Annotated in this window: 164 protein-coding genes, 5 tRNA genes and 1 pseudogene; 80 read left to right on the top strand and 90 right to left on the bottom strand. The window is 70.5% G+C overall.

Going from position 1 to position 166,979, the window contains the following annotated elements; translation table 11 throughout:
- From BUE30_RS18265 to BUE30_RS15145, 3 genes are all read left to right on the top strand, one after another.
- The coding region (locus BUE30_RS18265; RefSeq protein WP_425303936.1) for a DUF2924 domain-containing protein at positions 1–282 on the top strand (282 nt) is incomplete at its 5' end.
- Positions 279–1,586, top strand: a complete 1,308-nt coding sequence (locus BUE30_RS15140; protein ID WP_073333077.1) for a recombinase family protein — start codon at positions 279–281, stop codon at positions 1,584–1,586. The genes BUE30_RS18265 and BUE30_RS15140, both read left to right, overlap by 4 nt.
- Positions 1,583–1,966 carry a hypothetical protein gene (locus BUE30_RS15145; RefSeq protein WP_073333081.1) on the top strand — a complete coding sequence of 128 codons (384 nt, stop codon included), beginning with the start codon at positions 1,583–1,585 and terminating at the stop codon, positions 1,964–1,966. Before BUE30_RS15140 ends, BUE30_RS15145 begins: the two co-directional genes overlap by 4 nt.
- 65 nt (positions 1,967–2,031) lie before the next feature.
- On the opposite strand, the gene BUE30_RS15150 is transcribed toward BUE30_RS15145, so the two are convergent.
- Both BUE30_RS15150 and BUE30_RS15155 read right to left on the bottom strand, forming a co-directional pair.
- Entirely contained in the window at positions 2,032–3,129 is a 1,098-nt protein-coding gene (locus BUE30_RS15150; RefSeq protein WP_073333085.1) for a DUF262 domain-containing protein, read from the bottom strand.
- Positions 3,126–3,953 (bottom strand): FRG domain-containing protein, encoded by an 828-nt coding sequence (locus BUE30_RS15155; RefSeq protein ID WP_083601418.1) that lies wholly within the window; start codon positions 3,951–3,953, stop codon positions 3,126–3,128. Before BUE30_RS15155 ends, BUE30_RS15150 begins: the two co-directional genes overlap by 4 nt.
- Before the next feature lie 220 nt (positions 3,954–4,173).
- Between BUE30_RS15155 and istA the strand changes: the two genes are divergently transcribed.
- Together istA and istB are read left to right on the top strand one after the other, a co-directional pair.
- Positions 4,174–5,742, top strand: a complete 1,569-nt coding sequence (gene istA / locus BUE30_RS15160) for an IS21 family transposase (RefSeq protein WP_073333093.1) — start codon at positions 4,174–4,176, stop codon at positions 5,740–5,742.
- A complete protein-coding gene (gene istB, locus BUE30_RS15165; RefSeq protein ID WP_083601419.1) occupies positions 5,672–6,400 on the top strand; it encodes an IS21-like element ISPkr1 family helper ATPase IstB in 729 nt (242 codons plus the stop codon). The genes istA and istB overlap by 71 nt, the downstream gene beginning before the upstream one ends.
- A 199-nt stretch (positions 6,401–6,599) precedes the next feature.
- On the opposite strand, the pseudogene BUE30_RS15170 reads toward istB, so the two are convergent.
- A pseudogene (locus BUE30_RS15170) lies at positions 6,600–6,824 on the bottom strand (hypothetical protein); the annotation flags it as partial.
- A gap of 465 nt (positions 6,825–7,289) precedes the next feature.
- Here BUE30_RS15170 and BUE30_RS18270 point away from each other — a divergent pair.
- Positions 7,290–7,955: an Eco29kI family restriction endonuclease gene (locus tag BUE30_RS18270; protein ID WP_073333106.1), complete on the top strand. Its 666-nt coding sequence runs from the start codon at positions 7,290–7,292 to the stop codon at positions 7,953–7,955.
- A 36-nt stretch (positions 7,956–7,991) separates the two neighbouring features.
- Here BUE30_RS18270 and BUE30_RS15180 read toward each other — a convergent pair whose 3' ends face one another.
- The 5 genes from BUE30_RS15180 to BUE30_RS15200 are packed head-to-tail and all read right to left on the bottom strand — an operon-like array spanning position 7,992 to position 14,204.
- Positions 7,992–9,155 carry a DNA cytosine methyltransferase gene (locus BUE30_RS15180; RefSeq protein ID WP_083601420.1) on the bottom strand — a complete coding sequence of 388 codons (1,164 nt, stop codon included), beginning with the start codon at positions 9,153–9,155 and terminating at the stop codon, positions 7,992–7,994.
- On the bottom strand, positions 9,152–9,562 hold the full coding sequence (locus BUE30_RS15185; protein ID WP_073333110.1) for a very short patch repair endonuclease: 411 nt from the start codon (positions 9,560–9,562) through the stop codon (positions 9,152–9,154). The genes BUE30_RS15180 and BUE30_RS15185 overlap by 4 nt, the downstream gene beginning before the upstream one ends.
- A gap of 60 nt (positions 9,563–9,622) precedes the next feature.
- A complete protein-coding gene (locus tag BUE30_RS15190; protein ID WP_073333113.1) occupies positions 9,623–10,144 on the bottom strand; it encodes a hypothetical protein in 522 nt (173 codons plus the stop codon).
- Positions 10,141–11,814 carry a DEAD/DEAH box helicase family protein gene (locus BUE30_RS15195; RefSeq protein ID WP_073333117.1) on the bottom strand — a complete coding sequence of 558 codons (1,674 nt, stop codon included), beginning with the start codon at positions 11,812–11,814 and terminating at the stop codon, positions 10,141–10,143. The genes BUE30_RS15190 and BUE30_RS15195 overlap by 4 nt, the downstream gene beginning before the upstream one ends.
- On the bottom strand, positions 11,811–14,204 hold the full coding sequence (locus BUE30_RS15200; protein WP_083601421.1) for an ATP-binding protein: 2,394 nt from the start codon (positions 14,202–14,204) through the stop codon (positions 11,811–11,813). The genes BUE30_RS15195 and BUE30_RS15200 overlap by 4 nt, the downstream gene beginning before the upstream one ends.
- Positions 14,205–14,295: 91 nt before the next feature.
- On the opposite strand from BUE30_RS15200, the gene BUE30_RS17625 reads away from it, so the two are divergent.
- The gene (locus BUE30_RS17625) at positions 14,296–14,997 is read left to right on the top strand and encodes a hypothetical protein (RefSeq protein ID WP_139300582.1); all 702 of its coding nucleotides are present in this window, start codon (positions 14,296–14,298) and stop codon (positions 14,995–14,997) included.
- A 295-nt stretch (positions 14,998–15,292) separates the two neighbouring features.
- Here BUE30_RS17625 and BUE30_RS15210 read toward each other — a convergent pair.
- A tRNA-Ser gene (locus BUE30_RS15210) sits at positions 15,293–15,382 on the bottom strand.
- A gap of 290 nt (positions 15,383–15,672) precedes the next feature.
- Here BUE30_RS15210 and BUE30_RS15215 point away from each other — a divergent pair.
- The 7 genes from BUE30_RS15215 to BUE30_RS15245 all read left to right on the top strand — a co-directional run bounded on the left by BUE30_RS15215 (position 15,673) and on the right by BUE30_RS15245 (position 22,471).
- Positions 15,673–16,596 carry an SPOR domain-containing protein gene (locus BUE30_RS15215; RefSeq protein WP_073333127.1) on the top strand — a complete coding sequence of 308 codons (924 nt, stop codon included), beginning with the start codon at positions 15,673–15,675 and terminating at the stop codon, positions 16,594–16,596.
- 20 nt (positions 16,597–16,616) lie between these two features.
- On the top strand, positions 16,617–17,876 hold the full coding sequence (locus BUE30_RS15220; protein ID WP_073333130.1) for a D-alanyl-D-alanine carboxypeptidase family protein: 1,260 nt from the start codon (positions 16,617–16,619) through the stop codon (positions 17,874–17,876).
- Positions 17,873–18,511: a dTMP kinase gene (gene tmk / locus BUE30_RS15225; protein WP_073333135.1), complete on the top strand. Its 639-nt coding sequence runs from the start codon at positions 17,873–17,875 to the stop codon at positions 18,509–18,511. Before BUE30_RS15220 ends, tmk begins: the two co-directional genes overlap by 4 nt.
- Before the next feature lie 4 nt (positions 18,512–18,515).
- Complete coding sequence (locus BUE30_RS15230; protein WP_073333139.1) at positions 18,516–19,637, top strand: DNA polymerase III subunit delta'; 1,122 nt, start codon at positions 18,516–18,518, stop codon at positions 19,635–19,637.
- Between the two features lie 20 nt (positions 19,638–19,657).
- On the top strand, positions 19,658–20,446 hold the full coding sequence (locus BUE30_RS15235) for a TatD family hydrolase (protein ID WP_073333143.1): 789 nt from the start codon (positions 19,658–19,660) through the stop codon (positions 20,444–20,446).
- Positions 20,447–20,742: 296 nt separating this feature from the next.
- Complete coding sequence (locus tag BUE30_RS15240; RefSeq protein WP_073333147.1) at positions 20,743–21,540, top strand: MBL fold metallo-hydrolase; 798 nt, start codon at positions 20,743–20,745, stop codon at positions 21,538–21,540.
- Position 21,541: 1 nt separating this feature from the next.
- Complete coding sequence (locus tag BUE30_RS15245; protein WP_073333150.1) at positions 21,542–22,471, top strand: AEC family transporter; 930 nt, start codon at positions 21,542–21,544, stop codon at positions 22,469–22,471.
- A gap of 4 nt (positions 22,472–22,475) precedes the next feature.
- Here the strand turns inward: BUE30_RS15245 and BUE30_RS15250 are convergent, their stop codons facing one another.
- From BUE30_RS15250 to BUE30_RS15290, 9 genes are all read right to left on the bottom strand, one after another.
- Entirely contained in the window at positions 22,476–22,745 is a 270-nt protein-coding gene (locus BUE30_RS15250) for a hypothetical protein (protein ID WP_073333155.1), read from the bottom strand.
- 51 nt (positions 22,746–22,796) lie between these two features.
- Entirely contained in the window at positions 22,797–23,987 is a 1,191-nt protein-coding gene (locus BUE30_RS15255; RefSeq protein WP_073333159.1) for an ABC transporter permease, read from the bottom strand.
- Between the two features lie 4 nt (positions 23,988–23,991).
- Entirely contained in the window at positions 23,992–25,734 is a 1,743-nt protein-coding gene (locus BUE30_RS15260; protein WP_083601422.1) for an ABC transporter permease, read from the bottom strand.
- A complete protein-coding gene (locus tag BUE30_RS15265) occupies positions 25,731–26,024 on the bottom strand; it encodes a DUF1330 domain-containing protein (protein ID WP_073333163.1) in 294 nt (97 codons plus the stop codon). Before BUE30_RS15265 ends, BUE30_RS15260 begins: the two co-directional genes overlap by 4 nt.
- 125 nt (positions 26,025–26,149) lie before the next feature.
- Entirely contained in the window at positions 26,150–27,298 is a 1,149-nt protein-coding gene (locus tag BUE30_RS15270) for an extracellular solute-binding protein (protein ID WP_083601423.1), read from the bottom strand.
- Between the two features lie 99 nt (positions 27,299–27,397).
- Complete coding sequence (locus BUE30_RS15275) at positions 27,398–28,507, bottom strand: ABC transporter ATP-binding protein (protein ID WP_073333168.1); 1,110 nt, start codon at positions 28,505–28,507, stop codon at positions 27,398–27,400.
- A 170-nt stretch (positions 28,508–28,677) separates the two neighbouring features.
- A complete protein-coding gene (locus tag BUE30_RS15280) occupies positions 28,678–30,567 on the bottom strand; it encodes an outer membrane protein assembly factor BamB family protein (protein ID WP_073333172.1) in 1,890 nt (629 codons plus the stop codon).
- Positions 30,564–30,902: a hypothetical protein gene (locus tag BUE30_RS15285; RefSeq protein WP_073333176.1), complete on the bottom strand. Its 339-nt coding sequence runs from the start codon at positions 30,900–30,902 to the stop codon at positions 30,564–30,566. Before BUE30_RS15285 ends, BUE30_RS15280 begins: the two co-directional genes overlap by 4 nt.
- 164 nt (positions 30,903–31,066) lie before the next feature.
- Positions 31,067–31,153: transfer RNA gene (locus BUE30_RS15290), tRNA-Leu, on the bottom strand.
- On the opposite strand from BUE30_RS15290, the gene lipB reads away from it, so the two are divergent.
- The 3 genes from lipB (at position 31,138) to BUE30_RS15305 (ending at position 34,382) form a co-directional block, all read left to right on the top strand.
- Positions 31,138–31,950: a lipoyl(octanoyl) transferase LipB gene (gene lipB, locus BUE30_RS15295; RefSeq protein ID WP_280157234.1), complete on the top strand. Its 813-nt coding sequence runs from the start codon at positions 31,138–31,140 to the stop codon at positions 31,948–31,950. The genes BUE30_RS15290 and lipB overlap by 16 nt on opposite strands.
- Positions 31,951–32,106: 156 nt before the next feature.
- Positions 32,107–33,810 carry a cytochrome c oxidase subunit I gene (gene ctaD, locus BUE30_RS15300; RefSeq protein WP_073333184.1) on the top strand — a complete coding sequence of 568 codons (1,704 nt, stop codon included), beginning with the start codon at positions 32,107–32,109 and terminating at the stop codon, positions 33,808–33,810.
- 89 nt (positions 33,811–33,899) lie between these two features.
- Positions 33,900–34,382 carry a DUF2244 domain-containing protein gene (locus tag BUE30_RS15305; RefSeq protein WP_073333188.1) on the top strand — a complete coding sequence of 161 codons (483 nt, stop codon included), beginning with the start codon at positions 33,900–33,902 and terminating at the stop codon, positions 34,380–34,382.
- Positions 34,383–34,683: 301 nt separating this feature from the next.
- On the opposite strand, the gene BUE30_RS15310 is transcribed toward BUE30_RS15305, so the two are convergent.
- Both BUE30_RS15310 and BUE30_RS15315 read right to left on the bottom strand, forming a co-directional pair.
- A complete protein-coding gene (locus tag BUE30_RS15310) occupies positions 34,684–34,848 on the bottom strand; it encodes a DUF3008 family protein (RefSeq protein WP_083601424.1) in 165 nt (54 codons plus the stop codon).
- A gap of 145 nt (positions 34,849–34,993) precedes the next feature.
- Positions 34,994–35,452: a GatB/YqeY domain-containing protein gene (locus BUE30_RS15315; protein ID WP_073333193.1), complete on the bottom strand. Its 459-nt coding sequence runs from the start codon at positions 35,450–35,452 to the stop codon at positions 34,994–34,996.
- A 240-nt stretch (positions 35,453–35,692) separates the two neighbouring features.
- On the opposite strand from BUE30_RS15315, the gene carA reads away from it, so the two are divergent.
- Both carA and BUE30_RS15325 read left to right on the top strand, forming a co-directional pair.
- Positions 35,693–36,847: a glutamine-hydrolyzing carbamoyl-phosphate synthase small subunit gene (gene carA / locus BUE30_RS15320; RefSeq protein ID WP_073333196.1), complete on the top strand. Its 1,155-nt coding sequence runs from the start codon at positions 35,693–35,695 to the stop codon at positions 36,845–36,847.
- 85 nt (positions 36,848–36,932) lie between these two features.
- Positions 36,933–38,741: a glycosyltransferase gene (locus tag BUE30_RS15325; RefSeq protein WP_073333201.1), complete on the top strand. Its 1,809-nt coding sequence runs from the start codon at positions 36,933–36,935 to the stop codon at positions 38,739–38,741.
- Here the strand turns inward: BUE30_RS15325 and BUE30_RS15330 are convergent.
- On the bottom strand, positions 38,680–39,339 hold the full coding sequence (locus tag BUE30_RS15330; protein ID WP_073333205.1) for a GntR family transcriptional regulator: 660 nt from the start codon (positions 39,337–39,339) through the stop codon (positions 38,680–38,682). The genes BUE30_RS15325 and BUE30_RS15330 overlap by 62 nt on opposite strands.
- A 109-nt stretch (positions 39,340–39,448) precedes the next feature.
- On the opposite strand from BUE30_RS15330, the gene BUE30_RS15335 reads away from it, so the two are divergent.
- Positions 39,449–40,102, top strand: coding sequence for a pyrimidine 5'-nucleotidase (locus tag BUE30_RS15335; protein WP_073333696.1), 654 nt, complete (start codon positions 39,449–39,451; stop codon positions 40,100–40,102).
- 41 nt (positions 40,103–40,143) lie between these two features.
- On the top strand, positions 40,144–41,346 hold the full coding sequence (locus BUE30_RS15340) for an FAD-dependent monooxygenase (RefSeq protein WP_073333210.1): 1,203 nt from the start codon (positions 40,144–40,146) through the stop codon (positions 41,344–41,346).
- Positions 41,347–41,375: 29 nt separating this feature from the next.
- Here the strand turns inward: BUE30_RS15340 and BUE30_RS15345 are convergent, their stop codons facing one another.
- From BUE30_RS15345 to BUE30_RS15355, 3 genes are all read right to left on the bottom strand, one after another.
- Positions 41,376–42,536, bottom strand: a complete 1,161-nt coding sequence (locus BUE30_RS15345) for an aminotransferase class V-fold PLP-dependent enzyme (protein ID WP_073333213.1) — start codon at positions 42,534–42,536, stop codon at positions 41,376–41,378.
- Between the two features lie 69 nt (positions 42,537–42,605).
- Positions 42,606–43,064 (bottom strand): Lrp/AsnC family transcriptional regulator, encoded by a 459-nt coding sequence (locus tag BUE30_RS15350; RefSeq protein WP_073333218.1) that lies wholly within the window; start codon positions 43,062–43,064, stop codon positions 42,606–42,608.
- Positions 43,061–43,516 (bottom strand): Lrp/AsnC family transcriptional regulator, encoded by a 456-nt coding sequence (locus BUE30_RS15355; RefSeq protein WP_073333700.1) that lies wholly within the window; start codon positions 43,514–43,516, stop codon positions 43,061–43,063. The genes BUE30_RS15350 and BUE30_RS15355 overlap by 4 nt, the downstream gene beginning before the upstream one ends.
- Positions 43,517–43,647: 131 nt before the next feature.
- On the opposite strand from BUE30_RS15355, the gene ilvC reads away from it, so the two are divergent.
- The 8 genes from ilvC to BUE30_RS15395 all read left to right on the top strand — a co-directional run bounded on the left by ilvC (position 43,648) and on the right by BUE30_RS15395 (position 53,069).
- Entirely contained in the window at positions 43,648–44,670 is a 1,023-nt protein-coding gene (gene ilvC / locus BUE30_RS15360; RefSeq protein ID WP_073333221.1) for a ketol-acid reductoisomerase, read from the top strand.
- 128 nt (positions 44,671–44,798) lie between these two features.
- Entirely contained in the window at positions 44,799–45,779 is a 981-nt protein-coding gene (locus tag BUE30_RS15365; RefSeq protein ID WP_073333224.1) for a cytochrome c oxidase subunit II, read from the top strand.
- A 104-nt stretch (positions 45,780–45,883) separates the two neighbouring features.
- A complete protein-coding gene (gene ctaD, locus BUE30_RS15370) occupies positions 45,884–48,385 on the top strand; it encodes a cytochrome c oxidase subunit I (protein ID WP_073333704.1) in 2,502 nt (833 codons plus the stop codon).
- Entirely contained in the window at positions 48,385–48,789 is a 405-nt protein-coding gene (locus tag BUE30_RS15375) for a hypothetical protein (protein WP_073333228.1), read from the top strand. The genes ctaD (BUE30_RS15370) and BUE30_RS15375 overlap by 1 nt, the downstream gene beginning before the upstream one ends.
- A complete protein-coding gene (locus BUE30_RS15380) occupies positions 48,786–49,346 on the top strand; it encodes a cytochrome c oxidase assembly protein (protein WP_073333231.1) in 561 nt (186 codons plus the stop codon). Before BUE30_RS15375 ends, BUE30_RS15380 begins: the two co-directional genes overlap by 4 nt.
- Positions 49,343–50,359, top strand: a complete 1,017-nt coding sequence (locus BUE30_RS15385; RefSeq protein WP_073333236.1) for a c-type cytochrome — start codon at positions 49,343–49,345, stop codon at positions 50,357–50,359. The genes BUE30_RS15380 and BUE30_RS15385 overlap by 4 nt, the downstream gene beginning before the upstream one ends.
- A gap of 69 nt (positions 50,360–50,428) precedes the next feature.
- On the top strand, positions 50,429–52,123 hold the full coding sequence (ade, locus tag BUE30_RS15390; RefSeq protein WP_073333240.1) for an adenine deaminase: 1,695 nt from the start codon (positions 50,429–50,431) through the stop codon (positions 52,121–52,123).
- A 40-nt stretch (positions 52,124–52,163) separates the two neighbouring features.
- Entirely contained in the window at positions 52,164–53,069 is a 906-nt protein-coding gene (locus BUE30_RS15395; RefSeq protein ID WP_073333709.1) for an endonuclease/exonuclease/phosphatase family protein, read from the top strand.
- Here the strand turns inward: BUE30_RS15395 and BUE30_RS15400 are convergent.
- From BUE30_RS15400 to BUE30_RS15425, 6 genes are all read right to left on the bottom strand, one after another.
- A complete protein-coding gene (locus BUE30_RS15400) occupies positions 53,039–53,779 on the bottom strand; it encodes an RlmE family RNA methyltransferase (protein ID WP_073333244.1) in 741 nt (246 codons plus the stop codon). The two genes, BUE30_RS15395 and BUE30_RS15400, sit on opposite strands and share 31 nt — an antisense overlap.
- A 243-nt stretch (positions 53,780–54,022) precedes the next feature.
- Positions 54,023–54,259 carry a hypothetical protein gene (locus BUE30_RS15405; RefSeq protein ID WP_139300583.1) on the bottom strand — a complete coding sequence of 79 codons (237 nt, stop codon included), beginning with the start codon at positions 54,257–54,259 and terminating at the stop codon, positions 54,023–54,025.
- Complete coding sequence (locus BUE30_RS15410; protein ID WP_073333253.1) at positions 54,252–55,301, bottom strand: dihydropteroate synthase; 1,050 nt, start codon at positions 55,299–55,301, stop codon at positions 54,252–54,254. The genes BUE30_RS15405 and BUE30_RS15410 overlap by 8 nt, the downstream gene beginning before the upstream one ends.
- Positions 55,298–55,954: an HAD family hydrolase gene (locus tag BUE30_RS15415; protein ID WP_073333257.1), complete on the bottom strand. Its 657-nt coding sequence runs from the start codon at positions 55,952–55,954 to the stop codon at positions 55,298–55,300. The genes BUE30_RS15410 and BUE30_RS15415 overlap by 4 nt, the downstream gene beginning before the upstream one ends.
- Positions 55,954–56,871 carry a methylenetetrahydrofolate reductase gene (locus BUE30_RS15420; protein ID WP_073333712.1) on the bottom strand — a complete coding sequence of 306 codons (918 nt, stop codon included), beginning with the start codon at positions 56,869–56,871 and terminating at the stop codon, positions 55,954–55,956. The genes BUE30_RS15415 and BUE30_RS15420 overlap by 1 nt, the downstream gene beginning before the upstream one ends.
- A 38-nt stretch (positions 56,872–56,909) precedes the next feature.
- On the bottom strand, positions 56,910–57,206 hold the full coding sequence (locus tag BUE30_RS15425) for a virulence factor (protein WP_073333260.1): 297 nt from the start codon (positions 57,204–57,206) through the stop codon (positions 56,910–56,912).
- A 248-nt stretch (positions 57,207–57,454) separates the two neighbouring features.
- Between BUE30_RS15425 and BUE30_RS15430 the strand changes: the two genes are divergently transcribed.
- The 3 genes from BUE30_RS15430 to BUE30_RS15440 all read left to right on the top strand — a co-directional run bounded on the left by BUE30_RS15430 (position 57,455) and on the right by BUE30_RS15440 (position 60,255).
- Complete coding sequence (locus tag BUE30_RS15430; protein WP_073333264.1) at positions 57,455–58,567, top strand: Ppx/GppA phosphatase family protein; 1,113 nt, start codon at positions 57,455–57,457, stop codon at positions 58,565–58,567.
- A 127-nt stretch (positions 58,568–58,694) separates the two neighbouring features.
- A complete protein-coding gene (locus BUE30_RS15435) occupies positions 58,695–59,195 on the top strand; it encodes a cell wall hydrolase (RefSeq protein ID WP_073333268.1) in 501 nt (166 codons plus the stop codon).
- Positions 59,196–59,283: 88 nt separating this feature from the next.
- Positions 59,284–60,255: a glucokinase gene (locus BUE30_RS15440; RefSeq protein ID WP_073333272.1), complete on the top strand. Its 972-nt coding sequence runs from the start codon at positions 59,284–59,286 to the stop codon at positions 60,253–60,255.
- A gap of 761 nt (positions 60,256–61,016) precedes the next feature.
- Here the strand turns inward: BUE30_RS15440 and BUE30_RS18275 are convergent.
- From BUE30_RS18275 to guaB, 3 genes are all read right to left on the bottom strand, one after another.
- Positions 61,017–64,481, bottom strand: a complete 3,465-nt coding sequence (locus BUE30_RS18275; protein ID WP_073333279.1) for an ATP-binding protein — start codon at positions 64,479–64,481, stop codon at positions 61,017–61,019.
- A 121-nt stretch (positions 64,482–64,602) separates the two neighbouring features.
- Positions 64,603–65,754: an RsmB/NOP family class I SAM-dependent RNA methyltransferase gene (locus tag BUE30_RS15450; protein ID WP_073333282.1), complete on the bottom strand. Its 1,152-nt coding sequence runs from the start codon at positions 65,752–65,754 to the stop codon at positions 64,603–64,605.
- 31 nt (positions 65,755–65,785) lie between these two features.
- Positions 65,786–67,234, bottom strand: coding sequence for an IMP dehydrogenase (gene guaB, locus BUE30_RS15455; protein ID WP_073333287.1), 1,449 nt, complete (start codon positions 67,232–67,234; stop codon positions 65,786–65,788).
- A gap of 116 nt (positions 67,235–67,350) precedes the next feature.
- Here guaB and BUE30_RS15460 point away from each other — a divergent pair, with 116 nt between their 5' ends.
- The 3 genes from BUE30_RS15460 (at position 67,351) to BUE30_RS15470 (ending at position 70,252) form a co-directional block, all read left to right on the top strand.
- Positions 67,351–68,010 carry a hypothetical protein gene (locus BUE30_RS15460; protein ID WP_073333292.1) on the top strand — a complete coding sequence of 220 codons (660 nt, stop codon included), beginning with the start codon at positions 67,351–67,353 and terminating at the stop codon, positions 68,008–68,010.
- Between the two features lie 88 nt (positions 68,011–68,098).
- Positions 68,099–70,135 (top strand): ASKHA domain-containing protein, encoded by a 2,037-nt coding sequence (locus tag BUE30_RS15465; protein WP_073333296.1) that lies wholly within the window; start codon positions 68,099–68,101, stop codon positions 70,133–70,135.
- A 43-nt stretch (positions 70,136–70,178) separates the two neighbouring features.
- Positions 70,179–70,252 (top strand) — tRNA-Gly (locus tag BUE30_RS15470).
- A gap of 60 nt (positions 70,253–70,312) precedes the next feature.
- Here the strand turns inward: BUE30_RS15470 and BUE30_RS15475 are convergent.
- Together BUE30_RS15475 and BUE30_RS15480 are read right to left on the bottom strand one after the other, a co-directional pair.
- Complete coding sequence (locus BUE30_RS15475) at positions 70,313–71,041, bottom strand: hypothetical protein (protein WP_073333299.1); 729 nt, start codon at positions 71,039–71,041, stop codon at positions 70,313–70,315.
- 58 nt (positions 71,042–71,099) lie between these two features.
- Positions 71,100–72,701 carry a helicase HerA-like domain-containing protein gene (locus BUE30_RS15480; protein WP_083601426.1) on the bottom strand — a complete coding sequence of 534 codons (1,602 nt, stop codon included), beginning with the start codon at positions 72,699–72,701 and terminating at the stop codon, positions 71,100–71,102.
- A 532-nt stretch (positions 72,702–73,233) separates the two neighbouring features.
- Here BUE30_RS15480 and BUE30_RS15485 point away from each other — a divergent pair.
- Positions 73,234–73,986: an invasion associated locus B family protein gene (locus BUE30_RS15485; RefSeq protein ID WP_073333302.1), complete on the top strand. Its 753-nt coding sequence runs from the start codon at positions 73,234–73,236 to the stop codon at positions 73,984–73,986.
- 73 nt (positions 73,987–74,059) lie between these two features.
- On the opposite strand, the gene BUE30_RS15490 is transcribed toward BUE30_RS15485, so the two are convergent.
- The 4 genes from BUE30_RS15490 to BUE30_RS15505 are packed head-to-tail and all read right to left on the bottom strand — an operon-like array spanning position 74,060 to position 78,312.
- Complete coding sequence (locus BUE30_RS15490) at positions 74,060–75,274, bottom strand: beta-ketoacyl-[acyl-carrier-protein] synthase family protein (RefSeq protein ID WP_073333307.1); 1,215 nt, start codon at positions 75,272–75,274, stop codon at positions 74,060–74,062.
- A gap of 4 nt (positions 75,275–75,278) precedes the next feature.
- Positions 75,279–75,554: an acyl carrier protein gene (locus BUE30_RS15495; protein ID WP_244526384.1), complete on the bottom strand. Its 276-nt coding sequence runs from the start codon at positions 75,552–75,554 to the stop codon at positions 75,279–75,281.
- Positions 75,555–75,591: 37 nt separating this feature from the next.
- The gene (locus BUE30_RS15500; RefSeq protein WP_073333314.1) at positions 75,592–76,686 is read right to left on the bottom strand and encodes a UDP-3-O-(3-hydroxymyristoyl)glucosamine N-acyltransferase; all 1,095 of its coding nucleotides are present in this window, start codon (positions 76,684–76,686) and stop codon (positions 75,592–75,594) included.
- 30 nt (positions 76,687–76,716) lie between these two features.
- Positions 76,717–78,312, bottom strand: a complete 1,596-nt coding sequence (locus BUE30_RS15505) for a L,D-transpeptidase family protein (protein ID WP_073333319.1) — start codon at positions 78,310–78,312, stop codon at positions 76,717–76,719.
- 330 nt (positions 78,313–78,642) lie between these two features.
- Here BUE30_RS15505 and mepK point away from each other — a divergent pair, with 330 nt between their 5' ends.
- Complete coding sequence (mepK, locus tag BUE30_RS15510) at positions 78,643–79,215, top strand: peptidoglycan L,D-endopeptidase MepK (RefSeq protein ID WP_073333324.1); 573 nt, start codon at positions 78,643–78,645, stop codon at positions 79,213–79,215.
- An 82-nt stretch (positions 79,216–79,297) separates the two neighbouring features.
- On the opposite strand, the gene BUE30_RS15515 is transcribed toward mepK, so the two are convergent.
- From BUE30_RS15515 to BUE30_RS15640, 27 genes are all read right to left on the bottom strand, one after another.
- A complete protein-coding gene (locus BUE30_RS15515) occupies positions 79,298–80,965 on the bottom strand; it encodes a ribonuclease J (RefSeq protein WP_073333329.1) in 1,668 nt (555 codons plus the stop codon).
- Positions 80,962–81,735: a type III pantothenate kinase gene (locus BUE30_RS15520; protein WP_073333334.1), complete on the bottom strand. Its 774-nt coding sequence runs from the start codon at positions 81,733–81,735 to the stop codon at positions 80,962–80,964. Before BUE30_RS15520 ends, BUE30_RS15515 begins: the two co-directional genes overlap by 4 nt.
- A gap of 1 nt (position 81,736) precedes the next feature.
- Positions 81,737–82,504 carry a biotin--[acetyl-CoA-carboxylase] ligase gene (locus tag BUE30_RS15525; protein ID WP_280157213.1) on the bottom strand — a complete coding sequence of 256 codons (768 nt, stop codon included), beginning with the start codon at positions 82,502–82,504 and terminating at the stop codon, positions 81,737–81,739.
- Positions 82,494–83,951 (bottom strand): NADH-quinone oxidoreductase subunit NuoN, encoded by a 1,458-nt coding sequence (gene nuoN, locus BUE30_RS15530; protein WP_073333337.1) that lies wholly within the window; start codon positions 83,949–83,951, stop codon positions 82,494–82,496. The genes BUE30_RS15525 and nuoN overlap by 11 nt, the downstream gene beginning before the upstream one ends.
- Positions 83,952–83,957: 6 nt before the next feature.
- A complete protein-coding gene (locus BUE30_RS15535) occupies positions 83,958–85,556 on the bottom strand; it encodes an NADH-quinone oxidoreductase subunit M (protein ID WP_073333340.1) in 1,599 nt (532 codons plus the stop codon).
- The gene (gene nuoL, locus BUE30_RS15540) at positions 85,556–87,709 is read right to left on the bottom strand and encodes an NADH-quinone oxidoreductase subunit L (RefSeq protein ID WP_073333343.1); all 2,154 of its coding nucleotides are present in this window, start codon (positions 87,707–87,709) and stop codon (positions 85,556–85,558) included. Before nuoL ends, BUE30_RS15535 begins: the two co-directional genes overlap by 1 nt.
- A 9-nt stretch (positions 87,710–87,718) precedes the next feature.
- Positions 87,719–87,886, bottom strand: a complete 168-nt coding sequence (locus tag BUE30_RS17865; protein WP_170865658.1) for a hypothetical protein — start codon at positions 87,884–87,886, stop codon at positions 87,719–87,721.
- A gap of 4 nt (positions 87,887–87,890) precedes the next feature.
- Positions 87,891–88,196: an NADH-quinone oxidoreductase subunit NuoK gene (nuoK, locus tag BUE30_RS15545; RefSeq protein ID WP_073333347.1), complete on the bottom strand. Its 306-nt coding sequence runs from the start codon at positions 88,194–88,196 to the stop codon at positions 87,891–87,893.
- A 112-nt stretch (positions 88,197–88,308) separates the two neighbouring features.
- The gene (locus BUE30_RS15550; RefSeq protein WP_073333351.1) at positions 88,309–88,917 is read right to left on the bottom strand and encodes an NADH-quinone oxidoreductase subunit J; all 609 of its coding nucleotides are present in this window, start codon (positions 88,915–88,917) and stop codon (positions 88,309–88,311) included.
- A gap of 34 nt (positions 88,918–88,951) precedes the next feature.
- On the bottom strand, positions 88,952–89,344 hold the full coding sequence (locus tag BUE30_RS15555) for a carboxymuconolactone decarboxylase family protein (protein ID WP_073333356.1): 393 nt from the start codon (positions 89,342–89,344) through the stop codon (positions 88,952–88,954).
- Positions 89,345–89,349: 5 nt separating this feature from the next.
- Positions 89,350–89,844 (bottom strand): NADH-quinone oxidoreductase subunit NuoI, encoded by a 495-nt coding sequence (gene nuoI, locus BUE30_RS15560; protein ID WP_073333361.1) that lies wholly within the window; start codon positions 89,842–89,844, stop codon positions 89,350–89,352.
- Positions 89,845–89,887: 43 nt separating this feature from the next.
- Positions 89,888–90,925, bottom strand: coding sequence for an NADH-quinone oxidoreductase subunit NuoH (gene nuoH, locus BUE30_RS15565; protein WP_073333364.1), 1,038 nt, complete (start codon positions 90,923–90,925; stop codon positions 89,888–89,890).
- A 36-nt stretch (positions 90,926–90,961) separates the two neighbouring features.
- On the bottom strand, positions 90,962–91,348 hold the full coding sequence (locus BUE30_RS15570; protein ID WP_073333369.1) for a hypothetical protein: 387 nt from the start codon (positions 91,346–91,348) through the stop codon (positions 90,962–90,964).
- A gap of 8 nt (positions 91,349–91,356) precedes the next feature.
- Positions 91,357–93,378 carry an NADH-quinone oxidoreductase subunit NuoG gene (nuoG, locus tag BUE30_RS15575; protein ID WP_073333372.1) on the bottom strand — a complete coding sequence of 674 codons (2,022 nt, stop codon included), beginning with the start codon at positions 93,376–93,378 and terminating at the stop codon, positions 91,357–91,359.
- A 120-nt stretch (positions 93,379–93,498) separates the two neighbouring features.
- Positions 93,499–93,756 carry a putative antibiotic biosynthesis monooxygenase gene (locus BUE30_RS15580; RefSeq protein WP_073333376.1) on the bottom strand — a complete coding sequence of 86 codons (258 nt, stop codon included), beginning with the start codon at positions 93,754–93,756 and terminating at the stop codon, positions 93,499–93,501.
- Positions 93,757–93,816: 60 nt separating this feature from the next.
- Positions 93,817–94,227 carry a DUF5333 domain-containing protein gene (locus BUE30_RS15585; protein ID WP_073333381.1) on the bottom strand — a complete coding sequence of 137 codons (411 nt, stop codon included), beginning with the start codon at positions 94,225–94,227 and terminating at the stop codon, positions 93,817–93,819.
- 147 nt (positions 94,228–94,374) lie between these two features.
- The gene (locus tag BUE30_RS15590; RefSeq protein ID WP_073333386.1) at positions 94,375–94,833 is read right to left on the bottom strand and encodes a DUF3291 domain-containing protein; all 459 of its coding nucleotides are present in this window, start codon (positions 94,831–94,833) and stop codon (positions 94,375–94,377) included.
- A 6-nt stretch (positions 94,834–94,839) separates the two neighbouring features.
- Positions 94,840–95,154: a hypothetical protein gene (locus tag BUE30_RS15595; RefSeq protein WP_073333389.1), complete on the bottom strand. Its 315-nt coding sequence runs from the start codon at positions 95,152–95,154 to the stop codon at positions 94,840–94,842.
- Positions 95,151–96,443, bottom strand: coding sequence for an NADH-quinone oxidoreductase subunit NuoF (gene nuoF, locus BUE30_RS15600; RefSeq protein ID WP_073333395.1), 1,293 nt, complete (start codon positions 96,441–96,443; stop codon positions 95,151–95,153). The genes BUE30_RS15595 and nuoF overlap by 4 nt, the downstream gene beginning before the upstream one ends.
- A gap of 5 nt (positions 96,444–96,448) precedes the next feature.
- A complete protein-coding gene (locus tag BUE30_RS15605; protein ID WP_073333399.1) occupies positions 96,449–96,706 on the bottom strand; it encodes a DUF5337 family protein in 258 nt (85 codons plus the stop codon).
- Between the two features lie 56 nt (positions 96,707–96,762).
- Positions 96,763–97,179 (bottom strand): hypothetical protein, encoded by a 417-nt coding sequence (locus tag BUE30_RS15610; protein WP_073333403.1) that lies wholly within the window; start codon positions 97,177–97,179, stop codon positions 96,763–96,765.
- Positions 97,180–97,265: 86 nt separating this feature from the next.
- A complete protein-coding gene (locus BUE30_RS15615; protein ID WP_073333409.1) occupies positions 97,266–98,459 on the bottom strand; it encodes an NADH-quinone oxidoreductase subunit E in 1,194 nt (397 codons plus the stop codon).
- A gap of 95 nt (positions 98,460–98,554) precedes the next feature.
- Positions 98,555–98,905: a hypothetical protein gene (locus BUE30_RS15620; RefSeq protein WP_139300584.1), complete on the bottom strand. Its 351-nt coding sequence runs from the start codon at positions 98,903–98,905 to the stop codon at positions 98,555–98,557.
- A gap of 99 nt (positions 98,906–99,004) precedes the next feature.
- Positions 99,005–99,286: a hypothetical protein gene (locus tag BUE30_RS15625; RefSeq protein WP_073333418.1), complete on the bottom strand. Its 282-nt coding sequence runs from the start codon at positions 99,284–99,286 to the stop codon at positions 99,005–99,007.
- A 101-nt stretch (positions 99,287–99,387) separates the two neighbouring features.
- Positions 99,388–100,212, bottom strand: coding sequence for a sulfite exporter TauE/SafE family protein (locus BUE30_RS15630; RefSeq protein ID WP_073333422.1), 825 nt, complete (start codon positions 100,210–100,212; stop codon positions 99,388–99,390).
- Between the two features lie 382 nt (positions 100,213–100,594).
- On the bottom strand, positions 100,595–101,578 hold the full coding sequence (gene dusA / locus BUE30_RS15635) for a tRNA dihydrouridine(20/20a) synthase DusA (RefSeq protein WP_073333426.1): 984 nt from the start codon (positions 101,576–101,578) through the stop codon (positions 100,595–100,597).
- 303 nt (positions 101,579–101,881) lie between these two features.
- Positions 101,882–102,814 (bottom strand): lysylphosphatidylglycerol synthase transmembrane domain-containing protein, encoded by a 933-nt coding sequence (locus BUE30_RS15640; RefSeq protein ID WP_073333430.1) that lies wholly within the window; start codon positions 102,812–102,814, stop codon positions 101,882–101,884.
- Positions 102,815–103,036: 222 nt separating this feature from the next.
- On the opposite strand from BUE30_RS15640, the gene BUE30_RS15645 reads away from it, so the two are divergent.
- Positions 103,037–103,855 (top strand): endonuclease/exonuclease/phosphatase family protein, encoded by an 819-nt coding sequence (locus tag BUE30_RS15645; protein WP_244526385.1) that lies wholly within the window; start codon positions 103,037–103,039, stop codon positions 103,853–103,855.
- Here the strand turns inward: BUE30_RS15645 and BUE30_RS15650 are convergent.
- Complete coding sequence (locus BUE30_RS15650; RefSeq protein ID WP_073333435.1) at positions 103,852–104,424, bottom strand: cytochrome b; 573 nt, start codon at positions 104,422–104,424, stop codon at positions 103,852–103,854. The genes BUE30_RS15645 and BUE30_RS15650 overlap by 4 nt on opposite strands.
- 179 nt (positions 104,425–104,603) lie before the next feature.
- Between BUE30_RS15650 and BUE30_RS15655 the strand changes: the two genes are divergently transcribed.
- The 10 genes from BUE30_RS15655 (at position 104,604) to BUE30_RS15695 (ending at position 116,286) form a co-directional block, all read left to right on the top strand.
- Positions 104,604–105,302, top strand: a complete 699-nt coding sequence (locus BUE30_RS15655) for a CDP-alcohol phosphatidyltransferase family protein (protein WP_244526386.1) — start codon at positions 104,604–104,606, stop codon at positions 105,300–105,302.
- A 2-nt stretch (positions 105,303–105,304) separates the two neighbouring features.
- On the top strand, positions 105,305–106,951 hold the full coding sequence (locus tag BUE30_RS15660; RefSeq protein WP_073333442.1) for an alkaline phosphatase family protein: 1,647 nt from the start codon (positions 105,305–105,307) through the stop codon (positions 106,949–106,951).
- Between the two features lie 30 nt (positions 106,952–106,981).
- The gene (locus BUE30_RS15665) at positions 106,982–108,085 is read left to right on the top strand and encodes an ABC transporter ATP-binding protein (protein ID WP_073333446.1); all 1,104 of its coding nucleotides are present in this window, start codon (positions 106,982–106,984) and stop codon (positions 108,083–108,085) included.
- A 35-nt stretch (positions 108,086–108,120) separates the two neighbouring features.
- Complete coding sequence (locus BUE30_RS15670; RefSeq protein ID WP_073333451.1) at positions 108,121–109,413, top strand: extracellular solute-binding protein; 1,293 nt, start codon at positions 108,121–108,123, stop codon at positions 109,411–109,413.
- A 49-nt stretch (positions 109,414–109,462) separates the two neighbouring features.
- The gene (locus tag BUE30_RS15675; RefSeq protein ID WP_083601428.1) at positions 109,463–110,392 is read left to right on the top strand and encodes a carbohydrate ABC transporter permease; all 930 of its coding nucleotides are present in this window, start codon (positions 109,463–109,465) and stop codon (positions 110,390–110,392) included.
- Positions 110,389–111,231 carry a carbohydrate ABC transporter permease gene (locus BUE30_RS15680; protein ID WP_073333454.1) on the top strand — a complete coding sequence of 281 codons (843 nt, stop codon included), beginning with the start codon at positions 110,389–110,391 and terminating at the stop codon, positions 111,229–111,231. Before BUE30_RS15675 ends, BUE30_RS15680 begins: the two co-directional genes overlap by 4 nt.
- 209 nt (positions 111,232–111,440) lie before the next feature.
- Positions 111,441–113,060 carry an OpgD/OpgG family glucan biosynthesis protein gene (locus tag BUE30_RS15685; protein ID WP_073333457.1) on the top strand — a complete coding sequence of 540 codons (1,620 nt, stop codon included), beginning with the start codon at positions 111,441–111,443 and terminating at the stop codon, positions 113,058–113,060.
- A complete protein-coding gene (locus BUE30_RS17870; RefSeq protein ID WP_170865659.1) occupies positions 113,057–113,230 on the top strand; it encodes a hypothetical protein in 174 nt (57 codons plus the stop codon). Before BUE30_RS15685 ends, BUE30_RS17870 begins: the two co-directional genes overlap by 4 nt.
- Complete coding sequence (gene mdoH / locus BUE30_RS15690) at positions 113,223–115,016, top strand: glucans biosynthesis glucosyltransferase MdoH (protein WP_073333462.1); 1,794 nt, start codon at positions 113,223–113,225, stop codon at positions 115,014–115,016. Before BUE30_RS17870 ends, mdoH begins: the two co-directional genes overlap by 8 nt.
- On the top strand, positions 115,003–116,286 hold the full coding sequence (locus BUE30_RS15695; RefSeq protein WP_083601429.1) for an OpgC family protein: 1,284 nt from the start codon (positions 115,003–115,005) through the stop codon (positions 116,284–116,286). Before mdoH ends, BUE30_RS15695 begins: the two co-directional genes overlap by 14 nt.
- A 168-nt stretch (positions 116,287–116,454) precedes the next feature.
- Here the strand turns inward: BUE30_RS15695 and BUE30_RS15700 are convergent.
- Positions 116,455–116,544: transfer RNA gene (locus BUE30_RS15700), tRNA-Ser, on the bottom strand.
- Between the two features lie 182 nt (positions 116,545–116,726).
- On the opposite strand from BUE30_RS15700, the gene BUE30_RS15705 reads away from it, so the two are divergent.
- Positions 116,727–117,917 (top strand): AI-2E family transporter, encoded by a 1,191-nt coding sequence (locus BUE30_RS15705; RefSeq protein ID WP_083601430.1) that lies wholly within the window; start codon positions 116,727–116,729, stop codon positions 117,915–117,917.
- Positions 117,918–117,920: 3 nt separating this feature from the next.
- On the opposite strand, the gene BUE30_RS15710 is transcribed toward BUE30_RS15705, so the two are convergent.
- Entirely contained in the window at positions 117,921–118,574 is a 654-nt protein-coding gene (locus tag BUE30_RS15710) for a M35 family metallo-endopeptidase (RefSeq protein ID WP_073333470.1), read from the bottom strand.
- Between the two features lie 235 nt (positions 118,575–118,809).
- On the opposite strand from BUE30_RS15710, the gene BUE30_RS15715 reads away from it, so the two are divergent.
- From BUE30_RS15715 to BUE30_RS17875, 3 genes are read left to right on the top strand one after another with little or no spacing between them, the layout of a single operon-like run.
- Positions 118,810–119,271: a GNAT family N-acetyltransferase gene (locus BUE30_RS15715; RefSeq protein WP_073333475.1), complete on the top strand. Its 462-nt coding sequence runs from the start codon at positions 118,810–118,812 to the stop codon at positions 119,269–119,271.
- Positions 119,268–120,632: a DUF2927 domain-containing protein gene (locus BUE30_RS15720; RefSeq protein WP_244526387.1), complete on the top strand. Its 1,365-nt coding sequence runs from the start codon at positions 119,268–119,270 to the stop codon at positions 120,630–120,632. Before BUE30_RS15715 ends, BUE30_RS15720 begins: the two co-directional genes overlap by 4 nt.
- Positions 120,633–120,684: 52 nt before the next feature.
- Complete coding sequence (locus tag BUE30_RS17875; RefSeq protein WP_170865656.1) at positions 120,685–120,855, top strand: hypothetical protein; 171 nt, start codon at positions 120,685–120,687, stop codon at positions 120,853–120,855.
- A gap of 108 nt (positions 120,856–120,963) precedes the next feature.
- Here the strand turns inward: BUE30_RS17875 and BUE30_RS17880 are convergent, their stop codons facing one another.
- Positions 120,964–121,119: a hypothetical protein gene (locus tag BUE30_RS17880; protein WP_170865660.1), complete on the bottom strand. Its 156-nt coding sequence runs from the start codon at positions 121,117–121,119 to the stop codon at positions 120,964–120,966.
- A gap of 164 nt (positions 121,120–121,283) precedes the next feature.
- Between BUE30_RS17880 and BUE30_RS15725 the strand changes: the two genes are divergently transcribed.
- Positions 121,284–121,967, top strand: a complete 684-nt coding sequence (locus BUE30_RS15725; protein WP_073333480.1) for a M48 family metallopeptidase — start codon at positions 121,284–121,286, stop codon at positions 121,965–121,967.
- Positions 121,968–121,974: 7 nt separating this feature from the next.
- On the opposite strand, the gene BUE30_RS15730 is transcribed toward BUE30_RS15725, so the two are convergent.
- Positions 121,975–122,532 (bottom strand): RSP_2648 family PIN domain-containing protein, encoded by a 558-nt coding sequence (locus tag BUE30_RS15730; RefSeq protein ID WP_073333485.1) that lies wholly within the window; start codon positions 122,530–122,532, stop codon positions 121,975–121,977.
- On the bottom strand, positions 122,529–123,731 hold the full coding sequence (locus BUE30_RS15735) for an RSP_2647 family RNA methyltransferase (RefSeq protein WP_073333490.1): 1,203 nt from the start codon (positions 123,729–123,731) through the stop codon (positions 122,529–122,531). Before BUE30_RS15735 ends, BUE30_RS15730 begins: the two co-directional genes overlap by 4 nt.
- 194 nt (positions 123,732–123,925) lie before the next feature.
- Between BUE30_RS15735 and edd the strand changes: the two genes are divergently transcribed.
- Positions 123,926–125,728, top strand: coding sequence for a phosphogluconate dehydratase (gene edd, locus BUE30_RS15740; protein ID WP_073333495.1), 1,803 nt, complete (start codon positions 123,926–123,928; stop codon positions 125,726–125,728).
- 229 nt (positions 125,729–125,957) lie between these two features.
- Positions 125,958–126,599 carry a bifunctional 4-hydroxy-2-oxoglutarate aldolase/2-dehydro-3-deoxy-phosphogluconate aldolase gene (gene eda, locus BUE30_RS15745; protein ID WP_073333500.1) on the top strand — a complete coding sequence of 214 codons (642 nt, stop codon included), beginning with the start codon at positions 125,958–125,960 and terminating at the stop codon, positions 126,597–126,599.
- A 21-nt stretch (positions 126,600–126,620) separates the two neighbouring features.
- Here the strand turns inward: eda and BUE30_RS17635 are convergent, their stop codons facing one another.
- Positions 126,621–127,031: a DUF6636 domain-containing protein gene (locus tag BUE30_RS17635; protein ID WP_073333504.1), complete on the bottom strand. Its 411-nt coding sequence runs from the start codon at positions 127,029–127,031 to the stop codon at positions 126,621–126,623.
- Between the two features lie 113 nt (positions 127,032–127,144).
- Here BUE30_RS17635 and BUE30_RS15755 point away from each other — a divergent pair, with 113 nt between their 5' ends.
- From BUE30_RS15755 to BUE30_RS15770, 4 genes are read left to right on the top strand one after another with little or no spacing between them, the layout of a single operon-like run.
- Complete coding sequence (locus tag BUE30_RS15755; protein ID WP_073333509.1) at positions 127,145–128,989, top strand: ABC-F family ATP-binding cassette domain-containing protein; 1,845 nt, start codon at positions 127,145–127,147, stop codon at positions 128,987–128,989.
- Complete coding sequence (locus tag BUE30_RS15760; protein WP_342068331.1) at positions 128,986–129,501, top strand: GNAT family N-acetyltransferase; 516 nt, start codon at positions 128,986–128,988, stop codon at positions 129,499–129,501. The genes BUE30_RS15755 and BUE30_RS15760 overlap by 4 nt, the downstream gene beginning before the upstream one ends.
- Positions 129,501–130,118 carry a MarC family protein gene (locus tag BUE30_RS15765; protein ID WP_073333519.1) on the top strand — a complete coding sequence of 206 codons (618 nt, stop codon included), beginning with the start codon at positions 129,501–129,503 and terminating at the stop codon, positions 130,116–130,118. The genes BUE30_RS15760 and BUE30_RS15765 overlap by 1 nt, the downstream gene beginning before the upstream one ends.
- A 24-nt stretch (positions 130,119–130,142) precedes the next feature.
- Positions 130,143–130,721 carry a retropepsin-like aspartic protease family protein gene (locus tag BUE30_RS15770; protein ID WP_073333522.1) on the top strand — a complete coding sequence of 193 codons (579 nt, stop codon included), beginning with the start codon at positions 130,143–130,145 and terminating at the stop codon, positions 130,719–130,721.
- Here BUE30_RS15770 and BUE30_RS15775 read toward each other — a convergent pair.
- Together BUE30_RS15775 and BUE30_RS15780 are read right to left on the bottom strand one after the other, a co-directional pair.
- Positions 130,718–131,182 carry a GFA family protein gene (locus BUE30_RS15775; RefSeq protein ID WP_073333527.1) on the bottom strand — a complete coding sequence of 155 codons (465 nt, stop codon included), beginning with the start codon at positions 131,180–131,182 and terminating at the stop codon, positions 130,718–130,720. The two genes, BUE30_RS15770 and BUE30_RS15775, sit on opposite strands and share 4 nt — an antisense overlap.
- The gene (locus BUE30_RS15780) at positions 131,158–131,613 is read right to left on the bottom strand and encodes a DNA polymerase III subunit chi (RefSeq protein WP_073333531.1); all 456 of its coding nucleotides are present in this window, start codon (positions 131,611–131,613) and stop codon (positions 131,158–131,160) included. Before BUE30_RS15780 ends, BUE30_RS15775 begins: the two co-directional genes overlap by 25 nt.
- 98 nt (positions 131,614–131,711) lie before the next feature.
- Here BUE30_RS15780 and lptF point away from each other — a divergent pair, with 98 nt between their 5' ends.
- The 17 genes from lptF to BUE30_RS15865 all read left to right on the top strand — a co-directional run bounded on the left by lptF (position 131,712) and on the right by BUE30_RS15865 (position 149,240).
- On the top strand, positions 131,712–132,857 hold the full coding sequence (gene lptF, locus BUE30_RS15785; protein WP_073333536.1) for an LPS export ABC transporter permease LptF: 1,146 nt from the start codon (positions 131,712–131,714) through the stop codon (positions 132,855–132,857).
- Positions 132,854–133,948 carry an LPS export ABC transporter permease LptG gene (lptG, locus tag BUE30_RS15790; protein WP_073333541.1) on the top strand — a complete coding sequence of 365 codons (1,095 nt, stop codon included), beginning with the start codon at positions 132,854–132,856 and terminating at the stop codon, positions 133,946–133,948. Before lptF ends, lptG begins: the two co-directional genes overlap by 4 nt.
- Positions 133,945–136,047 (top strand): LPS-assembly protein LptD, encoded by a 2,103-nt coding sequence (locus BUE30_RS15795; protein ID WP_073333544.1) that lies wholly within the window; start codon positions 133,945–133,947, stop codon positions 136,045–136,047. Before lptG ends, BUE30_RS15795 begins: the two co-directional genes overlap by 4 nt.
- 54 nt (positions 136,048–136,101) lie before the next feature.
- Positions 136,102–137,304, top strand: a complete 1,203-nt coding sequence (locus tag BUE30_RS15800; protein WP_073333547.1) for a peptidylprolyl isomerase — start codon at positions 136,102–136,104, stop codon at positions 137,302–137,304.
- Positions 137,301–138,290, top strand: a complete 990-nt coding sequence (gene pdxA / locus BUE30_RS15805; protein WP_073333551.1) for a 4-hydroxythreonine-4-phosphate dehydrogenase PdxA — start codon at positions 137,301–137,303, stop codon at positions 138,288–138,290. The genes BUE30_RS15800 and pdxA overlap by 4 nt, the downstream gene beginning before the upstream one ends.
- A gap of 163 nt (positions 138,291–138,453) precedes the next feature.
- Positions 138,454–139,293 (top strand): 16S rRNA (adenine(1518)-N(6)/adenine(1519)-N(6))-dimethyltransferase RsmA, encoded by an 840-nt coding sequence (rsmA, locus tag BUE30_RS15810; protein ID WP_073333555.1) that lies wholly within the window; start codon positions 138,454–138,456, stop codon positions 139,291–139,293.
- A gap of 37 nt (positions 139,294–139,330) precedes the next feature.
- Positions 139,331–140,899 (top strand): glutamine-hydrolyzing GMP synthase, encoded by a 1,569-nt coding sequence (gene guaA, locus BUE30_RS15815; RefSeq protein WP_073333560.1) that lies wholly within the window; start codon positions 139,331–139,333, stop codon positions 140,897–140,899.
- Between the two features lie 39 nt (positions 140,900–140,938).
- The gene (locus BUE30_RS15820; RefSeq protein ID WP_073333563.1) at positions 140,939–141,598 is read left to right on the top strand and encodes a YdcF family protein; all 660 of its coding nucleotides are present in this window, start codon (positions 140,939–140,941) and stop codon (positions 141,596–141,598) included.
- A gap of 98 nt (positions 141,599–141,696) precedes the next feature.
- Positions 141,697–142,002 (top strand): putative quinol monooxygenase, encoded by a 306-nt coding sequence (locus BUE30_RS15825; protein ID WP_139300585.1) that lies wholly within the window; start codon positions 141,697–141,699, stop codon positions 142,000–142,002.
- Entirely contained in the window at positions 141,999–142,892 is an 894-nt protein-coding gene (locus tag BUE30_RS15830) for a DMT family transporter (RefSeq protein ID WP_073333570.1), read from the top strand. The genes BUE30_RS15825 and BUE30_RS15830 overlap by 4 nt, the downstream gene beginning before the upstream one ends.
- A 192-nt stretch (positions 142,893–143,084) precedes the next feature.
- On the top strand, positions 143,085–144,254 hold the full coding sequence (locus BUE30_RS15835; RefSeq protein ID WP_073333574.1) for an OmpP1/FadL family transporter: 1,170 nt from the start codon (positions 143,085–143,087) through the stop codon (positions 144,252–144,254).
- Between the two features lie 132 nt (positions 144,255–144,386).
- Positions 144,387–145,247 (top strand): ATPase, encoded by an 861-nt coding sequence (locus tag BUE30_RS15840; RefSeq protein WP_073333579.1) that lies wholly within the window; start codon positions 144,387–144,389, stop codon positions 145,245–145,247.
- A gap of 90 nt (positions 145,248–145,337) precedes the next feature.
- The gene (locus BUE30_RS15845) at positions 145,338–146,261 is read left to right on the top strand and encodes a homoserine O-succinyltransferase (protein ID WP_073333584.1); all 924 of its coding nucleotides are present in this window, start codon (positions 145,338–145,340) and stop codon (positions 146,259–146,261) included.
- Positions 146,251–147,231, top strand: coding sequence for an alpha/beta fold hydrolase (locus BUE30_RS15850; RefSeq protein WP_073333588.1), 981 nt, complete (start codon positions 146,251–146,253; stop codon positions 147,229–147,231). Before BUE30_RS15845 ends, BUE30_RS15850 begins: the two co-directional genes overlap by 11 nt.
- Positions 147,232–147,282: 51 nt before the next feature.
- A complete protein-coding gene (gene ppk2, locus BUE30_RS15855; RefSeq protein WP_073333593.1) occupies positions 147,283–148,155 on the top strand; it encodes a polyphosphate kinase 2 in 873 nt (290 codons plus the stop codon).
- A 1-nt stretch (position 148,156) separates the two neighbouring features.
- On the top strand, positions 148,157–148,774 hold the full coding sequence (locus BUE30_RS15860) for a TetR/AcrR family transcriptional regulator (protein WP_073333598.1): 618 nt from the start codon (positions 148,157–148,159) through the stop codon (positions 148,772–148,774).
- A gap of 55 nt (positions 148,775–148,829) precedes the next feature.
- Positions 148,830–149,240, top strand: coding sequence for a protein tyrosine phosphatase family protein (locus BUE30_RS15865; protein WP_073333602.1), 411 nt, complete (start codon positions 148,830–148,832; stop codon positions 149,238–149,240).
- 89 nt (positions 149,241–149,329) lie between these two features.
- Here the strand turns inward: BUE30_RS15865 and BUE30_RS15870 are convergent, their stop codons facing one another.
- From BUE30_RS15870 to BUE30_RS15885, 4 genes are read right to left on the bottom strand one after another with little or no spacing between them, the layout of a single operon-like run.
- The gene (locus BUE30_RS15870) at positions 149,330–151,114 is read right to left on the bottom strand and encodes a hypothetical protein (RefSeq protein ID WP_073333606.1); all 1,785 of its coding nucleotides are present in this window, start codon (positions 151,112–151,114) and stop codon (positions 149,330–149,332) included.
- 45 nt (positions 151,115–151,159) lie between these two features.
- The gene (locus BUE30_RS15875; protein ID WP_073333611.1) at positions 151,160–153,877 is read right to left on the bottom strand and encodes a sensor histidine kinase; all 2,718 of its coding nucleotides are present in this window, start codon (positions 153,875–153,877) and stop codon (positions 151,160–151,162) included.
- A gap of 1 nt (position 153,878) precedes the next feature.
- Entirely contained in the window at positions 153,879–154,508 is a 630-nt protein-coding gene (locus BUE30_RS18105) for a hypothetical protein (RefSeq protein WP_244526389.1), read from the bottom strand.
- Complete coding sequence (locus tag BUE30_RS15885; RefSeq protein WP_073333615.1) at positions 154,505–154,873, bottom strand: response regulator transcription factor; 369 nt, start codon at positions 154,871–154,873, stop codon at positions 154,505–154,507. The genes BUE30_RS18105 and BUE30_RS15885 overlap by 4 nt, the downstream gene beginning before the upstream one ends.
- A gap of 187 nt (positions 154,874–155,060) precedes the next feature.
- Here BUE30_RS15885 and BUE30_RS15890 point away from each other — a divergent pair, with 187 nt between their 5' ends.
- Positions 155,061–155,684, top strand: a complete 624-nt coding sequence (locus BUE30_RS15890) for a thiamine phosphate synthase (protein ID WP_073333620.1) — start codon at positions 155,061–155,063, stop codon at positions 155,682–155,684.
- On the opposite strand, the gene olsA is transcribed toward BUE30_RS15890, so the two are convergent.
- The 3 genes from olsA to BUE30_RS15905 form a co-directional block, all read right to left on the bottom strand.
- Positions 155,681–156,517 carry a lyso-ornithine lipid O-acyltransferase gene (gene olsA / locus BUE30_RS15895; RefSeq protein WP_483263799.1) on the bottom strand — a complete coding sequence of 279 codons (837 nt, stop codon included), beginning with the start codon at positions 156,515–156,517 and terminating at the stop codon, positions 155,681–155,683. The two genes, BUE30_RS15890 and olsA, sit on opposite strands and share 4 nt — an antisense overlap.
- Positions 156,507–157,253, bottom strand: a complete 747-nt coding sequence (locus BUE30_RS15900; RefSeq protein ID WP_073333628.1) for a GNAT family N-acetyltransferase — start codon at positions 157,251–157,253, stop codon at positions 156,507–156,509. The genes olsA and BUE30_RS15900 overlap by 11 nt, the downstream gene beginning before the upstream one ends.
- A 106-nt stretch (positions 157,254–157,359) precedes the next feature.
- The gene (locus tag BUE30_RS15905) at positions 157,360–157,539 is read right to left on the bottom strand and encodes a DUF3553 domain-containing protein (protein ID WP_073333632.1); all 180 of its coding nucleotides are present in this window, start codon (positions 157,537–157,539) and stop codon (positions 157,360–157,362) included.
- Between the two features lie 12 nt (positions 157,540–157,551).
- Here BUE30_RS15905 and BUE30_RS15910 point away from each other — a divergent pair, with 12 nt between their 5' ends.
- Positions 157,552–158,187: a histidine phosphotransferase family protein gene (locus BUE30_RS15910; RefSeq protein WP_073333747.1), complete on the top strand. Its 636-nt coding sequence runs from the start codon at positions 157,552–157,554 to the stop codon at positions 158,185–158,187.
- Positions 158,188–158,512: 325 nt separating this feature from the next.
- On the opposite strand, the gene BUE30_RS15915 is transcribed toward BUE30_RS15910, so the two are convergent.
- From BUE30_RS15915 to BUE30_RS15945, 7 genes are all read right to left on the bottom strand, one after another.
- On the bottom strand, positions 158,513–159,778 hold the full coding sequence (locus tag BUE30_RS15915) for a glutamate-5-semialdehyde dehydrogenase (RefSeq protein WP_073333636.1): 1,266 nt from the start codon (positions 159,776–159,778) through the stop codon (positions 158,513–158,515).
- Positions 159,778–160,896: a glutamate 5-kinase gene (gene proB / locus BUE30_RS15920; RefSeq protein WP_073333641.1), complete on the bottom strand. Its 1,119-nt coding sequence runs from the start codon at positions 160,894–160,896 to the stop codon at positions 159,778–159,780. The genes BUE30_RS15915 and proB overlap by 1 nt, the downstream gene beginning before the upstream one ends.
- Positions 160,884–161,933 (bottom strand): GTPase ObgE, encoded by a 1,050-nt coding sequence (gene obgE / locus BUE30_RS15925; protein ID WP_073333646.1) that lies wholly within the window; start codon positions 161,931–161,933, stop codon positions 160,884–160,886. The genes proB and obgE overlap by 13 nt, the downstream gene beginning before the upstream one ends.
- Positions 161,934–161,987: 54 nt before the next feature.
- Positions 161,988–162,536, bottom strand: coding sequence for a GNAT family N-acetyltransferase (locus tag BUE30_RS15930; RefSeq protein ID WP_073333650.1), 549 nt, complete (start codon positions 162,534–162,536; stop codon positions 161,988–161,990).
- An 82-nt stretch (positions 162,537–162,618) separates the two neighbouring features.
- Positions 162,619–163,155 carry a GNAT family N-acetyltransferase gene (locus tag BUE30_RS15935; RefSeq protein WP_073333751.1) on the bottom strand — a complete coding sequence of 179 codons (537 nt, stop codon included), beginning with the start codon at positions 163,153–163,155 and terminating at the stop codon, positions 162,619–162,621.
- A gap of 218 nt (positions 163,156–163,373) precedes the next feature.
- Entirely contained in the window at positions 163,374–163,643 is a 270-nt protein-coding gene (rpmA, locus tag BUE30_RS15940; RefSeq protein WP_073333654.1) for a 50S ribosomal protein L27, read from the bottom strand.
- Positions 163,644–163,679: 36 nt separating this feature from the next.
- Entirely contained in the window at positions 163,680–164,396 is a 717-nt protein-coding gene (locus tag BUE30_RS15945) for a 50S ribosomal protein L21 (protein WP_073333659.1), read from the bottom strand.
- Positions 164,397–164,644: 248 nt separating this feature from the next.
- Between BUE30_RS15945 and BUE30_RS15950 the strand changes: the two genes are divergently transcribed.
- Complete coding sequence (locus BUE30_RS15950) at positions 164,645–164,977, top strand: hypothetical protein (protein ID WP_073333663.1); 333 nt, start codon at positions 164,645–164,647, stop codon at positions 164,975–164,977.
- 13 nt (positions 164,978–164,990) lie between these two features.
- Here the strand turns inward: BUE30_RS15950 and BUE30_RS15955 are convergent, their stop codons facing one another.
- Positions 164,991–165,866 (bottom strand): DUF2059 domain-containing protein, encoded by an 876-nt coding sequence (locus tag BUE30_RS15955; RefSeq protein ID WP_170865661.1) that lies wholly within the window; start codon positions 165,864–165,866, stop codon positions 164,991–164,993.
- A 386-nt stretch (positions 165,867–166,252) separates the two neighbouring features.
- On the opposite strand from BUE30_RS15955, the gene BUE30_RS15960 reads away from it, so the two are divergent.
- Positions 166,253–166,342: transfer RNA gene (locus tag BUE30_RS15960), tRNA-Ser, on the top strand.
- Positions 166,343–166,979 lie beyond the last annotated feature (637 nt).

Below are 166,979 nucleotides of genomic sequence, written 5' to 3' on the forward strand. Positions count from 1 at the left end.
GGTTGCCCCAGGAGCATCATGGCCACCGATGTAAGGGGGTCATTTTTGGACGCCGATCACCCCGCTACGGGGTCACTTTTCCATGCCGGTTCACACATTGCGGGCACGCGCCTGATCCGCGAGTGGCAGGGCGTGGAGCATGTGGTCACCGTCACCGCGGACGGGTTCGAGTGGCAGGGGCGGCCCTACAAGTCGCTGTCCGCCATCGCCCGCGCCATCACCGGCACGAGGTGGAACGGGCTCGTGTTCTTCGGTCTCAAGAACCGGCGGAGGCGGACATGACCAAGCCGGTCGTCCGCAAGCAGCGCTGCGCGATCTACACTCGGAAATCCTCGGAGGAAGGGCTCGAGCAGGAGTTCAACTCCCTTCACGCCCAACGCGAGGCCTGCGAGGCGTTCATCGCCAGCCAACGATCCGAGGGCTGGGTGCCGGTCCGCGACCAGTATGATGACGGCGGCATCTCCGGCGGTACGCTCAAGCGCCCCGGCCTGCAGCGGCTGCTGGAGGACATCGAAGACAGGCTTGTAGATGTGGTCGTGGTCTACAAGATCGACCGGCTCAGCCGCTCGCTCGCCGACTTCGCCAAGCTGGTCGAGGTGTTCGACCGGAACGGCGTGACCTTCGTGTCCGTCACGCAGAGCTTCAACACGACCACGTCCATGGGGCGACTGACGCTCAACATCCTCCTGTCCTTCGCCCAGTTCGAGCGCGAGGTGACGGCCGAACGCATCCGCGACAAGGTCGCTGCGAGCAGAAAGAAAGGCATGTGGATGGGCGGCGTCCCGCCCTACGGCTACCGGGTGGAGAACCGGAAGCTGGTGGTCGACGAAGAAACCGCCGCGCATGTCCGCTGGATCTTCGCCCGGTTCCTCGAGATCGGGTCGGGGACGGAGCTCGCGCGCGAGGTCGCGAAGCGCGGCATCCGCACGCCCCGCGGCAACCGGATCGACAAGAAGTACCTGTATCGGATGCTCAGCAACCGCGCGTATATCGGCGAGGCGGTCCACAAGGGCGAGAGCTACCCGGGCGAGCACGACGCGATCATCGACCGCGAGACGTGGGAACGGGTGCATGCCATCCTGCAGGAGAGCCCGCGAAAGCGCGCCGCGCGCACCCGCGCCGAGACGCCCGCCTTGCTGAAGGGCCTGCTGTTCGGCCCAGACGGCGCGGCCTTCTCCCCGACGCATACCCGCAAGGGCGGGAAGCTCTATCGCTATTACGTTAGCCAGACCGTGCTGAAGCACGGCGCCGGATCGTGCCCGGTCGGCCGCGTGCCTGCGGGCGAGATCGAAGCTGCCGTCATCGACCGGCTTCGCGCCGTATTCCGCCAGCCCGAGATCGTGGCGGGGACCTGGAAGGCGGCGCGCGCCCACGCCGACATCACCGAGGTCGATGCCCGCGCGGCCCTTCAGCAGCTTGACCCGCTGTGGGACGAACTCTTCCCGGCCGAGCAGGCGCGCATCGTCGCGCTGCTGGTCGAGCGGGTCGACGTCGGCACGCAAGGGCTGAACGTCCGGCTCCGGGTCGACGGCCTCGGGAGCCTGGCTCGCGAGATGCTGACCGGGGGCATCGGAGAAGCGGCGTGACCCGCGGCACGCCGATCCCCGAGACGGTGACGCTCCGCGTGCCGTTCCGCGTCGTGAAGCGCGGCGGGCGGAAGGAAATGCATTTGCCGGAAGGCGCCACGCACTCGCGGCGGACCGACAACACGCTGGTCAAGGCGCTTGCCCGCGCCTTCCGCTGGAAGCGGATGCTCGAGTCGGGAGAGTTCGCCACCATCGCCGAACTTGCCGAGCGCGAGAGGATCGCGTCCTCCTACATGACCCGCGTCCTGCGGCTGACCCTGCTCGCGCCCGATATCGTCGAGGCGATCCTGGACGGGAAGCAGGGGCCAGAGGTCACGCTGGCGCGCGCGATAGAAACGTTTCCTATCGAGTGGGAGAAACAGCGCGTTCAGTTGTGCTGAACAAAACTCGACCGGGCCACTGAGCCGGACTGCACGGTCTACGCCGCCCAAGCGGGTCACTGCCCCTACCTATCCTCGTCAGAGAGCATTCCGTCGTCCGCGAAGCCCATTGCGCCTTCATAAAGATGCTGATCGAGAACGGCGAGCCGGAAACGCATAGCGATCCCGTCGTTCGGGGATTGCGCGAAACGATCGAATTCCAGAAGGTTGTAGTTGGCTTCCGCGATGTTCTCTTCGGCAACCTGCCGGTTTTGCTGCCGCTCCGCCTCGAAGGCATCGAACTGTGCCCTAGAGATCAAATCGGTTTGGGCGTCCGCCACAGCGGATTGGAAGAGCAAGAAATACAAGCTTATCATGCCGACGGATCGCAGCAGCGCATCATCGTCCGTGAAGGTGTCGGCCATGTAGTCCAGCACCTCTTCGACGATCGTCTTCAAATGCTCGACTTCCGCCCTTTTCGACTGGGCGTGATGCTCGAAGAAATTGTCCAAGTAGACCTTCTTTGTATCGGCCACGCTCTCACGGCTAGCCATCAAGAGCATCTTCGCGATGATATCGAAGTGCCGATAGCGGGCATTGCCGAACGGGATCTTATCGACAAAAAATCGATGCTGCGAAATCTCCCGCACCATCTGCGGCAATGGGCCTGGACGCGCATTTCTCTTCTCGGCGGCATTTAGAGGCATAGCTTCGTTCAAGCGCGAGAATAGATCCTCGATCAATTCAATATCGTCGGTATCGATTGTGATGACGTCCAGCGTAAAAGAGTCAAAATCCTGCTTTATGTCAGGAAATCGGCTCGCAAGTTCTCGATAGGTTAGACCCTTGAGATCAATTTCTTCATCATGCAGATACTTGAAATCAGAATCTAGCGCGAACTTATTCTCAATGAAATCGAATATTGCTTCCGTTCTTTGCTTCCCATCGATCATCGCATATTCGAAAGACTGATCCTCTTCGACGAGGGGTGTCTGGAATTTGTGAAGATACAGCTTCGGGACGTCGAACCCATTGATCATGGTGTCGATGAGAAGTCGTCTTTTCTCAAGCGTCCAAATGTCACCCTGCCGCTGATAGACGGGGTCCATCTTGATTCGGTCTCTCATCCGAAAAAGCGACCACGCAGAAGATCGCTGCATGCTGTTGATCTCGAATCTACTCATTGGAACATCTCCCGCGTATGCATTGCCAAAGTTTCCAGCTCTGGAAACAGCAGGAATTCATTGAAGCCGAGAAGGCGAAGTTCTCCACGCACGTTTGCTTTCTGCGCGGCCGGTATCACGAGGCGCCAGACGTGGTCGTGATTTGGCACTTCCTCCACAGCCATTCGTTGGCGGTGCATGATAGTAAAGGTCCCCGATTGGGCGATCATGCGTGTAGAGTTCCTGGGCCCGATGGCGGCAACGGGATGAAGCTCCGCTCCTTTGTCGTCACCGACTTTGTCTGGTAAGTAGTCATCAAGAACAGTGTCGATTCCGAAGGCGAGGATATCGCGATCGAATTTCCGTCGGTGGCCCGACTTCTTGTTGAGTTCCATTGGATCGAGACACCAGACGACCGCGTCGGTTTCCGTATTGTGGTTGCCCAACGCGAAATATAGCGCCACGAGTGGGCTCTCCGTCCAATCCAGGAGCCTTGTCAAGCCACGATGGTGCTGCATGAGGAATATCCACTCCCAGTCATCGCGAGGAACGCGTGCAAGGAACGCATCGGCATTCTGTTTGAAGCGCTTGATGGCCGGAAGCTCCTGATTCATCAGTCCCTCAGGGTAACCCTCGATTGGGCGAGCAATGTTCGGCAGTAGGGGCCATGCAACGTCTGTTTGACCGCGGAACCAGACCAGACCATCCTGGCAGGTATTCCGAAGCTCAGTAATGAACTCTCCGACTGATTGAATATTCCGGTCGCCGTGTCTCATCGTACGCCTCAAGTGATGGTGCGCGGTCAAAATCTCTCCACCATTTGTTGTGCCCCGACTCTGCAGCATGCGCAACTTTTGAAATTCTGTGGCGCGGTGCCCGATCGGGCCCGCTGTGACCCTCGACCTTCATCCGTCTAAGGCCAGAGCCGGGCAAGCACCCGTGCGTCGATCTTTGTGAACAGGCGTGCAATTTTGACCCCGTAGAGGGGTGATCGGCATCCAAAAATGACCCCCCTTACACTGACGTGGATGATGCCCCCGAGGTCATCGGGGAGCACGGTGTGGGATGTTGGTCGTGGAGACGATTGCGAAGATCCGGCGGGCGCATTTTCAGGACAAGAAGTCGATCAAGCAGATCTGTCGCGAACTACGGGTCTCGCGGAACACGGTGCGCAAGGTGATCCGGTCCGGGGTGACCGAATTGACCTACGAGCGCACGATCCAGCCGCTGCCGAAGATTGGCCCATGGACGGGTGAGCTCGATGACATGCTGGCGGCAAATGCCCGGAAGACGAAGCGTGAGAGGCTGACCCTTATCCGGATCTTCGAGGAGCTGCGGGCTCGCGGATACGACGGCGGCTACGATGCAGTTCGGCGATATGCAGCGTCTTGGAACAGGGAGGAACGAGAGGCGTCTGCGGCCGCCTATGTCCCACTAACCTTCGATCCAGGCGAGGCCTACCAGTTCGACTGGAGCCACGAGATCGTGGTGATCGATGGCGCGACGACCACGGTGAAGGTGGCACATGTCCGCCTGTGTCACAGCCGGATGCTGTTCGTGCGTGCCTATCCCCGCGAGACGCAGGAGATGGTCTTCGACGCCCACGACAAGGCCTTCGCCTTCTTCGGGGGCACCTGCACGCGGGGCATCTACGACAACATGAAGACCGCGGTCGACACGATCTTCGTGGGCCGTGACCGTGCCTACAACCGGCGCTTCCAGCAAATGTGCGGGCATTACCTCGTCGATCCCGTCGCTTGCACCCCGGCCTCGGGTTGGGAGAAGGGCCAGGTCGAGAACCAGGTCGGTGTGGTGCGGCGACGGTTCTTCGTGCCGCGCCCCAAGTTCAAGAGCTACGCCGAGCTCAATGCCTGGCTCGAGGATCGTTGTGTTGCCTGGGCCAGGGCCAATTCGCACCAGGAGCTTCGGGATCGAACGATCTGGGAAGTGTTCCAGGACGAGCGCGCGCGTCTTGTGCCCTACGTTGGCCCGTTCGACGGCTTCCATTCCGTGCCGGCGTCGGTCTCGAAGACCTGCCTCGTCCGGTTCGACAAGAACCGCTACTCCGTGGATGGCCGCGCCGTTGGTCGACCTGTCGAGATCCGAGCCTATGCCGAGCGGATCGAGTTCTGGCAGGACGGCAAGATCGTGGGGCTGCACGCCCGAGCCTTCGGACGCGACAAGGCCATCTACGACCCGCTGCACTACATTCCGGTTCTGTCTCGCAAGCCAGGCGCCCTCCGGAATGGCGCCCCCTTCAAGGACTGGGACCTGCCGTCGGCAATCAGGCGTGTGCAGCGCAAGCTTGGCAAGGTTCCGAACGGCGACCGGCAGATGGTCCAGATCCTGAGCATGATCCCAATCGATGGGCTGGATGCGGTGGACGCTGCCTGTGCCGAGGCCCTGAACGAAGGGGTTCCCGCGGCCTCGGTCGTCATCAACATCCTGGCCCGACATCGGGAGCCGACCCCGCCACTGACCATCGATACGCCGGCCGCACTGCGACTGACCTGCGAGCCCGTGGCCGATTGCAAACGCTACGACAGCCTCAGGAGGCCCAACCATGGAAAGATCACAGGTGCTGGACGCGATGAGCCAGCTGAAGCTCTACGGCATGAAGGCCGCCTACGATGAGATCATCACCACGGCGGTAAAGCGTCAGCACGAACCGCAACAGATCGTCGGCGACCTGCTGAACGCCGAGATCAGCGAGAAGCAGGTGCGCTCGATCAAATACCAGATGACGATCGCGAAGCTGCCACTGGCAAAAGAGATCGATGAGTTCAGCTTCGAGGACACGCCGGTCAACGAGACGCTGGTGCGCGATCTGGCCGCCGGGGAATTCCTTGAGCATCAGCGTAACCTCGTCCTTATCGGCGGCACCGGGACCGGCAAATCCCATCTCGCCGTCAGCATCGCCCGGGCCTGTATCCGGCGCGGCAAGCGGGGGCGCTTCTTCAACGTCGTGGACCTGGTGAACAAGCTCGATGCCGAAGCCCGTGCCGATCGACAGGGGCGCACTGCAGACCTGTTGTGCCGTCTCGACTTCCTGATCCTCGACGAACTCGGCTATCTCCCCTTCGCTCAAACCGGAGGCCAGCTGCTGTTCCATCTCATCAGCCGCCTCTACGAGCGCAGCTCGATCATCGTGACGACCAATCTCGACTTCGGGGAATGGCCTTCGGTCTTCGGCGACGCCAAGATGACCACTGCGCTGCTCGACCGACTGACCCATCACTGCGACATCGTCGAAACCGGCAACGAGAGCTGGCGCTTCAAGACCCGCGAATGACCAAGAACCCGCTGGCCCGATACGGCTGCGCTGTATGGGGGCTCCACCGCATCGGGCCAGCTACCCATGCGCAAAAGGGGGTCATTTTTGGATGCCGATAGGGGGTCAGGATTGCGCGCCGATTGACATCGATCTTCCCCGTCATTGTCTTGGTTCGCGTAATCAGATGCACCTAGAACGGGTTCGCCACGGCGATTCACCCGACCTTCGCCGCAGGAATCTCCAGTGCCGCAGTCGCGTTGCCAGTCGCCTCGACCACCACGCGGTCGGTCGGATGCGGTGTCGCTGCGAACGTCTCGAGATGATCCAGTGTCACCTCGACCCGCCCTAGACACCGGTACGCTCCGTCCTCGAGAGCCACCGCTTCAGCGAACACGCGGTGGGTGTCCAAACCAATGATCCGCGTATCTGCCTCCACAGCCATGGAACGGAACCGCGGGGTACCGGTCATCTTCAGATCCGCGCTCTCGGCACATCTGGGCGCACTGCAGGAGCGACCACATAGCGTCACTGGCTCGCAGCCCAGGGACGTTGCTCGATCTGCACGCATTCACGTGCTCGCGCTGCCCCATTCCCCTGATGATTGCATCATAGCGCCGGCTCAGAGAGACAGGCGGGGACCGAGGCACCGACGCGATCATACCGGATAACGGCAAAGTTAATCTCTACTGCCAGGAGCTTCCAACCTAGAAGAGGTTCCCGCACCACGAAGCATGCTTGATTTCGGGCTTGCTTGTTTCACTCCGTTGACTCGAAGCAGCGGGTCATAAAGAAGCAGGATGCTCCACAAGGGCCCTCACTGCCAGCTTCTAGACCAGCACTAGATGATCAACTAGGGTCAAGGTTCTCTCTGCAATCGCGCGAGACAGAGGCGCATGGATAGTAAGAAATGTACGACCCTCTAGATACGGTCAACTTGGCAGCAAGTATTGCTTGCGAGCTCTTTCGACAGGAGGAGCGCCCTCTCACAAAGGTCGAGATTAATGCAATATCCGACAGCGGCGGCATTTACGCGATATTCTATCGAGGAGCCGTCAAGCCTTACCGGCTCTATAAACACCTGAATCGCAGCGCCGGAATATTGCCGATTTATGTTGGAAAGGCTGCAGAGAGCGCAACCGTGAATGGTCTTCAAGACTTTCGAAGCGGGCCTGGATCAAACAGTGTCAAGAAACGGCTTCAAATACACAGGAGGAAGATTGACAGCTTTTTAACTGGCGCCATTCCGATTCAGACTTCAGACTTTTCTTTTAGATTCCTTGGCTTGCCTGACGCTCATGTATCAATGGCTGAAGCCGGTTTGATTACATTCCTAAGCCCAATTTGGAATGGGGCAGGCTTTGGGAGTAATGCACCGGGTGGAGGTCGCCCCGGGAAGCTGCCCCCAAACTGGCTAGGATTGGCACATGGACCCGGTGCGCCCGGACTGTCACGATCTCAGAAAGATGACATTAGGTCTAAAATTTCGGAACAAGCAAGAAAGGTCCTACGAAAGCAGAATGACCCACGGCTCGAGGGGGCTAGGTCAGCCATCCTTATTGCAGCAAGGGCTTAAGAACCTACCACGCCATCGAAGCCGAACTCTGATGTTCTAGGCTGCGCTGAGCTTGTCGCGGACGCCAGATGCGACGATCCGGGCTAGCTGGCAGGGCACGGCGTTACCGAGCTGCCGCATTGTCTCAGTCCAAGAGCCGTGGAACACCATGTCGTCCGGGAAGGTTTGCAGGCGAGCGCTCTCTCGAATCGTAAAATAGCGCACCGAGCCATCCGTCCTGCGCAGCATGTTCTCGCCCCCAGGAACACCGTGCACGCCCGCCTTCAGCGTCTTGGCGGGCTCGTCCAGAGGGCTTCCCGTGTGGCCAGCATAGGATCGGGCGCCGGGCTGGAACCTGTGGTCATGAAAGCCGCGCGCCGTGCCCGGTGCATGTTCGGGATCCGGAAGATCGGAAATCGCGTCGCGCACGGTCAGCCACGGCTCGTCCAGAGGTCGTTCCGCGATCTTCAGGGCCCGCGCCTTGGCTGCGCCACCTTCCGGCCGGTTCTTGCGAGCGACGCGGTGCAAGTCCCAATAGACCTCGTCGCGCCACTGCGACCAGAGCAGCGCGTCTCGCGAGTGTGTCGGCTTCGGGAAGTGCCACTCGATCCCGGTGTCCGCGCGGAAACCGACAAGGAAGACGCGCTCGCGCCGCTGGGGAACGCCATAATTTGCCGAGTTCAGGACCCGCATCACAACCCGATAGCGCAGGCGCTTCTCTGTCCCCTTGGTGTGGTGGTCCTCGAGGCGCGCGAGGTGCGCCAGCCATTCCTCGTCCCTCTTGCCGACCAGATCGGGATAGGTCAGCTGCAAGCGGATGTACTCGAGGTAGTTCGCAAAGCTGCTGCGCGTGAGCCCCTTCACATTCTCGAAGATGAAGGCTCTCGGTCGAAGTTCGCGCACGGCGCGGATCGCCTGCGGGAACATGTCCCTGCCGTCGAGGAACGCCCGGTGGCGTCCGCCCATCGAGAACGGCTGACATGGCGGTCCGCCCGTCACCAAGTCAACGGAGCCGTCCACCGTGCCGAAATCGAACTGCCGAACGTCGCCCTCGTGGATCGGCCAGTGCGCGATCGGATCGAGGCAACGTTCCTTGTTCTCGCGAAGGGTATCGCAGGCCCAGCGGTCCCAGTCCATGACGGCGGCCGGTCGGAAGCCCGCTTGGCTGACGCCGATCCCGAGGCCCCCAGCGCCCACGAACAGTTCGACCGATCTCATCATCCCAGGAACTCCCCAATCCGTGCCTGTAATTTCTCTCGGTTTTTCGTCTGGCATTCCCAGATTATCAGGACGTCCCATCCGAGCTCCCCAAGCAGGACGATGTTACGCTCATCCCGTTCTCTATTTGTTTCCAACTTTGGGCCCCAAAAGTCCAGCTTCGATTTTGGAAGCCTAGCTAGCTTGCAGTCCGGGTCCAGGTGCCGGTGCCAGAAGCAGCCGTGCACAAGGATCACCTTCCGACGCGACGGGAAGACGAGGTCCGGCGAACCGGGAAGGTCGCGACGGTGCAGCCTGTAGCGATACCCCATGCTATGCGCCAAACGGCGCACCAGCATCTCGGGCTTGGTGTCTCGGCCGCGAACCCGACTCATTCGTTCGCTTCGTTGTTCTGGCGTCAGGATGTCCATGTGTAACCGTAGCCCAACACGCTACAATAATCGAGACAGTGTAAGTTCGGGCCCTGTGAGTTAGTCCAACCAAATCAGGCGCTTGATCAGAAGTCTTTCCGCTGCGCTCTCGACAACCGCTCGCTGTGAAGCCAACGCGAACTTCGCTGCGGCTTCAGTCAGCACGGCTGCGTATGGCTGACCTTCCATGAACGCACGCTCATGAAGAGCCATCAACGTCGCTTTCCAGTCGGAAGCTTTGCTCCAGGCAATCTGGCGGCCATCCACAAGGAGGCAGCCGTGCGGCTTGATGAATGTCGTCGACACGACAACGTCCTCATCAAGACCGAGGACCCTGAAAGCGCGGGCAGGGCTGGCTGATGCCTCCCTAGTGTAAGACTTGAGAAGCGTGTCCTTGATGTAAACTCGGACCTTTCGTGGGTCCATGTACTGACCCAACTTCCCACCAACTGTTTCGGTCTCGGTCCACATTGAGTAGTACCGCGATTTGTCGGCGGCCGAGAGCGCCGACCAATTAAGCCGATCGGCTTCAGCCCACAATCGCTCCTTGATCTCTCGCCGGATGCTGGCCGGCACGCTCATTGCACCCCTCCAGGCTGCGGTACTGTAGGGAATTCAAACTGTGGGATCTCAAGCTGCGCGTCTCCCTCGCGCAAAATCAGGTCAGCTTGATCCTTCATCCATTCAAGCATAAAGTTGCCTGCCGAGGTATCGCGGAAATTGATGAGATTGTGTCCGAGCGGCAGCCTTTCCAAGGGGCCGACGGAGGCTTTCTCGAGTTCAATTACTTCCGCTACTCGGCGGAGATCGGTCACGAAATCCATTACGATCACCTTGTCTTTCCCATGACTCAGGCGGAGCCCACGCCCGAGTTGCTGGACAAAGATCCGACGACTGTGCGTCGCGCGCATGAAAACGACGAGATCGACATCAGGCACATCGACGCCTTCATTGAACAAGTCGATACTGGCTAGGACATCAATATCCCCTCGCCGAAACATCGCCATTAGTCGATCCCGCTCACGGGCTTCCTGCCTTGAGGAGATCGCCTCAGCACGCAACCCGTAGCCACGAAGCGTTCCCGCGAAGCTCTCGGCGTGATCGACCGTTGGAGAGAATACAATCCCACCCCGCCGCTTCTCGCCGCCGAACACTTCGACGATGTGCCTGGCCGCCTCTTCGTCTCGAGTCGGCATCAGAAGCTTCTTGTTAAGCTGGTTCAGGGAATAGTTGTGCGACGAAATTTCCTGTACGAAACCCCAGTCGATATTATCCGCCAGCAATCGGTAGTCGACCTCACTAAGGTACTTCTGCCTTAAGCCGTCCGATATTCCGAGCCGGACGAGTGGCTTACCCAATAGTTCGTCAATGTCGAAGCCATCTCCGCGCCACGGCGTGGCCGTTGCGCCACCAACCATAGGTGGTTCCAGCGCATCGAGGGCACGCCGGAAACTAGTGGAACCGATATGATGTGCTTCGTCGATAAGCACCAAGCCAAAGCTTGGCAAATCATCGACACGTCCAATAACGCTCTGGACTGTTGCAAAGGTGATCCCGTCGTAGAACGATGGGGTCTCATCGCCCGAAAGCATATGCGTAGGAACCCACTTTGGCAGCTGATGCCAAAATCCAAACTGCAATTGCCGAATGAGCTCACGCTTATCGGCAAGAACAAGCACCCGATTGTCACGTATTAGGCCATCTCGATAAAGGTCGGCGACAACTTCCGCCATAACAACCGTTTTACCCAAACCCGTCGCCAGTACAACTTGAGCGCGTCCGGTGTCCGTGAGGCCCTCCCGAAATTTACTAACTGCCTCTTGCTGATAGGGCCGGAGTTCGCGCCTCGATTTCGCGTACTCTGGTACTTCTTGTGATAGGTGTGCAAGCCGAGCAGGATCCAGTAGTTCGACATTAATTCCGATCCGGCGATAACGCTCGATTTCGGCCTGGACACCACCACCGATTGCACGGGAAGTTGCAAGGAGCATTCGGTTAGCGCCATAGTAGGTTCCCGAGTCGACGACCTCCTGGACCGCCTGCTTCGTAGGCGGGGAAGTCGTGGTGTGCTTGCACTGCACCACCCAGATTTCGCCATTCTTGACGCCTACGACATCTGCTCCCTGATCGCCCGAACCGCCAACAACGCGCACGTCATCAAAGCCTGCATGCATCAAGAGCCGGGCAACATCGCGCTCGAACGCTTGCCACGGACCACGCAGGAGTCGTCGGTCGTCGAGGAAGTGCTTCATGCAGACGCCTCAACATCTGGCTTAAGTAACTCGAGGGACATGACAGCTCGAATGATCTCACTACGAGTGCTGCTGGAAAGATCCCCGCTGTCCTGCTTGGAGAGCCAAATCGTGTCGTCAATAAGTGCAGTATAACGCGCCAACACGCTCGCACGTGCTTCGGCGGTGATCTGCGGATCGCCATAATCTAAGTCGGCATAAGCAGCATCCCAGATCTTCCCGTCGAAGCAGAGGTCGGGTCGTTTTTCAACTACCATCCGGATGATTTCGAACGGCCCCGCAACGAGGAAGCTGCCGTTGACAGTTGCCTCAGACGGCTTGATCTTTTTTGCTGCCAGCGCGCGCATTACAGCAGTCTGCTCTTGCACGCCCAAGTCGTTGAAAAGGGCCGCCCGCTCCGCCTCGGGACAAGCCGACACAAGACAACGCGCCACATCAGTCAGGACCGTCGCTGCGCTATTAGGCAATGCCTTAAGGTCAAGAGCTGTCTCTTCGCCATAAGCGCTGCGGAAGTCTGCAAAAATTCGGGCAAAGTTGGGTTCTTGGCTCGAGTTGCGGGTCTGGTCCACAGTCATGTACGCAAGTTGCGCAAGAAGCGCGTCTTGCGGCGTCATCGTTATTGATTCAAAAGTTGAGTGCCCAGGATTGAAAAGATAATGATAAGTCTTTGTCGGGACGTCGCCCAAGACCATTGTCCACGGAGCATCTGCGGGCAACCCGGGATCCTTGGCTTCGACCTCATACGCGACAACATTCCATTTTATTCCCGTCCCGCCATGATGATAGCGGCGGCTGAGGAGTGGCGCTTCGCGCCGCGGCGGCGGCGCGGGCTTGGCTGGGGCAGTCGGAGTGACTGGGGCGGGCTCGGGAGCGGTGCCACCGGATGGTTCGCCGCCAAGGAGTCCTGGCGGGAGTCCTCCACCGCCGCCAGACGAGGGTTCGTTGCCGCTCGCGCCACCTCCGCTCGTTCCGTAGAGCAACTCACGGTCGGCGGCCTCAACCAACTCCCACCACTTGCTGTCGTCCTGATAGTCAGGATTGCCATCGTGGAAGGCGCTGACCATTTCGACTGCGCGAGCGTTGTCCTTCACGATCAGAATTCGACCGTAAGCGCCTGCCGTCTTGGACTGAGGACTTGTCCGCCGGAAGGCTTTGAAGAGCTGAAAGAGCGGTGACTCGTTCGGGCCATACCCAAGATCCTTGGCCTTCTCCGGACGGAGAGGCCCCTCTCCGCGGATGACTCGATGCATCTCGTCCCATGTTGGGTCAGCTCTGTCGAAGCGGTCCTTCGCATAGCTAACCCGGCAGTGATCGATGTGGATCTCGCCGACAATCCGCCCACGGTTCCGTTGATCATCGATCGGGTATTCCCGCTCTTCGCTTTCCCCATCATTCCAAGAGAACAAATCCTTGTTCGCGATCTCGATCTTTCGACCGTTTCGGATGAAATCGATCCCAAATTCAGACTGATCGAGATACCGCTGAATCCCCAGCCAGCCTGTTACCTTCCGCTCGCGTTTAACTACGGAGTTCACTGTCTCGCAGTGGGGGCAGGATCCGCCAACCTCCGCTTCGACAAGCCAACTCATGCAATTGATACAATAAAGTCGGTCAGCCAGCGCGTGGTTGATGCGGATGACCGCAGGAATAGTCGTACCGCCAGGACCTGGCACAACCCTGTCCTCATTCCACAGGCAATGGCGTCTTGCCTCGACCCGCTTGTGGTTCACGTAGAGCTCAAAGCTGATCGGAACGCCATTCGGTCGGAGCATTGAGGAATAGGCTTGCGCGAGCCGCTTGCGCATCGCCGTCTGGTTCGCGTTCTTCGCAAGCCATTTTCGCTGTTCGGGCTTCAGCTGTTTGATCGTGATCTCGGTTCCGTGCTGGTCAGGGTCTGCTTTCGCGCGCGACAAGCGCGGCGTTTTAAAGTGACGCTGCTGGCGCAACTTGTCGAAATCGATTTGGAGACCGTGCCACTCGCGCTCGCCTTTGCGCGTAGTCCAAACCTCGGTGACCGATCCAAGCCGGGCCGTGGCGATATTGAAGCCCATGCCAAACAACCCAAGGCTGTCGATCGGGTTGTTGCCCGACCACCCGGCTCGTACGGCACGCTCCAGCATGTCCGGTGTCATGCCCGGGCCATTATCGATGATCCGAAGGGTCGCGGCCGGAGCGTCTGCTTGCGGCAGGTGGACATCCACCTTCGCACCAGCGATCGAGCTTCCAGCGCGACTCTCCTTCAGGAAGCCGTCAACAGCGTTGTCGACGAGTTCCGCGACGCAGCGCCACTGGTCGATGTTGATCTCGCCGAGCATCGGCAAGACGCGGGGATCCGGCTCGAGATTGAAGTCGCTTGCTTCCTGCCGACCGTCCGCATCGATGCTCGCCATTACACATGTTCCCCACTAACCTAAGGAAATCCATCCAGTATCTCCGTACGATATGGAGGCCCAAGGGTGAACACAAGCGAGGGAAGAACACTTGTCGGCACGTCCCCCTGTTCCACCAAGCTCGGAACTCGAAAACTACTTCGAGCGCATGCGACCGACATTGGACGAAACGATCGACAGGCTTGGTGCAGCTCGCTTCAGGGAAGATCCAATCGCAGGGAGGAAGTACTCGCGAGCAACGTCGATCATCAGCTCGGCCTACAAGCGGCATGGCGCGATCCTCCAACGGGCTCTCCTCGAACGACTGAAAGACTGTGCTCGTCTGCGGGTATGGACAGAGGACGACTTCAAGCTGTCGCATGAGTCCCTACGTCAGGTCCGCGTTGCCGAACGGCTCGACTCCTTGTTGCAAGCGCAGCTTCCGTACGGAGATCGCGAGCGCTCTGTGCGCGTCGACATCCTGGTCTTCGACGAGGCACGCCACTCGATTAACGCGTACAATGTGAAGCGCGGCAACGGCTCATACGACGGCGGCAAGCGTCGGATCATCCACGAGGAACTCGTACGCACACAGATGCTTCTTTCCGACTATGGCCGCGGGAGCGGGTTCGTGTCGGAGACCAGCCATGCCCACATCATCTTCTACTACGGCCTTCTATCGTTGCCACCGCCACTTGCGATCTCTGGTGACGACCTCGACGAGCATTTTCAGTTTCCTGTTCGTGAGGCGATTGAGTTCGTGAACGCCTACTTCGTTGCTCGTCTAACAGAGTTAATCGAGCAGGAAGATTAGCCTGCACGCGCAGCCTTTTTTGCTCCGCCGTTGTTCGATCCCGGTTCCATTTGAGGCGGATGGGCCTGACATCGAAAGCAACCTTGATCACGGTAAACTATTGTTCACGAACAGGAGCTTACAAGAAATTCACCAAACCCGCGCAGTCATGAGGTCAGGAGAATACTGGCCCCGAGAGAACGCTTCCAGGCCTTCTGGCTAGGCGGCCAGTGCTCAGCCCCTCCCGCATAACCCTCGAATACAACGGAAAAATCCGGCCGCAGCCGGATGGGGAGAACGCTTTCGAGAGGGCAAGTGGCGGAGGAGGTGGGATTCGAACCCACGGTGCGCTTGAACGCACGCCGGTTTTCAAGACCGGTGCAATCGACCACTCTGCCACTCCTCCGGGCGCTCAGGGCCTTACGCAAGCGGGGGCGATTCGGGAAGGCGGGGCGGGGCGCGGCGGCGGCACGGTGTCGCGCTGCGGCCAGGGGCGGGCAAATCCGCCCAGACGGGCGGCGGCGTCTTTCATCGCGCGCGTCCGGGCTGTAACGTCCCGGCCAATCAGGCGCGGCTGCGGCCGCGATGCAGGCAGGTGCCGATCCGACAGGCGATGGAGAGGGCGGGGTCCGGCAGGGCCCGCGCGGATCCGCGGCGCAGGGGGCGGCCAAGACCCGAGGGGGCAGGATGGGAACGATGTCGACATTCCGGTCGGGACGGCCGGCCGGGCGCGCGCGGCGCGCCTCCGCGCTCGTGGCGCTGCTGGCGGCAGGCGCGCTGGCCGGCTGCGAGGACGGGCTCTCGATGCCCTTCGGCGAGGGCGAATCCGCGGCCGCGACCGGCGGCCAGAGCGTCGAGCTGGTCGAGCGCGACGTCGAGGCGCCTGAGATCTTCCAGGTGACCGAGCCCGGGGTCTGGGACGGTCGTCCCTCCTTCGGCGGGGTCTGGGTCGCGCATCCCGATGTCGGCGATCCCGGCCGCGTCATCATCCGCAACACCGAGACCGGCGATTTCGTGATCGGCGCCCTGTTCCGCCGCGAGCGGGAGAATCCGGGCCCCGCGCTGCAGGTCTCCTCCGAGGCGGCGGCGGCGCTCGGCATGCTCGCCGGGGCGCCGGCGACGCTCAACGTCACCGCCCTGCGCCGCGAGGAGGCGTCGAGCCCCGAGCCGACCGAGGCGACCGCCCCCGAGGCGGTGCTGGGAGAGGACGGGGCGGAGGGCGCCGCGATGGACGCGCCGGGCGAGGTGACGACCAGCGCGCTGGCCCCCGCGGGCGCGACGGAGCCCGGAACGACCCCCGCCCCCGCCCCCGCCCCCGCCCCCGCGGCGGATCCGGCGCCGCCCCCGGCGCCGGCCGCCCCCGCCCCCGCAACGGCCGCCTCCGACCTGTCGCGCCCCTATGTCCAGCTCGGCATCTTTTCGGTCGAGGAGAACGCCTCGGGCGCGGAGGCCCGGATGGCCGATCTCGGCCTGCCCACCCGCGTGGTGCGCGAGGAAAGCGGCGGGCGCAGCTACTGGCGCGTGCTCGTCGGGCCCGCCGGAAGCGAGAGCGAGCGCGCCGGCTTCCTGTCGCAGGTGACCGGTGCCGGTTTCGCCGACGCCTACCCGGTCCGCAACTGATCCGATCCAAGGGGATGTCCATGACCCGCACGATCCGCTCCGCCGCCGCCCTCTGCCTCGCGCTGGCGGTCCAGCTCTGGGCCGGCCTCGCCGCCGCCCAGGGCCTCGAGACGTCGGCCCGCGCGGCCTATGTCTTCGACCAGACGACTCGCACCGTCCTTCTGGAGAAGAACGCGGACGAGCCCCTTCCCCCCGCCTCGATGTCGAAGCTGATGACGCTCTACATGGCGTTCGAGGCGATCGCCGAGGGGCGGCTCTCGGTCGAGGACGAGTTCCTCGTCTCGGCCCATGCGGCCAGCTTCGGCGGCTCGTCCATGTTCCTGCGCGAGGGCGAGCGGGTCCGGGTCGAGGACCTGCTGCGCGGCGTGATCGTCCTCTCCGGCAACGATGCCAGCGTCGTGCTGGCCGAGGGGCTCTCGCCCGACGGGACCGAGAGCGGCTTCGCGCGACGGATGACCGAGGTGGCGCGCGAGCTGGGCATGACCAGCTCCACCTTCGCCAACGCCTCGGGCTGGCCCGCCGCCGGCCACGCGATGAGCGTGCGCGATCTCGGCATCCTCGCCGATCACCTGATCAGCGACTTTCCCACCTTCTACCCGCTCTTCGCCGAGCAGGAATTCGCCTTCGACAACCGCGTCCCGGCGAACAGCCAGAACCGCAACCCGATCCTCGGCCTCGGGATCGGTGCAGACGGGCTCAAGACCGGCCACACCCAGGAGGCGGGCTACGGCCTCGTCGGGTCGGCCAAGCAGGGCGACCGGCGGATCATCTTCGTCATCACCGGCCTCGATACGGCCGAGCAGCGCCGCGCCGAGGGCGAGCGGATCGTCAACTGGGCGTTCCGGCAGTTCGCCGAGGAGGATCTGGGGCGGGCCGGCACCCGCATCGCCGAGGCCGATGTCTGGATGGGGGCCGATACCGAGGTCGGGCTCGCCCTGGCCGAGGATCTGCGCGTCCTGATGCCGGTCGTTCCCGGCGCGGCCTATGCCGCCGAGGCGACCTGGACCGGTCCCGTGACCGCCCCCGTGGCGGAGGGGCAGGAGCTGGGGCAGCTGACCATCACCCGCGAGGGGCTGCCGCAGATCGTGGTGCCGCTGGTGGCGGACCGGGCCGTCGCGCAGGGCGGGCTCGGCGTCCGGCTGCGGACGGCGGCGCAGATCCTGGTCGCGCGCGTGGCCCCGGGCGCCGATCTCTCGGCCATTCCCGGCCTCGATGGCGAGGTGGCGGAGCCCGCACCGGACGAGGCCGCGGAGACGGCCCCGGCCGAAGAGGACGCATGAGGGGCGACGCCCATTTCATCACCTTCGAGGGGATCGACGGGTCCGGCAAGTCGACCCAGGCGCGGCGCCTGGCCGAGAGCCTTGCGGATCGCGGCACCGAGGTGGTCCTCACCCGCGAGCCCGGCGGCTCGCCCGGGGCCGAGGAGATCCGGCAGCTCATCCTGACCGGCGATCCCGGCCGCTGGTCGGCCGAGACCGAGATCCTGCTCTTCACCGCCGCGCGCCGCGACCATCTGGAGAGGACGATCCGCCCCGCGCTCGCCCGCGGGGCGACCGTGATCTGCGACCGCTTCGCCGACAGCACGCGGATCTACCAGGGCGCCACGCGCGGCGACCTGCGGGCCCTCGTGGATTCGCTGCACGCGCAGATGATCGGGATCGAACCCGACCTGACCTTCGTCATCGACATGGACCCGAGGGTCGCGCTGGGGCGCGGCCTGTCCCGCGAAGGGGCGGAGCAGCGCTTCGAGGATATGGGCCTGCCCTTCCAGGAGACGATACGCCACGGCTTCCTGCGCCTCGCGCGCGAGGACTCCCATCGCTGCGTGCTGATCGACGGCGGCCGGGAGGCCGGCGAGGTGGCGGCAGAGATCCGCGTGGTGACCGAGGGTCGCCGCGCGGCCAATGACGGCTGAGCCGATGGCCGAGGACGCCCTGCCCGATCCGACGATGATCGAGGGGATGCCCCATCCCCGCGACGCCCCGGCCCTCTACGGCCAGGACGCGGCGGAGGCCGCCTTCCTCGACGCGTTCAATGCGGGGCGTCTCCATTCGGGCTGGCTGATCACGGGCCCGCGCGGCGCCGGCAAGGCCACGCTGGCCTACCGGATCGCCGCCTTCCTGCTCGCGGATCGCCCGGCCGGCGGCCTGCTGGAGACGCCGCCGGCGGCCACGACGCTCGCCCTGCCTCAGGACCACGCGGACCTGCGCCTGATGCGGGCCGGGGCGCATCCCCGGCTCTTCGTCGTCAGGCGCGGCCCGAACGACAAGGGCGACCGGATCAGCCAGGACATCCGCGCGGTCGAGGTGCGCCGGCTCAAGGACTTCTTCCACCTCTCCAGCGCCGATGGCGGGCGCCGGGTGGTGATCGTCGATGCCGCGGACGAGCTGAACCCCACCGCCGCGAACGCCCTGCTCAAGGAGCTGGAGGAGCCCCCCGCGGGCGCAACGCTGCTGCTGATCTCGCACCAGCCCTCGCGCCTGCTGCCGACGATCCGCTCGCGCTGCCGGACCCTGCGGCTGGGGCCCCTGCCCGCCCCCGACCTCGCGCGCGCCCTCGAGGCGAGCGGGATCGCGACCGACGCACCCGAGGCGCTGGCGGTGCTGGCAGCGGGCTCGGTCGGCGAGGCGGCGCGGATGGCGAATGGCGGGGGTCTCGCCCTCTATGCCGACCTCGTGAAGCTGCTGGACGGGCTGCCCAGGCTCGACCGGCCCGCCGCGATCCGGCTGGGCGAGGCCTGCGCCGGGCGGACGGGAGAGACGCGCTTCGCCCTCTTCATCGACCTCGTCGACCTGTTCCTGTCGCGCGCCGCCCGCGCCGGCCTGACGGGCGAGCCGCAGAGCCAGGGCGCACCGGGCGAGGCGCGCCTGCTGGCCCGCCTGTCGCCCGATGCGCGCGCCGCGCGCGCCTGGGCCGCCGCGCAGGCCGAGCTTTCGGCGCGGCTGCGGCACGGGCGGGCGGTCAACCTTGACCCGGCCGCCCTCGTCCTCGATACGCTGCTCGCCATCGAACGGACGGCGCTGGACGCCGTCCCCGCCTGACCCCGCCCCGAAGGCCCCCCATGACAGATGCCCCCGCGCTGGTGGACAGCCACTGCCATCTCGACTTCCCCGATTTCGACGAGACCCGGGACGAGGTGATCGCCCGCGCCCGCGCTGCCGGGGTGGGCCGGATGGTGACGATCTGCACCCGCCTGCGGCAGGAGCCGCGCGTGCGCGCCATCGCCGAGGCGCATGAGGGCGTCTACTACGCTGCCGGCACCCACCCGATGAGCGCGACGGAAGAGCCGATGGCGACGGTGGAGCAGCTCGTCGCCCTCGCCGATCACCCGAAATTCGTCGGAATCGGCGAGACCGGTCTCGACTACCACTACACCGCCGAGAGCGCCGCCCGGCAGCAGGAGAGCCTGCGTATCCATATCGAGGCCGCGCGCCGCACGCAGCTGCCGCTGATCATCCATGCCCGCGACGCGGACGACGACATGGCCCGGATCCTGTCCGAGGAGCATCGCGCCGGCGCCTATTCATGCGTGATGCACTGCTTCTCCTCCGGCCCGGCTCTGGCCGAGGCGGCGCTGGATCTCGGCTTCTACCTCTCGATGTCCGGCATCGCCGCCTTTCCCCGCTCGACCGAGCTGCGCGAGATCTTCGCCGCCGCCCCGCTCGACCGGATCCTGGTCGAGACCGACAGCCCCTACCTCGCCCCGCCCCCGCATCGCGGCAAGCGCAACGAGCCCGCCTTCGTCGCCCATACCGCGCGGGTCGGGGCCGAGACCTTCGGCCTCTCCCCGGCCGAGTTCGCCGCCGCGACCAGCGCCAATTTCGACCGGCTCTTCACTCGGGCGGCCTGACCGCAGCCCCCCGTCCCGCCGCGACTCCCGCCCCCCGGCGCGCCTGCCCGACCGGCCTGGCCCCGCCCGCTACCCGGCGCCGCCGCCCCGGCCTTCCCAACCTCTACCAGCGCTCCCGACCAGCATTCACGGCAGCCGCGGCCCCGGTCCGCGCCGCCCCGCCTCCCCCTCCGGCGGCCCGGATAGGCTTCGCGCCGGCCGCATCCGCGTGCGTGGGGCGGGGGCGCCTACAAAAGGCCGCCGCGCCGCGATCCGCCGCCTTGCAACCCCCGGGCAATCGGCCCAGACACGGGCCCATGGCGCGACGCATCTTCACCATCCTCGGCTGCGGTTCCTCCGGCGGAGTGCCACGCCTCGGGGGGCATTGGGGCGCCTGCGATCCGGCAAACCCGCGCAACCGCCGCCGCCGCTGCTCGCTGCTGGTGGAACAGGTCGGGCCGGGCGGCACGACCAGCGTCCTGATCGACACCTCCCCCGACCTGCGGGACCAGCTCCTCGATACGGGAACCGGGCGGCTCGACGGGGTGCTCTGGACCCATGCCCATGCCGACCATGTCCACGGGATCGATGACCTGCGGATGATCGTCTTCAACATGAAGGCGCGGCTGCCGACCTGGGCTGACGCCGCCACCTCTGCCGCCCTGCGCGAGCGCTTCTCCTACGCCTTCCTCCAGCCCGAAGGATCGATGTATCCGCCGATCCTCGACCTTGCGACGATAGATGGGCCGGTGACGGTGGACGGCGCGGGCGGCGAGATCACCTTCGCGCCGTTCACGGTGAACCACGGGGCGATCGACGCACTCGGCTTCCGCATCGGCGACCTCGCCTACCTGCCGGATGTCGCGACGATCCCCGAGGCGGCCTGGCCCGCGCTCGGGGGACTGGATGTCTGGATCGTCGATGCGCTGCGACGCGAGCCCCATCCCACCCATTCGCACCTCGCGCGGACGCTGGACTGGATCGACCGAGTGCGGCCCGCCCGGGCGGTGCTGACCAACATGCATATCGACCTCGACTATGCCCGCCTGGCGGACGAGACGCCGGCCCATGTGGAGCCCGCCTTCGACGGGATGCGGATCGAGCTGGACGCCTGAGATGGGCGTCCTCTTCGCCGTCGTCCTGCCGGTCTTCCTCGTCCTCGGCTTCGGCTACCTCGCGGCCAGGCTGGGATGGATGTCCCCCGCCGCGATCGACGGGGTGACCCAGTTCAGCCAGAGCTTCGCCCTGCCGGTCCTGCTGTTCCGCGCGATGTCGGGGCTCGATCTCGAGGCGAGCTTCCAGCCCGGGCTGCTCGCCGCCTTCTATGCCGGGGTCCTGGCCGCCTTCGTGGTCGGGATCGTCGGTGCGCTCGTCCTGTTCCGCCGGCCGGTGGAGGACGCGATCGCCATCGGCTTCGCCGCATTCTTCTCGAACACGCTGCTGCTCGGCCTGCCGATCACCGAGCGGGCCTACGGCCCGGACGCGCTGGCGGGGAACTACGCGATCATCTCGATGCACGCGCCCCTGCTCTACATCGTCGGGATCACGGTGATGGAGGCGGTGCGCGCCCGGGGCACCTCGCTCTCCGCCCTACCGGGCCGCATCCTGCGGCAATTCGTGCGGAACGGGATCGTTCTCGGCGTGGCGGCCGGCCTCGCCTTCAACCTGACCGGGCTGACGATCCCCGAACCCGCGGCCGAAGCGATCGACCTGATCGCGGCCTCGGCGATCCCGGCGGCGCTGTTCGGCCTCGGCGGGACGCTGACCCGCTACCGCCCCGAGGGCGACATGCGGGCGATCCTCTTCGTCGTCGCAATCTGCCTGCTGCTGCACCCGGCGATCACCTACGGCCTCGCCCGGGCCTTCGGGCTGGGCACCGATGCGATCCGGTCGGCGGTGCTGACGGCGGCGATGGCACCGGGGGTCAACGCCTTCCTCTTCGCCAATGTCTACGGCACCGCGCGCCGGGTCGCGGCGTCCTCGGTCCTGATCGGAACCGGCCTGTGCGTGCTGACGGCGACATTCTGGCTGATGCTGCTGCCCTGACGGGTCAGAACAGTCCCACGGCGCCGTCGATCCAGACGACGAGGGCCGCCACGGCGACCAGAGCCGCGGCCCCCAGCCGCCTCGCCCACGAGCCAAGCCGAAGCGCCAGTTCGAGCCCCAGTCCGAGCGCGGCGACCAGCATCGCCATGTAGGCGAAATCGTAGGCCGTCCACCGAACGCCGGACGCGCCGAGCGCCATAGCAAGGGCCGGAGCCGCCAGAAGAGCAGCGAGACCTGCCCAGAGACGGAAATGTATGACGGGACGACGTAGCATGACGGGACCCCCCTCGGCAGAATCCCATCCTGACACCCCCGGGCACGAAAGTCAGCCCGGCGACATGCCCCGCAACCGCTCCGACCGGCGGCGCAGAAGTTCCAGCGTGGTCAGCAGCAGGATCGAGATCGTCACCAGGATCGTCGCCACGGCGAGGATCGTCGGCGAGATCTGCTCGCGCAGGCCGATGAACATCTGCCAGGGCAGCGTCTTCTGGCCGGCGCTGCCCACGAAGAGCACGACCACCACCTCGTCGAACGAGGTGATGAAGGCGAAGAGCCCGCCCGAGATCACGCCGGGCAGGATCAGCGGCATCTGCACTTTGAAGAAGGTCGTCACCGGGTCCGCGCCCAGGTTCGCGCTGGCCCGCGTGAGCGAGCGGTCGAACCCGACCAGCGTGGCCGTCACCGTGATGATGACGAAGGGGATGCCGAGCGCGGCATGCGCGAGGACGATGCCCCAGTACGTCCCCTGCAGGCCGATCCGGGAGTAGAAGAAGTACATCCCCGCCGCCGAGATGATCAGCGGGACGATCATCGGCGAGATGAGGATCGCCATGATGACCTGCCGGAAGGGAATGTGGCTCTGGCTGAGGCCGATGGCGGCGAGCGTGCCGAAGCCCACGGCGAGCAGCGTCGCGACGGGCGCGATCTTCAGCGAGTTCCACATCGCCTGCTGCCAGTCGGCATTGGTGAAGAAGTCGCGGTAATGCCGCAGCGAATAGCCTTCGGGGTCGAGGGCGAGCATCTCGGGCGTGAAGGTGAAGAAGCTCTCGGCATTGAAGCTGAGCGGAATCACGACCGCGATCGGCGCGATCAGGAAGAAGAAGATGAACCCGCAGATGAAGAGGAAGGCGTTGTGCCACAGCACCTGCCCCGCCGTCGCGTAGGGTGGCAGCCCCTTGCGGTAGTCCGTCCGCACCATCCAGTAGGCGATCCAGCCGAGCACGGCCCCGATCACGGCGCCGCCGACCGCGCCGCCGATCCCCCCGAAGACCAGGCCGAGCAGCGCGCAGAGGGCGATGGCCGCCCAGCGGCCCCCGGCCCGGCTCCCCGAGAGGGGGCCGGCCGCGACCCAGGCGAACCCGGCGCCGAGCACGGCCCCGACGAGCGTGCCGATCAGCCCCGCGCCGAGGGTGTTGCCGGCGATGTAGCCGAAGAGCGCCCCCGCAAGGGCGGTGATGCCGATGGCGAAGCCGGGCCCGGAGCGGTCGGCGATCTCGGCGGCGGTCAGGTCAGCCATGTCGTCAGCCCCCCAGCTTCACGTTGTCGATGCCGATGATGCGGTCATAGGCCCAGTAGAGGATCAGCACCGCCACCAGCAGGATCGACCCCAGCGCGGCCGCGAGGCCCCAGTTCAGCGAGGTCGAGATGTGGTAGGCGATCCGGTTCGAGATGAAGACGCCCTTCGTGCCGCCGACGATCTCGGGCGTGATGTAGTAGCCGATGGCAAGGATGAAGACGAGGATCGAGCCCGCGCCGATGCCCGGCACCGATTGCGGGAAATAGACCCGCCGGAATGCCGTGAAATCGGTCGCGCCGAGCGATTTCGCGGCCCGGACGTAGGAGGGCGGGATCGTCTTCATCACCGAGTAGAGCGGCAGGATCATGAAGGGCAGCAGGATATGCGTCATCGCGATGATCGTGCCGGTGACGTTGTTGATCATCACGAGCCGGTTCGCATCCCCGACCAGCCCCAGCCAGACGAGGATGTCGTTGATGACCCCCTGCTGCTGCAGCAGCACCTTCCAGGCCGAGGTCCGCACGAGGAGCGAGGTCCAGAACGGCAGGAGGACGAGGATCATCAAGACGTTGGCCTGCCGGGCCGGCAGGTTCGCCAGCAGCCAGGCGACCGGATAGCCCAGAAGGATGCAGGAGAAGGTGATCGCCAGCGACATGAAGATCGTGCGCAGGAAGAGCGTGCGGTAGATCCGCTCGTCCTCGGGCATCGCCTCCACGCCGTCGGGCGTGAGCGTCAGGTCGGCGGCGGACAGGAAGTAGCCAGGCGTGTAGGGAGGCGAGAAGGCCTTGATCGTGCCCCAGACCTGCGGATCGGCCCATTCCTCGTCGATCTCGAGGAAGGCGGCGCGGGTATCGACCTCCGGAATGGTCGGCAGCGCCTCGACCAGCGCGGCGAGCCGCGCCCCGTCATCGCCCTCGAACGCATCCGCTGCGGCGGGGAACTGGCGCAGGTCCTGCACGAGGCTCATGTAGACGAGGGGCCACGGCTCCTCCTCCAGGGCGCTGTCCTGGCTCTCGGTGCCGATGGTGCGCGCGAAATCGGTATAGGCGTCGGCGGTGAGCGGCAGGGCCTGCGCGGCCTCGGCCAGCTCCATCCGCGGCGGCGGCTCGTCGAAGAGGCGCCCGCCCTCGTCGGCGCGGATCGCCCATTCGGCGGCGGCCTCGCGGTAATCGGGCGTGGTCAGCATCCCGGCCCAGGTGGCCGGCTCCTCCCAGGCGGGATCGAGCCCGACCATCGCGTCGAGCTGCACCTCGCCGATATCCTCGACGTCGCGGCCGGTCTGGCGCAGCAGCGAGGAGATGCCGGTCAATTCGTAGTTCAGCCGCGAGCCGAGGCGCGTGTGTTCCTTGCGCTCGACCGCAACCATCATGTCGCGGGTCATCGCATCGAACACGGCCGGACCCGGCACCTCGCCGCTCTCGTAGTCCCAGTCCTGCAAGGCGGCGACGGTGCGCGGCAGAGTGTCGACGACGATCTCGTTCTGCACCGACCGGAACAGCATGTCCGCAATCGGCGCGATGAAGGTAACGAGGACGAAGATCAGCAGCGGTGCGACCAGCATCAGCGCCCGCAGTTTCTGGCGGCGGAGCGAGCGGGCGAGCGAGGCCTTGAGCGGCGTGCCGTCGGCGGCGACCATGGACGCTTTCGCGTCGCGATCGGCATCGCGCAGGGCATTGTCGGGGGTCGGGCCGGTGAACTGGTCGGGGCCCAGCGGAACGGTGCCTTCGGTCTGCCGCGTGTCGGTCATTCGTCGTGCCCCTTCACGAGGATGATGGTGCTGTCGGCGCAGCGGCGGCGGATCTCGGCCACCTCCTGGTAGTCAGGATCCTCGTAGGCGGCCTTGGCCGCCTCGAAGCTGTCGAACTCGATCACGACGTGGCGGTCCTGGGCGGCGCCCTCGCGAGTCTCTGACCGGCCGCCGCGCACGATGAAGCGGGCGCCGTGGGATTTCAGGATCGGCGTGTCGCGCCGGACGTATTCGGGATACCCGTCCGGATCGGTCACGGTGATATGGCCGATGATGTAGCCCTTGGGCATGCGCCCCTCCCCTCGTCTCCGGGCGGGTCGTCCCGCCTCTCTCGGGGGACCGCCCGCCCCCGGGGGGCGGAAGGTCCGATGCGTGTCGGTCGGGCGCCCGGCGGACCGGGCGCCCGGGCCGGGGCTTATTGCGCGAGCCAGGCCTGGAACTTGGCGTCCAGCTCGTCGCGGTAGTCCGCCCACCACTCGTAGTTCTGGACGAAGGCACCCTGCGCGTTCTCCGGGTTGGTCGGCATGTGCGGCGCCATCTCGACGCCGAGCTCGGCATGGGTGCCGACGAGCGGCGCCGAGGATTGCCGCGCCGGACCGTAGGAGATGTAGGCCGCCTGGTCGGCGAGGCGCTGGGTGTCCGTGGCGAACCACAGGAAGTCGAGGACGCGGTTCAGCGTCGGCTCGTCGAGGCCCGCCGGGATGATCCAGCCGTCGAGATCGAAGGACTGGGTGTCCCACATCATCTCGATGGGCTGGTCCTGCTCGACGATGGCCGAGAAGAGGCGGCCGTTATAGGTCGAGCCGAAGACCACCTCGCCATCGGCGAGCAGCTGCGGCGTGTCGGCGCCGGCGGTCCACCAGACGGTCTGGTCCTTGATCCGGTCGAGCACGGCGAGGGCGCGGTCCTGGCCCTCCTCGGTCTCGAGCGTGTCGTAGACGTCCTCCATCGCCACGCCGTCGCAGAGCAGCGCCCATTCCATGTTGTTGTGGGGGCGGCGCTCCAGCGCGCGCTGGCCCGGGAAGGCCTCGAGGTCGAAGACGTCGCAGATGCTGGACGGGGTGTTGCCGTTCCATTCGGCCACGTCGTTGCGGTAGCCGAAGGTGTAGGAATAGGCGATCTGCGGGATGAAGCAGTCGCTGACCAGCATGTCCTCGGTGAAGTCGTCGGTGGCCGAGGTGCCGTCCGGCGCGGGGGCCGCGACCTCGTCGATGTCGACTTCCATGGCGAGGCCCTCGTCGCAGAGGCGCATCGCGTCGGCGGCGGTCACGTCCACCAGGTCCCAGGTGAGGTTGTTCGCCTCGGTCTGGGCGCGCAGGCCGGCGACGGCCTCGGCCGAGCTTTCGTCCCAGGTCACGGAGACGTCGGGATTCATCTCGAGATAGGGCTCGACATAGGCCTTGAGCTGGCTCTCCTGATAGGCGCCGCCCCAGCTGACGATCGTCATCTCGTCGGCCATCTCCATGCCCGCGACGGGGCTCTCGGTGGCTTCCATCTGGGCCGTCGCCATACCGGCGAAGCCGACGAGCGCGGTCGAGAGGGTAAGGATCTTCTTGGTCGTCATGGTAACGATATCTCCCAAGTTGTGGTCCCGGTTGTCAGGTTATGATGCGGGGGCACGCACCGGGAGCGGCCCCCTATCCGGTCGTCCGTGCGGTGCGCCTCAGGCGTCGAGCGCACGGCAATCCTGCGGCAGCCAGCCGATCGTGACGGTCTGGCCGGGGTTCAGGCGGACCTGGTCCGCCCGGTTCCGGGTCTTGACGATGAAATCGTCCTGGCCGGCGACACGCAGCCGTGTCCGGAACGTGTCCCCCATGTAGATGAATTCAAGCACTTCGGCCTTCAGCGTGTGGGCGTCCGGGCCGAGCTCGGGGTCGATCTCGACCCGTTCCGGGCGGATCGACACGCGGGTCCGCTGGCCCGCCTCGGTCACGTTGACCGGCTTGGCGTCGATCATCTCGCCGCTGTCCAGACGCACCGCGCAGCGGTCGCCCTCGATCCGCTCGACCTTGCCGTCGAGCGTGTTGTTCTCGCCGATGAACTGCGCGACGAAGCTGTTCTTGGGCGCCTCGTAGAGCTCGTCCGGCGGGGCGAGCTGCTGGATCCGCCCGTCGTCGAACACCGCGACCCGGTCGCTCATCGTCAGCGCCTCGGTCTGGTCGTGGGTGACGTAGACGACGGTGATCCCCAGATCGTGGGCGAGTCGCGTGATCTCGAACTGCAGGGTCTCGCGCAGCTGCTTGTCGAGCGCGCCGAGCGGCTCGTCCATCAGCACCAGCTCGGGCTCGAAGACCAGGGCGCGGGCCAGCGCGATCCGCTGCTGCTGACCGCCCGAGAGCTGCGCCGGGCGGCGGCCGCCGAAATTGCCCATCTGCACCATGTCGAGCGCGCGCTTGATCTTGGCCTCGCGGTCGGACTTCCCGATCTTGCGGACCTCGAGCGGGAAGGCGAGGTTCTCGGCCACGGTCATGTGCGGAAAGAGCGCGTAGTTCTGGAACACCATCCCGATGCCGCGCTTGTGGGGCGGGATGTTGTTGATCGGCTGCCCGTCCAGCTTGATCTCGCCATGCGTCGCCGTCTCGAAACCGGCGAGCATCATCAGGCAGGTCGTCTTGCCGGACCCGGACGGGCCGAGCATGGTGAGGAACTCGCCCTTCGGCATGGCGAGGTTCAGGTCCTTCACGACCAGCGTTTCGCCGTCGTAGCTCTTCTGAACGCGTTCGAAGGCGACGAAGGCGTCCTTCGTCGCGGCATCTGCCGTGCTTGTGGCCAAGCCGTTTCTCCCGTTGTCGTTCGCATCAGTGCAGGTTGGTCCTGCATCTCATCTCGGCGGAATAAAGCCTACTGATCCCGAGTTTGCAACCAATCGGCAAGCTTCCGGGGCGGGAAGCGACCGCTCCCGCCCCGAAAACGGCATCCCTGACGCGGGATGCACCGCCCTGCCTAGTCGGGCAGCGCGTAGGCGACGATCTGGTCCGCGACCTGCGGTTTCAGGATCGAATTGCCGCCCACGGTGAAGACCACGTAGTCCCGTCCCTCATGGGTGAAGACCGCCGGCGTGGCGACGGCCGGCGCGGCGACGAGATCGTTCCAGATCTCACGCCCCGTGGCGGCGTCGAGCGCGCGGACGCGGGCATCCATCGAGGCGCCGATGAAGATGACGCCCCCGGCCGTCAGGGCCGGGCCGCCGATCGTCGGCGAGCCCCAGTCGTCCGGCATGTAGAAGCCCCATTTCTGCGTCACGCCGAAGGGCACCTCGTACAGGCGCTCGCCCGTGTTGAGGTCGTAGGCGCTGAAGGTCCCGTAGGGTCCCTCCCAGCAGGGCATGCCGGCCCAGTTGAACCAGCGGTTCAACCGGAAGCCCCAGGGCGAGCCCTCCTGCGGATAGTAGCCCGATTCGCCCCCGCCGAAATTGTCGTTTTCGGAGGTGATCCGCTCGTATTCCTCGCGCGGGATCAGCGTCAGCACATCGACGATGGAGGAAGAGTTGACATAGGCGATGCCGCTGCGGGGATCGACCGCCGGCCCGCCCCACTGCATCCCGCCGACGGTCGAGGGATAGAGGAAGGTCCCCTGCTCGGACGGCGGGGTGAAGACCCCCTCGTAGAGATAGGTGTCCAGATCGCGGGAACATTGCCCTCCGCTGAGGACGTCGGCGAGGCGGGAGACGCCGGGCATGTTCTCCAGATCGTTCGTCGGGGGCGGCGCGCTCACGAAGGGCTGGGTCGGCGACAGCGCGTCATCCGCGACGGCGCCCTCCAGCGGAACCTCCCGCTCCTCCCATCCGAAGATCGGCTCTCCCGTCTCGCGGTTCAGGACGTAGAGCATGCCCTGCTTCGTCGTCTGCACCAGCGCCGGCACCGTCTCGCCGTCGACGGTCAGGTCCATCAGGGCGGGCGCGGCATTGGTGTCGTAATCCCAGACGTCGTGATGGACGAGCTGCCGTGACCAGACGATCTCGCCGCTGCCGGCGTCGATGGCGGTGACGGACGTGGCGAGCGGGATGTCCTCGGTGCGGTTGCCGCCCCAGTAGTTCGGCGAGGGAGAGCTGACGGGCACGTAGACCATGTCCGTCTCGGGATCGGCGGCCATCGAGGCCCAGATGTTCGCCGTGCCGGTCTGCTCGCGGATCTCGTCGGGGATGAAGTTCACCTCCCATTCGAGTTCGCCCGTCCGGGCGTTCACCGAGAAGAGCGTGCCGGGAGGCGCCTCGGAATAGGTCCAGTCCATGCCTGCCCAACCGATCACGACGTGATCGTTCACGATCGTGGGCGGCTGCAGCAGCGACAGCGGCCAGCGGTCGTTCGTCGTGTTCCACTGGTTCACGTCGAGGATCCCGCCGTCGCTGAACTCCTCACAGAGCTCGCCGGTCTCGGCGTCGACGACATGCAGATGCGCGTCCATCGTGCCGAGGAAGATGCGGCTCTCGCAGACCCCCTCCTCGCCCGAGGTCCAGTAGCTGACGCCCCGGTTCTTCAGCGCGGGCTGGGTCAGCGCCTCGAGCGTCGACTGGCTGTCGTAGCTCCACACCTCCTCGCCCGTGGCGGGGTCGAGGGCCAGGATGCGGTAGAAGGGCGTCCCGAAGTAGAGCAGCCCTCCGGCATAGATCGGGGTCGCGGACCAGACCGATTGCGGCAGATCGCCCGATCCGTCGGACACGTCGCCGGTCCGTACCTCCCAGACGCGTTCGAGGGTCTCGACGTTCTCGGGGGTGAACTGCTCGGCGGGCGAGTATTTCGTGGCCTCGGGGTCGCCGTTGAAGGTCGTCCAGTCCTGCGCGGCGGCGAGGGCGGGCGCGGCGGAGAGAGCGGTGGTGAGGAGAAGCCGGATCATGCCCGCACCTCCCGCCCGCCGATCGCGATCTCGGCGATCCAGAGCACGAAGGCATAGGCGAGCGCGACGTAGATCGCCGGCTGCATCAGGAACCACGCGGCGATGGCGGTCAGCGCCATGCCGATGCCGCAGAGGGCCAGGAGGAGGGCGTTGTCGCCGCCGGGCCAGCGGAAGGCGCGCAGCAGCGCGACCAGCGTGCAGGCCGCCGCGCCGGCCACGACGAGCCAGGCGCCGGGCGTGCCCGTGACGCCGGTATCCGGCGCGAAGGCGACGTAGAGCCCACAGGCAAGGGCGAAGGCCGCGCAGACGGCCGAGAAAAGTGCAAGTGATCGCATGTGAGGGGCTCCCGCGTCGTGGATGGCCCCGGCCGACGGACGGACGGGGTCGGGTGACACGGGAACAAGGCGGATCGCCGCCGGTTCCATCGGCGCGACCGATTCCCCGACGCCACCCTCGGACGGGCGGGGGCCGATCGCTACTGCACTGGCGGAAGACCAGTTGGTGCGGTTGAGAAGACTCGAACTTCCACGGGAGTTACCCCACAGCGACCTCAACGCTGCGCGTCTACCAATTCCGCCACAACCGCACGTCAACTGGTGGCGGCCTCTTAGCGAAGCCCCCCCGGCGCCTCAAGCGCTTTTTTCGCCGCCCCGCCCCTCGCCTTGCGTCACCCGCCTTCCCCGTGACAGCGAGCCCGCCCCAGCCCATAACTGCGCCATGGTGGACTGGATCGTATCGGACGGGCTGACGGACTACGCCGAGGCCGTCGCCTTCATGGAGGCGCGGGCCGAGGCGATCCGCGCCGGCACCGCGGCAGAGGCCGTCTGGCTGGTGGAGCATCCCCCGCTCTACACCGCCGGCACCTCGGCCCGGCCCGCCGACCTGCGCGAGCCGGACCGCTTCCCGGTCCATCCGACGCGGCGCGGCGGGCAGTACACCTATCACGGACCCGGCCAGCGGGTCGTCTACGTCATGCTCGACGTGGGCGCGCGGGGGCGCGACGTCCGCCGCTTCGTCCAGTCGCTCGAGGAATGGGTGATCGCCGCGCTGGGCGAGTTCGGCCTGACGGGCCGGATCCGCGAGGGCCGGGTCGGGGTCTGGATCGAGCGACCGGAGAAGGCGGCCCTGCCGGACGGCACCCCGCGCGAGGACAAGATCGCCGCGATCGGCATCCGGCTGCGCAAATGGGTCAGCTTCCACGGGCTCGCCATCAACGTCGAGCCGGACCTCTCGCATTTCGACGGGATCGTGCCCTGCGGCGTGACCGGCCACGGGGTGACGAGCCTCGTCGATCTCGGCCTGCCGGTCACGATGGCCGATCTCGACCTCGCCCTCGCCCGCACCTTCGAGAGGGCGATGGCCCCCTCCGCCACTCCCGCCTGACCCCTCGGCGCGGCACGGCTGCGCCAAAATGACCCGGCGCCGGGGGGCCATCGAATATTGCCCGGCGCGGCGGTTCCCCCTAGAAGGGCGGCAAACCGGGGGAGAGGTGCGCCCGCCCGATCCCGGAGAAAGATCAACCTCACGAGGGGGAGCCACATGGCTGACGCCGCCGTTCATGGCCACGAGCACGAGGACAACCGCGGGTTCTTCACCCGCTGGTTCATGTCCACGAACCACAAGGACATCGGGATCCTCTACCTGTTCTTCGCAGGGTTCGCGGGCCTGATCTCGGTCATCCTGACGCTGCACATGCGGCTCGAGCTGATGCATCCGGGCGTGCAGTACATGTGCATGGAGCATCTGGACCTCGGCGCGATCCGCGGGCTGATCGCCTCGTGGTTCCCCTCCGATCCCTCGGAATGCACCCCGAACGGCCACCAGTGGAACGTCGCGATCACCTATCACGGCGTGCTGATGATGTTCTTCGTCGTCATCCCCGCCCTCTTCGGCGGCTTCGGCAACTACCTGATGCCGCTGCAGATCGGCGCGCCGGACATGGCGTTCCCCCGCCTCAACAACCTGTCCTTCTGGCTCTACGTGACCGGCACCGTCCTCGGCGTCTGCTCGCTGCTGGCACCGGGCGGGAACGGCCAGCTCGGCTCGGGCGTGGGCTGGGTGCTCTACCCGCCGCTCTCGACCTCCGAGGGGGGCATGTCGATGGACCTCGCGATCTTCGCGGTCCACGTCTCGGGCGCCTCGTCGATCCTCGGCGCGATCAACATCATCACGACCTTCCTCAACATGCGCGCGCCGGGCATGACGCTGCACAAGGTGCCGCTCTTCGCCTGGTCGATCTTCGTCACCGCCTGGCTGATCCTGCTCGCCCTGCCCGTCCTGGCCGGCGCGATCACCATGCTGCTCACGGACCGCAACTTCGGCACCACCTTCTTCCAGCCCTCGGGCGGAGGTGACCCGATCCTCTACCAGCACATCCTGTGGTTCTTCGGCCATCCCGAGGTCTACATCATCGTGGTGCCCGCCTTCGGGATCATCAGCCACGTCATCTCGACCTTCTCGAAGAAGCCGATCTTCGGCTACCTGCCGATGGTCTACGCCATGGTCGCGATCGGCGTGCTCGGCTTCGTCGTCTGGGCGCACCACATGTACACCGTGGGCATGTCGCTGACGCAGCAGAGCTACTTCATGCTGGCCACGATGGTCATCGCGGTGCCGACGGGCGTGAAGGTGTTCAGCTGGATCGCCACGATGTGGGGCGGCTCGGTCGAGTTCCGCACGCCCATGCTCTGGGCCTTCGGCTTCCTGTTCCTGTTCACCGTCGGCGGCGTGACCGGCGTTGTCCTGTCCCAGGCGGGCATCGACCGGGCCTATCACGACACCTACTACGTCGTGGCCCACTTCCACTACGTGATGAGCCTCGGCGCGGTGTTCGGCATCTTCGCCGGCATCTACTTCTACCTGCCCAAGATGGCGGGCCGGATGATGCCGGAATGGGTCGGCAAGACGCATTTCTGGGCGATGTTCATCGGCGCGAACCTGACCTTCTTCCCCCAGCACTTCCTGGGCCGTCAGGGCATGCCGCGCCGCTACATCGACTACCCCGAGGCCTTCGCGACCTGGAACCTGGTGAGCTCGATCGGCGCCTTCATCGCCTTCGCCAGCTTCATCTTCTTCATCGTGATGTTCTTCCGCACGATGCTCGCGCCGCGGAACGCCACCCAGCCGAACCCGTGGAACGAATACGCGGACACGCTGGAATGGACGCTGCCCTCGCCGCCGCCCGAACACACGTTCGAGACGCTGCCCAAGCAGAGCGACTGGGACCGCAGCCACGCCCATTGAGGGCGGCCTGACAGGACTTTGCGGGGCCCCGGGAGCGATTCCGGGGCCCTTCTCGTAAGAGCCTCACCGCGACGACCGGGATCCCGCCGATGCCCTACCGCTGGACCGACACCCCCGACGAAAGCCGTCTGGACCTCTGGCCGCACCGTTCGCTTTCGGCAGACGGGTTCGTCCTCGTGATCGGCGCAACGGCGGCCTTCATCTCGCTCCCCCTGCTCGCCGTGATCGGGACGGCGGTGCTCTGGGGTCTGCTGCCCTTCCTCGTCCTGGCCGTGGCGGGGCTGTGGATCGGACTTCGGCGGTCGTATCGCGACGCCGACATGGCGGAGCGGCTGATCCTCCGGCCCGGTCAGGCGCAGCTGGAGCGGCGGGATCCGGACGGACAACGCCAGCGCTGGGAAGCCGACCCGTTCTGGATCCAGGTACGCCTGCACGCCAAGGCGGGCCCGGTGGAGGACTACCTCACCCTGACCGGCGGCGGCCGCGAGGTGGAGATCGGTGCCTTCCTCACCCCGGAGGAACGGCGGCGGCTCGACATCGAGCTGAGACGCAGGATCGCGGCAATGCGCTGACCTGAGCGGAGGGCCGCCACCACCGCCCCCGGGGCGATTGTCGGATCTTCGGGCCGGATCATCGTTCGACAGGACATCTATCCCTGGTCCCGCGCTGATCGCAGCACTCGGTCGCCTCCACCATACCGCAGGGGCGAACTCGTCAGTCGCAGGCACAGAGTCCGGAAACACCGGCGGGGCCCGGAGTACTCGGTCGTCGAAGAGATTGCGACGCGCCTTGCCACAACTGGCCATGCCGGCCCAATCCTGAGCCCGGAATGATCCGCGCGGCGCCGCGCCTGCTGGAACCGGATCCGGAAGTTCAGGCCGGGATGACGCCCCAGGCATATTCCTCGAGCTCACCCTCCGTCAGCACGTCGAAGAGCTCGCGGGCCTGGCCGTTCAGCTTGCGCGGGTCCATCCGGCCGCGCTTCGCGTCGAGCGCCTGCCGCGCGGCGCGGTGCTGCTGGGGATTCTGGGCGAGCATGTCGTCTCTCCTTCCGGGGCCGGCGAACCGGCTCGTTTGGGGCGACCCTGGGGCCGAGACGTCAAGATAGGATTAAGGGCCCCGTCTGGGAGAGGGGCAGGCAGCGTTTCGGCCACAAAATGCCGATCGACGCGGGAAAGGCGCCTCAGCCGAGGCGCTGCTTCACCATCGGACCGACGCGGCCGAAATCCATCTGGCCGGCATGGCGCTCCTTCAGCAGGCCCATCACCCGGCCCATGTCGCGGATCGAGGTCGCACCGGTATCGGCGATGGCCGCGTCCACCGCGGCCGCCGCCTCGTCCTCGTCGAGCTGGCGGGGGAGGAATTCCTCGATCACGCCGATCTCGCCGTTCTCCTTCTCGGCCAGCTCGATACGGCCCGCCTCCTCGTAGGCGCGGGCGCTCTCCTGTCGCTGCTTGACCATCTTGGCCAGGATCGCGGTCACCTGCTCGTCGCTCACGCCCCCCTCCTCGCCGGTGCCGCGGGCCGCGATGTCGCGGTCCTTGATGGCGGCGTTGATCAGGCGCAGGGTCGAGAGGCGGTCGGCGTCCTTGGCCTTCATCGCGTCCTTGAGGCCGGCATTGATGCGCGCGCGCAGGTCCATGGGTCGGGGTCCGTTCGAGCTGTCGGGGAAGGCGCCTATCTAGGCGATCCCCCCGCCCGGCGCAACCGGCCCGCCCGTGCCCGGGGCGGGCCGTGACGTGCCGTTCCGGGCGGACCGCCGGCACCGGCCGGCCCCCGCTTGACCCTGCTCCGGCCCGCTCCTATTGACGCCGGGATCGGGGGGCCGGCCGCGCCGCCGGACCCGGATCGACCGCCCGCAGCCGCTTGCCAGAGGTCCGCCATGCCCGCATCCCGTTCCCTGCCCACCGCCTGCCTCGCCCTTGCCGACGGCACGCTGTTCTACGGTCGCGGCTTCGGCGCGACGGGGCGGACCACGGCGGAGCTCTGCTTCAACACCGCGATGACCGGCTACCAGGAGATCATGACCGATCCCTCCTATGCCGGGCAGATCGTCACCTTCACCTTTCCCCATGTCGGCAATGTCGGCGTCAATCCGGACGACGACGAGTGGACCGATCCCGTCGCCGAAGGGATGGTGGTGAAGTGGGATCCGACCGAGCCGTCGAACTGGCGGGCGACGGACACGCTCTCGGACTGGCTGGCCCGGCGCGGCCGGATCGCGATCGGCGGCGTCGACACCCGCCGGCTGACCCGGGCGATCCGCGCGCAGGGCGCGCCGCATGTCGCGCTCGCCCACGACCCCGAGGGAAAGTTCGACATCGAGGCGCTGGTCGCCGCCGCGCGCGGCTTCGAGGGGCTGGTCGGCCGCGACCTGGCCAAGGGGGTGACCTGCGCCCAATCCTATCGCTGGGACGAGATGCGCTGGGCCTGGCCGGACGGCTACCTGCGCCTGACAGAGCCGAAATACCGTGTCGTCGCCGTCGATTACGGGGCAAAGCGCAACATCCTGCGGTCCCTCGCCTCGGCCGGGGCGGACGTGACCGTGCTGCCCGCGAGCGCGACGGCCGAAGACATCCTGGCGCTGGAGCCCGACGGCGTCTTCCTGACCAACGGGCCGGGCGACCCGGCGGCGACGGGGGCCTATGCGGTGCCCGCGATCCGCGGCGTGCTCGAGACCGACCTGCCGGTCTTCGGCGTGTGCCTCGGCCACCAGATGCTCGCCCTCGCGCTCGGCGCGCGGACGGTCAAGATGAACCACGGCCATCACGGCGCGAACCATCCGGTCAAGGATACCGAGACCGGCAAGGTCGAGATCACCTCGATGAACCACGGCTTCACCGTGGACAGCCAGTCGCTGCCGACCGGCGTGCTCGAGACCCATGTCTCGCTGTTCGACGGGTCGAATTGCGGGATCCGGATGACCGACCGCCCGGTCTTCTCGGTCCAGTACCACCCGGAGGCGAGCCCCGGTCCGCAGGACAGCTACTACCTGTTCGAGCGCTTCGCCGCGGCGATGGCCGCGCGCAAGGGGTGATGCCGGCGCCCGGCTTCCGAGCTTAACCTAGCGTTAAGCCTGTCCGGCGAGGATCGGGGCAGCCGCTCCCGGCCGGACAGGTGCCATGCGCGACCCCCTTCTCCCGATCGCCGCCCTTCCCCGGCCCGCTCCGCCGCGGGCCGGTCCCGCACCCCTCCGGCGCGCCGGCCCCCCGGACCCGGCGCTCGCTGCATGCCTGCCGCCGCAGGACTGGATCGCCCTGCGCTGCCTGCCCTGGCGCCGCATGGGGGGCGCGGTGCTGGTCCTGGCGGCCGGGCCCGGCTGCACCGCCGCCGCGCGGGAAAGGCTGGGCCGCTGCTTCGGCACCGTCCGCTTCTGCCCTGTCGGAGAGGGCGCCCTGCGGGCGGCGCTGACCGCGACCTGCGGCAGCGCGCTCGTCCGCCGGGCGGAGAGCAGGGTCGCCCCGCAGGAGAGTTGCCGCACCCTCGCCTATGACCGGCTGCCGGCCCGATCGCTCGCGGTGGCGGCCGCGCTCGCATCCGGCCTTGCCGTCGCACCGCTGGGCGTGCTTGCGGGACTGATCGCCCTCATCGCCCTCTCGATGGCGCTGTCGACCGGCCTGAAGCTCGCGGCGCTCGTCGTCGGCACGACCGGGGCACGGTTCGGGAAACGGGCCGACGCCCTTCGGGCCGGCGATCCGGCCGAGGGACGGGAACCGGCCCGCATCGCGGGGACCGAGGCTGCCGCCCCGGACATCCTGCCGGTGATCTCGCTCATCGTGCCGCTCTTCGCCGAGCGGGCGGTCGCGGCCCACCTGCTGCGCCGGCTGGAGGCGCTCGACTACCCGCGCGACCGGCTCGACCTCTGCCTCGTGCTCGAATCGGACGATGCGACCACGCGGGCCGCCCTCGACGCCGCGACCCTGCCGGACTGGGCGCAGATCGTCGCCGTGCCGCGGGGGACCCTGCGGACCAAGCCGCGGGCGCTGAACTACGCGCTCGACTTCACCCGGGGCTCGATCGTCGGGATCTACGATGCCGAGGACGCGCCCGAGCCGGATCAGCTGATGCGCGTGGCGCGGGATTTCGCGCGTCACGGGCGCGGGACCGCCTGCCTGCAGGGAAGGCTCGACTACTACAACGCCCGGCAGAACTGGCTGTCCCGCTGCTTCACGCTGGAATACGCGGCATGGTTCCGGGTCCTGCTGCCGGGACTGGTGCGGATGGGGCTGGTGATCCCGCTCGGCGGAACGACCCTGTTCCTGCGCCGCCACGCGATCGAGGCGGTGGGCGGATGGGACGCGCACAACGTCACCGAGGATGCCGATCTCGGCATCCGGCTGGCCCGTCACGGGTTCCGCACCGCGATGCTCGACAGCACCACCTTCGAGGAGGCGAATGCCCGGCCCTGGCCGTGGGTGCGGCAGCGGTCGCGCTGGCTCAAGGGCTACGCGCAGACCTGGGCGCTGCATTCCCGGCGACCGGCGGCGCTCGGCCGCGATCTCGGTCCCGGGGCGGCCGCGGCCCTGCAGATCCTGCTGCTCGGGACGCTGGTGCAGGCACTGCTCGCGCCGGTCCTGTGGCTGGCATGGCCCGCGCTGCGGCTCTCGGGCGCGGCCGAGGGGCATCCGGTCCTGGCCGTCGTCCTGCCCGCGACCCTTGCCGTCTCGGTCGCCGCCCTGGCGGTCGACCTCGCCGTGCAGGTGACGGGGGCGCTCGGGTCGGGCCGGCGCTGGCTGGCCCCCTGGGCGCTGACGCTGCCGCTCTACTTCCCGCTCGCCACGCTGGCGGCATGGAAGGCGGCGATCGAGCTCGTCGGCCGGCCGTTCTTCTGGGACAAGACCGCGCATGGCTTCGCGCGGCAGGACCCGGTCACTCCGCCGATCCGCGCCGCTCGGCATCGAGACGCAGCCGGGTCGAATAGGCCCGGCTGATATGCTCGCGCAGGGCCTGGTCGGCCGCGTCGCCGTCCCCCGCCGCGATCGCGGCGACGATGGCCGCGTGTTCCTCGAGGGCGCGGCCCGACCGCCCCGTCACCGCAAGCGAGGTCGAGGCGAGCAGCGCCATCGACCGATGCACGAGGTCGAGCTGCTGCACGAGAAAGCGGTTGTGCGAGGCGAGGTGGATCTGGTGGTGGAAGCGCCGGTTGGCCCGGGCGAGCGCGCGGGGATCGCCGGCGATCTCCCGGTCCGCCTCGACCATCTCGCCGAGAACGCGCACCTCCTCCGGGGTGGCGTGACGCGCGGCGAGGCGCGCGGCCAGCCCCTCGAGCTCGCCCCGCACGACGTAGAGCTCGGCCAGTGCCGTGTGGTCGAGCGAGGCCACGATCAGCGAGCGCCCGTCGCGGGTCAGCAGACGCTGCGTCTCGAGCCGCTGCAGCGCTTCGCGGATCGGCGTGCGCGAGACGCCGAACCGCTCGGCCAGCTCGCTCTCGACGAGCCTGTCCCCGGGGCGGAAGATGCCGGCATCGATCGCGTCGAGGATCAGCCCGTAGGCGTCGAGCGGGCCGCCCCGCCCTTCCCTGCCCTGCATGACCTCGCTCCTCTCCGTCGCCCGCGCCGGACTAGACCCTGCAAGCCCGTCCCGGGCAACCCCGGCTGGACCTCGACCCGGCAGGACCGTATCGGGGGCACCGATGCACATGCCCGCCGATCCCCGCCCCGACTTCGCCCGCGTCCGCGCCTGGGTCTTCGACCTCGACAACACGCTCTACCCGCCCGAGCTGCAGCTCTTCTCCCAGATCGAGGCGCGGATGCGGGCCTATGTCGCGCGCGCCCTCGGCGTGGACGAGGCGGAGGCCGACCGCCTCCGCGCGCAGTACTGGCGCAGCCACGGCACCACCCTGGCCGGGCTGATGGCCGAGCACGGGCTGGATCCGGACCCGTTCCTCGAGGACGTGCACGACATCGACTTCACCGTCCTTCCCGCCGATCCGGCGCTGGCGCAGGCGATCCGCGCGCTGCCCGGCCGCCGCATCGTCTACACAAACGGCGCCCGCCCCTATGCCGAGCGGGTGCTGGAGGCGCGGGGCCTGACCGGCTGCTTCGACGCGGTCTACGGGGTGGAGCATGCCGGCTACCGGCCGAAGCCGGATCAGGCGGCCTTCGAGGCGGTCTTCGCGCTCGACGGGCTCTCTCCCCGGGAGGGCGCGATGTTCGAGGACGATCCCCGCAACCTCGCCGCGCCGCATGCGATGGGGATGCGGACCGTTCTGGTCGGCCCGGCGCCCGAGGCGCGCCCGCATATCCATCACCACGCCCCCGACCTCGCCGCCTTCCTGCGACAGCTCGTCTGACGCCCTTTCCCGCGCCCGGTCCCGGGGCTATCTCCGCCGGCATGGACCGCACCCGAACCGACATCTTCATCTCCGGCGGGGGGCCGGCCGGTCTCATCGCCGCCGCGCTCTTCGGCACGCTGGGCTTCACCGTCGTCCTGGCCGACCCGGCCCCGTCGGACGAGCCGCGCGGCGGGGGCGACCTGCGGACCACGGCCTTCCTGCGGCCCGCCCGCGACCTGCTGGAGCGCGCCGGCCTGTGGGACTCGCTGGCCCCCCATGCGACGCCGCTCAGCCTCATGCGCATCGTCGACAGCGAGGGGCCCGCGCACCGCCTGATCCGCGATTTCCGACCCGGCGATGTCGGGGCCGAGAGCTTCGGCTGGAACCTTCCCAACGCGGTGATCCGCGAGGTCGCGCGCGACCGGCTCGCCGCCCTGCCCGGCGTCACGCTGCGGGACGGCACCGGGTTCGCCCGGCTGCTGACGCGGCAGGCCGAGGCGCTGGTGACCCTGTCGGACGGCGATCGGGTCGCCGCCCGACTCGCCCTCGCGGCCGACGGTCGCGACAGCCCGCTGCGCGCGGCGGCCGGGATCGGCGCCCGGACCTTCCGCTTCGGGCAGAAGGCGATCGTCTTCGCCGTCTCGCATGTCGCCCCGCACGAGGGCGTCTCGACCGAGGTGCATCGCTCCGGCGGGCCGTTCACGCTGGTGCCGCTGCCGGACGCGGCGGACGGCACCCACCGTTCCTCGGTCGTGTGGATGATGCGGGGGCCGGAGGTGGCCCCCCTGATGGAGATGACGGTAGAGGCCTTCTCCGCCGCCGCGACGGATCGCTCGGCCGCGATCATGGGGCCGCTCGCCCTCGCCTCGCCCCGGCAGGCCTGGCCCATCGTCGCGCGCCTCGCCGAGAGGATGAGCGCCGAGCGCGTCGCCCTCATGGCCGAGGCCGCGCATGTGGTGCCGCCGATCGGCGCGCAGGGCCTGAACATGAGTCTCGCCGATCTCGCCGCGCTGGCCGACCTCGCCGCCGCAAGGCCGGAGGGGTTGGGCGACACGGCGATGCTCGCCGCCTATGCGCGCCGCCGCGAGGCCGAGGTGAGGGCCCGGGTGCTGGGGATCGACGCGCTCAACCGCGCCTCGATCGCCGCCGCCCCGGCCCTGCGCGACCTGCGCGCCCTCGGCATTCGGGCGATCCACGACGTCGCCCCGCTCCGCCGGCTGGCGATGCGGGCGGGGCTGGGCAGTGCCCCGCCCCCCCGCTAGGTCCCGCTCGGGACCCTGACGGGCGGCACTCAGGCGGCGGGGCCGATCACCGCGTCCAGCACCGTCTCGAGCCTTGCGACGGTCCCGTCCACGTCCCCCAGCTTGTCGAGCCCGAAGAGGCCGAGCCGGAAGGTGCGGAAGCTCTCCGGCTCGCCGACCTGCAGCGGCACCCCCGCGGCGATCTGCACGTCATGGGCGGCGAAGGCCCGGCCGGACTGGATCTCGGGATCGTCGGTATAGCTCACCACGACGCCCGGCGCCTCGACCCCCTCGGCGGCGACCGAGCGCACGCCCCGGGCGGCGAGCGCGGCCCGGACCCGGCGGCCGAGTTCCCATTGCGCGTCGCGCGCGGCGGCGAAGCCCATCGCCCGAGTCTCCTCCAGCGCGTCGCGGAAATCGCGCAGCGCGTCGGTCGGCATCGTGGCGTGGTAGGCGTGACCGCCGTCCTCGTAGGCCTTCATGATCGACCGCCACTTCTTGAGGTCGAGCGCGAAGGAGGTCGAGACTGTCTCCTCCAGCCGCGCGGCGCCGCGCTCCGACAACATGACGAGCCCGGCCGAGGGCGTGGACGACCAGCCCTTCTGCGGGGCCGAGATCAGCACGTCGACGCCCGTCGCCTGCATGTCCACCCAGACCGCGCCCGAGGCGATGCAGTCGAGGACGAGGATCGCGCCGACCTCGTGCGCGGCCTCGGCAAGTGCGGCGATATAGGCGTCGGGCAGGATGATCCCGGCCGAGGTCTCGACATGCGGGGCGAAGACGGCGTCGGGGCGGGCGGCCCGGATCGCGGCCGTCACCTCCTCGATCGGGGCGGGGGCGAAGGGGGCGCGATCGTCGTTGCCGGTCCGGCGTGCCTTGTGGACGCTCGTCTCGGCCGCGAAGCCGCCCGCCTCGAAGATCTGGCTCCACCGGTAGGAGAACCAGCCGTTGCGCACGATCAGCGCATGCGCGCCGGCGCCGAACTGGCGGGCGACCGCTTCCATCGCGTAGGTCCCGCCGCCGGGGACGATCGCCACCTCGGCCGCGCCGTAGGCCTCCTTCAGGCCGGCGGAGAGGTCGCGCATCACCTGCTGGAAGGTCGCGCTCATGTGGTTGAGCGAGCGGTCGGTGAATACGACCGAGAATTCCTGCTTGCCGCCGGGATCCACCGGGCGCCGGATGCTCCCCGTCTCCGTGATGCCGTCCTTCATGTCCTGTCCTTCCGCGGGTTGCTGCGCCCCCGTCCCTACCCGATCACCGCCCCGCCGGGAACCTCGCCGCTAGAGCGGGCCGGGCCGCCGCTCCTCGCTCAGCAGCACGTTCGCCTCGACCTGGCCCACACCGGGCAGCGTCATGATCCGCCGTCGCAGCACCCGCTCGAAATCGGCGAGGTCGCGCGCGACGACGCGCAGGCGGTAATCGTAGAGGCCGAGCATGTGCTCGACCCGCGCCACTTCGCGGATCGCGCTGACCGCCCGCTCGAAATCCTCCAGCGCGACCCGGCCCTTGGCGGCCAGCTTGATCCCCAGGAAGACGGTCACGCCGAGGCCCAGCTTCTCGCGGTCGAGCTCCAGCCGGCGCCCGGCCAGGACGCCGCTGTCGCGCAATCGCCGGATCCGCCGCCAGGCGGCCGGCTGCGACAGGCCGACCCGCGCCCCGATCTGCGCGGCGCCGAGCGCGGCGTCGCGCGACAGGATCCGCAGGATGGCGCGGTCGGTCTCGTCGATCTCGACACTCACAGCGGCAGCGCCTCCTCGGCCTTGACGGTGGCGACGGTCATCAGCGCCTCGATATCGGCGAGATGCGGCAGGGTCAGGATCCGGTCCCGCCAGAGCGCCTGCCAATGATGCAGATCCCGCGCGATCACGCCCAGCCGCACGTCGACCCGGCCGAGAAAGGTCTGGATCTCGACCACCTCCGGCACCTCGCGCGCGGCGGCGAGGAACTCGTCGAAGGCGCGCGGCGCGGATTTCTCCAGCGTGATGCGCAGGCTGATCTCGACCCCGTAGCCCAGCGCCCGCCAGTCGATCACCGCCCGCAGCCCCGTCAGCACGCCCGCCTCCTGCAACCGGGCGATGCGGCGGCTGACCCGCGCGGCCGGCAGGCCCATCGCCTCGGCCAGTTGCGCGGGCGACAGGTCGGGATCGTCCTGCCAGCGGCGCAGCAGCGCCCTGTCCTGATCGTCGAGCATGATTTCCCCGTGAACCGGCGGCATGACGCATGCCATCTTCGCAGGGAGGACAAATACCTTCCCCGTCCACGCTCGCAATCCCTTTCGCCGGGGCGTATCCCCGCCCCGCAACATATCCGGAGGGACATCCCATGCGCGTCTACTACGACCGCGATTGCGACGTGAACCTGATCAAGGACAAGAAGGTCGCCATCCTCGGCTACGGCTCCCAGGGCCATGCCCATGCGCTGAACCTGCGCGACAGCGGCGCCAAGAACGTGGCCGTCGCCCTGCGCGAGGGCTCGCCCAGCCGCGCCAAGGCCGAGGGCGAGGGCCTGCAGGTCATGGGGATCGAGGAAGCCGCCGCCTGGTGCGACCTCATCATGTTCACCATGCCCGACGAGCTGCAGGCGCAGGTCTACCGCGACCATGTCCACGACCACCTGCGCGAGGGCGCGGCGATCGCCTTCGCCCACGGCCTCAACGTCCATTTCGGCCTGATCGAGCCGAAAGCCGGCGTCGACGTCATCATGATGGCGCCCAAGGGCCCCGGCCACACGGTGCGCGGCGAATACGTCAAGGGCGGCGGCGTGCCCTGCCTCGTCGCGGTCCACCAGGACGCGACCGGCAAGGCGATGGAAATCGGCCTCTCCTATTGCTCGGCCATCGGCGGCGGGCGCTCTGGCATCATCGAGACGAATTTCCGCCAGGAATGCGAGACCGACCTCTTCGGCGAGCAGGCGGTGCTCTGCGGCGGCCTGGTCGAGCTGATCCGCATGGGCTTCGAGACACTGGTCGAGGCCGGCTACGAACCCGAGATGGCCTATTTCGAGTGCCTGCACGAGGTGAAGCTGATCGTGGACCTGATCTACGAGGGCGGCATCGCCAACATGAACTACTCGATCTCGAACACGGCCGAATACGGCGAATACGTCTCGGGACCGCGCATCCTGCCCTACGACGAGACGAAGGCCCGGATGAAGGCGGTGCTGAAGGACATCCAGTCCGGCAAGTTCGTCCGCGACTTCATGCAGGAGAACGCGGTCGGCCAGCCGTCCTTCAAGGCGACCCGCCGCCTCAACGACGAGCACCAGATCGAGCAGGTCGGCCAGAAGCTGCGCGACATGATGCCGTGGATCTCGGCCGGCAAGCTGGTCGACAAGGCCAAGAACTGATCCTCGCTCCCGCGCCGGCCCCCCGTTTCGCGGGGCCGGCGCGTTCCGTGTTGCAGAGCCTCACGGATCCTTGAAGGCCCGCCTCTCGCGCTATCTGGCAGCGGAATGATCGCCGAAGGGTTCCCCACGTGACGTCTGCGACGGGCCGCCGTTTCCTCTGCCTCGCGGCCGTCCTGCTCGTCGCCGGATGCGAAGGCGGGCCGCAATCGGCCCTTGCCCCGGCCGGTCGCGACGCGTCCGATCTCGCGCGGCTCTTCTGGATCATGCTGGCGGGCGCGGTCGTGCTGTGGATCGCCCTCAACGGCCTCTTCCTCTTCGTCACCCGGATCCGGCCCGGCGCCCTGTCGCGCGGCTGGGCCGAGGGGATCATCATCGGCGGGGGCATCGCGCTGCCCCTCGTCGTGCTGACGGCGCTGCTGGTCTATGCCCTGCCCCTGATGCCGGCCCAGCGCGCCCCCGGCGACGGGCTGACGGTGCGGGTGACGGGCGAGCAATGGTGGTGGCGCGTCGAGTACCGGCCCGAGGGCGCGGAGGACTGGGTCACCTCGGCCAACGAGATCCGCCTGCCGGTCGGCCAGCGGACCGAGATCGAGCTGACCTCCGGCGAGGTCATCCATTCCTTCTGGATCCCCGCCCTCGGCGGCAAGACCGACATGTTCCCCGGTCGCACGACGCGGATGACCCTGCTGCCCGAGGAGGCCGGGATCTTCCGCGGCCAGTGCGCCGAGTTCTGCGGCCTGTCGCACGCGCTGATGGCGCTGAACGCCGTCGCGCTGGAGCCGGCCGAGTTCGAGGCCTGGCTGGCGGCGGAGGCCGGCCCGGCGACCCTTCCCCGCGGGGAGGGTGCGGCCCTCTTCGCGCGCGAGGGCTGCGGGGCGTGCCATTCGGTGCGCGGCACCGACTGGGCGGGCCAGGTCGGCCCGGACCTGACGCATTTCGGCAGCCGCACCTCCCTCGCCGCCGGCACGCTGCCGCTGACGCGCGAGGCGCTGGTGGGCTGGATCGCCGATCCGGGCGCGGTGAAGCCCGGCGCCGAGATGCCGTCCTACGGGCACATGACGACGGACGAGCTCGCCACCCTTTCCGACTGGCTGATGGGGCTGCAATGACCGACACGACGCCCGACCGCCCGCAGCGACGCCCCCGTCAGGAGCAGATCACCCCCGATACCGCCGGCGAGAAGGCGATCGGCCCCTATCCCCCGACCGAGGAGATGCTCGCCGAGCCGGTGCCGGAGGAGCTGCGCCGCGCGCAGGAGAACCGTCTGCGCGAGGTGTGGAAGGAGCCGCAGGGCTGGCGCTACATCTCGGCCGTCAACAATTCCGAGGTCGGCAAGTGGTATTCGCTGACCGCCTTCGGCTTCATGCTGCTGGCGGGCGTGCTGGCGCTGGTGATGCGGGTGCAGCTCGCCGTGCCGGGGGCGGAGGTGCTGGACGCCGACCGCTACAACCAGTTCTTCACGATGCACGGCTCGGCGATGATGTTCCTCTTCGCCGTGCCGATGTTCGAGGCGATCTCGATCCTGATCCTGCCGGCCTTCCTCGGCGCGCGGGACATGCCCTTTCCCCGCCTCAGCGCCTACGGGTTCTGGTGTTTCGTGATCGGCGGCGTCTTCGTCATGGGATCGCTCCTCTTCGATGCCGCGCCGTCCTCGGGCTGGTTCATGTATCCCCCCCTCTCGACCAAGCAGGGCGGGATCGGTGCCGACATCTGGCTGCTGGGCCTCAGCTTCATCGAGGTCGCCTCCATCGCCGCGGCGGTCGAGCTGATCGTCGGCGTGCTGAAATGCCGCCCGCCGGGGATGCGGGTGAACCTGATGCCGCTCTACGCCTGGTACGTGCTGGTCGTCGGCGGAATGATCCTCTTCGCCTTTCCGCCGCTGATCGCGGGCGACCTGCTCTTCGAGCTGGAGCGCGGCTTCGACTGGCCCTTCTTCGACCCCGACCGGGGCGGCGATCCGATGCTCTGGCAGCACCTGTTCTGGATCTTCGGCCATCCGGAGGTCTACATCATCTTCCTGCCCTCCATCGCCATCGCCGCGATGGTGGTGCCGACCGCGGCGCGGCGGCCGATCGTGGGCTATTCCTGGATCGTGCTCAGCGCCGTCGGCACAGGCTTCCTCAGCTTCGGGCTGTGGGTACACCACATGTTCGCGACCGGCCTGCCCTCGATCTCGCTCGGCTTCTTCTCGGCGGCGTCCGAGGCGGTGGTGATCCCGACCGGCATCCAGCTCTTCGCCTTCGTGGCGACGCTGATGGTGGGCAAGGTCAGGATGAACCTGCCGATGCTCTGGATCGCGGGGGCGCTGGCGATCTTCACCGCCGGGGGGCTGACCGGCATCATGGTCGCCCTCGCCCCGTTCGACTGGCAGGTCCACGACACCTACTTCATCGTCGCGCACCTGCATTACACGCTGTTCGGCGGGATGGTCCTGCCGGTGATCGGGGGGGTCTACTACTTCTACCCCTTCTTCACGAAGAAGAAGATGTCGGACCGGCTCGGCCGCTGGTCCTTCTGGCTGACCTTCACCGGCTTCAACATCACCTTCCTGCCGATGCACCTCACCGGCCTCTACGGCATGCCGCGGCGGGTCTACACCTATCCCGGCGGGCTGGGATGGGAGCCGCTCAACATGCTCTCCACGCTCGGCGCCTTCGTCCTAGCGGCGGGGATCCTCGTCTTTGCCTGGGACCTGCTGCGACCGAAGGGCCGCCAGCCCCTGACCGAGCGCAATCCCTGGGGCGGCGGCACGCTGGAATGGTCCCACGAGGTGCCGGAAGAGAAATGGGGCGTGCGGTCCATCCCCCACATCACCTCGCGCTACCCGCTCTGGGACCAGCCGAAGCTGGTCGAGCGCATGGATGCCGGGCGCTACTACCTGCCCGACAGCGACGAGGGGCACCGCGAGACGCTGGTGACGAGCGTCATCGACGCGCGACCCCTGCAGATCCTGCGGGTGACGGGGCCGGCCTGGATCACGATGTGGGCCGCGGCCTTCACCGGGGGCGCGTTCATCTTCCCGACATTCTCGATGTACACGCCCGCCATCGTCTGCGCGGCCTTCGCCATCGTCTGCGTCTGCTACTGGCTCTGGACCTCGACCGCCCTCATCCCCGCGCGGGAGCGCAAGGATGCCGGCCTCGGCCTGTCACTGCCGACCTATGTCGCGGGGCCGCAGGCGGTCGGGTGGTGGGGCATGTGGATCACCATGCTGGGCGATGCGACGGCCTTCGCCTCGCTCGTGTTCGGGGTGTTCTTCTACTGGACGGCCGGCAGCGACTTCCCGCCCGAGAACGCCCTCCATGCCGACTGGCGCTACGTCCTTCTGGCCTGTGCCCTGATGCTGACCGCCTGGGCGGGGATGCTGCTGGGCCGGACCCGCAACCGGAAGGGCGAGAGCGGGGCCGCCCCGATCCTGATCGGCGCGGCCCTCGCCGCCGCGTGCGGGATCGCGGCGCTCATCGCGGCCGTGATCGAGATGTCTCCGACCAGCCATGTCTATCCGGCGATGATGTGCGCCCTCGTGGTCTGGTGCGTGGCCCATATCGGGGGCGGCATCATCATGCTGGCCTATTGCGCGGCGGCGCTGATCTTCGGCAGGGCGACACCCACCCATGACGCGCCGCTGTGGAACGTGTCGCTCTACTGGCATTTCATGGCGGCGATGGTGGTGACGGTCACGCTCTGCCTCGCGATCCTGCCGAGGCTGGTCTGATGGCGGAGAAAGGGCAACTCTCGCGCGAATTCGCCGAGGAGCAGAGCAGTCTCTGGCGCATCGCCTTCGCCCCGACGGTCTGGGCGGTGCATTTCGTCGCCTGCTACGCCACCGCCGCCGTGGCCTGCGCCAAGTTCCCCGAGGCGGAGCTGGCGCATGTCGGGGTATGGCGCGTTGCGATCTCGGCCGGGACCTTGGTCGCGCTGGCCCTGATCGCCTGGATCGGCTGGCGGGCGTGGCGGCACTGGGACTATCTCGACGATCACGACTATTCCCACGGCCGCGACGACAACGAGAGTCGGCACGAATTCCTCGGCCATGCCGGGTTCCTGCTGGCGGTCGTGTCCTTCATCGGGGTGCTGGCGACCTGGCTGCCCGCCTTCCTGATCGAGGGCTGCACATGAGGCGCGTGCCCCTCGTCGTCGCGCTCGTCCTGCTGGCGCTGGTCTGGGGCGGCCCCCTGACCGCCTGGGCGGGCGCCGGCTTCACCGCGCACATGGTCCGGCACATGGCGCTGGTGGCGGTGATCGCGCCGCTGCTGGTCCTCGCCCTGCCCCGCCTCGCCCGCGCCGTGGCCCCCAATGCCGCCGTCGCGGCGGCGGTGGAATTCGCGGTGGTCTGGGGCTGGCACCTGCCCGCCGCGCACGACGCGGCCGTCCTCTCGCCCTTGACCTACGGGCTGGAGCAGGCCTCCTTCCTGCTCGCCGGCCTCGCCGTCTGGGCCGGGGCGCTGGCCGCGCGCGAGCCGCTCGCCGGGGCCGGGGCGCTGCTGCTGACCTCGATGCACATGACCGCGCTCGGCGCGCTCCTGATCCTCGCCCCGCGCGTGCTCTTCGCCGATTGCGCCGGGCTGGCCCAGCAGCAGACGGGCGGTCTTCTGATGCTGGCGCTCGGCACGCCGGTCTATCTCGCCGGGGGGCTCTGGCTCGCCTCCCGGTCCCTGCGGGAGAGCGCGGCATGAGAACCGTCTTCAAGACCCTCGCCGCGCTGGCGGTCCTCGGCGCGCTGGCGGGCGGGGCCGTCGTGTTCGGCGGCCTCTACAACGTCTCGGCCCGGGCCGGGCACTTTCCGGGCGTGCCCTGGATCCTGCACACGACGTTCCGCCGGTCGGTCGCCCTGCGCGCGCCGGATCCGGCGGACACGCCGGAGCTGACGGACGAGATGGCGATGCTGGGGCGCAACCATTTCGAGAATGCCTGTTCCCAGTGCCACGCCGCGCCGGGCGCGACGCGCGACGCCACGATCCGCTCGATGCTGCCCGAGCCGCCGCATATCGAGGCGGCGGTCGGTTCCTGGTCGCCGGAGGAGCTGTGGTGGATCCTCCACGAAGGGGTCAAGATGAGCGGCATGCCGCACTGGCCCTCGATCCGCGACGACGACGTCTGGCCGGTCGTCGCCTTCCTCGTGCGGGTGCAGGACGGGATGGACGCGCAGGCCTACGGGGAGATGGTCGCGGGCGACGAATACTGCGCCGCGTGCCACGGGCCGGGCGGGGCGTCCGACAATCCGCACATCCCCCGCCTCGACATCCTGTCCGAGCGCTATGTCGCGATGTCCCTGCGCACCTACCGCGAGGGTCTGCGCGAGAGCGGGATCATGCGCCATGCCGCGACCGAGGTGACGGCCCCGGAGGGCGATCTGGCCGCCGAGTACCACGGCGAGGCGGGCGGCCCCGGCCTGCCCCTGCCGGGCGAGGTGCCGGATCTCGACGCCGCCGCCCTGGCCCGCACGGGCACGCGCGAGGTGCCCAGCTGCGAGACCTGCCATGGCGGCGCGCGGGACGAGGCGCTGGCGCCGGGCCCCCGGCTGGAAGGCCAGCACGCGCCCTACCTCGCCGCGCAGCTGCGTCTGTTCCGGGACGGGATCCGGGGCGGCGGGCCGCGCTGGAACCTGATGGCGCAGGCGGCCGAACATCTGAGCGACGACGAGATCCTCGCCCTCGCCGCCTGGTACGCCGCGCGCGGCGGGGAGTGAGGCGAAGGGCCCTTGCCTCCGCCCGTCCCCTGCCCGACCCTGAGGCGCAGACCTGACCGGAGAGCGCCCATGGCCGACCTGACCACCCGCATCGCCCAGGGCCGCGGCGACGCGCCCGCCGACCTCGTCCTGCGGGGCGGCGCGGTGTTCTGCGTCGTGACCGGCGAGACGATTCCCGGCGATGTCGCGATCTGCGGCGACACGATCGTCGGCATCGGCGAGAGCTACGAGGGGCGTGAGGTGATCGACGTGGCCGGCCTCACCCTCGTCCCCGGCTTCATCGACACGCATCTGCATGTCGAAAGCTCGTGCATCACGCCCTTCGAGTTCGACCGCTGCGTGACCCCGCGGGGCATCACCACCGCGATCTGCGACCCGCACGAGATCGCCAACGTCATCGGGGCGGAGGGCATCCGCTACTTCCAGGCCGCGTCCGGGCATCTGCTGATGGACCTGCGGGTGCAGCTGTCGTCCTGCGTGCCCTCGACCGACATGGAAACGGCGGGCGCTCGGCTGGAGGCGGCGGATCTGGCGGCGCTGATGGACCACCCCTCGGGCATCGGGCTGGCCGAGGTGATGAACTATCCCGGCACCATCCACCGCGATCCCGGCCTCATGGCCAAGCTGGCGCTGTTCGAGGGGCGGCACATGGACGGGCACTGCCCGCTCCTCTCGGGCCGCGACCTGAACGCCTACGCGGCCGCCGGGATCCGGACCGAACACGAGGCGACCAGCGCGGCGGAAGCGAGGGAGAAGCTGCAGAAGGGCCTGCGGGTGCTCATCCGCGAGGGGTCGGTCAGCAAGGATCTGCACGCGCTGCAGCCGCTGCTGACGGACCTGACCTCGGCCTACATGTGCCTGTGCACCGACGACAGGAACCCGCTCGACATCGGCGAGCACGGGCATCTCGACTACATGATCCGGACCCTGATCGCGCTCGGCTCCTCCCCCCTCGCCGCCTATCGCGCGGCGTCGCTGTCGGCGGCGGAGGCGTTCGGGCTGACGGATCGCGGGCAGATCGCGCCGGGGCGGCGGGCCGACATCGTGGCGGTGGGATCGCTGGCCGCGTGCGATGCGCGGCTGGTCCTCGCGGGCGGGCGCGTCGTGGACGATGCCGCCTTCGCCGCGCGCGGCCATGTGGAGCCGCCGGGGCGCGGGTCGGTCAGGGCGCCGAGGGTCCGGGCCGAGGATTTCCGGCACGGCGGCAACCGGAGCGAGACCCCGGTCATCGGCATCCGCGAAGGGCAGATCCTGACCGATCACCTGACCGAGGAGATCCCCATCGAGGACGGCGACAAGCGGCCCGACCCCGCCCGCGACCTGACCCGGATCGCCGTGGTGGAGCGGCACGGGATCAACGGCAACATCGCCACCGGCTTCGTCCGGGGATTCGGCCTGCAGGCGGGGGCCATCGCCTCCACCGTCTGCCACGACCACCACAACATCGCCTGCGTCGGTGTCGACTATGCCGACATGGCGGTCGCGGCCAACCGGCTGGGCGAGATCGAGGGCGGCTTCGTCGTCGTGCGCGGCGGCGAGGTGCTGGCGGAGCTCGCCCTGCCGGTCGCGGGGCTGATGAGCCTGGAGCCGTTCGAGCATGTCCGCGACCGGCTGGTGGCGCTGCGGGACGCCGCGAGATCGCTGGGCGTGGCACTGGAGGAGCCGTTCCTGCAGCTCGCCTTCCTCGCCCTGCCGGTGATTCCCGCGCTCAAGATCACCGACCGGGGCATGGTCGACGTGAACAGGTTCGAGATCATCCCCTGAGCTGCGTTGCCCGACTCCGCCCCCCATGCGATCCTGGGGCATGATCCACACCCTCCTGCGCCGCGCCGCGCTGACCCTCGCCGGGCTCGCCCTGATCCTGGTGGCCGCCGTCGGCTGCCAGCAGGTTCGCCTCGGCGGGTCGGACTTCGCGCCCGCACCCGGGACCGGGCTGCGCGTGGCGACGCACAACGTCCATTACATCGTCCTGCGCCGCGAGACGGGCCGGTGGAGCCGTGGCGACTTCGAGCGGCGGAGGCCCGCCCTCGCCGCCGCCTTCGCGGCGCTGGACGCCGACATCGTCGCCTTCCAGGAGATGGAGAGCTTCGGCGGCGGGAGCGAGGCGCGCGAGAACCTCGCCCTCGACTGGCTCCTGTCGCAGAACCCCGGTTACGCAGCCGCTGCCGTGGGGGAGCCCGACAGCTTTCCGATCACCCAGCCGATCCTCTACCGGACGGCGCGGCTGGAGGTGACGGATCAGGGCTGGTTCTTCTTCTCGGACACGCCGGACGTGATCTATTCGCGCACCTTCAACGGCTCCTACCCCGCCTATGCCACATGGGCGGCCTTCAGGGACCGGACCACGGGCGAGGCGTTCCGGGTGGTGAACGTGCATTTCGACTACGAGGCGTGGGAGAACCGCCGCCGCTCGGCCGAGCTGGTGGCGGCGCCCATCGCGGACTGGGAGGGGCCGGTGATCCTCGCGGGCGATCTCAACGCGCGCGCCGGCTCGCCGACGATGGAGATCCTGGAAGTGGCCGGGCTGACCTTCCCGCCGGTGCCGGGCGCGACCTTCCATTTCGACCGGGGGCTGAACCTCTTCGGGGCCATCGACCATGTCGGCCTGCGCGGGGCCGAGGCGCTGGGCCCGCCGATGGTGCTGCGCGAGAGCTACGACGGCGTCTGGCCGTCGGACCACTACCCCGTCGCGCTGGACGTGTCGTTCTGATTGCCGCGGAAGCCGGTCGCCACCACGAACTTCTCGGACGAATCGGAGCGCGAGGCCGGCGGCTTGATGTTCGCCACCTTGTCGAACCTGTCCTTCAGCCGCTTCTGCAGGTCGCCCTCGGCCCCGCCCGCCAGCACCTTGGCGACGAAGGTGCCGCCGGGGGCCAGCACGTCGAAGGCCAGCTCGGCCGCCGCCTCGCAGAGCGCGATGATCCGCAGGTGGTCGGTCTGCTTGTGCCCCGAGGAGGAGGCGGCCATGTCCGACATCACCACGTCAGCGGGCCCGTCGAGGCGGGCCTTGATGAAGTCGTCCGCGCCCTCGTCCAGGAAATCGAGGACGTGAAGCTCGGCCCCCGGGATCGGGTCCACCTCCTGCAGGTCGATTCCGATGATCCGGCCGACGGCCTTTCCCTGCTTCTCGCCCAGCGCGTTGATCCGCGGCACGGCGACCTGGCACCAGCCGCCCGGCGCGCAGCCGAGATCGACGACGCGCGCGCCGGGAACGAGGAAGCGGTAGCGGTCGTCGAGCTCGAGGATCTTGAACGCGGCGCGGCCGCGATACCCCTCGCGCTTCGCCCGCTGGACATAGGGGTCGTTCAGCTGCCGCTCGAGCCATAGCTTGCTGGAGAGCTTGCGCCCCTTCGCCGTCTTCACCCGGACGGTGAGATCGCGCTGCCCGCGCCCGGACGTCTTCTTCGGTCCCTGTGCCATGCGGGGGAGCTAGTCGCGCCCGCGCGCGGTGGCAAGCGCCCTCGTCCCGGCGGTGGTGCGGGGCGGAGATTGCGGACGGTATTTGGGACCCTGCGAAGGAGGGGGCCGGGCGCGCGCCCCCTGCGCCGGCGGAAGGGGGCGGGCGGGCTGTCGCCCTCTCCGGGGAGGGGCGCGAGCCGGGCGGCGGCGCGGCGCGCGTTCCCGGCCGGGCGGGCCGGGCGCCGCGCGAGCGGGGGTCGGGGCTCAGCCGGCCTCGTGCCGCAGGGCCGCGCGCTCTTCCTCGAGGCTGCCGGCGAAGGGGGCGCGCCCGGCGCGGGCATACCAGTAGCCGGCATTGGCCGCGTCGCCCTCCACCCGGTGGAGGTGGGCGTGAAGCCAGTCCATCGCCGGTCCCTGCCCGTCCTGAGCGATGGCGTGCGCCGTCTCCCAGTCGCCGGCCTCGAGCGCGTCCAGCGCGCGGCCGAGCTCCCGATCAGCCACGGCGGCGGCGCCCGCCGGCGCGGCCGCCCCGTCCGCCGCCCTCGCCGGGGGCGCGATTGGCGCGGATCCAGGCGGCGCCGGAGGGGTCGTTGTTCATCAGGAAGTTCGCGGCCTGGATCGCCTCCATCTCGCGGCCGGCCGCCGCCTCGGTCGAGCCGAGGCCGAAGAGCTTCACGAAGGCGGAATCGTCCATGTCCTCGGGCAGGATCACGCCCGCCGCCTCGACCTCGGCCCGCTTCTCGGCGATCTTCGCCTTCGGGACCGGCAGCGCGATCGGGTTCATGATCGCGCTCGTCATGCCGGCGCCGATCGCCATCGGCAGGAAGGCATGGTTGATCCCGTGCCGGTTCGGCAGGCCGAAGCTGATGTTGGACGCGCCGCAGGTCGTGTTGACGCCGAGCTCGTCGCGGAGCCGCCGGACGAGGGTGAAGACCTGCTGGCCGGCGGTCGCCATGGCCCCGATCGGCATAACGAGCGGATCGACCACGATGTCATGGGCGGGGATGCCGAAATCGGCGGCGCGCTCGACGATCTTCTTCGCCACGGCGAAGCGTACGTCGGGATCCTCGGAGATGCCGGTATCGTCGTTCGAGATCGCGACGACCGGGACATTGTACTTCTTGACCAGCGGCAGGACGTATTCCAGCCGCTCCTCCTCGCCGGTGACCGAGTTCACGAGCGGGCGGCCCTTGCAGACCTCGAGCCCGGCTTCCAGCGCGGCGGGGACGGAGCTGTCGATGCAGAGCGGCAGGTCGACGAGGCCCTGGACCAGCTCGATCATCTTGCGCATGAGCGGCGGCTCGGTCTCGTTCGGGTTGGGGTTGGAATTGTAGACGACGCCCGCATTCACATCGAGCATCGTCGCCCCGGCGGCCGCCTGGGCGAGCGCGTCGGCTTCCACGGTCGAGAAATCCCCGGCCTCCAGCTCGGCGGCGAGCTTCTTGCGGCCCGTGGGATTGATCCGCTCGCCGATCACGCAGAACGGCTGGTCGAAGCCGATGATGGCGGTCTTCGTGGCGGATTCGCAGATCGTGCGGGTCATGTCGGGTCCTCGGCAAAGAGCGCGTTCAGGGCTGGATCGGTGAAGTCGGCGACGGTAAGGGCCGCCCCTTCCGCCCGCAAGGCGGCGTCGGTGAGGGCGGAGCGGACGCCCACGACATGGCAGCCGGCGGCGGCGGCCGAGCGCAGGCCCGAGGGACTGTCCTCGAAGGCGACGGCCTCGGCCGGGGCGACGCCCAGCCGCTCGCAGGCGGCGGCATAGGGATCGGGGGCGGGCTTGCCGCGGGCGCATTCCTCGCCCACGACGAGGACCGGGATGCGTGTTTCGACGCCGATGGCCGCCATCATCGCCTCGGCATTGGGGCGCGGCGCGTTGGTGACGACGGCCATGACCCATCCGGCCCCCTCGACGCGGTCGAGGAAGGCGGGCAGGCCCGGCGCCGGGGGGTAGGGCCGGGGCAGGATCGCGCGGAACCGGGCCTCCTTCTCCTCCGACAGGGCGCGGGGATCGGGCTCGTCCGGCAGCAGCTCGGCGAACATGTCCTCGTTCAGGCGGCCGTGGATATGGGCCATGTAGAACGGGGTGTCGACATGGATGCCGCGCGGGGCGAGGAGATCGCGGAAGATCCCCTCGTGCAGGTGGTCCGTCTCGAGCATGGTGCCGTCGAGGTCGAAGAGCGCGGCGCGGAACGGCATCAGGCCGTGGCGCGCGCCGGCCGCGTCGCCGCCCCGCCGTTCTCGGCCGCCCAGGTCGCGCAGGTCCTGATGCCGCCCAGCGGGAAGAAATGCACCGCCTCGATCCCGAAGCCGGGATGCGCCGCCTTGTGCGCGGCGAGCGCGCCTAGCACGTCCGTGGGCTCGTAGGGGAGGACCAGCTTCGTCACGTCGAGCGCGCGCTTCTGCAGGACGCGCACCGAGGGGCCGACGCCGCAGGCGATGGCGAACTTGATGAGCGTCTGCAGCTTGGCCGGGCCGGCGATGCCGATATGGATCGGCAGCGCGATCCCCTCGGCGGCGAGGCGGTCCGCCCAGGCGATGATCGGCTCGGGCTCGAAGGAGAACTGCGTGGCGAGCGCCATGGTCGCGTCCGTCCGCTCGGAGAAGGCCTGCTTCCAGCGCAGCGCGTCGGACACGTTGGCATCGGAGCCGTCGGGGTCGATGTCCTTCGACCCCTCGGGATGGCCCGCGACGTGCAGCCGCTCGAAGTCGCCGAACAGGCCGGTCTCGAGCAGCTGCATCGAGCTGTGGAACTCGCCCCGCGGCTCGGCGACGCCCCCGGCGAGGATCAGTCCCTGCCGGACATCCGCCTCGCCGCGATACATGGCCAGCCATTCGGCGAGTTGCGCGCGGCTCTCGATCACGCGGGCGGGGAAATGGGGCATCGGCTCGAACCCCTCGGCACGCAACCGGGCGGCGGTCGCCACCATCTCGTCGATCGGGGTGCCGTCGATATGGGCGATGTAGACCCGGGTGCCGGCCGGCAGCAGCTCGCGGAAATCCTCGACCTTCTCGGCGGTGCGCGGCATCACCTCGATCGAGTAGCCGGCGAGGAACGATCCGAGGTCGGCGCCCTGCGGGGCGGCGGGACGACGGCGGAAGTTGAGGATGGACATGAGCGCCTCCCTGATGCGGGTCTGGATGGGCTCCGGGGTCACGCCCGGCCGTCATTCTCGATCAGCGCCCTGAGCCGGGCCGCGTCGTATTCGCTCTCGAGCCGCTCGGCCACCGCCTGCGCGGCGCTCTCCGCCTCGTCCTCGACGGCACCGGAGGGCACCTTGCGCCATTCGGCGAGATAGGCGTCGGCATCCCGCGCCCCGACCTTCATCGCGGCGCGGTCGATCGCCTGCTCGAACCGTTCGGTCAGCTGCACCTTGGCGGCGCGGCGGCCCTTGCCCGCGATCACCTGCGCCGGAATGTCGCGCCAGTAGACGATGGTGATGTCGGTCATGCGAAGTCTCTCCCGCCCCGGGTCCCGCCCGGGGTCCGTTGCGCCCTGATACGGCGTCCCTATCCCGGATGCGTGCGGAATTCGACATCACGCGGTCCGCGAGCGACCCCCGGCGCGGCGGGACGGGCGCCGGCGGATGCCGGCACGGCATCCGTGCCGGCGGCCCGTCCGGGCGGCGGACAATGCTTGCGCGGAACCGTCCGGAGCCCTACCTTCGGAGCCAACACGATACCGGAGGGCGTTGCGAGATGGCGCCCAAGCGTCCCACACGCGCGGGCGCTTTCCCCAAGGCGGTCGAGAGCCCCGCGCCCAGAACCCCCGACCCGGCGACGCTCTACGCGGCGCTGGACCTCGGGACGAACAGCTGCCGCATGCTGATCGCCCAGCCCAAGGGCTCTCAGTTCCATGTGGTCGACAGCTTCTCCAAGTCCGTCCAGCTCGGGCAGGGACTGGAGGCGTCCGGCCGGCTGTCGCGCGCGGCCATGTACCGCACGCTCGGCGCGCTGCGGATCTGCAAGCAGAAGATCGCCCGGCACAAGGTGTCGCGCATGCGGCTGGTCGCGACCGAGGCGTGCCGGCGCGCGCGCAACGGCGCGCAGTTCCTCGCCCAGGTGCGCCGCGAGACCGGGCTCGAGCTCGAGATCATCCCCCCCGAGGAGGAGGCGCGCCTCGCCGTCGTGTCCTGCGCGCCGCTCGTCTCCACCCGGACCGAGCAGCTGCTGGTCGTCGATATCGGCGGCGGCTCGACCGAGCTCGTCTGGATCGACCTGACGAAGGTACCCCAGCGCGAGCGGCCGCGCGCGATCATGCGCCTGCACGCGGGCTTCTCCTCCGATCCCGGCCCCTTCGCCGCGGCGAAGGTGGTGGACTGGATCAGCGTCCCGCTCGGCGTCGCGACCCTGCGCGACCAGTTCTCGGACGTCGAGGACGACAGCGCCCGCTTCGCCCTGATGTCCTGGTTCTTCGAAGAGAACCTCTCGGCCTTCGCGCCCTCCGCCTCCGAGCAGTCGCGCGAGGGATTCCAGATCATCGGGACCAGCGGCACCGTCACCACCGTGGCCGCCTCGCATCTGGGATTGCGGCGCTACGACCGGACCAAGGTGGACGGGCTGCGCATGACCTCGGACCAGATCGACGCGGTGATCCGCGACTACCTGCATCTGGGGCCCGAGGGCCGGCGCAACGATCCCCGGATCGGCAAGGATCGCCAGTCGCTGATCATGTCGGGCAGCGCGATCCTGCAGACGCTGATGCGGCTGTGGCCCACCGACCGTCTGTCGGTGGCGGACCGGGGCCTGCGCGAGGGGCTGCTCTACGCGCAGATGAGTGCGGACGGCGTGCTCGAGGACGCGCCCTACTGAGGACTCGGCCCGCCGGGGGATACGCGCCGCCGGGGGACGGCGCCGTTGCGCCGGCGGGGGTCGCCGCGCTAGGCTGACGGCAAGAGGCGGCGAGACGCCCGAACCACCGAGCCGAGCAGGACAGCCCATGATCCGATCCGCGCGCGCCGCGCTCCTCCTCGCCGTTCTGGCGGCGCTCGCCGCCTGTGCCCGCGACCGGGGACCCAGGCTCGACGCGACCGAGTGCCTCGCCCGGGCGATGTACTTCGAATCCATCCGGTCCAGCCGCGACGGGCTGATCGCCGTCGGCACGGTCGTGATGAACCGTGTCGCCTCGCCCGCCTATCCCGACGATGTCTGCGGCGTGGTCGGCCAGCCGAACCAGTTCGCCGCCGGCGTGCTCACGCGCGACATGACCGGCCCGTCGGCCGAGGCGGTCCGGGCCGCCGCGCGCTCGGTCCTGCGGGGCGAGCGCCATCCGCTCGTCGGCCGGTCCGAGTTCTTCCACGCCGCGACCTACCGCGCCGGCTACGACAACATGCACTACACCGTCACGACCGGCGGCAACGCCTTCTACGAGAGGCGCCGGCCCGAACTCGTGACCAGCCCCCTCCCCCTGCCCCCGACCGAGGGCCTCACCCGCGGCTGACGGCCGGATCGGCCCGGCGCCGCCCGCCCTTGCCCCCCGGGCCCGTTGCCCCCTATCACCCCCGGAACCGATCCGGAGGGAGGATGCGATGACCCGGCCTGCGAACACCCTGTCCCTGGTGGCCGATATCGGCGGGACGAACACGCGCGTCGCCCTGGCCGACGGGCGGGCCGTGCTGCCCGACAGCGTCCGCCGCTACAGCAACGGCGACCATCCCGGGCTGGAGAGCGTGCTACGCCTCTACTGCCAGGAGGAGGGGGTCGACCCCACCGCCGCCTGCGTCGCGGTGGCGGGGCCCGTCCGCGACGGGCGCGCGACGATGACCAATCTCGACTGGACGATCGACCGCGGCACGCTCACCCGCGCGACGCGGGCCGAACGCACGGCGATCCTCAACGACCTGCAGGCGCAGGGCCACGCGATCGGCCACATCCCGGCCGAGAACCTGATCGAGGTCATCCCCTTCCCCGAGGCGAGCGAGCACGCGGCCAAGCTGGTCATCGGCGTCGGCACCGGCTTCAACGCCGCCCCGGTCTTCGAGACCGGGGCCGGCCGGCTCGTCCCCCCCTCCGAGAGCGGGCATGTCAACCTGCCGGTGCGCGACGCGCGCGACATGCGGCTGTGCGACTTCGTCTCGACCGCGCACGGCTTCCCCGCCGTCGAGGACGTGCTCTCGGGTCGCGGGCTCGAGCGGGTCTATGCCTGGCTCGGCCAGGAGGCCGAGGATCGGCGCGAGGCGCGGGCCGCGGACATCATGGCCGCCTGCGCCGCCGGGACCGACGAGAGGGCGATCGCGGCGGCCCGCGTCTTCTCCCGGGTGCTCGGAACGGTGGCGGGGAATCTCGCGCTGACCCAGCTTCCCTTCGGCGGGGTCTATCTCGTCGGCGGCGTCGCGCGCGCCTTCGCCCCCTACCTGCCCGAATACGGCTTCGTCGAGGCGTTTCGGGACAAGGGACGCTTCGCCGGGTTCATGCGCAATTTCGGCGTGAGCGTGGTGGAGGACGATTACGCGGCACTGACCGGCTGCGCGGCCCATCTCGTCGCCTCCGCCGCGCCCTGAGCGAAGCGCCTCCCCCGGCCCGGGCCGGAGCAGGCGGGGATCCGGCACCCCCTCGACCGTCGGCCCGCGGCTGACGTCCCGGGGGCGGCAGGAGGAGTGACCTGTCGCTTCCCCCGGCCGCCCGAAGGGGCCGTGGGATCGCCCCGCCGGTTCCGCCGCGCGAGCTGTCCCCGGCCCGGACACCCGCGCAGGGCCCGCCGGTGGCGACGCTCCGGACCTTCGGAACCGCCGGGGGGCCGATCGATCGGACATCTTCCGGCAGTGGCGCCTCTCCGATCCTTCGGATCGGCCCTCGCGCCGGCGGCCCCGTCCGTTCGCCGCCGGACGTCGAAGCTACCTGCCCCTCGCCGTCGCCGACCCACATCCGGTCCAACCCTCCTCCGGACCGGCCTGTGCGATCCGGCCCGCCAGCCGCGGAGGGACATCGCGGCCTCCCGCCCCGAGGCCGCCGCTGGTTTACCCCCCGGCCCCCCCTCTGGAGCGGTCGCGGCCATCGGCCCGTGCCGGCCGCGGAGGGACATCGTGGCTCTCCGCTCCGAGGCCGGCGCCGGTCCACCCTCCGGCCCCCCCCCTCCGGAGCGGCCGCCGCCATCGGCCCGTGCCGGCCGCGGAGGGACATCGTGGCGCTCCACCCCGGGGCCGCCGCCGGTCCACCCCCCGGGGCCCCCCCCTCCGGAGCGGCCGCCGCCATCGGCCCGTGCCTGCCGCGGAGGGACATCGTGGCTCTCCGCCCCGGGGCCGCCGCCGGTCGACCCATCGGGCTACCCTTCCGCCGGAACGGGAGAGGCCCGCGAGGCGCGCTCCCGCTCCGAGCCGACAGCCGCGACGAGTTCGGAGAGGGAAAACGGCTTGGGCAGGAACCGCGAACCGGGAAAGGCCTTGCGCTGCTCCTCGAACGCATCCTCGGCGTAGCCGGAAACGAAGATCAGCCGCAATCCGGGCCAGGTCGCCAGGGCCTCGCGCGCCCAGGACGGTCCGTCACGTCCCGGCATGATGACGTCGGTCACGGCAACGTCGATCGCTCCCCCTTCCTCCTCGAGAATGCGGAGCGCGGCATCCCCGCTCTCGGCTTCGAGCACGACGTAGCCCTGCAGGCGAAGCGCGCGCGACGAGAAGGCCCGGACGGGCGCCTCGTCCTCGACCAGCAGGACCGTGGCGCCGCCTCCCGGCCCGCGGGATCCGGTCCGGCCCCGCCGCTCATCCACGCCGGTCGCAATGGGCGAGAGGTTTCCGGCGAAGGCGACAGGTGCCGGATGGTCTCTGACCGGTGCCGGAGCGCTGGTGAGGGTTTCAGGTCCCTCGGTGTCTGGGCCGCGATCCGCCGATCCGGCATCTTGGGGACCGGGGGGGATCCCGGGGCCGGGGCGGTTCGCCATCGATCCGACTTCGGGGGACATCGCCTCATCTCCGCCCGTTGCAGGGGTGCCCGCCCGCTCGCCGGCCGGGACATCCGGCCCCGAGGGGGCCGCGCCGTCTCCCGGTCCCGAACCTGCCCCGCCCGCCGGCTCGGATCGGGATGGGTCCCCCTCTGCGGCTTTGGTCGGCAAGCGGCCGCCGTCCTCGTCCGATGCCGGCCCTCCGCTGCCGGGCCCCCCTCCGGCATGTCCCCGGGGCTCATGCGTGTCGGGGCCACGGGAATGACCGGACATGGCGGGGCCATCATCTTTCCACTGTGCGCCGGAAGGGGACAGGGCCGGGTCAGGTTGCCGTCCGCCGGGCGCGGCCGGACCACGACCAGGCGGGCCCGACTCTCCGGATCGGGATGCGGGGATCGGCCCGCCAGACATGGCGGCAGGTCGGACCGATCCCTTGTCGCTGCGCCCCGCCGGGGTCGCGACTTCGCGATCGGGCGCTCCGCTTCCCGCAACAGGGGACGGATCCCGTTCGTCGAGCCGATCCCCGGCCGACCGACGTCCATCCGCCCCGGCCGGGGATCGGTCCGGCCGCTCGCGCGCGGCCCCGCGCGCCCGCTCCGCCGGCCCCTCATCCAAGGCTGATGCCGGTTCCACGGACTCCATCTGAGGGCCGACGAATTTGCCTGCGCCCGATTCGGGGACCGGGGGCGGGGTCCGGCGCTGTGCCGTCACGTCGGGCCCGGGCGAGCCGGGACGAGCGGCGGCGTTCGGCACAAGGCCCGAGTGGGAGTCCGAGATGATCCCGCTCCCCGGTGCCGCCAACCCGGCCGAAGGATCCCGCACAGCACCGGTCGGAGCCGCGCTGGCGGCCGGTGCCCCCTCCGCCGGCCCGGGATGATCCGCCGGAGGGGCCTGCGCCGAGATCTCGACCGGCAGGACGAGGCGAGGGGCGTGCCCGAGGGCCGTTTCGCCCCAGTGATCGGCGGCGCCCCCTCCCGGCACCGCCGGACCCACATGGGCCGGGAAGTAGAGGCTGAAGGTCGTCCCCTCCCCCAGGACGCTGTCCACGAAGACGAAGCCCCCGGATTGCTTGACGATTCCATAGACCGTCGAGAGGCCGAGACCGGTTCCCTCTCCGATCTTCTTGCTCGTGTAGAACGGCTCGAAGACCCGGCGCAGCTGGTCGGGCGAGATGCCGCAGCCGTGGTCGATCACCCGCATCACGACCCAGGGCCCGGGCGGAACGGTCGCCCGGTCGCGGCACAGCGGCTCGTCCAGCCTGACGGTCTCCGATTCGATCACGATCCGCCCCGTCCCGCCCATCGCATCGCGGGCATTCACGACGAGATTCATCATGATCTGGTCGAGCTGGCGGGGATCGACGCGGATCGGGGCCAGATCCCCCTGCTGACGGACCTCGAGATCGATCGTCTCGCCCGTGAGCCGGCCGAGAAGATGGGTCATGTCGGCGATCGCATCGTGGGGGTCGACGATCTGCAGGACGAGGTTCTGCTTGCGCGAGAAGGCCAGCAGCTGGGAGATCAGGCCGGCCGCGCGGAACGCGTTCTGCTGGATCTGCTTGAGATCCGGATAGACGGCGTCCCCCTCGTCCCGGCCGAGGAGGAGGAGGTCGCAATGGCCGGTGATCGCCGTCAGCAGATTGTTGAAATCATGGGCGATGCCGCCGGCGAGCTGGCCGATCGCCTGCATCTTCTGGGCCTGGTTGAACCGCGCCTCCAGGGATTTGAGTTCGGACACGTCCGTCAGGACGGCGACGAGGTAACGCTCCTCCGGCGGGCCCGCGGGATGCAGGAAGACCTGGACGAACCAGTCGCGGTGCTGGCCGGTGCCCTGCAGGAATTGCGGGCCGGGCTGGCCGCGCCCCTCGGCCGTCTCGCGCAGCCAGTCGACGATCGGGCGGCCCAGCCCCTCGAGCAGGTCGGACATCCGCTCCGCCGTGTCGACGGGCATCGGGACGAGGTCGCGCGCCGCCTGGTTGCTGGCCAGCAATTCCCCCGTCGGGGCGACCTTCAGCATCGGCAGGTCCAGCTGCGCGAGCGCGGCCCAGCCCGTCGCGCCGCCATCCCCCTCTGCCCCCGGCAGGAGGTAGACCTCGCTGCGCCCGCCCTGCCCGGGCACCGTCGCGACGAGGCAGGAGCGCGGCCCGTCGGCCGATTCGACGGTGCGCATCGTCCCGCTCTTCAGCGGCAGGTCGCGGAAGATCAGGTCGAGCGAGCGGGCACGCCCCCCGGTCAGCCGGCGGAACGCCTCGTTCATGTAGAGGACGGCGCCGCTCGGACCGGCGGTCAGCATCGGCAGGCTCATGTGATCCGTCGGCCGGCCGCCGCCGCGGTCGCCCACGTCCTCCAGCCGCCAGGCGAAGGAGCCCCCCAGATGGGCCGCGGCCAGCCGAAGGTGGCCCCGGCGCGTGACGATGTCCTCGCGCGCATGCCCGTTCGCCATCGCCGCCTCCTGCAGCCGGGCGCGGATCGCGGCGGGATTGGCGAAATGGTCGCGGAACAGCCGGCCGATCGTGTCGGGGCCGGCGGTTTCGAGCCGGCCCGAGGCGGCGGCGTTGCGCGACAGGATGCGGCCATCGGCATCGGCGATGAAGACGGGCGCGGGGTCGACATGGGACAGGGCGAGCGCGGGATCGACGCGCGCCTCGGACCGGCCCGGATCCGGCCTGCGCAACAGCAGGACGAGGCCCGCGCCGAGCGTCAGGCCGCCGAACGGAAGCGCCGCGATCCGCAGCCAGACGGGCCCCAGCGCGGCGGCGACGAGGGCCGCAAGCCCCGACAGGGCGAGGACCAGCGAGGGTGCCGCCCACCGACCGCGCCCCGCCCCGTCCGGCGCGGTCGCTTCCTCCATCCCGTCATGGTGCACGCCGGCGTCCCCGTTCGATTCCTCGCCTTCCGTCTTCGCCGAGCGGCGTTAAGGCCGAGTAAACGCGAGAGACGACGACCGGGCAATCCCGCGGCGCAGGTGGCTCTCAGGGCCGCGCGAGGAGGGCAAGGTAGAAGCCGTCGCCGCCCGGTCCCGGGATCCAGCGCCGCTCGAGTCGCGACTGCCAGTCGGCGGCCCAGCCGGCGCGTGCCGCGTTCACCCGATCTTCATTCTCGTCCCTGAAGATCGAGCAGGTCATGTAGGCCAGAATCCCCCCGGGCCGGACATGCCGGGCGGCCTCGGCGAGGATGTCGTCCTGCAGGGCCGTGAGTTCGGCCAGTCGATCCGGAGTCAGGCGCCATTTCGCCTCGGGCGCCCGGCGCCACGTGCCCGAGCCGGAGCAGGGCGCGTCGACGATCACGAGGTCGGCCAGCAGACCGGGGGGCAGGTCCGGCACGACCTCCACCTCCGCGCCGAGACGGAGGGCGCGCGGCGCGATGTCGGCCATGCGGGCGGGATCGGCGTCGTGCGCGACGACCCGGCCGGCGCCCCGGGCCGCGACGGCGAGGGACTTGCCGCCCCCGCCGGCGCAATAGTCGAGGATCGTCTCGCCCCCCGCCAGGGGAAGCGAGAGGATCGCGGCCTGCGAACTCGCGTCCTGCAGGTCGATCAGCCCCTCGCGGAAGGCGGCGCTCGCCGCGACGCGACGCGCATTGCGCGTCACCTCGAGCGCGGTCGCCACGTCGGCGAGGGGGGAGACCGAGATGCCCTCTTCGGCGAGGCGCTCGGCCGCGACGCCGCGGTCGCCCAGCGCCCGCAGAAAGACCGGCGCCCGGTCGCGCTGCGCCGCGAGGGCCGCCTCCGCCCCCGCGCCGAGGGCGGCATCGGCATGGGGCAGCAGCCAGTCGGGCCAGTCCAGCCGCGTGCCCCGGTCGGCGGGCGCCGCGCCCGGTCGCTCGCCTTCGTCGAGCGGAGGGGGCGCGTGCCCCTGTCCGGTGAAGAGCGTCGCAGGATCGGTCCCGTCCAGCCGCAGCGTGCCGAGGACGAGCCCGCGCCCGGTCAGCGCACCGCCGGCAGCTGCCGCGCTGCGGCGGCGGCGGACGGCGTCGTAGACGAGGTCGCGGACGGCGGCGCGGTCGCCCGACCCGGCATAGCGGGCGCCCCGCGCCCAGCGGAGCAGCGCGCGCTCAACCGGGGCGCCGTCCAGCCAGTCGTCGAGCACCGAGATCGCCGCCGCGGCGCGGGCGCCCGGGGTCAAGCCATCACCTCAGGATCGCACCGCAAGCCGCTCATCCGATGCGGTAATTCGGGCTCTCGCGCGTGATCTGCACGTCATGGACATGGCTTTCCTTCAGCCCCGCGCCGGTGATCTTGACGAAGGAACAGCCCGTGCGCATCTCGGCCACAGTGCCGCAGCCGGTATAGCCCATCGCGGCGCGCAGACCGCCGACGAGCTGGTGGATCACTGCGGTGGCAGAGCCCTTGTAGGCGACCTGGCCCTCGATCCCCTCGGGGACGAGCTTGTCGCTCGCCGCATCCTTCTGGAAGTAGCGGTCGGCGCTGCCCCGCGCCATCGCGCCGAGCGAGCCCATGCCGCGATAGGCCTTGAACGACCGGCCCTGGTAGAGGATCACCTCGCCCGGGCTCTCGTCGGTGCCCGCGATCATGCTGCCGACCATGGCGCAGGAGGCGCCCGCGGCGATCGCCTTGGCGAAGTCGCCCGAGAACTTGATTCCGCCATCGGCGATGACCGGAATGTCCCCGGCGGCCGAGGCGGCGTCCATGATCGCGGTCAGCTGGGGCACGCCGACGCCCGCCACCATCCGCGTCGTGCAGATGGAGCCGGGACCGATCCCGACCTTGACCGCGTCGGCGCCGCTGTCGATCAGGTGGCGGGCGCCCTCGGCGGTCGCGACGTTGCCGGCGATGATCTGAACGTCGTTCGACAAGCCCTTGAGACGATTGACGGCCTTGCCGACCCCCTCGCTATGGCCATGGGCGGTGTCGATCACCACGATGTCGACCCCGGCATCGATCAGCGCGGCCGAACGCTCGTAGCCCGCCTCGCCGACGGTGGAGGCGGCGGCGACGCGCAGGCGCCCCAGCTCGTCCTTGCAGGCGGCCGGATTGAGAACGGCCTGCTCGCTGTCCTTCAGCGTCAGCAGCCCGGTGAGGTGCCCCTTCGCGTCCGTCACGAGCAGCTTCTCGATCCGGCGCGCCTTCATCAGGCTGCGCGCCTCGTCCAGGTCGACCGGCTCGCGCAGGACCGCGAGGTCGTCCGAGGTCATCATGACCCGGACCGGCGTGTCGTCGTTCTCGGCGAAGCGCATGTCGCGGTTGGTCACGATCCCGACGACCCGCCGATCCGCATCGACGACCGGAAAACCGGTAATGCGATAGCGCTCCATCAGCTTCCTGGCGTCGCCCAGCGTCTGGTCCGGGGTCAGCGTCACCGGCTTGTAGACCGTGCCGGAGACGAAGCGCTTCACCCGGCGGACCTCGTCGGCCTGGGCCTCGATGTCGAGATTGCGGTGGATCACGCCGATCCCGCCGGACTGGGCCATGGTGATCGCCATCCGGCTCTCAGTCACGGTATCCATGGCCGAGGAAAGCAGCGGGATGTTCATCCCGATGCGTCGGGTGACATGGGTGCGGGTATCGGCGGTGCCGGGCAGGACGCTCGAGGCGGCGGGCAGCAGCAGCACGTCGTCGAAGGTCAGGGCCTCGCGGATGTCCATGGGCAAAGGTCTCCGTCGTCAGCAATGCGGCCCCTTACGCCAAGGCCGGGGGCGGGGCAACCGCCCGGTCCGGGCGCCCCTGTTCGGCGATCCCGGGGCGGGATAGGAGGGCGGCGATGACGCGCCCCCTCTCCTTCCTGCCGCGCCCGGTCCGGCTGGCGCTGCGCCTCGCGCTCGTCGCGGCGCTGGTCTGGGCCTTGCTGGCGCTGTCGGACCGGGCGATGGCCCTGGTGATGCGGTTCGAGACCGGCGAGGCGCGGATGCTGAGCGCCGCGATCTTCGCCGCCTATGCGCTGCTGCTGGCGATTCCCTTCGTCCCGGCGGTGGAGATCGGGATCTCCATCCTCGTCATGCGGGGGGCGGATTACGCGCCCTTCGTCTGGGGCGCGACGGGTGCGGGGCTGATGATCGCCTGGGCCGCGGGGCGGTTCGTGCCGCTGACCTTCCTCGTCCGGCTGGCGCGCGACCTGCGCCTCGTCCGGATCGAGGCGCTGCTGATGCGGCTGCGGGACATGAATCCGCCGGCGCGGGCGGCCGCCCTGTCGGCCGCCCTGCCCCGGCCGGTCGCGGCGCTGCTGACGGACTGGCGCTACCTGACGCTTGCGCTGCTCCTGAACCTGCCGGGGACGATCGTGCTGGGCGGCGGTGGCGGGCTGATGCTGCTGGCCGGCATGTCGGGGTTGTTCCGGGGGCCGCTGGTGCTCGCCACGGTGCTGCTCGCCACGCTGCCGGTGCCGCTGGCGGTCTGGCTTCTGGGGACCGGCGTGCTGGCGTGACGCGGGCGACGCGGAACGCGTCGCTTCCCCCTCTTTAACCTGCCGGACGCGCCGCTATGGTCCGGCGCGCAAGTCACGAGGAGGCCCCATGGCCGAGGATCCGCTCGTCATCTTCACGCCTTCGGGCAAGCGCGGCCGCGTGCCCGCCGGCACGCCGGTCCTGGCGGCCGCGCGGCGGCTCGGCGTCGATCTGGACAGCGTCTGCGGCGGGCGGGGCATCTGCTCCAAGTGCCAGGTCAGTCCCGGCCGGGGCGATTTCCCCAAGTTCGGCGTCACCGTCGCCCCCGGCGCGCTGAGCGCGTGGAACGAGGTCGAGGCGCGCTACGACCGGATCCGGGGGCTGAAGGAGGGGCGCCGCCTCGGCTGCCAGGCGCAGATCCTGTCCGACGTGGTGATCGACGTCCCGCCCGAGAGCCAGGTCCACCGGCAGGTCGTGCGCAAGAGCGCGAGCGCGCGCGAGATCGTCATGGACCCGGCGACGAAGCTCTATTTCGTGACCGTGCCCGAACCCGACATGCACGAGCCCTCGGGCGATCTGGAACGGCTCGCCGCCGCGCTGAAGGAGGCCTGGGGGATCGAGCGGCTGACCGCGCCGCTGCCTGTCCTCTCGCGGCTCCAGCCCGTCCTGCGCAAGGGCAAGTGGGAGGTGACCGTCGCGCTGCACAAGGGGCACCGGGACGAGGCGCATCGCCTGATCGACCTCTGGCCCGGCTTTCACGAGGGCCGGCTCTACGGGCTGGCCATCGACCTCGGCTCGACCACCATCGCGGCGCATCTGACCGATCTGCGCAACGGCACGGTCAAGGCGAGTGCGGGGGTGATGAACCCGCAGATCCGCTTCGGCGAGGATCTGATGAGCCGGGTCAGCTACGCGATGATGAACGAGGGCGGCGCGGCCGAGATGACGGCGGCGGTGCGGGACGCGATCTCGCGCCTCGCCGCCGAGATCGCGACGGAGGTAGGGATCGAGGCGCGCGACATCGTCGAGGCGGTCTTTGTCTGCAACCCGGTGATGCACCACCTGCTGCTGGGGATCGACCCGGTGGAGCTCGGCCAGGCGCCCTTCGCCCTCGCCACGTCCGAGAGCTTGTCGCTCGACGCGGCCGAGCTGGGGCTGACCGGCCTGTCCGACGCCGCCCGGGTGTTCGTCCTGCCCTGCATCGCGGGCCATGTCGGCGCCGATGCCGCCGCCGTCGCGCTGTCGGAAGAGCCGGGCAAGTCCGAGGACCTAGTGCTGGTGGTCGACGTGGGCACCAATGCCGAGATCCTGCTGGGCGACCGGGACGGCGTCCTCGCCTGTTCCTCGCCCACCGGGCCGGCCTTCGAGGGGGCGCAGATCAGCTCGGGCCAGCGCGCCGCGCCCGGCGCGATCGAGCGGGTCGAGATCGACCCGCAGACGAAGGAGCCGCGTTTCCGCGTGATCGGATGCGAGCTCTGGTCCGACGAGGCCGGCTTTGCCGAGCAAGCCGGAACCGTCACCGGCATCTGCGGCTCGGGCATCATCGAGGCGGTGGCCGAGATGCGGATGGCGGGGCTGCTCGACGCGAAGGGCCTGATCGGCTCGGCCGAGCAGACCGGGACCGACCGCTGCGAGGCCGAGGGCCGGACCCATGCCTACCTGATCCACGACGGGACCGAGGCGGGCGGGCCCCGCATCACGGTCACGCAGGGTGACATCCGGGCGATCCAGCTGGCGAAATCCGCGCTCTATGCCGGGGCGCGGCTGCTGATGGACGAGCGCGGCGTGGACGCGGTCGGGCGCGTCGTGCTCGCGGGGGCCTTCGGCGCGCATATCTCGCCCAAGCACGCGATGGTGCTGGGGATGATCCCCGACGTGCCGCTGGACAAGGTGACGAGCGCGGGGAACGCGGCCGGCACCGGGGCGCGGATCGCGCTCTGCTCCGTCGCGGCGCGGGCCCGGATCGAGGCGGAGGTGCGCCGCATCCACAAGGTCGAGACGGCGATCGAGCCCCGCTTCCAGGAGCATTTCGTGGCCGCCAACGCGATCCCCCACGCCACCGCGCCCTTCGCCAACCTGCGGGCCGTCGCCCCGCTGCCGGACGTGTCGTTCAACACCGGCGGCGGGGGCGAGGGCGGGCGGCGCAGGCGGCGGCGCGACGCTTGACGGGAGGGGGGGCGCGGCGTATCTCACGCCTCACCAGACCGGTGCGGGTATGGTGAAAAGGTATCACACGAGCTTCCCAAGCTCTTGTTACGGGTTCGATTCCCGTTACCCGCTCCACTCCCCCCCTGACGAGACCCGGGCGAGATACGCAGGGCCTGCCGCCTCGGCGCGCGGGGCCTAGGGCGCCGCGCCTTCGAAATAGGCGGCGAGCGCCGCGATCTCGGCCTCGCCCAGCGATTGCGCGACGAGCTGCATGGTGGAGTTGGGCCGCGCCCGTTCGCGGTATTCGTAGAGCGCCAGCATCAGGTCGCCGCGCGCCATGCCGGTGATCCCGGGAATGTCGTCGGTCCCGCCGGGCACGTGGCAGGCGGCGCATTCGCCCGACAGGTATTCGCCGTAAGCGGCGTCGCCCTCCATCGCGAGGACATGCTCTGGCACCGCGACCTCGCCGATGGCGGGGGCGGGCGGCAGGGTATGGGTGCGCAGATAGGTCATCAGGTCGTTGCGCGCCTGCTCGTCCGCGACGACGGGATGGTTCTCCGGAAAGCCCATGGAGGCGGGATCGGCGAGCATCGCGTGCATGCTGTCCCGTTCCCAGGTCACGCCCTGCTCTCCCAGCGCGACCAGCGCCGGGGAATAGGCGAAATCCTCAAGCGAGCCGGCGAGCCGGCCCACGAATTCCTGCAGATGGGGGCCGACGCCGCTTTCCGCGTCCTCGCCGATCTCGTGGCAGACCGCACATTGCGCGAAGACGATCTCGCCCGCGGCCGAGGATCCGCCGCATTGCAGGGCGATCTCGGCCGGGTCGGTCAGGGTCGGGTCGAAATCCTGCGCCGCCGCGGCGACCGGCCACGCGGCGAGAACGAGGAGGCCCAGCGGGCGCGTCTGGCGGGCATTCGTCATCATGAATGTCAGCCTAGCCGATTCCTGCCGCAGGGGAAGGGGGGACGGGAGGCGCGGGGCCTCACCTTCCGCGGAAGATCGTGCCGAAGACGCCGCGGATGATCCGCCGGCCCGTCGTGCCCCGCAGCTCTTTGACCAGCGCCTCGGACAGCGCGCCGCCGAGGCTGTCCGCCGTTCCACTCCGCCGCGTGCCGATCTCGCGCGCGCGCCCTGCCCCTGCGCGGCCGCCGTCCCAGCGCCGCGCATGGCCGAACTCGCGCTCCTGCGGCATCGCGTCGGGGCGGGCGGTCCGCTCGACCTCTCTTGCGGCGGCGTCGGCCCGGGCGCGCAGCATCTCGGCCGCGCTCTCGCGGTCGAGCCTGGTGTCGTATTTTCCGCCCAGCCCGGACCCCGCGATCAGCGCGGCGCGCTCCTCCTCCGTCAGGGGGCCGAGCTGGCTGGCGGGCGGGCGGATCAGGGTGCGCTCGGCGATGCCGGGGCGGCCCTTCTCGTCGAGGAAGGACGTCACCGCCTCGCCCGTGCCGACATCGCGGATCGCGTCGGCGATGTCGAAGGCGGGATTGTCGCGGTAGGTCTCGGCCGCCTCCTCCAGCGCCCTGCGGTCCCTCGCGGTGAAGGCGCGCAGCGCGTGCTGCACCCGGTTGCCGAGCTGACCCAGCACCGTGTCCGGGACGTCGGCCGGGTTCTGGGTGACGAAGTAGACGCCCACCCCCTTGGACCGGATCAGCCGGGCGACCTGTTCGACCTTGTCCACCAGCGCGGGCGGGGCGCCGTCGAACAGCAGGTGCGCCTCGTCGAAGAAGAAGACGAGCGTCGGCCGGTCGGGATTGCCCACCTCCGGCAGCTCCTCGAACAGTTCGGAGAGCAGCCAGAGCAGGAAGGTCGCGTAGAGCCGGGGCGAGGCCATCAGCCTGTCGGCCGCCAGGATGTTCACCACCCCCCGCCCGTCCGCCGATTGCCGTATCATGTCGGCCAGCTGCAGGGCCGGCTCGCCGAAGAAATCCGTCCCGCCCTGCGTCTCGAGCACGAGAAGCGCCCGCTGGATCGCCCCGATCGAGGCGGTGCCGACATTGCCGTATTCCAGCGACAGCGCCCTGGCGTTCTGGCCGCACCAGACCAGCAGGGCCCGCAGGTCCGCAAGGTCCAGCAGCGGCAGCCCCTGCTCGTCCGCGACACGGAAGGCGATGGTGAGCACCCCCTCCTGCACCTCGGTGAGGTCGAGCAGCCGCGCCAGCAGCAGTGGCCCCATTTCGGCGATCGTGGCCCGGACCGGGTGGCCCTGCGCGCCGAACAGGTCCCAGAAGGTGACCGGAACGGCGCCGTAGCGCAGGTCGAGGCCGATCGTTGCCGCCCGCTCGGCGAAGGCAGTGTGCAGCTTGCCCCCGGCATCGCCGGGATGGCCGAGACCGGAGAGGTCGCCCTTCACGTCCGAAAGGAAGACCGGGACGCCCGCGGCCGAGAACCCCTCGGCCAGGATCTGGAGCGTGACCGTCTTGCCGGTGCCGGTCGCGCCCGCGATCAGCCCGTGCCGGTTCGCCTTGTCGAGGCGGAGATGTTGCGGCGCCCCGTAGCCGGGCCCGCCCCCGCCGACGAGGATCAGGCCCTCCTGCCGGGCGGCCTCGCCCTCGGGTGCGGCGCCTGCGCCGGCATCGGAATCCGCCATCTTCGTTCCTCGCGCGCGGGGGGCGGGGCCTGCCCCCCCCTTCCGGGGCCGAGAGGCCGCCGGCCTTTCCGGCCGACAATACAAACTTAGGAATTCTCTGCCAGTCTGCGTGGGCCGGGCGCGGCCTCTCCCGCGACCGGCGTTTCCTCCCTGTCAGACTGACCGCGCCCCCCGTGGCGCGGTTTTTTTCGTCGCCCTCCTGCCCCGGGCGTCGGGGCCGGCAAGGATCCGCAAGGGTGTTGACGGCTTCGAAGCCCTGTCGTAGCGTCCCGCGCAATAGGTCGGCCAAGTCCGGCAGGGAGAAACGGGAAAGGGGGTCCGCGATCGCGGGCACCCCTTTTTCAATTGGGCCCGGCAGGCCCGCCACCGGGGCCGGGCGCCACCACCATGCCGTGCCACGCGATCCCCGTCACCGCCCGTTTTGCGGGCGCCGCCGGGCCACGCGGGCGTGAGGGAACGCCCTTTGCTCCTGACAGGACCGGGCGGCCATGCTAGGGGCGGCGTCGACAGACGAAGCAGATTGGGACGTTCCATGCTGAAGACCCTCACGCTGACCAGCACCCTCGCCCTCGCCACCCTGGCTGGCGCCGCCTGGGCGCAGGAAACCGACGAAACGACCGAGACCCCGGCCGAGACGGGCACGCAGGACACCGCCGGCGAAGACGCGGGCACCGAAGACGCGGGCACCCAGGACGCGGGCACGGCGGAGACCGGCGCCCAAGACACGGGTACCGAAAACACGGGCACCGCCCCGAGCGCCGCCGAGGACCTCTCCATGGGCGTGCCCGACAGCAACCAGCCGGGCGCCCCCTATACCCGCGCCGAGTACGGCGACTGGCTGCAGCGCTGCCTGCGCGTCGAGGAGGGGCCCGAACCCTGCACGATCTACCAGCTGCTCGAGGACGAGGAAGGCAATCCCGTCGCCGAGGTCGGCCTGTTCCCGGTGACCGAGGGCGAGGCCGCCGCGGGCGCCAACATCGTCGCCCCGATGGAGACGCTGCTGCCGGCCGGGCTGCGGATCTCGATCGACGGCAGCGAGCCGCGGACCTACCCGTTCACCTTCTGCTCGGCGCGCGGCTTCTCGCCGCTGCTCTCCTCGGGCTGCCTCGCCCGGATCGGGTTCGACCAGGCGACGGTCGACCAGATGAAGCGCGGCGCCCGGGCGACCGTCACCATCGTCCCGGCCCTGGCCCCCGATCAGACCGTGGCGCTGAACATGTCGCTCACCGGCTTCACCGCCGCCTTCGAGGCCGGCAACGAGGCGGTTCCTGCCCCGGCCGAGTGATCCGCCCCACGGGGTGAAGGATCGGGCCGGTCCCCCGGGGGCCGGCCCTTTTTTCTGCTGTCCGGAGCCCGTCTCAGGCGGCGCGCAGGGCCAGCACCGCGTTCAGCCCGCCGAAGGCGAAGGCGTTGGACAGCGTCGCGGCGACCCGCGCCTCGCGCGCGGCATTCGGCACCACGTCGAGCGGGCAATCCGGATCGCGCGTCCGCCAGCCCATCGTCGGGGGGATCACGCCGTCGCGCAGGGCCGAGAGACAGGCGAGCAGCTCCACCGCTCCCGCCCCGCCGATCAGGTGGCCGTGCATCGATTTGGTCGAGGAGACCGCGAGGCCGCCGGTCGCCGGGCCGAACACCGCTGCGATGGCCGCGGATTCGATGCGGTCGTTCGCCGCCGTCGCGGTGCCGTGGGCGTTGACGTAGCCGACATCGCCGGGGGCGAGGCCCGCATCCGCCAGCGCGCCGGCCATCGCCCGCTCCGCCCCCTGCTGCGAGGGCATGACGATGTCCCCCGCATCCGAGGTCATGGAGTACCCCGCCACCTCGGCCAGGATCTCGGCGCCGCGGGCGCGTGCATGCTCCCATTCCTCGAAGACGAAGACGGCCGCGCCCTCGCCCTGGACCATGCCGCTGCGGGTCGCGCAGAACGGCCGGCAGCCGTCGCGGCTCATCACGCGCAGGCCCTCCCACGCCTTGAACCCGCCGAAGCAGAGCATCGCCTCCGATCCGCCGGTCAGCATCACGTCGGCCATGCCCGAGCGGATCATGGCGAGGGCCTGCCCCATCGCGTGATTGGACGAGGCGCAGGCGCTGGACACGGTGAAGCCGGGCCCGCGCAGGTTGTGGACCATGCCCAGATGCGACGCGGCGGCGCTGTTCATCAGCCGGGGCACGACGAAGGGATGGACGCGGTTCTTTCCCTCCTCGTAGACGGCCCGGTAATTGTCGTCCTGCGTACCGAGGCCGCCGCCGCTGGTCCCGATGACGACGCCCGCCCGCTCGGCCAGCGCGCCGTCGAAGGTCAGGCCCGACTGCGCGACCGCCTGGCCCCCCGCGATCAGGGCGAACTGGGTGAACCGGTCGTAGAGGGCGATCTGCTGCCGGTCGAAGCGCGCCGTCTCGTCGTACTCCGCGACCTGAGCCCCGATCGGGGCGAGCAGGCGGTCCGCGTCGCGGATGTCGAGCGGGCCGATCGCCACCCGCCCCTCGCGCATCGCGGCCAGGGTCGCGGGCACATCCGCCCCGAGCGGGTTGATCGTGCCCGCCCCGGTGATGGCGACGCGTCGCCCGCGCATCGCCTCAGCCCTTCTGCTCGGCGATCAGCCGCTCGACCGTCGCGACCATGCTGTCGACGGACGAGATGTCGAAGCCGCTCTCGCCCGGAGCGTTCGCGTTGAAGGGGATGCGGATGTCGAACGCCTCTTCCAAGCCGAAGATCGCCTCGACCAGACCCATGGAATCGACGCCGAGGCTCTCGAGCGTCGCGTCGTCGGACACGTCGGTCGGCTCGATCAGCGCCTGCTCGGCGAGGATCCGTTTCACCTCGTGCCGCACGTCGGGCATGGGGGCGGTCATGTTCGGGGCCTTCTAGAGGGGTCGGTGCGCGGACCGTTTACTTGGCCGGCCCCGGCTTTGGAACCGGGTTTTCCGCCGCGGGCGTCACGGCGCGCCGCCCAGCCCGCAGCGCCTGCCGGTGCAGCGCCAGCGCCCGGTCCATCCGCTGGGCGGGGTAGCCCAGCACCATCCGCCCCGCCGGGACCGAGGCGAGGATGACCGAGCCCCCGCCCGCCACCACGTCGTCGCCGATCCGCAGGTGATCCCCGACGCCGGTCTGTCCGCCCAGGACGACGCGGTTCCCGATCACGGTCGACCCCGCGATCGCGGATTGCCCGCAGAGCAGGCAGTCCCGTCCCACGATCGCGTTGTGTCCGACCTGGACGAGGTTGTCGATCTTGGTCCCGCTGCCGATCCGCGTGGCGCGTATCGTGCCGGCATCGACCGCGGAATTCGCGCCGATCTCGACATCGTCGCCGATCTCGACTCCGCCGAGGCTCTCGATCTTGTGCCATCCGGGGGGATCGGTCGGCTCCAGCGTCCCGGCGCCGCCGGCGGCGCGGGCCCGTTCCGGGCCGGAAGGCCCCTCGGTCACGAAGGAGAAGCCGTCGCCCCCGATCACGGCGCCGGGCTGCACCACCAGACGCGCCCCGGCGGTCACGCGCGGGCCGATCCGGGCGCCGTCGCGGATGCGCGCGCCGGGGCCGATCCGCACCCCCTGCCCCAGCACGACATGCGCGCCGAGCCGGCTGCCGGCCCCCAGCACCACGCCGGCGCCGATCACGCAGAACGGGCCGATATCGCACCCGTCCCCGATCTCGGCGCTGTCGTCGATCACCGCGCTGGGATGAAGGCCGACGCCGAAGGCGTCGTCGGGGGCCAGAAGGCCGGTCAGCCGCGACAGCGCGAGCCGCGCCCGCGGCGCGAAGATCGCGGCGGAGAGGCCGTGCATCTCGGGATCGGTCCCGGGCGGGACCAGGGCGGCGCGCGCATGCCCCTCGGCCAGGTCCGCGAGAAAGGGCCCCGACAGCGCGATGGCGAGATCGTCCGGCCCGGCGGCCGCCGGCTCGGCCGCGCGGGCGACCCGAAGGGTGCCGTCGCCTGCGAACGTCGTGCCGAGCGTCTCGGCGATCTCGGCGATGGTCGGGTCCATTCTCGTTCTCCGGTCGAAGCCGGGCCCGCGCTACCCCGACAGGCCGCCCAGGGCCACCCCTTCCGCGGCGAGGGCGGACCACAGCCGCGCGTCGCGCCCGTAGACGTCGTTGCGGAAATGCAGGCGCCCCTCGGTATCCGTGAAGGCGGTGCGGTAGACGAGGTGGACGGGCAGCGGCTCGACGAGATCGACGCGGGTATTCGCGCCGCTGTTCAGCCGGGCGTCGAAGAACCCGACCGGATCGTCCTCCTGCCGCTCGAGCAGGTGGTAGGCGAAGTCGAGGGGATCGTTCAGCCGGATGCAACCATGGCTGAAGGTCCGCACCTCCCGCGCGAAGAGGCTGCGCGAGGGCGTGTCGTGCAGGTAGATGTTGTACTGGTTGGGGAACATGAACTTCACCCGGCCGAGCGCGTTGTTCGGCCCAGGCGGCTGGCGGAGCGAGTAGTTCACCCGCCCGTTCACCATGACGTTGGACACGCCCACGACCTGCCCACGGTTGTTGACCGCCTGGAAGCCGCCCGGCACGCGTCCGCCGTATTCGCCCCGGATGATCGAGGCGGGCACGTACCAGTAGGGATTGATCTCCATGTATTCCATGACGTCCGAGAATTCGGGCGTCTGGCGATCGGCGCTGCCCGCCCCGATGACCGACCGGGTCTCGAAGGTGACGCGGTCATGATCGACGACCTGGGCGTGGAAATCGGTGAGGTTGACCCAGATGTGGCGGTCCCCCCGCTCGAAGTTCATCCAGCGCTCGCGTTCCATCGCGACGAGCACGGATTGCAGCCGCTCCTCCGGCGGGACGTTGAGCGCGGCGCGGGTCCCCTCGCCCACCACCCCGTCGGGCTCGATCCCGACGGAGTCCTGGAAGGCACGGACGGCGGCCTCGATCTGGGCATCGTAGGTCGCGGTTCGGGTCCGCCCGAGCCAGCCCATGGCCGTCAGCCGGTCGCGCAGCGCGACCACGGCCGGCCCGCTCGAGCCGAGGCGCAGGCCCGCGCTCGGCACGGCCGCGCCCCAGCCGCCGGTCCGCAGGTCGGCCTCGAGCTGCATCTTGGCCCGCATCAGGCGGACATATTCGGGATTGCGCGGGGCGAGACCGCGAATGAAGTCGAGCGGCGCCTCGGCCGCGATGAAGTCCTCCAGCAGTTCCTGCCGGTCGGCATAGGGCACCTCGCGCCGGATCAGCGGCACGACCTCGCGCGGGGTCAGGATGCCGGACTGCACCGCACGGGCGTAGTCGAGATAGGCGCGGCTGAGCTCCACCTCCATCCGGCCGAGCTCGGCCGGGCCGCGCGCCGCCCGCAGCCGGGTCACCAGCGCGGCGGGGTCGAACCGTGCCGCCGGCAGGCCATGGGTCGGCGCCTGGGTCAGGGCGGTCATCAGCGCGTTGCGCCGCGCCACGGCGACAGGCTCGGATCCGGACCAGACCGGAGCGAATCCCCTGCCCCGGTAGAAGGCGGCGAGATCCTCGTCGCGGGCCGCGCTTTCCGCCACGGCGACGCGGAACGGATCGATCGAGGCAAGCACCTGGGTCGGCTGCTGCGCCGTCGCGGCCGGCGGGACCATGCCGACGAGGAACGAGGCCAGCGCGGCGGCGAGCAGGGAACGGGGGCGGATCGGCATGGGCAGCGGGGCTTTCCGGGTTCGGGAGGCAGAACGACAAGCAGACAAGGTCAGTGTGCGATCCGGCTGACCCGGCGTCCAGCCCGACCGGCGCCGCGATTGTGGCAGGAGCGCATCAGCGGCATCGCGGCCACAGGTGCCCATGAAAGCGCCGCCCTGCCGGTCAGGACGGCAAAGTTTCGCCGATTCAGAAATTGTTCGGAACGACTCGGTAAACGAAGGTTGGTCGGTGGGATCGGCTGTGCCATACAGTCCGTGCCTCTGGGGAAAAAATGGCAGGTCCGTCCAACGAGACGGACAGAACACAGAAGCGACGGGACAGGCGCTCACATGACGGAAAACAGCTCTACGGGCCTCACTCGGCGTGGGCTCCTTCGGGCCTTTGCCGCGACCACACTGACGGCAGCCCCCACCTACTCCAACGCCTTCGGCTTCCTGCGCGGGGCCGGCGACATCAGGCGGATCCGGATGTATTCGGGCCGCACGGGCGAACGGATCGACACGATCTACTGGATCGAGGGCGAATACATCGGCGAAGCGATTCGCGAGGTGAACGCCTTCATGCGCGACTGGCGCAACGGGCAGACGATCAACATCGACACCCGCACGATCGACATCATCGCCGCGACCCACAACCTGCTGGATGCCGGAAACGAGCCCTACATGCTGCTCTCCGGCTACCGCTCCCCGCAGACCAACGAGATGCTGCGCCGCACGTCGTCGGGCGTCGCGCGCAACTCGCTCCACCTGCAGGGCCAGGCGGCGGACCTGCGGCTGAACGGCCGCTCGGTCAACCAGATCGCCCGCGCGGCCGGGTCGTGCAATGCCGGCGGCGTCGGCCGCTACTCCGGCTCGAACTTCGTCCACATGGATTGCGGCGCGGTGCGCAGCTGGGGCGCCTGAGCGCCCCACGCCACCACCGACCCGACGCAAAAGGGCGCCCTCCGGGGCGCCCTTTCGTCTTTGCGGTCCCGTGCGGGAGAGGTCAGCCGAGGCGGCTGACCACCACCGTGACTTCCGGCTTCTTGCCGATCTCGGCCTGCGCGGTGTTGCGGGCGATCCGGCGCAGCTCCTTGTCGAGCCCCTCCTCGTCGCGCAGCGTGCCGCGCTTGGCCCGGTTCACGAACTGCGTCAGGTCCGCCTCCAGCACCTCCACCAGCGAGGCGTTGGACCGCCCGGTTTCCGGCAGGCCCATCGTCTCGCACCAGACATCGCCCAGAGGCTCGTCGTTCTCGTCGAGGATCAGGGTGATCGTCACCTGCCCGTTCAGCGCCATGCGGATCCGGTCGCGGATCACGCCGTCCATCGCGCCGTACATGGCCGATCCGTCGAGATAGAGCCGCCCGGTATCGATGTATTCCGCCACCTTCGGCCGGTCGCCCATCAGGTCCAGCATCATGCCGTTCGTGGCCACGATGGACGGGATCCCCCGCTCCTCGGCCAGCTTGGCGTGCTCGCGCAGGTGGCGGTGCTCGCCATGCATCGGGACGATCATCTGCGGCTTCGTCAGCGTGTGCATCTGGACGAGGTCCGGCCGGTTCGCGTGGCCCGAGACGTGGTAGCGGCCGCCATCGTCGTCGACCACGTCCACCCCCTTTTCCGAGAGCTGGTTCATGATCCGGATCACGCCGCGCTCGTTGCCGGGGATGATCTTGGAGCTGAAGAGGAAGGTGTCGCCCTCCTGCAGGGAAAGGCCGAAATAGGTCTGGCTGGAGAGCTGGGCAGAAGCGGCCCGCCGCTCGCCCTGCGATCCGGTCACGATGAGGGCGAGGTTCTGGCGCGGGATCTCGGCCGCCTCCTCGGGGGAGACGGTCTTCGGGAACCCCGTCAGAAGGCCCGTCGCCTCCGCCACCTCGGTCATGCGCCGCATCGCGCGGCCCATCAGGCAGATCGTGCGGCCCGCCGCCTCTGCCGCGAGGGCCAGCGTCTTCACCCGCGCGACGTTGCTGGCGAAGGTCGTCGCCACCACCATGCCGCCGGCCTCGCGGTAGAGCCGCTCGATCTCGGGCGCGAGGGTCGCTTCGGACCGGCCGGGCTGCGGCGAGAAGACATTGGTCGAATCGCACATCAGCGCTCGGACCCCGCCGGCAGAGACGCTCTCCCACAGGGCCGCGTCGAAGGGCTCTCCCACCACGGGGGTCACGTCGACCTTGAAGTCGCCCGTATGCAGGACGCGGCCCGCCGGCGAGTCGATGGCGAGGCCCGAGCTCTCGGGGATGGAATGCGAGATCGGCAGGAAGCCGACGGTGAAGGGGCCGACCGTGGTCGTCGCGGGCCAGGCCTCGACCACGTGCAGGTCGCTGACCGGAGCGCCCTGCTCCTCGAGCTTGCGCTTGGCGATCTCGGCCGTGAACTTGCGGGCATAGATCGGCGCGCGCAGGCGATCCCACAGCAGGCCGACCGCGCCGACATGGTCCTCGTGCGCGTGGGTGATGAAGACCGCCTCGATCCGCTTCCGGTTCGCCTCCAGCCAGGCCATGTCGGCCATGATGAGGTCGACGCCGGGCGAGGTGTCCATGTCCGGGAATGTCACGCCCAGATCGACGACGATCAGGCGTTCCTTTCCGGGCGCGCCGTAGCCGTAGACATAGGCGTTCATGCCGATTTCCCCGGCGCCGCCGAGGGGGAGGTAGATCAGTCTGTCGCGACTCATGAAGTGTCCTTGTTGTATCTCTGGATGACCGTCAGGCCATGGATTGTCAGGTCGTCCTCGATCGTGTCGAAGAGCGTCTCGCCCGTTGCGAAGAGGGGGGCGAGTCCCCCGGTGCCGATGGCGCGCATGGGGCGCCCGTATTCGTCGCGGATGCGTCTCAGGATCCCGTCCACGAGACCGATATAGCCCCAGAAGACGCCGGATTGGATGCATCCGACCGTGTTCGTGCCGATCACCTTGGGCGGGCGGCTGACATCGACATGGGGCAGCGCGGCCGCCCCCTGGTGCAGCGCCTCGAGGGAGAGGTTGACGCCCGGGGCGATGACCCCGCCGACATAGGCGCCGTCCTCGGCGACCACGTCGAAATTGGTGGCCGTGCCGAAATCGACGACCACGACGTCGCCGCCATGCCGGTCGAAGGCGCCGGCCGCGTTCGCCAGCCGGTCCGGGCCGGGACGCACCCCCTCCTCCACCCGCGGCGGGACCGGCAGGCGGCAATCGGGCCGGCCGACCACGCTGGGCCGGCATTCGAAGTAGCGGTCGCACAGGACACGCAGGTTGAACACGACCCGCGGCACCGTGGACGAGATGATGACCTCGGTGATGTCGCCGTAGATGCCGCGCAGGTCCATCAGCTGGGTCAGCCAGGTGTAGTATTCGTCGGCCGTCCGCTGGTGCTGCGTGGCGATCCGCCAGGTCGACAGGAACGCGCCGTCGCGCCAGAGCGCGAAGACGGTGTTGGTGTTGCCGCAATCGATGCAGAGCAGCATGTCAGGGCGCCGGGAAATAGACGTCGGCCGCGGGGATCGAGCGTGGCCCCCGCGCGGTGATCAGGATCAGGTTGCCGTCCTGGTCGACCGTGTCGAACAGGCCCCTGACCGTTTCCTTCCCCGTGCGGGCGACGATCTCCTCGCCCAGCCGGGCGGCGTGGCGCAGCCAGTCCTCGCGGATGCGGGGAAAGCCGAACGTGTCCCACTTACCCTCCTGCGTCGCCATGTTCGAGGCGAGGACCGTGAGGAAATCCTCGGGCAGGACGAGGTCCGCCCCCGCGTCGATCAGGCTGATCGGGGTGAAGGCGGCGCCCGGCTCGGGCGGCGGCGCCTTGCGCAGGTTCACCCCGATGCCGATGGCCAGCCAGTCAACGAAATGTCCGCCCCCGGCGCTCTCCAGCAGGATGCCGGCGACCTTGCAATCGTCGAGCAGCACGTCGTTCGGCCATTTCAGCGACAGCCTCTCGCGGCTGACGAAGAAGGCGAGCGACTCGAACAGCGCGTTCGCGGCGAGGAAGGACCGCTTCGCCGCCTCGTGCGCGGTCGCCTGCGGCCGCGAGATCAGGGTCGCGGCGAAATTGCCCTTCGGGCTGTCCCAGGCCCGGCCCCGGCGGCCGCGGGCGGCGCTCTGCTCGTGGGCCAGGATCCAGGTCGGCCGGTCGAGGGTCCGCACGATCCGCGCGGCCTCGGCCATCGTGCTGTCGACCTCGGGCAGGATTATGCGGCCGTAGCCCGCGGGCCAGAGCCGCCTGGGCGCCCTACTGGACAACGACCACGACCACCGGATCGACCAGCGCCGCCGCCGCCCGCTGCGCGACCTGAGGCACCCCGAAGAGGTTGATGACGCCCAGCACCATCGCCGCGGCGGAGACCATCAGGAAGCCCCAGAGCACCGGCGGCATGCCGCTGTCGAGAGTCGCCTTCTCCTCGCCGAAATACATGTAGAACACGATCCGCAGGTAGTAGAACGCGCCGATAACGGAGGCGATCACGCCGAGGATGGCCAGCCAGCCGAGCCCGGCATCCACCGCCGCCTGGACGACGTAGAGCTTGCCGAAGAAGCCGACCATCGGCGGCACCCCGGCGAGGCTGAACATCAGGACCAGCAGCGCCAGCGCCTTGAGCGGCTCGCGCACCGAATACCCGTTGAGCAGGGCGATGTCCGTCGTCGGCCGACCGTCCCGCTCCATCGACAGGATGAAGGCGAAGGTGCCGATGTTCATCGTGACGTAGATCGCCATGTAGATCAGCATCGCCTGCACGCCGAGCGCGGTGCCGGCGGCGAGGCCCATCAGCGCGTAGCCCATATGGGCGATCGAGGAATAGGCCATCAGCCGCTTGATGTCGCGCTGGCCGATCGCGGCGACGCCGCCCCAGAACATCGACACGACCGACAGGAAGGCGACGATCTGGCGCCAGTCGCCGACGACCCCGCCGAAGGCGTCGAACACGACCCGGGCGAAGAGGCCCATCGCCGCGACCTTGGGCGCGGTGGCGAGGAAGGCGGTGACCGGCGTCGGCGCACCCTCGTAGACGTCGGGCGTCCACATGTGGAACGGCGCGGCCGAGACCTTGAAGGCGAAGCCCGCGATCAGGAAGGCGAGGCCGAAGAGCAGCCCGAGGGACGTGCCGCCCGCCGTGGCCGCGATGATGCCCTCGAACTGGGTGGTGCCTGCGTAGCCGTAGGTCAGCGACGCGCCGTAGAGCAGCAGTCCCGAGGAGAGCGCGCCGAGGACGAAGTATTTCAGGCCCGCTTCGGTCGATTTCGGGCTGTCCCGCCGCAGCGAGGCGACGACGTAGAGCGCGAGCGACTGGAGCTCGAGCCCCATGTAGAGGCTCATCAGGTCGCCGGCCGAGACCATGACCATCATGCCGACCACGGACAACGCGACGAGGACCGGGTACTCGAAGCGCAGCAGGCCGCGCCGCGTCATGTAGTTCTCGGACATGAAGAGGACGGCGGCGGCCGAGAGCAGGATCACCACCTTGGCGAAGCGGGCGAACCCGTCGTTGACGAAGGTGCCGGAGAAGGCGATCTCGTCCCCGCGCCCGGTGCCGATCCACAGCGCCAGCAGCACGAAGAGGGCCGAGGTCACCCAGACCAGCAGCGTCGCCGCCTTGTCCTTGCCCGTGTAGACCGCGGCCAGCAGCGCGACCATCGCGTAGAGCGAGAGCACGATCTCGGGCAGCAGGATCGAGAGGTCGTTGGAGATCATGTCGTCTTACTCCTCGCCGGCTTCGGCGTCGGCCGCTGGGGCCGCTACGGTCGCGGGCTCGGACTCGGCCGAGGCGACCTGCGTGGTGGCGGCGAATTCGGCGCGCGCGGTCTCGACGTCGTCGACGAGGTTGGCGACGGCCGGACCGGTGATGTCGGTGGCGAGCCAGGGCATCACGCCGAGGATCAGCGTCATCGCGACCAGCGGCGCGAAGATCCACTTCTCGCGCGCGGTGAGGTCGCGGATCGACTTCAGCGCCTCCTTGATGAGGTCGCCCATCACGACGCGCCGGTAGAGCCAGAGCGCATAGGCCGCCGACAGGATCACGCCGGTCGTCGCGACCGCGGCAACCCAGGTGTTCACCTGGAAGATGCCCATGAGCGTCAGGAACTCGCCGATGAAGCCGGACGTGCCCGGCAGGCCGACATTCGCCATGGTGAAGAACAGGAAGATCATCGCGTAGGACGGCATCCGGTTCACGAGGCCGCCATAGGCGTCGATCTCGCGCGTATGCATCCGGTCGTAGATCACGCCCACGCAGAGGAAGAGCGCGCCCGAGATGAAGCCGTGGCTGAGCATCTGGAAGATCGCGCCGTCGAGGCCCTGCTGGTTCGCCGCGAAGATCCCCATCGTCACGTAGCCCATATGGGCGACGGAGGAGTAGGCGATCAGCTTCTTCATGTCCTCCTGCACCAGCGCGACGAGCGAGGTGTAGACGATGGCGATCGCGCTCATCCAGAACACCAGCGGGCCCAGGATCTCGGACCCCACGGGGAACATCGGCAGCGAGAAGCGCAGGAAGCCGTAGCCCCCCATCTTCAGCAGGATCGCGGCCAGCACGACCGACCCGGCGGTGGGCGCCTGGACGTGCGCGTCCGGCAGCCAGGTATGGACGGGCCACATCGGCATCTTCACCGCAAAACTGGCAAAGAAGGCGAGCCAGAGCAGCGTCTGCATCCCGCCCAGCACGTTGAGGCCGAGCACCGTCATCGGCGCGGAGGAGAACTGGAACTCGAGCAGCTGCACGATGTCGGACGTGCCCGCCTGGACGTACATCGCGACCATCGCCACCAGCATCAGCACCGAGCCGAGGAAGGTGTAGAGGAAGAACTTGAACGCCGCGTAGATCCGGTCCTTGCCGCCCCAGATGCCGATGATCAGGAACATCGGGATCAGGCCCGCCTCGAAGAAGAGGTAGAACAGGAACAGGTCGAGCGCGCAGAACACGCCCAGCATCAGCGTTTCCAGCACGAGGAACGCGATCATGTATTCCTTGACCCTCGTCTCCACCTCCCAGCAGGCGGCGATGACGAGCGGCATGAGGAAGGTCGTCAGCATGACGAAGAGCACGCTGATGCCGTCGACGCCCATCTTGTAGTGCAGGCCGAGCAGCCATTCCCTGTCCTCGACGAACTGGAAGCCGGGAGCCGAGGCGTCGAAGCCGAACAGGATGAACAGCGACACCACGAAGGTGAAGGCCGTCGTGGCGAGCGCCACCCACTTGGCGTTGCGGCGGGCCGCCTCGTCGTCGCCGCGCAGGAACAGGGCGAGGATGACCGCCCCGACCAGCGGGATGAACGTCGTGAGCGAGAGGATATTGCCCATCAGTTCGCACCCCCGGACAGCGTGAGCCAGGTGATGATGAGGGCAATCCCGATCACCATCGCGAAGGCGTAGTGGAAGATGTAGCCGGACTGCGCCCGGTTCGCGGCGCGGGTCAGGGCGGGGATGATCCCCATCGCGACACCGTTGATCGAGCCGTCGATCACGTCGCCGTCGCCCCGCCGCCAGAAGAACCGTCCGATGACGCCGGCCGGGTGCACGAAGAGCCAGTTGTAGAACTCGTCGAAGTACCACTTGTTCAGCAGGAAGCGGTAGAGCGGCGCCTGCGCCGTGGCCAGGCGGCCGGGCAGCGACGTGTCCCGGATGTAGAACAGCCAGGCGGTCACGAGGCCGAGCAGCATCGCCACGAAGGGCGAGACCTTGACCCAGATCGGGGCGGCATGCGCGTCGTCGATGACGTGGTTGTCGGGGGCGATGTAGATCGCGCCGTCACCCGGTGCGCCCCCGAAGGCGAAGTGATGTCCCTCGCCCGCGGGATCGTCCTCGGTCGATTCCGTGATCGCCGCGGCCGCGCCCTCGGCATCGCCCTCGGCCAGCTCCTCGGCGGCGGCGCCGACGCCCTCGCCGTGATCGCTCTCGCCTTCCTCGTGCGCCTCGGCGCTTTCGGCCGCCGGGATGTCGAAGAAGGAGGCGACGCGCTCGCTCTCGCCGAAGAAGACGCCGTACCAGATCATCCCGGCGAAGACCGCGCCGAGCGACAGAACGCCGAGCGGAGCGGTCATGACGAGCGGGCTCTCATGCGCATGCTCGTGCGTGTGCCGGTCGCCGCGCGGCTCGCCGAAGAAGGTCAGGAACATCAGGCGCCAGGAATAGAAGCTGGTGAAGCAGGCGGCGACGACGAGCAGCCAGAAGGCATAGCCCGATCCGCCGGCCCAGGCGCTCTCGATCACCGCGTCCTTCGACAGGAAGCCGGCGAAGCCGATATGGGTCAGCGGGATGCCGACGCCGGTGATCGCCAGCGTGCCGATCATCATCGCCCAGAACGTCCAGGGCATCTTTTTCCGCAGGCCGCCGTAGTTCCGCATGTCCTGCTCGTGATGCATCCCGTGGATGACCGAGCCGGCGCCGAGGAACAGCATCGCCTTGAAGAAGGCATGCGTGAAGAGGTGGAACATCGCGACCGAATAGACGCCCGAGCCGGCGGCGACGAACATGTAGCCGAGCTGCGAGCAGGTCGAATAGGCGATCACGCGCTTGATGTCGGTCTGCACGAGGCCGACCGTCGCGGCGAAGAAGGCCGTGGTCGCGCCGATGATGACGATGAAGTCCTTTGCCGCCGGCGCGAACTCGATCACCGGCGACATCCGGCAGACGAGGAACACGCCCGCCGTGACCATGGTCGCGGCGTGGATCAGCGCCGAGACGGGGGTCGGCCCCTCCATCGCGTCGGGCAGCCAGGTGTGCAGCAGCAGCTGCGCCGACTTGCCCATCGCGCCGATGAAGAGCAGCACGGCAGCCAGCTCGGCGGCGTTGAACTCGGCCCAGAGGAAAGCGATCTGCGTGTTCGCCAGGCGCGGCGCCTCGGCGAAGATCACGTCGAACTGGACGCTGTCGGTGAGGAAGAACAGCGCGAAGATCCCGAGCGCGAAGCCGAAATCGCCGACCCGGTTCACGACGAAGGCCTTGATCGCGGCGGCGTTGGCGCTCGGCTTGCGGAAGTAGAAACCGATCAGGAGGTACGACGCGACGCCCACGCCTTCCCACCCGAAGAACATCTGGATCAGGTTGTCCGCCGTCACGAGCATCAGCATCGCGAAGGTGAAGAACGACAGGTAGGCGAAGAAGCGGGGCCTGTAGCTCTCGCCGTCGCGGAAATTGTCGTCATGGGCCATGTAGCCCTGCGAATAAAGGTGAACCAGCGCCGAGACGGTGGTGATCACGATCAGCATGATCGCCGTAAGTCGGTCGAGCCGGATCGCCCAGTAGGTGTCGAGAGAGCCCGACGAGACCCAGCGCATGATCTCGATATGCAGCGTCTCGTCGCCGAGCGTCAGGAAGACGGTCCAGGACAGCAGCGCCACGAGGAACAGGATGCCTGTCGCGATCCAGGTGGCGGCCGCCTCGCCGATCCAGCGCCAGGTGAAGCCGCAGATGAGGGCGCCGATCAGGGGCGCGAAGAGGATGATCGTGGTCATGGCGTGTCCTTAACCGATCACGTGCCCGGCGGCGACGAAGGAGAGGAAGGGGGCGGCGAACGGACCGTGGGCGACGGGAAGCGCCGGCAGGGATCCGATCGTCGACATGCCGAGTTCGGCCGAGATCATCTCGACCTGCCCGGCAAGGGAAGCGGTATCGGCGGAAACGTCGCTCATCTCCTCAGCCCCGCATCACGTTGACGTCCTCGACGTCGATCGAGCCCTTGGTCCGGAAGAAGCAGACCAGGATGGCGAGGCCGATGGCGGCCTCGGCCGCCGCGACCGTCAGCACGAAGAGCGTGAAGACCTGCCCGACCATGTCGAGGTGGTAGGAGGAGAAGGCGACGAGGTTGATGTTGACCGACAGCAGGATCAGCTCGATCGACATCAGCAGGATGATGATGTTCTTGCGGTTCAGGAACAGCCCGAAGATGCCGATCACGAAGAGGGCCGCGGCCACGGTGAGGTAGTGTTCCAGTCCGATCATCGTCTCTCGTCCCCCGGGCGGCTTGCTCCGCCTCGTTCGCTTGCGGCGGGTGGGCCCGCGCGTTCGTCCGTTTCCCGCCCGATAGCCTGACCACCGGGCGGGGGAAACCCTCTCAGAGCCCCTGCCCCGGCTTCACGTCGTGCACCTTCATCGCCTTGGCCGGATCGCGCATCATCTGCGTGATCGGATCCTGCCGCTTCACGTCCTGGCGGTGGCGCAGGGTCAGCACGATCGCCCCGATCATCGCGACCAGCAGGACGAGGCCCGCCAGCTGGAACAGCAGGAAGTAGCGGTCGTAGATCAGCAGGCCGAGCAGCTGCGTGTTCGGCTGGTCGAGGAGGATCGGCGCGACCAGCCGCTCCTCGAAGCCCTCGGACGTGCCCCAGACCCCCAGCGCGAGACCGAGCTGCATCAGGATGATGATCCCGATCAGCAGCGCGAGCGGCACGTATTTCGCCATCTCGGCCTTCAGCGCGGCGAAGTCGATGTCGAGCATCATCACGACGAAGAGGAACAGCACCGCGACCGCGCCGACATAGACGATCATCAGCAGCATCGCGATGAACTCCGCCCCCAGCAGGACGAAGAGACCCGCCGCGGAGAGGAAGGACAGGATCAGCCAGAGCACCGAATGGACCGGGTTGCGGGCCAGCACGGTCATCAGCGCGCCGCCCAGAAGGGTGACGGCGAAGAGATAGAAGGTGACGACGGCGACGGTCATTTCGCCTCCCCTTTGGTGGTGGTGATGGCGCGGGTCACTCGGCCCCCTCCATCGCGTCGGTGGCGATCTCCATCGCCTTGGTCATGGCCGGCACGCCGCCGAACATTCCGGCGAGGCCGATCGTCTCGGCGATCTCCTGCTTCGTCGCGCCGGCCTCTCGGGCGTGGCGGACGGTCAGGCGGATCTGGCTCTCGGCCTGGGCGCCGAGGATAGTCAGGCCCTGCAGGGTCAGCAGCAACTTGGTCCTGCTGTCCAGCCCCTCGGGGTTGAAGGTCTTGCCCATGAAGGTCTCCATGACCTCCTTGGGCATGGTGGGCCAGAGCGCCTCGAACCCCTTCGGCGTGAAGTTCTCCAGCGCGGGATTCATCGCGCGGGCCCAGTCCTGGGTCGCCTTCATCATCGCCGCGAAGGGGTTCTGATCGCTCATCGCCGTTACCGGTAGGGCGCGTCGAGTTCGAGGTTGCGGGCGATCTCCGCCTCCCAGCGCTCGCCGTTCTCGAGAAGCTTGGCCTTGTCGTAGTAGAGCTCCTCGCGCGTCTCGGTCGAGAACTCGAAGTTCGGCCCCTCGACGATGGCGTCGACCGGGCAGGCCTCCTGGCAGAAGCCGCAATAGATGCACTTCGTCATGTCGATGTCGTAGCGCGTCGTGCGCCGGCTGCCGTCGGCGCGCGGCTCGGCGTCGATGGTGATCGCCTGGGCGGGGCAGATCGCCTCGCACAGCTTGCAGGCGATGCACCGCTCCTCGCCGTTGGGATAGCGGCGCAGCGCGTGCTCGCCCCGGAACCGGGGGGAGAGCGGTCCCTTCTCATGCGGGTAATTCAGCGTCGCCTTGGGCTTGGCGAAGTATTTCAGGCCGAGCTTAAAGCCGGTGAAGATGTCCTGGAGCAGGAAGTACTTCGCGGCGCGGCCGTAGTCGATCTGGCTCATTGCGAACCTCCGGAAACGGGGAAAGGGGCGTCGGCGGGGCGCATCACGCCCCCGCCCAGCGGGCCCAGAAGCTGCCCAGCACCTCGAACTTGGCGAGGAAGGCGACCAGCACGACCCAGGCCAGTGACATCGGGAGGAAGACCTTCCACCCGAGGCGCATGAGCTGGTCGTAGCGGAAGCGCGGCACGATCGCCTTCACCATCGCGAAGATGAAGAAGCAGAACAGGATCTTCAGCACCATCCACAGGATGCCGTCGGGCAGGCCGGGGATCGGCGACAGCCAGCCGCCGAGGAACAGCAGCGACACCAGCGCGCACATCAGGACCATGGCGACGTATTCGCCGATCATGAAGAGCAGGAAGGGCGTCGAGGAATATTCCACCTGGTAGCCCGCGACGAGTTCCGATTCCGCTTCCGGCAGGTCGAAGGGCGGGCGGTTCGTCTCGGCCAGGGCGCTGATGAAGAAGAGGAACAGCATCGGGAAATGCGGCAGCCAGTACCAGCCGAGGATCCCCCAGCCGGTATCCTGCGCCAGAACGATATGCGTCAGGTTCAGCGAGCCTGTCGAGATGATGACGCCGACGATGATCAGGCCGATCGACACTTCGTACGAGATCATCTGCGCGGCGGAACGAAGGCTTCCGAGGAACGGATACTTCGAGTTCGACGCCCAGCCGCCCATGATCACGCCGTAGACCTCGAGCGAGGAGACGGCGAAGATGTAGAGGATGGCGACGTTGATGTCGGCCAGGACCCAGCCCTCGTCGAAGGGGATCGCCGCCCAGGCGATCACGGCGAGGGTGAAGGACAGGACGGGCGCGAGGAAGAAGACGAACCGGTCGGCGCCGGCCGGCACGACCACTTCCTTCACGATGTACTTTAGGAAGTCCGCAAAGCTCTGCAGCAGGCCGAACGTGCCGACGACGTTGGGGCCGCGGCGCAGCTGGACCGCCGCCCAGACCTTGCGGTCGGCGTAGAGCAGGAAGGCCAGCGCGACCAGCAGCGGGACTAGGATCAGCAGGCACTGCCCGATGGTGAGCAGAACGATGCCGAACGCATTGTCGGTGAAGAATTGATACATGCGTCGTCCCCTTGGCCGCCCTGTCCGGGCCGGGCTTCAGACCGATGGTATTCCGTTCAGTGCGCAGTTCGCGACGGTCACTTCGGCGTCGATCGTCCGGACCCCCCGAGGCAGGTCCGGCGAGATGGTGTAAACAGCATCCGCGCGCCAGATTCCAGTCCCCGGCTCGACCAAAGTGCGGACGTGGCGGGCAAAGGAATAACCGCGGATCAGGGTGTACTGCGCCGCCGCGCAGCGCGCGTAATCGTCCAGATCCTCGCGGCTGCGCGGGTTCTCGACCTCGACGAGGAAACTGACCAGATCGCCGTCCAGAAGCCGGGTCTCGACCCCGGCGAACCGGCGGGCGCCGTCGCCCTGCGGGACGCTCGGCGCGCAGCCCGCCGCCGCGAGGGCGGCGAGCGCGATCAGGGCCAGGCGCGGCACGCGGGCGCTTATTCGGCGGCGAGCCGGGTGCTCGAGCGCCCCGCCGCGTTCGCGGACAGCTCGCCCATCAGGGCGGAGGCGCGGGCGATCGGGTTCGACAGGTAGAAGTCGCGGATCGTCGATGCGAACTCGCCCTGCCCCATCTCGCCCGTCGGCTCGGCCCGCCACTCGTTCTCGATCACCTCGTCCACGCGGGCGAGGTGCGGCACGTCCGCCACCAGCTTCTGCCGCAGCTGGGCCATGCTGTCCCAGGGCAGCTGCTGCCCGACCTGCGGCGAAAGGGCGCGCAGGATCGACCAGTTCTCCTTGGCCTCGCCCGGGGCGAAGCCGGCGCGCAGCGCCAGCTGCGGGCGCCCCTCGGTGTTGACGAAGAGCCCGTTCTCCTCGGTCCAGGCGGCGGCGGGAAGGATCACGTCGGCGCGGTGCGCGCCGCGGTCGCCGTGCGAGCCCTGGTAGATGACGAAGGCGCCCTCGGGCATGTCGATCTCGTCGGCGCCGAGGTTGTAGACCACGTCGGCACCGTCCAGCGCGGCGTCGATCCCGCCCTCCGTCACCGCGCCGACATCCATCGCCCCGACCCGGCCGGCGGCGGTATGCAGGACCAGAAGCCGCGAGTCCGTCGCCTCGGCATGGGCCATCGCCTCGGCCAGGACGGCCGCGCCGTTCGCGCCCGTCAGCGCGCCCATCCCGACGACGACGACGCTGGCATGCGCCTTCGCCTCCTCGGGATCGGCCTTGCGCAGGTCGGCCAGCGCCGCCGTTCCGGTGCCGAGATGGGCGTAGTCGTAGGTCAGTTCGGCATCCTCGCCGATCACGCCGACGGTCGCGCCGTGCAGCCAGGCCTTGCGGATGCGGGCGTTCAGGACCGGCGCCTCCGCCGCGGGATTCGTCCCGACGAGGAGGATGCCGCCGGCATGGCCGAGATCCTCGACCCGGGCCGTGCCGACATAGCCCGAGCGGTTCCCGGCCGGTAGCTTCGCCCCGTCGGTGCGGCACTCGACGACGCCGCCGATCCCCTCGACCAGTGTCTTGAGCGAATAGGCCGATTCGACCGAGGCGAGATCCCCGACCAGGCCCGCGACCTTCGTCGCGCCCTTCATCCTCTCGGCGGCGAGGCTGAGCGCCTCGCCCCAGCTCGCCGGGCGCAGCTTGCCGTTCTCGCGGATATAGGGCTTGTCGAGGCGCTGGCGGCGCAGCCCGTCGAAGACGAAGCGCGTCTTGTCCGAGATCCACTCCTCGTTCACGCCGTCATGGTTGCGCGGCAGGATGCGCATGACCTCGCGGCCCTTGGTGTCCACACGGATGTTCGATCCCAGCGCGTCCATCACGTCGACCGACTCGGTCTTCGTCAGCTCCCACGGGCGGGCGGTGAAGGCATAGGGCTTGGACACCAGCGCCCCGACGGGGCAGAGGTCGATGATGTTGCCCTGCAGGTTGGAATGCAGCGTCTCGCCCAGGTAGGACGTGATCTCGGCATCCTCGCCCCGGCCGGTCTGGCCCATCTGGCTGATGCCCGCGACCTCGGTCGTGAAGCGCACGCAGCGGGTGCACGAGATGCAGCGCGTCATGTGGGTTTCGACCAGCGGGCCGAGATTCAGGTCATCCACGGCCCGCTTCGGCTCGCGGTAGCGCGAGAAGTCGACGCCGTAGGCCATCGCCTGGTCCTGCAGGTCGCATTCGCCGCCCTGGTCGCAGATCGGGCAGTCGAGCGGATGGTTGATGAGCAGGAACTCCATCACCCCCTCGCGGGCCTTCTTGACCATCGGCGAGTTCGTCTTGACCTGCGGCGGGGCGCCGTCCTTGCCGGGGCGCAGGTCCTTGACCTGCATCGCGCAGGAGGCGGCGGGCTTGGGCGGGCCGCCCACCACCTCGACGAGGCACATCCGGCAATTGCCGGCGATGGAGAGACGCTCGTGGTAGCAGAAGCGGGGAATCTCGATCCCCGCCTCCTCGCAGGCCTGGATCAGGGTCATCGCGCCCGGAACCTCGATTTCCTGACCGTCGATGACGACTTTCTTCAGATCCGACATGGGGATGCGCCTCTGCCTTGGGCCTGGCGCCGGGGGATGGGCGCCGCTCGCGTTCGAGCGCGTTCTAGCGCGGCTCGCGGCGGGATTCCAGCGCGGCGCGCCTCACCCCTGCGCGCGCGATCAGTCGCGGATGTCGCGGGCCTCGTCGCGCTTGAGTTCGGCCCGGCTCTCGTTCCGGCGCCGGGCCAGGATCCTCTCGATCAGCGGCACCGACACCCACGAGATCAGCGGGACGGTGATCGCGGTGGTCAGCAGGATCTCGGCCCAGAGCGGCCAGTCCACGTCCAGCCATTCCAGCAGGTAGCTCATCAGGGCGACGCTCGGATAGACCGTCAGCCATATGCCGGCCAGCCGCAGCCACCGTTCCGATCTGCTCATCCGTCTGCCCCTTTGCCGGTCCGGAACAGAAACACCGGACCGGCGGATCGGTTCGGACGATCAGCGCAGAAGCCGGCCGATCGGGGTGTCAGCCGCGATCTGCTCGCGGCCGACGGCGCAATAGGTGGCCCAGTCGCCCTCGACCCCGCCGAGATCGCGCAGCCGCTGGCGGGCGATGGCCTCGAGCCGGTCCTTCTCGGTATCGTTGTCCATGAAGGCCTGGATCTGTTCCTCGGTATAGCCCAGCCGCTCGGCCTCGGCCTTCAGCGCCCACAGATACTGCACGCCCCGCACCATGCGGGCGCTGAGATCGTCGCACTTGTCGCCGATCTCGTAGGCGATGGCGGTGGCGATCAGTCCCTCGGTGATGCTGCGCTCGTTCCGCAGCTCTGACCGCGCGGCGGTCGAGGCCGCGAAGAGCGCGGGAATCGAGAGAAAGGCGAGCGCGCGAAGCGCGATTCGGAACGACATGGGACACCTCTGCTGGTCCGTTGCGGCCGGCTTGCATCCCCTGCCCGAGGATCGCCGGCTCATGCCCGAACCAAAGCCCTCGGGGCCCTGTCAGGCAATAGCAGCGCCGGTCACACCGATGTCAGAGGCGGAAAGCGGCCGGGACGGTCAGTCGATCTCGCCGCGCGCGCGCAGCCAGTCCCAGCCGAAGGCCCGGTCGCTGGCCCCGTCCCGGGCGAGGCGCGCCATCCGGTCCGCCGCCTCCGCCGCGTCCGGCCGGTGCCCTTCGGGCACGTGCCAGAGAACGAGCCGGGGACCGGGCTGCGGCGCGAACCACGCGTCGCGCCGGTCGAAGAAACGGCGATGAACCGAACGGAAGGCGAAATCGTGCAGCGCCCGGGCATCGGTCCAGACCGACAGGGTCGAGGCGAGTCGCGGATCGGGGCCGAGCGGGCTGCCGGGATCGGTCTGCGCCGCCTCCATCTGGTCGGGCGGCATCATCCAGACGAAGCCGCGTGACCGGGCGGCGACCGCGTTCACCCGGTCGAGGTTGTCCGTGAATTCCGCCAGCCGGGGATCGTCCCAGTCATGGCGCAGGATGCCGCGATTGAACTCCGCCAGATGCACCGCCGGTCAGCCCGGCCCGCAGCCCGGTGGCGGCGCGAAGCTCCAGACGCCGAGCGAACCCTCGACCGCCTCGCCGGTCTCCGAGAGGATGTCGATGGGAGTCGTGTCGGGAACGATGCCGCAGAAGGACAGGGTCCGGATCGCGGCCTCGCCGACCGTCGGCCCGACGGCGAAGACGCGCGGCCCGACCGGGGTCTCCAAGAGGCGGACATCCGGCCGGTCCCGTGGCGCCGCGGGACCGCCCTCCGCCTCCCTCGGCGCCTCGAGGCAGGCCGCGAGCGGCAGCGCGGCCAGGACCAGCGCAGCCGCCCGGAGGCTCATTCCGCCGCGATCGCCGCGCCGCCGCCCTGGCGGCGGATGCGGTCCTCGATCTCGTCGCGGAAGTTGCGGATGAGACCCTGGATCGGCCAGGCGGCGGCGTCGCCGAGGGCGCAGATCGTGTGCCCCTCGACCTGCTTGGTCACGTCGAAGAGCATGTCGATCTCCTCGACGCTCGCCTGTCCCTTAACCAGCCGGTCCATGACCCGCATCATCCAGCCGGTGCCCTCGCGGCAGGGCGTGCACTGGCCGCAGCTCTCGTGCTTGTAGAACTTCGACAGGCGCCAGATCGCCTTGATGATGTCGACGCTGCGATCCATCACGATCACCGCCGCGGTGCCGAGGCCCGAGCCCAGATCCCCGCGCAGGTAGTCGAAATCCATCACGGCGTCCTTCATCTTCTCGCCCCGCACGCAGGGGACGGAAGAGCCGCCGGGGATCACGGCGAGCAGGTTGTCCCAGCCGCCCCGGATGCCGCCGCAATGCTTCTCGATCAGCTCCTCGAACGGGATGCTCATCGATTCCTCGACCACGCAGGGATTGTTCACGTGGCCCGAGATGGCGAAGACCTTGGTGCCCGCGTTGTTCTGCCGGCCGAAGCCGCTGAACCAGCCCGCCCCGCGGCGCAGGATCGTCGGCGCGACGGCGATCGATTCGACGTTGTTCACCGTGGTCGGGCAGCCGTAGAGGCCCGCCCCCGCCGGGAAGGGCGGCTTCATCCGGGGCATGCCCTTCTTGCCCTCGAGGCTCTCGAGCAGCGCGGTCTCCTCGCCGCAGATATAGGCGCCCGCGCCGTGATGCAGGTAGAGGTCGAAATCCCAGCCGGACCCGGCGGCGTTCCGGCCCAGCAGGCCATCGTCATAGGCCTCGTCGATGGCGCGCTGCAGCGCTTCCTTCTCGCGGATGTATTCGCCGCGGATGTAGATGTAGCAGGCATGCGCGTTCATCGCGAAGGACGCGATCAGGCAGCCCTCGATCAGCGTGTGCGGATCGTGGCGCATGATCTCGCGGTCCTTGCAGGTGCCGGGCTCGGATTCGTCGGCATTCACCACGAGGTAGGCGGGGCGGCCGTCGCTCTCCTTCGGCATGAAGGACCACTTGAGGCCGGTGGGGAAGCCCGCGCCGCCGCGGCCGCGCAGGCCCGACGCCTTCATCTCCTCGATGATCCAGTCGCGGCCCTTGCCAATCAGCCCGGCCGTGTCGTCCCACAGCCCGCGCTTCTTGGCGCCGGCAAGGGAGCGGTCGTGCATCCCGTAGAGGTTGGTGAAGATCCGGTCCTGATCCTGAAGCATCGCTCTTACCTCTCGTCCGGTCTGCCCGGCTTGGGCCTGCCCGCGCGTCCCGCGCGCCAGACCTGATACGTCATCCACAGCGCGAGGCCAAACCCCGCGAGGGCGAAAAGATCGACCAGCCCCAGGAGGCGGGGCGGCCAGGACAGGATCCCGCCGATCACGTTCAGCGCCAGCCAGCCGAGGCCGGTGCCGGCAAGAAGCAGCGCGGCGCGCCGCCCCGCAGCGGCCCGCGCGCGGGCGGCCGGATCTTGGGGGTCCGTCATGCGCCCTTCATAGCGTCATGGCAGCGCGGCTCAAGCGCGATCGCCCCGCCGCGCCATCAGGATCCGTAGCGCCACGAGCCCTTGCGGGCGGCCAGTTCCTGCTGGCCCGGCAGGGGCTTCGACGGGGACCAGCGGGCAGAGGCGCCCTGCCCCGGACCAGGCTCCGCCTGCTGCGGGCGGTCCGGCAGGGGCGCCGCCATCGGCGCCGCGCCGCCCGGCGCCGGCTCGTCGGCCATGCCCATCGGCGCCGCAATGTCGGGCGCGGCGGCGAAATCCGAGCTCGGCCCCTCGACCGACGGGCCGCAGCGCACGTAGGACAGGGCGAGGCCGGACAGCCCAGCGACGATCAGTCCCAGGACCAGCGCGGCGAAGAAGCCGGTCACCACCAGCCACATCAGGACGAGGACGATTGCGCCGATGGCGGCGCCCGCGCCCCAGGCGCGGCGAAGGCAGTCGGGATGGGCGCCGGTCATTCCTGTCCTCCTCGATACAGCGATGCCGCATCCTGGCACGGGCCGGGCCGTTGCCGGTCAGGAAACGGGGCGCCCTGCGACCAGGGTCACGCCTTCGAGAGTTCCCTGGCCTGGCCGACCCAGTCGTCGCGGGTGATCCGGCCCTTGAAGCGGACGCGGTTGTCGACCCAGGCGATCTCCTCGGACCCCCAGGAGGCGATCTGGTCGAAATGGTAGAATCCCAGCTCGTTCAGAGTCGACTCGAGCTGCGGTCCGATCCCGTTGATCCGCTTGAGGTCGTCCGCCCCGCCCTCGCGCGGGGCATCCAGCCGCTCCGGCTCGCGCTCGGGCTGATCGGACGACTCGCCCACCCGGGCGCCCGGCGCGGAGGATTCGTCGGTCGAGGCGACGTCGACGGCCTTGCTCTCGCCTTCCGGATCCGAGGAGGAGCGCGGCTTGGCGCGGGAGCCGGCATCGGCCTCCTGCTCGGTGATCCCGCTCTCGTCGGCGGGCACGTCCTTCGACGGGCGCGGGCCCGGATGCTCGGCCGCGATCTCCTCGGCCTCGTGCTCGTCCGGCACCGTCTCGTCCGCCGGATGGCGGATCCACGGCGCGACCAGCGGCACCTCGGTGCCGTCGATGCGCTTGAGCGTGTCGCCGATGTCGCGCGCCAGCGTCACCGAGGCGTTGGCGGCGTTGCCCTCTCCCTCGACCGGCAGCGAGGTCAGGCCCGAGGCGGGCTCGGACGCGAAGCGGCCCTGCTGCGGACCCGGCGCGGGCACCTCGCCCTTCGCCATGCGGTCCAGCAGGCCGGTCAGGATCTCCGGCGTCAGATCCTCGTAATAGTCCTTGCCGATCTGCGCCATCGGCGCGTTCGCGCAGGCGCCGAGGCACTCGACCTCCTCCCAGCTGAACTTGCCGTCGGCCGACAGCTCGTGCGGGCGCGCCGCGATCCTGTCCTTGCAGACCGCCATCAGGTCCTCGGCCCCGCAGATCATGCAGGACAGGGTGCCGCAGATCTGGACATGGGCGACGCTGCCGACGGGCTGCAGCTGGAACATGAAGTAGAAGGTCGCGACCTCGAGCGCGCGGATATAGGCCAGGCCCAGCATCCCGGCGACATGCTCGATCGCGGGGCGGGAGAGCCAGCCCTCCTGCTCCTGCGCGCGCCAGAGCAGCGGGATGATCGCGCTGGCCTGCCGGCCTTCGGGATACTTGCGGATCTGGGCCTCGGCCCATTTCCGGTTGTCCTCGGTGAAGGCGAAGCTGTCGGGCTGGTCGGGATGCAGGCGGCGGAGCATGGGGCGTCAATCCTCGCGCGGACGTCGAAAAGTCTCTCCGGGTCCATAGAGGAAAGCGGCGGGAAAGGCCAAGGGCCGATCCCGCCGGTCCGGCCTCAGGCGGCGGTGGTCGCCGCGCAGGTCTGCGTCAGCGCGCGGATCGTCCCCTCGCCCGCCACCTGCAGTCGCCCGGCATCGGCGAGGCGCGGCACGATGGTGCGCAGCTCGTCCGCGGTGAGGTTCGCGGCGATCTGGATGGCGTTGCGGTTGGTCGCGTTCAGCACGCAGCCATTCGCCTCCATCGCGGCGATCAGGCGCACCTCGGGCAGCGGTTCGGGGGCCGGGGCGGGCGCGGCCATCATGTCCGGGTCCGGGCCCGTCCCGACGAGATCCGAGAACCGCGCCGGCGAGGCGCAGGCTGCCAGCAGGGCAAGAGCGGGAAGAAGGAGGACGGGGCGCAGCTGCATGGAATCGGCCTTGTTCATGTCGGCGGGACGGGGCGCGGCGCGGCCGCGCCCCCGGTCGTCGGTCGTCGGTCGTCGGTCGGATGGTTCCTGTCGGGCGGATCAGCCGGCGCAGGGGCCGGCGACGATCCGCATCGAGGTCTGGTCGGCGGCGACCTCGGTGCCGTCGTTCTCGGCGAGGAAGGCGATCACCTCGTAGAGGGCGGCCTCCGAGATGCCGCTCATCGCGACGATCGGGCCGATCGTGGCCTCGGACACGATGCAATCCGCCTGCGCGGCGGCGGCGAGGAAGCCGTCCAGCTCCTCCTGCGTGAGGGCGGCGGCCGGTCCAGCGAGGGCGGCGGCGCCGAAGGACAGGGCGAGGGTGGCGAAAATGGTGCGCATGTCGATGCGTCTCCGGTTGGGGTTGCCCCCTGAATGGCCCAATCGGCCCGGCCGGGCAAGATCGGCCCCGCCCCGTCCGGCGGGGGGGCGCCGAGCCGCCGTCAGAAGCCGACCGCCTTGCGCAGCATGTTGGCGGCGACGAGAAGCAGGAACACCCCGAAGACCCGCTTGAGCCGGCCGGCATCGGTCCGGTGCGCCAGCGCCGCACCCATCGGCGCGGTGATCAGCGTCATCGCCACGACCAGCGCGAAGGCGCCGAAATTCACCGCCCCCAGCGTCAGCGGCGGCCGGCCGCCATCGGGCATCTGCACCAGCAGGAAACCCGCGACGGAGGGTACGGCGATCAGCACCCCGAAGCCCGCCGCCGTCGCGACGGCCCGGTGGATCGGCACGCCGAACAGCGTCATGGTCGGCACCCCGAAGGAGCCGCCGCCGATCCCCATCAGCACCGAAAGAAAGCCGATTCCCGGCGACATCGTCCATTTCGCGGCGCCGGTCGGCATCGTCTCTCCCAGCCGCCACCGCGTGCGGCCGAAGGTCATGTAGAGCGCGACCAGCAGCGCCAGACCGCCGAAGATCCCCTGCAGCACGGGGGTGCGCAGGTTGGTCGCCAGGGCGACGCCGAGGATCGCGCCGATCACGATTCCCGGTGCCCAGCCGCGCAGGATGCCCCAATCCACCGCGCCCTTGCGGTTATGGGCGAGGACGGAGCGGATCGATGTCACGATGATCGTGGCCAGCGAGGTGGCGAGGCACATCTGCATCAGGCGGGGGCTGTCGTAGCCCAGCGCCTGGAACGCGTAGAAGAAGGCCGGCACCAGCACGATCCCCCCTCCCACGCCCAGAAGGCCCGCCAGCAGGCCCGCGAAGGCCCCGATCACCAGCAGCAGGGCCGCCATCTGGAGCAGAAGGACGGTATCGGGCATGGGCGGCTCCTCGGTCTGGCTGGGCCGCTTGATGGCCGCCTTCGCCGCGCCCCGCAAGGGCGGGCGGTCCGCTGCAATCCCCGCCGGCCGGCCGCTGCGGGCCGGACGGGGGCGCCGGCGCCCCGCCTCGTAGGGTCGCCCGCAGGTCTCGCGGGCCCAGGCGACGGGGCGGGGGCCTGATGCCGATGAGCGGAACCGGGGCTGCGAGGCGAACGGCCGCCGCCATGCCGGGATGCAGGCGCCGGACCTCTTCGGATGCATCGGACGTCCGGGCCCGACGCCGTCCCGGCCCGGATCTCCCGGCCGCCCCGGATGCAGGCGGGATCGGCACGGCGGTGGCGGGCGACCGGACCGCACGCCCCCCCGGGCCCCGCCGGGGAACTCAGGCGGCGAGCCGGGTGACGCTGGCCAGCGCCCGCTCGACCACCTCGGGACCGGCACCGTCGCGCCCCGCCTCCTCGGACAGGATGCGCCGCCAGCCCCGCGCCCCGGGCCGCCCGGTGAAGAGGCCCAGCATGTGCCGCGTGACCTGGTTCAGCCGGCCGCCGGCGGAAAGATGCGCCTCGATATGCGGCAGCATGCCGGACACCGCCTCCTCGGCGGAGGTCTCCCTCCCCTGCCCCCAGATCGCCCGGTCGGCGGGACCGAGCAGGTTTGCGGGGTCGTGGTAGGCCGCCCGCCCGATCATCACCCCGTCCATCCCGGCCGCGAGATGCGCCTGCGCCGCCTCCAGCGTCGCCACGCCACCGTTCAGCGTCAGGTGCAGGTCGGGGAAGTCGCGCTTCATCCGGTGGACGAGCGGATAATCCAGGGGCGGGATGTCGCGGTTCTCCTTCGGCGACAGGCCCTGCAGCCAGGCCTTGCGCGCATGGATCGTCACGTCGCGCACCCCCGCCCCGCGCACCGCCGAGAGGAAGCGCGGCAGCGCCTCTTCCGGCGCCTGATCGTCGACGCCGATCCGGCACTTGACGCTGATCGGCACCCGGACCGCCGCGATCATCGCGGCGGCGCACTCGGCCACCAGGTCGGGCGACTTCATCAGGACCGCGCCGAAGGCGCCGGACTGCACCCGGTCGGACGGGCAGCCGCAATTGAGGTCGATCCGGTCGTAGCCCCGGTCGGCCCCGATCCGCGCCGCCTCGGCCAGCTCGCCGGGGTCCGAACCGCCGAGCTGGAGGACGACGGGATGCTCCTGCGGGCCGAAGCCGAGCAGCCGGTCCCGGTCGCCGTGCAGCACGGCCGGCGCCGTCACCATCTCGGTATAGAGCAGCGCCCGCCCCGAGAGCAGGCGGTGCAGGGCGCGGCAATGGCGGTCGGTCCAGTCCATCATCGGGGCGACGGACAGCCGCGCGGCGTCGCGGGTCATGGGCGGCGGGCCTCCTGGAAAGAGCGGGCCGTCGGGCGGACGGGGTGTAAGGGGTCGGGGGGGCATATGGGATGCGGGCGCGTCCGAGTCCACTGCGCCGGGGGGCGCGCGCCCCTCAGGGGCCGCCCCCGGGGGACGGGACCCGGGCGACGGGACGCAGGCGCGACCGGGGTGCCCCGGGGACGGCCCGACCTGCCGCCCCAGGCGGAAGGGCGCCCCTCAGGCGCGGGCGACGCGACGCAGGCGCGACCGGGGTGCCCCGGGGACGGCCCGACCTGCCGCCCCAGGCGGAAGGGCGCCCCCTCAGGCGCCGCGGCCGGGCGCCGGCGCGGCCAGGACCAGCACGCCCGGCAGCGCCGCGAGAAGGATCACCAGACCCATCGCGACCGAGGCCGCGATCCCTGCCTCGGCGCTCGCGCCGAGAACGGGCCAGAGCGCGGCGGCCGCCCCTTCGCGCACGCCCCACCCCGCGACCGAGATCGGGATCACCATGGTTGCGAGGACCAGCGGCAGGACCGTCACCACCGCCAGCGGCGGAAGCACCGTTCCGGTGGCGGCCGCGCAGAGGGCGAAGCCGCCGAGGTTGCAGGCCACGATGGCGAGGCTGAGCGCCGCCTGCCGATGCCAGATCCCGGGCGCCAGCACCGCCGCCCGGACCCCGCGTCCGATCCCCCGCGCCGCCCGGCCCAGCGGGCCGCCCAGCCGCGCCGAGACGAGCAGCGCCAGGGCGATGCCGGCGCCGCCCCCCGCGATCCCCAGGGCGAGCGGCGGCACCCAGTCCGGCCAGCGGCCGCCCGCGCCCGTCAGACCGACCGCCGACAGCCCCGCCAGCAGCACCGAGAACAGCGCGACCTGCCCGATCACCCGGTCGAGGACCACCGCCTGGCCGGCCCGGGCCAGGCCGACCCCCTCGCGCGCCCGGACCGCCCGCCCGGCATCGCCGAGCACGCCCGCCGGCAGGACCATGTTGAGGAACTGCGACAGGAAGTACTCGCGCAGCGCCCGCCCGCGCCCGATGACCTGTCCCAGCGCCCCCGCCGTCAGGCGCCAGCGCAGCGCCGAGAGCGCGTTCTGCATCAGGATCGCGGCCAGCGCGAGGGCCAGCAGGACCGGATCGGCGGCACGGAGCAGGCGCAGGATCTCGGGCCCGTCCACGGCCCGCCAGAGCAGGACCAGGAGGGCCACCGGGAGGACCAGGCGGGCGATGCGTCCGACGTGACGGAGGGTGGGTGCCATCGGGGGCCAATATCGGCGCCGGTCGTCCCGGGGCAAGCGCCGTCCCGCCAGCCCCCGCCGCTGCTCCCGGCCCCTGGGCCCCGGCAGCCGCCCCGCCTCCGGCACAGGGGCCGGATCCGCGACTCCCCACCCCCGCGACCGGCCCGGCCTGCGGCCCTCCACTGGCCCCCAGCGCAGGGGCCCCTATGGTCGGGGCACCGAGCGCCGGAAGGATCCCCCCCCGTGACCGTGACCGATACCGGGCCCGCGACCGGGCCGAGCCCCGCCCCCTCGCCGCCGGCCCCGCTGCGGGTCGTGTCCTGGAACGTGCATCGGGGGCGCGGCGGAGACGGGCGGGTGGATCCCGCCCGGATCCTCTCCACGCTGGGGGCGGAGGTCTGCCCTGCCGGCTCGGCCGACATCCTCGGGCTGCAGGAGGCGGACGAGGAGGTTCCGCCGCATGGCCGGATCCTCGACGTGGCGGGGATCGAGGCGGCGACGGGGCTGCGCTCGGTCCACGATCGCGACGGGCTGCGCTGGGGGCCACGGAGCGACGGCTTCCTCGGCGCGATCCTGTTCCTGCCGCCGGACTGGGGTCTCTCCCATGCCGACGTGATCGACCTGCCCGGCCATTGCCATCGCGGCGCCATCGCGGTGGAGGCACGGTCCCCCGCCGGGCCGGTGCGGGTGATCTGCACCCACCTGTCGCTGGGACAGCCGCTGCGGATCGTGCAGGTCCGCACCCTGGTGCAGTACGCCTTCCGGCGCCCCGCCATGCCGACGATCCTGCTGGGCGACCTGAACGAGTGGCGCCCTTGGGGCGGCCTCGCCTTCTCGCCCCGGGTGACCGGCTGCCGCCTGTCCGGGCCCTGCGCGCCGAGCTTTCCGGTCGGCCGCCCGATCCTGCCGCTCGACCGGATCCTCTGCGACCGGCCCGGCGCGGTGACGGGGTTCGAAGTGCTGGACGGGCGCGGGATCCGCGCCGCCTCCGACCACCGCCCCATCCGCGCGCGGGTCGCGCCCTTCGGCCCTGCCGATCGCTCCGGCGGGGCGGCGACCTAACGCCGCGCCGGCCACATCCGCTGGAACACCCCGTCCCGCGCAACGAGGAGGTGATGCAGCGCGGCCCCCGCGTGCAGCAGGACCAGCGCGATCAGCGCGAAGCGGGCGTAGAAATGGACCGCCTGCGCGGCCCCGGCGAGATCGTCTGACAGCGGGACGAGCGGCGGCACGCCCAGGGCATCGAGAAGCTCGATCGGGAAATCCCCCGCCTCGACCCGCAGATAGCCCGAGACGGTCATGACGAGGACCAGCGCGTAGAGCAGCCCGTGCGTCGCCCCGGCGATGCGCCGCTGCCAGGGGGGCACGTGGCCGGGAAGCGGCGGGGCCGGATGGATCGCACGGTAGATCAGCCGCAGGACGACGAGCAGCAGGATCACGATGCCCACGTTCTTGTGATAGAGATAGAGCGCATCCTGCACGGACCGGTCGAGCCCCTCCTCGACCATGATCGCGCCCGCCGGGAGCGTCGACAACACGAGCAGCGCCGTCAGCCAGTGAAGCGCCTGCGCGGGGCCGCGATAGCGCCCGGCCGAGCCGCTGCCTGCCCGTTCACGACTGCCCTGTTCCATCGCCCCCCCGGATGCGGCCCGCCCCCGAGGCTAGCCGGCCCCGCCGGGCCGTTCAACGGCAGGCTTGACTTCGTCCGGACGGGCTTAACTCCGTGCGGATGACAGTCTCCGAGAGGATCCTTCAGCCTGCGCGACGCGGCCGCGTCGCCCCGCCCGGGCCGGGGCCCGGCGTTCTGGCGATGTCGGCGCTCCATCTCGGCGTGGTCGCCGGCGGGATCGCGGCGCTCGAGGCCCTCTTCCCCGCGCTCGCGGCGGGACAGCTGCCGGTTCTCGCGCTGGCCGTCCTGATGGCCGCGACGATCGCGGGGCTGATGCACGCGGCGCGGGGCGGCAGCTACCCGCACGGGCGGTTCGGCGCCTGCAACGGCGTGACCTATCTGCGCGGCTCGCTGGCCTGCCTGCTCGCCCTGCCGCTCGCGGCGCCGTCGGCGCTGGCCGACCCCGACCTCGGCTGGACGATCTTCGCCATCGGCGCGGTCGCGCTGTCGCTTGACGGGGTCGACGGCTGGCTGGCCCGGCGCAGCGGTCTGGCCTCGGCCTTCGGCGCGCGGTTCGACATGGAGATCGACTCGGTCCTCGCGCTCATCCTCGCCCTGCTGGCCTGGGCCGGCGGTGCCGCCGGACCGCTGGTCCTCGTCCTCGGCCTCGCGCGCTACGTCTTCGTCGCGGCGGGCTGGACCCTGCCCTGGCTGGCCGCGCCGCTTCCCCCGAGCTTCCTGCGCAAGACGATCTGCGTGGTCCAGCTCGGCACGCTGATCGCGCTGCAGGCGCCGATCCTGCCGGACAGGCCGGGCCACGCGGCGGCCATCGGGGCCGCCCTGCTGCTCGCCTTCTCGTTCGGGCGGGACATCCGCTGGCTCGCGGCGCGGGGCCGCTGAGGGTGGGGCCGGCATCCCTTCTCCGGCCGGCGCTCGCGGCGCTCGTCCTGTTCCTCGTCCTGATCCAGCCCAACCATCCCGACGCGATGACCTGGGGGGCGCTGCGGCTCTTCCCGCTGGAGCTTCCGGCGATCCTCCTCGTCCTTCTGGTGCTGCCGGCGGGGGCGCCGGCGACGCGCCTCGTCCGGGGCGCGCTTGTCGCGGTGCTGGCCCTGCTGGCACTGCTGAAGGGCGCCGATTACGGCACGCAGCTCGCCTATGGGCGCAGCTTCGATCCGGTCGTCGACATGCACCTCCTCCCCGCGGCCTGGCGGCTCGCCTCGGGCGCCGTCGGCCTGCCGCTCGCGGGGCTGGCCCTGCTCGCCGCGCTGGTTCTGACCGGTGCCCTCGTCTGGGCACTGTGGTGGGCGACGGGTGTCTGGGCGCGCATCGCGCTGCCGAACGGCCCGCTCCGCACGGGCGGGGCGCTGGCCGCCCTCGCCGCGATCGCCCTCGTCGTGGGCGAGGTGGGGGACCGCCGCCGCGCGTGGGAGCTGCCGATGGATCCGCCCGGCACCGCCTTCACCGCCCGGGTCGCGGTCGAGCGCGTCGACCGGACCCGCCGCACGCTCGCCCAGCTCGCCGATTTCACGATCGCGGCGCGTACCGATCCCCATGCCGGGGCCGAGGGCCTGTTCGACCGGCTGTCGGGGCGCGACGTCATCATCGTCTTCGTCGAGAGCTACGGACGGGCCAGCATCGATGTCCCCTTCTACGCCGAGACCCATGTCCCCACGCTCCGGGCGGCCGAGGCATCCCTCGACGCGGCCGGACTCGCCATGCGTTCGGGCTGGCTGACCGCGCCGATGCGCGGCGGGCAGAGCTGGCTGGCCCATGCCACGCTCTCTTCCGGGCTCTGGACGCCGGACCAGACGCGGTACCGCGCCATGCTGGCCAGCCCGCGACGCACGCTCTACCACCTCGCCGCCGATGCGGGGTTCCACACCGCCGCGGTGATGCCGGCCATCACCTACGACTGGCCGGAAGGCGCGCTGATGGGTTTCGACACGATCCGCGATTCCACCGAGCTCGGCTATGCGGGGCCGGCCTTCAACTGGGTGACGATGCCCGACCAGTTCACGCTGGCCGCCTTCGACCGCGCCTTCCGGGCCGAGCCGCCGGGCACGCGGCCCCCCCTCTTCGCGCAGATCGCGCTGATCTCGTCGCATGCGCCCTGGACCCCGATCCCCGAGATGGTCCCCTGGGAGGATGTGGGCGACGGCAGCGTCTACGCCCCGTGGGACGGCGCGGGGGATCCGCCTTCCGTCGTCTGGCGCGACCGCGAGCGGGTGCGCGAGCAATATCGCAGGGCAATCGACTACGCCCTCTCGGCCGCCTTCTCCTGGGCCGCGCGGACGGCGCCCGAGGGACCGCTCATCGTCGTTCTGGGCGATCACCAGACGGCCGATTCCATCTCGCTCAGCGACAGCTATGACGTCCCGGTCCATGTCATCGGACCGGAGGCGGCCCTCGCCCCGCTCGAGGGGTGGGGCTGGACCGAGGGGCTGGTCCCTGCCGCGGACCTGGAGCCCTGGCGGATGGACGAATTCCGCGACCGGTTCATCGCCGCCTACACGTCGGGGACCGACCTCGCAGGGATGCGGCCATGAGCGCACAGACCGACCGCAAAGGGGGGCGCGATGGCTGATCTCGTCCTCGACGGCCTCACCAAGAGCTTCGGCGAGACGGAGGTGGTGCACGGCATCGACCTCTCGGTCGCCGAGAACGAGTTCGTCGTGCTCGTCGGCCCCTCGGGCTGCGGCAAGTCCACGACGCTCCGGATGGTGGCGGGGCTGGAGGCGATCACGGGCGGAGAGCTGCGGATTGGCGGCCGGCGGGTGAACGAGCGTTCGCCGGGCGAGCGCGACGTGGCGATGGTGTTCCAGAACTACGCGCTCTACCCGCATCTGACGGTCGCGCAGAACATCGCCTTCGGACTGCGCCGCAAGCGTCTGCCCCGGGCCGAGCGGAACGCCGCGGTGCAGGAGATCGCACGCCTGCTGCAGATCGAGCCGCTGCTGGACCGCCGGCCGCGCGCGCTGTCGGGCGGGCAGCGCCAGCGCGTCGCGATGGGCCGGGCGATCATCCGCGACCCGCAGGTCTTTCTCTTCGACGAGCCGCTCTCCAATCTCGATGCGCGGCTGCGCGTGCAGATGCGGCTGGAGATCAAGCGCCTGCATGCCGCCAAGCCGGTGACGACGCTCTACGTCACGCATGACCAGACCGAGGCGATGACGATGGCCGACCGGGTCGTGGTGATGAACGCCGGGCGGATCGAGCAGGTCGGCCCGCCATTGGAGATCTACCGCAACCCGCGCACCCGTTTCGTGGCCGAGTTCATCGGCGCCCCCGCGGTGAACCTGTTCGACGCCCGGCTGAGCGCCGGAGCCGGCGACGGGCTCTGGATCGAGCTGGCCGACGGCACGCGCCTTTCGGTCCCGGGCAGCCGGCGCGCGGCCTATGCCGGCTTCGCCGGGCGGCCCGTCGTGTTCGGTCTGCGGCCCGAGGACATCTCGATCGGCTCGGGCGACGACCCCGTCGCGCCGGTCAACATGATCGAGCCGATGGGGGTGGAGACGCTGGCCTATCTCGGCTTCGGCGGGACCGAGGCCTGTGCCCGCCTGACGGGCGGACACGTGCCCCGGCGGGGGGACCGCGTCCCTCTGCAGCTGGGGCTGGAGCGGATGATCCTGATCGACCCCGCGACCGACCGCGTCATCGGCGCGACATCGACCGAAACCTGAAGAACGACCGACAAACGACTGGGAGTGAACACGGAATGACACGCAGACTGACCGCCTCGACCCTCGCCCTGGCGCTTGCCGGGGCCCCGCTCCTCGCACAGGAGGACATGGTGACCCGCGACCGGGTCGGCCCCGCCGATGCCGAGAACGCACTGACCTTCCGCCTGACGGCCTACGATCTCTATTCCTCGGATCCCGCGACCTCCGCCGCCTTCGAGGAGCTGTTCGTCGACTTCATCGAGGACAATCCCGGCTGGCGGATCGACACCCAGCTGCAGACCGGCAACCTCAGCCAGGAACAGGCCCGCATGATCGAGCAGGCCCAGGCCGGGCGCGGGCCAGACTGCGCGATGGTCGACAGCGCGCAGCTCGCCACCTACAAGGCGGCGGGAATCCTCTCTCCGATGAACGAGTACTTCACCGAGGAGGAGATCGCCGATTTCTTCCCCTACGTTCGGGACGGCATCACCGACGAGGACGGCAACATGCTCGCCGTGTGGTGGTTCACCGACCTGCGCGTCCTCTACCGCAATACCGAAGTGGTGCCCGAGGCGCCGCAGACCTGGGACGACCTGCAGGCCGCCGCGCTGGCGACGGTCGAGCAGGGCTACGAGGGGATCCTGTTCAACGGCGCCCGGGGCGAGGGGACGACCTTCGACTGGCTCGCGAACTACTGGGCGCTCGGCGGCGAGCTGGTGGACGAGGCCGGCGAGCCGGTCTTCTACGAGGGCGAGAACCGCGAGCTCTTCCTGCAGGCCGTCCGCTACTACGAGAGCCTCGTGGACTCGGGCGCCGCCCCCGCGCGCGTGACCTCCATCGCGACCTACGACGACATGCTCGCCGCCGCGGCGGCGAGCACCACGGCGATGTTCGTCGGCGGGAACTGGATGTATGCCCAGCTCCAGACCACCCTCCCCGAGGAGGAGGCCGCGAAATGGGAGGCCTCCGAGCTGCCCGGCCCCACGGCCGAGCAGCGCGCGACCGGAACGGGCGGCTGGACCATCGCCGCGCTGACCGACGATCCCGAGAAGGTGCGGATGTGCGCGGGGATCGCGAAGCTCTATCTCGGCCCGGGCAATGCCTTCCAGGGGCTGCTGCCGACGCAGGCCTCGCTCTACGACGAGTACGACACCTATGCGGGGCCGGAATTCGAAGTGTTCTCGGCCGCGCTCGAGAACGGGCGGGCCCGGCCGGGGGTCGCGATCTATCCCGAGATCTCGAACCAGATCCAGATCCTCCTGGGCGAGGTGATGTCGGGCGCGGCCGAGCCCGAAGCGGCGCTGGACGCCGCGGCCGAGGCGGTCGAGGCCGCCTACGCCCGCCAGTGACGCGCGCGGGCCGGGGCGCCCGCCCCGGCCCCGCCCGACGGAGCCGCAGATGATCGCCCGCGCCGCCCGCCGCAGGACCGCGACCCCGCCCCCCGCCGGCGGCGGGCCCGTCCCCGCGCGGCCGCTGCCCTGGCTGCTGCCGGTGCTGCTGTTCGTCGGGCTGTTCTACCTCTGGCCGATCGTCGACGCGCTGCGGCTCGCCTTCACGGATGCCTCGCTGCTGGACCGCGACGCCGCCTTCTCGACCGAGGCGATCGGCGCCATGCTGGGCAGCCCCGCGCTCGGCACCGTGCTGCGCAACACCGCGATCTTCACGCTGGGCAGCGTGGTCGGGCAGATCCTTCTCGGGCTGGCCATCGCCCTCCTCGTCGTGCGCGGAGAGCGGAACGGCCTGCGCGGGATGCTGGTGATGCGCACGCTCGTCCTCGCGGCCTGGGTGATCCCCGGCATCGCGAACGGCATCATCTGGCAGATGCTCTTCTCCGAGGCGCCGTTCGGGGCGATCAATTCCGCCCTGCGGCTCGCCGGTCTGCCGCCCGTCGCCTGGCTGTCGGATCCGGGCAACGCGATGATGTCTGCGATCATCGCGACGGTCTGGCAGGGCACGGCCTATTCGATGATCCTGCTCTACGCCGCCCTGCGGTCGATCGACGACACGCTCTACGAGGCGGCGGCGGTGGATGCCGCGACCCCGTGGGAACGGTTCCGGTTCATCACCCTGCCCGAGCTGCGCGGCGCGCTGCTGGTGAACGCGATCCTGATCGTGATCATGACGCTGAACACGTTCGACGTGATCATCTCGCTGACCGGCGGGGGGCCGGGACGGGCGACCGAGGTGCTCGCGCTCTTCACCTACAACACCGTCTTCTACAATTTCGACCTCGCAGGCGGCAGCGTGCTGTCGATCCTGCTGATGGCGATCTCGCTGGCGCTCGCCGCGCTCGTCGCCGCCTTCCTGCCGCGGGCGGGGCGGCGATGATCCAGAGCCGCCGATCCCGCTGGGGCAACGCGCTGACCTACGCGGCGGCGATCCCCCTCGCCGCGTTCTTCCTGATCCCGGTCATCTGGCTGCTCTCGCTGGCGCTGCGCACCCCGGCGGAGGTGTTCCTCGGCGCCGCCCGCCTCGTGCCGGAGGAGCCGACACTGGCGAATTTCCGGCAGGTCCTGACCGATGGCGGATTCCGCCTCTACCTGTGGAACTCGGTCAAGCTGGCCTTCCTCGGGGCGGCCGGGGCCGTCGCCTGCGCCGCCCCCGCCTCCTACGCGTTCTCGCGGATGAGCTTCCGCGGCAAGCCGGCGCTGATGATGGGCATCCTCGCGGTGCAGATGGTGTCCGGCCTCGTCATCCTGATCCCGCTCTACCGCTGGATGGACCGGCTCGGCCTGCTCGAGACGCATGCCGGCACCACGCTGCTCTACGTCTCGGCCGGGATCCCGGTGACCGTCTGGCTGCTGAAGACCACCTTCGACGGCGTGCCGCGCGAGCTGGAGGAGGCGGCGGCGATCGACGGCCTCGGCCGGTTCGAGACCTTCCTGCGGATCACCCTGCCCCTCGCGGCGCCTGGCGTCGCCTCGGCGCTGATCCTGAACGTGATCCTGAACTGGTCGCAGTTCCTGATCCCCTTCGTGATGCTGAGCGAGACCGCGAAATGGCCGATCTCGGTCGCGATCTTCAACTATGCGGGCGCGACCAATGCCACCACGACCCAGCTGCTCGCCGCGGCCTGCCTCGTCGCCGTGGTGCCGACGCTGATCATCTTCGTTGCGCTGCAGCGTCTGATCGTCGGCGCGCTGACCGCCGGAGCGGTGAAGGGCTGAGGCGGGATGCCGCAGCGCGGCGAACCGATCTTCCCGGATTGCCCGCTTTTTCGGCAGGAGCGGCCCGATTCCCCGAAGTCCCCGCCGGGGACCGCCGATGAGGGGGGCGAAAGCCCGCCGGTTCGGCACGGTCACCCTTTGAACTTTTCTGCAAATGCACGATCTGAGGGGCAGCGACCGCAACGATTCTCGCACTGGACGATTCCCCCATGACCGACCGGCTCCCCCCCCTTCAGCTGCGGACCCTTCCGGTCTCGCGCCGCCGGTCGCTCGGCCTGATCGCCGGGGCCGCCGCCGGTGCGGGTCTGGGTGCGGGATACGCGCCCGCCGCGGCACAAGAGGCGGCCGCCGGGGCGCAGGACGCCCCTGCCGGCACGCCCTTCAGCTTCGACATCCTGACCGGCCGGATGCGCGAGCAGAGCCGCAGCGCCTACCGCGCGCCCGAGCTTCCAGAGGGGTTCCTGCAGGATCTCGACTACGACGATTACCGGCACATCCAGTTCGACCCACGCCGCGCCCGCTGGGCCGGGGACGGCGCCCCGTTCCAGCTGCATGCCTATCACCTGGGCTGGCTCTTCGAGGAGCCGGTCGAGATCCACGAGGTCGTGGACGGCAGCGCGCGGAGGCTGGGCTTCACCACCGCCGATTTCGAGTATCGCGGCGCGTTCGCCGAGGCCGTGCCGCAGGACGCCGACCTTCCCGGGATCGCCGGGTTCCGGCTGAACGCGCCGCTCAACGACCCGGCCCGCTACGACGAGGTCGTCTCGTTCCTCGGGGCGAGCTATTTCCGCGCGCTGGGCCGGGACAACGTCTACGGCCTGTCGGCCCGGGGCCTCGCCATCAACACCGCGATGGGCGGCGACGAGGAATTCCCGCGCTTCAGCGCCTTCTGGGTCGAACGCCCTGCGGACGGCGCGGATCGGGCGGTCTTCTACGCATCGCTCGAGAGCCCCTCCGTGACCGGGGCCTACCGCTTCGTCCTGCGCCCCGGCGAGACCAGCGTGATTCAGGTGACGGCCCGGCTGTTCTTCCGCGAGACCGTCGACCAGATCGGCGTCGCGCCGCTGACCTCGATGTTCCTCTTCGGCCCTGCCGACCAGGGCGCCTTCGACGATTACCGCCTGGCTGTCCACGACAGCGAGGTGCTGCAGCTCGAGACCGATGGCGGGACCTTCGTGCGGCCGCTGGCCAACCCGCCGCGGCTGGCGAATTCCTACCTGGGCGCGGTAGATCCGCGCGGCTTCGGGCTCTACCAGCGCAGCCGCGCGTTCGGGGATTATCTGGATGCCGGCGCCCATTACGAGCGCCGCCCCTCGCTGCGGGTCGAGCCGATGGGCGACTGGGGTCCCGGGGCGGTGCGCCTGATCGAGCTGCCCTCTGACCTTGAGGCGAACGACAACATCGTCGCCTTCTGGGTGCCCGAGGCCGGCGCCGCCGCGGGGGACGAACGGGAATATTCCTACCGCCTGCACTGGGGCATGGCGCCGGACCCGGAGCTTTCGCAGACTGCCCGGATCGTGCGCACGCTTGCCGGTCACGGCGGCGTTGCCGGCGTCGATCCGCTTCTCGACCGGCGAAAGTTCGTCATCGACTTCGAAGGCGGCCCCCTGGCTGAACTCGATCTCGAGTCCGGCGTTGAGGCGCGTGTCAGCGCCAGCGGAGGAGAGATCCTGGAAACCGCCCTCACCCCCGTCGAGGGGACCGGCCTCTGGCGCCTCGTGATCGAGGCGCGGGGCGACGACGGTGCCATCGTCGAGCTGCGCGCCGCGCTGCATCTCGACGAAGCGCCCCTCACCGAAATCTGGCTCTGCCAGTGGATGAAGCCATGACGCCCCCCTTCGACACCGCGACCCTCTCCGAGACCGAGCCGTCCCGCCGCGACCAGGACAGCTGGGCGCCGCCCGAGGCCCCGATCGACATGCCGCGCCAGGTGCTGGAGCCGGCCCGGGGCGGCTGGTCGCTGCGGCGGCTCTTCCCTGTCCGCGACTTCCATGCGTGACCCCCGGGCGGCCGGCCCCGATACCGGCCGGCCGGTGGCGGCGCGGGCGATCGCGCTCGGCTTCGCCGCGCTCTGCGGGCTCGCCGCCGCCGCGATCCTCGCGCAGGCCGCCGCCGCCGACGACGTCTCCGTCTGGGACGGGCTGCGCGTCGCGCTGATCTGGCTCACGACGACCTGGCTGGCCTGGGGCGCCGCGCAGGTGCTGGTCGGATTGCCGCCGCGAGGCGACGCGCCCCCTCGCCGCGAGGGCGATCCGGTGGGGCGGACGATCCTGCTGATGCCGATCTGCAATGAGGATCCGGGCCCGGTCTTCGCCCGGATCGCCGCGATGGACGCCTCTTCCCGCGCGGCCGGGCTCGCGCTCGACATCGCGGTCCTCTCCGATACCCGGGATGGCCCGGCCGCCCGGCGCGAGAGCGCGGCCTTCGCCCTGCTGCTGGAGCGGACGAACGGCGCGGGCCGCATCTTCTACCGCCGCCGCACCGACAACCGGGGCCGCAAGGCCGGCAATGTCGAGGATTTCATCCGCCGCTCCGGCGCGGCCTACGATTACGCGCTGATCCTCGACGCCGACAGCCTGATGGAGGGGGCGACGATCCGCGAGATGATCCTCAAAATGGATGCGGATCGGAGGCTCGGCCTGCTCCAGACCCTGCCCCGGATCACCGGCGCGCGGTCGATCTTCGGCCGCGCGATGCAGTTCTCGGCCGGGTTCTACTCTCCGGTCTTCGCCCGCGGCCTCGCCCGGATGCAGGGCGATACCGGTCCGTTCTGGGGCCACAACGCCATCGTCCGCGTGCGCGCCATGGCCGAATGCTGCGGCCTGCCGGTCCTGTCCGGACGCCCGCCCTTCGGCGGCACGATCCTCAGCCACGATTATGTCGAGGCGGCGCTGCTGGCGCGCGGCGGCTGGCGGGTCGAGGTCGACGAGCGACTCGGCGGATCCTACGAGGAGGGGCCGGAGGACGTCGTGGCCTATGCGCGGCGCGACCGCCGCTGGTGTCAGGGCAACCTGCAGCATGTCCGCCTGATCCTCGCCCCCGGCCTGCGCGGGTGGAGCCGTTTCGTCTTCCTGCAGGGGATCCTGGCCTATCTGGTCGCGATCTTCTGGGGCGCGTTCCTGGCCGCCTCGGTGCTGGCCTCGGTCACCGCCCCGCCCCCCGACTACTTCCCGGAGGCCTACAACCTCTTCCCCGTTTTTCCCGACGACCGAACGAGCCGGATCGCCGGCCTCGCCGTCGGGATCGGGGGCCTGCTTTTCCTGCCCAAGGTCGCCATCCATCTCGGCGCCGCGCTGTCGGGCCGGGCGCGCGGTTTCGGCGGGGCGGCCCGGGCCCTCGTCTCGATGCTGGCCGAGATCCTGCTCTCGACCCTGATCGCCCCGCTGATGCTGGTCTACCAGTCGCGCGCCGTGGGCGAGGTGCTGGCCGGCCATGACGGGGGCTGGCCCGCGACCCACCGCGAGGGCGCCCGCCTCACCCTCGCCGAGGGCTGGGTGGCCGGCCGCCGCATCGCGGCCTGGGGCGTCGTCCTGATCGTCGCCGCCTTCCTGCTCGCCCCGACGCTGGCCCCCTGGCTGCTGCCGGTCGCGCTGCCGATGATCGCGGCGCCGCTGCTGATCTCCTGGACCTCCGCGCCCGCGCCGCGCTGGCTGTTCCCCGTGCCGGAGGAGGCGACGATTCCCCCGGTCGTGGCGCGCTACCGCGCGAACCTCGCGCGCTGGACTGGCCCCGCGGACCGCGATCCGGCGCGGCAGCCGGAGACGGGCCGCCATGTCGCGATCTGACGGCACGCTCGTGAGGTTCCCGCGCGCGGCGACGCCGCCTGCCCCGGCCCCTTCCCCGCCCACCCCCGGCCGGAGCGAACGCGATCCCCGGATCGACCTGTTCCGCGGTCTCGCCCTGGTGATGATCCTCATCGACCACATGCCCGGCAATCCCTACGAGGCCGGCACGATCCGCAATTTCGGCTTCTCGGACGCGGCCGAGGCGTTCTTCGTGATGTCGGGGATCGCGGCGGGTCTGGCCTATTCCGGCGGGTTCGCACGCTGGACCCACGGCGGCGGCTCGCTCTGGCGCGCCGTGGCGCCGCTCTGGCTGCGGTCCTGGACGCTCTACCTGGTGCAGCTCTTTCTCACAGTCTTCGCCCTGGCGGCCTTCGCCTGGGCCGCCGCCGCCTTCGGGAATGCCGAGTTCCTGCAGATGCACAATACCGGACTGTTCCACGAACGGACCGGCGAGGCGCTGACGGGCCTGCTGACGCTCACCTACCAGGTCGGATACGTGAACATCCTGCCGACCTACATCGTCCTGCTGCTGGTCGCGCCGGTGGCGTTCTGGGCCGGGCTGCGTCACCCCTGGCACGTCATCGCCGTGTCGCTCGTCCTGTGGTTCTTCGCAGGGCTCGAGCGCTGGAACGTCCCGAACTGGCCCGGAGGGGGCGGCTGGTTCTTCTCGCCCCTGACTTGGCAATGCATCTTCGTGATCGGCCTGATGATCGGGATCCGGCAGCGGCAGGGCCGCCCGCTCGTCCCCTACAACTTCGCGCTGATGTTCGTCGCCTCCGCCTTCGTCTTCTTCACGCTGGCCTGGCGCGAGATCCCGGAGCTGGGCGCGGCAATGAACGAGCGGATGTGGCAGCTCGGCCAATGGGGCGTGCCCGGCAACCTCGTGGCCCACAACAAGACCTATCTGGGACTGCCGCGGCTGCTGCATGTCCTCGCGCTGGTCTACGTGCTGTCCTGCCTGCCCTGGATCCGGACCCTCGCCGCGACGAGGGGCGCGGCGCCGCTTCGCCTGCTCGGGCGACAGGGCCTGCTCGTCTTCGCCGCGGGGACCGTCCTCGCGCTGATGGGCCAGATCGCGATGGACCTGCGCCCGGACGAGGCCTGGCTGCCCTGGGCGCTGCCGCCGATTGCGCTGGCGATCAGCTTCGCCCTCGCCTGGGTGAAGGACCAGGGCCGCGGCATCGCCAGCCTGGCAGAGCGCCGCGCGGGGCCCGCGGAGCCGCGCGAGCCCGCCCCCGCGCCGCAAGCCCGGACCGGGATCGCGACCTGAGCGAGCCGCTCCTGCGGGCGCCCCTACGGGGGCTGCGCCCGCTTCGCGCTGTCGGATCACCCCGGCATGCAGAGGAGGCGGGAAAGGCTACGCCCGATGTCCCGGCCCCGGCGCCGGTCGGCCCCGCGCGGTCAGGCCGGGAAGCTGCGTTCGGATGAGGGAAGAAAGTGGCGGAGCGACAGGGATTCGAACCCTGGAGACGGTCTCCCGCCTACACACTTTCCAGGCGTGCGCCTTCGACCACTCGGCCACCGCTCCAGCGCGGCCCTCTTGCCCAAGGCGGACCCGGATTGCAAGGGGGATCCGCCCCGCCGCCCCGGGGAGGCGATCACGACCACGTCCCGGTCCCGTCGCCGGCATGGACACCCAAGCGGGCCTTGCCCATACTCGGCAATCGTGCGGCGGCCGGAGCGGGTCCGGCCGGAAGAACGGACCGGCGGATGACGGGCGGAAACGGGATCGGTGGAACTGGGGCACGGGGGGCGCGGCGCGGACCCGGCGCGGGGTTCGAACCTGCGTCGAGCCGGCCGCGCGTCGACCCCGCGCGGGTGGCGGCGGGGGCGCTGGTCGTCATCGCCTTCGCCGTCGTGCTGTTCCTGCTCGTGCAGGCGCGGTTCCTGCTGATCTCGCTCGCGACTGCGATCATCCTGTTCTCGCTCACCTCGGACGCGATCACCTTCATCGCGCGGCAGCGGATCGGTCCGCTCCACGTGCCGAACTGGCTGGCCAGTCTCGCCGCCGTGGTCTTCGTCGCGGCGCTGACGCTGTCGCTGACCTCGATCATCCTGGCGCAGATCAACTCGGTCCTCATCACCACGCTGGCCTATTCCGAGCAGGCCCCCGCGGCCATCGCCTCGATGGTGCGGTTCCTCGGCGCGGATGCCGAGCAGGCCGTCCTCTCGGCGATGGCCTCGATCGACGTGTCGTCCTACCTGCGCACCATCGCCGGGCAGGCGGGCAGCCTGACACAGGGCTCGGTCCTCGTCATCCTGTTCGTCGGCTTCCTCTTCGCCGAGCGGGCCTGGTTCGACGTCAAGCTCGAGAACTTCACCGGCGACGCGGCGCAGGCCGACCGGGTGGGGCGGATCATCGGCTCGATCATCCGGCGCGTGAACCGCTACCTCGCGGTCAAGACGCTGGTCAGCGCGGCGACCGGGATCATGGTCTATGCCGTCGCGCGCACCTTCGGGCTCGAGCTGGCGGCCGCGATCGGGATCCTGACCTTCATCCTGAACTACATCCCCAATATCGGCTCGATCGTGGCGACGATCCTCGTCGCGCTGGTGGCCTGGGTGCAGCTGGCCTCGCCGGGCGCGACGGCCGCGATCTTCGCCATATGCGGGGCGATCCAGTTCGTGAACGGCAACGTCATCGACCCCTGGCTGATGGGGCGGGCCCTGCGGCTCTCGCCCTTCGGGATCATCGTGGCGCTGGCCTTCTGGGGCGCGGTCTGGGGCGTGCCGGGCATGTTCCTGTCGGTGCCGATCATGGTCGGGCTGATGATCGTCTGCTCCGAGATCCCGTCGCTGCGCCCGATCGCCATCCTCCTCTCGCGCGAGGGCCTGCCCGAGCCCGAGACCCAGCCCGATCCCGGCCGCTTCCCCCGTCCGCGGCGCGAAGCGGCGGAGTAGCGGTCAGCGCCGCGCGCGTCCCGTGGGGGAGAGCACGAGGTGCATGACGGGGAAGAACCCCACATCCTCGGCGAAGTACTGGTAGCTGTCGGCGTTCCGGATCGCCGAGAACGGGTCACGCCGCGCCATGTCGGAACAGGGGCCGCGCGCGTAGCAATGGTCGTCGGTCCCGGCGATGACGACGAAATGGCTCAGCTCGTGGATGATCGTGCCCTCGCGGGTCCCGTTCTCCATCCTCGGATCGGCCGCGTCGAAATCGAACATCGCCGGCAGCAGGCGGAAACTCGGGCAGAGGTGCACGTGGTAGTGCTCTTCCCGGAAGACGTAGGCGTAGGTGCCGTCCTTGCAGCCCTCGAACCCCTCGTTGATGCAGCGCACGTTGATCTCGTCCAGCGAGATCGCGTCGTGGACCGCCTTGAGATTGCGGCGCACCGTCTCGGCGTTGCGGTCGCTGTAGCGGCCGAACCACCGCGCGAAGGTGTCGTCGTCGCGCACCGCGGCGGCCGCGGCCTGCGCCATCTCCATCGCCCCGGAGGCGGCGGCGGCGATCTCGGCCTGTTCGGCCTTCGTGCAGGTCTCGTAGGTGACGGCGCGCGCCGGGGCCGGCACCGAGAGGCCGAGGCCGGCGAGCGCCAGCAGGCAGAGCAGGTATCTCATCTTGTCCGGTCCCTCCCCCTCAGGTGGCGCGGATGGTCTTCGCGGCAGAGCCTAGCAGCCGGCCCGGGCCCGGGCAACGCGGCGTCAAGCGCGGCGCGGCCTGTTGCGCGTCCTCCCCGCTCCTCCGGCATGAGAGCGGGGCCGATGGTCTTCGCCCCGCCGGGCGCCTACGACTGCGGAGGGCGCCCCGTGCCGGTCGTGGCGGCGGGCGCACCCTCGGCAGGCGGAGGCGGGCATGAGCGGCGAGAGCGACCGGGTCCGGATCAGGCCCCTCGAGCGCGGTGACCGGTCCGAATGGGGGGCGCTCTGGCGGGCCTACCTCGCCTTCTACGGCACGACCCGGCCCGAGGATCACGTCACCGCCTATTTCGACCGGCTGCTCGCCGAGGATCCGCACGACTTCCGGTGCCGCCTCGCGCTGTCGGGGGGCCGGCCGGTCGGGCTGGTCCACTTCCTGTTCCACGCGCATGGCTGGCGGGCCGAGCCGGTCTGCTACCTCCAGGATCTCTATGCCGATGTCGGTGTCCGGGGCCGCGGGGTGGGGCGGGCCCTGATCGAGGCGGTCTATGCCGAGGCCGACCGCCGCGGCGCGCCCTCGGTCTACTGGCTGACGCAGGCCGGGAACGCGCCGGCCCGCGCGCTCTACGACCGCGTCGGGCGGGCCACCGACTTCGTCAAGTACGAGCGGCCGTCGTGATCCGGCCCGCGCTCGCGGCCGCGGCGCTCGCCCTGGCGGGCTGCGGGGCGCCCGCCCCCGCCCCCGGCCCCGCCCCTGACCCGGCCCCGCCCGCCGTCACCCGGGCCGAGAGCGGGGACTGGCCGCCGATGCGCCGGCCCGCGGGCGCGGCGATGCCGGGGCCGACGCGGAGCCATGCCGAGATGGCGCAGGACATCCTCGACCTCGTCTTCGCGCTCGAGAGCGGCCGACCGGTGCCGCGCCTCACCCGGTTCGAGGGGCCGATCACGGTGGGGGCCGCGGGCCCGCTGCCCCCGACCCTTCCGGGCGAGCTCGCGGCGCTGGTGCGCCGGCTGCGGACCGAGGCGGGCCTGCCGATCGCCGCGGGGGGCGGCGTCGAGGCGCGGATCGTGATCGTCGGCGTGCCGCGGGCCGAGCTCGGCCGCGCGGTGCCGGGCGCCGCCTGCTTCACCGTGCCGGGCGTGTCGAGCTGGGGCGAGTACCTCGCCCGGCGCGGCAGCCCGGCGACCGACTGGACGGCGCTGACCACGCGCGACCGGGTCGCGATCTTCCTGCCCCGCGACACCGCCCCGCAAGAGGTGCGCGACTGCCTGCACGAGGAACTGGCCCAGGCGCTGGGACCGCTCAACGACCTGCACCGGCTTCCCGACAGCGTGTTCAACGACGACAACATCCACGGCGCGCTCACCGGGTTCGACATGCTGGCGCTGCGGGCGATCTACGCGCCGGAACTGCGGTCCGGCATGGGCCGGGGCGACGTGGCGGCGCGGTTGCCCGGCATCCTGGCGCGGCTCGATCCGGGCGGCCTGCCCCGCCCCTCGGGCCCGGCGCGCGACGCCCCCGCCGCCTGGCGCGAGGCGATCGGCGCCGCGCTCTCGTCGGGGAACGGGGTCGCGGGACGGCGGGCCGCGGCGCTGCGGGCCGTTTCCCTCTCCGCCGGGGCGGCGGGGCCCGAACGGGGCTTCTCGCATTACGTGCTCGGCCGGCTGACGCTGGGCTCCGATCCCGCGCGGGCCGGCCGGTCCTTTGCCGCCGCCGCCGAGGAGTTCGCCCGCCGGCCCGAGACGGCGCTGCACGGCGCCCATGCCGCGCTCTATCTCGCCGGCGAGGCGCTGCGCACCGGCGATCCGGCGGGCGCGCTCGGCCGGGCCGGACCCGCGACCGCCATCGCCCTGCGGCACGAGGACGCGGCGCTGGCCGCCTCGCTCCTGATGGTGCAGGCCGGGGCGCTGTCGGCGCTCGGCCGCCCGGAGGAGGCGCGGGCCGCCCGTCTGGACTCGCTGGCATGGGGGCGCTACGGGTTCGGCGCGGATCGGGCCGTCCAGGACCGGCTGTCCGAGATCGCCCGCCTCGCGCCCTAGGCAAAGACCCGGCCGGGCGCGACATCCCTTCCCCGAAGCCCGGAGACTGGCCATGATCATTCCCCTCGCCGGACTGTTTCTCGGCGCGCTGGTCGGCGCCGTCCGGGCCCGCCAGAGGGGCGGAACCGGGGCCGACATGGCGCAATGGGGCGCGGTGCACGCGATGATCTTCGGCCTAGCCGGGCTCGTTCTTCTGATCCTGATCTCGCGCGGGATCGGCTAAGCCGTCATCAGGAATGCGTTTTCTTGTTCCAAGATGAACAACGGGCTACGATACGCGACGCGCAGGGGCGCCCCGACGGCCGCCTTACCGGTGGCCGGAAGGGCCGCGTCAGTGCCGCGCCTGCCGCTCCGCCTCGCGCAGGCGGGCGATCAGCGACCGAAAGCGCTCGTCCTCGGCCGCAGGGGCCGTGTCCTCGTAGACGCGGCGCAGGCAATCGCGCACGTGCAGGGTCGGATCGTCGTCGGTCTCGTCCTGGAAAAACATCGGCTCGCCGCTCTGGTTCGGGCTGTTTTTGATCGACTGCTCTCGTGGTGTAAGGACGCTCGGGCGCGGCGAAACGTTCCATGCCGCGCCGCGGCGACCCTGACTTCTCGTGACCGCTCGGCAACAATTGTCCGAGAGGAGGGGCGCGCCCATATCGAGCGCGCATGCTGAAATTCCTGCCCTTCCTGCTGCCGATCGCCTACGGCTATCTCGTCTACCGCTTCTCGGTGGCGCGGACGAAATCCGAGCTCGACCGCAATTCGGCGGAGCTGGCCGATCCCCGTCTGCGCCCGGTGCTGGAGAAGCTCGCCCGCGCGCTCGACCTGCCGCGGATCCGCGTGCATCTCTACGAGATCGCGCCGGTGAACGGCCTTGCCGCACCGGACGGGCGGATCTTCCTGACCCGGGGGTTCTACGACAAGTTCCGCTCGGGCGCGGTCAGCGCCGAGGAGATGGCCAGCGTCATCGCGCACGAGCTGGGCCATGTCGCGCTGGGGCATACGCGGCGGCGGATGATCGACTTCTCGGGGCAGAACGCGGTCCGCACCGCGCTGGCGCTGCTGCTGAACCGGGTGCTGCCCGGGCTCGGGGCGATGATCGCGAGCGGGCTCGTCAGCCTGGTCGCCGCGCGGATGAGCCGGGGCGACGAATACGAGGCCGACGCCTACGCCACCGCCCTGCTGATCAAGGCCGGGATCGGGCCGGAACCTCAGAAGACGCTCTTCCGCAAGCTGGAGGCGCTGACCGGCAGCGGCAAGGGATCTGCCCCCGCCTGGTTGCTAAGCCATCCCAGGACCGAGGAACGGATCGCCGCGATCGAGGCGAACGAGCAAAAGTGGCTGACCTGAGGGCGACCTAGCCCACCGCCTTCGCAAGTTTCGGCAGGCGGGCCTTCTTCAGCAGCGCCCGCGCGGTCCAGTCCGTCCCCGACAGGGCCCGGGCGGTCGCGAGCGTGCGGGCGACCACCGCCTCGACCGGATCCGGCGCCCGGTCGTATAGCGCCCGCATCAACTGGTCGGGATCCTGCCGCTCCAGCCCCCATTCGGCCAGCAGGCCGCGCGGAAAGTCCCTGGCATTGCTCGTCAGGATGATGTCGCAGGATCCGTGGATCGCCGCGGCGAGGACGTGCACATCCGCCGGGTCGGGCAGGCGCAGGCCCCGCTCGCGATGCTCGTAGCTCGTTATCAGCGCCTGCGGGAAAGCCTCCGCGGCACGCGCGGCATCGGTGCGGGCGATGCGCTCGGCCTCCGGGCCCAGACGCGCGGCGGCACGGGCCCATTCCTCGGCGATGCGCGCGGTCCAGCGGGGGACGAAGAGCCCTTCCGACGCGACGCCGAGGACCACCTCGCGCATCACGGTCGGGTAGAGGACGTTGGCGTCGATCAGGACGCGGGGACCGCCCCGCCCGTTCACAGCCGGAACGTCACGGACTTGAGATAGCCGCTCTCGGCCAGATGCGGCAGGACGGGATGGTCGGGCCCGGCGAAGCCGGTCTGGACGATCTGCCCCCGCCGGCCGGCCTTGCCGATGCCGCGGGCGCTGGCGGCGCGGAACCGCGACAGGTCGGCCGCATGCGAACAGGAGCAGAGCGTCAGGTAGCCCCCCCGCTCGACCAGGGGCGCCGCCATGCGGGCGATCCGCTCGTAGGCGCGCAGGCCCGCCTCGAGCGCCTGTTTCGACGGGGCGAAGGCGGGCGGATCGCAGATCACGACGTCGAAGCGCGCGCCCTCGGCGCCCAGCGCGGCGAGCGTGTCGAAGGCGTCGCCCTGCCGGGTGGCGAAGCGGTCCGCGACGCCCGACGCCGCCGCCCCCTGCCCCGCGAGGTCGAGCGCGGGGGCCGAGCTGTCGACGGCGAGGCAGCTCTCCGCTCCCGCCGCCAGCGCGGCGAGGCCGAAGCCCCCCACATGGGCGAAGATGTCGAGCACCCGCGCCCCCCGCGCCAGACCGGCGACGAAGGCATGGTTCGGCCGCTGGTCGAAGAAGAGGCCCGTCTTCTGCCCGCCCATCACGTCGGCCATGTAGGTCGCGCCGTTCATCGGGACCGGGATCGGCGCCTCCGGCGCGGCGCCCCGGATCACCTCGGTCCGCTCCTCCAGCCCCTCCAGCCCGCGGGCGCGGCCGGTGCCGTTCAGGATCACGGTCGCGGCGCCCGTGACGCGGACCAGCGCCTCGGCGATCTCCTCCGCCGCGGCGTCCGCCCAGGCCGCGTTGGGCTGCATCACCGCCACGTCGCCGAAGCGGTCGATCACCAGCCCCGGCAGCCCGTCCGCCTCGGCATGGACAAGGCGGTAGAACGGGGCGTCGAACAGCCGCTCGCGATGAGCGAGCGCCGTCCCCAGCCGTGCCTCCAGCCAGCCGGCATCGATCTCGGCGCCCGGATCGGCATCCATCACCCGTCCGGCGATCTTCGAGCCGGAATTGACCGTGACCAGCGCCATCGGCCGCCGCTCGGCATCCTCGAGCACGGCAAGCGCGCCCGCGGGCAGCGCCTTGGTCCGCCGGTCGAGGACCAGCTCGTTGGCATAGACCCAGGGAAAGCCGTGGCGGATCGCGCGCGCCTCGGCCTTGGGCATCAGTCGGACGGTCGGATAGGGGGTCTGGGGCAGGCTCATGCCGCCCCCATAGACCGGCCGGGGGATCAGGGGAAGGGAGGCGGCCGCGGGAGGGACCGCCCTGCCCTGCCACCCGGCCCGGGTCCTCGGCGCCGCGCCGCTGCCCGGTGGGAAGTTAGCGCTAACGCTTGCCGCATCGCGGCATCCTTGCTAGGGAGGCGTCGAACCCCGACACCCTTCTGAAAGGCCCGGACATGAGCCTGAATCCCCGTATCGAGGCCGTCACCGCGCGCATCGTCGAGCGCTCGCAAGGCCGGCGCGCCGGCTACCTGGAGACCATGGCCCGGGCCCGCGACGCGGGGGTGAAACGCGCGCACCTGTCCTGCGGCAACCAGGCCCATGCCTATGCCGCGATGGGCGACGACAAGGAGCGGCTCGCCGAGGGCGTCGCCCCGAACATCGGGATCGTCACCGCCTACAACGACATGCTCTCGGCCCATCAGCCATTCGAGCGGTTTCCCGACCTGATCCGCGACGCGGCCCGCCGGATCGGCGCCACCGCGCAGGTCGCGGGGGGCGTGCCGGCGATGTGCGACGGCGTCACGCAGGGCCAGACGGGGATGGAGCTGTCGCTGTTCAGCCGCGACGTGATTGCGCTCGCCGCCGGGGTCGGCCTCAGCCACAACACCTTCGACGCCGCGCTCTATCTCGGGGTCTGCGACAAGATCGTTCCGGGCCTCGTGATCGCCGCCGCCACCTTCGGCTACATCCCGTCCGTCTTCCTGCCCGCCGGTCCCATGACCTCCGGCCTGCCGAACGACGAGAAGAGCAAGGTCCGCCAGAAATTCGCCGCCGGCGAGATCGGCCGGGACGAGCTGATGGCCGCGGAGATGGCCTCGTATCACGGGCCGGGCACCTGCACCTTCTACGGTACCGCGAACACCAACCAGATGCTGATGGAATTCATGGGCCTGCACCTGCCGGGCGCGTCCTTCGTCAATCCCAACACGCCGCTGCGCGACGCGCTGACCGTGGCGGGGGTCGAGCGGGCGGCCGCGATCACCTCGCAGGGCAACGATTACCGCCCGGTCAGCGAGATCCTCGACGAGAAGGCCTTCGTGAACGGGATCGTCGGCCTGATGGCGACGGGCGGGTCGACGAACCTCGTCCTGCATCTGCCGGCGATGGCGCGGGCGGCGGGCGTGATCCTGGACACGCAGGATTTCGCGGACATCTCGGCCGTGGTGCCGCTGATGGCCAAGGTCTATCCGAACGGTCTGGCCGACGTGAACCATTTCCACGCCGCGGGCGGTCTGTCCTACATGATCGGCGAGCTGCTGTCCGAAGGGTTGCTGCACGACGACACCTCCACCATCGCCGGCGACGGTCTGGCGCTCTACACGCAGGAGCCGAAGCTGAAGGACGGCCGCGTCGCCTACGAACCCGGTGACGGACAGACCCGTAACGACAAGATCCTGCGTCCCGCCGCCGACCCGTTCCAGAAGACCGGGGGTCTCGTGAACCTGACCGGCAATCTCGGGCGCGGGGTCATCAAGGTCTCGGCCGTTGATCCCTCGCGCCACGTGATCGAGGCGCCGGCCCGCGTGTTCGAGGATCAGGAAAGCGTGAAGGCCGCCTTCCGCAATGGGGAGTTCACCGGCGATTGCGTCGTCGTCGTCCGCTTCCAGGGCCCGAAATCGAACGGGATGCCGGAACTGCACTCGCTCACGCCGACCCTCGCCGTCCTCCAGGACCGGGGCCACAAGGTCGCGCTGGTGACCGACGGTCGCATGTCCGGCGCGAGCGGCAAGGTGCCCGCCGCGATCCATGTCTGCCCCGAGGCGGCCGATGGCGGCCCGCTCGCCTTCCTGCGGGACGGCGACATGGTGCGGCTCGACGCGGCGAACGGCACGCTGGAGACCACCGCCGACCTGGCGTCCCGCGAGGCGGCGACCCCCGACCTGACGGGGAACGGCACCGGCGTGGGGCGCGAGCTCTTCGAGGTGTTCCGCCGCACGGTGAGTCGCGCCGATCAGGGCGCGGGCGTGGTCGTGTGAGCCTGCGTCCCGGTGCTGCACCGGGTCCGAACCGCGGCCCGGCCCGTTCCGGTTCACCGGCCCGGCCGTCTCGCCGCCCGGCGGGCTGCCGCGCCGCCGCCGCGCCGCCCCCGTCGCGCCGCCCGGGCGCGCCTTCGGTGCATCGCGGCACCTTCGCCCCCATCCCTCGGGCCGCCAGCCGCCCGTCCCGCGCCGATCGGCCAGTCACGCTGAACAAAGGACCCCGCCCATGACCCCCGACCACGCTTCCGAGCTCAACGAGAAGCTCTGCCGCCTCGCCCCGGTGATCCCGGTCCTTGTGGTGAAGGACGCCGCCGGCGCCGCCGACCTCGCCCGCGCCCTGGTCGCGGGGGGGCTGCCCGCCCTCGAAGTGACGCTGCGCACGCCCGCCGCGCTCGACGTCATCCGCGAGATGGCGTCGGTCGAGGGCGGCGTGGTCGGCGCCGGCACACTGCTGACGGCCGAGGACGTGGAGAAGGCCAAGGCGGCTGGCGCGACCTTCGGCGTCTCGCCCGGCGCGACGGACCGCGTCCTCGACGCCTGCGAGGCGAACGACCTTCCGCTGCTGCCTGGCGCCGCCACCCCGTCCGAGGCGATGCGCCTGCTGGAGCGGGGCTACACCGTGCAGAAGTTCTTCCCCGCCGAGGCGAACGGCGGCGTGCCGGTGCTGAAGGCCTGGGCCTCGCCCTTGCCGCAGATCCGCTTCTGCCCCACGGGCGGCATCGACCTGGCCCGCGCGCGGGACTACCTGGCCCTGCCCAACGTGCTCTGCGTCGGCGGCTCGTGGGTCGCGCCGGGCGGCGCGGTCTCGGGCGGCGACTGGGCGGAGGTGGAACGCCTCGCGGCCGAGGCGGCGGCCTTGCCGCGGTAGGAGCCGGTCCGGCGCTTCCCGTCAGAAGACCGATTGCTGCGCGCGGCGCAGGGTGAATCCGTGCCCGCCGCGATTGACGCAGGTCATCCCGCTCTCGCGCGATGTACACGTGACGGCACCGACGCTGATGCTCTGACCATACGCGAGGATCTGTGCCGTAGGGTTGTAGCGGCTATCGGTGTAGCAACCCGGGGACCCGGCGCTGCCGGCCGATACGCTGAAGCTGCCTCCCCAATCGCCGTCGCACCATGCAGGCCGGGAAGGAAAAGAGGGCGTGAACCGGAAGATATCGCAGGTAGCGCTGCCCCCGTTTGCAGCACCGATCATGCAGTGAATGTTGCCCGATGGCGACTGGAAGGAAAGATAGTCCTGAGCCGTGGCTGCTGTGGTCAAGCTGCAAGCGACGACGATGGCTGCACCGGTAAGTCTCATTTCACGACCTCACTGAAACCAAGAGGCTAGGCCGAGAGCGGGAGATGCTGCAAGTCCAGCGAGCCCCGCTGAGCCCGCTTTCCCGCCGCGCCCGGCTCTGCTAGGGCGCGGCCATGCTGAAGCTCACCGACATCTCCTATTCCGTGGAGGGGCGTCCCCTCCTCGAACACACCTCCGCCGTGATCCCCACCGGCCACAAGGTCGGCCTCGTGGGGCGCAACGGGACGGGCAAGACGACGCTGTTCCGCCTGATCCGGGGCGAGCTGACGCTCGATACCGGCGAGATCGAGCTGCCCTCCGGCGCCCGGATCGGCGGCGTCGCGCAGGAAGTGCCGGGGTCGGACACCACGCTTCTCGACACGGTGCTGGAAGCCGATACCGAGCGCGCCGCCCTGATGGCGGAGGAGACCGAGGACCCCGCCCGCATCGCCGAGATCCAGACCCGGCTGACCGACATCGACGCCTGGTCGGCCGAGGCGCGCGCCTCGTCCATCCTCAAGGGCCTCGGCTTCACCGATGCCGAGCAGCGGATGCCCTGCTCGGCCTTCTCGGGCGGCTGGCGGATGCGCGTGGCGCTGGCGGCGGTCCTCTTCGCCCAGCCGGACCTGCTGCTGCTCGACGAGCCGACCAACTATCTCGACCTCGAGGGCGCCCTCTGGCTCGAAAGCTACATCGCGAAATACCCCCATACGGTGCTGATCGTCAGCCACGACCGGGGCCTGCTCAACCGCGCCGTGACCGGCATCCTGCATCTCGAGAACAAGGGCCTGACCTACTGGTCCGGCCCCTACGACCAGTTCGCGCGGCAGCGGGCCGAGCGGCGCGCCAACCTGATCGCCCAGGCCAAGAAGCAGGACGCCCAGCGCGCCCATCTGCAAAGCTTCGTCGACCGCTTCAAGGCCAAGGCCTCGAAGGCCAAGCAGGCGCAGTCGCGCGTGAAGATGCTGGAGAAGATGGAGACGATCCGCGTGCCCGAGGACGCGGCGCGCACCGTCTTCACCTTCCCCGAACCCGAGGAGCTCTCGCCCCCCATCGTGGCGATGGAAGGGGCCGCCGTCGGCTACGGCGAGCGGACGGTCCTGTCGAAGCTGAGCCTGCGGATCGACCAGGACGACCGGATCGCCCTCCTGGGGCGCAACGGCGAGGGGAAGTCCACCTTCTCCAAGCTGCTGGCCGGCAAGCTGGAGACGCGGGGCGGGCAGGTCGTCGCGTCGAACAAGTTGCGGGTCGGCTACTTCGCGCAGCACCAGGTGGACGAGCTGCGGGTGGAGGAGACGCCGCTCCAGCACCTGCTGCGCGAACGGCCCGAGGAGGGGCAGGCCAAGCTGCGGGCCCGGCTCGCGGGCTTCGGCCTGATGGCCGCGCAGGCCGAGACCGTGGTCGGCCGCCTGTCGGGCGGGCAGAAGGCAAGGCTCTCGCTCCTGCTGGCGACGCTGCATGCGCCCCACATGCTGATCCTCGACGAGCCGACCAACCACCTCGACATCGAGAGCCGCGAGGCGCTGGTCGAGGCGCTGACCGCCTATTCGGGCGCGGTCGTCCTCGTCAGCCACGACATGCACCTGCTCAGCATGGTCGCCGACCGGCTCTGGCTAGTGAAGGACGGGCGGGTCACGCCCTATGACGAGGATCTCGAATCCTACCGCCGGATGCTGCTGACCCCCGAGAAGCCGAAGGGCGAGGGCAAGCCGAAGCCGAAGGTCGAACGGCCCAGCCGTGACCAGATCCTCGCCCTCCGCTCGGAGGCGCGCAAATGCGAGGAGCGGGTGAAGACGATCGAGCAGATGCGCGACAAGCTGGCCAAGAAACTCTCCGATCCTGCCCTCTACGAGGACGACAAGGTCGGCGAGCTGGAGGTCTGGAACAAGAAATACGCCGAGCTGATGGAGGGTCTGGGCCGGGCCGAGGCGATGTGGATGGCGGCTATGGAGAAGCTCGAGAAGGCGGAGGCCGCGTGACCCCCCGCCCCCCGGGATCCGGTCTCGCCGTCCGCCCCATGCGGGACGCGGACTGGCCTGCCATGTGGGAGATCGTGCGCCCCGTCCTGCGCGCCGGCGAGACCTACACGGTCGATCCGCATCTGGACGAGGACGCGGCCCGCGACTTCTGGTGCGGGCCGCCCTCCACCGCCGTCACTGTGGCGGAAGCCGGCGGCACGATCCTCGGCACCGCGCATATGGGCCCCAACCGCGGCGGGCCGGGCGCCCATGTCGCCAATGCCAGCTACATGGTGGGCGAGGCCGCCCGCGGCCGGGGCGTCGGCCGGGCGCTGGTCCTCGATTCGCTCGAGCGGCTCGCCGCGCAGGGCTTCGAGTCGCTCGTCTTCAACGCGGTCGCGGCGTCCAATCGCGGGGCGGTGCGGCTGTATCTCGACCTCGGCTTCACCATCCTGGGCAGCGTGCCCGGCGGTTTCCGCCACCCGCGGGAGGGCCTCGTGGACCTGCACGTCATGCACCGGGCGCTGCGCTGATGCCCGACATCTCCTTCACGATCACCGCTTTCGTGACGCTCTTCGTCATCATGGACCCGATCGGGCTGATGCCGGTCTTCGTCGCGCTGACCGCCGGAATGGACCGGGCCCATCGCCGTGCCGTCGCGATCCGGGCGGCGATCGTCGGCGCCGTCATCCTGACGGTGTTCGGCCTGTTCGGCGACCGCGTTCTGGGCTTCATCGGCATCTCGCTGCCAGCCTTCCGCATCGCGGGGGGCATCCTGCTGTTCCTGACCGCGCTCGACATGCTGTTCGAGCGGCGCGCGGCGCGGCGGCAGGACCAGTCGGCGCATCCCTCGGACGACCCGTCCGTCTTTCCCATCGCCATGCCGCTGATCGCCGGGCCGGGCGCCATCGCCTCGATGATCCTGCTCACCGGGCAGACCGGCCCCAGTTGGGAGGGCATCCTCGTCGTCCACGCGGTGATGTTCGCCGTCGTGCTCATCACCCTGGCCCTGTTCCTCGCCGCGCCGCTGATCGAACGGATGCTGGGCGAGACCGGGGTCAACGTGGTCAGCCGCCTGCTCGGGATGCTGCTGGCCGCGCTCTCCGTCCAGTTCGTGATCGACGGTGTCCTCGCCAGCATTGGCGGCTGAGGCCGGCGCCCCTATCTGACGGGCATGACAGGGGACCAGATCGCCAATCTCGCCTATCTCGGCCTGCTCGGGGCCGTGATCGCGGGCTACTTCTTCGCCTCGCACCGGCAGAACCTGGGCCGGAGCCTGCGGCAGCTGATGCTCTGGGCGCTGATCTTCGTCGGGGTGATCGCGGCCTACGGGCTGTGGACCGACATCCGGCAGGACGTGGCGCCGACCCAGGCCTATCTCGACGACGGCCGGATCGAGGTGCCGCTCGGCCCCGACGGTCATTACCACCTGACCGCCGAGGTAAACGGCACGCCGGTCAAGTTCATCGTCGATACGGGCGCCAGCGACATCGTGCTGTCCGCCGCCGACGCCGAGCGGGCGGGCGTCGACCTCGCCGGGCTGACCTACTGGGGTCAGGCGCAGACGGCCAACGGCGTGGTGCGCACCGCCCCGGTGCAGCTGGACAGCGTCCGACTCGGCCCGGTCAGCGATACCGGCGTGCGCGCGGTGGTGAACGAGGGGGCCTTCGACTACTCCCTCCTCGGGATGAGCTATCTCGCCCGCTTCGCCCGGATCGAGATCGCGGACAACCGGCTGGTGCTGACGCGCTAGGTGTCGCGGTCGGGATGCTGGCGGTCCGACGGGTTCGGACCGCGATCCTCGGTGAAGGTATCCCGCAGATGGGCAAGCGGTCCGAGCGCGGGGTGACGTCCGTATCCGTCCGACTGCCAGCCCACCGGGATCTCGCCCGCACGGTCGAAGGCGCCGAGCATGAGGCCGATCCCGTCCGCCGACCGCCAGAAGAGGGGCGTGCCGCAGGCGGCGCAGAAGCCGCGCGCCACCTCGACCGAGCTGTGGAAGGTCGCGGGCTTCCCCCGGGTCCAGGTCAGCGCCGCCGGGTCCACCCCGATCAGCGCGGCGAAGAGATTGCCCGCCGCCTTCTGGCACTGGCGGCAATGGCACAGATGCGCCGCCTCTCCCAGACGGTCCGCGCGGAACCGGACCGCGCCGCACTGACACCCGCCGGAAAGCGGCCCGTCCGGCAGGCTCAGCCTTCCGCCTTCTTCGTCCATCGACCGTCCTCCTGCGCCCAGTACTGCGCCGCGATCCCCGCGCCGGTGAGGGTTCGCCACTGGACCCGGGCCGCCTGAACCGCGGCCGGATCGTGGCCGTCGAACAGGATGCAGACCCGCTGCAGCGCCGCGGCCTCTCCCGCGGTCACCCCGGCCCCGTCCAGCGCCATGAGGCAGGCGATACCCTCCGCCGCCTCGCCCGCCGTCAGCAGGACCGGCTGGAGCGCATCGTGCGGCCCGCCGGCGCGGCCATGCGCGTTGAAGCTGTCGGCCGGCCCGTCCCAGAGCGCGGCGTCGAGCGCGTCCATCCGGGCGGGATCGGTGCCCCGCACCTCGACCCGCCACCCGGCCTGCGCGGCGCGGGGCAGCAGCATGGCGAGCGCCTCCTCGGCGGTCGCCTCGGTCAGGTGATAGAAATAGGCAGCCCCCATGCGACCCCGGGTAGCGCGCCCCCGCCGAGTTGACCAGTCCCGCCTTCCGGCGCGGCCCCCGGCACGCTAAGCCGGAGGGACGCGAGGACGGGGAGCCGATGTCGAGACTGGATCGCTACATGCTGGCGCGGCTCCTGAGGCTGTTCGGCCTCTCCGCGCTCGTGCTGATCCTCGTCTACTGGATCAACCGCGCCATCGGCCTGTTCGACCAGATCATCGCCGATGGCGAGGGGTTCGGCGTGTTCCTCGAGCTCACCCTCCTCGCCCTGCCCCCGCTCGTCGCCATCGCGGCGCCAATCTCGGCCGTGGTGGCGGCGATCTACGTCACCAACCGGCTGACCGCCGACAGCGAACTGGTCGTGGCACAGGCGGTCGGCCTGTCGCCCTGGCGGCTGGCGCGCCCGGTCCTGGTCTTCGGCCTGATCGTCGCGGCGCTGCTCTCGGTGCTGACCCATCTGCTGATCCCCACGGCCGCCGCGCGGCTCGCCGACCGGCAGGACGAGATCGCCCGCACCGCGACCGCCCGGATCCTGCGGCCCGGCGCGTTCCTCGATCCCGCGGACGGGATCACCCTCTACATCCGCGAGATCTCGGCCACGGGCGAGGTGCAGGACCTGTTCCTTTCGGACAGCACCGACCCGGACGAGACGGTGACCTTCCTCGCCTCGCGCGCCTTCCTCGTGCGGACCGAGGCCGGGCCGCAGCTCGTCATGGTGAACGGGCAGGTGCAGGTCTGGCGCCGGGCGGAGGACACGCTCTCGGTCACGGAATTCGACGAGTTCGCCTACGATATCGGCGCCCTGATGCCCGCGGGCGGCGACACCGCCCGCCGCGCGCGCGAGGTCGGCACGGCCGAGCTGCTGGCCGCCACGCCCGCCCTGCAGCAAGAGACGGGCGAGAACGCGGGCGCGCTGGTGGTCGAGGGGCACGAACGCTTCGCCGACGCGGCGTTGGGCGCGGTCGGGGCGATGATCGGCTTCTCCGCGCTGATGGTGGGGGGCTTCAGCCGGCTCGGCGTCTGGCGACAGATCGGGCTGGCCGTCGGGCTGGTGATCCTGGTGAAGCTCGTCGAGAGCGGCACCACCTCGGCCGTGCGCGGCGATCCCGCGCTCTGGCCGCTCCTCTACCTGCCGACGGCGCTGGGCGCGGGGCTGTCGGCGGCACTGCTGGCGGTGGCGGGGCGCACCCGGCGCGCCCCGCCCATCGGCAGGCGCGCGGACGCCCGGTCGGGGGCGACCGCATGATCCTGCACCGCTACTATGCGAGGCGCTTCGCCGCGACCTTCCTCGGCGTATTCGCGGTCTTCCTCGCGATCCTGCTCTTCGTCGACCTGATCGAGCAGGCCCGCCGCTTCGGCGGCGAGGGGGTGGGCCTGGCGGGGCTGCTGCGCCTCTCGGCCCTCAGCATCCCGCGCGAGCTGTTCCGGATCCTGCCGCTCGTCACGATCATCGCGACGCTCGTGCTGTTCCTGTCGCTCGCCCGCTCGTCCGAGCTGGTGGTGACGCGCGCGGCGGGGCGGCCGGCGCTGGCGGTCCTCGCCGCCCCCGCGCTGGTGATGCTGCTGATCGGGGCGGCGGCGGTGGCCGCGATGGACCCGATCGTCGCCGCTACCAGCCGGGAATACGAGAGGCGGGTCGACGCCCTGCAGGGCCGGGGCGAGGCGCTGGGCCTCGGCGCGGACGGGATCTGGCTGCGGCAGGGCGGCATGCCGGGGCCGACAATCATCAACGCGGCGCGGACCAACGTGGATGGCACGGCGCTGTGGGACACCACCTTCCTGACCTTCGACGGCGAGGGCACGCCGCTGCGCCGGATCGCCGCCCGCCGGGCGATCCTGGGTGCCGGGGAATGGACGCTCTACGACGCCAAGGTCTGGCCGCTGCAGGACGGCGCGGTGCCGGAGGCGGCCGCGCGCGAGGTCGCGCTTTTCACCCTGCCCTCGCCCCTCACCCCGGCCGAGATCCGCGACAGCTTCGGCGATCCGTCCGAGATCCCGGTCTGGGAACTGCCCGCCTTCATCGCGCGGCTGAACGAGGCCGGCTTCACCGCGCGGCGGCACGAGGTCTGGCTGCAGATGCAGCTCGCACTGCCGGTCTTCCTCGCCGCGATGGTGCTGATCGGCGCCGCCTTCACGATGCGCCACCACCGCTCGGGCCGGACCGGGCTGATGGTCCTGCTGGCCCTCCTGGTCAGTTTCGGTGTGTACTTCCTGCGCAGCTTCGCGCAGATCCTGGGCGAGAACGGGGACATCCCGCCTGCCCTCGCGGCCTGGGCGCCGCCGCTCGCCGCCGCGCTGCTGACGCTCGGCCTGATCCTGCACCTGGAGGACGGATGATCCGCCTCGCCCTCCTCCTGATCTGCCTCGCCTGGCTCGGCCCCGGGCGCGCCGCCGCGCAGGGCACGGCGAGCCTCGTCGCCGACCGGGTGAGCGTGGACGAGGGCGGCCGCCTCGTCGCCTCGGGCGGGGTCGAGGTGTTCTACGACGGCACCCGCCTCACGGCGGACAGCGTCACCTACAGCCGCGACGGCGACCGGCTGGCGATCGAGGGGCCGATCCTGATCGAGCAGCCGGACGGCACGATCCTGACGGCCGAGGCGGCCAGCCTCGATCCCCGGATCGAGAGCGGGATCTTGCGCTCCGCCCGGCTGGTGCTCGAGCGCCAGCTCCAGCTCGCCGCGGCCCGGATCGACCGGATCGACGGGCGCTACACCGCGCTGACCGGCGCCGCCGCCACCGCCTGCCAGGTCTGCGCCGGCCGCGCCCCGCTCTGGGAGATCCGCGCGGACCGGGTGATCCACGACGAGGTCGACCGCCAGCTCTACTTCGAGAACGCGCAGTTCCGGATCCGCGGCCTGCCTGTCCTCTGGGTGCCGGCGATGCGCCTTCCGGACCCGACCGTCACCCGCGCGACCGGCCTCCTGGTGCCGAGCGTCACGACGAACGACCTGCTCGGCTTCGGCGTCCGCCTGCCCTATTTCGTGGCGCTGGGGCCGCGCCGGGATCTGACGCTGACCCCCTTCCTCGCCACCGAGACGACCACCGTCGAGGGGCGCTATCGCCAGACCTGGCGCAGCGGGGCGCTGACCGTCGAGGGCGCGGCGAGCCGCGACAGCGTCCGGCCGGGCGGGCCGCGCGGCTACGTCTTCGCCGACGGGAGGTGGGCGCTGGAGGACGGACAGAGCATCCTCTTCCAGCTGCAGAGCGTCACCGACCGGACCTATCTCGACGAATACGGCTACTCGGATCTGGACCGCCTCTCCACCGGGCTGCGCTACACCCGGGTGCGCGAGGATTCGCTGCTCTCGACCGATGCCACCTACTACCGCACGCTCCGCCGCGGCGAGGTGCAGGGCGCGCTGCCCCCGCTCGTCGCGCGCGCCGTCTACGAGCGGCGGCGCCCGACCGGGCCGCTGGTCCTGACCTACGGGGCGCGGGCCGAGAGCTTCCGCCGCACCGAGGATGCGGCCGGTCCCACGGGCCGCGACGTGGCGCGGCTCGGCGCCTTCGCCGACCTGCGGGGCGAGACGGTGCTCGGCCCCGGCCTCGTCCTGTCGGGGGCCGGGTCGGTCGATCTCGGCGCCTACGCGATCTCGGACGATCCGGCCTTCGAGGACCTGCCGCTGCGCGCCACGCCCGGCGCACTGGTCACGCTGCGCTGGCCGCTGATCCGGCGCGAGGCGGGCGGCGCGGCACAGACGCTGGAGCCCTTCGTCGCGGCGGCCTGGTCGCGCACGCTCGGCGCCGACGTGCCGAACGAGGACAGCGCCATCGTCGAGTTCGACGAGACCAACATCGACGCGCTGACCCGCTATCCCGGGCAGGACGCGCGCGAGGACGGGGCGCGGCTGTCCTTCGGCCTGACCTGGACCCGCACCGCGCCCAGCGGCAGCGCGCTGGCGCTCACCTTCGGCCGGATCCTGCGCGAGGAGGCGGAACCCTTCACCCTGTCCTCTGGCCTCGACGGGCTGGCCTCGGACTGGCTGCTCGCCGCGCGGGCGGACCTGCCCGCCGGCCTGACCGCGCGGGCCCGCGCCATCGTCGACAACGAGGGCCAGTTCGACAAGACCGAGGCGCGGATCGACTGGCAGACCTCCAGTCTCGCCCTCGGCGCGACCTATCTCTTCCTGCCGCAGGAACCACCCGAGGGACGGCTCGACCGGATCGCGGAATGGGCGGTCGACGCGCGCTGGCAGGTCTCGCCCGTCTGGTCGCTCTCGCTCGACGCCCGCTACGACCTGGCGCGGGACGAGCCGGTCGAGACGGGCATCGGACTCGGCTGGCAGAGCGAATGCGTCGAGGTGGACGTTTCGCTGTCCCGCAGCTACACCAGCGGCGAGACGGATCCCGTAACCGATCTCGGCCTCGCCGTGAACCTGCGCGGCTTCTCCGCCGGCGACGGCCTGGCGGTGCCCCCGGGCCGGTGCGACGGATGACGGGACCGCGAACGGGCAAGGAGGGGCCGGACCGGCCCCGTGGGGGAACGTATCATGCGTAACATCGTCCGTCTGATCGGCGCCGCGCTGCTGCTGGCCGGGGCCGCCGCCCTGCCCGCGTCGGGACAGAGCCCCTTCTCGGCCGCCGCCACGGTGAACGAGCGGGCCGTGACCTGGTACGAGGTCGACCAGCGGGCCGCGCTTCTGCAGGCCTTCGGGCAGCCCGGCAGCGACCGCGAGACGGCGCTGCAACAGCTGATCGAGGAGCGGGTGAAGCAGGCCGAATACGCCCGCGTCGGCCTCGGCCTCTCGGACGAGGGGCTGCAGGCCGCGCTCGCCGAATTCGCCGGGCGCGCCCAGCTGACGGTCGACGAGTTCACCGCCCGGCTCGCCGGGGACGGCGTCGCCTTCGAGACCTTCCGCGACTACGTGATCGCCGGGATCACCTGGCGCGACTACATCCGCTCGCGCTATGCCTCGCGCGTCGACATCACCGAGGCCGATATCGACCGGGTCCTCGCCACACGGGGCGACACGACGGCCGGGATCGAGATCCTCGTCAGCGAGATCATCATCCCCGCTCCGCCCGAGCGCCTGGCCGAGGCCGAGGCGATCGCCGCCCGGATCACCGCGATGACCAGCGCCGCCCAGTTCGAGGCGGCGGCGCGCGAATATTCGGCCCTGCCCTCGCGCGACGAGGGCGGACGGCTCGACTGGCTGCCGCTGACCCAGTTCCCCGACGCGCTCCAGCCGCTCTTCCTCTCGCTCGATCCCGGGCAGGTCTCGCAGCCGATCACCATCCCCAACGGGATCGCGCTGTTTCAGCTGCGCGACATCCGCGAGACCGGCCGCCCGGCCGAAGCCGTCGCCCGGCTCGACTACGCCGTGCTCGCCCTGCCGAGCCTCGAGGACGGGGCGCGGGTCGCCGCGATGGTCGATACCTGCGACGATCTCTACGGCGTCGCGCGGGGCCTTCCGGCCGAGCAGCTGACCCGCGAGGAGGCCGCGCCCGGCGCGATCCCGCAGGACGTCGCGCTGGAGCTGGCGAAGCTCGACGCGGGCGAGGTGTCGCTGGGCCTGACCCGCGACGGCGGCGCGACGCGGCTGCTGGTCATGCTGTGTTCGCGCACGCTGGCGGCCAATGCCGAGGTGGACCGCGCGGCGATCCGCGACCGGCTGCGGAACGAGCAGCTGACCTCCTATGCCGACGGGCTTCTCGCCGACCTCATGGCCTCGGCCCGCATCGACCGGCCGTGACCGCCCCGCCCGGCCCGGTCGTCCTGTCCTGCGGCGAGCCCGCGGGGATCGGCCCCGAGATCGCGGGCAGCGCCTGGGCCGCGCTGCGCGGCGAGATCCCCCTCCTCTGGATCGGCGATCCGGCGCATCTGCCGGACGGCCTGCCCTGGCGCGCGGTCGACGATCCCGCCGCCGCGGCGACGGTCGCGCCCGAAGCGCTGCCCGTCTGGCCGATGGCGTTCGGCGCCCCCCGCATCCCCGGCACGCCGCAGGCCGCCCACGCGCCGCATGTCGTCGCCGCGATCGAGACCGGCGCGCGGATGGTGCAGCAGGGCGCCGCGCGCGCCCTGACCACGCTGCCGATCCACAAGGCGGCGCTGATGGCGGGGGCGGGATTCCCGCATCCCGGCCATACCGAGTTCCTCGCCCGCCTCTCCGGCGTGCCCGAGGACTCGACGGTGATGATGCTGGCCTGTCCCGCCCTGCGGGTGGTGCCCGCCACGATCCACGTCCCCCTCGCCCGGGTGCCGGCCCTGCTGACCGCCGCGCGGCTCGAGGCGGTGATCCGCGTGACGCGGGACGCCCTCATGCGGGATTTCGGCCTGCCGGCGCCCCGGATCGCGGTAGCCGGCCTCAACCCACATGCCGGGGAGGATGGCCGGATCGGGCGCGAGGAGGTGGAGGTGATCGCGCCGCTGCTGGACCGCCTGCGGGCCGAGGGGATGGACCTCGCCGGCCCGGCCTCGGCCGACACGATGTTCCACCCGGCCGCCCGGACCGGCTACGACGCCGCGATCTGCATGTATCACGACCAGGCGCTGATCCCGATCAAGACGATCGACTTCGCCGGCGGGGTCAACGTCACGCTCGGCCTACCCTTTGTGCGGACCTCGCCCGATCACGGCACCGCCTTCGCCATCGCGGGCACCGGCACGGCCGATCCGACCTCGACCATCGCGGCGATCCGGATGGCGGCGGACATGGCGCGCGCGAGGGCGGCGGCCTGATGCGGGCGGGTCCGGCACAGGCGGCCCCGGCGCTGGAGGGATCGGTGCGGGGGGCATCGGTGCGGGGGGACGTTCCGTCCCCCCCTTGGCCTGCGGCCAATTCCCCCCCTGGAGAGTATTTCGGGCAAGATAAGAGCGCGACCCTCCGCGCGGGGCGGGCGGCGTGAGCCTGGACGACCTGCCGCCGCTGCGCGCGGTGATCGCGCGGCACGACCTGCGGGCGCGGAAGGCGCTCGGGCAGAACTTCCTGCTCGACCTGACCCTGACGGCGCGGATCGCGCGGGCGGCGGGGGATCTGGCGGGATCGGACGTGCTGGAAGTCGGCCCCGGGCCCGGCGGGCTGACGCGCGGCCTGCTGGAGGAGGGGGCCCGGCGGGTGCTGGCGATCGAGAAGGATCCGCGCTGCCTGCCCGCCCTGGCCGAGATCGCGGCGGCCGCGCCCGGGCGTCTCGAGGTGATCCTCGGCGACGCGCTGGAGATCGACCCGCTCGCGCATCTGACGCCGCCGATCCGGGTGGCGGCGAACCTGCCCTACAACGTGGGCACCGAGCTGCTGGTGCGGTGGCTGACGCCCCCCGCCTGGCCGCCCTTCTGGCAGAGCCTGACCCTGATGTTCCAGAAGGAGGTGGCCGAGCGGATCGTGGCCGCGCCGGGGTCGAAGGCCTATGGCCGCCTCGCGCTGCTGGCGCAGTGGCGGTGCGAGGCGCGGATCGTGCTGACCCTGCCGCCGGAGGCCTTCACCCCGCCGCCCAAGGTCCATTCCGCGGTCGTGCATCTGACGGCCCTGCCCGAGCCGCGCTACCCCGCCGATCCGGAAGTGCTGGAGCGGGTGGTCGCGGCCGCCTTCAACCAGCGGCGCAAGATGCTGCGGGCCGCCCTGCGCGGCCTGTCGCCGGACATCGAGGCGCATCTGGAGGCGGCCGGCATTCCGCCCACCGAGCGGGCGGAGCGGGTGGATCTCGAACGGTTCTGCGCCCTCTCCCGGTCGCTGGCGGAAGGCTGAGCTTGCCTCCGGGCGCGCCCGGCTCTAATCGGCGGCCATGACCCTGCCCGCCCCCTCCCACGACCGCCTGCTGATCATCGATTTCGGCAGCCAGGTGACGCAGCTGATCGCGCGCCGCCTGCGCGAGCTGAACGTGCTGGCCGAGATCCACCCCTATCAGAACGTCACCGACGCGCTGCTGGACGAGATGGCGCCGAAGGCCATCATCCTGTCGGGCGGGCCCGACAGCGTCACGCGCGAGGGCTCGCCCCGGCCGCCGATGCGGGTCTTCGAGATGGGCGTGCCGGTCCTCGGCATCTGCTACGGCCAGCAGGCGATGATGGAATGCCTCGGCGGCAAGGTCCTGTCGGGCGACGGCACCGCCGAGTTCGGGCGCGCCTTCGTGACCCCGGCGGAGGAGAGCCTCGACCTGCTGGAGGGCTGGTTCACCACCGGGCGCGAGCAGGTCTGGATGTCCCACGGCGACCACGTGGCCGAGCTGGCGCCGGGCTTCCGCGTCTTCGGAACCTCGCCCGGCGCGCCCTTCGCCGTGACCGCCGACCCGGACCGGCGCTTCTACGCGGTCCAGTTCCATCCCGAGGTGCATCACACCCCGCGGGGCGCGCGGCTCTACGAGAATTTCGTCCGCGCCGCCGGATTCGACGGCGACTGGACGATGAGCGCCTATCGCGAGGAGGCGGTCCGCGCCATCCGCGAGCAGGTGGGCGATGCGAAGGTGATCTGCGCGCTGTCGGGGGGCGTCGATTCCAGCGTCGCCGCGGCGCTGATCCACGAGGCGGTGGGCGACCAGCTGACCTGCGTCTTCGTCGATCACGGCCTGCTGCGCCTGAAAGAGGCCGAGGAGGTCGTGGGCATGTTCCGCGACCACATGAACCTGCACGTGATCCATGCGCAGGAGCAGGACCTGTTCCTGGGCGAGCTCGAGGGCGTCAGCGACCCCGAGACCAAGCGCAAGATCATCGGCCGTCTCTTCATCGACGTGTTCCAGAAATACGCCGACGGGATCGAGGGCGCGCGCTTCCTGGCGCAGGGGACGCTCTATCCCGACGTGATCGAGAGCGTCAGCTTCTCCGGCGGGCCGAGCGTCACGATCAAGAGCCACCACAATGTCGGCGGACTGCCCGAGAAGATGGGGCTGACACTGGTCGAGCCGCTCCGCGAGCTCTTCAAGGACGAGGTGCGCGAGCTCGGCCGCGAGCTCGGCCTGCCGGCGCATTTCATCGGCCGCCACCCCTTCCCCGGCCCCGGCCTCGCCATCCGCTGCCCCGGCGAGATCACGAAGGCCAAGCTCGACATCCTGCGCAAGGCCGACGCGGTCTATATCGACCAGATCCGGCGGCACGGCCTCTACGACGAGATCTGGCAGGCCTTCGTCGCGATCCTGCCGGTCCGGACGGTGGGCGTGATGGGCGACGGGCGGACCTACGACTATGCCTGCGCGCTGCGGGCGGTCACCTCCGTCGACGGGATGACGGCCGATTACTACCCGTTCAGCCACGACTTCCTGTCCGAGACAGCGACGCGGATCATCAACGAGGTGCGCGGCATCAACCGCGTGACCTACGACATCACCAGCAAGCCGCCGGGGACGATCGAATGGGAATGACGCTCCGGACGGGACTCCGCCCCCGCGCGGCGAAGTAACGTGGTCCGGGCGCTCCGGACCCTCGGTCTTGCCGCGACGCTTCTCGTGGTGGCCGCGATCCTGCTGACCGCCGGATCGATGCTGCTGTCGCCGCGCTGCGCCGACCTCGCCGCCACCGCCCCGCCCCGGGGCGCGGCCATCGTGCTGGGCGAGGGGCGCACCGCCGACGGGGTGCTGACCCAAGGCAGCGCGTCGCGCCTCGACGCGGCGCTCGCGCTCTACGACGCGGGCGCGGTGGGCCGGCTCATCCTGTCAGGGGGGGTCGCCGACCGCACGCCCCCCTCGACCGCGCAGGCCATGGCCGACGCGGCCGCCGCGCGCGGCGTGCCGGCGGAGCGGCTGGCGGTCGAGGGCCTCAGCGATTCCACGCTCGAGAACGCCGCGCTCTCGCTGCCGCTGCTGGCCCCGGGAGAGAGCTTCGTTCTTGTGACCGAGGGCTATCACCTCTGGCGGGGCTGGATGAGCTTCGTCCTGGCCGGGGACCGGCCGGACGCGATCTGCCGCGCCGCCATCGTCGCCCGCAGCGATCCCGGCTTCGTCGCGGGGCGGATCCTGCGCGAGGTGCCCGCCGTCATCTGGAATGCCGGCCGGGGAACGGTCTGGGCGGCGGCGCGGCTTTCGGGGCAGGACGGACGCCTGCCCGAGACCTTCCTCGACTGAGGGCGTCGACGGCCGGGGCCCTCGCGCGCCGATGGCGGGCCCTTGCCAAACCCGGCCGCCGGCGCGAAGGTCCCCCCGACCCGATGGGAGCCCTGCCGATGGACAAGCATATCCGCCTGATCGGGCGCCTGATCTGCGAGGACGCGGCCGAGGCCGACCTCGTGCGGTCCCTCCTGCCCGAGCATGTCCGCCTCACCCGCGAGGAGGAAGGCTGCCTGCAGTTCGACGTCACCGAACTGCCCGGCACCACGATCTGGGAGGTGGAGGAGCTGTTCGCCGACAAGGCCGCCTTCGACCGCCACCAGGAGCGCGTGCGGGGGAGCGACTGGGGCCGGCAGACCGGCCATATCCGGCGCAGCTACGAGGTCGACGAGGTCGATCCGGACACGTCCGACCGGGCATGAGCGCCCCCGCCCTCGACGCCTCCGCCGCGGAGACGCCCCGCGCCGGACAGGCGGCGCTGTGGATGCTGGGCGCGATCGTGTCCTTCAGCTCGATGGCTGTCGCGGGTCGCGCCGTCAGCTTCGAACTCGATACGTTCGAGATCATGCTCTACCGCTCGCTCGCCGGGATCCCGATCGTGCTCGGTGCCGCCGCCCTGGCCGGCCGGACGGGCGAGATCCGCGCCGCGCGGATGGGCCTGCACCTGATCCGCAACACCTTCCATTTCCTCGGTCAGAACTGCTGGTATCTGGCGCTGACGCTGATCCCGCTGGCGCAGGTCTTCGCGCTGGAATTCACCGGCCCGATCTGGGCGATCCTCTTCGCGCCGCTCGTGCTGGGCGAGCGGATCACCAGCCGGGGCCTCGCCGCCGCGGCACTCGGCTTCGCCGGTATCCTGATCGTCGCCCGGCCGGGCTTCGGCGCCTTCGACCCGGGACTGGTCGCGGCTGCGGTGGCGGCCATTGGCTTCGGCTTCACCGCGCTCTTCACGCGGCGGCTGACGCGGACGGAATCGACCGTCTCGATCCTTCTGTGGCTGACCGTGATGCAGGCCGGCATGTCGCTGGTCTTCGCCGGGGTCGACGGCGACATCGCCCTGCCCTCGGCGCCGAGCCTGCTGCCGATGGCGGTGATCTCGGTCGGGGGGCTGGTCGCGCATTACTGCCTGACGACAGCGCTGTCCCTCGCCCCGGCGGCGAAGGTGATGCCCATCGACTTCGCCCGTCTTCCCCTGATCGCGGTGGTGGGCATGGTCCTCTACGGAGAGGCGCTCGATCCCCTCGTCTTCCTCGGCGCGGGGCTTATCGTCCTCGGCAACTGGGTCAACCTGCGCCGTCCGCGCCGCGCCTGACCGGGCGCCGGGGCCGGGGGCCGGGGGCCGGGGGCGACCATCGGCCCGCCTTCCCCGCGAGTCACCCGAAAGCCGCACTCCCCGGCCCCTCGCCGGCCCGCATGCGCCGTTTCGCCGCGTCACGTTTGACCGGATGACGGCTTGATGACCAACTTTCGGGCAAGAGGGACACGTGACCGTGAGAGGGGACCCATGATCCGCACGATGACAACCGGCGCCGCGGCGCTGCTCGCCACAACCGGCCTCGCCCATGCCGTCGGCCTCGATCGGTCGAACCAGGATGTCGGCCTGATCTTCGAGGACGGCAATTACGTCGAGCTGACCTTCGCGCAGGTCAATCCCGATGTCAGCGGCACGGACAATGAGCTCGCCCCGGGCCTGCCGCGCTACGAGTACGAAGGCGTCGGCCTCGACTACACGCAGCTCGGCTTCGGCGCGAAGGTCGACATCACGCCGCAGATCTCGATGGCGGTGATCTACGATCAGCCCTTCGGCGTCGACGTCTCGTATCCCGGCGATCCGGCGGTCACCTATTTCGGCGGCACGGAAGCGCGGCTGGACAGCGACGCGCTGACCGTGGTCGGCCGCTACCGGATCAACGACAGCTTCTCGGTCCATGGCGGCCTGCGCTACGAGAAGCTCTCGGCCAACGTGACCCTGGCGGGCCAGGGCTACGGCGCCCTCTCCGGCTACAACGTCGATCTCGCCGAGGACAGCGGGACCGGCTACCTGATCGGCGCCGCCTACGAGCGGCCCGACATCGCGCTGCGCGTGGCGGTCACCTACCATTCCGCGATCGAGCACGAGTTCGACACGGTCGAGACGGTCGGCGGCATTCCGGTGAACCTGATCAACCCCGCCCTCGGCGCCAGCTCGACCACCACGGTCGAGACGCCGGAGGCGATCAACATCGACCTGCAGACCGGCATCGCGGCCGACACGCTCGCCTTCGCGAACATCCGCTACGCCTGGTACGACGACGTCATCGTCTCGCCCGTCTTCTTCGACACCGCCCAGGACGGCGAGCGCGACAACGACAGCCTGACCGAGATCGAGGACAATTACGGGATCACCGTCGGGATCGGCCGCCGGTTCTCGGACGCCTTCTCGGGTACCGTCTCGGTCGGCTACGAGGCCGAGGGCAGCGACGACCTCGTCTCACCGCTCGCCCCGACGAACGGCAACTACTCGGTCGGCATCGGCGCGCAGTACACGGTCGGCGCGGCGGTGATCTCGGCCGGCCTTCGCCACACCTGGCTGGGCGACGCCCGGCCCGAGACCGGCACGCCCGACGTGGACCGCGCGAGCTTCACCGACAACACCGCCGTGGCCGCCGGGATGTCGATCGGCTTCCGGTTCTGATCCCCCGGGAATGACCGAGGGGCCCCGCCATGGCGGGGCCCTTTTTCGTTCGCGCCGGCCCCTTCCGGCGGGGCCCGGCCTGGCCCGGAAAGCGCTGGAAATGCCCGGGCGGCGCGGCTAACCCTTCGCCCCATGCTCTACGACAGCGGACAGGCCCTGATCGACGCGCCGGCGAAGCGGCTGATGCTCTTCGGCATGTCGGGCCTCGGCAAGACGCACCTCGCCAAGGCGCTGCGCGCCTCGGGGGAGTGGTTCCACTACTCGGTCGATTACCGCATCGGCACCCGCTACATGGGCGAGCTGATCGCCGACAACGCCAAGGCCCATGCCATGCAGGTCCCGTTCCTCCGGGACCTGCTGCTGACCGATTCGATCTACATCGGCTCGAACATCACCTTCGACAACCTCGCGCCCGTCTCGACCTATCTGGGCAAGCCGGGCGACCCGGCGCGGGGCGGCGTGCCGATCGCGGAGTACCGGCGCCGGCAGGAGGAGTTCCGGCGCGCCGAGATCGCCACCCTGATGGACACCGCGCATTTCATCGAACGGGCCGAGCGGCTCTACGGCTATCCGCATTTCGTCTGCGATACCGGCGGATCGATCTGCGAATGGGTCGATCCGGAGGATCCGGACGACCCGATCATGGCCGAGCTCGGCGCCCATGTCCTGCCGGTCTGGATCGAGGGGACCGACGCCCATACCGAGGCGCTGATCCGCCGCTTCGACCGCGCGCCTAAGCCCATGTCCTACCAGCCCGCCTTCCTCGACTCCTGCTGGGACCGCTACCTGGCCGAGACCGGCGCCGCGGCGGACAGCGTCGATCCCGACGCCTTCGTCCGATGGACCTATGCCCGCGCGCTCGCCCACCGGCAGCCGCGCTACCGCGCCATGGCCGATCGCTGGGGAGTGACCGTTCAGGCGGCGGACATGGCCGACCTCTCCGCCCCGGACGAGATCGTGGCGGCCGTCGCCCGGGCCATCGACGCGCGCTGAGCCACCCGTTCACCGCCCGCCCGGCGCCCTGCTTGCCCCGCGCCGCGCATCGGCCTAGACCCGTCGCCTGCCCGCAACCCGGAAGCCGCCATGCCCATCAGACTCCCCTCCGACCTGCCCGCCTACACGATCCTCGGCCGCGAGGGCGTCATGGTCATGGGCGAGCGCGAGGCGATGCGGCAGGACATCCGGCCGCTGCGGATCGGGCTGCTCAACCTCATGCCGAAGAAGATCCAGACCGAGACGCAGTTCGCCCGCCTGATCGGCGCCGGCCCTCTGCAGATCGAGTTCGCGCTGATCCGCATGACCGAGCACGAGGCCAAGACCACCGCCGCCGACCACATGGAGAGCTTCTACCGCCCCTTCGCCGAGGTGGAGGAAAGCGGGGAGAAGTTCGACGGGCTGATCGTCACCGGCGCCCCGATCGAGCATCTGCCATACGAATCAGTGACCTACTGGGAGGAGCTCAGGCGCGTCTTCGACTGGACGCAGGGGCATGTCCATTCCACCTTCGGCGTGTGCTGGGGCGGGATGGCGATGGTGCACCACTTCCACGGCGTGCCCAAGCACATGCTGGAGTCCAAGGCCTTCGGCTGCTTCCGCCACATGAACCTCGCCCCGCAAAGCCCCTACCTGAGGGGCTTTTCCGACGACATGACGATGCCCGTCAGCCGCTGGACCGAGATCCGGCAGGCCGATCTCGACGCGGCGCCGGGCCTCGTCACGCTGCTCGCCTCGGACGAGGTGGGACCGGCGCTGGTCGAGGATCCGGCGCATCGCGCCCTCTACGTGTTCAATCACCTCGAATACGACAGCGGCACGCTGAAGGAGGAATACGACCGGGACGTGGAGGCGGGCGGGGCGATCACGCTGCCGCGCGACTACTTCCCCGGCGACGATCCGGCCCGGCGCCCGCTGAACCGCTGGCGCAGCCACGCCCACCTGCTCTACGGCAACTGGGTGAACGAGGTCTACCAGACAACCCCTTACGAGATCGACGAAATTGGGCGCTGACGGCTGGGCCACGGCCCTCGCCGCCACGACCCTTGCCGCGGCCGTCCTGACGCTCTGGATCGGCCGTGCCGCCCGCCGCCGCGCGGCCCGGGTCGACGCGGCCTATCCGCCGATCGGTCGGATCGTGGATGTCGGCGGGGTCCCGGTCCACGCACTGGTCCGCGGCACGGGACCCGACCTCGTCCTGATCCACGGGGCGAGCGGGAACCTGCGGGATTTCCTGCCCCTGATGGACCGGCTCGAGGGGCGCTACAGGACGATCGCGCTGGACCGGCCCGGCCTCGGCCATTCCGGGCGCCCCGATCCGCGCCATGACGGCGCGTTCTCCGGCACGGCCGAGAGCCTGCGGGACCAGGTCCGCCTCCTGTCCGGGGCCGCCCGGGCACTCGGCGCCGAGCGCCCGCTGGTACTCGGCCATTCCTATGGCGGCGCCGTCGCCCTCGCCTGGGCGATCGAGGCGCCGGCGGCGGGGATCGTCGATCTCTCCGGCGTGGCGATGCCCTGGCCGGGCGGCCTGGGCTGGCGGTACCGGGTGATGCGCTCGCGCCTCGGCGGGGCGATCGTCCCGCTCCTCGTGGCGGCGGGCGCAACCCGGGCCATGATGGCGGCGGGGGTCGCCTCGGTGCTCGCGCCGAACCCGGTCCCGGAGGGCTATGCCGAGACCGTCGGGGCCGAGCTGATCCTGGCTCCGCGGCGCTGGCGCGCGAACGGGCGCCAGCTCAACGCGCTGCGCCCGCAGGTGGCCCGGATGGCGGAGGACTACGCCGCGCTGACGTTGCCGATCGAGATCGTCCACGGCCGGCAGGACAGCACTGTCCCGATCGAGATCCACTCCATCCCCCTCGCCGCGCGGGTCGCCTCGGCCAACCTCACGGTGCTGGAGGGGGCCGGCCACGCCCCGCACCATTCCCATCCGGACGCGGTGATCGCCGCGATCGACCGGCTCGCGGCGAGGGCCGGATTGCGCTGACGGGACGGCCCGCCCATAGTCGGGCGCACCCGTTTCCCTCGAGGATCGTCCATGGCCCTGCCCTTCGACGGCGCCATCAGCCGCTACTACGAGCAGGACGCGCCCGAAGCGGTGCGCGCCGCCCTGCGCGATGCGGGCAGGGACGACGTGGTCAATCCCCGATTCCCCTATCCCGAGCGGATGAAGAAGTCGGACTACGAGGAGGCGATGGCCCGGCTGCAGGTCGAACTGGTGAAGATGCTCGCCTCCGTCCGGGCGAGGGGGCAGCGGGTCGTCCTGGTCTTCGAGGGGCGCGACGCCGCGGGCAAGGGCGGCACGATCCAGCGCCTGACCGAGAACCTCAATCCCCGCGCCGCCCGCACGATCGCCCTGGCCCGTCCGACCGAGACGGAGGCCGGCGAGTGGTACTTCCAGCGCTACGTGCGGTACCTGCCCAGCGCGGGCGAGATCGTCCTCTTCGACCGGTCCTGGTACAATCGCGGCGTCGTCGAGAAGGTGTTCGGCTTCACGACCGACGAGGCCCGCGCCCGCTGGTTCGACCAGGTCGGCCCGTTCGAGAAGCTGCTGACCGATGACGGGATCCACCTGCGCAAGTTCTGGCTGAATGTCGGCCGGGCCACCCAGCTGGAACGGTTCCTCGCCCGCGAGCGCGATCCGCTGAAGCAGTGGAAGCTGTCCTCGATCGACGTCGAGGGCCTGTCCCGGTGGGACGCCTACAGCGCGGCGATCGACGAGACCTTGCGTCGCACCCACAGCCCCCACGCCCCCTGGACGGTCGTGCGCGGCGACGACAAGCGCCGTTCGCGGCTCGCGGTGATCCGCTCGGTCCTGCTCGGCCTCGACTACGAGGGCCGGGATCTCGCGGCCATCGGGACGCCGGATCCCAAGGTCATCGGCGGGCCCGACCTCTGGACGGCGGCCTGACTTGGCCAAGCAGGGCTATCATCACGGCAACCTGCGGCAGGCGCTGGTCGAATCGACCCTCGCCCTGATCGAGGAGAAGGGGCCGACCGGCTTCACCCTGTCGGAGGCAGCCCGCGGCGCGGGGGTCACGCCGGCTGCCGTCTACCGCCATTTCGAGGGGCGGGACGACCTGATCGCCGAGGCGGCCCGGCAGGGCTATGAGATCTTCGCCGACCTGATGGACGAGGCCTATGCCAAGGGGCAGCCCTCGGCCCTCGCCTCGTTCCAGGCCACCGGGCGGGCCTATCTCGCCTTCGCGCGACGGTTTCCCGGGCATTATGTCGCGATGTTCGAGAGCGGCATCTCGATCCAGCGCACGCCCGACCTGAACCGCGCCGCGCAGCGCGGTCTCGGCGTGCTCGAGCGGGCGGCGGCGGACCTGTCGCAGCGCATCCCCGCGGCGCGGCGCCCGCCCGCGCAGATGTTCGCGGCGCATATCTGGGCGATGTCGCACGGTGTGGTGGAGCTGTTCGCCCGCGGCTCGCCGGGGACGCGCGCCCCCTTCCCGCCCGAGGACCTGCTCGAGACGGCTGTCGGCATCTACCTGCGCGGCCTCGGCCTGCTGCCCGCCGACGAGTGAGGGCCGGCCCCCGGCATTCTGGACAAGCGGCAAGGCGGCGCGCTAGACGTGGGCCATGGATATCCGCCGCATCACCGACGATTACGCCGTCAGCCCCCAGATCGCCCCCACCGACGTGGCCGCCATCCGGGCCGCCGGTTTCGGGACGATCCTGTGCAACCGCCCCGATGCCGAGGTTCCGGCCGAGCTGTCGGCGGCCGAGATGCGCCGCGCGGCCGAGGCGGAGGGGCTGGCCTTCGTCGTCAATCCCGTCACCCACCAGGGCCTGAACGACGAGATGGTGCGCCTGCAGGCCGAGACGCTGGACGCGGCCGATGCCCCGGTCCTGGCCTATTGCGCCTCCGGCACACGGTCCTCGATCGTCTGGGCGCTGGGACAGGCGGGCCGCCGCGATCCCGACGAGATCGTCGACCTCGCGGCGAAGGCCGGCTACGACCTCGCCGGGCTGCGCCCCCGGCTCGGCTGACCGGGGACGCGGGAGCCCCGGACTGCCGGGGGCGGCCGGCCTGCCGGAACCGGCCGGGGCGGCCGGCCTGCCGTGGGCCCTGTCCCGCCTCACGTCTCGGGCTCCTCGATCCGAAGATCGTTCGGGTCCAGATCCGCGGCCATTCCCGCCCTGAACTCCTCGTCCTCCCCGCCCTCGTCGGCGGGGCCAGCCGCCGCGAGCGCGAAGGGCCGTGCCGAGTCCGTTCCCGGCCGGGCCCGCGCCCCGGGAGAGAGCGCGCCGGCCACCGCCTCGGCCATCCGGGCCTGGGCGAGCGTGCGATCCCGCGCCGAGTGCTGATCGTCGATCGCGCCGGCCGAGGGCGTGTCGGTCGGCCGATCCGCCGACGGTGCGTGGTCCTGTGGGGGGCCATCGGGATCGGGTCCGTCCGATCTGTCGGGGTCCGGCCCGGACTCCCCCGGCAGGCCGGGCCCGGGCGTCACGGTACCGCCGGTCGGCGGCATTTCGGCCACCGACCGATCCGGCGGCCCCTCCGGTTCCGGGCCCGGTGCCATCGGGGCACCGTCCTCGCGGGCCACGTCCTCCGGGACCGGCGGCGGATCGACCGTCCCGGATGCCGGGCCGTCCCCGTCCCCCGCCCATGACCCGGCTGCGCCCGTGCCCGGATCGCCCGGCGGACCCGCCGTGATGCCCTGCCCTTCAGGCAGGGGGACATCCCCCCCGGCGTGGGCGTCGCCGGGCCATGCCGGCTGCCCCGGGGGCGGATCATCCCCGGGGGCCGGCACGCCCGGCGGGACCGGCTCGGGCAGGAGATCGGCCCCCTCCGGCCCCGGTCCCGCCCCAGGCTCCGGCGGCACGTCGCAAGGGCCGTCCGTCCCCTCCTCCCCCTCCTGTGCGGGAGATGGCCGGGCCTCGTGCTCCCAGACCGGCCCGCGCCCCGGACCGAACGGATCGTCCCGATCCGGCCCGCCGCCGGAGCAGCCCCCGCCGAGCCGGGGCCTGCCCAGGTCGGGGCCGCCCATCTCAGGGGCATCGGGCGGCTGCAGTCGCACCGCCCGCAGACCCGCCACCTGGCCCAGCCGCGCCGGGGCGAAGCGGCAGCCGGGGGCGGATTCCAGCTGGACGGATCCGACGCCGATCCCGGGAAGCGCGAGCACCTGCCCCACCTTCAGCCCCTCCGCCCGGGCGAGGGGCAGGGTCAGGCGCGCGAGGATCGCGGTCAGGGTGGCCGGCGCCTCGTGTACCGCGCCGCGGAAGGCGCGCGCCCAGTCCGCGGGGTCGCCCCCCCGGTCGAGGGCGGCCCCGGCCGGCGGCAGGACGAGGGCGAGCGTTCCCGACCGGCCAGCGGTGCCGAGATCGAGCGACAGGCCGATCGTCCGGTAGGGGCCGGCCTGCAGCGTCGACGCGATGGCGCGGCGACCGCCCAGCTGCTCTCCCGTCCGGGTGCCCGCGACCCATTCGGCAAGGCCGAGTCCCGCGGGCGCGCGGCCGAGCTCGACCAGCAGGGCCTGCAGGAAGGGTTCGGTGAGGGTCACGTCCGCGGCCGTCACGCGCCGCCCCGCGCCGCCCGAGCCGCCCGTTGGCAGTTGGCCCAGCGTCTGCACCTCGACCAGCGCGTCCCGCAGGTCGAGATCGACCACGGCATAGCCGCGCAGGCCGGCCTCCCCCTCCAGCCCGATCAGGACGATGTCCTCGTCGAGCGCGGCGAGAAGCGCGTCGAGCGCGTCGGTCCCGTCGCGGATGGCCGACACCGCCAGGGGCAGCCCGATCCCCTGCCCGGCCCGCGCGGCGGAGCGGCGCAGCCAGCGCGGCACCGAGACCGGCGGATCGGGGGCATCGACCGGCCGGCTCATGCCGGCGATCCGCCGCAGGATGTCGCCCGCCCCCTCGCCCATCTCGTCCGATCGCCTCCGCCCCTTCGGCCCCGTCAGGTCCGGGATCTAGACGACGACCCTTGCAGCGCGGTTAACGGCCCCTTCCTGCGCGGCCTCGTCCAGGCCGGTCCCGGGGGGCGGCAGCGTCACGCGGAAGGCGGCGCCGCCCTGGCCGGGCAGGTAGGCGATGCCCCCGCCCAGCCGGTCCATTACCTCGCGGCAGATGGCGAGGCCCAGCCCGGCGCTGCCCGCCCGCGAGGCATCGCCGAGCCGTGCGAACTTCTCGAAGATGACGGCCTGGTTCTCGCGCGCGATGCCGGTGCCGTTGTCGATGAAATCGACATGGGCGCGCCCCCCGGACCGTCCCACGCGGATCCGCAGCACGGGCGCGTCCGCGTCGCAGTACTTCCGGGCGTTGGAGACGAGGTTGATGAAGACCTGCGCCAGCCGGTCGAGATCGGTTTGCAGGAGCAGCCCCTCCTCCCCCCGGCGGCGGTCGATCGCGAGCCCCCCCTCGCCCCCGGCCGAGGCCAGCGCGCGGTCGATCACCTCTGCCAGCGTCCCCGATTGCCGCCGCAGCTCGACCTGCCCGTTCTCGAGCACGGACAGGTCCAGCAGGTCGTCCAGCAGCCGGGTCAGGCGGCGCGATTCCTCCTCGATGATCCCGGCGAAGCGGATCGCGTCGGCCCCGTCCACACCGCCCTTCAGGATCTCGGAGAAGGACCGGATCGAGGTCATCGGCGTGCGGAGCTCATGGCTGATCTGGCTGAGGAAAGCGTCCTTCTGCAGGCCGAGGCGGGTCAGCTTCTCGTTCGCCTGCCGCAGCGCGCGGGCGGTCTGCTCCTGCTCGGCCGACTTCGCCTCGAGCCGGGCGGAATATTCCATGATCTGCGCCGCCTCGTCGGCCACGGCGATCAGGTCCTCGACGGTCACGGCGGCCCCCTGCACCATCTGGCCGACCATCGCATGCGCCGTCGCGGCGCCGACCGAACCGGCGAGTTCCCGTTCCAGGGCGGTCAGGAAGTCCGGGGTGACATCGGGCAAGTAGCCGTCCTTGCCCTGGCGCGCGGCGGCGCGGGCGAAGAAGAGCTGCGCGTCGTCGGGGCCGAGGATACGCTGCGCCATGATCAGCAGGTCCTCCGCCCCCGTCTCGCCGGGGCCGAGCCGGGCGCCCCCCACGGCCCGGTCGAAGACGTTGACGAACTGCGCGCCCTGCAGCCGCTCCAGCGGGGTCGGAAAGCTGAAGAGCGAGACCGTGAGGAAGGTCGCGGTGTTGAGCAGCAGCGACCAGAGCGTCGCGTGCATCAGCGGGTCGAGCCCCTCGATCCCGAACAGCGCCTGCGGCCGCATCCAGGTCAGGCCGAACGGTCCTTCCGACAGCACGTCGGGGTGCAGGATGCCGGTGAGCGAGGGCAGAAGCAGGCACCAGGCCCAGAGCAGCGCGCCGACCGTCAGGCCCGCGGCGGCGCCGATCCGGCTCGCCCCGCGCCAGTAGAGGCCGCCGATCATCGCCGGCAGGACCTGCACCGCCCCGACGAAGGAGATGAGGCCGATCGCGGCCAGCGCGGCCCCGCCGCTGGTGAGGCGGAAGTAGAGATAGCCCAGCGCCATCACCGCCCCGACCGACAGCCTGCGCGACAGCAGGACGGCGCCGCGCACGTCGCCCGAGACCACCGCCCCGCGCGGCCGCGCCCGCAGCCAGAGCGGCAGCGCGATGTGGTTCGACACCATCGTCGCCAGGGCGATGGTGGCCACGATGATCATCGACGTCGCCGACGAGAAGCCGCCGAGGAAGGCGGCGAGTGCCAGCCCCTGCCTTCCCTCGCTCAGCGGCAGGGTCAGCACGTAGAGGTCGGCATTGGCGCCGGGCAGCCGCTCCAGCCCCATCACCGCGATGGGCACGACGAAGAGGCTCATCGCCATGACGTAGGCGGGGAAGGCCCAGCTCGCCGTGGCGAGGTTGCGCTCGTCGCCGTCGTTCTCGACCACGAGGACCTGGAACATCCGCGGCAGCGACAGGAAGGCCGCCGCCGACAGGAAGGTCAGGCCCAGCCAGCGCCCCCCCGGCTGGTCCCAGCGGGCGATGGGCGAGGCGTCGATCCGGTCCAGCGTCGCGGCAAGCCCGCCCCCGATTCCCCAGACGACGAAGATCCCGACGGCGCAGAGCGCGACGAGCTTGACCACCGCCTCGACCGCGATCGCCATGACGATGCCGTGGTGCCGCTCGGAGCTGTCGAGGTTGCGCGTGCCGAAGAGCACGATGAACAGCGTCAGCCCCACCCCGGACCAGAAGGCCGTGGTCCAGAGCTGCGCCTCGCTCCCCGCGATGCCGGCCCCTTCGCCGGCGAAGACCGCGAAGGAGAGCGCGATGCTCTGCAGTTGCAGCGCGATGTAGGGGGTCGAGGCGGCGACGGCGATCACCGTGACGAGGACGCCCAGCGCCGTCGACTTGCCGAAGCGCGACGAGACGAGATCGGCGATGGAGGTGACGCGCTGCGCCCGTCCCACCCGTACCAGCTTGCGCAGGATCAGCCACCAGCCGACCATGACGAGCGAGGGGCCGAGATAGATCGTCAGGTATTCCAGCCCCGACCGCGCCGCGTAGCCGACCGCCCCGTAGAAGGTCCAGGCCGTGCAGTAGATCGAGAGCGACAGCGTGTAGATCGCGGGCGAGCGCAGCCAGCCCGTCCGCGCCCGGGCGCGGGTCTCGGCGAAGTAGGCGATGGCGAAGAGGAAGGCGACATAGGCCAGCGAGAAGAAGACGAGGAGATCGAAGGACAGCATCTCAGCCGGTCCCGCCGGTCCGGGCGGGCTCTCCCCGGGTTCCGGGACGGAGCCGGCGCGAGAGCAGCCAGGCCAGCAGGATCAGGCCCGCCCAGGCCGCGAAGAGGTAGATCAGCGCGGCCGAGACGGGCACCCCTTCCGCCCCCCGCCGCCAGAGCAGGGGCACCATGAAGAGCACGGTGCCGAGCGCGGGCATCAGCTTGAGCGCGTCGCGCAGCCGCTTCTGCCGGTAGGTCGGCCGCGCGAGGAAGAGCGCCTGTGATTCACCCTCCCGGGCCGATGGTCCCGGCGCCGAGGAACCGTACGGCGGGGGCACGGGGTCAAGCCGGTCGGTTCCGGGCGCGGCATGCCGCCCGGAACGGACCGCGACCGGCGGGGCGGCGTTGCCGCGCTCCATGCCCGGCGGGGGCGGCGCGGCGCGCCCGGGATCCGGCCCCGCTTTCGGGCCCTCCCCTGCGTCCGGCCGGTCCGCCCGGCCCTGCGCCGTCTCGTCCTGCGCCCCCCGGCCCTGCCACGCCTCGCGCGGCCCCGTCTTGCGCTGGCCCGTCTCGCGCTGCGCCGCCTCGTCCCCGGCGGCGGCCTGCGCGCCCCGCCGCTCCGGCCCCCCGGCGCTGTCCGGACCCCCGCTCACTCCCCGGCGAGGGCGCGGACGCTCTCCAGCACCTCCTCGTTGGCGAAGGGCTTGGTCATGTAGCGCGAGGCGCCGAGACTGAGGGCCAGGTCGCGGTCCCGGTCCTGGCCGCGCGCGGTCAGCATCATCACCGGCAACCGGCCCAGCCCCGGATCGGCGCGGATGTCGCTGAGGATGTCGAGCCCTGAGCGCCCGGGCAGCATCACGTCGAGGATCACCACGTCCGGCGGGTGGCGACGCAGCTTGTCGAGCGCGGTCGCGCCGTCGGCATGCGTGTGCACCGTCCAGCCGGCGCGGCTGAGGATGAAGCTGATCGCTTCGGTGATGTTCGGCTCGTCCTCGACGACGAGCACCCGTTTGGCCATGGGCCCCCTCCCGCGGCGGACCCCGGCCCTCCCCGGCCGGCGCTGACGCCTCGGGGCGGAGTATCGACCGGGCCGCGGGGCGGAGTCAAAGCCCCTCGCCGCCCCATCCCCCTTGGCGTTCCCCGCCCCGGACGGGTAGAAGCGCCGGAGCCGACGAGGGCCGAAGGACGAGGACCGGGACGAGACCATGACCGATACGCAGGACGCCCCCCAGATCTATCTGGTCTCGCCGCCGGATTTCGACCTCGGCAGCTTTCCCGGCCGCCTCGCCGCCTGCCTCGACGCAGTGGAGGTCGCCTGCGTCCGCCTCGCCCTGGCCACCCGCGACGAGGATCGCCTCGCCCGCGCGGCCGACGCCCTGCGCGCCGTCACGCAGGAGCGGGACATCGCGCTGGTGATCGACAGCCATGTCCGCCTCGCCCTGGCGCACGGGCTCGACGGGGTGCACCTGACCGACGGGGCGCGATCGGTCCGCGCGATGAGGCGCGAGCTGGGCGAGGACGCCATCGTCGGCGCCTGGTGCGCGCAGTCGCGACATGACGGCCTCACCGCCGGAGAACTCGGCGCCGACTACGTCGCCTTCGGCCCGGTCGGGGAGAGCGCGCTGGGCGACGGACGGCTGGCCGAGACCGAGCTCTTCGAATGGTGGAGTAAGATGATCGAGGTGCCCCTCGTCGCCGAGGGCGCGCTGACCGAGGCGGGGATCCGCACCCTCGCCCCGCACGCGGATTTCTTCGCCTTCGGCGAGGAGATCTGGCGCGAGGAGGATGCCGGCGCCGAACTGCGCCGCCTGGTCGCGATGACCCGCTAGGACGGCGCCCCGTCCAGACCCGAACGCACCGCATCCTCCAGCGCCCGGGCCCGGACCTTGCGATCCGCGCCGGGCGGGACGGGGGCGTGGTAGGTCACCCGGACCGCGCCCTGCCGAGGGGCGGACAGGACGGACAGCAGCGACGGGCCCAGCGCCATCTCTCCCCACCAGCCGTAGAAATCCGCGCGCGCCCCTGCCGGGGCGCGATAGGCCACCGTCACCGGCTGCACCGGCACGTCGTCGAAGGCGGCGAGCAGCGCCGTGCGGAACGGCAGGACGCGCCGTCCGTCGCTCGACGTGCCCTCCGGGAAGAAGAGCAGGCGCTGCCCCTCCGCCGCGCGGGCGCGCAGCAGCGCCACCTGCCCCGCCGCCTCGCGCCGGACGCGGCGGATGAATACCGTCCCCGTCGCCCGGGCGAGCCAGCCGATCCCCGGCCAGCCCGCCACCTCGGCCTTCGAGACGAAGACGATCGGCGCGGGCGCGTTCAGCACGAGGATGTCGAGCCAGGAGGCATGGTTGGCGACCAGCGGGCCCCGGTCCGCCATCGGAGCGCCGCTGACGGCGACGGGCAGTCCGATGATCCGCAGCGCGCCGCGGCAGACCCCGCAGGTCAGCCGCCCGGTCCAGGGGCGCCCCGCGCCGTGGCAAAGCCGCTCGACCGGGCGGAGCGCCAGCGTCAGGGCGAGGCCGCCGAGCAGCAGCGCCACCACCGGGACGGCCCGCCGGAGCGCCCGCAGCCATCCGGCCGGCCCTGGCCGGGGCGGCGGGGGCGGCGGCGGGCCGGCCCAGGTCGGCGAGGGCCGCCCCGGCGGGGGCGCGCTCTCAGCCAGGATGGACCCCGAGCAGCGCCCGCGCCCGGGCCGGCATCGCGGCCGTGTCCAGCACCATGCAGACGTCGAGCGTGCCGAAATCGCGGTCGATCCAGGCGCCCGCGCCGACCGCGCCGCCGAGGCGGAGATAGGACTTGATGAGGGGGGGCACCGCGCGCGCCGCCGCGGGACGATCCGCCGGCGGACCGGCCGGGACCGGCACCGGCGCCCGGCTGGCGGGGCGGAGCGCGGGCGGCGCGAGATGGGCCTCGAACAGCAGCTGCAGCGCGGCGAGATGCGGCGTCGGGTCGGCGCCGGGGAAGGACGCGGTGCCGAAGACGATCTCCACCCCCCGCGCCTCGACCAGCGCGGCGAGGCCGGACCACATCTGCCAGAGCGGCGCCCCGCCCCGGCAATCGGGGGCGAGGCAGATCCGCCCCAGTTCCAGCAGCCGGCGCCCGGAGGCGCGCAGCGGGGCGAGGTCGAACTCGGCCTCGGCGCAGAACCGCCCCCCCGCGCTGTCGATCAGGCGGCAGGTGCCGACGACGGACCGGTCGGCCGGGCGGGTGGGATCGACGAGGATCAGGTGATCGGCCCCGGCATCGAAGGCATCGCTCTCCAGCCGCGCGGCATGGTCCACCCCGGGACCGTCGCCGCCCCGCTCGGCCACGAAGACCTCGTAGCGCAAGCGCTGCGCCGCGCGTCGTTCGGCCGCGCCCTGCGCGAGCCGCACCTCAAGCCCGGGGGCCCCGTCCAGCATCCCGCTCCCTCGCCGGCCAGATCGTCCGCCGCCGATCTATGGCGATGGTAAGATTTTGGCAACCAATGCCGGGCTACAGACGGGAGGAGGGACGCGGCGCGTCCGGTCAGACCTGAACGGGGATCAGCATGACCGTGCGCGCATCGATGACCACCTTGCCCTCGTGCTCGAAATTGACCGTGACCCGGTCGTTCACGTTCGACTGGACCTGGCCGCGGCCCCAATCGGGCCGATCCGGGTGCTGCACGAAGACGCCGGGCGTGAGATAGGAAGAAGACGAGGACATATGGAGCTGGCCATGAAACCGGGAAACGGGGCCGGGCACGAGAGCCGGGCGGCGGCCGAACTCGCGGCGCTCGTCGGCTCGCGGATCTGCCACGACCTGATAAACCCGCTCGGCGCCATCGGCAACGGGGTCGAGCTGATGGAGCTTTCGGGCGCGCCCGGCGGGCCCGAACTGTCGCTCGTCGCCGACAGCGTCGCCGCCGCCAATGCACGCGTCCGGTTCTTCCGCCTCGCCTTCGGCCGCGCAGCCCCGGGGGCCGAGATCGCGAGGGCCGAGGTTGCAGACCTGCTCGCCGCCGCGGCGCGAGGCGGGCGCAGCAGCTATTTCTGGGCCGTCGAGGGGGCCCTGCCCCGGGCCGAGATCCGGGCCGTCCTGCTGGCCCTGCTCTGCATCGAGACAGCGACCCCGCGCGGGGCCGAGGTGCAGATCAGGCGCGAGGGCGGGCGATGGCGCCTCGTCGCGGAGGCGGCCACGATCGACCCCGCGCCCGCCCTCTGGACCCCGCTCCTCGCCCGGCAGGTGCCTGACGGGCTGACGCCCGCACAGGTGCAGTTCGGGATCCTGCCCCCGACGCTGCACGATCTCGGCTTCGGCATCGAGATGGATGTCGGGCGGAGCCGGATGATCGTGACGCTCGGGCCGGACTGACCCCGCGCCGGGCTCCGGCTGCGTCCGGCCCCGACGCCCGGCGCGATCCGGGGGACGGCAGGGGCCAGCGCAGCGGTGAATCGGGTCATCGGGTCCGGACCGGGATCGCGCTGAAGGGCGGCCTCCGGACGGCGCATGCCGGCGGGCGGACCAGCGACGCGGCGGCAGGCGGGCCGACCGCCCGGAACCCGGCCCCCGCCGCGAACGCGGGGACGGCCGGCCACGGGACAGGGCGCCGCGCGCCGCCCTGCCCGTCATTGACTTGGCGCGTGGTCCGCACAGGACGGTGGCGACCGTGCCCGGGTGGGCCCGGACACTGCCCCGATCAGCGGCGCACCGCGCCGCCGCCCTCCACCAGATACTTGAACGAGGTCAGCTGTTCGGCCCCGACCGGCCCGCGGGCATGCATCTTGCCGGTGGCGATCCCGATCTCGGCCCCCATGCCGAACTCGCCGCCATCGGCGAACTGGGTCGAGGCGTTGTGCATCAGGATGGCCGAATCCAGGTTGGCGAAGAAATGGTCCCGCGCCTGCAGATCCTCGGTCACGATGGCGTCGGTATGGTTCGACCCGTAGCGCCGGATATGGGCGATCGCCTCGTCCACCCCGTCGACCAGCCTCGCCGCGCAGATCATGTCGAGGTATTCGCGCCCGAAATCGCCCTCGGCCGCCGGCACCGTGCCCGGCAGCTTCGCCAGCTCGCCCGCCGCGCGCACCTCGACCCCGGCCGCCAGCAGCGCGTCGATCAGGACCGGCCCGTGCTGCGTGTAGAAGCGCCAGTCGATCAGGAGGCACTCGAGCGCGCCGCAGATCCCCGTCCGCCGCGTCTTGGCATTCAGCACGATCTCGGTCGCCATCGCCGGGTCCGCGGTCGCGCCGACATAGGTGTGACAGATCCCCTCGAGATGGGCGAAGACGGGCACCCGCGCCTCGTCCTGCACGCGGGCGACGAGACTCTTGCCGCCGCGCGGAACGATCACGTCGATCCAGGCGCTGGCCCGCAGCATCTCGCCCACCATCGCCCGGTCGCGCGTCGGCACCAGCTGGATGGCGTCGTCGGGCAGGCCGGCCTGGCGCAGCCCGGTCGCCATCGCGGCGTGGATCGCCGCGTTGCTGCGGAAACATTCCGACCCGCCCCGCAGGATCACCGCGTTCCCCGCCTGCAGGCAGAGCGCGCCGGCATCGGCGGTCACGTTCGGGCGGCTCTCGTAGATCACGCCGACCACGCCCAGAGGCGTGCGCACGCGCCGGATGTGCAGCCCCGAGGGGCGGTCCCATTCGGCGATGGTCTCGCCCACCGGGTCGTGCTGCGCCGCGACTGCCCGCAGCCCGTCGCAGATGCCCCGGATCCGGTCGTCGTCCAGCGTCAGGCGGTCGATCATCGCGGGCGTCAGCCCCTTGCCCTCGGCCTCGATCAGGTCCTCGGCATTGGCGAGGAGGATCTCGTCCCGGCCGGACCAGAGGGCCTCGGCCGCGCTGACCAGCGCCGCGTGCTTGCGGTCCGACCCGGCGGTGGCGAGCACCTGCGCGGCCTTGCGCGCGCGGGCGCCCATCTGCGCCATCAGCGCGGCGGCGTCGTCGAGATCTTTCATCACGTCACCATGTCGTCGCGGTGGATCAGGGCCGCGCGCCCCTTGTAGCCCAGGATCGCCTCGATGTCAGCGCTGCGCCGGCCGAGGATCGCCCGCGCCTCTGCCGCCGTGTAGCGGGTGAGGCCGGCCCCCAGATGCGCCCCGGAGGCGGAGCGGATCGTCACCGGATCGCCCCGGCCGAACCGCCCCTCCACCGCGGTGACCCCGGCGGGAAGGAGCGAGCGGCCGTCGGCCAGCGCCGCCTCCGCCCCCGCATCCACGACGAGGCTGCCCATCGGCTTCATCGCCGCGATCCATTTCTTGCGGGCCGCCTTCGGGTCGGTCTGCGCGGCGAACCAGGTCGCGGGGGCGCCGCCGGCGAGGGCGGCCAGCGGCCGGTCCACGGCGCCGAGCGTGATTGCCATGGCCGCGCCCCCCTCGGTCGCGACGCGGGCGGCCATCAGCTTGGTCACCATACCGCCCTTGGAGAGGCCGGAGGTACCCTCGCCCGCCATCGCCTCGATCTCGGGCGTGATCCGTTCCACCCGGTCGAGCCGGGTCGCGGCGGGATCGACCTGCGGATTGCCGGTATAGAGGCCGTCGACGTCCGACAGCAGCACCAGCACGTCCGCCCCGACCGTCACCGCGACCTGCGCGGCGAGGCGGTCGTTGTCGCCGTAGCGGATCTCGTCCGTCGCCACCGTGTCGTTCTCGTTCACGATGGGCGTCACGCCGAGCGAGAGCAGCGTCTCCATCGTGGCGCGGGAATTGAGGTAGCGGCGGCGGTCGGCGCTGTCCTCGAGCGTCACCAGCACCTGGCCGGTGACGATGCCGTGGGGCGAGAGCGCCTCCTCGTAGGCGCGGGCGAGGCGGATCTGCCCGACGCTGGCCGCGGCCTGGCTCTGCTCGAGCGGCAGGCCGCCGGACGGAAGGCCGAGCACCCCGCGCCCCAGCGCGATGGAGCCGGAGGAGACGAGGACCACGTCCGTGCCCCGCCCCCGCAGCGCCGCGACATCGGCAGCGAGCCCATGCAGCCAGTCGGCGCGCAGCGCGCCCGTCGCCCGGTCCACCAGCAGGGCCGAGCCGATCTTGACAACGATCCGCCGCGCGGCGGCGAGGTCCGGCGTCAGGGTCGCCACGGCCCGTCCTCGCCCTCGTCGCGGCGGGTCCGGGCCCGCGCCTCGGCGTTGCGGGCACGGTCGACGCGGGCCTTCGCCTCGCGCAGGACATCCGTCACGCCCTCGCCGCTGGCCCCCGACATCAGAAGGACCGGTCCGGCCTCGGCCGCGAGCTCGTCGCGGATGAAGGCGCGTTCCTCGTCGTCGAGGGCGTCGATCTTGTTCAGGACGGTGATCCGCGGCTTCTCGTCGAGGCCCGCCCCGTAGGCCGAAAGCTCGCCCACGATGGTGCGCCAGTCGCCGACCGGATCGCCGGACGTGCCGTCGACGAGATGGATCAGGACCGCGCAGCGTTCGATATGGCCGAGGAACATGTCGCCGAGGCCCCGCCCCTCGCTCGCCCCCTCGATCAGGCCGGGAATGTCGGCGACGACGAATTCGGTCCCGTCGACGCCGACCACGCCGAGATTGGGCGCGAGGGTCGTGAACGGGTAATCCGCGATCTTGGGCCGCGCGTTCGAAGTCGCGGCGAGGAAGGTCGACTTGCCTGCATTCGGCAGGCCGAGGAGGCCGGCATCGGCGATCAGCTTCAGCCGCAGCCAGAGCGTCCGCTCCACCCCCGGCTGGCCGGGATTGGCGGTGCGCGGCGCCTGGTTGGTCGAGGACTTGAACTGCGCGTTGCCGAAGCCGCCATTGCCGCCCCGCGCGACGACGAGGCGCTGGCCGACCTCGGTCAGGTCGGCGATCAGCGTCTCCTCGTCCTCGTCGATGATCTCGGTTCCGACCGGCACGCGCAGCACGATGTCGTCGCCGCTGGCCCCGGTGCGCAGGCTGCCCTGCCCGGCCCGGCCGTTCTGGGCGAAGAAATGCTGCTGGTAGCGGAAGTCGATGAGGGTATTCAGCCCCTCGACCGCCTCGACGATCACGTCGCCGCCGCGCCCCCCGTCCCCGCCGTTCGGGCCGCCGAACTCGATGAACTTCTCGCGCCGGAACGACACGCAGCCGTTCCCGCCGGCACCGGAGCGGATGTAGACCTTGGCGAGATCGAGAAATTTCATGGCGCGGCCCCCGGGGCGATTGATCAGGGCGCCTAACCCGAAAGCGCGGGGCGCTCAAGCGCGGCGCGCCGCCTCCCAGGCGGGGCGGGTGAGGCGGAACATGGGCCGGTCGACCATCGCGCCGCGGCAGGGGAACCAGGTCCGGTCCGTTCCGTCGGGAACGAAGCCCGACTTGCGCAGCAGCGAGGTGGAGCGCAGGTTGTCGGGATGGACGCCGGCGCGCACGTCCTGTCCGGCCGGGGTGGCATCGGGATCCGCGCCATCCGGGCTTCCCCCGGCGAAATGGCGCGCCAGCACCGCCTGCAGCGCTTCCCCCCCGTAGCCGCGCCGCCAGCAGGCGCGCCGGACCCAGTAGCCGATCTCGGCTCCCAGCGCGATCGATCCGACCAGACCTTCGCCCTTGCGGGCGATGGCCCAGACCTTCACCCCGTCCTCGGCCGTCTCGGCGATGAAGGCGCGGGCATCCGCCTCGGAATAGGGCCAGGGCGGACCCGAGAGCCAGCGCGTCACCTCCCAGTCGTCGAGCGCGGAGGCGAGCGCGGGCGCGTCGGAGGGACGGAACGGGCGCAGGGCCAGCCGCGCGGTGTGGAAGGTCGGGATCACGGAGCGGGCCCGTCCGCCGCCATCCGGCACTCATGCCCCGCCACCGGCGCCCTCGGGACGAGGCGCCGGGTGGCGAGCGCGATCACCTGCCTGCCCGCAGGGTATAGGTCCAGGTCGGCACGCAGGTGCCGCGGGCGACGGAATAGGCCTCGGCATCGCCGAGATAGTCGAAGCCGCAATTCGTCAGGACCCGGGCCGAGTTCGGGTTGTCCTGGAAGACCTCGGCGAAGATCGTGGCCGCGCCATGCGGGTTCGCCGCGATCAGCGCCTGCACGGCGCCTGTGGCGACGCCGGTGTTCCAGAAGGCCGGGGCCACCCAGTACCCGACCCGGGACTGGTCGCGGTCCATCCGCTCGAAACTGACGAGGCCCATCACCTCGGACAGGCCCTGGGCGGAGCCGTCGATGATCCATACGTCCTCCACCCGGTCGGCGGCCAGCGCGCGGCGCAGGAACGCCTCCACCGCGCCGGGCGGCAGCGGATGCGGGATCGACCGCGTCATCGTCGCCACGCGCGGATCGCCCGCATACATCGTGAGCAACCCCTCGTCCGAGCGGCGGGGCGGGCGCAGGTCGAACCTGTCGCCGCGTATAGTCACCTGGTCGGCGGGTGTATCCATGATGACCGCCCCCTCCTCCCGGGTGCGGTCGGTCGCGCGATCTGTCTGGGTCATTATCCTGGACTCGTGAAGACTTCGTTGCATCCGCCGCCGGCGGGCCGGGGGCGGCGCCTCCTCCGCGCCGATCCGTCCTGCCATCTGGGGGGCGGGGCCGAAACGACAAGGGGACCGGCCTTGCGGCCGATCCCCCTGTTGCGTTCCCGCTGCGGGGTCTCGGCCTATTCGGCCGCCTGCGCCTCCGGCGCCACCTCGATGAAGGTGCGGCCCTTGAGGCCCTTGCGGAAGGTCACGCGGCCCTCGACGGTCGCGAAGATCGTGTGATCCTTGCCCATCCCGGTGCCGACGCCCGGCCACATCTTGGTGCCGCGCTGGCGCATCAGGATGTTGCCCGGGATCACGGCCTCGCCGCCGAACTTCTTGACGCCGAGACGGCGACCGGCGCTGTCGCGCCCGTTGCGGGAGGAACCGCCTGCTTTCTTGTGTGCCATGGCTCTTCTACTCCTGGTCTGTTGTCACCGCGGGCTTCAGCCCTTGGCGAGATCCTTGGCCTGCTCGACCCAGCCTTCGCGCTCGATCCGGCCCTTGAAGTTCAGCTGCTCGTCCATCTGCGCGATGTCGGCCTCGGTCCACGCGGCGATCTGCGCGTAGGAGGTGACGCCGGCGGCGTGCAGCTTCTTCTCGATCGCCGGGCCGACGCCCGACAGCTTCTTCAGGTCGTCGGACGAGGCGGCGGGATCGACCGTCTGGTCGGCCTTCTCGGCCTTCGGCGCCTTGGCGGGGGCGGCGGACTTCTCGGCGGCATCGCCCTCGGCCACGCGGCGGGTCATCTCGGCCTGCCGCTCGCGGTTCTGCGCGTAATCGCCCCGGTCCGAGGCGACGCCCTTGTAACCGGCGATGCCGGCGCCGATGGCGGCCTTCACGTCGCTCTTGCCCGCGCCCGTTTCGAGGAAGTCGGTGATGCGGACGAGCGTGAGCTGCTGGCGGTGGCCCTTCGTGCGCTTGGAGCCGTGCTTCCGGCGGCGCTTGACGAAGTGGATGACCTTCTCGCCCTTGATGTGGTCGATGACCTCGGCCTGGACGGCCGCGTCGGCGACGAGGGGCAGCCCGAGGGTGGAGCCCATCATCAGGATGTCGTTGAACTGGATCTTCTCGCCGGGATCGGCGGCGATCTTCTCGACCCGCAGGACGTCGCCCGAGGCGACCTTGTACTGCTTGCCGCCGGTCTTCAGAACCGCAAACATATCTCTTTCCTTCGTATCCCGCGCCCTGCGGCCCCGGCCCTGCCGGCGTTGAGGGGGACGAGGTCCCGCCTTCGGACTGCGCGCCCCGATGGGGGCGTTCGTTTCGCTGTGGTCCCGCGCCGCCCCACCCGACGTCATGGGCGGAAAGACGCGAAAGCCCGGCAAGGGGTCTTGCCGGGATGGGGGCTTATCGGGAGGAGTGGGCCCGGAGTCAAGCCCCGCCCCCCTTCCAGCGCCGAGACCTTCCCATGCCCCTCGCCCCTTTCCGCCGCGCGGCCGCCCCCCTGCTAGCCGCCGCCCTGCTCGCCGCCTGCGCGCCGCTCGACGACCTGCGCCGCCTCGCCGATCCCGCGCGGACACCGACCAACGCCGCCGTCGAGGTCGCGGTCAAGGCGAACCACGGCTCGGTCATCCAGGACATCCTGGCAGGCGGGGGGCCCGCCCTCGCCGCGGCCTACGATGCGGGACGCGTCCCCGCCGGCGACCGCGCCGCCCGGACCCTGCAGCTGCAGGGCAACATCGCCCTCTACAACGACAACCCGGGCGCGCTCGCGCTCGCCATCTCGTCCTTCGGCGCCTGAGACCCGGGCCGGATCAGAGCTCCTGGCTGCCCAGATAGGCCGCGACCAGCCGGCCGAGATCGCTGCTGACGCCCGAGAGGACGTCGTCGAAGGCGACGAACATCGCCCGGTTCAGCACCTGCCCCGCCTCGGTCCCCGAAAAGTCGATATAGGCCTCCACCTCCTGGTCGGTGGCTGGCTGGTAGGCAAGTCCGAGGAACGCATAGAGCCATTCGGTGGTCGAGCGGCGGATCTCCGGCTCCTGCGCCCAGACATCGGCGAGGATCTGATCCTCGCCCAGCTCGCCCGGCAGGCCGCCCCCGGCGCCGAGGCCCCGGTAGAAGGCGAGGTTCGAGTTCATCGCGCTGGTCACGTTGGTCTCGACGAGATCGTTGATCGCGATGAACCGCTCCAGCTGCGCCGCGCGATCCGTCCCGGAGGCGACGGCCGCCGCGGCCGCCTCGCGCGCGGCGGCGTCGACATCGGGATCCAGCATCGCCTCGCGGGCCTGCAGCTCGAGGTCGACGAAGGCGGTGCCGGTCTCGCTCTCGAAGAAGGCGATCATCCCGGAGAGATCCTGTCCCTCCAGCGCCTGCGCCATCGCGGCGCGGCCGGCCTCCTCGATCGTGGCGGGATCGTAGATCGCCTCCAGCCCCTCGACGAAATCGGCCGGAACGGAGCCGAGCATCTGCCCGGCGAGGTCGCGCCCGTAATCGAGCCCCTCCTCGCGCATGATCCCCAGCATCCGGGGCAGCCCCAGCGCGTCGAAGAGCCGGTCCGCCTCGGCCCGCGCCGTCTCGGTCGCGGCGGGCGGCGTGACCTGCGCGAGGGCGGCCCCGCCGACGAGCGCGGCCGAGGACAGGAGGGCGGCCGGCAAGGCAAGGCCGAGGGCGAGGCGGCGGAACGACATGGGAAATCCTTCGGTCTGGAACACCGGGCAGGAGCGCCCGGGCACTGGGAGCAACATGGCGTCGGCCCCGCCCCGCGCCAACACGCGCCCCCCGCAGGACCGCGTCCGCGCACGCGATTGTCAGGCCGGCCGGCGTGGATGGGCCCCGTCGACGCCGGGATCCGGGGGGCGCCGGGCGCCGCCCGGCCGACCGCGTCCCGGCCGGAACGCCGCGCGCCGCTTTCGGTGCGCCCCCCCCCCGGATCGGGCCGCAGGACCGGCCGCCACCCGCCCCCCCGGTGCGGCAGAGGGTGCGCCCCGAGGGAAGGCCCGAGGGACGACCCCGAGCGGTCCGGAAACCGCTTGCACTGCCCGGACGCAGCCGGTAAGGCCGCGCTCACGACCGCGGAGAGGTGCCGGAGTGGTCGAACGGGGCGGTCTCGAAAACCGTTGACCCTTCACGGGGTCCCAGGGTTCGAATCCCTGTCTCTCCGCCACTGACTTTCTGGCTTCAGGTCGCTTCTGACGTTCGGGGTCGCGGGCCGTGGATGCTCCGGCCGACGTGAGGTCCGGCCCATAGTCGCCAAGGTCCTGCCCATAGCCTGCGCCGCATTTGCGGTCCCCTGCAGGGCCGTCATCGGCACCGACCTGTTCGGCCCTTCCGGGATCGGCCCGCGATCGACCAGGCGCCGGCCGATTCTCGCGTCCTCGCTCGGGGCTCCTGTCCCTCTGGGGTCGTGCGGGGCGGCGACCGGCCCTGTCCGCCCCGCCCCCGGAAGCCCGCACCGGCCCCGGCCGGAGGGGTCGACGGCGCCAACTCGCGGAGGCGGGTCGGAGGCCCGGAGCGCCGCCAGGGCGATGCGCCGCCCCTCGGACCGGCCGGGCGGACGATCCGCCGGGCGGGGATGAACGGCCTCGCACCCGCCCGGTCCGCGCAGGCGCCCGGCCGACCAGAGGGGCTCGACCCGCCCCCCGGAGGATCGACGCGCCGTCGCCCGGACCGAGCCCGGATCCCCGCACGCGCTCCGGACGGACGGCTCGAGCCCCTCCCGCGATCGGCGGGAGGGTGCTTCCGCGAGCGTCAGGATCCGGCCTGCTGGCCGCGCCCCTCCGGCCGCGTTCCGGACGACGCGG

This window comes from Wenxinia saemankumensis, from assembly GCF_900141735.1.
Lineage (GTDB): Bacteria > Pseudomonadota > Alphaproteobacteria > Rhodobacterales > Rhodobacteraceae > Wenxinia > Wenxinia saemankumensis.

Bases quoted from the DNA above. Each gene is read 5' to 3' on its own strand.
- BUE30_RS15500 (WP_073333314.1), bottom strand. From the start codon at position 76,686: ATGGACCCGACCATCGCCGAGATCGCCGAGACGCTCGGCACGACGTTC.
- BUE30_RS15230 (WP_073333139.1), top strand. From the start codon at position 18,516: ATGGCCGAGGACGCCCTGCCCGATCCGACGATGATCGAGGGGATGCCC.
- ctaD (WP_073333184.1), top strand. From the start codon at position 32,107: ATGGCTGACGCCGCCGTTCATGGCCACGAGCACGAGGACAACCGCGGG.
- BUE30_RS15770 (WP_073333522.1), top strand. From the start codon at position 130,143: ATGACAGGGGACCAGATCGCCAATCTCGCCTATCTCGGCCTGCTCGGG.
- BUE30_RS15260 (WP_083601422.1), bottom strand. From the start codon at position 25,734: ATGACCGACACGCGGCAGACCGAAGGCACCGTTCCGCTGGGCCCCGAC.
- BUE30_RS15430 (WP_073333264.1), top strand. From the start codon at position 57,455: ATGGCGCCCAAGCGTCCCACACGCGCGGGCGCTTTCCCCAAGGCGGTC.
- BUE30_RS15800 (WP_073333547.1), top strand. From the start codon at position 136,102: ATGCGTAACATCGTCCGTCTGATCGGCGCCGCGCTGCTGCTGGCCGGG.
- BUE30_RS15870 (WP_073333606.1), bottom strand. From the start codon at position 151,114: ATGGGCGAGGGGGCGGGCGACATCCTGCGGCGGATCGCCGGCATGAGC.
- BUE30_RS15780 (WP_073333531.1), bottom strand. From the start codon at position 131,613: ATGGGGGCTGCCTATTTCTATCACCTGACCGAGGCGACCGCCGAGGAG.
- BUE30_RS15440 (WP_073333272.1), top strand. From the start codon at position 59,284: ATGACCCGGCCTGCGAACACCCTGTCCCTGGTGGCCGATATCGGCGGG.
- BUE30_RS15400 (WP_073333244.1), bottom strand. From the start codon at position 53,779: ATGGCACAGGGACCGAAGAAGACGTCCGGGCGCGGGCAGCGCGATCTC.
- BUE30_RS15775 (WP_073333527.1), bottom strand. From the start codon at position 131,182: ATGGACGAAGAAGGCGGAAGGCTGAGCCTGCCGGACGGGCCGCTTTCC.
- BUE30_RS15935 (WP_073333751.1), bottom strand. From the start codon at position 163,155: ATGGATACACCCGCCGACCAGGTGACTATACGCGGCGACAGGTTCGAC.
- BUE30_RS15465 (WP_073333296.1), top strand. From the start codon at position 68,099: ATGGCCGAGGATCCGCTCGTCATCTTCACGCCTTCGGGCAAGCGCGGC.
- BUE30_RS15715 (WP_073333475.1), top strand. From the start codon at position 118,810: ATGAGCGGCGAGAGCGACCGGGTCCGGATCAGGCCCCTCGAGCGCGGT.
- BUE30_RS15640 (WP_073333430.1), bottom strand. From the start codon at position 102,814: ATGGCACCCACCCTCCGTCACGTCGGACGCATCGCCCGCCTGGTCCTC.
- BUE30_RS15195 (WP_073333117.1), bottom strand. From the start codon at position 11,814: ATGAAGCACTTCCTCGACGACCGACGACTCCTGCGTGGTCCGTGGCAA.
- nuoI (WP_073333361.1), bottom strand. From the start codon at position 89,844: ATGAGCCAGATCGACTACGGCCGCGCCGCGAAGTACTTCCTGCTCCAG.
- BUE30_RS15245 (WP_073333150.1), top strand. From the start codon at position 21,542: ATGGGCGTCCTCTTCGCCGTCGTCCTGCCGGTCTTCCTCGTCCTCGGC.
- BUE30_RS15650 (WP_073333435.1), bottom strand. From the start codon at position 104,424: ATGGAACAGGGCAGTCGTGAACGGGCAGGCAGCGGCTCGGCCGGGCGC.
- BUE30_RS15215 (WP_073333127.1), top strand. From the start codon at position 15,673: ATGTCGACATTCCGGTCGGGACGGCCGGCCGGGCGCGCGCGGCGCGCC.
- BUE30_RS15725 (WP_073333480.1), top strand. From the start codon at position 121,284: ATGCTGAAATTCCTGCCCTTCCTGCTGCCGATCGCCTACGGCTATCTC.
- BUE30_RS15625 (WP_073333418.1), bottom strand. From the start codon at position 99,286: ATGCGCACCATTTTCGCCACCCTCGCCCTGTCCTTCGGCGCCGCCGCC.
- BUE30_RS15910 (WP_073333747.1), top strand. From the start codon at position 157,552: ATGAAACCGGGAAACGGGGCCGGGCACGAGAGCCGGGCGGCGGCCGAA.
- BUE30_RS15605 (WP_073333399.1), bottom strand. From the start codon at position 96,706: ATGACGGACCCCCAAGATCCGGCCGCCCGCGCGCGGGCCGCTGCGGGG.
- BUE30_RS15735 (WP_073333490.1), bottom strand. From the start codon at position 123,731: ATGAGCCTGCCCCAGACCCCCTATCCGACCGTCCGACTGATGCCCAAG.
- mdoH (WP_073333462.1), top strand. From the start codon at position 113,223: ATGCGTGACCCCCGGGCGGCCGGCCCCGATACCGGCCGGCCGGTGGCG.
- BUE30_RS17865 (WP_170865658.1), bottom strand. From the start codon at position 87,886: ATGAGCGACGTTTCCGCCGATACCGCTTCCCTTGCCGGGCAGGTCGAG.
- BUE30_RS15355 (WP_073333700.1), bottom strand. From the start codon at position 43,516: ATGCTCGACGATCAGGACAGGGCGCTGCTGCGCCGCTGGCAGGACGAT.
- BUE30_RS15550 (WP_073333351.1), bottom strand. From the start codon at position 88,917: ATGACCGTCGCCGTCGTCACCTTCTATCTCTTCGCCGTCACCCTTCTG.
- BUE30_RS15340 (WP_073333210.1), top strand. From the start codon at position 40,144: ATGGACCGCACCCGAACCGACATCTTCATCTCCGGCGGGGGGCCGGCC.
- BUE30_RS15520 (WP_073333334.1), bottom strand. From the start codon at position 81,735: ATGCTGCTCTGCATCGATTGCGGCAACACCAACACCGTCTTCGCGCTC.
- BUE30_RS15420 (WP_073333712.1), bottom strand. From the start codon at position 56,871: ATGTCCATCCTCAACTTCCGCCGTCGTCCCGCCGCCCCGCAGGGCGCC.
- BUE30_RS15250 (WP_073333155.1), bottom strand. From the start codon at position 22,745: ATGCTACGTCGTCCCGTCATACATTTCCGTCTCTGGGCAGGTCTCGCT.
- BUE30_RS15765 (WP_073333519.1), top strand. From the start codon at position 129,501: ATGCCCGACATCTCCTTCACGATCACCGCTTTCGTGACGCTCTTCGTC.
- BUE30_RS15865 (WP_073333602.1), top strand. From the start codon at position 148,830: ATGGATATCCGCCGCATCACCGACGATTACGCCGTCAGCCCCCAGATC.
- BUE30_RS17635 (WP_073333504.1), bottom strand. From the start codon at position 127,031: ATGAGACTTACCGGTGCAGCCATCGTCGTCGCTTGCAGCTTGACCACA.
- BUE30_RS15580 (WP_073333376.1), bottom strand. From the start codon at position 93,756: ATGAGCAGATCGGAACGGTGGCTGCGGCTGGCCGGCATATGGCTGACG.
- obgE (WP_073333646.1), bottom strand. From the start codon at position 161,933: ATGAAATTTCTCGATCTCGCCAAGGTCTACATCCGCTCCGGTGCCGGC.
- BUE30_RS17870 (WP_170865659.1), top strand. From the start codon at position 113,057: ATGACGCCCCCCTTCGACACCGCGACCCTCTCCGAGACCGAGCCGTCC.
- tmk (WP_073333135.1), top strand. From the start codon at position 17,873: ATGAGGGGCGACGCCCATTTCATCACCTTCGAGGGGATCGACGGGTCC.
- BUE30_RS18275 (WP_073333279.1), bottom strand. From the start codon at position 64,481: ATGGAGGAAGCGACCGCGCCGGACGGGGCGGGGCGCGGTCGGTGGGCG.
- BUE30_RS15655 (WP_244526386.1), top strand. From the start codon at position 104,604: ATGTCGGCGCTCCATCTCGGCGTGGTCGCCGGCGGGATCGCGGCGCTC.
- ade (WP_073333240.1), top strand. From the start codon at position 50,429: ATGGCCGACCTGACCACCCGCATCGCCCAGGGCCGCGGCGACGCGCCC.
- nuoF (WP_073333395.1), bottom strand. From the start codon at position 96,443: ATGCTTCAGGATCAGGACCGGATCTTCACCAACCTCTACGGGATGCAC.
- BUE30_RS15460 (WP_073333292.1), top strand. From the start codon at position 67,351: ATGACGCGCCCCCTCTCCTTCCTGCCGCGCCCGGTCCGGCTGGCGCTG.
- BUE30_RS15435 (WP_073333268.1), top strand. From the start codon at position 58,695: ATGATCCGATCCGCGCGCGCCGCGCTCCTCCTCGCCGTTCTGGCGGCG.
- edd (WP_073333495.1), top strand. From the start codon at position 123,926: ATGAGCCTGAATCCCCGTATCGAGGCCGTCACCGCGCGCATCGTCGAG.
- BUE30_RS15415 (WP_073333257.1), bottom strand. From the start codon at position 55,954: ATGCCGTTCCGCGCCGCGCTCTTCGACCTCGACGGCACCATGCTCGAG.
- BUE30_RS15695 (WP_083601429.1), top strand. From the start codon at position 115,003: ATGTCGCGATCTGACGGCACGCTCGTGAGGTTCCCGCGCGCGGCGACG.
- istA (WP_073333093.1), top strand. From the start codon at position 4,174: ATGTTGGTCGTGGAGACGATTGCGAAGATCCGGCGGGCGCATTTTCAG.
- BUE30_RS15425 (WP_073333260.1), bottom strand. From the start codon at position 57,206: ATGACCGACATCACCATCGTCTACTGGCGCGACATTCCGGCGCAGGTG.
- BUE30_RS15345 (WP_073333213.1), bottom strand. From the start codon at position 42,536: ATGAAGGACGGCATCACGGAGACGGGGAGCATCCGGCGCCCGGTGGAT.
- BUE30_RS15270 (WP_083601423.1), bottom strand. From the start codon at position 27,298: ATGACGACCAAGAAGATCCTTACCCTCTCGACCGCGCTCGTCGGCTTC.
- BUE30_RS15480 (WP_083601426.1), bottom strand. From the start codon at position 72,701: ATGGCGGATTCCGATGCCGGCGCAGGCGCCGCACCCGAGGGCGAGGCC.
- BUE30_RS17880 (WP_170865660.1), bottom strand. From the start codon at position 121,119: ATGTTTTTCCAGGACGAGACCGACGACGATCCGACCCTGCACGTGCGC.
- BUE30_RS15330 (WP_073333205.1), bottom strand. From the start codon at position 39,339: ATGCAGGGCAGGGAAGGGCGGGGCGGCCCGCTCGACGCCTACGGGCTG.
- BUE30_RS15595 (WP_073333389.1), bottom strand. From the start codon at position 95,154: ATGAGCCTCCGGGCGGCTGCGCTGGTCCTGGCCGCGCTGCCGCTCGCG.
- BUE30_RS15620 (WP_139300584.1), bottom strand. From the start codon at position 98,905: ATGCAGCTGCGCCCCGTCCTCCTTCTTCCCGCTCTTGCCCTGCTGGCA.
- BUE30_RS15615 (WP_073333409.1), bottom strand. From the start codon at position 98,459: ATGCTCCGCCGCCTGCATCCCGACCAGCCCGACAGCTTCGCCTTCACC.
- ppk2 (WP_073333593.1), top strand. From the start codon at position 147,283: ATGGCCCTGCCCTTCGACGGCGCCATCAGCCGCTACTACGAGCAGGAC.
- BUE30_RS15495 (WP_244526384.1), bottom strand. From the start codon at position 75,554: ATGACCGCCCCCATGCCCGACGTGCGGCACGAGGTGAAACGGATCCTC.
- BUE30_RS15200 (WP_083601421.1), bottom strand. From the start codon at position 14,204: ATGGCGAGCATCGATGCGGACGGTCGGCAGGAAGCAAGCGACTTCAAT.
- BUE30_RS15235 (WP_073333143.1), top strand. From the start codon at position 19,658: ATGACAGATGCCCCCGCGCTGGTGGACAGCCACTGCCATCTCGACTTC.
- BUE30_RS15830 (WP_073333570.1), top strand. From the start codon at position 141,999: ATGAGCGCCCCCGCCCTCGACGCCTCCGCCGCGGAGACGCCCCGCGCC.
- BUE30_RS15680 (WP_073333454.1), top strand. From the start codon at position 110,389: ATGATCCAGAGCCGCCGATCCCGCTGGGGCAACGCGCTGACCTACGCG.
- BUE30_RS15335 (WP_073333696.1), top strand. From the start codon at position 39,449: ATGCCCGCCGATCCCCGCCCCGACTTCGCCCGCGTCCGCGCCTGGGTC.
- BUE30_RS15475 (WP_073333299.1), bottom strand. From the start codon at position 71,041: ATGATGACGAATGCCCGCCAGACGCGCCCGCTGGGCCTCCTCGTTCTC.
- BUE30_RS15900 (WP_073333628.1), bottom strand. From the start codon at position 157,253: ATGCTGGACGGGGCCCCCGGGCTTGAGGTGCGGCTCGCGCAGGGCGCG.
- BUE30_RS15410 (WP_073333253.1), bottom strand. From the start codon at position 55,301: ATGACCCGCACGATCTGCGAATCCGCCACGAAGACCGCCATCATCGGC.
- BUE30_RS15675 (WP_083601428.1), top strand. From the start codon at position 109,463: ATGATCGCCCGCGCCGCCCGCCGCAGGACCGCGACCCCGCCCCCCGCC.
- BUE30_RS15915 (WP_073333636.1), bottom strand. From the start codon at position 159,778: ATGAAAGATCTCGACGACGCCGCCGCGCTGATGGCGCAGATGGGCGCC.
- BUE30_RS15835 (WP_073333574.1), top strand. From the start codon at position 143,085: ATGATCCGCACGATGACAACCGGCGCCGCGGCGCTGCTCGCCACAACC.
- BUE30_RS15285 (WP_073333176.1), bottom strand. From the start codon at position 30,902: ATGCGATCACTTGCACTTTTCTCGGCCGTCTGCGCGGCCTTCGCCCTT.
- guaB (WP_073333287.1), bottom strand. From the start codon at position 67,234: ATGGACATCCGCGAGGCCCTGACCTTCGACGACGTGCTGCTGCTGCCC.
- BUE30_RS15155 (WP_083601418.1), bottom strand. From the start codon at position 3,953: ATGCTGCAGAGTCGGGGCACAACAAATGGTGGAGAGATTTTGACCGCG.
- BUE30_RS15180 (WP_083601420.1), bottom strand. From the start codon at position 9,155: ATGATGAGATCGGTCGAACTGTTCGTGGGCGCTGGGGGCCTCGGGATC.
- BUE30_RS15325 (WP_073333201.1), top strand. From the start codon at position 36,933: ATGCGCGACCCCCTTCTCCCGATCGCCGCCCTTCCCCGGCCCGCTCCG.
- BUE30_RS15945 (WP_073333659.1), bottom strand. From the start codon at position 164,396: ATGTTTGCGGTTCTGAAGACCGGCGGCAAGCAGTACAAGGTCGCCTCG.
- BUE30_RS15185 (WP_073333110.1), bottom strand. From the start codon at position 9,562: ATGGACATCCTGACGCCAGAACAACGAAGCGAACGAATGAGTCGGGTT.
- BUE30_RS17875 (WP_170865656.1), top strand. From the start codon at position 120,685: ATGATCATTCCCCTCGCCGGACTGTTTCTCGGCGCGCTGGTCGGCGCC.
- mepK (WP_073333324.1), top strand. From the start codon at position 78,643: ATGACGGAAAACAGCTCTACGGGCCTCACTCGGCGTGGGCTCCTTCGG.
- dusA (WP_073333426.1), bottom strand. From the start codon at position 101,578: ATGACCCGCGACGCCGCGCGGCTGTCCGTCGCCCCGATGATGGACTGG.
- guaA (WP_073333560.1), top strand. From the start codon at position 139,331: ATGACCCTGCCCGCCCCCTCCCACGACCGCCTGCTGATCATCGATTTC.
- ilvC (WP_073333221.1), top strand. From the start codon at position 43,648: ATGCGCGTCTACTACGACCGCGATTGCGACGTGAACCTGATCAAGGAC.
- nuoG (WP_073333372.1), bottom strand. From the start codon at position 93,378: ATGTCGGATCTGAAGAAAGTCGTCATCGACGGTCAGGAAATCGAGGTT.
- BUE30_RS15685 (WP_073333457.1), top strand. From the start codon at position 111,441: ATGACCGACCGGCTCCCCCCCCTTCAGCTGCGGACCCTTCCGGTCTCG.
- rpmA (WP_073333654.1), bottom strand. From the start codon at position 163,643: ATGGCACACAAGAAAGCAGGCGGTTCCTCCCGCAACGGGCGCGACAGC.
- lptG (WP_073333541.1), top strand. From the start codon at position 132,854: ATGATCCTGCACCGCTACTATGCGAGGCGCTTCGCCGCGACCTTCCTC.
- BUE30_RS15885 (WP_073333615.1), bottom strand. From the start codon at position 154,873: ATGGCCAAACGGGTGCTCGTCGTCGAGGACGAGCCGAACATCACCGAA.
- lptF (WP_073333536.1), top strand. From the start codon at position 131,712: ATGTCGAGACTGGATCGCTACATGCTGGCGCGGCTCCTGAGGCTGTTC.
- BUE30_RS15825 (WP_139300585.1), top strand. From the start codon at position 141,697: ATGGACAAGCATATCCGCCTGATCGGGCGCCTGATCTGCGAGGACGCG.
- BUE30_RS15240 (WP_073333147.1), top strand. From the start codon at position 20,743: ATGGCGCGACGCATCTTCACCATCCTCGGCTGCGGTTCCTCCGGCGGA.
- BUE30_RS18270 (WP_073333106.1), top strand. From the start codon at position 7,290: ATGTACGACCCTCTAGATACGGTCAACTTGGCAGCAAGTATTGCTTGC.
- BUE30_RS15840 (WP_073333579.1), top strand. From the start codon at position 144,387: ATGCTCTACGACAGCGGACAGGCCCTGATCGACGCGCCGGCGAAGCGG.
- BUE30_RS15955 (WP_170865661.1), bottom strand. From the start codon at position 165,866: ATGTCGTTCCGCCGCCTCGCCCTCGGCCTTGCCTTGCCGGCCGCCCTC.
- BUE30_RS15485 (WP_073333302.1), top strand. From the start codon at position 73,234: ATGCTGAAGACCCTCACGCTGACCAGCACCCTCGCCCTCGCCACCCTG.
- BUE30_RS15875 (WP_073333611.1), bottom strand. From the start codon at position 153,877: ATGCTGTCCTTCGATCTCCTCGTCTTCTTCTCGCTGGCCTATGTCGCC.
- BUE30_RS15890 (WP_073333620.1), top strand. From the start codon at position 155,061: ATGACCGATACGCAGGACGCCCCCCAGATCTATCTGGTCTCGCCGCCG.
- istB (WP_083601419.1), top strand. From the start codon at position 5,672: ATGGAAAGATCACAGGTGCTGGACGCGATGAGCCAGCTGAAGCTCTAC.
- nuoL (WP_073333343.1), bottom strand. From the start codon at position 87,709: ATGACCACGATCATCCTCTTCGCGCCCCTGATCGGCGCCCTCATCTGC.
- carA (WP_073333196.1), top strand. From the start codon at position 35,693: ATGCCCGCATCCCGTTCCCTGCCCACCGCCTGCCTCGCCCTTGCCGAC.
- BUE30_RS15190 (WP_073333113.1), bottom strand. From the start codon at position 10,144: ATGAGCGTGCCGGCCAGCATCCGGCGAGAGATCAAGGAGCGATTGTGG.
- eda (WP_073333500.1), top strand. From the start codon at position 125,958: ATGACCCCCGACCACGCTTCCGAGCTCAACGAGAAGCTCTGCCGCCTC.
- BUE30_RS15585 (WP_073333381.1), bottom strand. From the start codon at position 94,227: ATGTCGTTCCGAATCGCGCTTCGCGCGCTCGCCTTTCTCTCGATTCCC.
- BUE30_RS15950 (WP_073333663.1), top strand. From the start codon at position 164,645: ATGCCCCTCGCCCCTTTCCGCCGCGCGGCCGCCCCCCTGCTAGCCGCC.
- BUE30_RS15280 (WP_073333172.1), bottom strand. From the start codon at position 30,567: ATGATCCGGCTTCTCCTCACCACCGCTCTCTCCGCCGCGCCCGCCCTC.
- BUE30_RS15505 (WP_073333319.1), bottom strand. From the start codon at position 78,312: ATGCCGATCCGCCCCCGTTCCCTGCTCGCCGCCGCGCTGGCCTCGTTC.
- nuoH (WP_073333364.1), bottom strand. From the start codon at position 90,925: ATGTATCAATTCTTCACCGACAATGCGTTCGGCATCGTTCTGCTCACC.
- BUE30_RS15795 (WP_073333544.1), top strand. From the start codon at position 133,945: ATGATCCGCCTCGCCCTCCTCCTGATCTGCCTCGCCTGGCTCGGCCCC.
- BUE30_RS15515 (WP_073333329.1), bottom strand. From the start codon at position 80,965: ATGAGTCGCGACAGACTGATCTACCTCCCCCTCGGCGGCGCCGGGGAA.
- BUE30_RS15555 (WP_073333356.1), bottom strand. From the start codon at position 89,344: ATGAGCGATCAGAACCCCTTCGCGGCGATGATGAAGGCGACCCAGGAC.
- BUE30_RS15220 (WP_073333130.1), top strand. From the start codon at position 16,617: ATGACCCGCACGATCCGCTCCGCCGCCGCCCTCTGCCTCGCGCTGGCG.
- BUE30_RS15705 (WP_083601430.1), top strand. From the start codon at position 116,727: ATGACGGGCGGAAACGGGATCGGTGGAACTGGGGCACGGGGGGCGCGG.
- BUE30_RS15535 (WP_073333340.1), bottom strand. From the start codon at position 85,556: ATGGGCAATATCCTCTCGCTCACGACGTTCATCCCGCTGGTCGGGGCG.
- BUE30_RS15845 (WP_073333584.1), top strand. From the start codon at position 145,338: ATGCCCATCAGACTCCCCTCCGACCTGCCCGCCTACACGATCCTCGGC.
- BUE30_RS15140 (WP_073333077.1), top strand. From the start codon at position 279: ATGACCAAGCCGGTCGTCCGCAAGCAGCGCTGCGCGATCTACACTCGG.
- ctaD (WP_073333704.1), top strand. From the start codon at position 45,884: ATGCTCGCCGAGCCGGTGCCGGAGGAGCTGCGCCGCGCGCAGGAGAAC.
- BUE30_RS15385 (WP_073333236.1), top strand. From the start codon at position 49,343: ATGAGAACCGTCTTCAAGACCCTCGCCGCGCTGGCGGTCCTCGGCGCG.
- BUE30_RS15905 (WP_073333632.1), bottom strand. From the start codon at position 157,539: ATGTCCTCGTCTTCTTCCTATCTCACGCCCGGCGTCTTCGTGCAGCAC.
- BUE30_RS15630 (WP_073333422.1), bottom strand. From the start codon at position 100,212: ATGCCCGATACCGTCCTTCTGCTCCAGATGGCGGCCCTGCTGCTGGTG.
- BUE30_RS15380 (WP_073333231.1), top strand. From the start codon at position 48,786: ATGAGGCGCGTGCCCCTCGTCGTCGCGCTCGTCCTGCTGGCGCTGGTC.
- BUE30_RS15310 (WP_083601424.1), bottom strand. From the start codon at position 34,848: ATGCTCGCCCAGAATCCCCAGCAGCACCGCGCCGCGCGGCAGGCGCTC.
- nuoN (WP_073333337.1), bottom strand. From the start codon at position 83,951: ATGATCTCCAACGACCTCTCGATCCTGCTGCCCGAGATCGTGCTCTCG.
- BUE30_RS15490 (WP_073333307.1), bottom strand. From the start codon at position 75,274: ATGCGCGGGCGACGCGTCGCCATCACCGGGGCGGGCACGATCAACCCG.
- BUE30_RS15315 (WP_073333193.1), bottom strand. From the start codon at position 35,452: ATGGACCTGCGCGCGCGCATCAATGCCGGCCTCAAGGACGCGATGAAG.
- BUE30_RS15305 (WP_073333188.1), top strand. From the start codon at position 33,900: ATGCCCTACCGCTGGACCGACACCCCCGACGAAAGCCGTCTGGACCTC.
- BUE30_RS15150 (WP_073333085.1), bottom strand. From the start codon at position 3,129: ATGAGTAGATTCGAGATCAACAGCATGCAGCGATCTTCTGCGTGGTCG.
- BUE30_RS15255 (WP_073333159.1), bottom strand. From the start codon at position 23,987: ATGGCTGACCTGACCGCCGCCGAGATCGCCGACCGCTCCGGGCCCGGC.
- BUE30_RS15610 (WP_073333403.1), bottom strand. From the start codon at position 97,179: ATGACCGGCGCCCATCCCGACTGCCTTCGCCGCGCCTGGGGCGCGGGC.
- BUE30_RS15670 (WP_073333451.1), top strand. From the start codon at position 108,121: ATGACACGCAGACTGACCGCCTCGACCCTCGCCCTGGCGCTTGCCGGG.
- BUE30_RS15265 (WP_073333163.1), bottom strand. From the start codon at position 26,024: ATGCCCAAGGGCTACATCATCGGCCATATCACCGTGACCGATCCGGAC.
- BUE30_RS15755 (WP_073333509.1), top strand. From the start codon at position 127,145: ATGCTGAAGCTCACCGACATCTCCTATTCCGTGGAGGGGCGTCCCCTC.
- BUE30_RS15375 (WP_073333228.1), top strand. From the start codon at position 48,385: ATGGCGGAGAAAGGGCAACTCTCGCGCGAATTCGCCGAGGAGCAGAGC.
- BUE30_RS15395 (WP_073333709.1), top strand. From the start codon at position 52,164: ATGATCCACACCCTCCTGCGCCGCGCCGCGCTGACCCTCGCCGGGCTC.
- nuoK (WP_073333347.1), bottom strand. From the start codon at position 88,196: ATGATCGGACTGGAACACTACCTCACCGTGGCCGCGGCCCTCTTCGTG.
- BUE30_RS15710 (WP_073333470.1), bottom strand. From the start codon at position 118,574: ATGAGATACCTGCTCTGCCTGCTGGCGCTCGCCGGCCTCGGCCTCTCG.
- BUE30_RS15665 (WP_073333446.1), top strand. From the start codon at position 106,982: ATGGCTGATCTCGTCCTCGACGGCCTCACCAAGAGCTTCGGCGAGACG.